The sequence below is a fragment of the Nocardioides panzhihuensis genome, assembly GCF_013408335.1.
GTDB classification, from domain to species: domain Bacteria; phylum Actinomycetota; class Actinomycetes; order Propionibacteriales; family Nocardioidaceae; genus Nocardioides; species Nocardioides panzhihuensis.
The window spans coordinates 683167-906745 of the sequence record NZ_JACBZR010000001.1 but is presented as its reverse complement, the minus strand read 5'-3'; the positions used below and the strand labels follow the sequence as shown (position 1 = coordinate 906745).

General features: G+C 69.5%; 221 protein-coding genes, 2 tRNA genes, 1 other RNA gene, 3 pseudogenes and 1 riboswitch (2 of these 228 running past the window's edge). Of the genes and pseudogenes, 91 read left to right on the top strand and 136 right to left on the bottom strand.

What is annotated here, in order from left to right:
• Positions 1 to 404 carry the end of a hypothetical protein gene (locus BJ988_RS04225; protein WP_179656865.1) on the top strand. It extends 1096 nt beyond the left edge of the window, so the window shows 404 of its 1500 coding nt (coding positions 1097-1500); its start codon lies off the left edge, out of view; its stop codon occupies positions 402 to 404.
• A gap of 6 nt (positions 405 to 410) precedes the next feature.
• On the opposite strand, the gene BJ988_RS04220 is transcribed toward BJ988_RS04225, so the two are convergent.
• The 6 genes from BJ988_RS04220 to BJ988_RS04195 form a co-directional block, all read right to left on the bottom strand.
• Positions 411 to 1511, bottom strand: a complete 1101-nt coding sequence (locus tag BJ988_RS04220) for a hypothetical protein (protein ID WP_179656864.1) — start codon at positions 1509 to 1511, stop codon at positions 411 to 413.
• A 9-nt stretch (positions 1512 to 1520) separates the two neighbouring features.
• Entirely contained in the window at positions 1521 to 2534 is a 1014-nt protein-coding gene (locus tag BJ988_RS04215) for a uroporphyrinogen decarboxylase/cobalamine-independent methonine synthase family protein (RefSeq protein WP_179656863.1), read from the bottom strand.
• Positions 2531 to 3631, bottom strand: a complete 1101-nt coding sequence (gene mnmA / locus BJ988_RS04210) for a tRNA 2-thiouridine(34) synthase MnmA (protein ID WP_179656862.1) — start codon at positions 3629 to 3631, stop codon at positions 2531 to 2533. Before mnmA ends, BJ988_RS04215 begins: the two co-directional genes overlap by 4 nt.
• A gap of 25 nt (positions 3632 to 3656) precedes the next feature.
• Positions 3657 to 4841: a cysteine desulfurase family protein gene (locus BJ988_RS04205; protein ID WP_179656861.1), complete on the bottom strand. Its 1185-nt coding sequence runs from the start codon at positions 4839 to 4841 to the stop codon at positions 3657 to 3659.
• 66 nt (positions 4842 to 4907) lie between these two features.
• Entirely contained in the window at positions 4908 to 6092 is a 1185-nt protein-coding gene (locus BJ988_RS04200; RefSeq protein WP_179656860.1) for a glycerate kinase family protein, read from the bottom strand.
• 55 nt (positions 6093 to 6147) lie between these two features.
• Positions 6148 to 7608 (bottom strand): SLC13 family permease, encoded by a 1461-nt coding sequence (locus tag BJ988_RS04195; protein ID WP_179656859.1) that lies wholly within the window; start codon positions 7606 to 7608, stop codon positions 6148 to 6150.
• Positions 7609 to 7768: 160 nt separating this feature from the next.
• Between BJ988_RS04195 and ppk2 the strand changes: the two genes are divergently transcribed.
• Positions 7769 to 8659, top strand: coding sequence for a polyphosphate kinase 2 (ppk2, locus tag BJ988_RS04190; RefSeq protein ID WP_179656858.1), 891 nt, complete (start codon positions 7769 to 7771; stop codon positions 8657 to 8659).
• Positions 8660 to 8675: 16 nt separating this feature from the next.
• Here the strand turns inward: ppk2 and BJ988_RS04185 are convergent, their stop codons facing one another.
• The 3 genes from BJ988_RS04185 to BJ988_RS04175 form a co-directional block, all read right to left on the bottom strand.
• Positions 8676 to 9494: a phosphotransferase enzyme family protein gene (locus BJ988_RS04185; protein WP_179656857.1), complete on the bottom strand. Its 819-nt coding sequence runs from the start codon at positions 9492 to 9494 to the stop codon at positions 8676 to 8678.
• A 652-nt stretch (positions 9495 to 10146) separates the two neighbouring features.
• Positions 10147 to 11232 carry an IS110 family RNA-guided transposase gene (locus tag BJ988_RS04180; RefSeq protein ID WP_179656809.1) on the bottom strand — a complete coding sequence of 362 codons (1086 nt, stop codon included), beginning with the start codon at positions 11230 to 11232 and terminating at the stop codon, positions 10147 to 10149.
• A 214-nt stretch (positions 11233 to 11446) separates the two neighbouring features.
• Positions 11447 to 12601 (bottom strand): 13E12 repeat family protein, encoded by a 1155-nt coding sequence (locus BJ988_RS04175; RefSeq protein WP_179656856.1) that lies wholly within the window; start codon positions 12599 to 12601, stop codon positions 11447 to 11449.
• Positions 12602 to 13120: 519 nt separating this feature from the next.
• Between BJ988_RS04175 and BJ988_RS04170 the strand changes: the two genes are divergently transcribed.
• Positions 13121 to 13663, top strand: coding sequence for a GNAT family N-acetyltransferase (locus BJ988_RS04170; RefSeq protein WP_179656855.1), 543 nt, complete (start codon positions 13121 to 13123; stop codon positions 13661 to 13663).
• On the opposite strand, the gene BJ988_RS04165 is transcribed toward BJ988_RS04170, so the two are convergent.
• From BJ988_RS04165 to obgE, 4 genes are all read right to left on the bottom strand, one after another.
• Positions 13660 to 14169: a hypothetical protein gene (locus tag BJ988_RS04165; protein WP_179656854.1), complete on the bottom strand. Its 510-nt coding sequence runs from the start codon at positions 14167 to 14169 to the stop codon at positions 13660 to 13662. The genes BJ988_RS04170 and BJ988_RS04165 overlap by 4 nt on opposite strands.
• A gap of 9 nt (positions 14170 to 14178) precedes the next feature.
• Positions 14179 to 15153, bottom strand: coding sequence for an endonuclease/exonuclease/phosphatase family protein (locus BJ988_RS04160; protein ID WP_179656853.1), 975 nt, complete (start codon positions 15151 to 15153; stop codon positions 14179 to 14181).
• Positions 15154 to 15249: 96 nt separating this feature from the next.
• On the bottom strand, positions 15250 to 16362 hold the full coding sequence (gene proB / locus BJ988_RS04155) for a glutamate 5-kinase (RefSeq protein ID WP_179656852.1): 1113 nt from the start codon (positions 16360 to 16362) through the stop codon (positions 15250 to 15252).
• 98 nt (positions 16363 to 16460) lie between these two features.
• The gene (gene obgE / locus BJ988_RS04150; RefSeq protein ID WP_179656851.1) at positions 16461 to 18023 is read right to left on the bottom strand and encodes a GTPase ObgE; all 1563 of its coding nucleotides are present in this window, start codon (positions 18021 to 18023) and stop codon (positions 16461 to 16463) included.
• Positions 18024 to 18100: 77 nt separating this feature from the next.
• Here obgE and BJ988_RS04145 point away from each other — a divergent pair, with 77 nt between their 5' ends.
• Positions 18101 to 18955 carry an LLM class flavin-dependent oxidoreductase gene (locus tag BJ988_RS04145; RefSeq protein ID WP_179656850.1) on the top strand — a complete coding sequence of 285 codons (855 nt, stop codon included), beginning with the start codon at positions 18101 to 18103 and terminating at the stop codon, positions 18953 to 18955.
• A 56-nt stretch (positions 18956 to 19011) separates the two neighbouring features.
• Here the strand turns inward: BJ988_RS04145 and rpmA are convergent, their stop codons facing one another.
• Both rpmA and rplU read right to left on the bottom strand, forming a co-directional pair.
• On the bottom strand, positions 19012 to 19269 hold the full coding sequence (rpmA, locus tag BJ988_RS04140) for a 50S ribosomal protein L27 (RefSeq protein ID WP_179656849.1): 258 nt from the start codon (positions 19267 to 19269) through the stop codon (positions 19012 to 19014).
• 36 nt (positions 19270 to 19305) lie between these two features.
• On the bottom strand, positions 19306 to 19608 hold the full coding sequence (gene rplU / locus BJ988_RS04135; protein ID WP_292648642.1) for a 50S ribosomal protein L21: 303 nt from the start codon (positions 19606 to 19608) through the stop codon (positions 19306 to 19308).
• 287 nt (positions 19609 to 19895) lie between these two features.
• On the opposite strand from rplU, the gene BJ988_RS04130 reads away from it, so the two are divergent.
• The 5 genes from BJ988_RS04130 (at position 19896) to BJ988_RS04110 (ending at position 25457) form a co-directional block, all read left to right on the top strand.
• Positions 19896 to 20678: a DeoR/GlpR family DNA-binding transcription regulator gene (locus BJ988_RS04130; RefSeq protein ID WP_179656847.1), complete on the top strand. Its 783-nt coding sequence runs from the start codon at positions 19896 to 19898 to the stop codon at positions 20676 to 20678.
• A 132-nt stretch (positions 20679 to 20810) separates the two neighbouring features.
• Positions 20811 to 22187: an ABC transporter substrate-binding protein gene (locus BJ988_RS04125; RefSeq protein ID WP_179656846.1), complete on the top strand. Its 1377-nt coding sequence runs from the start codon at positions 20811 to 20813 to the stop codon at positions 22185 to 22187.
• The gene (locus BJ988_RS04120; RefSeq protein ID WP_179656845.1) at positions 22187 to 23146 is read left to right on the top strand and encodes a carbohydrate ABC transporter permease; all 960 of its coding nucleotides are present in this window, start codon (positions 22187 to 22189) and stop codon (positions 23144 to 23146) included. The genes BJ988_RS04125 and BJ988_RS04120 overlap by 1 nt, the downstream gene beginning before the upstream one ends.
• The gene (locus tag BJ988_RS04115) at positions 23146 to 23985 is read left to right on the top strand and encodes a carbohydrate ABC transporter permease (protein ID WP_179656844.1); all 840 of its coding nucleotides are present in this window, start codon (positions 23146 to 23148) and stop codon (positions 23983 to 23985) included. The genes BJ988_RS04120 and BJ988_RS04115 overlap by 1 nt, the downstream gene beginning before the upstream one ends.
• Positions 23982 to 25457: a mannitol dehydrogenase family protein gene (locus BJ988_RS04110; RefSeq protein WP_179656843.1), complete on the top strand. Its 1476-nt coding sequence runs from the start codon at positions 23982 to 23984 to the stop codon at positions 25455 to 25457. The genes BJ988_RS04115 and BJ988_RS04110 overlap by 4 nt, the downstream gene beginning before the upstream one ends.
• A gap of 89 nt (positions 25458 to 25546) precedes the next feature.
• On the opposite strand, the gene BJ988_RS04105 is transcribed toward BJ988_RS04110, so the two are convergent.
• From BJ988_RS04105 to BJ988_RS04095, 3 genes are all read right to left on the bottom strand, one after another.
• Entirely contained in the window at positions 25547 to 29320 is a 3774-nt protein-coding gene (locus BJ988_RS04105) for an Rne/Rng family ribonuclease (RefSeq protein ID WP_179656842.1), read from the bottom strand.
• 413 nt (positions 29321 to 29733) lie between these two features.
• Positions 29734 to 30930 carry a winged helix DNA-binding domain-containing protein gene (locus BJ988_RS04100; protein ID WP_179656841.1) on the bottom strand — a complete coding sequence of 399 codons (1197 nt, stop codon included), beginning with the start codon at positions 30928 to 30930 and terminating at the stop codon, positions 29734 to 29736.
• 24 nt (positions 30931 to 30954) lie between these two features.
• Positions 30955 to 31683, bottom strand: a complete 729-nt coding sequence (locus BJ988_RS04095) for a TIGR03936 family radical SAM-associated protein (RefSeq protein ID WP_179656840.1) — start codon at positions 31681 to 31683, stop codon at positions 30955 to 30957.
• 100 nt (positions 31684 to 31783) lie between these two features.
• On the opposite strand from BJ988_RS04095, the gene BJ988_RS04090 reads away from it, so the two are divergent.
• Positions 31784 to 32764 (top strand): endonuclease/exonuclease/phosphatase family protein, encoded by a 981-nt coding sequence (locus BJ988_RS04090; protein WP_179656839.1) that lies wholly within the window; start codon positions 31784 to 31786, stop codon positions 32762 to 32764.
• Between the two features lie 41 nt (positions 32765 to 32805).
• Positions 32806 to 33195 (top strand): GNAT family N-acetyltransferase, encoded by a 390-nt coding sequence (locus BJ988_RS04085; protein WP_425490799.1) that lies wholly within the window; start codon positions 32806 to 32808, stop codon positions 33193 to 33195.
• On the opposite strand, the gene BJ988_RS04080 is transcribed toward BJ988_RS04085, so the two are convergent.
• The gene (locus BJ988_RS04080) at positions 33147 to 33650 is read right to left on the bottom strand and encodes a GNAT family N-acetyltransferase (RefSeq protein WP_218860584.1); all 504 of its coding nucleotides are present in this window, start codon (positions 33648 to 33650) and stop codon (positions 33147 to 33149) included. The two genes, BJ988_RS04085 and BJ988_RS04080, sit on opposite strands and share 49 nt — an antisense overlap.
• A 65-nt stretch (positions 33651 to 33715) precedes the next feature.
• Between BJ988_RS04080 and BJ988_RS04075 the strand changes: the two genes are divergently transcribed.
• A complete protein-coding gene (locus tag BJ988_RS04075) occupies positions 33716 to 34099 on the top strand; it encodes a RidA family protein (protein ID WP_179656837.1) in 384 nt (127 codons plus the stop codon).
• Between the two features lie 3 nt (positions 34100 to 34102).
• On the opposite strand, the gene BJ988_RS04070 is transcribed toward BJ988_RS04075, so the two are convergent.
• Positions 34103 to 36073, bottom strand: a complete 1971-nt coding sequence (locus tag BJ988_RS04070; RefSeq protein ID WP_179656836.1) for a TIGR03960 family B12-binding radical SAM protein — start codon at positions 36071 to 36073, stop codon at positions 34103 to 34105.
• Between the two features lie 118 nt (positions 36074 to 36191).
• On the opposite strand from BJ988_RS04070, the gene BJ988_RS04065 reads away from it, so the two are divergent.
• Positions 36192 to 36860, top strand: coding sequence for a class I SAM-dependent methyltransferase (locus BJ988_RS04065; protein ID WP_179656835.1), 669 nt, complete (start codon positions 36192 to 36194; stop codon positions 36858 to 36860).
• 127 nt (positions 36861 to 36987) lie between these two features.
• Here the strand turns inward: BJ988_RS04065 and BJ988_RS04060 are convergent, their stop codons facing one another.
• The 8 genes from BJ988_RS04060 to ndk all read right to left on the bottom strand — a co-directional run bounded on the left by BJ988_RS04060 (position 36988) and on the right by ndk (position 47075).
• Positions 36988 to 38205 (bottom strand): S8 family serine peptidase, encoded by a 1218-nt coding sequence (locus BJ988_RS04060; RefSeq protein ID WP_218860582.1) that lies wholly within the window; start codon positions 38203 to 38205, stop codon positions 36988 to 36990.
• Positions 38206 to 38545: 340 nt separating this feature from the next.
• Entirely contained in the window at positions 38546 to 40228 is a 1683-nt protein-coding gene (locus BJ988_RS04055) for a S8 family peptidase (RefSeq protein ID WP_179656833.1), read from the bottom strand.
• Positions 40229 to 40325: 97 nt separating this feature from the next.
• On the bottom strand, positions 40326 to 41549 hold the full coding sequence (gene rodA, locus BJ988_RS04050; protein ID WP_179656832.1) for a rod shape-determining protein RodA: 1224 nt from the start codon (positions 41547 to 41549) through the stop codon (positions 40326 to 40328).
• Positions 41550 to 41583: 34 nt separating this feature from the next.
• Complete coding sequence (gene mrdA / locus BJ988_RS04045; RefSeq protein WP_179656831.1) at positions 41584 to 43671, bottom strand: penicillin-binding protein 2; 2088 nt, start codon at positions 43669 to 43671, stop codon at positions 41584 to 41586.
• Positions 43671 to 44204: a rod shape-determining protein MreD gene (mreD, locus tag BJ988_RS04040; RefSeq protein ID WP_218861275.1), complete on the bottom strand. Its 534-nt coding sequence runs from the start codon at positions 44202 to 44204 to the stop codon at positions 43671 to 43673. Before mreD ends, mrdA begins: the two co-directional genes overlap by 1 nt.
• 166 nt (positions 44205 to 44370) lie before the next feature.
• Positions 44371 to 45324 carry a rod shape-determining protein MreC gene (mreC, locus tag BJ988_RS04035; protein ID WP_246321399.1) on the bottom strand — a complete coding sequence of 318 codons (954 nt, stop codon included), beginning with the start codon at positions 45322 to 45324 and terminating at the stop codon, positions 44371 to 44373.
• 73 nt (positions 45325 to 45397) lie between these two features.
• Positions 45398 to 46423: a rod shape-determining protein gene (gene mreB, locus BJ988_RS04030; RefSeq protein ID WP_179656828.1), complete on the bottom strand. Its 1026-nt coding sequence runs from the start codon at positions 46421 to 46423 to the stop codon at positions 45398 to 45400.
• A gap of 247 nt (positions 46424 to 46670) precedes the next feature.
• On the bottom strand, positions 46671 to 47075 hold the full coding sequence (ndk, locus tag BJ988_RS04025) for a nucleoside-diphosphate kinase (RefSeq protein ID WP_179656827.1): 405 nt from the start codon (positions 47073 to 47075) through the stop codon (positions 46671 to 46673).
• Positions 47076 to 47172: 97 nt separating this feature from the next.
• On the opposite strand from ndk, the gene BJ988_RS04020 reads away from it, so the two are divergent.
• Positions 47173 to 49596 carry a Tex family protein gene (locus BJ988_RS04020; RefSeq protein WP_343051457.1) on the top strand — a complete coding sequence of 808 codons (2424 nt, stop codon included), beginning with the start codon at positions 47173 to 47175 and terminating at the stop codon, positions 49594 to 49596.
• Between the two features lie 89 nt (positions 49597 to 49685).
• Positions 49686 to 50051: a hypothetical protein gene (locus BJ988_RS04015; protein ID WP_179656826.1), complete on the top strand. Its 366-nt coding sequence runs from the start codon at positions 49686 to 49688 to the stop codon at positions 50049 to 50051.
• A 53-nt stretch (positions 50052 to 50104) separates the two neighbouring features.
• Here BJ988_RS04015 and BJ988_RS04010 read toward each other — a convergent pair whose 3' ends face one another.
• Positions 50105 to 50800 carry a pyridoxamine 5'-phosphate oxidase family protein gene (locus BJ988_RS04010; RefSeq protein ID WP_179656825.1) on the bottom strand — a complete coding sequence of 232 codons (696 nt, stop codon included), beginning with the start codon at positions 50798 to 50800 and terminating at the stop codon, positions 50105 to 50107.
• Positions 50801 to 50873: 73 nt separating this feature from the next.
• Here BJ988_RS04010 and pdxR point away from each other — a divergent pair, with 73 nt between their 5' ends.
• Complete coding sequence (pdxR, locus tag BJ988_RS04005) at positions 50874 to 52298, top strand: MocR-like pyridoxine biosynthesis transcription factor PdxR (protein WP_179656824.1); 1425 nt, start codon at positions 50874 to 50876, stop codon at positions 52296 to 52298.
• On the opposite strand, the gene BJ988_RS04000 is transcribed toward pdxR, so the two are convergent.
• The 3 genes from BJ988_RS04000 to BJ988_RS03990 are packed head-to-tail and all read right to left on the bottom strand — an operon-like array spanning position 52295 to position 54411.
• Positions 52295 to 52561, bottom strand: coding sequence for a competence protein CoiA family protein (locus tag BJ988_RS04000; protein WP_179656823.1), 267 nt, complete (start codon positions 52559 to 52561; stop codon positions 52295 to 52297). The two genes, pdxR and BJ988_RS04000, sit on opposite strands and share 4 nt — an antisense overlap.
• Before the next feature lie 10 nt (positions 52562 to 52571).
• On the bottom strand, positions 52572 to 52979 hold the full coding sequence (locus BJ988_RS03995) for a DUF4233 domain-containing protein (RefSeq protein WP_246321398.1): 408 nt from the start codon (positions 52977 to 52979) through the stop codon (positions 52572 to 52574).
• Entirely contained in the window at positions 52969 to 54411 is a 1443-nt protein-coding gene (locus BJ988_RS03990; RefSeq protein WP_179656822.1) for a bifunctional folylpolyglutamate synthase/dihydrofolate synthase, read from the bottom strand. The genes BJ988_RS03995 and BJ988_RS03990 overlap by 11 nt, the downstream gene beginning before the upstream one ends.
• 103 nt (positions 54412 to 54514) lie before the next feature.
• Between BJ988_RS03990 and BJ988_RS03985 the strand changes: the two genes are divergently transcribed.
• Positions 54515 to 56347: a M48 family metallopeptidase gene (locus BJ988_RS03985; RefSeq protein ID WP_179656821.1), complete on the top strand. Its 1833-nt coding sequence runs from the start codon at positions 54515 to 54517 to the stop codon at positions 56345 to 56347.
• A gap of 1 nt (position 56348) precedes the next feature.
• Here BJ988_RS03985 and BJ988_RS03980 read toward each other — a convergent pair whose 3' ends face one another.
• On the bottom strand, positions 56349 to 57218 hold the full coding sequence (locus BJ988_RS03980) for a GNAT family N-acetyltransferase (protein WP_179656820.1): 870 nt from the start codon (positions 57216 to 57218) through the stop codon (positions 56349 to 56351).
• A gap of 80 nt (positions 57219 to 57298) precedes the next feature.
• Between BJ988_RS03980 and valS the strand changes: the two genes are divergently transcribed.
• Positions 57299 to 59929 (top strand): valine--tRNA ligase, encoded by a 2631-nt coding sequence (valS, locus tag BJ988_RS03975; RefSeq protein WP_179656819.1) that lies wholly within the window; start codon positions 57299 to 57301, stop codon positions 59927 to 59929.
• A 143-nt stretch (positions 59930 to 60072) separates the two neighbouring features.
• Here the strand turns inward: valS and BJ988_RS03970 are convergent, their stop codons facing one another.
• The 5 genes from BJ988_RS03970 to BJ988_RS03950 form a co-directional block, all read right to left on the bottom strand.
• Entirely contained in the window at positions 60073 to 60996 is a 924-nt protein-coding gene (locus tag BJ988_RS03970; protein ID WP_179656818.1) for a hypothetical protein, read from the bottom strand.
• Positions 60997 to 61140: 144 nt separating this feature from the next.
• Complete coding sequence (clpX, locus tag BJ988_RS03965) at positions 61141 to 62433, bottom strand: ATP-dependent Clp protease ATP-binding subunit ClpX (protein WP_179656817.1); 1293 nt, start codon at positions 62431 to 62433, stop codon at positions 61141 to 61143.
• 99 nt (positions 62434 to 62532) lie between these two features.
• Positions 62533 to 63138, bottom strand: a complete 606-nt coding sequence (locus tag BJ988_RS03960) for an ATP-dependent Clp protease proteolytic subunit (protein WP_179656816.1) — start codon at positions 63136 to 63138, stop codon at positions 62533 to 62535.
• 4 nt (positions 63139 to 63142) lie between these two features.
• Positions 63143 to 63805: an ATP-dependent Clp protease proteolytic subunit gene (locus BJ988_RS03955; protein ID WP_425490912.1), complete on the bottom strand. Its 663-nt coding sequence runs from the start codon at positions 63803 to 63805 to the stop codon at positions 63143 to 63145.
• A 142-nt stretch (positions 63806 to 63947) separates the two neighbouring features.
• Positions 63948 to 64958, bottom strand: coding sequence for a hypothetical protein (locus BJ988_RS03950; RefSeq protein WP_179656815.1), 1011 nt, complete (start codon positions 64956 to 64958; stop codon positions 63948 to 63950).
• Positions 64959 to 65168: 210 nt separating this feature from the next.
• Here BJ988_RS03950 and BJ988_RS03945 point away from each other — a divergent pair, with 210 nt between their 5' ends.
• Positions 65169 to 65936, top strand: a complete 768-nt coding sequence (locus BJ988_RS03945) for a zinc ribbon domain-containing protein (protein ID WP_179656814.1) — start codon at positions 65169 to 65171, stop codon at positions 65934 to 65936.
• A 65-nt stretch (positions 65937 to 66001) separates the two neighbouring features.
• On the opposite strand, the gene tig is transcribed toward BJ988_RS03945, so the two are convergent.
• From tig to BJ988_RS03905, 8 genes are all read right to left on the bottom strand, one after another.
• Positions 66002 to 67399 carry a trigger factor gene (tig, locus tag BJ988_RS03940; protein WP_179656813.1) on the bottom strand — a complete coding sequence of 466 codons (1398 nt, stop codon included), beginning with the start codon at positions 67397 to 67399 and terminating at the stop codon, positions 66002 to 66004.
• A 70-nt stretch (positions 67400 to 67469) separates the two neighbouring features.
• Positions 67470 to 67542, bottom strand: a tRNA-Pro gene (locus tag BJ988_RS03935).
• 35 nt (positions 67543 to 67577) lie between these two features.
• Positions 67578 to 67651 (bottom strand) — tRNA-Gly (locus tag BJ988_RS03930).
• 113 nt (positions 67652 to 67764) lie between these two features.
• Positions 67765 to 68844, bottom strand: coding sequence for a PP2C family protein-serine/threonine phosphatase (locus BJ988_RS03925; RefSeq protein ID WP_179656812.1), 1080 nt, complete (start codon positions 68842 to 68844; stop codon positions 67765 to 67767).
• A gap of 69 nt (positions 68845 to 68913) precedes the next feature.
• Positions 68914 to 69771 (bottom strand): Fpg/Nei family DNA glycosylase, encoded by an 858-nt coding sequence (locus tag BJ988_RS03920; protein ID WP_179656811.1) that lies wholly within the window; start codon positions 69769 to 69771, stop codon positions 68914 to 68916.
• A 7-nt stretch (positions 69772 to 69778) separates the two neighbouring features.
• Complete coding sequence (locus BJ988_RS03915; RefSeq protein WP_179656810.1) at positions 69779 to 70297, bottom strand: ribose-5-phosphate isomerase; 519 nt, start codon at positions 70295 to 70297, stop codon at positions 69779 to 69781.
• 541 nt (positions 70298 to 70838) lie between these two features.
• Positions 70839 to 71924: an IS110 family RNA-guided transposase gene (locus tag BJ988_RS03910; protein ID WP_179656809.1), complete on the bottom strand. Its 1086-nt coding sequence runs from the start codon at positions 71922 to 71924 to the stop codon at positions 70839 to 70841.
• Between the two features lie 214 nt (positions 71925 to 72138).
• Positions 72139 to 73293 (bottom strand): DUF222 domain-containing protein, encoded by a 1155-nt coding sequence (locus BJ988_RS03905; protein ID WP_179656808.1) that lies wholly within the window; start codon positions 73291 to 73293, stop codon positions 72139 to 72141.
• A 581-nt stretch (positions 73294 to 73874) separates the two neighbouring features.
• Between BJ988_RS03905 and BJ988_RS03900 the strand changes: the two genes are divergently transcribed.
• Positions 73875 to 75107, top strand: a complete 1233-nt coding sequence (locus BJ988_RS03900) for an inositol monophosphatase family protein (protein ID WP_343051455.1) — start codon at positions 73875 to 73877, stop codon at positions 75105 to 75107.
• 9 nt (positions 75108 to 75116) lie between these two features.
• Here the strand turns inward: BJ988_RS03900 and BJ988_RS03895 are convergent, their stop codons facing one another.
• Genes BJ988_RS03895 through BJ988_RS03885 form a run of 3 tightly spaced genes read right to left on the bottom strand, consistent with a single transcriptional unit; the run spans position 75117 to position 77260 of the window.
• Positions 75117 to 75689 carry an LURP-one-related family protein gene (locus BJ988_RS03895; protein ID WP_179656807.1) on the bottom strand — a complete coding sequence of 191 codons (573 nt, stop codon included), beginning with the start codon at positions 75687 to 75689 and terminating at the stop codon, positions 75117 to 75119.
• A gap of 18 nt (positions 75690 to 75707) precedes the next feature.
• On the bottom strand, positions 75708 to 76352 hold the full coding sequence (locus BJ988_RS03890; protein WP_179656806.1) for a class I SAM-dependent methyltransferase: 645 nt from the start codon (positions 76350 to 76352) through the stop codon (positions 75708 to 75710).
• Positions 76349 to 77260 (bottom strand): alpha/beta hydrolase, encoded by a 912-nt coding sequence (locus BJ988_RS03885; RefSeq protein ID WP_179656805.1) that lies wholly within the window; start codon positions 77258 to 77260, stop codon positions 76349 to 76351. Before BJ988_RS03885 ends, BJ988_RS03890 begins: the two co-directional genes overlap by 4 nt.
• 45 nt (positions 77261 to 77305) lie before the next feature.
• Between BJ988_RS03885 and cls the strand changes: the two genes are divergently transcribed.
• The 4 genes from cls (at position 77306) to BJ988_RS03865 (ending at position 81423) form a co-directional block, all read left to right on the top strand.
• Positions 77306 to 78772 carry a cardiolipin synthase gene (cls, locus tag BJ988_RS03880; RefSeq protein ID WP_179656804.1) on the top strand — a complete coding sequence of 489 codons (1467 nt, stop codon included), beginning with the start codon at positions 77306 to 77308 and terminating at the stop codon, positions 78770 to 78772.
• A gap of 57 nt (positions 78773 to 78829) precedes the next feature.
• Positions 78830 to 80122, top strand: coding sequence for a hypothetical protein (locus BJ988_RS03875; protein ID WP_179656803.1), 1293 nt, complete (start codon positions 78830 to 78832; stop codon positions 80120 to 80122).
• 72 nt (positions 80123 to 80194) lie between these two features.
• Complete coding sequence (locus BJ988_RS03870; RefSeq protein ID WP_179656802.1) at positions 80195 to 80689, top strand: thioredoxin family protein; 495 nt, start codon at positions 80195 to 80197, stop codon at positions 80687 to 80689.
• Positions 80686 to 81423, top strand: coding sequence for a cytochrome c biogenesis protein CcdA (locus BJ988_RS03865; protein WP_179656801.1), 738 nt, complete (start codon positions 80686 to 80688; stop codon positions 81421 to 81423). The genes BJ988_RS03870 and BJ988_RS03865 overlap by 4 nt, the downstream gene beginning before the upstream one ends.
• Here BJ988_RS03865 and BJ988_RS03860 read toward each other — a convergent pair.
• The 4 genes from BJ988_RS03860 to BJ988_RS03845 form a co-directional block, all read right to left on the bottom strand.
• On the bottom strand, positions 81399 to 82028 hold the full coding sequence (locus BJ988_RS03860) for a non-canonical purine NTP pyrophosphatase (RefSeq protein ID WP_179656800.1): 630 nt from the start codon (positions 82026 to 82028) through the stop codon (positions 81399 to 81401). The genes BJ988_RS03865 and BJ988_RS03860 overlap by 25 nt on opposite strands.
• Positions 82018 to 82725, bottom strand: coding sequence for a ribonuclease PH (gene rph, locus BJ988_RS03855; RefSeq protein WP_179656799.1), 708 nt, complete (start codon positions 82723 to 82725; stop codon positions 82018 to 82020). The genes BJ988_RS03860 and rph overlap by 11 nt, the downstream gene beginning before the upstream one ends.
• 176 nt (positions 82726 to 82901) lie before the next feature.
• Complete coding sequence (locus BJ988_RS03850) at positions 82902 to 83738, bottom strand: ABC transporter permease (protein WP_179656798.1); 837 nt, start codon at positions 83736 to 83738, stop codon at positions 82902 to 82904.
• Positions 83735 to 84664, bottom strand: coding sequence for an ABC transporter ATP-binding protein (locus tag BJ988_RS03845; RefSeq protein WP_179656797.1), 930 nt, complete (start codon positions 84662 to 84664; stop codon positions 83735 to 83737). The genes BJ988_RS03850 and BJ988_RS03845 overlap by 4 nt, the downstream gene beginning before the upstream one ends.
• Before the next feature lie 133 nt (positions 84665 to 84797).
• On the opposite strand from BJ988_RS03845, the gene BJ988_RS03840 reads away from it, so the two are divergent.
• Positions 84798 to 85961 (top strand): sensor histidine kinase, encoded by a 1164-nt coding sequence (locus BJ988_RS03840; protein WP_343051451.1) that lies wholly within the window; start codon positions 84798 to 84800, stop codon positions 85959 to 85961.
• On the top strand, positions 85958 to 86644 hold the full coding sequence (locus tag BJ988_RS03835; RefSeq protein ID WP_179656795.1) for a response regulator: 687 nt from the start codon (positions 85958 to 85960) through the stop codon (positions 86642 to 86644). Before BJ988_RS03840 ends, BJ988_RS03835 begins: the two co-directional genes overlap by 4 nt.
• Positions 86645 to 86646: 2 nt before the next feature.
• Here BJ988_RS03835 and BJ988_RS03830 read toward each other — a convergent pair whose 3' ends face one another.
• Both BJ988_RS03830 and murI read right to left on the bottom strand, forming a co-directional pair.
• Positions 86647 to 87417, bottom strand: a complete 771-nt coding sequence (locus tag BJ988_RS03830; protein WP_246321397.1) for an MBL fold metallo-hydrolase — start codon at positions 87415 to 87417, stop codon at positions 86647 to 86649.
• A complete protein-coding gene (gene murI, locus BJ988_RS03825) occupies positions 87414 to 88271 on the bottom strand; it encodes a glutamate racemase (protein ID WP_179656794.1) in 858 nt (285 codons plus the stop codon). Before murI ends, BJ988_RS03830 begins: the two co-directional genes overlap by 4 nt.
• A gap of 176 nt (positions 88272 to 88447) precedes the next feature.
• Between murI and BJ988_RS03820 the strand changes: the two genes are divergently transcribed.
• The 3 genes from BJ988_RS03820 to BJ988_RS03810 all read left to right on the top strand — a co-directional run bounded on the left by BJ988_RS03820 (position 88448) and on the right by BJ988_RS03810 (position 91122).
• On the top strand, positions 88448 to 89455 hold the full coding sequence (locus tag BJ988_RS03820) for an alkaline phosphatase family protein (protein ID WP_179656793.1): 1008 nt from the start codon (positions 88448 to 88450) through the stop codon (positions 89453 to 89455).
• Positions 89456 to 89529: 74 nt separating this feature from the next.
• Positions 89530 to 90756, top strand: coding sequence for an FAD-dependent monooxygenase (locus tag BJ988_RS03815; RefSeq protein WP_179656792.1), 1227 nt, complete (start codon positions 89530 to 89532; stop codon positions 90754 to 90756).
• A gap of 81 nt (positions 90757 to 90837) precedes the next feature.
• A complete protein-coding gene (locus BJ988_RS03810; protein WP_179656791.1) occupies positions 90838 to 91122 on the top strand; it encodes a hypothetical protein in 285 nt (94 codons plus the stop codon).
• A gap of 15 nt (positions 91123 to 91137) precedes the next feature.
• Here BJ988_RS03810 and BJ988_RS03805 read toward each other — a convergent pair whose 3' ends face one another.
• Complete coding sequence (locus BJ988_RS03805; RefSeq protein WP_179656790.1) at positions 91138 to 92085, bottom strand: PLP-dependent cysteine synthase family protein; 948 nt, start codon at positions 92083 to 92085, stop codon at positions 91138 to 91140.
• Positions 92086 to 92175: 90 nt separating this feature from the next.
• On the opposite strand from BJ988_RS03805, the gene BJ988_RS03800 reads away from it, so the two are divergent.
• From BJ988_RS03800 to BJ988_RS03785, 4 genes are all read left to right on the top strand, one after another.
• Entirely contained in the window at positions 92176 to 93105 is a 930-nt protein-coding gene (locus BJ988_RS03800; RefSeq protein ID WP_179656789.1) for an ABC transporter ATP-binding protein, read from the top strand.
• Complete coding sequence (locus tag BJ988_RS03795; protein ID WP_179656788.1) at positions 93102 to 93845, top strand: ABC transporter permease; 744 nt, start codon at positions 93102 to 93104, stop codon at positions 93843 to 93845. The genes BJ988_RS03800 and BJ988_RS03795 overlap by 4 nt, the downstream gene beginning before the upstream one ends.
• A gap of 12 nt (positions 93846 to 93857) precedes the next feature.
• Complete coding sequence (locus BJ988_RS03790) at positions 93858 to 95081, top strand: sensor histidine kinase (RefSeq protein WP_179656787.1); 1224 nt, start codon at positions 93858 to 93860, stop codon at positions 95079 to 95081.
• 79 nt (positions 95082 to 95160) lie between these two features.
• Positions 95161 to 95781 carry a response regulator gene (locus BJ988_RS03785; RefSeq protein WP_179656786.1) on the top strand — a complete coding sequence of 207 codons (621 nt, stop codon included), beginning with the start codon at positions 95161 to 95163 and terminating at the stop codon, positions 95779 to 95781.
• Positions 95782 to 95891: 110 nt separating this feature from the next.
• On the opposite strand, the gene BJ988_RS03780 is transcribed toward BJ988_RS03785, so the two are convergent.
• From BJ988_RS03780 to clpS, 4 genes are all read right to left on the bottom strand, one after another.
• Positions 95892 to 96167 (bottom strand): MoaD family protein, encoded by a 276-nt coding sequence (locus BJ988_RS03780; protein WP_008358635.1) that lies wholly within the window; start codon positions 96165 to 96167, stop codon positions 95892 to 95894.
• 32 nt (positions 96168 to 96199) lie between these two features.
• A complete protein-coding gene (locus tag BJ988_RS03775) occupies positions 96200 to 96628 on the bottom strand; it encodes a Mov34/MPN/PAD-1 family protein (protein WP_179656785.1) in 429 nt (142 codons plus the stop codon).
• 85 nt (positions 96629 to 96713) lie between these two features.
• Complete coding sequence (locus BJ988_RS03770) at positions 96714 to 97304, bottom strand: DUF2017 domain-containing protein (protein ID WP_179656784.1); 591 nt, start codon at positions 97302 to 97304, stop codon at positions 96714 to 96716.
• Positions 97304 to 97597: an ATP-dependent Clp protease adapter ClpS gene (gene clpS / locus BJ988_RS03765; protein WP_179656783.1), complete on the bottom strand. Its 294-nt coding sequence runs from the start codon at positions 97595 to 97597 to the stop codon at positions 97304 to 97306. The genes BJ988_RS03770 and clpS overlap by 1 nt, the downstream gene beginning before the upstream one ends.
• Before the next feature lie 109 nt (positions 97598 to 97706).
• Here clpS and BJ988_RS03760 point away from each other — a divergent pair, with 109 nt between their 5' ends.
• Genes BJ988_RS03760 through BJ988_RS03750 form a run of 3 tightly spaced genes read left to right on the top strand, consistent with a single transcriptional unit; the run spans position 97707 to position 100912 of the window.
• Complete coding sequence (locus tag BJ988_RS03760) at positions 97707 to 98999, top strand: nicotinate phosphoribosyltransferase (RefSeq protein WP_179656782.1); 1293 nt, start codon at positions 97707 to 97709, stop codon at positions 98997 to 98999.
• A 31-nt stretch (positions 99000 to 99030) separates the two neighbouring features.
• A complete protein-coding gene (locus tag BJ988_RS03755) occupies positions 99031 to 99615 on the top strand; it encodes a nicotinamidase (RefSeq protein WP_425490796.1) in 585 nt (194 codons plus the stop codon).
• A 55-nt stretch (positions 99616 to 99670) separates the two neighbouring features.
• Positions 99671 to 100912, top strand: a complete 1242-nt coding sequence (locus tag BJ988_RS03750) for an MFS transporter (protein ID WP_179656780.1) — start codon at positions 99671 to 99673, stop codon at positions 100910 to 100912.
• Positions 100913 to 100916: 4 nt separating this feature from the next.
• Here the strand turns inward: BJ988_RS03750 and BJ988_RS03745 are convergent, their stop codons facing one another.
• On the bottom strand, positions 100917 to 101456 hold the full coding sequence (locus BJ988_RS03745) for a DUF1697 domain-containing protein (RefSeq protein ID WP_179656779.1): 540 nt from the start codon (positions 101454 to 101456) through the stop codon (positions 100917 to 100919).
• A gap of 57 nt (positions 101457 to 101513) precedes the next feature.
• On the opposite strand from BJ988_RS03745, the gene BJ988_RS03740 reads away from it, so the two are divergent.
• Positions 101514 to 101993 carry a MarR family winged helix-turn-helix transcriptional regulator gene (locus BJ988_RS03740; protein ID WP_179656778.1) on the top strand — a complete coding sequence of 160 codons (480 nt, stop codon included), beginning with the start codon at positions 101514 to 101516 and terminating at the stop codon, positions 101991 to 101993.
• On the opposite strand, the gene BJ988_RS03735 is transcribed toward BJ988_RS03740, so the two are convergent.
• From BJ988_RS03735 to BJ988_RS03715, 5 genes are all read right to left on the bottom strand, one after another.
• Positions 101990 to 102760 (bottom strand): copper homeostasis protein CutC, encoded by a 771-nt coding sequence (locus tag BJ988_RS03735; RefSeq protein WP_179656777.1) that lies wholly within the window; start codon positions 102758 to 102760, stop codon positions 101990 to 101992. The genes BJ988_RS03740 and BJ988_RS03735 overlap by 4 nt on opposite strands.
• Entirely contained in the window at positions 102757 to 104541 is a 1785-nt protein-coding gene (locus BJ988_RS03730) for a DEAD/DEAH box helicase family protein (protein WP_179656776.1), read from the bottom strand. The genes BJ988_RS03735 and BJ988_RS03730 overlap by 4 nt, the downstream gene beginning before the upstream one ends.
• Positions 104538 to 104816 (bottom strand): DUF3039 domain-containing protein, encoded by a 279-nt coding sequence (locus BJ988_RS03725; protein ID WP_160024715.1) that lies wholly within the window; start codon positions 104814 to 104816, stop codon positions 104538 to 104540. Before BJ988_RS03725 ends, BJ988_RS03730 begins: the two co-directional genes overlap by 4 nt.
• A 22-nt stretch (positions 104817 to 104838) precedes the next feature.
• Positions 104839 to 105405, bottom strand: a complete 567-nt coding sequence (locus BJ988_RS03720) for a YqgE/AlgH family protein (protein ID WP_179656775.1) — start codon at positions 105403 to 105405, stop codon at positions 104839 to 104841.
• Positions 105406 to 105558: 153 nt separating this feature from the next.
• A complete protein-coding gene (locus BJ988_RS03715) occupies positions 105559 to 106089 on the bottom strand; it encodes a hypothetical protein (protein WP_179656774.1) in 531 nt (176 codons plus the stop codon).
• 125 nt (positions 106090 to 106214) lie between these two features.
• Between BJ988_RS03715 and BJ988_RS03710 the strand changes: the two genes are divergently transcribed.
• Positions 106215 to 106904 carry a TetR/AcrR family transcriptional regulator gene (locus BJ988_RS03710; RefSeq protein WP_343051449.1) on the top strand — a complete coding sequence of 230 codons (690 nt, stop codon included), beginning with the start codon at positions 106215 to 106217 and terminating at the stop codon, positions 106902 to 106904.
• A 21-nt stretch (positions 106905 to 106925) separates the two neighbouring features.
• Here BJ988_RS03710 and BJ988_RS03705 read toward each other — a convergent pair whose 3' ends face one another.
• The 12 genes from BJ988_RS03705 to ftsE all read right to left on the bottom strand — a co-directional run bounded on the left by BJ988_RS03705 (position 106926) and on the right by ftsE (position 117719).
• Positions 106926 to 107966, bottom strand: coding sequence for a DUF3048 domain-containing protein (locus BJ988_RS03705; RefSeq protein ID WP_179656773.1), 1041 nt, complete (start codon positions 107964 to 107966; stop codon positions 106926 to 106928).
• Between the two features lie 100 nt (positions 107967 to 108066).
• Entirely contained in the window at positions 108067 to 108834 is a 768-nt protein-coding gene (locus BJ988_RS03700; protein ID WP_179656772.1) for an SDR family NAD(P)-dependent oxidoreductase, read from the bottom strand.
• 102 nt (positions 108835 to 108936) lie between these two features.
• The gene (locus BJ988_RS03695; RefSeq protein WP_179656771.1) at positions 108937 to 110091 is read right to left on the bottom strand and encodes a glycerophosphodiester phosphodiesterase; all 1155 of its coding nucleotides are present in this window, start codon (positions 110089 to 110091) and stop codon (positions 108937 to 108939) included.
• A 76-nt stretch (positions 110092 to 110167) separates the two neighbouring features.
• Positions 110168 to 111091: a glycerophosphodiester phosphodiesterase gene (locus BJ988_RS03690; RefSeq protein WP_179656770.1), complete on the bottom strand. Its 924-nt coding sequence runs from the start codon at positions 111089 to 111091 to the stop codon at positions 110168 to 110170.
• Positions 111092 to 111195: 104 nt separating this feature from the next.
• Positions 111196 to 111603, bottom strand: coding sequence for an HIT domain-containing protein (locus tag BJ988_RS03685; protein WP_179656769.1), 408 nt, complete (start codon positions 111601 to 111603; stop codon positions 111196 to 111198).
• 69 nt (positions 111604 to 111672) lie between these two features.
• The gene (locus BJ988_RS03680) at positions 111673 to 112500 is read right to left on the bottom strand and encodes a hypothetical protein (RefSeq protein WP_179656768.1); all 828 of its coding nucleotides are present in this window, start codon (positions 112498 to 112500) and stop codon (positions 111673 to 111675) included.
• Between the two features lie 36 nt (positions 112501 to 112536).
• A complete protein-coding gene (locus BJ988_RS03675; RefSeq protein WP_179656767.1) occupies positions 112537 to 113418 on the bottom strand; it encodes a phenylalanine 4-monooxygenase in 882 nt (293 codons plus the stop codon).
• Between the two features lie 356 nt (positions 113419 to 113774).
• Positions 113775 to 114145, bottom strand: a transfer-messenger RNA (tmRNA) gene (ssrA, locus tag BJ988_RS03670).
• A gap of 73 nt (positions 114146 to 114218) precedes the next feature.
• A complete protein-coding gene (gene smpB / locus BJ988_RS03665) occupies positions 114219 to 114698 on the bottom strand; it encodes an SsrA-binding protein SmpB (RefSeq protein ID WP_179656766.1) in 480 nt (159 codons plus the stop codon).
• A gap of 63 nt (positions 114699 to 114761) precedes the next feature.
• Positions 114762 to 116039 (bottom strand): peptidoglycan DD-metalloendopeptidase family protein, encoded by a 1278-nt coding sequence (locus BJ988_RS31245; protein ID WP_179656765.1) that lies wholly within the window; start codon positions 116037 to 116039, stop codon positions 114762 to 114764.
• 24 nt (positions 116040 to 116063) lie between these two features.
• Positions 116064 to 116972 (bottom strand): permease-like cell division protein FtsX, encoded by a 909-nt coding sequence (gene ftsX, locus BJ988_RS03655; RefSeq protein WP_179656764.1) that lies wholly within the window; start codon positions 116970 to 116972, stop codon positions 116064 to 116066.
• A 57-nt stretch (positions 116973 to 117029) separates the two neighbouring features.
• On the bottom strand, positions 117030 to 117719 hold the full coding sequence (gene ftsE, locus BJ988_RS03650; RefSeq protein ID WP_179656763.1) for a cell division ATP-binding protein FtsE: 690 nt from the start codon (positions 117717 to 117719) through the stop codon (positions 117030 to 117032).
• Positions 117720 to 117793: 74 nt separating this feature from the next.
• Here ftsE and BJ988_RS03645 point away from each other — a divergent pair, with 74 nt between their 5' ends.
• Positions 117794 to 118411 carry a hypothetical protein gene (locus BJ988_RS03645; RefSeq protein WP_179656762.1) on the top strand — a complete coding sequence of 206 codons (618 nt, stop codon included), beginning with the start codon at positions 117794 to 117796 and terminating at the stop codon, positions 118409 to 118411.
• Positions 118412 to 118522: 111 nt separating this feature from the next.
• Here the strand turns inward: BJ988_RS03645 and BJ988_RS03640 are convergent, their stop codons facing one another.
• The 6 genes from BJ988_RS03640 to BJ988_RS03615 form a co-directional block, all read right to left on the bottom strand.
• Positions 118523 to 119308, bottom strand: a complete 786-nt coding sequence (locus BJ988_RS03640; protein WP_179656761.1) for an alpha/beta fold hydrolase — start codon at positions 119306 to 119308, stop codon at positions 118523 to 118525.
• Between the two features lie 4 nt (positions 119309 to 119312).
• Positions 119313 to 120431, bottom strand: a complete 1119-nt coding sequence (gene prfB / locus BJ988_RS03635; RefSeq protein ID WP_179656760.1) for a peptide chain release factor 2 — start codon at positions 120429 to 120431, stop codon at positions 119313 to 119315.
• Between the two features lie 158 nt (positions 120432 to 120589).
• Positions 120590 to 121390 carry a C40 family peptidase gene (locus BJ988_RS03630; protein ID WP_179656759.1) on the bottom strand — a complete coding sequence of 267 codons (801 nt, stop codon included), beginning with the start codon at positions 121388 to 121390 and terminating at the stop codon, positions 120590 to 120592.
• A 2-nt stretch (positions 121391 to 121392) separates the two neighbouring features.
• Positions 121393 to 121567, bottom strand: a riboswitch (cyclic di-AMP (ydaO/yuaA leader).
• A 213-nt stretch (positions 121568 to 121780) separates the two neighbouring features.
• Positions 121781 to 122461: a response regulator transcription factor gene (locus BJ988_RS03625; protein WP_179656758.1), complete on the bottom strand. Its 681-nt coding sequence runs from the start codon at positions 122459 to 122461 to the stop codon at positions 121781 to 121783.
• Positions 122462 to 122475: 14 nt separating this feature from the next.
• Positions 122476 to 123393: a non-homologous end-joining DNA ligase gene (gene ligD, locus BJ988_RS03620; RefSeq protein ID WP_179656757.1), complete on the bottom strand. Its 918-nt coding sequence runs from the start codon at positions 123391 to 123393 to the stop codon at positions 122476 to 122478.
• On the bottom strand, positions 123393 to 124361 hold the full coding sequence (locus BJ988_RS03615) for an ATP-dependent DNA ligase (RefSeq protein WP_179656756.1): 969 nt from the start codon (positions 124359 to 124361) through the stop codon (positions 123393 to 123395). The genes ligD and BJ988_RS03615 overlap by 1 nt, the downstream gene beginning before the upstream one ends.
• Before the next feature lie 244 nt (positions 124362 to 124605).
• Between BJ988_RS03615 and BJ988_RS03610 the strand changes: the two genes are divergently transcribed.
• From BJ988_RS03610 to BJ988_RS03575, 8 genes are all read left to right on the top strand, one after another.
• Positions 124606 to 124854, top strand: coding sequence for a hypothetical protein (locus BJ988_RS03610; RefSeq protein WP_179656755.1), 249 nt, complete (start codon positions 124606 to 124608; stop codon positions 124852 to 124854).
• 229 nt (positions 124855 to 125083) lie between these two features.
• Complete coding sequence (gene ku, locus BJ988_RS03605; protein WP_179656754.1) at positions 125084 to 125953, top strand: non-homologous end joining protein Ku; 870 nt, start codon at positions 125084 to 125086, stop codon at positions 125951 to 125953.
• Positions 125954 to 126097: 144 nt separating this feature from the next.
• Positions 126098 to 126457 carry a YciI family protein gene (locus tag BJ988_RS03600; protein ID WP_179656753.1) on the top strand — a complete coding sequence of 120 codons (360 nt, stop codon included), beginning with the start codon at positions 126098 to 126100 and terminating at the stop codon, positions 126455 to 126457.
• The gene (locus BJ988_RS03595) at positions 126454 to 127743 is read left to right on the top strand and encodes an RNA polymerase sigma factor (RefSeq protein WP_179656752.1); all 1290 of its coding nucleotides are present in this window, start codon (positions 126454 to 126456) and stop codon (positions 127741 to 127743) included. The genes BJ988_RS03600 and BJ988_RS03595 overlap by 4 nt, the downstream gene beginning before the upstream one ends.
• Before the next feature lie 52 nt (positions 127744 to 127795).
• Entirely contained in the window at positions 127796 to 128611 is an 816-nt protein-coding gene (locus tag BJ988_RS03590; protein ID WP_179656751.1) for an alpha/beta fold hydrolase, read from the top strand.
• Positions 128612 to 128645: 34 nt separating this feature from the next.
• Positions 128646 to 129278, top strand: coding sequence for an arylformamidase (gene kynB / locus BJ988_RS03585; RefSeq protein ID WP_179656750.1), 633 nt, complete (start codon positions 128646 to 128648; stop codon positions 129276 to 129278).
• Positions 129275 to 130534, top strand: coding sequence for a kynureninase (kynU, locus tag BJ988_RS03580; protein WP_179656749.1), 1260 nt, complete (start codon positions 129275 to 129277; stop codon positions 130532 to 130534). The genes kynB and kynU overlap by 4 nt, the downstream gene beginning before the upstream one ends.
• Positions 130531 to 131331 carry a tryptophan 2,3-dioxygenase gene (locus BJ988_RS03575; RefSeq protein WP_179656748.1) on the top strand — a complete coding sequence of 267 codons (801 nt, stop codon included), beginning with the start codon at positions 130531 to 130533 and terminating at the stop codon, positions 131329 to 131331. Before kynU ends, BJ988_RS03575 begins: the two co-directional genes overlap by 4 nt.
• A 158-nt stretch (positions 131332 to 131489) precedes the next feature.
• Here the strand turns inward: BJ988_RS03575 and BJ988_RS03570 are convergent, their stop codons facing one another.
• Both BJ988_RS03570 and BJ988_RS03565 read right to left on the bottom strand, forming a co-directional pair.
• Positions 131490 to 132410 (bottom strand): methylenetetrahydrofolate reductase, encoded by a 921-nt coding sequence (locus tag BJ988_RS03570; protein WP_179656747.1) that lies wholly within the window; start codon positions 132408 to 132410, stop codon positions 131490 to 131492.
• 69 nt (positions 132411 to 132479) lie between these two features.
• Positions 132480 to 133382, bottom strand: coding sequence for an HpcH/HpaI aldolase/citrate lyase family protein (locus tag BJ988_RS03565; protein WP_218860576.1), 903 nt, complete (start codon positions 133380 to 133382; stop codon positions 132480 to 132482).
• Between the two features lie 291 nt (positions 133383 to 133673).
• Between BJ988_RS03565 and BJ988_RS03560 the strand changes: the two genes are divergently transcribed.
• A complete protein-coding gene (locus BJ988_RS03560) occupies positions 133674 to 135749 on the top strand; it encodes an MSCRAMM family protein (protein WP_179656746.1) in 2076 nt (691 codons plus the stop codon).
• Here the strand turns inward: BJ988_RS03560 and BJ988_RS03555 are convergent.
• Positions 135709 to 139659 carry an NAD-glutamate dehydrogenase gene (locus BJ988_RS03555; protein WP_343051447.1) on the bottom strand — a complete coding sequence of 1317 codons (3951 nt, stop codon included), beginning with the start codon at positions 139657 to 139659 and terminating at the stop codon, positions 135709 to 135711. The genes BJ988_RS03560 and BJ988_RS03555 overlap by 41 nt on opposite strands.
• A 184-nt stretch (positions 139660 to 139843) precedes the next feature.
• Here BJ988_RS03555 and BJ988_RS03550 point away from each other — a divergent pair, with 184 nt between their 5' ends.
• The 3 genes from BJ988_RS03550 (at position 139844) to BJ988_RS03540 (ending at position 142558) form a co-directional block, all read left to right on the top strand.
• Positions 139844 to 140317, top strand: coding sequence for a DUF2505 domain-containing protein (locus tag BJ988_RS03550; RefSeq protein WP_179656744.1), 474 nt, complete (start codon positions 139844 to 139846; stop codon positions 140315 to 140317).
• Positions 140318 to 140368: 51 nt separating this feature from the next.
• Positions 140369 to 140845, top strand: a complete 477-nt coding sequence (locus BJ988_RS03545) for a DUF2505 domain-containing protein (RefSeq protein WP_179656743.1) — start codon at positions 140369 to 140371, stop codon at positions 140843 to 140845.
• Positions 140846 to 140977: 132 nt separating this feature from the next.
• Positions 140978 to 142558, top strand: a complete 1581-nt coding sequence (locus BJ988_RS03540) for a lysyl oxidase family protein (RefSeq protein ID WP_179656742.1) — start codon at positions 140978 to 140980, stop codon at positions 142556 to 142558.
• A gap of 32 nt (positions 142559 to 142590) precedes the next feature.
• On the opposite strand, the gene BJ988_RS03535 is transcribed toward BJ988_RS03540, so the two are convergent.
• Positions 142591 to 142935: a DUF6912 family protein gene (locus tag BJ988_RS03535; RefSeq protein ID WP_179656741.1), complete on the bottom strand. Its 345-nt coding sequence runs from the start codon at positions 142933 to 142935 to the stop codon at positions 142591 to 142593.
• 22 nt (positions 142936 to 142957) lie between these two features.
• Positions 142958 to 144448 (bottom strand): wax ester/triacylglycerol synthase family O-acyltransferase, encoded by a 1491-nt coding sequence (locus BJ988_RS03530; protein WP_179656740.1) that lies wholly within the window; start codon positions 144446 to 144448, stop codon positions 142958 to 142960.
• Positions 144449 to 144527: 79 nt separating this feature from the next.
• Here BJ988_RS03530 and BJ988_RS03525 point away from each other — a divergent pair, with 79 nt between their 5' ends.
• The 3 genes from BJ988_RS03525 to BJ988_RS03515 all read left to right on the top strand — a co-directional run bounded on the left by BJ988_RS03525 (position 144528) and on the right by BJ988_RS03515 (position 146632).
• Complete coding sequence (locus BJ988_RS03525) at positions 144528 to 144902, top strand: hypothetical protein (RefSeq protein ID WP_179656739.1); 375 nt, start codon at positions 144528 to 144530, stop codon at positions 144900 to 144902.
• The gene (locus tag BJ988_RS03520) at positions 144899 to 146242 is read left to right on the top strand and encodes a hypothetical protein (RefSeq protein ID WP_179656738.1); all 1344 of its coding nucleotides are present in this window, start codon (positions 144899 to 144901) and stop codon (positions 146240 to 146242) included. The genes BJ988_RS03525 and BJ988_RS03520 overlap by 4 nt, the downstream gene beginning before the upstream one ends.
• Before the next feature lie 123 nt (positions 146243 to 146365).
• Positions 146366 to 146632 (top strand): helix-turn-helix domain-containing protein, encoded by a 267-nt coding sequence (locus BJ988_RS03515; RefSeq protein ID WP_179656737.1) that lies wholly within the window; start codon positions 146366 to 146368, stop codon positions 146630 to 146632.
• A 93-nt stretch (positions 146633 to 146725) separates the two neighbouring features.
• Here BJ988_RS03515 and BJ988_RS03510 read toward each other — a convergent pair whose 3' ends face one another.
• The 3 genes from BJ988_RS03510 to sigE form a co-directional block, all read right to left on the bottom strand.
• Positions 146726 to 148129, bottom strand: a complete 1404-nt coding sequence (locus BJ988_RS03510) for a S1C family serine protease (RefSeq protein ID WP_343051445.1) — start codon at positions 148127 to 148129, stop codon at positions 146726 to 146728.
• Between the two features lie 70 nt (positions 148130 to 148199).
• A complete protein-coding gene (locus tag BJ988_RS03505) occupies positions 148200 to 148667 on the bottom strand; it encodes an anti-sigma factor (protein ID WP_179656736.1) in 468 nt (155 codons plus the stop codon).
• Entirely contained in the window at positions 148664 to 149281 is a 618-nt protein-coding gene (sigE, locus tag BJ988_RS03500) for an RNA polymerase sigma factor SigE (RefSeq protein WP_246321396.1), read from the bottom strand. The genes BJ988_RS03505 and sigE overlap by 4 nt, the downstream gene beginning before the upstream one ends.
• A 175-nt stretch (positions 149282 to 149456) precedes the next feature.
• Here sigE and BJ988_RS03495 point away from each other — a divergent pair, with 175 nt between their 5' ends.
• Positions 149457 to 150092, top strand: coding sequence for a class I SAM-dependent methyltransferase (locus BJ988_RS03495; RefSeq protein WP_179656734.1), 636 nt, complete (start codon positions 149457 to 149459; stop codon positions 150090 to 150092).
• Positions 150093 to 150255: 163 nt separating this feature from the next.
• Here the strand turns inward: BJ988_RS03495 and BJ988_RS03490 are convergent, their stop codons facing one another.
• From BJ988_RS03490 to BJ988_RS03460, 7 genes are all read right to left on the bottom strand, one after another.
• Positions 150256 to 151779: a leucyl aminopeptidase gene (locus tag BJ988_RS03490; RefSeq protein WP_179656733.1), complete on the bottom strand. Its 1524-nt coding sequence runs from the start codon at positions 151777 to 151779 to the stop codon at positions 150256 to 150258.
• Positions 151780 to 151953, bottom strand: a complete 174-nt coding sequence (locus BJ988_RS03485) for a DUF3117 domain-containing protein (protein WP_141781546.1) — start codon at positions 151951 to 151953, stop codon at positions 151780 to 151782.
• A 145-nt stretch (positions 151954 to 152098) separates the two neighbouring features.
• Positions 152099 to 153922 carry a hypothetical protein gene (locus BJ988_RS30075; RefSeq protein ID WP_218860572.1) on the bottom strand — a complete coding sequence of 608 codons (1824 nt, stop codon included), beginning with the start codon at positions 153920 to 153922 and terminating at the stop codon, positions 152099 to 152101.
• 15 nt (positions 153923 to 153937) lie between these two features.
• Positions 153938 to 154276, bottom strand: a complete 339-nt coding sequence (locus tag BJ988_RS03475) for a DivIVA domain-containing protein (RefSeq protein WP_179656732.1) — start codon at positions 154274 to 154276, stop codon at positions 153938 to 153940.
• 3 nt (positions 154277 to 154279) lie between these two features.
• Entirely contained in the window at positions 154280 to 154999 is a 720-nt protein-coding gene (locus tag BJ988_RS03470) for an LOG family protein (protein WP_179656731.1), read from the bottom strand.
• Complete coding sequence (gene dapE, locus BJ988_RS03465; RefSeq protein ID WP_179656730.1) at positions 154996 to 156063, bottom strand: succinyl-diaminopimelate desuccinylase; 1068 nt, start codon at positions 156061 to 156063, stop codon at positions 154996 to 154998. Before dapE ends, BJ988_RS03470 begins: the two co-directional genes overlap by 4 nt.
• A gap of 8 nt (positions 156064 to 156071) precedes the next feature.
• A complete protein-coding gene (locus BJ988_RS03460) occupies positions 156072 to 156854 on the bottom strand; it encodes a TetR/AcrR family transcriptional regulator (protein ID WP_179656729.1) in 783 nt (260 codons plus the stop codon).
• Between the two features lie 99 nt (positions 156855 to 156953).
• Between BJ988_RS03460 and BJ988_RS03455 the strand changes: the two genes are divergently transcribed.
• The 4 genes from BJ988_RS03455 to BJ988_RS03440 all read left to right on the top strand — a co-directional run bounded on the left by BJ988_RS03455 (position 156954) and on the right by BJ988_RS03440 (position 159742).
• Positions 156954 to 157409 carry a nitroreductase family deazaflavin-dependent oxidoreductase gene (locus BJ988_RS03455; protein ID WP_179656727.1) on the top strand — a complete coding sequence of 152 codons (456 nt, stop codon included), beginning with the start codon at positions 156954 to 156956 and terminating at the stop codon, positions 157407 to 157409.
• Complete coding sequence (locus tag BJ988_RS03450; RefSeq protein WP_179656724.1) at positions 157406 to 158368, top strand: ATP-binding cassette domain-containing protein; 963 nt, start codon at positions 157406 to 157408, stop codon at positions 158366 to 158368. The genes BJ988_RS03455 and BJ988_RS03450 overlap by 4 nt, the downstream gene beginning before the upstream one ends.
• Entirely contained in the window at positions 158365 to 159153 is a 789-nt protein-coding gene (locus BJ988_RS03445) for an ABC transporter permease (RefSeq protein WP_179656722.1), read from the top strand. The genes BJ988_RS03450 and BJ988_RS03445 overlap by 4 nt, the downstream gene beginning before the upstream one ends.
• 115 nt (positions 159154 to 159268) lie before the next feature.
• Entirely contained in the window at positions 159269 to 159742 is a 474-nt protein-coding gene (locus tag BJ988_RS03440; protein ID WP_179656721.1) for a DUF6069 family protein, read from the top strand.
• Positions 159743 to 159815: 73 nt separating this feature from the next.
• On the opposite strand, the gene BJ988_RS03435 is transcribed toward BJ988_RS03440, so the two are convergent.
• The 3 genes from BJ988_RS03435 to BJ988_RS03425 form a co-directional block, all read right to left on the bottom strand.
• A complete protein-coding gene (locus BJ988_RS03435) occupies positions 159816 to 160493 on the bottom strand; it encodes a methyltransferase domain-containing protein (protein WP_179656720.1) in 678 nt (225 codons plus the stop codon).
• A gap of 72 nt (positions 160494 to 160565) precedes the next feature.
• On the bottom strand, positions 160566 to 163823 hold the full coding sequence (gene ileS / locus BJ988_RS03430; protein WP_179656719.1) for an isoleucine--tRNA ligase: 3258 nt from the start codon (positions 163821 to 163823) through the stop codon (positions 160566 to 160568).
• A gap of 261 nt (positions 163824 to 164084) precedes the next feature.
• Entirely contained in the window at positions 164085 to 164546 is a 462-nt protein-coding gene (locus tag BJ988_RS03425) for a GNAT family N-acetyltransferase (RefSeq protein ID WP_179656718.1), read from the bottom strand.
• 90 nt (positions 164547 to 164636) lie between these two features.
• On the opposite strand from BJ988_RS03425, the gene BJ988_RS03420 reads away from it, so the two are divergent.
• From BJ988_RS03420 to BJ988_RS03405, 4 genes are all read left to right on the top strand, one after another.
• Entirely contained in the window at positions 164637 to 165407 is a 771-nt protein-coding gene (locus BJ988_RS03420; RefSeq protein ID WP_179656717.1) for an enoyl-CoA hydratase/isomerase family protein, read from the top strand.
• 57 nt (positions 165408 to 165464) lie between these two features.
• Positions 165465 to 166034 (top strand): DinB family protein, encoded by a 570-nt coding sequence (locus BJ988_RS03415; RefSeq protein ID WP_179656716.1) that lies wholly within the window; start codon positions 165465 to 165467, stop codon positions 166032 to 166034.
• A gap of 87 nt (positions 166035 to 166121) precedes the next feature.
• Positions 166122 to 168311: a carbon starvation CstA family protein gene (locus tag BJ988_RS03410; protein WP_179656715.1), complete on the top strand. Its 2190-nt coding sequence runs from the start codon at positions 166122 to 166124 to the stop codon at positions 168309 to 168311.
• Entirely contained in the window at positions 168308 to 168493 is a 186-nt protein-coding gene (locus BJ988_RS03405) for a YbdD/YjiX family protein (protein WP_343051443.1), read from the top strand. The genes BJ988_RS03410 and BJ988_RS03405 overlap by 4 nt, the downstream gene beginning before the upstream one ends.
• A gap of 61 nt (positions 168494 to 168554) precedes the next feature.
• On the opposite strand, the gene BJ988_RS03400 is transcribed toward BJ988_RS03405, so the two are convergent.
• Positions 168555 to 168845, bottom strand: a complete 291-nt coding sequence (locus BJ988_RS03400) for a hypothetical protein (protein ID WP_343051442.1) — start codon at positions 168843 to 168845, stop codon at positions 168555 to 168557.
• 68 nt (positions 168846 to 168913) lie between these two features.
• Between BJ988_RS03400 and dapD the strand changes: the two genes are divergently transcribed.
• From dapD to BJ988_RS03385, 3 genes are read left to right on the top strand one after another with little or no spacing between them, the layout of a single operon-like run.
• Positions 168914 to 169858 carry a 2,3,4,5-tetrahydropyridine-2,6-dicarboxylate N-succinyltransferase gene (gene dapD / locus BJ988_RS03395; protein ID WP_179656712.1) on the top strand — a complete coding sequence of 315 codons (945 nt, stop codon included), beginning with the start codon at positions 168914 to 168916 and terminating at the stop codon, positions 169856 to 169858.
• Positions 169859 to 169884: 26 nt separating this feature from the next.
• Positions 169885 to 170733, top strand: coding sequence for a hypothetical protein (locus BJ988_RS03390; protein ID WP_179656711.1), 849 nt, complete (start codon positions 169885 to 169887; stop codon positions 170731 to 170733).
• A gap of 27 nt (positions 170734 to 170760) precedes the next feature.
• A complete protein-coding gene (locus BJ988_RS03385; RefSeq protein WP_179656710.1) occupies positions 170761 to 171780 on the top strand; it encodes a VldE C-terminal domain-containing protein in 1020 nt (339 codons plus the stop codon).
• 100 nt (positions 171781 to 171880) lie between these two features.
• On the opposite strand, the gene dapC is transcribed toward BJ988_RS03385, so the two are convergent.
• The gene (gene dapC, locus BJ988_RS03380; RefSeq protein ID WP_179656709.1) at positions 171881 to 172999 is read right to left on the bottom strand and encodes a succinyldiaminopimelate transaminase; all 1119 of its coding nucleotides are present in this window, start codon (positions 172997 to 172999) and stop codon (positions 171881 to 171883) included.
• Positions 172999 to 173322 (bottom strand): ferredoxin, encoded by a 324-nt coding sequence (fdxA, locus tag BJ988_RS03375; protein ID WP_008358813.1) that lies wholly within the window; start codon positions 173320 to 173322, stop codon positions 172999 to 173001. The genes dapC and fdxA overlap by 1 nt, the downstream gene beginning before the upstream one ends.
• 77 nt (positions 173323 to 173399) lie before the next feature.
• On the opposite strand from fdxA, the gene BJ988_RS31240 reads away from it, so the two are divergent.
• Complete coding sequence (locus BJ988_RS31240) at positions 173400 to 174287, top strand: GNAT family N-acetyltransferase (RefSeq protein WP_179656708.1); 888 nt, start codon at positions 173400 to 173402, stop codon at positions 174285 to 174287.
• Between the two features lie 91 nt (positions 174288 to 174378).
• Entirely contained in the window at positions 174379 to 175311 is a 933-nt protein-coding gene (locus BJ988_RS03365; RefSeq protein ID WP_179656707.1) for an endonuclease/exonuclease/phosphatase family protein, read from the top strand.
• On the opposite strand, the gene BJ988_RS03360 is transcribed toward BJ988_RS03365, so the two are convergent.
• Positions 175303 to 175692: a VOC family protein gene (locus BJ988_RS03360; RefSeq protein WP_179656706.1), complete on the bottom strand. Its 390-nt coding sequence runs from the start codon at positions 175690 to 175692 to the stop codon at positions 175303 to 175305. The genes BJ988_RS03365 and BJ988_RS03360 overlap by 9 nt on opposite strands.
• A 65-nt stretch (positions 175693 to 175757) precedes the next feature.
• Between BJ988_RS03360 and BJ988_RS03355 the strand changes: the two genes are divergently transcribed.
• Together BJ988_RS03355 and BJ988_RS03350 are read left to right on the top strand one after the other, a co-directional pair.
• Entirely contained in the window at positions 175758 to 176009 is a 252-nt protein-coding gene (locus tag BJ988_RS03355; protein ID WP_179656704.1) for a type II toxin-antitoxin system Phd/YefM family antitoxin, read from the top strand.
• Positions 175996 to 176397 (top strand): type II toxin-antitoxin system VapC family toxin, encoded by a 402-nt coding sequence (locus BJ988_RS03350; RefSeq protein ID WP_179656703.1) that lies wholly within the window; start codon positions 175996 to 175998, stop codon positions 176395 to 176397. The genes BJ988_RS03355 and BJ988_RS03350 overlap by 14 nt, the downstream gene beginning before the upstream one ends.
• A 14-nt stretch (positions 176398 to 176411) precedes the next feature.
• Here BJ988_RS03350 and BJ988_RS03345 read toward each other — a convergent pair whose 3' ends face one another.
• On the bottom strand, positions 176412 to 177254 hold the full coding sequence (locus BJ988_RS03345; RefSeq protein WP_179656702.1) for an esterase/lipase family protein: 843 nt from the start codon (positions 177252 to 177254) through the stop codon (positions 176412 to 176414).
• Between the two features lie 242 nt (positions 177255 to 177496).
• On the opposite strand from BJ988_RS03345, the gene aspS reads away from it, so the two are divergent.
• Positions 177497 to 178786: an aspartate--tRNA(Asn) ligase gene (aspS, locus tag BJ988_RS03340; RefSeq protein WP_179656701.1), complete on the top strand. Its 1290-nt coding sequence runs from the start codon at positions 177497 to 177499 to the stop codon at positions 178784 to 178786.
• A 43-nt stretch (positions 178787 to 178829) separates the two neighbouring features.
• Here the strand turns inward: aspS and BJ988_RS03335 are convergent, their stop codons facing one another.
• From BJ988_RS03335 to BJ988_RS03320, 4 genes are all read right to left on the bottom strand, one after another.
• Positions 178830 to 181226 (bottom strand): VanW family protein, encoded by a 2397-nt coding sequence (locus BJ988_RS03335; protein WP_179656700.1) that lies wholly within the window; start codon positions 181224 to 181226, stop codon positions 178830 to 178832.
• A gap of 62 nt (positions 181227 to 181288) precedes the next feature.
• Complete coding sequence (locus BJ988_RS03330) at positions 181289 to 181645, bottom strand: hypothetical protein (RefSeq protein WP_179656699.1); 357 nt, start codon at positions 181643 to 181645, stop codon at positions 181289 to 181291.
• Positions 181642 to 182583 carry an N-acetyl-1-D-myo-inositol-2-amino-2-deoxy-alpha-D-glucopyranoside deacetylase gene (mshB, locus tag BJ988_RS03325; protein ID WP_179656698.1) on the bottom strand — a complete coding sequence of 314 codons (942 nt, stop codon included), beginning with the start codon at positions 182581 to 182583 and terminating at the stop codon, positions 181642 to 181644. Before mshB ends, BJ988_RS03330 begins: the two co-directional genes overlap by 4 nt.
• On the bottom strand, positions 182580 to 183308 hold the full coding sequence (locus tag BJ988_RS03320) for an NUDIX domain-containing protein (RefSeq protein ID WP_179656697.1): 729 nt from the start codon (positions 183306 to 183308) through the stop codon (positions 182580 to 182582). Before BJ988_RS03320 ends, mshB begins: the two co-directional genes overlap by 4 nt.
• Positions 183309 to 183420: 112 nt before the next feature.
• Here BJ988_RS03320 and BJ988_RS03315 point away from each other — a divergent pair, with 112 nt between their 5' ends.
• On the top strand, positions 183421 to 185007 hold the full coding sequence (locus BJ988_RS03315; protein WP_179656696.1) for a M15 family metallopeptidase: 1587 nt from the start codon (positions 183421 to 183423) through the stop codon (positions 185005 to 185007).
• Positions 185008 to 185025: 18 nt separating this feature from the next.
• Here the strand turns inward: BJ988_RS03315 and BJ988_RS03310 are convergent, their stop codons facing one another.
• Entirely contained in the window at positions 185026 to 185856 is an 831-nt protein-coding gene (locus BJ988_RS03310) for a thioesterase family protein (protein ID WP_179656695.1), read from the bottom strand.
• A gap of 45 nt (positions 185857 to 185901) precedes the next feature.
• Between BJ988_RS03310 and BJ988_RS03305 the strand changes: the two genes are divergently transcribed.
• Complete coding sequence (locus tag BJ988_RS03305; RefSeq protein ID WP_179656694.1) at positions 185902 to 186288, top strand: YidH family protein; 387 nt, start codon at positions 185902 to 185904, stop codon at positions 186286 to 186288.
• A 69-nt stretch (positions 186289 to 186357) separates the two neighbouring features.
• Positions 186358 to 187899 (top strand): AtzH-like domain-containing protein, encoded by a 1542-nt coding sequence (locus BJ988_RS03300; protein ID WP_179656693.1) that lies wholly within the window; start codon positions 186358 to 186360, stop codon positions 187897 to 187899.
• A gap of 25 nt (positions 187900 to 187924) precedes the next feature.
• Here the strand turns inward: BJ988_RS03300 and BJ988_RS03295 are convergent, their stop codons facing one another.
• Genes BJ988_RS03295 through BJ988_RS03285 form a run of 3 tightly spaced genes read right to left on the bottom strand, consistent with a single transcriptional unit; the run spans position 187925 to position 190380 of the window.
• On the bottom strand, positions 187925 to 189052 hold the full coding sequence (locus BJ988_RS03295) for an ABC transporter substrate-binding protein (RefSeq protein WP_179656692.1): 1128 nt from the start codon (positions 189050 to 189052) through the stop codon (positions 187925 to 187927).
• Between the two features lie 40 nt (positions 189053 to 189092).
• Complete coding sequence (locus BJ988_RS31235) at positions 189093 to 189791, bottom strand: NUDIX domain-containing protein (protein ID WP_179656691.1); 699 nt, start codon at positions 189789 to 189791, stop codon at positions 189093 to 189095.
• 37 nt (positions 189792 to 189828) lie between these two features.
• Complete coding sequence (locus BJ988_RS03285) at positions 189829 to 190380, bottom strand: TetR/AcrR family transcriptional regulator (protein WP_179656690.1); 552 nt, start codon at positions 190378 to 190380, stop codon at positions 189829 to 189831.
• 85 nt (positions 190381 to 190465) lie between these two features.
• On the opposite strand from BJ988_RS03285, the gene BJ988_RS03280 reads away from it, so the two are divergent.
• Positions 190466 to 190789 carry a DMT family transporter gene (locus BJ988_RS03280; protein WP_179656689.1) on the top strand — a complete coding sequence of 108 codons (324 nt, stop codon included), beginning with the start codon at positions 190466 to 190468 and terminating at the stop codon, positions 190787 to 190789.
• Here BJ988_RS03280 and BJ988_RS03275 read toward each other — a convergent pair whose 3' ends face one another.
• A complete protein-coding gene (locus tag BJ988_RS03275) occupies positions 190790 to 192451 on the bottom strand; it encodes an FAD-binding dehydrogenase (protein WP_179656688.1) in 1662 nt (553 codons plus the stop codon).
• Between the two features lie 137 nt (positions 192452 to 192588).
• On the opposite strand from BJ988_RS03275, the gene BJ988_RS03270 reads away from it, so the two are divergent.
• On the top strand, positions 192589 to 193497 hold the full coding sequence (locus tag BJ988_RS03270) for a hypothetical protein (RefSeq protein ID WP_179656687.1): 909 nt from the start codon (positions 192589 to 192591) through the stop codon (positions 193495 to 193497).
• 13 nt (positions 193498 to 193510) lie between these two features.
• On the opposite strand, the gene BJ988_RS03265 is transcribed toward BJ988_RS03270, so the two are convergent.
• Both BJ988_RS03265 and BJ988_RS03260 read right to left on the bottom strand, forming a co-directional pair.
• Positions 193511 to 193807: a GNAT family N-acetyltransferase gene (locus BJ988_RS03265; protein ID WP_343051438.1), complete on the bottom strand. Its 297-nt coding sequence runs from the start codon at positions 193805 to 193807 to the stop codon at positions 193511 to 193513.
• A gap of 445 nt (positions 193808 to 194252) precedes the next feature.
• Positions 194253 to 195515, bottom strand: coding sequence for an HNH endonuclease signature motif containing protein (locus BJ988_RS03260; protein ID WP_179656686.1), 1263 nt, complete (start codon positions 195513 to 195515; stop codon positions 194253 to 194255).
• A 226-nt stretch (positions 195516 to 195741) separates the two neighbouring features.
• Here BJ988_RS03260 and BJ988_RS03255 point away from each other — a divergent pair.
• Positions 195742 to 196680: pseudogene (locus BJ988_RS03255) on the top strand (integrase core domain-containing protein); the annotation flags it as partial.
• 835 nt (positions 196681 to 197515) lie between these two features.
• Here the strand turns inward: BJ988_RS03255 and BJ988_RS03250 are convergent.
• From BJ988_RS03250 to BJ988_RS03240, 3 genes are read right to left on the bottom strand one after another with little or no spacing between them, the layout of a single operon-like run.
• Complete coding sequence (locus tag BJ988_RS03250; protein ID WP_179656685.1) at positions 197516 to 197911, bottom strand: VOC family protein; 396 nt, start codon at positions 197909 to 197911, stop codon at positions 197516 to 197518.
• 6 nt (positions 197912 to 197917) lie between these two features.
• Complete coding sequence (locus tag BJ988_RS03245; RefSeq protein WP_179656684.1) at positions 197918 to 198370, bottom strand: methyltransferase family protein; 453 nt, start codon at positions 198368 to 198370, stop codon at positions 197918 to 197920.
• Between the two features lie 55 nt (positions 198371 to 198425).
• A complete protein-coding gene (locus BJ988_RS03240) occupies positions 198426 to 199004 on the bottom strand; it encodes a TetR/AcrR family transcriptional regulator (RefSeq protein WP_179656683.1) in 579 nt (192 codons plus the stop codon).
• Between the two features lie 112 nt (positions 199005 to 199116).
• Here BJ988_RS03240 and BJ988_RS03235 point away from each other — a divergent pair, with 112 nt between their 5' ends.
• Positions 199117 to 201597 carry an MMPL family transporter gene (locus BJ988_RS03235; protein WP_179656682.1) on the top strand — a complete coding sequence of 827 codons (2481 nt, stop codon included), beginning with the start codon at positions 199117 to 199119 and terminating at the stop codon, positions 201595 to 201597.
• 31 nt (positions 201598 to 201628) lie between these two features.
• A complete protein-coding gene (gene recQ, locus BJ988_RS03230) occupies positions 201629 to 203470 on the top strand; it encodes a DNA helicase RecQ (protein WP_343051436.1) in 1842 nt (613 codons plus the stop codon).
• A gap of 11 nt (positions 203471 to 203481) precedes the next feature.
• Here recQ and BJ988_RS03225 read toward each other — a convergent pair whose 3' ends face one another.
• Positions 203482 to 204159: a phosphatase PAP2 family protein gene (locus tag BJ988_RS03225; RefSeq protein ID WP_179656681.1), complete on the bottom strand. Its 678-nt coding sequence runs from the start codon at positions 204157 to 204159 to the stop codon at positions 203482 to 203484.
• 169 nt (positions 204160 to 204328) lie between these two features.
• On the opposite strand from BJ988_RS03225, the gene BJ988_RS03220 reads away from it, so the two are divergent.
• Positions 204329 to 204511 (top strand): hypothetical protein, encoded by a 183-nt coding sequence (locus tag BJ988_RS03220; protein WP_218860568.1) that lies wholly within the window; start codon positions 204329 to 204331, stop codon positions 204509 to 204511.
• Here BJ988_RS03220 and BJ988_RS03215 read toward each other — a convergent pair.
• Positions 204495 to 204689 carry a helix-hairpin-helix domain-containing protein gene (locus BJ988_RS03215; RefSeq protein WP_179656680.1) on the bottom strand — a complete coding sequence of 65 codons (195 nt, stop codon included), beginning with the start codon at positions 204687 to 204689 and terminating at the stop codon, positions 204495 to 204497. The two genes, BJ988_RS03220 and BJ988_RS03215, sit on opposite strands and share 17 nt — an antisense overlap.
• A 69-nt stretch (positions 204690 to 204758) precedes the next feature.
• Between BJ988_RS03215 and BJ988_RS03210 the strand changes: the two genes are divergently transcribed.
• The gene (locus BJ988_RS03210) at positions 204759 to 205235 is read left to right on the top strand and encodes a DinB family protein (RefSeq protein WP_179656679.1); all 477 of its coding nucleotides are present in this window, start codon (positions 204759 to 204761) and stop codon (positions 205233 to 205235) included.
• Here the strand turns inward: BJ988_RS03210 and BJ988_RS03205 are convergent.
• From BJ988_RS03205 to BJ988_RS03195, 3 genes are read right to left on the bottom strand one after another with little or no spacing between them, the layout of a single operon-like run.
• Positions 205232 to 206554 (bottom strand): FAD-dependent oxidoreductase, encoded by a 1323-nt coding sequence (locus BJ988_RS03205; protein WP_218860566.1) that lies wholly within the window; start codon positions 206552 to 206554, stop codon positions 205232 to 205234. The two genes, BJ988_RS03210 and BJ988_RS03205, sit on opposite strands and share 4 nt — an antisense overlap.
• Before the next feature lie 10 nt (positions 206555 to 206564).
• Positions 206565 to 207707, bottom strand: coding sequence for an FAD-binding oxidoreductase (locus tag BJ988_RS03200; protein ID WP_218860564.1), 1143 nt, complete (start codon positions 207705 to 207707; stop codon positions 206565 to 206567).
• 37 nt (positions 207708 to 207744) lie between these two features.
• Positions 207745 to 209802, bottom strand: a complete 2058-nt coding sequence (locus BJ988_RS03195) for an oxidoreductase (protein WP_179656678.1) — start codon at positions 209800 to 209802, stop codon at positions 207745 to 207747.
• An 85-nt stretch (positions 209803 to 209887) separates the two neighbouring features.
• Between BJ988_RS03195 and BJ988_RS03190 the strand changes: the two genes are divergently transcribed.
• The 7 genes and pseudogenes from BJ988_RS03190 to BJ988_RS03165 all read left to right on the top strand — a co-directional run bounded on the left by BJ988_RS03190 (position 209888) and on the right by BJ988_RS03165 (position 215462).
• Positions 209888 to 210808 carry a LysR family transcriptional regulator gene (locus BJ988_RS03190; protein ID WP_179656677.1) on the top strand — a complete coding sequence of 307 codons (921 nt, stop codon included), beginning with the start codon at positions 209888 to 209890 and terminating at the stop codon, positions 210806 to 210808.
• A gap of 81 nt (positions 210809 to 210889) precedes the next feature.
• A complete protein-coding gene (locus tag BJ988_RS03185) occupies positions 210890 to 211537 on the top strand; it encodes a LysE family translocator (RefSeq protein WP_218860562.1) in 648 nt (215 codons plus the stop codon).
• 53 nt (positions 211538 to 211590) lie between these two features.
• Positions 211591 to 212571, top strand: a complete 981-nt coding sequence (locus BJ988_RS03180; protein ID WP_179656675.1) for a DUF5829 family protein — start codon at positions 211591 to 211593, stop codon at positions 212569 to 212571.
• Between the two features lie 19 nt (positions 212572 to 212590).
• Complete coding sequence (locus tag BJ988_RS03175; RefSeq protein WP_179656674.1) at positions 212591 to 213334, top strand: IclR family transcriptional regulator; 744 nt, start codon at positions 212591 to 212593, stop codon at positions 213332 to 213334.
• A gap of 77 nt (positions 213335 to 213411) precedes the next feature.
• A pseudogene (locus BJ988_RS31540) lies at positions 213412 to 213762 on the top strand (MFS transporter); the annotation flags it as partial.
• Positions 213763 to 213850: 88 nt separating this feature from the next.
• A complete protein-coding gene (locus BJ988_RS30860; RefSeq protein WP_281365462.1) occupies positions 213851 to 214630 on the top strand; it encodes an MFS transporter in 780 nt (259 codons plus the stop codon).
• An 85-nt stretch (positions 214631 to 214715) separates the two neighbouring features.
• Entirely contained in the window at positions 214716 to 215462 is a 747-nt protein-coding gene (locus tag BJ988_RS03165; protein ID WP_179656673.1) for a CPBP family intramembrane glutamic endopeptidase, read from the top strand.
• A 10-nt stretch (positions 215463 to 215472) separates the two neighbouring features.
• Here BJ988_RS03165 and BJ988_RS03160 read toward each other — a convergent pair whose 3' ends face one another.
• Positions 215473 to 216324: a carbohydrate kinase family protein gene (locus tag BJ988_RS03160; RefSeq protein WP_179656672.1), complete on the bottom strand. Its 852-nt coding sequence runs from the start codon at positions 216322 to 216324 to the stop codon at positions 215473 to 215475.
• 111 nt (positions 216325 to 216435) lie between these two features.
• Here BJ988_RS03160 and BJ988_RS03155 point away from each other — a divergent pair, with 111 nt between their 5' ends.
• Together BJ988_RS03155 and BJ988_RS03150 are read left to right on the top strand one after the other, a co-directional pair.
• Positions 216436 to 217023 (top strand): TetR family transcriptional regulator, encoded by a 588-nt coding sequence (locus BJ988_RS03155; protein WP_179656671.1) that lies wholly within the window; start codon positions 216436 to 216438, stop codon positions 217021 to 217023.
• Positions 217020 to 217706 (top strand): hypothetical protein, encoded by a 687-nt coding sequence (locus BJ988_RS03150; RefSeq protein WP_179656670.1) that lies wholly within the window; start codon positions 217020 to 217022, stop codon positions 217704 to 217706. The genes BJ988_RS03155 and BJ988_RS03150 overlap by 4 nt, the downstream gene beginning before the upstream one ends.
• Before the next feature lie 12 nt (positions 217707 to 217718).
• On the opposite strand, the gene BJ988_RS03145 is transcribed toward BJ988_RS03150, so the two are convergent.
• Both BJ988_RS03145 and BJ988_RS03140 read right to left on the bottom strand, forming a co-directional pair.
• A complete protein-coding gene (locus BJ988_RS03145; RefSeq protein ID WP_179656669.1) occupies positions 217719 to 218912 on the bottom strand; it encodes a winged helix DNA-binding domain-containing protein in 1194 nt (397 codons plus the stop codon).
• A 52-nt stretch (positions 218913 to 218964) separates the two neighbouring features.
• Positions 218965 to 219387 carry a YkvA family protein gene (locus BJ988_RS03140; protein ID WP_179656668.1) on the bottom strand — a complete coding sequence of 141 codons (423 nt, stop codon included), beginning with the start codon at positions 219385 to 219387 and terminating at the stop codon, positions 218965 to 218967.
• Between the two features lie 156 nt (positions 219388 to 219543).
• On the opposite strand from BJ988_RS03140, the gene BJ988_RS03135 reads away from it, so the two are divergent.
• On the top strand, positions 219544 to 220191 hold the full coding sequence (locus BJ988_RS03135) for a dihydrofolate reductase family protein (protein WP_179656667.1): 648 nt from the start codon (positions 219544 to 219546) through the stop codon (positions 220189 to 220191).
• Here BJ988_RS03135 and BJ988_RS03130 read toward each other — a convergent pair.
• The 7 genes and pseudogenes from BJ988_RS03130 to BJ988_RS03105 all read right to left on the bottom strand — a co-directional run.
• A complete protein-coding gene (locus BJ988_RS03130; protein ID WP_179656666.1) occupies positions 220168 to 220746 on the bottom strand; it encodes an AAA family ATPase in 579 nt (192 codons plus the stop codon). The genes BJ988_RS03135 and BJ988_RS03130 overlap by 24 nt on opposite strands.
• Positions 220747 to 220846: 100 nt before the next feature.
• Positions 220847 to 221020 (bottom strand): HNH endonuclease, encoded by a 174-nt coding sequence (locus BJ988_RS30855; protein WP_343051830.1) that lies wholly within the window; start codon positions 221018 to 221020, stop codon positions 220847 to 220849.
• A 42-nt stretch (positions 221021 to 221062) separates the two neighbouring features.
• Positions 221063 to 221761, bottom strand: a pseudogene (locus tag BJ988_RS03125) (DUF222 domain-containing protein); the annotation flags it as partial.
• 15 nt (positions 221762 to 221776) lie between these two features.
• On the bottom strand, positions 221777 to 222088 hold the full coding sequence (locus tag BJ988_RS03120) for a hypothetical protein (RefSeq protein WP_179656664.1): 312 nt from the start codon (positions 222086 to 222088) through the stop codon (positions 221777 to 221779).
• A 484-nt stretch (positions 222089 to 222572) separates the two neighbouring features.
• Positions 222573 to 223157 carry a DUF1349 domain-containing protein gene (locus BJ988_RS03115; protein ID WP_179656663.1) on the bottom strand — a complete coding sequence of 195 codons (585 nt, stop codon included), beginning with the start codon at positions 223155 to 223157 and terminating at the stop codon, positions 222573 to 222575.
• A 4-nt stretch (positions 223158 to 223161) separates the two neighbouring features.
• The gene (locus tag BJ988_RS03110; protein ID WP_179656662.1) at positions 223162 to 223491 is read right to left on the bottom strand and encodes a nuclear transport factor 2-like protein; all 330 of its coding nucleotides are present in this window, start codon (positions 223489 to 223491) and stop codon (positions 223162 to 223164) included.
• Between the two features lie 86 nt (positions 223492 to 223577).
• Positions 223578 to 223579: a 2-nt sliver of a low affinity iron permease family protein gene (locus BJ988_RS03105; RefSeq protein WP_179656661.1), read on the bottom strand. It continues 397 nt past the right edge of the window; a 2-nt sliver of its 399-nt coding sequence is all that appears in the window; its start codon lies beyond the right edge, outside the window; the stop codon is cut by the window's right edge — 2 of its three bases fall inside, at positions 223578 to 223579.

Genomic DNA, 223579 nt, shown 5'->3' with positions numbered 1-223579 from the left:
TCGCCGGACGCAGCAAGCGCGACCGGGAGTGGGACGACCCGAGCTTCGCCCAGGCACCTCCGCGTTATCCGCCGGATCCGCGCCAGGCATCGGAGCCCTACCCGGTCCACCCGCACCGCCAACTGCGTCCCCAGCCCCAGGCCCAGCCCCGACACGAAGCGCCGCTCCCGCGCCGGCTGTCCGCGGACCAGCAGCCACCCCAACGCCTGCAGCGGCCGCGCCCGCCCGAGCCTCGCCAACCGGAACCACGCCAGCCGGGCCACCGTCAGCCGACTCCACAGCGCCTGGACCCGCAACCCGCGGCTGCGCTGCAGCCAGCTCATCACCAGCCCCGTCCGCCGGAGTCGTTCGCGCCGCCGAGCGAGCGTCAGGCCTACGAGGGCCAGCGGATCGCCAGACGCTGACTACGGTCAGCCGACCAGCGACTTACCGCGGCGCACGCTCTCGGCCGAAGCCGTCGGCCACAGCGTCTCCAGTGCCGCCTCGAGACCGGAGAGGACCGGGTCGAGATCGTCCTCGGGGAACGGCGCCGGCGCCTGCTCACGTACGACCGCACAGAATGCGGCGCGCTCTCCCTCCGCCTCGTGGCAGCGGACGGTCTCGGCCGATCCTTCGATCCAGCCGTCGTAGCCGTCGGTGTCGCCCTTCGAGCAGGTGAGCGTCTTGGGGCACTTCCGCTGACCCGCCGGCAGGTTCGGGGCGTGGACGGCGGTGACGGTGCTGCCGTCGGGGCGGGTGCCGACGACACCGAAGGCACCCTTGCCGTAGGCCGAGACGTCGGCCTTCGCGAAAGAGTCGAGATCGGCGTACTCCTCGGTCTCGAGGAGTCCTGCCGCGATCGCCCCAGCGGTCAGCGCGACCTCGCCGCCACCGTTGGCGCCGGCCGCAGGAAAGCCGCTGACCTGCGCCTTCGTCATCTTCGTGGTCGTCTTGGTGCCGAGGCGCGGGTCGGTCACCAGGGCGACGAGAGCGTCGACGTCCACCTCGAGGTCGAGCTTGCGGGGATCCTCGGTGATCTTCTCGCCCAGGTAGGCGGCCCGGCGCTCCTCCCCCTGGGCTTCGTGGGAGACCATCAGCTGACCGGGAGTACCGTCGTCGGTGGCGAGGTCCCAGCCGACCGTGGCGGTGCCGTTCTCGGTCTTCACATCGACGCAGCCCGACATCCCGTCGCGGCACCAGGTCGAGAGCAGGTCGTCGTCGACCGCGCCGGCCTTGACCTCCAGCGACCGGTCGCCTCCCCACAGCAGTACGGTGCCGACCTCGTCGTGCTCGAAGTAATGGTCACCACCGTCGAAGGCCTCCGGCACCACGGGCACGCGCTGGAGCGTGATCGCCGCCAGCGCCTCGGGCGTCGCAGGTTGGTTGCCGGGTTTCAGGTCAGCCGGGTCGATGCTCACCGACGGCGCTGGACTGGGCTTCTCCGCGGCGCTGTCGTCTGCCTCGGTCGCGCTGCTCCCGCAGCCTGCGAGCAGAAGAGCCGTCGCCAGCAGTGCCGTCCCTCGTCGTAGCATGAGCGAAATCTACGCTAGGTGACCGGCGCTCTCGGTGAGGATTCGCAACACGGTGCGGGCCCATCGCCCATCGGCGCCGGCGAGGCCGCACGTGGGCGTCAGCACGATGTCGTACGCAGCGTCCAGCCCGAGCATGTCGAGCCAGCGCTCCACGGCCTCGGTGACCGTCTTGTCGGTGGGCGCAGCGCCCGCCGGCGCGAGCGCTGGAGCCACGCCGAGCGCGACCGTGTCGCCGGCCTCCAGGGCCGTGGCCAGGTGGTCGTGGTCACCGGCGGTGAGCTGGGCCAGGTCGACGCTGATCCCCTTCGCGCCGGCGTTGCGGATCAGGTCCAGCGGCGTCCCGGGCGCGCAGGAGTGCACCCACGGGGTCGCGCCCTCCTCGGCGATCGCGCCCAGCACCCACTCCAGCGCCTGGGAGGCCTCGGGACGGTCGATGCTGCGGTGCCTGCCGAACCCGGAGGCGGTCGGCACCTGGGCCTTGAGCACAGCGCTCAGCGCGGGCTCGTCGACCTGGACGATCAGGGTGTCCGCGCCAGGGAGGCGGCGGCGTACGTCACGGATGTGGTTGCGCACGCCCTCGGCCAGCGCCTGCGCCAGATCGCGGCGAGCACCGTGGTCGGCGAGGATCTTGTCGCCGCGCGGTCGCTCGACGGTGGCGGCCAGGGTCCACGGCCCGGCGACCTGGATCTTGAACGCGCCGCCGCCGGCGGTGAGCGCGGAGTCCTGGATCAGTTCCTCGACGGTGTCTAGGTCCTGGGCGAGCAGGCTCCGGGCGCGCCGATGGTCGACCCCGGCCGAGCCGGAGGTGCCGGTCAGTCTCCAGCCCGCGGGCTGGAGATCGGCGTCGAGCCCGTCGAGGACCGCCAGCCCCCGGCCGGTCATGTTCGCGATCGCGCCGCGCGCCGGCAACTCGGGCAGATGAGGAAGATCGGTGAGCACGCCGAGCACGACGCGGCAGGCCTCGGCGTAGTCGCTCTGTCCGTTGTCGTGGCCAGGCATCGAGCCGACTCCGGTCGCCCTCATGCGAGAGCCACCCGCCGGGTCGAGGAGATGGTGGCCGAGCCGACGACACGGGTGCCGTCGTAGATGACCGCGGCCTGGCCCGGTGCGATGCCGTAGGCCGGGTCGAGCAGCTCGATCTCGACGTCGTCGCCGGTCACGGTCACCCGGGCCCGATGCTCGTCGCCGTGGGCGCGCAGCTGGACCGTGCCCTCCAGCACGCCGTCGGGCGCGCGGCCGGCCCAGCGCGGGCGGATCCCGGAGAGCCCGTCGACGGCGAGGTGCTCGCGCGGACCCACAGTCACAGTCGCAGTGACGGGCTCGATGTCGAGCACGAACCGTGGCTTCCCGTCAGCGGCGGGCTTGCCGAGGCGGAGGCCCTTGCGCTGCCCGATCGTGTAGGCGTACGTCCCCTGGTGCTCACCCAGGACGTCGCCGGACTCGTCGACGATCGGCCCGGACTGGTTGGGCGCCCGGTCGCCGAGCTTCTCGCGCAGCCAGCCGGCGTTGTCGCCGTCAGCGACGAAGCAGATGTCGTGGGAGTCGGGCTTGTCGGCGACGAGAAGACCGCGACGGGCCGCCTCCTCGCGCACCAGCGGCTTGGGCGTGTCCCCCAGCGGGAACATCGAGTGCTCGAGCTGAGCCTGGTCGAGCACGCCGAGCACGTAGGACTGGTCCTTGCCGCCGTCGACTGCGCGATGCAGCTCGACCAGCCCGTCGGCGCCCGTGCGGAGCGTGGCGTAGTGGCCGGTCGCGACCGCGTCGAAACCGAGTGCGAGCGCGCGGTCGAGCACGGCGGCGAACTTGATCTTCTCGTTGCAGCGCAGGCACGGGTTGGGGGTGCGCCCCTCGGAGTACTCCGACATGAAGTCCTCGACCACGTCCTCGTGGAAGCGGTCGGAGAGATCCCAGACGTAGAACGGGATGCCGATCACGTCGGCGGCACGCCGGGCGTCGTTGGAGTCCTCGATCGTGCAGCACCCACGCGCGCCGGAGCGGTAGGAGGCCGGGTTGCGCGAGAGCGCCAGGTGGACGCCGGTGACGTCGTGGCCCGCTTCCTTCGCGCGCGCCGCGGCGACGGCGGAGTCCACTCCCCCGGACATGGCGGCGACGACTCTCATCCCCGTTCCCATCAGCAGAGTCCCATCAGCGCTGCAGCCCTGCCGCGCGACCGCGCTCGACGGCCGGTCCGATCGCCGCGACGAGCCGGTCCACGTCCTCGGGCGTGGTGGTGTGGCCGAGCGAGAAGCGCAGCGAGGAGCGCGCCTGCTCGTCGGACTGGCCCATCGCGAGGAGCACGTGAGAGGCCTGAGGTACGCCGGCCGAGCACGCCGCACCGGTCGAGCACTCGACCCCGGCGGCGTCGAGCAGCATCAGCAGCGAGTCGCCCTCGCAGCCGGGGAACGCGATCTGGGCGTTGTTGGGCAGCCGATCGCCGTCCAGCGGCGGACCGTTCAGGTGTGTGTCCGGCACCTGGGCGAGCACCTGCTCGACCAGTCGGCCGCGCAGCTCACCGACCCGGATCGCGTACGCCTCCTGCTCCTTGACCGCGAGCTCGACGGCCGCCGCGAAGCCGGCGATGGCCGCGGTCGCGTGGGTGCCGCTGCGTACGTCTCGCTCCTGGCCGCCACCGTGGACCAGTGCGGTCAGCTCGAGCTCGCGGCGCACGACCAGCGCGCCCGCACCGACCGGGCCGCCGAGCTTGTGGCCCGTCAGCGAGAGCGCGTCGACACCGCTGGTCGCGAAGTCGACCGGCACCGCGCCGACCGCCTGGACCGCGTCGGTGTGGACCGGGATCCCGTACTCGGAGGCGATCGCAGCGATCTCAGGGACGGGCTGGAGGGTGCCGACCTCGTTGTTGGCCCACATCACCGAGATGACCGCGACCGAGGCCGGATCGCGCTCGATCGTCTCCCTCATCGCGGCCAGATCGAGGCGACCGGTCGCGTCACAGCCGACGAGCTCGACCTCGGCACCTTCGGTCGTCTCCAGCCAGTGCAGCGGGTCGAGCACGGCGTGGTGCTCGACGGTGGAGGACAGGATCCGAGTGCGCGCGGGGTCCTGGTCGCGGCGGGCCCAGAAGGCGCCCTTGAGAGCCAGGTTGTCGGCCTCGGTGCCGCCGGAGGTGAAGACGACCTCACCAGGGCGGGACCCGAGCGCCGCGGCGATCCGTTCGCGGGACTCCTCCAGCACCCGTCGGGCACGGCGTCCCGATGCGTGCAGCGAGCTCGCGTTGCCGACCAGCGCCAGCTCCGCGGTCATCGCCTCGATCGCCGCCGGGGCCATGGGCGTGGTGGCGGCGTGGTCCAGATAGACGGTCCGGGGGTTCATCGTCTACCAAGGGTACGGCGCACCTGGCCTCCCCCACGAACCGCGGGCCCCACGGGCGGACCGTGCTCAAGCGGCAGCGATCGCACACCCGATCAGCACGGTACGAATGAGCTGCTCGGCAGCGTCCTCGACCAGCTCGTATCCCTGTGCCACTGCCACCGACAGCGGCATCGGGACGTTGAGGATGGAGGTGTAGGAGCCGATCCCGACCTCGTGGACGCCGCCGGCACCTTCACCCACGCTGCCGGCCAAGGCGAGCACCGGCTTGCCTCGCAGCTTGGCCCGGCGGGCGACCTCTGCGGGGATCTTGCCGCGCGGGGTCTGGAAGTCGATCGCCCCCTCGGCGGTGATCACCAGGTCGGCCTCGGCGATCAGCGCATCCAGGTCGACGTGGTCGAACATCACCTCGAACCGCGGCATCAGCGTCGCCCCGAGGCCGCCGGCCAGCCCGGCACCCAGCCCTCCGGACGCACCGGTTCCGGCTCCGGTACGCAGGTCGTGGGCGCGATCGGGATGACCGTCGCGTTCGAGCACGCCGGCCCAGACGCTCAACGCCCGGTCGAGCTCCCCGACCTGTTCGGGGGTGGCGCCCTTCTGGGGCCCGAACACCCTGGCCACGCCTTCGGCGCCGGTCAGGACGTTGTGCGGGTTGCAGGCCACCAGGATCTCGACCCCGGCCAGCCGGTCGTCGAGGCCGTCGATGTCTAGACGGGCAGCTCCGGCGAGGGCGGCACCACCTCGCCGCACGTCCCTCCCGGTGGCGTCGCGAATGCGCGCGCCGAGCGCCTGGAGGGCACCCGCGCCGCCGTCGCAGGTGCCTGAGTCGCCGCAGCCGACCAGGATCCGCTCGGCTCCCTGGTCCAGTGCGGCCAGGATCAGCTCGCCCACGCCGTACGTCGTCGTCGCGGCCGGGTCACGGTGACCGTGCGGCACCAGTGAGAGCCCGGCCACGGCGGCCATCTCGACCACCACGGTGCGCCGGCCGTCACCGCCGAGAACACCGATGTGGCTCGGCACGACGTCGCCGATCGGACCGGTGGCAGGGACGGGTACGAGATGGCCTCCGGTGGCCGCCGCGAGAGCCGCCGCGGAGCCCTCGCCGCCGTCGACCAGCGGGGCCAGGTCGATCCGGGCACCGGGGAGGGCGCGGCGTACGCCTGCTCCGATCGCCTGGGCGACCTCGTCGGCCGAGAGGCTCTCCTTGAAGCCGCTCGGTGCAATCAGGATGCGTTGCGGGACAGCGACGGTCATGACGTACTCCTAGGTTGGGCGGGTCTGGTTGGGGCGGGCGGGCGGGAAGGGTGGGTCAGGTGAGCGGGAGCCCGAGGTGTGGCCAGAGCCAGAGGGCGAAGGTGAGCACCAGCACGGCGTGCAGCGGCATCAGCACGCGGGAGAGCCGGAACAGGTCGGAGCGGTCGTAGGTGTCGATGCCGTCCACGCGGGCGAAGACGGTCACCGGCTTGGCCGATGCCGGGAGGGTGTGGCAGAAGCCGGCGGCGGCGGTCGAGGCGAACGCCGCGGCAGCGGGTGCGAGACCGGCCGCTGGCGCGAGCGCCACCACGATCGGGACGAGGACCGAGGATCGCGCCGAGCGTGACTGCACGACCAGGTGGAGCACGGTGGAGAGGACCACGACGACGGCCAGGAAGACGACAGGTGGAGCAGCGCTCAGCGGCTCCAGCACGCGGCCGGCCAGCCAGGCGGCGGCGCCGGAGTCGATCAGCGCGGTGCCGAGGGCGAGGGTGGCGGCGAGGAAGAGCAGCAGGCTCCAGGGCACCTCCTTCAGAGCGGGGCCGATCGCGACGACGCCGCATCGGGGTGCCGCGACGGCGAGTGCCCCGAGGAGCGCTACGACGGCCGGAGAGATGCCGTGCAGCGGCTCGCTGATCCACAGCGCGACGGCCCCGGCGAGCACGACCAGGGCACGGAGCTGGACCGTAGTGAGCGGGCCGGTGAGAGGGCCAGTGAGCGGGTCGGTGGGTCTCGACAGGCTCGACCACCTTTCATCGACGAAGTCGTCGGGCGTGATCTGGACTCTGGTCGCGCGATCCTCGCGGGTGGTGAACATCCACAGCAGGAGCTCGGCGGCCAGGTGGGAGGAGACGACGGCCAGCGGCAGCCCGGGCAGCAGCCAGCCGACGTACCCGATGCCGGTGCCCGTCGCCGCCGCCAGCGCCTGGCTGGTCAGCAGATGGGCGCCGGCGCCGAGCAGCGAGCCGACCGCCGAGAGCAGGATGACGGTCGGGAACAGCAGCGCCAGCGCCTTCACCAACCGCCGGCGGGGCGCCAGGACCGAGGCGAGGGCGACGAAGACCGGCACGGCGAGCACCGCCCTCGCGGAGGTGGACGGCACCACGTACGCCGTCCCCACCAGCCCCACGGTGAGCAGATGGACCAGCTGGCGGGGGTTCCGGGCGCGTACGGCGAGGGCGACCGCTGCCCTGGTCGCCAGTCCGGTGCGGGCGATCCCGGCCGCCATCACGAACGCGCCGAGCATCAGCCAGATCAGCTCGCTGCCGAGGGCGGCGAAGAGGTCCTCCGCGGGCAGCACACCGACGACGATCAGCGCGATGACCGCCGCCAGCGAGACGTACGTGTCGTCGAGGCCGCTTCCCATCCACGCCCACACCGCGGCGCCGAAGACCACCAGGGTCAGCAGGGCCGGCACGCTCGGCGGATCGGCGCTGCGGTGGCCCACCTGCCAGGCGTACGCCCCGGCGATCGCCACCACCGTGGCTCCGGCGACGACCTGGGCGGTGCTGCTCATCCGGACGACCCCTGACCTCTCTGCGCCCGGGGCGTTCCCGACGACACCGAAGACGATGTCGGTCGTCCGTGAGATCGTGATGATGAGCAGATGAGAGCGTTCTCATCAGGCGGCGCCGAGGCGCTACCTCGCGTTCACCTCAGATGCCTAGGTTCGTGACATGTCCCAGGAATTCCGCGAGTACATCGACAACCTGATCACCGAGGGCCACACGATCGGTGAGGACCACGACGACGACCCGGTGCTCCTGGACCCGGCCGGCAGGGCCGTCGACACCTGGCGCGAGAACTACCCCTACGACGAGCGGATCGCACGCGAGATCTACGACGAGCAGAAGTACCTTCTCCAGGTCGAGCTGCTGAAGTTCCAGCGCTGGAACGACCGCGTCGGCGGAAAGCACGTGCTGATCTTCGAAGGCCGGGACGCGGCCGGCAAGGGCGGCACGATCAAGCGGTTCATGGAACACCTCAACCCCCGCTACGCCCGCACGGTGGCGCTGTCCAAGCCGTCCGACCGCGAGTCGCAGCAGTGGTTCTTCCAGCGCTACGTCCAGCATCTGCCCACCGCCGGCGAGATGGTCCTCTTCGACCGATCCTGGTACAACCGCGCCGGTGTCGAGCGGGTGATGGGCTTCGCCTCCGACGAGGAGTACGAGCAGTTCATGCACCAGGTGCCGCTCTTCGAGCAGATGCTCGTCGACTCCGGCATCACGCTCACCAAGTTCTGGTTCTCGGTCGCCCGCTCGGAGCAGCGAACTCGCTTCATCATCCGCCAGATCGACCCGGTGCGACAGTGGAAGCTCTCCCCGATCGACGTGCAGTCGCTGGAAAGATGGGACTCCTACACCGCCGCCAAGGAGGAGATGTTCCGCCGCACCGACACCGACTGGGCGCCCTGGACCACCATCAAGTCCAACGACAAGAAGCGCGCCCGCCTCAACGCGATGCGCCACTTCCTCGCCAACCACGACTACGACGACAAGGACACCGACATCATCGGCTCCCCTGACCCGCTCATCGTCCAGCGTGGCGTAGAGGCCGTCGACGACTGAGCCTCGGCACCCTCGGTCACCCTGACCACGTCATCCGCATCAGGTACGCCTCGATCACGTCTTCGAGTGCCGCGGCCTGGTGCTGACTCAGAGGCAGAACCGACTCGTACGCCGCAACGAACGCGCCGCGCACGTCGGCCGGCGTCGGTGACCAGCCGTGATAGCGGGTCCCGAGGAGCACCGCGGCCTGGGCAAGGTCGTCTACCCGCCGCCGGTACCTGGCCTCCTCCAGATCCAGCACCGCCGCGATCCTGCCGTCTGCCCACAGGACGTTGGCCGATCTGAAGTCGTTGCCGACCAGCTGCGTACACGGCGCCTTCGGCTCCCCGGCGGGAATCGCACCCGGGTATTCAGCCATCGCTGCGTGCATCGTCGCGAGCATCTCTCCGGCCGCCTGCACCTGGGCGGGGTCGGCGATATCCAACAGGTCTCCGTCGACCACGTTCTGCAGACCGAGCGAGAAGCCACCGACCTCGACCTGGACCCTGCCGTCCCTCGCCGGCTGCGGAGCCGAGACCGGCACTCCGCGCTCATCGAGCCACGATGTGAGCCGTGCGATCGCCGCCAGACGGGCGAACACCGCCTGACGCATCGACCACTTGGCGATCATCCGCCGCCCATCGACGACGACCCATGCCAAACAGTTGGCATCGCTGATCACCAGTCGCTCGCAGGCCTCCACCCGAATCCCCCAGTGATCGGCAAGTACGCCGCTCAGCCAGTCGGCCGCCTCACCCTTGGACACGAAGCCGAATCGATCCGTCAGCGCAGCGGCCGGATCAGCCGACTCCCACAGCATGCTGATCGGCGGCTTCGCGTCTTGGGGGTCCGACATGGGGCGCAGTCAAGCACGTGGTGTGCCGGTGATCGGGGTGTCACGTGCTGCTCTTGCTTGTTGGGTTGGGGCCGCCAACCCGTTATGGATGGTGTTCACGCCGGCCCCCGGAGTCAAGGACGGCCTTCGGCCGCCGGCTTCGCCGGTCGCCTTCGGCGATCCTTGACACCGTGATCCGGCGAGAAATTTGGCTGGCTATCGGGTCGGCGGCGGGGTGTGGCGCAGCAGATTCAGTTCGGCACGGGCTTGAGGGTCGTGGCCGGTGTGTGCTGCTGGGCGCGGGAACCGGGTCGCGGGTGCCTACGCCAGTGGGCGACACCTTGTGAATCGATCACAGGGCCGTCTGAGCCGGGCGGACGACTCGTAGGGCGAGGCTTTCCCCCGCACAGGTCCACATCGAGGGCCCGAGCGGAGTAGGCGTGGCCTGGGGCAGGCGAAGGTGCCCGCCCTGGCGGGGCATTGACGGGTGGGTTCTCACACTGCCGCGGTTTAGCGCCGACGAGTGAACCTGACGGTGCCATCCGGCAACCGCTCATGAACATAGGCAGGGTTGTGCGCCAGACGATGATGATGCGGACACAACAGGACCCCGTCCTTCAGATCCGTCTTCCCGCCAGCAGCCCAGGGTTCTAGATGGATGCTCCTATGCATGTCAAGCGGCGGGTTCGTGCTCTGCGGCTGGTTTGTTGAGGTCTGTCAGGAGAGCGCGGTAGAGCTCGCGGACGGCCGCGCGCTTGAGGCATCGGATGATCTCGCTTTTGGTCTTTCCTTCGGCGGTGCGGCGGGTGACGTAGGCCTTGGTGGGTTCGTGCCATCGGAGCCGGTTGATGATGATCATGTGAATCGCGGAGTTGGCTCTCCGGTCGCCGCCGCGGTGGAGTCGATGCCGGGTTGTGTTGCCGCTGCTGGCTGGGATCGGGGCGACACCGCAGAGGCGTGCGAGTGAGGCCTCGGTTGAGATCCTGTCGCGGTTCTCTCCTGCGGTGGTCAGGAGTTGCGCAGCTGCTTCAGGTCCGGCGCCGAAGACCTGGAGCAGGGCGGGCGCTGCGTGTTGAACGAGTTCTGTGAGTTGCTGGTTGGCTTCCTCGATCTCTTCATCGAGAGCTTGAACGCGCCGTGCGAGTCGGCGCAGCATCGTCTTGGCGATGACTGTCAGCTCCCCGGACTGGGTTGAGGTCGTTGGTCGCAGGCGTAAGCAGCGGGCAACCAGTGCGGCGCGGTTGAGCCCTCGCAGCTGTTCGCGCAGTGGTTCGGGAGCGGAGTAGATCAGGCCGTGCATCTGGTTGATCGCGGCCTTGCGTGCTTTCGAGGCGCTGCGCCTGGTGGTTTGGATCATTCGGATCGCTTCTACGTTCCCGTTGCGTGTCTTGGGGACCGTGGTGGCCATGCCGGCCAGCACGGCGCGCGCAGCATTGATCGCGTCTAGAGGGTCCGACTTGCCCTGCAGATACCGGGCCTGACGGTTCGCGCGGACGACCTCGATGACGACCACGTCGCGGCTGGTGAGGTACCGGGTGAGCCCTGCTCCGTAAGACCCGGTTCCCTCGACCCCGACCGCTTCGACCCTCCCGTACCGCTGCAGCCACTTGAGGGCTTGGGCGTAGCCCTTCGCAGTTGCTGGGAACTCGCTGTCGCCCAGCAACTTCCCTGTTCGCGCGTCGAGCGCAGCGCAGTGGTGAGTGGCGCCGTGGGTATCGACGCCGCCGATCACCTCGCGATCCTCGCTTCGATTCGTCATGCTGGTGATGCCGTCCTCTCCTCGTCGGGTGGATGGACAGACCACCGGCATCGCCAGGGCGGACAACACAGAGATGGGCGTGTTCCTAGCAGGCTCCTATCAAGTCACGCCCAGCGTGCCGGTGGTCTGACAGCACGCCACCTCGTGCAACGGTCGACCAATCCATTTCAGGACAGGCGCGCTTCATGCTCGCGCCGTCAATGAGCGCTCAGAGTCAGGCCGCCACACGAGATGACGCACCGACATCCTCTCTATGGGCATCGCACCACTCCGGTGGCATGTCACAGCCTTCGGCTTGGCAGCACTTCTGCTGCAACCGGAGTGCTTTGCGCTGGATCGGCACGAAGAACCTGCTGCCTCGACCGACATCGAGGACCTCACTGTCCCCGCCCAACACCCAGGGGATGATGGTCGCGTTGCATGCCATCTTGCGGGCTTCGGCTGCGGTGATGGTGGTGCCGTTGGTCTCGTCGTAGCCGAGGGTCGCGGTGCCGAGTTCCTTGCGGAGCTCCTCCAAGCTGATCACCACGTTGACCACGGTGGCGTCACCACCGTGGCGGGGCAGCGCATTCGGGTCGATGGTCTCGATCAGCCGGGCGAAGCCTTGTCCCATCATCCGCTCCCACGGCGGGAGCGGGGCGCCTTTGTCGACCAGCTGCTGCTTGCGGGGTTGGGCGTAGGCCTCGACCAGCCGTTTGAAGCGCATCCCGATCGAAACAGGGAGGACACCGTCGAAGCCGATGGTGCCGTCGTGGTTGTCCCAGACCCGCAGGGCGGTCTTCTGCTGGGCGCGTTCCTCTTCGGCGAGGAGTGCTTTGGCTTCGGCTGCCTCGAACCGGGCGGGGTCGACCTCGAGCAGGATCCGTTTGCCGACGACCCGCAGTTCCTTGGCTGTGAACTGGGTGGCGTACTCGACCAGCAGCTTCTCAGCGAGAACCAGGTCCTCGGGAGTGGCGACCGGGTCGGTCTCGACCTTGTCGAGGGCCTTGGTGATCACTCGGGCCTTCGCTTCAGAGACGACACCGGCAGCGAGGCCGGCGGCGACCAGCTCGTACTTCGTCACCGCGTTGGCGAGCTTGATCTGCGACCGCGCGGCACCTTTGTCGACCAGTAGCTCGGCGCGCATCCAGGCGGAGGCGTCCTTGTCGCCGGTCTCTGCGGCGATGTCACCCGAGGCAGCCAGCACCCGCAGCGTCAACGCCGCTTGTTGGGCTTGGAGCTTCTCTACCTTGGCGAGGAAGTCTTTCTTCTGGCTGGTGCGCCAGTAGGTCGGGTCCATCGCGAGGAGATCGTGGAGGGAGGTTTCGATGGCAGCAAGAGCCGACTCGATGACGTCGGCGGGGTTGGTGCCCCAGTGGTCGATGCTCATGGCTGCTACCTCCCTTCAAAGGTGTGTCGTAGTGCCTCTGATTCTACTCCGACCAAGCGCTCTTGAACACCTATTTGTGCAGGTCAAATACGCTTTTAGTGGCGAGCGAACGACATCAAGCCTGTGGATGATAAGTGGCCCGAAGGGCCACCCTCCCGCCCCTTCAACCTCATCCTTCCCAAGCAAGATTCCTCCGCGCCACACCCGGGCCGCCGCCCCGATAGCCAGCCAAATTTTTTCTCGACGTGGTCCGGTGTCAAGGACCGCGTAAGCGGCCGGCGGAGCCGGCGCCCGGAGGGCGTCCTTGACTCCGGGGCAGGTCGAGAAGACCCTCGAAGAAGGGTCGGCGGCCCTGTCCGGCCTTCGGGTGGGACGATCCGGCAGGGAGCTGTGTTGGTCTCGACACGCCTCCGCCTAGCGGCTCCGGCGGCTCGAACAGCGGGACGGCGCTCGACCAGCGGAGGTCGGGTCTCGACAAGCTCGACCACCGGGCCCGCACATCCGCTACCGTCCAACCGCATGAAACCCCTCGGTGCCGTCCCCTGGCCCCCGACACCGATCGTCACCGAGCGCCTGACCCTCCGCGAGACCAGGACCGAAGACAGACCAGCACTGGTCGAGCTGCTCTCGTCCGAGACCGTGCAGGCATACCTCGGCGGCCCGCAACACACCCGCGAGCAGCTCGAGGAGCTGATCCCAGCGGACCCGAACACGCGGCCAGGCATCTTCGCCGTTGAACGCGAAGGCGAGTTCATCGGAAGAATCACGGTCCAGCGCCGGGAGAAGGCATGGGCGCACCACGTACGCGACGAGGGCGACGAGGTGGAGATCGGCTGCGAATTCCTACCCACGGCGTGGGGCGCGGGTCTCGCGTCCGAGGCCGTCCGGGCCGTGCTCGGCTGGATCGACGCGACGCTCCCCGGCGAGCCCGTCGTCCTCACCACCCAGGTCGCCAACGAGCGTTCGCTCCGCCTCGCACGAAGACTCGGGTTCGTCGAGGTCGAGCGGTTCACCGCGTACGGCGCGGAGCAGTGGTTCGGCCACCTCGAAGGTCGGCCCTAGTCGTCGGTCTCCAGGATGTTGGCGGTCCACAGCCCGAGAACGATCGGGAGCAGTACGCCCCAGCTCGGCTGGAGATCGGCGAACCCCTCGGGCGGGTCACCGATCACGATCAGCCAGCACGACAGCGTCACGACGGACCCGACACCGGCCGCGATCCCGGCGGCGAGGCGGGCCGCACCGCCCCGCTGTACGGCGAGGACGATGGCGAGCACCGGAGCCGAGACCACGAACAGGAGCGCTACGTAGAGCGCGATCGCGAGCCAGGCGAACGATGCCGGCAGACCGTCGGAGGCGTCTTGCGCATCCGCGATCCACTGGATGGCCGCCCAGATGTTGAGCTGACGGTCGAGGTCCGCGTCGTCGTCGACCAGCCGCACCACCGGAGACGCGAGGGTCGCGACCATCAGCGCGAGCACACCGAGCAGCTGCGTACGTCGCAACCGCGAGGCGGTCTCCTCGTTCCCGCGAAGCGCAGAGCGAATCAGACCGTCCGAGTTGTTCGTCACGGCCGCAGGCTACCCCTCAGGAGAGCCGAGGTAGGCGACCAGCGCCAAGTGGTCGGACCCGGGAACCTCGACCGTCTCGGTCGCCAGCGCGACCAAGGAGTCACCGATGAGCACATGGTCGATCGCGGTCGCCGGCGGCAGAGGTACGCCGGCGAACCCCTCGGCCGGCCAGGTCGGCTGCCAACCGGCGTTGCTCGCCCGGGCAGCGTCCTGCAGGTCCGCATCGTCGAGCAGTCGCCGGGTCGTGTGGTGGTCGAGCGACGCGTTGAGATCTCCCAGGAGGAGGTCCGGCTTCTCCGCAGCCGCCTCCTCGATGATCAGCTCCTGCTCGGCAGGCCACACCGCGAGCGTGGGCGGGGCGGGATGGGCGACGACGACCCGCCACTCCCCCACGTCGGCCGCCCACGACCCCATCGACGTCTCGATCCGGCGTGCCTTGGTGATCGGGCGGTCGGCGAAGAGCATCGTGCCCATGGTGCCGGGTGCGGCCTGACCGGCTCGGTAGGGCAGCTGGTCCCCCAGTGCCGCCGTCAGCTTCCCGAGCGCCTCCGCGGTGATCTCCTGGACGGCGAGCACGTCGACCTTGTTGGCTCTCACCGCATCGACCACCGCGTCGATGTCGCCCTTGCCCTCCAAGAGGTTGGTGGTCATCACCGTCAACGGCTCGCCGGCGCTGGTCGCCCGGGAACCGGCGTAGAACGGCGCCTGCCAGGCGACGTGCACCGCGAGCAGCAGCGCGACGACCCCGGCGACGACGGCGAGCCTGATCCGACCACGACCGGCGGCAAGCAACACCAGGACGAGGATCGCGACCAGGCACAGGGCGTACAGGACGACGCCGAATGGCGCGAACGCAGCCAGTCGCACCGCCCGAAGATCCGTGCTCGCCAGCGCCCGGGAGAGCGTGATCGCCAGCGCGGGCAGGCCACAGAGGACCAACACTCCCCAAGCCAGCGCCAGCGGCACCCACCGCGCCCGGCTCAAGCCGCCACCTCGCTCACGTCGCCACGCCCGTAGCGCAAGCGCCAGAATACGAGCCCGGCGACGTGTTCATCCTTCGGTTCACTCGCTTACGCTCGCTCACAGGACGACCAGGTCGTCGCGGTGGATGACCTCTCGAGCGTACGCAGCCCCCAGGTTGGCCTCGAGATAGCCGGAGGAGCGCCCGGCCAGTCGCGGGATCTCGTCGGCGTCGTAGTTCACCAGACCGCGAGCGACGGCCGCTCCCGAAGGGTCGACGACATCGACCGGGTCGCCGGCGCGGAACGCGCCCGAGGAGCCGGTGACACCCGCGGCGAGCAGCGAGGCCCCGCGGCGACTGATCGCGGTGACCGCGCCGGCGTCGACGGTGATCGAGCCGACCGGCTCGGTGGCGTGCTGCAGCCAGAGCAGCCGCGCCGGCCGCCGCCTGCCGACGGCGTGGAACAGGGTGCCGACCGGCTCGCCCGCCAGCGCCGCCTCGGCCTGAGCCGCCGAGGTCAGCACGACCGGAACGCCGTCGTCGACAGCGATCCGGGCCGCCTCGAGCTTGGTCACCATTCCGCCGGTGCCGACCCCGGCGGCCCCGGCCTTGCCGGTGGTCACCCCGGCGAGGTCGGCCGCCGAGGCGACCTCGTCGATCCGCCGTGAGCCCGGGTGGGAGGGGGGTGCGTCGTAGAGCGCGTCGACGTCGCTGAGCAGCACCAGCAGGTCGGCCTTGACGAGGTGGGCAACCAGCGCCGCGAGCCGGTCGTTGTCACCGAACCGGATCTCGGAGGTGGCCACCGTGTCGTTCTCGTTGACGATCGGGAGCACACCCAGGTCGAGCAGCTTCGACAGCGTCGCGTCGGCGTTGCGGTAGTGCGCCCGCCGGTTGAGGTCGTCGACCGTGAGCAGCACCTGGCCGGCGATGATGCCGTGCCGGGCGAGCTCCTCGGTGTAGCGGTGCACCAGCAGTCCTTGGCCAACGCTCGCCGCCGCCTGCTGCTTGGCCAGCGCCCGGGGACGCTTGGCCAGCCCCAGCGGCGAGAGCCCGGCCGCGATCGCCCCGGAGGAGACCAGCACGACCTCGGTGCCGGTGGCCCGGGTCTTGGCGAGCACGTCGACGAGAGCGCTCAACCGGTCGGGGTCGATGCCTCCCGAGGCCGTGGTCAACGAGGACGATCCGACCTTGACCACCACCCGGCGTGCCCCGGTCACGACCTCGCGCTGCACCTATCCCCCTCGTACGTCAGCCTGTGCTCCTGCTGCGCCGGATCCTACCGGCGCCGACGCCGATCTCTCCGCAGGTTTCCGCCGGTCGGGCGGAACCGCTACTCCCCTGTGCGCTGTCCCGAGTCCGCGGCCGGGTCGTTCTCGGCCCAGTCGTTGTCCGGGTCGTCCTCGCCGCCGATCTCGTACGAGACCGGGCCGGCGCCGTCACGCAGCCGCCGAGCGATGTCGGCGCGGGCTTCGTACTCTTCCTTGGTCTCCATCCCGGCGTCGATCTCGCGTCGCCGGGAGGCGGCAGGCCGCTCCTCGTAGAAGCGCTGGTCCTCGCCGCGACGGCCGAGCATCTCGGCGCCGGTGTCGATCGAGGGACGGAAGTCGAAGACGACCGAGTTCGCCGGGTCTCCGATGATGACGGTGTCGCCCTCCACGGCCCCGAGCTCGACCAGGCGCTTCTCGACGCCGAGCCGGTTGAGGCGGTCGGCGAGGTAGCCGACGGCCTCCTCGTTCTCGAAGTCGGTCTGGCGCACCCAGCGCTCGGGCTGCGGGCCGCGGACGAGGTATTCGCCGTGCTTCGAGATCTTGACCGTGAAGCCGTTCTTGCCCTCCACACCTTCGGGGCGCAGCACGATCCGGGTCGGTGCGACCGTGGGGACGTCCTTGCGGGAGGCGGCGACGATCTCGGCCATCGCGTAGATCAGCTGCTGGGTGCCCTCGCCGGAGGCGGCTGAGATCTCGAAGACCTTCATCCCCCGCTTCTCGAACTCGTCGATGGTCATCTCGGCGATCGCGCGACCGTCCGGGACGTCGACCTTGTTCAGCGCGACCAGCCGCGGCCGGTCCTCGAGGCCGCCGTGACGGGAGAGCTCGTTCTCGATGACGTCGAGGTCGTCGATCGGGTTGCGGCCCGGCTCGATGCTCGCGGTGTCGATGACGTGGACGAGCGCGGCACAGCGCTCGATGTGGCGCAGGAACTCGTGGCCGAGGCCTCGGCCGTCGGCAGCGCCCTCGATCAGACCCGGCACGTCGGCGACGGTGAAGGTGATGTCGCCGCCCTTCACTACGCCGAGGTTGGGCACCAGGGTGGTGAACGGATAGTCGGCGATCTTCGGCCGGGCCCGCGAGATGGCCGCGATCAGCGACGACTTGCCGGCGCTCGGGAAGCCGACCAGGCCGATGTCGGCGACGACCTTGAGCTCCAGGCCGATCTCCCGTGCCTCGCCCGGCTCGCCGAGGAGCGCGAACCCGGGGGCCTTGCGCTTGGAGGAGGCCAGGGCCGCGTTGCCGAGCCCGCCACGGCCGCCCTCGGCCAGGACGAGCTCGGAGCCCGGGCCCACCAGGTCGGCGAGCACGTTGCCCTGCGGGTCGGTCACAACGGTGCCGTCAGGAACGGTGAGCACCATGTCCTCGCCGCGGGCGCCGTTCTTGAAGTCGCCCGCAGCCTGGCCCCCGTTGGCGGCCTTGCGCTTGGGGCTGTGGTGGTAGTCGATCAACGTGGTCACATCGGGATCGACGCGCAGGATGATGGACCCGCCGGTGCCACCGTTGCCGCCGTCAGGACCGCCCAGCGGCTTGAACTTCTCGCGGTGCACCGACGCCACCCCGTGCCCGCCGCGACCGGCCTCGACGTGGAGGGTGACACGGTCGACAAAAGTGGGTACAGCCATGGCTCCAGCCTACCGACGGTAGGCCCTACACCTGTTATCCGCGCGACGCAATGGGTTCCCAGGTGCAGACTGTGCGCATGCGTGTAGGAACAGTGATGTGGCCGATCGAGGACTGGCCGGCGATGGGCGAGCGTTGGGTTCAGGCCGAGCAGCTCGGGTTCGAGACGGCCTGGGTCTATGACCATCTGGCCTGGCGTGGGCACAGCCCCTGGGAGGAGGCGTTCACGTCGATGGCCGCCGCCGCGGCCCTCACCTCGACGATCCGGCTCGGGACGCTGGTGACCACCCCCAACTTCCGTACGCCGATCCCGACCGCCGCGGCGATCCGCAGCCTCGACCGCATCTCCGGAGGGCGCGTGACGATCGGCATCGGCGCGGGCGGCGACGACCACACCTCCGACGGAGACGTGCTCGGTCGGAAGTTCACGCCTCGCGAGCGCGCCGACCGGTTCGCGGAGTGGACCCGCACCGTCGACCGACTGCTGCGTGAGTCACCGGTCACGATCGACGGCGAGCACTGGCAGACCCACGAGGTCACCGTCTCCCCCGGCCAGGTCCAGCAGCCGCGTACGCCGATGTGGCTGGCCGGCAACGGCCCCCGCGGGATCCGACTCGCCGCCGAGGTCGGCGACGGCTGGATCGCCAACCCTGGTGGCGAGGACCCGAAGGCGTACGTCGCCCAACGGCTCGAGATGCTCCGCGCAGCCTGCGAGGAGGCCGGCCGGGACTACGCCGCGATGCCGAAGCTCTTCATGTCCGGGTTCACCGACGAGCCGTGGACCGAGTCTGCGGACGCGTTCGAGGACCTCGCCGGCGCCTACGCCGAGATCGGGATCACGGACATCGCGATCCACTGGCCCCGTGCCGGGACCCGGTGGGAGCTCTCGCAGCAGGTCTTCGAGGCGATCGCTCAGCGCGCGGCGAGACTCTGATCCTGAAATAGCCGAAGGGCGCTCCCCAACAGGGAGCGCCCTTCGAAAGGCGTAGCTCAGGCGTCGCCCGGGACGATGTTGATCACCCGGCGGCCGCGGCGCTTGCCGAACTCGACCGCGCCCGGCTGCAGGGCGAACAGGGTGTCGTCGCCGCCACGACCGACGTTGGTGCCGGGGTGGAAGTGGGTGCCACGCTGGCGAACGATGATCTCGCCGGCGCCGACGACCTGGCCGCCGAAGCGCTTCACACCGAGGCGCTGGGCGTTGGAGTCGCGACCGTTCTTGGTGCTTGCTGCACCCTTCTTGTGTGCCATCTTCTCAGTCCTTTAGGTGTCTCTAGAACGCCGGAATCAGGCGTTGATCGCGGTGACCTTGACCTGGGTGTACTTCTGACGGTGACCCTGGCGCTTCTTGTAGCCGGTCTTGTTCTTGTACTTCTGGATGATGATCTTCGGGCCCTTGGAGGCACCGACGATCTCAGCAGCCACAGAGGCCTTGTCGAGGCCGGTCGTGGTGACGGTCTCACCGTCGACGAGCATGACCACGGGCAGCGAGATCGCAGCACCGGCCTCGCCGTCGAGGCGGTCGATCTCGATGACGTCGCCGACAACGACCTTCTGCTGCTTGCTGCCAGCCTTCACGATCGCGTACACCGCGGTCTCCTTCATTGCTCCGAACTCAAAGTCTTGTGTCGCCCCGCGGCAAAGCAGACCGGACCCCGAAGCGATAGGTGCCAGCAGATGCCTGCAGGAACGGCGCACTGCGCACGCCGAGATTCAATCTTACGTACGCGGCCAGGTAGCCGCAAAACGCCGCGACACCGTCCGCTTGGACAATGCCGGGGACATTGTGCGCCCAAGGGCCCCGATCTGGCCAACCGGGCGCCCGGTTCAAGCCCGCCCGCTGCGAACCGGGCACGATTGCGGGCATGATGGCGCCCATGACGCCGACCGAACCGTCGCACGCGAACCAGGCCAGGCAGGACGAGATCCTGGCGCGCGCACGCGCGACCGGGCGGGTGTCCGTCGCCGACCTCGCCCCCGATCTCGGGGTGAGCGTCGAGACGATCCGGCGCGACCTCAAGGTGCTCGCCGACCGCGGCGTCGTGGAGCGGGTCTATGGCGGTGCGGTCGCCCTGGAGAGCGGCAGCTTCGAGACCTCGCTCGAGTTCCGGGCGGGCCGCGACGTCGATGAGAAGCACCGGATCGCGCGGGCCGCCCTCCAGCACCGGCGCGGTGCGGAGACGATCTACATCGACGAGGGCACCATGCCGCAGTTCCTGGCCGAGGAGCTCTTCGGGCAGGGGCCGGCGACGATCATCACCCCGTCCCTGCCGGTGGCCACCCGGCTCTCCGCCGACCCGGACCTCACCGTGATCGTCCTGGGCGGGCGCGTCCGCACCATCACCCGCGGCGTCGTGGACCAGTGGGCGACCCGGATGCTGGCCGACCTGGTGATCGACCTGGCCTACATCGGCGCCAACGGGATCTCCCGCGAGCAGGGCCTCACCACCCAGGACCCGTCGGTGGCCGCGGTCAAGCGTGCCGCCATCGAGCGTTCCCGCCGCCGGATCTTCTTCGGCGCCCACACCAAGTTCGGTGCCTCCAGCCTGTGCCGCTTCGCGGGCGTACGCGACTTCGAGCTCCTCATCACCGGGACCGAGCTCTCGGCCACCGAGGCACGTCGGTTCGCGGCGCTCGGGCCCAGGGTCGTCCGGGCCTGAGAGAGACCGGAGCATGGGCCCGAGAACGGGCAGCAACCGGGCGCTCCGGGCACGTCGACCGGGCTAGGGGGTTCGGCGGAAATTGCGCCATCGTGGTCGGTGACGACAGTCACACTGCGAGGAGGCAGACAGATGCGGGCACGGAGACGGACCTCCGCAGCGCTCACAGCGCTCTCACTGGCCACGGTCTTGTTGACAGCCTGTGGGACGGGCGGGCTCGGTGCCGGCGGCACGAGCGCGGGTGAGCACAGCATCACGGTGCTGATGGTCAACAACCCACAGATGCTCGAGCTCCAGGAGCTCACCGCGGAGCACTTCACCAAGGAGACCGGGATCGAGGTGAACTTCGTGGTCAAGGTCGAGCAGGACATGCGCGACACCGCGAGCACCGAGTTCGCCAACCAGTCCGGGATCTACGACGTGGCGACGCTGTCCAACTTCGAGATCCCCTACTACGCCGAAGCCGGCTGGATCTCGGACATGGAGAGCATCTCCAACGACCCCGAGTTCGACCAGGACGACATCCTCACCCCCATGACCGAGGCGCTCTCGGCCAACGGCAAGGTCTACGGACAGCCGTTCTACGGTGAGTCGTCGTTCCTGATGTACCGCAAGGATCTCTTCGAGAAGCACGGCCTCGAGATGCCGGCCGAGCCGACCTGGGACCAGGTCGCCGGCTTCGCCGCCAAGATCAACGAGGCCGAGCCGGACATGCGCGGGATCTGCCTGCGCGGCCTGGCCGGCTGGGGAGACAACCTCGCCTCGATCACGACCGTGGTCAACACCATGGGCGGCACCTGGTTCGACGAGGACTGGAACGCCCAGGTCAACAAGGGCGGCTTCAAGAAGGCCGCCAACTTCTACGTCGACCTGGTCCGCGAGCACGGCGAGGCCGGCGCCGCGACCTTCAGCTTCCCGCAGTGCCTCAACGCCATGCAGCAGGGCAAGGTCGCGATGTGGTACGACGCCACCTCCGGCGCCGGGTCGCTGGAAGCGCCCGAGTCGCCGGTCAAGGGGAAGGTCGGCTACGTCGCCGCCCCGCACGACCAGACCGAGAACGCCGGCTGGCTCTACACCTGGGCCTGGGCGATCCAGAAGGCCTCCCGCCACCAGGAGGACGCCAAGAAGTTCGTCGCCTGGGCCTCCAGCAAGGAGTACGAGGAGCTGGTGATGGCCGACACCGAGAACGACACCGGCGGTCCGACCAACGTCCCGGCGGGCAAGCGCGCCTCGACCTACGAGAACCCCGAGTACCTCGAGGTGGCCGGCTCCTTCGCGACGCCGACCATGAACGCGATCAAGAACGCCCAGGCCGACAACCCGGGGGTCCAGAAGCGGCCCTACACCGGCATCCAGTTCGTCGGGGTCCCGAGCTTCACCGACTTCGGCACCGAGTGCGCCAAACAGCTCTCGAGCGCCATCTCGGGCTCGAAGACCACCGACGCGGCCCTCGACCGATGCCAGGCCCTCGCCCAGGCCTACGGCGACGTCCAGAAGGAGAAGCAGTGATGGCCGCGGTGACCCCAACATCTCCCGCAGCGGCGGAGCCGACGGGGCCGACCGCGGGGCGGCCGCCCACGCCGTACAAGAAGTGGGGCCGCGAGTCCTGGAAGCTGCGGGCGCCGCTGCTGCCGGCCCTGATCTTCCTGATCGTGGTGACCCAGCTGCCGTTCGTCGCGACGCTGGTGATGTCGTTCATGAGCTGGAGCGCCCAGCCCGACGCCCCGGAGCGCAGCTTCGCCGGCCTCGACAACTTCAAGACGGTGTTCACGACGCCGGCCTACCGCACGGCGGTCCTGAACACGATCGAGATGACGGTCGTCGTCGTCGGGGTCAGCGCCCTGCTCGCCCTCGGGATCGCGCTGCTGCTCAACCATGCGTTCATCGGCCGCGGACTGGTGCGCACCATGATGATCGCGCCGTTCCTGATCGTGCCGATCGCAGCCGCGGTCTTCTGGGGAAACGGCATCCTGATGACCGGGTTCGGCCTGGTCGACGGGGTGCTCGGTCAGCTCGGCGTGCCCGGTGCCCAGGACATCGCCTTCCTCACCGACCATCCCAAGCTCGCCATCGAGATCGAGCTGATCTGGCAATGGACACCGTTCATGATGCTGATCCTCCTCGCCGGCTTGCAGTCGCAGGATCCGGAGGTGCTGGAGGCGGCGAGCATCGACGGCTGCAACGCGTGGCAGACGTTCGTGCACATGACGCTCCCCCACGTACGCCGCTATCTGGAGCTCTCGATCGTCCTGGGCACGATCTTCATCGTCCAGAACTTCGACTCGGTCCTGGGCATGACCGGCGGCCTGAACTCCACCAACATCCCGTTCGCCGTCTACGAGACGTTCTACTCGGCCAAGGACTACGGGGTCGCCTCAGCCCTGGGCGTCGTCGTGGTCATCGGATCGCTGATCATCGCGACCTTCGCGCTGCGCGTCGTGTCGTCCCTGCTCGAGGAGGAGAGCTGATGACGCACACTTGGAACCGGCGACGGGTGGCGAAGATCGTCATCCCTCTCGCGGCGTGGCTGATCGGCATCATCTTCGTGATCCCGATCCTCTACATGGTCCTGACCTCGCTGCACGCACCGCAGGACGCCCAGACCTATCCGCCCAGCTGGGGTGCGCCGCTGACGCTGGACAACTATGCCGGCCTGTTCTCCTCGGCGAACCCGATCACGCCGGCACTGATCAACTCCGTGATCACCAGCGTGATCTCGACGCTGCTGGTGCTCGTCCTGGCCATTCCCGCAGCGTACGCCCTGGCGATCAAGCCGGTGCGGAGGTGGTCGGACGCGATGTTCTTCTTCCTCTCGACCAAGATGCTGCCGATGGTCGCCGGGATCCTGCCGCTCTACCTGTTCACGACGAAGGTCATCAACATGCCTGACAACGTGATCATCCTGATCCTGATCTACACCGCGATGAACCTGCCGATCGCGGTCTGGATGATGCGCTCGTTCCTGGTCGAGGTGCCTACCGCGATCATCGAGGCGGCCTCGATCGACGGCGCCAGCACGTTCCGCATCCTGACCCGCATCGTGGCCCCGATCGCCATGCCGGGCGTCGCGGCCACCTCGCTGATCTGCTTCATCTTCGCCTGGAACGAGCAGCTCTACGCCAAGGTGCTCACCAGCGTCGCCGCGCAGACCGGCCCGGTCTACGTGAACACCCTGATCCAGACCGAGCACGCCTACCTCGCCGAGCTGGCCGCGGGGGCGACGCTGATCTCGCTGCCCGTGCTCATCGCCGGCTTCGCCGCCCAGGACAAGCTCGTCCAGGGGCTCTCCCTGGGAGCGGTCAAATGACCGAGGCACGACTCACGACAGCCAGGCTCGGCGAGCTCTCTGCCGCCGTTGCCGTACCCGCCTACGACCGGACCGCCGTCACACCCGGGATCGTGCATCTCGGGGTCGGTGGCTTCCACCGCGCCCATCAGGCGCGCTACGTCGACGACCTGCTGGCCTCGGGTGTCAGCGACTGGGGCATCGTCGGCGTGGGGCTGATGCCCCAGGACGTACGCATGCGGGACGCGCTCGCCGCCCAGGACAACCTCTACACGCTCCTCGAACGGGCCCCGGACGGCGACGTGCACGGGCGGGTGATCGGCTCGATCATCGACTACCTCTTCGCGCCCGACTCCCCCGAGGCCGTGCTGGCGTTGCTCACCGACCCGCGGATCCGGATCGTGTCGCTGACCATCACCGAGGGCGGCTACCACGTCAACCAGGCGACCGGCGGCTTCGACGCCTCCGACCCCGCGATCCAGGCCGACCTGCAGCCGGAGGCGGCGCCGACGACCGCGTTCGGCTACGTGGTGGAGGCGCTGGCGCGCCGTCGTGCCGCCGGGGTCGCTCCGTTCACGGTGATGTCGTGCGACAACATCGCCGGCAACGGCGAGGTCGCCCGTGCGATGCTGTCGGCGTTCGCGTCCCTGCGCGACCCGGACCTGGGCGACTGGATCGAATCCGAGGTGGCCTTCCCGAGCTCGATGGTCGACCGGATCACGCCGGCGACCACCGATGCCGACATCGAGGAGGTCGGTTGGCGGTTCGGGATCCAGGACGCCTGGCCGGTGGTCAGCGAGCCCTTCTCCCAGTGGGTGCTCGAGGACCACTTCCCGCAGGGTCGGCCGCCGTTCGAGCAGGCCGGGGTCGAGATGGTGCCCGACGTCGAGCCCTATGAGCTGATGAAGCTGCGGCTGCTGAACGCCAGCCATCAGGCGCTGTGCTACCTCGGCTACCTCTCCGGCTACCGCTACGCCCACGACGTCTGCAGCGACCCCCTCTTCGTCGACTTCCTGCTCGGCTACATGTCGCAGGAGGCCACCCCCACTTTGCCCGAGGTGCCCGGCCTGGACCTGGCGGCCTACCAGCGGGAGCTGATCTCCCGCTTCGCCAACCCCCACATCCGCGACACGCTGGCGCGGCTGTGCGCCGAGAGCTCCGACCGGATCCCCAAGTGGCTCGTACCCGTCGTCTCGGCTCAGCTGGCCTCGGGAGGCTCGGTGCGCCGATCGGCGCTCGTCGTCGCCTCCTGGGCCCGCTACGCCGAGGGCGTCGACGAGCAGGGCGCGCCGATCGATATCGTCGACCGGCGCCGATCCGAGGTGATGGGCCGTGCGATCGCGCAGCGCGAGGACCCCCTCGCCTTCCTCCGCGACCCCGACCTCTTCGGTGACCTCGTCGACCAGCCCGGGTTCACCGAGCCGTACGCCGAGGCGCTGGCGTCATTGCACGCGGTCGGCGCGCGCAAGACTCTCGAGGCATGGGAGGTCTGACACACAGTCGGTAACCGCCCGGCCGGCCGCGATGCAGACGGCACGACGCCCGGTGTCCGCGTTCGCGGTCACCGGGCGTCGTGGTTCCGTCAGCTGTCCGCGGACGGGGTGGTCGAGCGGCTGGCGCCGCCGCGGGTGCGAGTCACGACCTTGGGAGCCGGGGTCGAGGCCGTGCCGTTGCTGACGACCGGCGCCTCGGACTTGGCCGCGGTCATCACCGCGCCCTCACCGGTGGTCACGACCTCGCGGCGGGCACCGCGGCGCTGCCGGGTGACCACCTTCGGCTTGGAGTCGACCGGCTCGGCCTTCACCGGTGCCACCTCGGCCACCTCGGGCTGGGTCGTCTCAGGCTGGGTCGTCTCAGGCTGGGTCGCCTCGGGCTCGGGCGGGGCCACGGGAGCAGGCGCCTCGGCGGCGACCGGCTCGACGGGCTCGACGGGCTCCGGCTCCGACGCCACGGGCTCCGGCTTCGGCTTCGGCTCCTTGACGGAAGAGCTGCCGACGACGGCAGCCAGGACCGGACGACCGGTCGACGCGGTACGGCGGGTGCGGGTCCGCGTGGTGACCTTGGGGGCCTCCGGCTCAGCGGCGGGCTCGACCGGCGTCTCGGTCGGCGCCTCCGGCTTGGACTCGGGCTTGGACTCGGTCGTGGCCTCGGCCGGGGCCGACGCCTTGGACCGGCGAGAGCGCGTACGGGTCGTGACCTTCGGCGCCTCGGCCACCTCGGGGGCGGTCTCGGCTGCCTCGGGGGCGGTCTCGACCGCCTCGACGGTCTCGGCCACCACAGGCTCGTCCGACTTCGACGCCCTGGACCGGCGAGAACGCGTACGGGTCGTGACCTTGGGGGCCTCGGCAGGCTCGACCACCGCGGCGGGCTCGACGGTCTCCGCCTCGGGCGCGGTCTCTGCAGACTCGGTCGCCGCAGCAGCGGCCTCGCTCTGCTTGGCCATGGCGGCGAACTCGGCGGGCGAGGGCGCCTTGGCGGATTCCTCCACAGCGTCCGTACGGGACTCGTTGCCGATCTCGTCCTTGCCCTTGCCCTTGGTGCCGCGACCACCGCGACGACGGGAGCGCGGCTCGTCGGGCGCGACGCCGGAGGACTTGCCGGCCTCGACCGGGTGCTCGTGGATCACGAGACCACGGCCGGCGCAGGCATCACAGTTCTCGGAGAAGGCCTCGAGCAGGCCGGTGCCGATCCGCTTACGGGTCATCTGCACCAGGCCCAGCGAGGTGACCTCGGCGACCTGGTGACGGGTCCGGTCGCGGCCCAGGCACTCGACCAGGCGACGGAGCACCAGGTCACGGTTGGACTCGAGGACCATGTCGATGAAGTCGACGACGATGATGCCGCCGATGTCACGCAGCCGGAGCTGGCGCACCATCTCCTCGGCAGCCTCGAGGTTGTTCTTGGTGACCGTCTCCTCCAGGTTGCCACCGGAGCCGGTGAACTTCCCGGTGTTGACGTCGACGACGGTCATCGCCTCGGTGCGGTCGATGATCAGCGATCCACCCGAGGGCAGCCAGACCTTGCGGTCCAGGCCCTTCGCGATCTGCTCGTCGATCCGGTACGCAGCGAAGGCGTCGACGTCGCCGTCGTACCTCTCCACCCGCTCCTCGAGGTCGGGAGCAACCGACTGGACGTAGTCCTTGACGGTCTCCCACGACGAGTCGCCGGCGATGACGAGCTTGGCGAAGTCCTCGGTGAACAGGTCGCGAACGACCTTCAAGGTGAGGTCGGGCTCGCCGTAGAGAAGCTGCGGGCCGTTGCCGCCGGCCTTCTTCTCGATGTCTTCCCAGCGGGCCTTGAGACGCTCGACGTCGCGGGTCAGCTCGTCCTCGGCGGCACCCTCCGCGGCGGTGCGTACGATCACGCCGGCCGTGTCGGGGACGATCTCCTTCAGGAGGGTCTTGAGGCGGTTGCGCTCGGTGTCGGGCAGCTTGCGGGAGATGCCGGAGGTGGTGCCGTCGGGCACGTAGACCAGGAATCGGCCGGCCAGCGAGATCTGCGAGGTCAGGCGGGCGCCCTTGTGGCCGACCGGGTCCTTCGTCACCTGGACGAGCACCTTCTGACCGGAGGTCAGCACCGACTCGATCTTGCGGGGCTGGCCCTCCTTCCAGCCGAGCGAGGGCCAGTTGACCTCACCGGCGTAGAGCACGGCGTTGCGGCCCTTGCCGATGTCGATGAACGCGGCCTCCATGCTCGGCAGCACGTTCTGGACACGGCCCAGGTAGACGTTGCCGATCAGGCTGGTCTGCGACTCGCGGGCGACGTAGTGCTCCACGAGCACCTTGTCCTCGAGGACGGCGATCTGGGTGAGGTCCTCACGCTCGCGGATCACCATGACCCGCTCGACCGACTCGCGGCGGGCCAGGAACTCGGCCTCGCTCACGATCGGGGCGCGACGGCGACCGGCCTCGCGGCCCTCACGGCGGCGCTGCTTCTTCGCCTCCAGACGGGTCGAGCCCGCCAGCGCGGTGATCTGGTCGTCGCCGGTGCGGCTCTGACGGACCTTGGTGACGGTGTTCTCGGGGTCGTCCCCACCGTCGCCCGAGGCCTCGCCGGCCCGACGGCGGCGGCGACGACGACGGGAGGTGCCGCCCTCGCCCTGCTGCTCGGCGTCGGAGTCCTTGCCGGCCTCGTCGTTCTCGGCCTCGGAGTCCTCGGACTTGCTGTCGGAGTCGGCCTCGGGGCCGTCGTCACCGTTGGCACCCTTGCGACGGCGACGTCCGCCACGGCGGCGACGGCGACGGCCGTTGCCGCCACCCTCACCGTCGTCGACGGAGCTGTCGTCGGAGTCGGTCTCGGCCTCGGTGTCAGACCCGGTGTCGGTGGCGGTCTCGGACTCGGCGGCAGGCTCGGCCTGCTCCTCGTCGGCGGACTTCTCCTCGACCGGCGCGGCGCTGCGGCCGTTGCGCCTGCGGGAGCGGGCCGGGGCCTTCTCCGCGGCGGGCTCGACGACTGGCTCGACGACTGGCTCGGCGGCGGGCTCGGCGGCGGGCTCGACTACGGGCTCAGCGGCCTGCGGCTCGTCCACGGCGGGCGTCTCGGCGGCCGAGACAGGCTCCTCGACGGGCTTGGGCTCGGCCGTCTTGCGGGTGCGTCGCCGGGTGGTCGTCTTGGTCGGCGGCTGGAACAGCACCGCGGGAGCCACCGGACCGGCCTGCTCGGCCTCGGTCTCCTCGTCGGTCTCGTCGGCGGCGTCGGCCACAGGGGCCTTCGCGCTTCGCGCGATTACTCCCTCGCGCGGCGCGAGCGGACGAGCAAGCTCGCCGCTCGACCTCGCTCCGGTCGTCTCGACGGGCTCGACGACCGGAGCGGCCTTCTTGACGGTGGACTTCTTCGCGGCTGCCTTCTTGGCAGTGGTCTTCTTCGCCGCGGTCTTCTTAGCCGGAGCCTCGACGGGCTCGGCGGGAGTCTCGGGGGTCTCGACCTCCGGGGCGGCGGTCTCAGCGGCGGTCTCGACCTCGGCCGGCGCCGGAGCGGCAGACTTCTTGGTCGTACGCTTCCGGGTCGTCTTCTTCGCCGCAGCCTTCTTCGCCGGCGCCTCAGCGTTCTCGGCGGCGTCAGCCGTCTCAGCGGCGGGAGCCTCGACGGCCTCCGCCGGAGCGGCGGCCTGCTCGCTCCGCTCGCTCACTCCCTCGCTCGGCGCGAGCGGACGAGCAAGCTCGCCGCTCGACCTCGCTCCGGTCGTCTTCTTGGTGGTGCGCTTGCGCGTGGTCTTCTTCGCCGCGGTCTTCTTCGCCGGAGCAGTCTCGCCGGTCGCTTCCGCGTCGATCGTGGGGGTGATGGGGTTGTCGGTCACCGGAGTCTGCGGCGTTTCAGCGCCGTTCTCGGTGTTCTCGACACTGGTCTCGTCGGCCATGCCGTTCTCCTCATCCGGGACCTTCACAGGTGCCGGATAGTCAGGTGCCGGGAAACGGGCGCTGCGCAGTATCGAACTTTTTTCCACGTAGCAGCCGCGTCGCGGCGCAAAGCTTGTCAGGGCGGCGGCATCCTCCGCTGCGGTGCGTCACAAGCGGCGGTTCGTCACCTACCGCGGTCGCTCGGCCGTCCGGGACCTTCCCGGGCGAGTCGCTCTCACTGACCTGCTAGGCCTGCGTCGCGGTCTGGTGACGACCTACCTCCTGCGTGCCGGAGTGCGGCCCCGGAGGACCCACGCCGGCGAGGCGTCGTCGGACTATTCATTCCTCGGGTCGGGCCCGAATGTTTGAGCAGTCGTCTCGGAGTATCGCATACTCCCTGTCGACAGACCGATATCCGGACATCGAACGAGGCTCAGGGAAGCGTCGCTTCTTTCATCTGTCGCGACTTGTAGACGTTCACGACCACGACGCCGTCGAGCCACTCGGTGAGCCGCGCCGCTTCGGCCTCCAGGGCCCTCCGTCCGGCCTCGCCGATGTCGTGTCGCACGATCGGGTGCACCCGGCCGCCGTCGTCCTGCGCCCACGCCCCCACGATCCGGCCGTCCCACCAGGCGGTGTTGCCGGCGTTGCCGTTGGAGTCGAAGAGGTACGCCACATCGTCGGCATCCAGATAGAAGCCACGCTCCTTCCAGCCCATGACGGTGGGGTCGAGGGTGGGCGTCAACGCTGCCCACGGCTCCGCCTCGGGCTCGGGCGCGGCGGCGATCGGGTCCTCCGGGAGCACCCAGCCGACGCCGCCGCCCTCGAGCCCGACCTGCACGGCCTCCACCGCGGCGAGCGCGGCCCGCGCCGCCGACTTCGTGGAGCCGAGCCACCAGACCAGGTCCGTCTCGGTGCCGGGGCCGAAGGTCCCCAACCAGCGGCGGACGAGGGCTGCGTACCCCTCGGCGGCGGGAAGCGGATCGGGCGCCTCGCCCAGCCACGTCTCCGCCAGCGTCCAGGCCGGCTTGCTCAGCCGCCAGTGGCCGAGATTGTTCGCTCGCACCAGTCGCCCCTGCGCGGCGAGGGTGCCGATCACCCAGCGGCCGATCGCGAACTCCCCGCCCCACTTCTTGTCCGGCGCGCCCATCCGGAACCGGACGTCGAGCTCCGGCACCAGCTCACGCAGCTGTGTCGTGGTCCGCGGCTCACCGTCGGCGAGCGCCGCCAGCGTCGCCGCGAACGTCTTCTCGATCCAACCGTCCTGGTCCTCGTCGATGCCACCCGCGGTCAGCCACTTGTGGAGGTTCTTCTCCTCCTGGGCCGCCACCCGGGCCGAGGCGCTACCCAAGGCCGCCGGGAGCAGGTCCCGCGGAAAGGCGAAGAGCGTACGCCGCATCGCCAGCTGCTTGACCAGCGACCGCTCCTCGTAGAGCACCCGCTCGACGTCCTCGACCCGGAGGTCGTGCACCCGCGCGTGCAGGGCGAGGTGGACCGTGGCCGCCTCGGTCGCGTGCCAGACGGTCATTGCCTGCGTCGCGGCGGCCACGTCGGCATACCTGCGGGCGGGGGCGAGCCCGTGCCGGCGGGCGAGCCTCGCCCGGCGTTCGCGGTCGGTGACCATTCTCATCGGCAGAGCCTCATCGCGGGCACATCAGTGGAGCGGGTCGCCGATCGTGCCGGATTCCTCGTCGAAGACGCCCTGGGTGAGCCGGGTCAGCAGCGGGAGCCCGCCGTGCTCGGGACCCACCTTCAGCCCACCGATGCGCTCCAGGCCGGTGACGACGTCGTCGGGGCGTACGGCCGGGGTGCCGTGCTTGAGCAGCAGCTCCAACCGCGAGCCGCCTTCGCGGGGCGTTGCGGCGAGGCGGACGACCGCGGCTCTGGCGTCGAACTCACGCAGACCCTTCTTGGTCATCCGGGACACGATGACCTCCTCGGCGCCGACGAACGCCTCGACCGCCGCAGCGGCGTCCTCCGGCGTTGTGGGGAGGTCGATGATCCACTCGCTGCCGGTGAGCAGGTCGGCCAGTGCGCCCTTGGGCGAGGTGGCCGTGTCGACCACGTCGATCAGGTCGAGACCGTCGGGCATGACCTCGTCCAGGGCAGCCTTCGTCGTGGCCGGGTCGACGACCTCACGCAGCCCCAGCTCGACGTACTCGGCCTCGCTCGCCGCTCCCGTCGGCGCGGCACCGGCGTAGGAGATCCGCGGGTGCGGGTTGAACCCCGAGGAGTAGGCCACCGGGATCCGGGCCCGTGCGACCGCGCGCTCGAAGGCACGGCTGAAGTCGCGGTGACTGGTGAACCGGAGCCGGCCGCGCTTCGCATAGCGGATGCGGAGACGCTGGACCGGCGGGGCCTGCTGTTCGGGCTGTTGACGCACGGGACCGATTATGTCGGTCCTGGGGCACGATGACCCATCCGGCGAATGCAACGCGAACTGGCGGTAACGGTTCGCGTACGAAAAATGGGAGACTCGCGCGGTGAGCCACCACAGAAGCAGGCAGTTCTCGGTACGCCTCAAAGAGCTGTTGCCGATCCTTGCGGTTGCCCTCACCGTCGGTGCCATCGCCGCCCTGAGCGTTCTCGCGCCCCGGCTGGGCGACTCGACGCAGGCCTCCGCCGACGCTTCTCCCTCGCCCAGCGCCGAGCCGCTCGAGGCCAGCCCGTCCGCTGAGCCGGAGCCGCTGCCGAAGTTCAAGACGTTCAAGGCGCCGCCCGCGATCGACAAGATCCCGAAGAAGCCGAAGATCGACCCGTGCGCGGTCCCGCGCAACCTGACCGTGATGACGTTCAACATCAAGGGCGGCAAGGTCTCTCCCGGCGAGCTCGGCGGCATCGCGGACGTGATCCGCTCGGCCGGCGCCGACGTCGTGCTCCTCCAGGAGATCGACCAGAACCGCCGTCGCTCGGGCAACGTCGACCAGCCGGCGATCATCGCCTCCCACCTGGGCATGCAGTCCGTCTTCGGCGCCAACGCCTACATCACCGACCGCGGTGGCTACGGCACCGCGATCCTGTCGCGCTTCCCCATCGAGGGCTACGACAACACCCACCTGCCCAACAGCGGCGGCAAGGAGCAGCGCGGGGTGCTGCGGGCGAACATCATCGTCGAGGGCCAGCGACTGGTCGTCTTCAACACCCACCTCGACCACACCTCCGACTCGCTCCGGCAGGCGCAGATCGGCGCGGTGATGGCCAAGGTGAACGCCTACGACGGCGCCAAGCTCCTGGGCGGCGACCTCAACGCCGGCCACGGCTCGGGCGTCCTCGGCACCGCCCTGGCCACGCTGTCCGACGCCGGCGCCTCCCTCGGGGCCAGCCACGACGGTGGCGGCCGCGTCGACTACCTGCTCCCCAACTCCTGGCTGGCTGCCGGCGACGGCAACGTCTCCCCCACCCGCCTGTCCGACCACCACGCCGTCACCGTCGACTTCTCGATGCGCGGCGCCGCGGACTGCTGAGTCCGGCTGTGATCGAGCTTCGTCCTGCTGGCCTGCCTGATGTGCCTGCACTGATCGGGCTGTGGGAGGTGGCGGCGGAGAACGACTCGCGGCCGGCCGACTCTCCGGCGAAGGTGGAGGCGCTGATCGCGCGCGACCCCGACGCCTGCACGGTCGCGGTGACTGCGGAGGGACGGGTCGTCGGATCGCTGATCTCCGGGTGGGACGGCTGGCGCGCCCACCTCTATCGGCTGGCGGTCCACCCCGACGTACGCCGCCAGGGGCTCGCCCGCCGGCTCCTGGCCCACGCCGAGAACCGCCTGGTCGCCCTGGGCGCTGGCCGGATCGACGCGATGGTGCTCGAGGACAACGATCTGGGGCAGTCGCTGTGGAAGAGCCTGGGCTACGAGCCCCAGGAGGACTGGCGCCGCTGGGTCCGCCCGGTCGGCTGAGGCCGGACCATCAGGTCGTACGCCGCCCGGAAGCCGCTCCGCTCGTAGAACGGGATCGACTTCTCGCTGGGGCTCAGCACGACGCGTACGAATCCCTCCGCGTCCGCGTGGTCGGTGAGGGCGTCGAGCATCTCGGTGCCGAGGCCGCTGTTGCGGTGCTCGGGCAGGACGTAGAAGTTGGCCAGGTAGCCCCAGCGCGACGGCCGTTCCTGGCCGGGTCTCGGCATCCGGGTGAAGATCAGCATGTTGACCATGCCGGCCGGCTCGCCGCCGACGCGGCCGAGCCAGGTCAGCCGCTGCTCGCGCTCCTTGAGCATCCACTCGTCGAAGCGCTCCTCGAACCCGGGGTCGTCGACCGAGCTCATCGCCGTCTCCTCGACCCAGGCCCGGCGCAGGCCGGCCAGAAGAGGCGCTTCCTCCGGCCCGGCCAGACGTACGTCGAAGGCGTCGCTCACAGACCAGAACCTAGCCGCAGAAGTATTCATTCGCGCGTCCGTGAAGCCGGGTCTACCTTCGGCCAATGGATTTCGTGTCCCCCGAGGACCTTCCCGCCCCCGCCGGCTACAGCCACCTGGTGATCACCGACCCCGGCGCCAGACTGGTGGTGATCTCCGGGCAGGTGGGCATGGCCGCCGAGGGCACCGTGGCCTACGGCTGGGAGGCCCAGACCCGGCAGACCTTCACCAACCTCGGCATTGCCCTGGCCGCGGTCGGCGCCACCTGGGCAGACGTGGTGAAGCTGACCTACTTCGTCGTCTCCACCACCGAGCTGCCGATGATCCGGCGCGTACGCGACGAGTTCATCGACGTCGAGCATCCGCCCGCCAGCTCGTTGGTGCAGGTCTCGGGCCTCTTCCGCCCCGACGTCCTCATCGAGATCGAAGCGACCGCCGCGACCAGCTGAGCCCTACACCACGGACAGCGGGAGCAGCTTCTGACCCGTGGGGCCGATCTGGATGTCGGTCCCCATCTCCGGGCACACACCACAGTCGTAGCAAGGCGTCCAGCGGCAGTCCTCGACCTCGATGTCCTCGCCGTTGGCGACCGCGAGAGCGTCTTCCCAGTCTGCCCAGAGCCAGTCCTTGTCGAGACCGGAGTCGAGGTGGTCCCAGGGGAGGATCTCGTCGTACTCGCGCTCGCGGGTGGTGTACCAGTCGAGATCGACGCCGGTGCCTTCCAGGCCCGTCTCTGCGGCGGTCATCCAGCGGTCGTAGGAGAAGTGCTCGCTCCAGCCGTCGAAGCGGCCGCCGTCGCGCCAGACCTGCTCGATGATCCGGCCGACCCGGCGGTCGCCTCGCGACAGCAGGCCCTCGACGATGCCGGGCTTGCCGTCGTGGTAGCGGAACCCGATCGCGCGGCCGAACCTCTTGTCGGAGCGGACCGCGTCGCGCAGCTTCTGCAGCCGCACGTCGGTGGTCTCGTGGTCGAGCTGGGAGGCCCACTGGAAGGGGGTGTGGGGCTTGGGTACGAAGCCACCGATCGAGACGGTGCAGCGGATGTCGTTGCGGCCCGAGACCTCGCGGCCCTTGGCGATGACCTTCTTGGCGAGCTCGGCGATCTGGAGCACGTCCTCGTCGGTCTCGGTCGGCAGGCCGCACATGAAGTAGAGCTTCACCTGGCGCCAGCCGTGGGAGTAGGCGGCACCGACGGTGCGGATCAGGTCTTCCTCGGTCACCATCTTGTTGATGACCTTGCGCATCCGCTCCGAGCCACCCTCGGGCGCGAAGGTCAGGCCGGAGCGGCGGCCGTTGCGGGAGAACTCGTTGGCCAAGGTGATGTTGAAGGCGTCCACGCGCGTCGACGGGAGCGACAGCGAGACGTTGGAGCCCTCGTAGCGGTCGGCCAGCCCGGTCGCGACGTCACCGATCTCGGTGTGGTCGGCGGAGCTCAGCGAGAGCAGCCCGACCTCCTCGAAGCCGGACTTCCGGATCCCGTTCTCGACCATGTCGCCGATGGTCTTGATCGAGCGCTCACGCACCGGACGGGTGATCATCCCGGCCTGGCAGAAGCGGCAGCCGCGGGTGCAGCCGCGGAAGATCTCCACGGAGAACCGCTCGTGCACGGTCTCGGCCAGCGGCACCAGCGGGTTGCGCGGGTAGGGCCAGGCGTCGAGGTCCATCAGGGTGTGCTTCTTGACCCGCCACGGGATGTCGGGGCGGTTGGGCACGACAGCATCGATCTGGCCGTCGGCGGCGTAGTTCACGTCGTAGAACTTCGGCACGTAGACCGCGCCGGAGACCGCCAGCCGGCGGAGCAGCTCGTCACGGCCACCGGGGCGACCGTCCTGCTTCCACTCACGAATGACCTCGGAGATCTTGAGCACGACCTCCTCGCCGTCACCGAGCACGGCAGCATCGAGGAAGTCGGCGATCGGCTCCGGGTTGAACGCGGCGTGGCCACCGGCGAGCACGATCGGGTCGTCGTCGCCGCGGTCGACCGCGTGCAGCGGGATCTGGGCGAGGCTGAGCGCGTTGAGCATGTTGGTGTAGCCGAGCTCGGTCGAGAAGCTGAGCCCGAGCACGTCGAACGCCTTCACCGGGCGGTGGGCGTCGACGGTGAACTGCGGGATCGGGCCCTGCTCGTCGCCCTCGCGCATGATCTTCTCGAGGTCCGGCCACACGGCGTAGGTGCGCTCGGCCGCGATCCAGTCGCGCTCGTTGAGCACCTCGTAGAGGATCTGGACGCCCTGGTTCGGCAGCCCGACCTCGTAGGCGTCCGGATACATCAGCGCCCAGCGCACCTCGACGTCGTTCCACTCCTTGACGGTCGAGTTGAGCTCCCCGCCGACGTACTGGATCGGCTTGGACACCAGCGCCAGGCGCGGCTCCAGCCGGGGGAACACGGATTCAGGAACGAGGTCGCTCTGGGCGACGGTCACGATGGGCACCTCAAAGCTCGGGAACGATCAACCCCAAGCGTACGCCGCCCCCTGACTCCCCCACCAAACCTCGCGTCGCCGCGCGATCTCGCCGACGTCGGCGGGTAAGAATGACGCCATGGCATTGCGACGGTGGTCTGAACAGTTCGCCGGGGGCGTCTTCTCGGACGCCGTGGCGACGCTCAACGCGCGCCACCCCTGGAGCCACAACGACCACTTCCACAGCTGGATCCTGGCCAACCTCCCCGCCCGGCGACGCACAGCGCTGGACGTGGGCTGCGGCCGGGGCGGGCTGCTGGCCGCGCTCTCGCCGAGGTTCACGACGGTCCACGGCACCGATCGCGACGGCGCCATGAGGGGGCAGGCCGCCACCCGTTGCGCCGGCCTGCCCAACGTCACCATCCACGACGGCACCTGGATCGACGGGCCGGTCGACCTGGTGACGATGGTCGCGGTCCTGCATCATCTCGACGTCGCCGACGCTCTCCAGCAGGTGCGCGACATCCTCGAACCGGGCGGGCGGTTCCTGGCGGTCGGCCTCGCTCCTCCTCAGGACGTCACCGACCACCTGTGGGACCTCGCATCGATGGTGACGAACCCTGCGATCGGCTACGTGAAGCATCCCTGGCCCAGCGACGACGGCGCATCGCAGCCGGCCTTCCCCGTCAAGGACCCGACGATGTCGTTCGCCGAGCTGCAGGGCGTCCTCACGGACGTCATGCCGGGCGCCTCGCTCCGGCACCGCCTCGGGTTCCGGCACACCATCGCCTGGACCAAGCCTTCGTAACGGACCGGAACCACTGCCTCTGTGACGCCCGGGGCGCCACAACTGCCTTGCGTGAGCTGCTCGAGAGATAGGCGTTGGGGCCGCCCCCTCCCGGACGGCCCCAACGGCTTCAGCTGGCTGGTTCAGCTCAGAACAGCGTGGCGAGCAGCAGGTTCGGGGAACCGGTGCCGGGGTTGGTGACCACGTCGGGGGTGGCGGCGCCGGTCAGGCCCGTGGCGACGTCGGCCGGGGTGGCCGAGGGGTTCGCCTCGAGGAAGAGGGCGGCGGCGCCGGCGACATGGGGGGTCGCCATCGACGTACCGGAGATGGTGTTGGTCGAACCGTCGTTCCAGGCGGAGGTGATGTCGACGCCCGGCGCGAAGAGGTCGAGGCACGCACCGGTGTTGGAGAAGTCCGCGGTGGCGTCGGTGTCGTCGGTGGCGCCGACCGTGATCGCCTCGGGAACGGCCGCAGGCGAGGAGCCGCAGGCGTCGGCGCTCTCGTTGCCGGCCGCGACGGCGTAGGTCACGCCGTCGGCGATCGAGGCCTGGACGGCCGCGTCGAGGGCTGGGTCGTTGCCGCCGCCGAGCGACATGTTGGCGACGGCCGGGCCGTCGGTGTGGTTCTCGGTGACCCACTCGATGCCGGCGACGACGCCCTCGGTGGTGCCGGAGCCCTGGTCGTCGAGGACGCGGACCGGAACGATCGTGGCCTCCTTGGCCACGCCGTAGGTGGTGCCGGCGACGGTGCCCGCGACGTGGGTGCCGTGGCCGTTGCCGTCGGCCGCGTCGGTGTCGCCGTCGACGGCGTCGAAGCCTTCACCGATCCGGCCGCTGAACTCCGAGTGGTCGGTCGCGACGCCGGTGTCGATGATGTAGGCGGTCACGCCCGCACCGGTCTGCTCGTAGTGGTAGTTCTTGTCGAGCGGCAGCGCGGCCTGGTCGATCCGGTCGAGGCCCCAGGTCGGGTCGGCCTGGTCACCCTGGGTGGTGTAGCGGTGGTTGGCCTGCACGTAGGCGACGTCCGGGTTGTCGCGGACCTCGGCGAGCGCGTCCTTGTCGAGCGAGGCCGAGAAGCCGTTGAACGCCGTGTTGTAGACCTCCCGTACGTCGCCACCCGCGTCGCGGGCGTCGCCACGGACCGACTTGGCCTCGGACTTCGCCACGTCGCTGCGGCCCTGCTTCTCCATCACGACGATGTACTGACCCTCGATTGCGGTCGAGGCGTCCGCGCCGCGCAGCGGTGCCGGACCGTCCGCGGCTCCGGCCGGGACGGTGAAAGCGATCGCCGAGGCTGCTGCTCCGACAGCTACGGCTGAGATGACTGCCGGCGCCTTGAAGGCCCGGTTCTTGATGGTTCGGTTCACGAACTGACTCCCGTCATCGTGCGGCCCGATCAGGCCACAACCATTCATTGCACCGGACTCGAGAACCGCCTGTGGGCGGTCCCCCGTGCAGCCCTCACACGTGCCGGCTGAACGCCCTGCGCCCTCCCTACGGCCGCAACCCGAAGCGTTCGGGCAACCACGTAATCACGTTACGTATTGCCCGTAACCACCCAACTCTTCGCATTGCAGCAACGTGCAGATACCAAAGGTGAACACCTGTAAACAGCCTGGAAACAAGGTGTGAAAGCGTCTGCAACCAGCACGCCGGGCCGCTCGCGTTACGCGAGCGACCCGGCGTCTTGGATGACGGTCGGTCAGATCAGGCGATAGAGGTGTCGTCGATCAGGAAGCTGGTCCCGAGCGAGGAGTCCTCGGTGCCGGTGAACGTCAGCGTGACGGTGCTACCCGCGTACGCGCCCAGGGAGAACGACTTCAACGCGTACGAGGAGGTCTCGTTCAGGTTGGAGTAGGTCGCCAGGGTCGTCGAGCCGATCTTGACGGTCAGCTTGTCGTAGGCCGTCGTGGTGGTCGTCTCGTTGGAGATCACCCGAAGGTAGAACGAGAGCGTCTTGCCCGTGGTGGGCAGCGTGACCGACTGCGAGAGCGTGTCGGTGCGCGCGGTCCCGTAGCCGTTCAACCACGCCTTGTAGGAGCCCGATCGCGCCGGAGTGTCGGTCGAGTTGTCGATCACGCCCGAGGAGGTGCTCCATCCGGTCGCGCCCGACTCGAAGCCCGGGTTGGCCAGCAGGTTGCCGGTCGGCGGCGGGTCCGTCGGGTCGGTGCCACCGCTCCACAGGGAGTAGAGGAGGCGGTTGGGCGATCCCGTGCCGGGCGAGGTGACCACGCCGGTGGTGGCGTTGGAGACGACCGCCGAGGCGACGGAGGAAGCAGACGCCGACGGGTTCGCCTGCAGGTAGAGCGCGGCCACACCGGCGACGTGCGGAGTCGCCATCGACGTACCGGAGATCGTGTTGGTCGCGGTGTTGGAGGTGTGCCATGCCGAGGTGATCGACGAGCCCGGGGCGAACAGGTCGAGGCACGAGCCGATGTTGGAGAAGCTCGATCGGGCGTCGGTGTTGGTCGTCGAGCCGACGGTCAGCGCCGCGCCGACTCGGGCGGGTGACCCGTTGCAGGCGTTGGCGCCGGAGTCGTTGCCCGCCGCGACGGCGTAGGTGACGCCGTCGGCGATGGAGTTCGAGACCGCGGAGTCGAGGGTCGTGGAGGCCCCGCCTCCGAGCGACATGTTGGCGACAGCGGGACCAGAGGTGTGGTTGGAGGTCACCCAGTTCACACCCGCGATCACGCCGGCGGTCGTGCCGGATCCGGAGGCGTCGAGCACCCGGACGGGCACGAGCGTGACGCCCTTGGCGACTCCGTAGGTCGAACCACCGACGGTGCCGGCCACGTGGGTGCCGTGACCGTTCTCGTCCTCGGTGCTGGAGCCGATGGCGGTGTAGCCGGAGGTCACCCGGCCACCGAAGTCGGCGTGCCCGGAGCGGATGCCGGTGTCGAGGATGTACGCCTTCACCCCGGACCCGGTGTAGTCGTAGTGGTAGTTCGAGTTCAGCGGCAGGTTGCGCTGGTCGATCCGGTTGAGACCCCACGTGGGGTTGGCCTGGTCACCGCTGGCCGACACCTTCTGGTTGGCCTCGATGTAGTCGACATCGGGGTCGTTGCGGACCGCGTCGAGCGCGTCGGCGTCGAGCGTGGCGGAGAAGCCGGTGATCGCCTTGTCGTAGGCGTACTTCACCGAGCCGCCCTTCTTCTTGGCGAGCGCGCGGGCTTCGGCGGCGTTGGCCTTCGCGGCCGAGCCGTTGCCCTTCATCACCACGATGTAGGAGTTGTCGATGGCCGTCGACTTCTCGGCACCGATCAGCGGTGCCGGGCTGTCGGCCGCACCGGCAGGGCCGGACATGGCCAGGATGGTGGTAGCCGCACCGACGGCGGTCACCGTCGCGGCAGCCAGCGCGCCGAGGCGCTGGTTTCTGTGGGGTCGGTTCATGATCTTGCTGCTCCCGTCGTCAAGCAGCCTCGGGTTTGAGACTGCAAGGGGTCACACGGATGCCCTGTAGGGCAACCGGGAGGGAACGTAATCGAGTTTAATTTCGATGAAACGCGGCATCTTTTCGCACTGCAGCAACCTGCAGGCGATCACGCGAGCGGAGCTCATGAAGTGGTCCGGACCGGTCCAGACCGGTGCGCCGCGAGCGGCCCGAGATCCCGAGCAGCAGGCCCACCGCCAGCAGCGCCGCGATCATCGAGGAACCGCCGTAGGAGATGAACGGCAACGGCACGCCTGTGACGGGCATGATGCCCAGGCACATCCCGATGTTCTGGAAGCTCTGGATGCCGAGCCAGCACACGATCCCGGCGGCGGCCACACGCCCGAAGAGGTCGTCGGTGCGCGCCGCGATCCGCAGCCCGCGCCACAGCACGACCCCGATCAGACCGATCACCAGCAGCGAGCCGACCAACCCGAGCTCCTCCCCCACGACCGTGAAGATGAAGTCGGTCTGCTGCTCCGGGACGAAGCCCGCACGGACCTGCGAACCCTGGAACAACCCCTGGCCGAAGATGCCGCCGTCTCCGATCGCGATCCGCGCCTGCTGCACGTTGTAACCGGCCCCGCGAGGGTCCAGCGACGGATCGGTGAACGCCATGAACCGGTTGATCTGATATTGCTTCAGCACCCCGGCCGCGACGACGATCGTTGCCGCCGATGCGCCGATCAGCGCCAGCAGGGCCAGCCACCGTCGCGGTGTTCCCGCCGCCGCGAGGACGCAGAAGACGGTGACGCCGAGCACCAGGGTGGTGCCGAGGTCGGGCTGGAGCAGGACCAGCGCGATCGGCACCGCGGCGACCAGGATCATCGCGATCACGTCCCCCAGCGACACCCGGGCCTGCCAGCGACCCTCGCTGCGCTCGGCGAGCACCAGAGCCATCGCGATGACCACGGCCAGCTTGGCCAGCTCCGAGGGCTGGACCTGGACCGGCCCGAGGATCACCCACGACTTCGAACCGTTGACCGTGGAGCCCATCACGAGCACCAGCACCAACCCGACCACCGCGCCCAGGTAGACCACGGGCGTCAGGAGCCGGACCCAGCGATGGTTGGTGGCGACCACGCCCACCATCAGCACCAGCCCGGCGGCCACGTTGATCATCTGCTTGCGCAGGTAGGCGGTCGTGTCTCCGCCGGTGAGCGCGTCGCGGTGGATGGTCGCGGACCAGACCAGCAGCATCGACAGCGACACCAGGACCAGCACCGCGCCGAGGAGGACCAGGTCGATGCGGCGTACGAAGGCCATCACGTCGTTCTTCATGCTCTGCGGTTCACCCCGTTCCCAGTCCGTGTCCCTAGTCCTTCGGCGCGACGATCGAGCCGTCCGCGCCGAACGCCGGCAGGTTCCGCGGCGGGTCGATGCCCTTGATCGCGGCCTTGTTGGGCCGGACCTCGGCGCCGCCCTCCTCGACTCCGTAGAGCGACTCCCACAGCTTCCGCATGGAGTCGCCGACCGAGCCCGAGCCGGTGCCGCCCTGGGAGATCGTCATGATGACGACGTACTTCTTGTTGTACGTCGCGACCCAGCCGGTCGTCTGCTTGCCGGTGACCTCCGCGGTGCCGGTCTTGCCGCGCACCTTCACCTCGTCGAGCGGGAATCCGCCGAACTTCCAGGCCAGCGTGCCGGTCCGCGTGGTGCCGAGCAGTGCCTCGTTGACGTACTCGATGCTCCTGGGCGACATCTTCACCTTGCCGGCGACCTTGGGGTCGATCTTCTCGACCACGGTGCCGTCGGCGCCGACGACCGCCTTCCCGATCCGCGGCTCGTAGAGCGTGCCGCCGTTGGCCAGCGAGGCGTAGGCCCGGGCCAGCTGGATCGGGGTGACCATCGTGTCGCCCTGGCCGATGGAGAAGTTCACCGCGTCGCCGGTGCGGTAGTAGTTGCCCTCGATGCAGAACTCGTGGGCGAAGAGCTGCAGGAACTGGGACGGCGCGTTCTTCTTCTCGTCCATCCGGCAGTAGTAGCCCTTCATGGCCTCGTAGTACTCGGCCTTCCACTTCCGGTCCGCGATCCGGCCCGCCGACTCACCGGGCAGGTCGATACCGGTGCGCTTGCCGAAGCCGAACGCCTTGGCGGTCTCGACCAGCGGGTCCTTGGCGTTGACATTGGCCGGGTTGGAGCCGAACTTCTGCCAGTAGTCGACCGCGATCCGGTAGAAGAACGTGTTGCAGGAGACCTGGAGCGCCTGGGCGAAGTCGATGTAGCCGTAGGGGGCCGACTCGTAGTTCTGGAACACGCGGTTGCCGACCTGGAGCCCGCTGGAGCAGTCGAGCCGGGAGTCGCGGCTGTAGCCGTTGTTGAGGGCTCCAACCGTCATGAACGGCTTCCACGTCGAACCGGGCGCGAACTGTCCCTGCGTCGCCCGCGGCAGCAGCGGGTAGCCCGCCTTCTCGGAGTAGAGCCGGTCGAGCTGCTTCTGGGTGATCCCGCCGACCCACTCCTCGGGGTCGTACGTCGGCTGGTTCGCCATCGCGACCAACCGGCCGGTCTGGGCCTCCATGACCACCACCGAGCCGGAGTCGGCCTCGTAGTTGCGGCCGGAGATCTTGTCGAAGGTGTTGCGGGCGGTCTCGATCGACTCGGAGAGCAGCTTCTCGGCGCGGCCCTGCACCTTGGCGTCGATGCTGGTCACCAGTGTGTCGCCGGGCTGGGAGGCGACCGAGTCGCCGCGGCCGATCTCACGGCCGAGCGAGTCGACGGTGACGGTGTCGTAGCCGGGCATCCCGCGCAGCCACTGGTCGTACTGCTTCTCGACGCCCGAGCGACCCACCATCGAGGTGATGTTGAGCGACTCGTCGCCGCGCTTCCGGGCGTCCTTGTTCTCGTCCTCGGTGATCGGGGAGAGATAGCCGAGCACACCGGCGGCGTTGATGCCGTGGGGGCTCGGATAGGAGCGCAGGGTCTGCTTCTCCGCGACCACCCCGGGGAAGTCCTCGGGCTGCTCGAGGATGCGCAGCGCGGTCGACTCGGAGACGTCGGTGGCGATCGGCACCGGCTGGTAGCGGGTGCCGGACCAGTTGGCGATCGCCTCGTTCTGCTTCTTCGGGGACACGTCGACGGCCTTGGCGACGCGCGCCATCAGCGTCTTGCGGTCCGCGTCCTCCAGTCCGTCGAGCACGCCCTGGTCGAGGCTGACCACCCAGGCCGAGCGGTTCGTCACCATCGGCCGGCCCTGGGCGTCGACGATGATGCCGCGCACCGGCTGGCGCACGACCTCGCGCTTGGACTGGGAGGCGGCGGCCGCCTGGTAGGCGTCGCCGTGTCGCACCTGCAGGTAGAAGAGCCTGACCCCGAGCGTGGCCAGCAAGGAGAAGACGAGAGCCTGGATCACGATCAGCCGCAGCCGGCTGACCTGCGCGGTGGGAAGTCTGCTTCGAGGCACTAGAAGTCCCCCTTGCCGATCAACCAGAGTAGCATCGGTATCAGCAGCGGCGCCAGCAGCAGGTCGTAGCCCACGCTGATCAACACCGTCGGCAGCAGCGTGAGCGGCGCCTCACCGAGGATCAGCCCGCTGACGGCGAAGATGCTGACTCCGATGAACGAGCAGGCCGCCACCGTGGCCATCACGGTCAGCGCGTTGGGACGGCCCGGGCCGTTGTGGGTGTTGCTGCTCTCGCGTACGCGGCCGGCGACGTAGCCGACGATCAGCAGCGAGAGCGCCCACCGGCCGGCGGTGTGGTCTGCGGGCGGCGCCAGATCGAGGAGTACGCCCGCAGCGAACCCGGTCACCAGGCCGGCCTGGCCACCGCGGCTGAGCGCGACCGCGAGGACGACGAGGAGGGCCAGGTCGGGAGTGATGCCGCGGATGGCGAAGGCCGGCGCCACGCTCAGCTGGAGGACGACGGCGATCACGACCAGCATGCCGATCAGGACGTTGCGCAGCACCGGGGCGGCGCCGGAAGCACGTGCTTCCATCTCGCTCACGCCACCACCTCCCCGCTTCGCGGGGTCACTCCCTCGCTCGGCGCGAGCGGACGAGCAAGCTCGCCGCTCGACCTCGCTCCGGTCGTCGCCGTAGCGCAAGCGCGAGAATACGGACGCGGTGGCGTGTTGACTGTCTGATTCGCTCGCTGACGCTCGCTCATCGCAGCTCCCCTTCCGGCGTGACCACGGCGCGGTCGCTCAGCGTGTCGTTGGGCACCACCACACCGACGACATCGAGCGAGCCGAAGTCGACGTACGGCTTGATCCGCACCGTCCGCGAGGAGTCGCGCACGCTCGAGAAGGTGTCGGTCACCTCGCCGATCGGCAGCCCGGAGACGTACGGAGCGGCTCGGCCATCACCCCAGGTGACGACCGTGTCACCCTTGAGAGGGGCGGCGCTCTGGTCGATGAGGTCCAGGGTCAGCAGACCGGCGTCGGAGCGGCCGGCGACCACACCGGAGCCGCGGACCATGCCGACCTGGCCCGACTTCTTGCCGGCGGTGTCGGCACCACCGACGCGGCCGCCGACGACCGAGGCCGCGTCGACGATCAGCAGGACCGTGGCCGAGGTCTTCGTCACCCGCAGCACCCGGCCGGCCAGGCCGTCGCCGGTCACGACCGACATGTCGGACCTGATCCCGGCGGCGCTGCCGGCATCGATGGTGACGGTGCGGTTGAAGGTCTGCGCCGGGCCGAAGGCGGTGACCCGCGCCGGGACGAGGGCGTAGCCGAGGTCCTCAGCGGCTCGGGTGATCGACTCGTACTCGGCGAGCTTGGCCCGACCGTAGTCGGTGACCTCGACCTGGCGACGCAGCTTGGAGTTCTCGGCCTCGAGCCCGGCGAGCCGCTCACGCAGGTCGTCACGGGTGTCGAACCACTCCGGAACCCCGGTGAACGGACGGGCGACCATCGCCGCGCCGGTCTCCAGCGGGGAGAGCACCTCGCCGACCGCGGTGCGCGCCGGCTCCAGGACGGGGGTCTGGTCGAGCGTGGCCAGGATCGCGCAGCACAGGATGAGCACGATCAGCCAGGAGCGCTTCGGGCCACCGCCGCCGGCACTCGTCTCGAGGCTGCCGCGGCGGTTGAGCCTCTCCCGCGGCTTACGGACCATGGGTTTGGGGCCCTTGCGTTGTTCCATCCCTCTGCGAAGACGTTCGCTCGGGCGGGGGCTCAGCAACGACACGTCACCATCTCCTGTTCTCGTTCACCAGGACGGGGCGGAGCACGTCGTAGTCCTCGACGCAGCGGCCGGCGCCCATCGCGACCGAGGTCAGCGGGGACTCCGCGATGTGCACGGGCATACCGGTCTCGTGGCGCAGACGCTCGTCGAGCCCGCGGAGGAGGGCGCCGCCGCCGGTGAGCACGATGCCGCGGTCCATGATGTCGCCCGCGAGCTCCGGCGGCGTCTGGTCGAGCGTGGAGCGGACCGCGTCGAAGATGTCGTGCAGGGGCTCCTCGATCGCCTTGCGCACCTCGGCGCTGGAGACGCTCACGGTGCGCGGCAGGCCGCTGACCAGGTCCCTTCCCCTGATCTCGGCCTCGGGCTCGTTGGGCAGCGGCCAGACCGACCCGAGGGTCATCTTGACCTCCTCGGCGGTGCGCTCGCCCAGGAGCAGGGCGTGCTCCTTCTTCAGCCAGGTCATGATCGCGTTGTCGAGCTGATGACCGGCGGTCCTGATGGACTGCGACGTGACGATGCCGCCGAGGCTGATCACCGCGACCTCGGTGGTGCCGCCGCCGATGTCGACGACCATGTTGCCGGTCGGCAGGTGGACCGGGAGGCCGGAGCCGATCGCGGCCGCCATCGGCTCCTCGATGATGTTCACCATCCGGGCGCCGGACTGGTAGCCGGCCTCCTTCACCGCGCGGATCTCTACCGCGGTGATCCCGGACGGGACGCAGATGACCATCCGCGGCTTGGCGAAGTAGCGTCGCCGGTGGACCTGCTGGATGAAGTAGCGAAGCATCTGCTCGGTCGCCTCGAAGTCGGCGATCACGCCGTCCTTCAGCGGCCGCAACGCGACGATGTCGTCAGGCGTACGCCCCAGCATCTTCTTGGCCTCATGGCCGACGGCGACCATCTCGCCGGTGTTCTTGTTGAGCGCGACAACACTCGGCTCATCGACGAGGACACCCTTGCCGCGGACGTAGACGAGAGTGTTCGCGGTGCCGAGGTCCACCGCCATGTCGCGTCCAATGATGCTCGCCATACGTCCTCGCGTTCCCGGGGCGCCGCGTCGGGGATACGTGCTGCAGGATGCGGGCCTGCCGACGAGGCTACGAAGGTCCGAGCCTCAATCCGGAGAGGCTCGCCGAACCGCAACGATACGGGGTGCGCCCACGTCGCCGAAGCAGGGGATGCCCGTGTTCACGAGGTGTTGTGGAACGGCTCACGGAGGCCCTGGAAACTCGTCTCGGCGATGCCCTTCCAGGTCGTCGATCCGCGCTTCGGTCGTCTCAGGCGCCGAACCAGAGCTTGATCTCGCGGTCGGCCGACTCGGGAGAGTCGGAGCCGTGGACGAGGTTCTCGCGGTTGGAGAGCGAGAAGTCGCCGCGGATGGTCCCGGGGGCGGCCTTGCGGCCGTCGGTGGCGCCGTTGAGCGCACGGACGGCCTCGATCGCCTCGTCACCCTCGAGGACGGCCGCGACGAGCGGGCCGGAGGTGACGAAGTCACGCAGCGGCGGGTACCACGGCTGCTCGACGTGCTCGGCGTAGTGCTCATCGGCCAGGCCCGCGTCGATGGTGCGGTGCTCCAGCCTCGCGATCGAGAGGCCCTTGGCCTCGTAGCGGGACAGGATCTCCCCCACCAGGCCCCGGCGTACGGCGTCGGGCTTCAGGATCACGAACGTGCGCTGCGTCATGGGTCGAGGGTATCGGGGCGGGCCGGCCCCGGCACGTTCGGGCCGGTGGTCGAGCCGTCCGAGAGAATGTCGGTGGCGTACGGCAGGATGGCGCCCCGTGACACCAACTCCATCAGCTCCGACGCTCGCAGACTCGATGGCCGCGATTCCGGCCCGCATCGCCGAAGATCTCGGGGTGCGCCCCGCGCAGGTGAAGGCGGCGGTCGCCCTGCTCGACGAGGGCTCGACGGTGCCGTTCATCGCGCGCTACCGCAAGGAGGTGACCGGCGGCCTCGACGACGCCCAGCTGCGTACGTTGGAGGAGCGGCTCGGCTACCTGCGCGACCTCGAGGAGCGGCGTGCCGCCGTCCTCGCCGAGATCGCGAAGCAGGACAAGCTCACTCCCGAGCTGCAGGCATCGATCCTCGCCGCCGACACCAAGGCGCGGCTCGAGGACATCTACCTGCCGTTCAAGCCGAAGCGGCGTACGAAGGCCATGATCGCCCGCGAGAACGGGCTCGAGCCGCTGGCCGACGGCCTGCTCGCCGACCCGACCCTGGATCCGGTCGTCGAGGCCGAGAAGTTCCTCGGGGAGCAGGTCCCGGACACCAAGGCCGCGCTCGACGGCGCCCGCGCGATCCTGGTCGAGCGGTTCGGCGAGGACGCCGACCTGATCGGCACGCTGCGAGAGCGGATGTGGAAGCAGGGCCGGCTCGTGACCCGCGTCCGCGAGGGCCGCGAGAACGACCCGGCCGCGGCGAAGTTCTCCGACTACTTCGAGTTCTCCGAGGCGTACGCGTCGCTCCCCTCCCACCGCACCATGGCCGTGCTCCGGGCGGAGAAGGAGGAGGTGCTCGACGTCACCCTGTCCCCCTACGCCGAGGAGCCCGAGCCGGGCGTGGTGACCGACTACGAGCGCTCGATCGCGGCGCGGTTCGGGATCGTCGACTCCGGCCGGCCGGGCGACAAGTGGCTGGCCGAGACGGTGCGGTGGGCGTGGCGTACGCGCATCCTCTTCCGTCTCGAGCTCGACATGCGCACGCGGATCCGCACGGCCGCCGAGGAGGCCGCGATCGCGGTCTTCGCCGACAACCTGCGTGACCTGCTGCTGGCCGCACCGGCCGGGACCCGGGCGACGATGGGCCTCGACCCGGGCATCCGGACGGGCGTGAAGGTGGCCGTCGTGGACGCGACCGGGAAGGTCGTCGACACCTCGACGGTCTACCCACACGAGCCGCGGCGCGACTGGGACGGATCGCTGGCGACGCTGGCGAAGCTGGCCAAGAAGCATTCGGTCGACCTGATCGCGATCGGCAACGGCACCGCCTCGCGCGAGACCGACAAGCTCGCCGCCGACCTGCTGAAGCTGCTGCCGGACCAGAAGATGACCAAGGTGATGGTCTCCGAGGCCGGGGCGTCGGTCTACTCGGCCTCCGCCTACGCCTCGGCCGAGCTCCCCGAGCTGGACGTGTCGCTGCGAGGCGCCGTCTCGATCGCGCGCCGGCTGCAGGACCCGCTGGCCGAGCTGGTGAAGATCGAGCCGAAGTCGATCGGGGTCGGGCAATACCAGCACGACCTGCCCGAATACGGTCTCTCCAAGTCCCTCGACGCAGTCGTGGAGGACTGTGTGAACGGTGTCGGCGTCGACCTCAACACGGCCTCGGCTCCGCTGCTGCGCCGGGTCTCCGGTATCACCGAGTCGCTCGCGTCCGCGATCGTCACGCACCGAGACACCAACGGGCCCTTCCGCACCCGCAAGGAGCTCACCAAGGTGGCGCGGCTCGGCCCGAAGGCGTTCGAGCAGGCGGCCGGGTTCCTCCGGATCCGGGGCGGCGACGACCCGCTCGACATGTCCGGGGTGCACCCGGAGGCCTACCCGGTCGTGAAGCGCATCCTCGACAAGGCCTCGGCCGACATCGGCTCGGTGATCGGCAACCCGCAGGTGCTGAAGTCGCTGAAGCCGGCAGAGCTCGTCGACGAGAAGTTCGGTCTGCCGACCGTCACCGACATCCTGACCGAGCTCGAGAAGCCCGGCCGCGACCCGCGCCCGGAGTTCAAGACGGCGACCTTCGACGACTCGGTCCATGCCGTCTCCGACCTGCGCCCGGGCATGGTGCTGGAGGGCACGGTCACCAACGTCGCCGCCTTCGGTGCCTTCGTCGACATCGGTGTGCACCAGGACGGTCTCGTCCACATCTCCGCGATGTCGGACAAGTTCGTCGAGGACCCGCGCGACGTGGTCCGCTCCGGCGACGTGGTCCGCGTGAAGGTGATGGAGGTCGACGAGGCCCGCAAGCGGATCTCGCTCACGCTCCGCCTCTCCGACGACGCTCCGGCGGCAGGCGAGCCGAAGGCTGCCGGCGGCGACCGCGGTCAGCGTGGTCAGCGCGGTGGCGGTGGCGGTGGCGGCGGTGGCGGAAAGAGCCAGCCGCGCGGCAAGGACGGCAAGGGCGGCGCTCGCCCGCAGGGTCGCGGCGGCTCGGCTCCGGCTCCCGCCAACAGCGCTATGGCCGACGCCCTGCGTCGAGCAGGGCTCTCCTAGGGCTCTGCGGGCATGTGGGGAGGAGATCTGCACGAGACCTGCACATCTCCTCCCCGCATCCTCCCGGCTCCGCGGCCTAGGTTCGGAGGATGACCTCCAAGAACCTCTACGTGCTCGGCGGGATCGCCGCCGTCGGCACCGCGATCCTCCTCGTCCTCGGCGCAGGCGCGCTCGGGATCATCGGCGACGGCGGGCGCGCGGACATGATGTACCTCGCCCCCATCGCCGTCGTCGTCCTCGGCGCGCTCGTGGTCCGGTTCCAGGCCCGCGGGATGGCGTTCGCCGTCGCCGCCGCTGCCGGCGCCACCCTTCTCGTCGGCCTGATCGCGATCGCCGCCGGGCTCCACGACGGCTTCGATGGCGCCAGGGACATCGTGATGATCAGTGCGATGTACGCCGCCCTGTTCGCGGTCTCGGGATTGTTGTTCTGGCGATCCGGCGAGCTGAGCCGATAGTCCAGGGAGTTTCCGTCGTTCTACCGGCCGGTAACCGACGGAAACTCCCTGGACTACCCCGCCGTGGCGCCCAGCTGGACCGCGCGGCGTACGACATCCTCCGGGGGCGCGCCCTCAGCGTCCTCGGCAGCGATCGGGACACCGGCTATCCGGTGGATCGGGATCACGCCCGCCCAGGTGGCGGCCTCGATGTCCTCCGGGTCGTCGACCGGCCCCTCGGCGCGCGCCTTCATCGACGCCTCGGCGAGCGGGAGGGCGATGACGGCGGTCGCGGCGAGCTCCTTTCGGGTGGCGGGGCGCAGCGTCGCCCAGCGACCGGGGATCATCTGGTCGACGACCAGCGCGAGGGCGTGCTCGCGCTCGTCGGGGTCCTCGACCAGACGTGGGCGGCCGATGACGACGGCCGAGCGGTAGTTCATCGAGTGGTGGAACGCGCTTCGCGCTGCGACCAGACCGTCGAGCTCGGTGATCGTGACGCACACGTCGCGCTCCAGCGCCCGTCCGAGCCAGCCGGCGGCCACAGAACCGTGCAGGTAGAGCGAGCCGCCGGCGTCCGGGCCGTCGACATCGAAGCCGTACGCCGTGGGCAGGACGACCGGATGGGCGTCCTCCCCCGAACCGACGGTGACGCCGAGATGGGCGACGAGTGCCTCACCGAGGAAGGTGTGGAGCCGCTCGCGGTCGGGAACGGCGCGGTTCTTGCCTCGACTGACCTGGGTGCGTGGGGTGGGTGACAACGTCGTGCTCATGAGACCATCGTGGGAGCGAAGTGGCCTGTACGCACGGGCCAATTCCGATCGACTCTGACAGGCCATTCGAACGATGCTCCCCGTGACCCTCGACCGCACCTCCAGCGAGCCGCTGCCCGTCCAACTCGCCGGCCAGGTCCGCTCCCTCGTGCTTTCCGGCACTCTCGGGGCCGGCGACCGGCTGCCCTCGAGCCGCGCGCTCGCCGCAGACCTGGGCGTCTCCCGCGCGGTGACCGAGCAGGCCTACGACCAGCTCACCGCCGAGGGCTGGCTGGAGGCGCGCCGCGGGTCCGGGACGTACGTCGCCACGACCCGCACCACGACCACCGCAGCAGCACCCCAGATGACGTCTCGGCCGACCGGAGTGACGCCTCGGCCGACCGGAGTGACGCCTCCGCGCTTCGCGCGGTCACTCCCTCGCTCGGCGCGAGCGGACGAGCAAGCTCGCCGCTCGACCTCGCTCCGGTCGCCTCGGCTGGATACGGGCACGCCGTTCTTCGACCCGCGGCTGGAGCCGGGGTGGCGGCGGGCCTGGCGGGAGGTCTCGGTGACCGCCCCGCCGCGCGGATACGACGACCCGCGGGGGCTGCCCGAGCTGCGCGAGGCGCTGGCGGCGAGGCTCGGACGCACCCGCGGCATGGACCTCCACCCGGACGAGATCATCGTGACCGCGGGCACCACGGACGGGCTCCGTGCCCTCCTTCCCGAGCTGCGCCCGGGGCCGGTGGCGGTCGAGGATCCGGGCTACCGGGCCGCAGCCGAGACGGTGCTCACCTACGGCCGTGAGGTCGTCGACCTGCCCGCCGTGGAGACGGTCGGCGACCTCGGCGACGCCGTGGCTGCGTACGTGACCCCGGCACACCAGCACCCCCTGGGACGGGTCATGCCGGCGACCGACCGGCTGGCGCTTCTCGAGGCCGCCCGGCGCGCGGAGGCGGTCGTGATCGAGGACGACTACGACTCGGAGTTCCGCTACGACGTCGCGCCCGTGCCAGCGATGGCGACGCTGGACCGCGGCCGCGTCGTCTACCTCGGCACCGCGGCGAAGTCGGTCGTCCCGACCCTCCGCCTGGGCTGGCTGGTCGCCCCGCCCGACCTGCACGAGCTCGTCCTGCGCCGCCGCGCCATCACCCACGCCGGCGCGGCCTGGCCCTCGCAGCGCGCGCTGCTCACCCTGCTCCGCGACGGCTGGCTCGACCGGGCGGTGCGCTCCGCCCGCCGCGTCTACGCCGAGCGTGCCCCGCGGGTGGCCGAGGCGATGAGCCCCTACGCCGCTCTCGCCGGTCCGCTGGCCGGCATGTACTCCACCTGGCTGCTGCCCGAGGTCGACGCCCTCCGGGCGCGCGACGCCGCGAGAGCCGCCGGCTTCGAGATCAACCTGCTCTCCAGCTACGCCCGCACCAGCGGGCTGACCGGCCTGGTGATCGGCTTCGGCGGGGTCAGCGACACCGAGCTGGACCAGGCGCTCACGGCCGTCACCGGCGCGCTCGGGAGTTAGCTGCCCGGCCCGTCGTCGTCGATCAGGTCGAAGAGGTTCTCCAGGCTGTCCGGGTCGTCCTCGCCGCCACCGACGGACCAGCCGGTGCTGGTGCGCCGCAGCTGCGCGCCGACGAGCCGACAGGACTCCCCGGCCTTGTGCGCGTAGTGAGCCGTCCGGGTCCGCGGCCGCCGCAGCACCAGCGCATTCCCGCACGCCGGGCACAGCGCCCAGTCGGTCGCCGCCTCGTCCGTCGCCATCTGCAGCTCGTCGCGATCGTCCACGACCGCAAACCTACCTGGGCTCGGACTCTTCCCCGGTCGATTCCTCGGCGAGGATCTGGTCGAACGCCTCGAAGGCGGCCGCGCGCTCACGCTCGATCTTGCGACCGAGGAAGTCGGCCATGCCCCACAGGAACGCGAAGATCACGCCGACGACGAACATGACGGGGAGCAGGAAGCCCATCCCGATCGCGACGACCTGCAGCGCCCAACCGAGCCAGTAGGCCCACGGGCGACGCAGGAGGCCGGCCACGACGATGCAGGCCACGAAGAAACCGAGGCCCAGCGGGAGCGCCAGCCCGGCGGGGACCCCACCGATGGAGATCATCACCGGTGTGGCCAGCGCGACCGCGAGCCCTTCCATCGACACGATCGCGGCGCACATCCCGCGCCGCGGCGACTTCTCCCGCTCAGTCGTCATCTGCGTCAGCATCCAGATAGGCCGCCAGCTCGGGGTCCTGGGTCGGCACGACCCGAGCGGTCGCCGCCGTGACGCCGGACGAGCTGCGCGTCCCCAGCAACGTACGCGCCTCCCCTGCGGTCACCACGGAGCCGGTCACGAGCACCGCACCCTCGGAGATCGAGCCGCCGGCGGAGGACTCCGACAGGCCCATCGCGGCGTCGATGGCGTCGGCGAGGCGAGGCACCACCGAGACCCGCTCCTCGCCGAAGAGCTCGACGGCGATCTTGGCGAGCTCGACGGCGGGAAGCGCGCGCTCGGTGGAGTTCTGGGTGACGACGAGATGCTCGAGCACCGGCTCGAAGGCAGCGAGCAGCCCCTCGACGTCCTTGTCCTCCATCACGCCGATGACGCCGACGACATTGGAGAAGGAGAACGAGTCCTCGAGGGCGGCGACGGTCGCCTCGGCACCGGCCGGGTTGTGGGCGGCGTCGAGCAGGATCGTCGGCGACGATCGCACGATCTCCAGCCGCCCGGGCGAGTCGACCTTGGCGAAGGCGTCGCGCACGATCTCGTCGCCGAGCACGGTCTCACCCAGGAGCGCCTCGACCGCGGCCAGGGCTGCTGCCGCGTTCTGCGCCTGGTGGGCGCCGTAGAGGGGCAGGAAGAGGTCCTCGTACGTCCCGTGCAGCCCGCGCAGCGAGATGATCTGGCCGCCCACGGCCGGAGTCCGGGACACGACCGCGTAGTCGGTGCCCTCCCACAGCAGCCGGGCGCCGACCTCGGCGGCGTGCTGGTCCAGCACGGCGGCGACATCGACGGTCTGATCGGCGATCACCGCGACGCCTCCGGGCTTGATGATCCCGGCCTTCTCCCGGGCGATCGCGACCGGTGTGTCACCGAGGTACTTCGCGTGGTCGATCGAGATCGGGGTCACCACCGCCACGTCGGCATCGGCCACGTTCGTGGCGTCCCAGCCGCCGCCCAGCCCGACCTCGACGACGGCGACGTCGACCGGAGCCTCGGCGAACTTCGCGTACGCCATCCCCACCGTCGTCTCGAAGAAGGAGAGCGGGTGCGGCTGGTCGTCGTCGACCATGCTCAGGTAGTGGGCGACGTCGTTGAACGCGGCTACGAAGTCGTCGTCCGACAGCGGCTCGCCGTCGATCGAGATCCGTTCGTTGATCCGCTCGACGTGCGGCGAGGTGAACCTCCCCACCCGCAGGTCCAGGGAGCGCAGCAGCGTGTCGATCATCCGGGAGGTGGAGGTCTTGCCGTTCGTGCCGGTCAGCTGGATGACCCGGAAGGCGTTCTGCGGATCACCCAGGATCTCGAGCAGGGCGCGGATCCGGTCCAGGGAGGGCTCGAGGCGGGTCTCGGGCCAGCGCGACTGAAGCGCTTCCCAGACCTCCTCGATCGTGGCCGCCAGGCGCGGCGCGGGAGTCTCACTCATCAGACCTGAGTCTATGGTGTAGGGGCTTCCTAGCGAATTGCCAGACCCGCTACCCTCCCCCTGATCTCGGACTGATCCCCCTCCCCCACAAGGTCCACCATTCATGCGTACGCTCCGGGCTGCTCTCGCGCTCTCGCTGCTGGCCGGTGCCTACGTGTCGGCTGCCACCGTCCTCCTCGTCCAGCAGGTGCTCCCCGGGCGCCGCTCCAGGACCACGGCCGACCCCGGTGGACTCGTGCTCACCGAACAGGACCAGCCGGCGCTGTGGGCGGAGGTCCGCCAGCTCGCCGCCGCCGTCGGGACCCGCTCCCCCGACGAGATCCGTCTGGTGCCGGAGGTCAACGCGGCGGTCAGCGAGGAGACCAGCCTCCTCGGGCTCCGGGCGGGCACCCGGCGCATGTTCCTCGGCGTACCTCTCCTCCAGGGGCTCTCCCGCAGCCAACTCCAGGCGGTGCTCGCCCACGAGCTGGGTCACCACAGCACCACCCTCTCCGGGCTCGGCGCCCTCGTCCACCGCAGCCGTCTGGCGATCGCCGAGGTCGCCGCCGGCCTCGCCAGCCCGCTGGCGAAGCGGCCCTTCCGGACGTACGCCCGTCTCTTCTTCGCCCTCACCCGCCCGCTCGCGCACTCCCACGAGGTCGACGCCGACCGGCTCAGCGCCAAGGTCGCCGGCCCACGGACCGCGGCGGTCGCTCTGCGCACGCTTCCCGCGCTCGATGCCGCCTGGCGGATCTACCTGGAGCAGTACGTGGAACCCGGCACCCACTACGGGCTGCGACCCACCCGCTTCTTCGACAGCTTCACCCATCTGATGAGCGACCCCGAGCGCCTCGAGGAGCTCGCCAGGATAAGCGCGGCGCCGCCCGAGACGACGGCGTCGGCCTACGACTCGCACCCGCCCCTGTCGGAGCGGATCGAGCGACTGGAGGCGATGGCCTCCGCGGACGAGACGGACAAGTCCGGCAACGCCGCGAGCATCTTGCGCTATCCGTCCCAATGCTTCCTCGCCCTCGAGGACAAGACGTTCGCCGGCTCGGGCCTGACCCCGGCGCCGATGGCCGAGATCGTGAGCGTCGCCGGTGCCCGTGCCGCGGCGGTCGACGCAGAGATCCTCCTGAACGCGATGCGGGAGAACCAGATCGTACCGGCCACGGTCCGTGGCGCGCTCGACCTGATCGCCTCCGGCAACCTCGACATCCTCTTGGGTCTGGTGGAGGTCGAGTCCACGACCGCAGAGGATGCTGGTAACACGGCGGGCGAGACTCGACGGCGGGTGATCGCCCGCCTCCTCGGCGCCGCCATCGCCCACGAGCTGGTCGGCGAGGACAAGGCCCGCTACGAGCTCAGCTGGGCAGGCCCGTGGCGGCTGGTCGACATCGCCGGCCAGGAGGTCGACCCCGAGAACCTCGCGTACGAGGCCCTCGACGCCCCCGGCTACGCCGCCGCGCTGCGCGCCTGGGTGTACCAGCTCGACGCGGAGGCCGACACCGAGCGGCGGGCCAGGGCCACCGACCCGCGAGCGCAGCCACCGATGCCCGACGGGTACATCGGCGCCTTGGCCCCGGTCTCCGGCGACGGCTTCCGTACGCTGCTGGCCACCGACGCCGGCCTGATGCTGCTCAAGCCCTCCGGCTCCGACCGTCTCGCCACCGGGCTGGCCACGGTGGCCTCCGGCTCGCCCGGCAGGAAGCTGATCCAGCGAGCCCTGGACAGGTCACCCGCCGAGCTCGCCGCCACGCCCCACGCCGCCTTCGTGCCGTGGGACCGGATCCGCGCTCTCCACCTCAAGCACGGCAGCAACGGCCGCCGCACGGCCGACATCACCACCGCCGCCGGCGACGGCTGGTCGCTGCACTGGACCGACTCCGCCGAGGCGGAGGGCCACCTCTGGCCGGCCGTGGACCACTACCTCGGCCGCCGCTTCACCGTCGACTGAGTCACTGCACGATCGTGTGGTTGGCCATGTCGACGACGGGGCGGAAGCCGATCTTGGCGTACACGTGGTTGGAGACGGGATTGTCCACGTCGGTGAACAGGCACAGCCGGGTGCCGTCCGCGCCGAGGAGACGCGAGGCCTCGGCGGTCACCGCGGTGCCGAAGCCGCGGCCCCGCTGCTCCTTCGGCGTGTAGACCGGTGCGATCCGGACCACGCCGTGCGCCGGCAGGGTCGCGCCGACCAGGGACACCACCTCACCGTCGACCTCCCAGAGCAGCAGGAACTCCTCGATCCGGCGCCGCACCTCGTCATCGCTCACCGCGGCGTGCTCGTGGGCGTAGTCCTCGTTCTCGGACTGCTCCCGGGCCGCATGACCGAAGTCGCTCAGCCATCCCCGACACAGCTCGAGATCGTCGTACGTCGCCGGGCGGGCGTGCCCGGGCACGCCCGAGGGCATCACCAGCGAGCCGAGCTCGTGCAGGCGCGACGCCATCGCGACGCTCACCCGTCCGCCGGCGAGCCGGACGGTCTCCTCCGCCACCGTCCGGGCGGCCGGCAGCGCGCCGTTGGCCCCACCGGCGTACTCGCCCCTCTCGTGCAGAGCCCGCGCGAGCTCGAGCGCCGCCGACTCGGGCATCGGGCAGACGTAGAGCGGGTACGGCTCGAAGTTGGCCGTCCTCATCGCCGCGCCCACGACCCGGCCACCCTCTCGGGCGACCGCGAACCAGCGGTAGGGCCCCTCCTGCTCCACCCGGGTCGCCTTCTCCGCGTTGGTGGCGAGCACGTTGGCGGTCACCGGCTCACCAGCGAGGTAGTCCCCCGCGACGGCGAGGAACTCGGCTGGATCGGTGAAGAACTCGATGGTGCCCATGCACCGAAGCATGGCGAGTGCGCAACGCCGGTCTCAACCGGTTTCGCGCCAGCAACCGCGCGCCCATAGGATTTGGTCCCATGACTGAGACCGCGCCCACGCAGACCGCACCGGAGACGACTACGCCCGCTGAGCAGCGCGTAGTCGCCGTACCGGACAAGCCGGTCCTCGAGGGCCTGGAGGCCAAGTGGGCCGAGCAGTGGAAGAACGACAAGACCTACGCCTTCGACCGCACCCAGCCGCGCGAGAACGTCTACTCGATCGACACCCCGCCGCCGACCGTCTCCGGCAGCCTGCACGTCGGCCACGTGTTCTCCTACACCCACCCCGACCTGATCGCCCGCTTCCAGCGGATGAACGGGAAGTCGGTCTTCTACCCGATCGGCTGGGACGACAACGGCCTGCCGACCGAGCGCCGGGTGCAGAACTACTTCGGCGTCCGCTGCGACCCGAGCCTCCCCTACGACCCCGACTTCACCCCGCCCGAGAAGCCGGACCCGAAGCGCCAGATCTCCATCAGCCGCCCCAACTTCGTCGAGCTGTGCAACCAGCTTGTCGTCGAGGACGAGAAGGTCTTCGAGGACCTGTGGCGCACGCTGGGTCTCTCCTTCGACTGGGACCAGCAGTACACCACCATCGGCAAGGTCTCCCAGATCGCCTCGCAGAGGGCCTTCCTGCGCAACCTCGCCCGCGGTGAGGCCTACCTGCAGGAGGCGCCGACCCTGTGGGACGTCACCTTCCAGACCGCCGTCGCCCAGGCCGAGCTCGAGGCCAAGGACTACCCGGGCTTCTTCCACCGGGTCGCATTTCACCGCGCTGACGGCACCCCGGTCCACATCGAGACCACCCGCCCCGAGCTGATCCCGAGCGTCGTCGCGCTGATCGCGCACCCCGACGACGACCGTTACAAGGACCTGTTCGGCAGCACCGTCACGAGCCCGATCTTCGGGGTCGAGATCCCGGTCCTGCCCCACGAGGCCGCGGAGATGGACAAGGGCGCCGGCATCGCGATGTCCTGCACCTGGGGCGACCTCACCGACGTCCAGTGGTGGCGTGAGCTCAACCTGCCCGCTCGGGCCCTGATCGGCCGCGACGGCCGGTTCTCCCGCGACACCCCGGAGTGGATCACCACCGAGGCCGGCATCGCTGCGTACGAGGACCTGAAGGGCAAGACCGTCCACTCGGCCCGCGAGGCCGTCGTCGCGATGATCCGCGAGTCCGGCGACCTCGACGGTGAGCCGAAGAAGACCCAGCGGATGGCCAACTTCTACGAGCGTGGCGACAAGCCGCTCGAGATCGTCGCCAGCCGGCAGTGGTACATCACCAACGGTGGCCGCAACCCCGAGCTGCGGGAGCGGCTGCTGGCCCGTGGCGGCGAGCTGACCTGGCTTCCCGAGCACATGCGCCACCGTTACGACAACTGGGTCGGCGGCCTGGCCGGCGACTGGCTGATCTCCCGGCAGCGCTTCTTCGGCATCCCGTTCCCGGTCTGGTACGCGCTCGACGCCGAGGGCAGCCCCGACTACGACAAGCCGCTGCTGCCGAGCGAGGACCAGCTGCCGATCGACCCGTCCACGGACGTCCCGGCCGGATACGAGGAGGCGCAGCGCGGCAAGCCCGGCGGCTTCCAGGGCGACCCGGACGTGATGGACACCTGGGCGACCTCGTCGCTGACCCCGCAGATCGCCGCCGGCTGGGAGGCCGACCCCGACCTGTTCAGCCGGGTCTACCCGATGGACCTGTGCACCCAGAGCCACGAGATCATCCGCACCTGGCTCTTCGGCCGCATCGTCCGCGCCCACCTCGAGGACGGCACCGTCCCGTGGAGCCACGCGATGATCGCCGGCTGGATCCTCGACCCCGACCGCAAGAAGATGTCGAAGTCGAAGGGCAACGTCGTCGTCCCGACCGAGATCCTCGAGAAGTTCGGCGCCGACGCGGTCCGCTGGCGTGCCGCGCTGACCCGTCCGGGGATGGACTCGCCGTTCGACGAGACCCAGATGAAGGTCGGTCGCCGACTGGCGATGAAGATCCTCAACGCCTCCAAGTTCGTCCTCGGCAACGTCGGCGCGAGCACGCTCAACCCGGTCGCGATCACCCAGCCGGTCGACTGCGCGCTGATGGCCCGCCTCAAGGAGACGATCACCAAGTCGACGGACGCCTTCACCGCCTACGACTACTCCACGGCGCTGGAGACCTCGGAGAAGTTCTTCTGGGAGTTCTGCGACGACTATCTCGAGCTGGTCAAGGAGCGTGCCTACGACGAGGACGGCGGCCTCGCCACCGAGTCCGCGCGCGCCACCCTCGCCACGGCTCTCCACGTCCAGCTCCGCCTGCTGGCCCCCTTCCTGCCGTACGTCACCGAGGAGGTCTGGTCGTGGTGGCAGACCGGTTCGGTCCACACCTCGGCGTGGCCTCGTGAGCTCGAGCTCGGCACCGCTGCGGCCGCGGACCCGGCAGCGCTCGACGCCGTCGCGGCGACCCTGACCGGGATCCGCGGCGCGAAGTCCACCGCGAAGGTGAAGATGCGTCACCCGCTGGCCAAGGCCGAGGTCACCGGCCCGGCCAAGCTGGTCAAGGACGCCGAGGCCGCAGCGCCTGACCTCAAGCGGGTCGGCAACATCGTCGGCGACCTCTTCTTCACCGTCGACGAGAACGCCACGGCGATCTCCGTCACCGCTGAGCTGGCGGAGGTCCCCGACGAGGCCTGAGGCACCGACGGAAGCAGAACGGAGCAGGCCCCGGACCGCGATGCGGTCCGGGGCCTGCCTCGTCCCTCACTCCGGCCCAGCGCCCGGGGGGACTCGCTCGGCCGGTCACTCTGGCGTGGTGCTGGTCGCCATCGGAGTGATCTCTACTGCACCGACTTCTCGGCGCAAGTCTTCTCGTCCTTGCTGCCGTCCTTCGGCTCCTCCACCCGATCCGGCGCCTCCGTCGTCTCAGCGTCGGACGGATCGGCGGAATCGGTGGTGGTGACCTCAGGGTCGGCTGCGGGCGACGACCCTACCGGGGTCTTCGGCTCAGTGCACGCCTCGCCGCACTCCGGCGTGGCCCGCGGCTCGGGGGCCTCGCTCGCTCCCGGCAGCTCCTCGACGTCCTCGCCGATCGCGGCGGTGATCTCGCAGGCGCCCTCGGCGATCCGCTCGGCCTCGGACTCCCGCCCGTCCTGCTCCGAGGCGGGCTCCTTCGCCTCCCCGGTCGCCTCGTCCGTCTTGCGGGCGTCCTTCGGGTCCTCCATCGGAAGAGCCTCGACCGGGACGCCGGCCTCGGCGGCGAGCAGCTGCTGCAGGAACATCGGCACGGCCTGGTCGACCGGTCTGGCGTCCTTCTCGGCAACGAACGGCCACAGCAGCGGCGCCATGATGCCCGGGATCGGCCCCACGGGCGGCACCAGCGCGGGCGGTTTCGTCTCGCCTTCGTCCCCGCCGGGGTCGGCCGGCTCCGCCGGCTGGTCGGGGGACGGCACGTCGGGCTGCTGCTCGGCAGGCGGCGCGGGCGTCGCCTTCTCCGGGTTCTTCTCCGCCTGCTCATCGGGCTCGGCGGCGGCCTCCCGGTCGTCGCCCGCGTTCGCTCCCGGCGCTGCACTCGGAATCTTGGAGACCCCGGAGACGCCGGGAGACGGTGCCGGCGGGATCACGGTGAACTCGGCCTGGCCCGAGAGCGTACGCGGCACTCGGTGCAGCGAGGAGACGTCCGGGCTGAGGGTCTGGATGATCACGAGCAGGCCGATGAGCACCACGGCGGCATAGGCCATCCCCGGGCCTCTCTGGAACCTCACGCGCCCACTTCCCTACCGAGTGACGGAGCTGGAAAGGTACAGATGATCATCAGTGCGTATTGTGTCCGACCGCCCGGGCCGATAACGACCCGGACAGCGAAAATGACCCAAACGGGCTAGGACCGTGACTCTCGAGTCCCAGGTCTAGGCCGACTTCTTCTTGGTTTCCTTCTCGCGGGTCACGAGCGTCGGCATCTCGCCGTCATCGACCACCTCGCGGGTGACGATCACCTTGCCGACGTCGCCGCGGGAGGGCACGTCGTACATCACGTAGAGGAGGACCTCCTCGATGATCGCCCGCAGGCCACGGGCGCCGGTGCCGCGCTCGAGGGCCTTGTCGGCGATGGCGGTGATCGCGTCCTCGGTGAACTCGAGGTCCACGCCGTCGAGGTCGAAGAGCTTCTGGTACTGCTTGACCAGCGCGTTGCGCGGCTCCGTCAGGATCTGCACCAGCGCGGCTTGGTCGAGCTTCTCCACGCTCGCGATCAGCGGCAGTCGGCCGATGAACTCGGGGATCAGCCCGAATTTGGTGAGATCCTCGGGGCGCACGAGCTTGAGGAGGTCCTCGGACTCCTTCTCGGCCTTGCCACGCACCTCGGCGGTGAAACCGAGGGTCTTCTTGCCGACGCGCTGCTCGATGATGTGCTCCAGACCGGCGAAGGCGCCGCCCACCACGAAGAGGATGTTGGTGGTGTCGATCTGGATGAACTCCTGGTGCGGGTGCTTGCGGCCGCCCTGCGGCGGCACCGAGGCGGTGGTGCCCTCGATGATCTTCAGCAGCGCCTGCTGCACGCCCTCACCGGAGACGTCGCGCGTGATCGAGGGGTTCTCCGCCTTGCGGGCCACCTTGTCGATCTCGTCGATGTAGATGATGCCGGTCTCGGCCTTCTTGACGTCGTAGTCGGCGGCCTGGATCAGCTTGAGGAGGATGTTCTCGACGTCCTCACCGACGTACCCGGCCTCGGTGAGCGCGGTGGCATCCGCGATCGCGAACGGGACGTTGAGCATCCGAGCCAACGTCTGCGCCAGGTAGGTCTTGCCGCACCCGGTCGGGCCGATCACCAAGATGTTGGACTTGGCGACCTCGACCTGCTCCTCCTTGGCGTGCTTACCGGGGCCCTGCGGGCCTCCGGGCTGCAGACCGGCCTGGACGCGCTTGTAGTGGTTGTAGACCGCCACCGCGAGCGACTTCTTCGCCTGCTCCTGACCGATGACGTAGGAGTTGAGGAAGTCGAAGATCTCCTTCGGCTTGGGGAGGTCGGCGATCTCCACCTCGGAGCCCTCGTTGAGCTCCTCCTCGATGATCTCGTTGCAGAGGTCGATGCACTCGTCGCAGATGTACACGCCGGGACCCGCGATGAGCTTCTTGACCTGTTTCTGGCTCTTCCCGCAGAAGGAGCACTTCAGCAGGTCACCTCCGTCGCCGATGCGTGCCACGAGTGGCCTTCCTTCCCCGACTTGTCTGCTAGGTCCGAATAGTTACTGACGGTACCCCGCGCCGCGCCTTCGATGTGGGAGCGGCGCGGGGCCCGATGGTCAAACGAGCGCCGGCGTCTTGAGCGACTCGAGCACCGAGTCGATCAGGCCGTACTCCACTGCCTGAGCGGCGGTGAGGATCTTGTCGCGCTCGATGTCGTGGCTGACCTCGTCCATCGACTTGCCGCTGTGGTCGGCGATCATCTTCTCCAGCAGCTCACGCATCCGGAGGATCTCGTTGGCCTGGATCTCGATGTCGGAGGTCTGGCCGAAGGTGCCCTCGGTGTAGGGCTGGTGGATCAGGATGCGGCTGTTGGGAAGCGCCATCCGCTTGCCGTGCGTGCCCGCGCCGAGCAGGATCGCGGCCGCCGAGGCGGCCTGGCCGATGCAGACGGTCTGCACGTCCGGCTTGATGAACTGCATCGTGTCGTAGATCGCGGTGCAGGCGGTGAACGAGCCACCCGGGCTGTTGATGTAGATCGAGATGTCCTGGTCCGGGTTCATCGACTGCAGGCAGAGCAGCTGGGCGATGACCGCGTTGGCGACATCGTCGCTGATCGGGGTGCCCAGGTAGATGATCCGGTCTTCGAAGAGCTTGGCGTAGGGGTCGATCCGGCGGACGCCGTAAGACGTACGCTCCTCCCACTGCGGGATGTAGTAGTTCATGTCGTCAGTCCTTCTTGTGGGCGGGGCGGCCCTCGTCAGAGGCTTCCTTGGCACTCCGGATCACCTGGTCGACCAGGCCGTAGTCGAGCGCCTCGGCAGCGGTGAACCAGCGGTCGCGGTCGGCGTCGACAGTCACCTGCTCGACGCTCTGACCGGTGTGCTCGCTGATCAGGTCGAGCAGCACCTTCTTGATGTGCAGCGACTGCTGGGCCTGGATCTTGATGTCCGAGGCCGATCCACCCATGCCCGAGGAGGGCTGGTGCATCATGATCCGGGCGTGGGGAAGCGCGTAGCGCTTGCCCTTCGCGCCGGCGCAGAGCAGGAACTGCCCCATCGAGGCGGCCAGCCCCATGCCGACGGTGGCGACATCGTTGGGGATGTAGTTCATCGTGTCGTAGATGGCCATGCCGGCATCCACCGAGCCACCGGGAGAGTTGATGTGGAGGAAGATGTCGGCCTCCGGGTCCTCCGCGGAGAGCAGCAGGAGCTGCGCGCAGATCGCGTTCGCGTTCGCGTCACGGACCTCGGAGCCGAGGAAGACGATGCGCTCCCGCAGCAGTCGGGTGTAGATGTTGTCGTCGAGAAGGCTCAGACCACCGCCGTTGCCGCCCAGGCTCGGGGAGAGCCCTGGGGCACCGGCGTGAGCGTCAGCCGCGCTGGAGTCGATGTTCACAGGATCGACACTAGCCGCCGAAGCCAGTTGTTCCACGGCTGGTGTGCCGTTGTTCGCCGACGGCAGAACTGTGCTGATGGCGATTGCTTCGCAATCCGCGCAGCGTGGCGAAGTCGGAAGGAGTGCGAGTGTCGCGCTAGGCGAGCCAGCGCAGCAGGGCGTCGTGCACCGCCGGGTGGTTCGACAGCGGCGTCTCGGCGGTCGAGAGCGTGAAGCGCTCCGCGGTCGGGAACAGGTCACGCACCCGTCGCGACCCCAGCGGAGTCTTGTGTCGCCACCACAGCATCTCCCCGAAGAGGCGCCCGACCCGGTTGGGCCGCGAGGTCGCCTTGTCGGTGACCAGCAGATAGTCGACGTCCGGCCGCGGCGGCAGCATCGCCTCGTCCGGCCCGACCACCGCGATCCCGGCCAGATGCTCGTCGATCTGCTTGCCGACCCCGCGCGAGATCGGCGCGGAGGTGACCGCATAAGGAGTCGTGCCGAGCGCGATCAGCTCGGAGACGTACGTCGTCCACGGCCGGTCTCCGGAGGTGGCCACCCCGAGCGCGTTGCGGGCGATCAGACCACCACCGGCGTACCCGACCAGGACGATGCGCGGCGAACCGGCAGCATCGCCGTCCGACTCCGCCGCCAGGGCGTCCACGCACTCCTGGATCCGGCTGCTGAGCGCGACAGCGGCGGGCACCGACTTGGTGCCGGCCGCCACGTGCAGGTGCAGCGGCAGCCAGCCGAGCAGCTCGGCGAGCCGACCGGCGTACGTCGCACCGGTCATCTGGGAGCCTTCGTCCCACACGGTCTCGCTCTTGCCCGGCGGCGGGACCAGGACCAGGACCCGCGGGCTCGCCCCGGCGAGCCGGTGCGCAGCGGCCCACTCCCGCACGCTGATCGCGCGGCCGTCGTGGCGCACCGCTACGGCCGGCCCGGACTCGGTGCCGGCGACGCCGCGGACGATCGGGTTCGCGAGCGCGAACGGGGCCGCGAACGGACGCCGCGCGAAGGCGGTGATGCGCCAGGCGAACCTCGCCAGACCGACGAGGCCGGCCACCCTGCCCTGACCACGATCGAGCTGCTCCTCGGCGTCGGGATCCACCGGGGCGTCCTCGACGTTGAGGACCACGGCGTGGACGGTCTCGGGGCTGGAGCTCACGCTCGGAAGCGTAGAGCCTGAGCTCGGGCCGAGGGCTCACCCGTGCCGCCTGGCAAGCACGACTGTGCTTCAGATCACATCGCATCGCACGCATCACGTACGTTTGCGTTCACTCACGCGTATGGTGTCTGTGATGCTGTTGTTACGGATGTTGCGTGACGATGGCGGTCTTCACGGGTTACCGTCGGACTGGGAAGGGGGTGTCGGTCAGTGGGCGACGAGCTGGAGTCACACTGCCCGTCGTGCGGTGATTCGCGGCTTCCCGGGGCCATCTACTGCATCGGTTGCGGCGCTCCGCTGCTGGCTCCCCCAGAGCCTCACCGCCCGCTCTTCGTGGACGAGGTCGGCGAGGAGTCGTCCCTTCCACGAAGCACGCGCGGCTTCTTCTTCGACGACGCTCCCCCGCCTCCTCCGGCAGGACGCAAGGGCCGCACCGCCGCGATCCTGACCGTGATCGCGGTGCTCGTGCTCGTGGCCGGAGCGCTCGGGTTCATCTTCGGCAAGGACGGGGTCGGCGCCGCACGTCCCGAGGCGAACCCTTCGACCGGCCCCGCCAGGAGCGAGCCCGCGAGCAATCCACCGAGCGAGCCCGCCGTGGACCCGAGCGCGCCTCCCGAGAACCAGCTCCTCCGGATCTCCCGCCTCGACACCGAGGCCGCCAGCAAGCTCATCGACACCTGGATCCCGCAGCTCGCTGCGGTCGGCGCCGGCGACGGGGGCGACGCCGACTGGCACAAGGCGCTGGACCGCTATCAGGAGATCAAGACGGACCACCCCGACGTGCTGCTCCTCGACACCGGCGAGTGGCCCAGCTCGTACGTGAAGTCGGGGATGTACGCCGTCGTCGTGCCCTATCCCAGCGACAGCTCCGGGCCTGCGTTGGAGTGGTGCGTGGAGCGGGGCCTGTCCCGGACCGACTGTGCGGCCAAGCGTCTAGAGGTCTCAGGCGACCCGACGGACAACTACGACGCCCAGTAGATCCGCCACGTTTCAAACGAAACCGCCCCTGCCCGAATCGGGCAGGGGCGGCGTACGTCTGATGATCAGGCGTCGGCCTTCTCGGGGGCCTCGTCGCTCTCGACGTCCTCGTCGGCGCCCTCTGCCTCGGGCTCGCCGATGGTGCCGTCAGGACGGAGGTTCTTCAGCTCGACGTGGCTGCCGGACTCGTCGACGACCGTGGCGGCCTCGACCAGCTGGGCGAGCGCCTTGCCGCGCAGGATCTCCTGGACCAGCTCGGGCACGTGGTTGTGCTCGAGCATGTGGTTGACGAACTCCTGCGGGTCCTGACCGGACTGCTGCGCACGGCGCATCATGTGCTCGGTCAGCTCCTGCTGCTCGACCCCGATCTCCTTCTCCTTGGCGATCTGGTCGAGGATCAGCTGGGCGGCGACGGCGTCACGAACGCGGCGCTCGAGGTCAGCCTCGAACTCCTCGATCGTCTGCTCCTCGTCCTCGAGGTACTTCTCGAAGGTGAGGCCGGCGAAGCCGAGCTGCTGCTCGATGCCCTCGCGACGGGCGTTGAGCTCGTCGGCGACCAGGGTCTCCGGAAGCGGGATCTCGACCTTCTCCAGGAGCGCCTCGAGGACAGCGTCGCGGGCGGCAGCGGCCTGCTCGAGGCGCTTGCCGTTGCCGAGGCGGCCGCGAACGTCCTCCTCGAGCTCCTTGACGGTGTCGAACTCGCTGGCGAGCTGGGCGAACTCGTCGTCGTACTCCGGGAGCTCCTGCTCCTGCACCTGGTTGACGGTGACGTTGACGTCGACCTCCTGGCCGACCAGCTCACCGCCGACGAGGGTGCTCTTGAAGTCCGCGGACTCGCCGGCCGACAGGCCGGTGAGGGCCTCGTCGAGACCGTCGAGCATGCCGCCCTTGCCGACCTGGTAGCTCATCCCGACAGCCTCGGCGCCGTCGACGTCCTCGCCGTCCTGGGTGGCCTTCAGGTCGATGACCACGAAGTCGCCGTCGGCGGCGGGGCGCTCGATGTCCTTGAGAGTGCCGAAGCGCTCGCGCATCGCCTGGATCTGCTCCTCGACGTCAGCGTCGGTGAGCTCGATGTCCTCGACCTTCGCCTCGATGCCCTCGTAGTCGGGCAGCGTGATCTCGGGCTTGACGTCGACCTCGGCGGTGAACTCCAGAGCCTCGTTGTCCTCGAGCTTGGTGACCTCGATCTCGGGCTGCGCGAGCGGCTCGAGCGAGTTCTCCTGGAGGGCTTCGAAGTACATCTGCGGGAGGACGTTGTTGACCGCCTCGGAGAGCACCGCACCGCGGCCGACCTGCTTGTCGATCACCTGGGGCGGGACCTTGCCACGGCGGAAGCCGGGGACGTTGATCTGCTTGGCGATCTGCTTGTACGCCGCGTCGAGGCTCGGCTTGAGCTCCTCGAAGGGCACCTCGACGGTCAGCTTGGCCCGGGTCGGGCTCAACGTCTCGACGGCGCTCTTCACAGGGTGTCTCCTGTCGTTTGTTTCTGAGAATGATGTCGCGTGCAGGGGTTATGAAATTTCGAGGGAGATGTCGGGGCGACAGGACTCGAACCTGCGGTCTCCTGCTCCCAAAGCAGGCGCGCTAGCCACTACGCTACGCCCCGTCAAGAGCCCCTCCCCAATCAGCGGGAATGGCACTTGGAGCGGATGACGGGAATCGAACCCGCGTAATCAGTTTGGAAGACTGAGGCTCTACCATTGAGCTACATCCGCGTACGCGAGAGCCAACGCCCTCGTGCAACCCGCGAAATCCTGCCATAGATCTGGCTCACACCTGTAACCGGCTCCCCTACTGGCCGGTTGGACCGGTTGTTTCGGTGCCGATCTCAGCGCCGTCTTCCGACCGCGACGAGCGCACGATCGTCGGCGCTGGCGCTCAGCCCCTCGAGCAGTCGGCGGGCCCCGCCACCTCGTCCGGTGACCGCGAGATGGTCGGCGGTGGCGACCAGGTTGCTGATGCCGTCCTCGAGGTCGATGCCCCGCGCCTCCACGACTCCGTCGGTGTAGAGCATCAGCATGTCCCCCACACCGAGCGCGCCCGCGCAGGCGTCGAAGTCGACGTCGTCGATGAGCCCCAGCACCGGGCCGACGCTGTCGGCCTCCTCCCAGCGGCCGGTGGACGCGCGGCGTACGAGCGCGGGCGGGTGGCCGGCCGTGCGGATCTCGTAGGCGCCGTCGCCGAGGTCGATGGAGAGGTAGACCGCGGTTGCGAAGCCCTCCTGCCAGTCCTGGCGGAGCAGGTAGCGGTTGGCGGCGGGCAGGAAGTCGCCCGGCGGCACCGCGCCGAGGAGGCCGCCGAACGCTCCGGACAGCTGGAGCGCCCTGGTGCCTGCTCGCTCCCCCTTGCCGGAGACGTCCACGACGACGATCTCCAGCCGGTCCTCCACCCGCGCGGCCACCACGAAGTCGCCCGCGAACCGGGTGCCGCCCGCAGGCAGGACCGCCGAGTCGGCGAGCCACCCTGGAGGCATCGGGGGGATCGCACCCTGGTCGAGCCGGTGGGTCAGGTCGAGCAGCATGAGCTCGTCGCTCAGCCCGCCGACCCCGAGGTAGGTGCGGCGCATCGCGACGGACAGCACGATCGCGCCGAGCAGGAAGTGCACCCCGATGGCGGCGGCGTCGCGGTCGGAGAGCGTGACCCGGCTGGCGCCCACCACGATCATCACCATCACGAAGACGACGAACCAGCTGAGCGTACGCGGGCCGAGCAGCACCGCACCGAGCAGCAACGGCACCGTGAGGACCGCCACCGGGACCACCTGCAGCCAGCCGACCTGAGCCGACGCGAGCACCGTCAGCAGGACAGTGAGCAACCCGAGCCACAGCACCGCTCGCAGCTCCGGGTCGCGGAACCTGCGGCGGATCGCGTTGCTCCGCAGACGGTCTGCGAAGGCATGGCTCGACATGGCCTCACTCTAGGTCTCGAGGTGGGGGCTGCGTGGTCGTTCTCGCAGGCCGGAGAGTAGTGCGGGCTCCTACTTCGCGCTCGTCCGGGGCCGGTAGGTGCGCTGGCACTTCGGACACCAGAAGAGGTTGCGCTGTTGCAGCTCGACGGTGCGTACGTTCGTGCCGCACACCAGGCAGGGTTGACCGCTGCGGCGGTAGACGTAGACCTCGCCGCCGTGGTCGTCCTTGCGCGGCGCGCGACCCATCGCCTCCGGCGTGTGCTCCTCGCGGACGGTGTCGATGCGGTTCACCTGGACGCCGAGCTTCATCAGCTCGACCAGGTCGTCCCAGATGGCGTCCCACTGCTTCCTGCGCAGGGTGTTGCCCGGTCGCATCGGGTCGATCCGGTGCCGGAAGAGCACCTCGGCCCGGTAGACGTTGCCCACTCCGGCCAGGACGGACTGGTCCATCAGCAGCGCGCCGATGCTCGTCCGGCTCCGGCTGATCCGCAGCCACGCCCGGCCAGGGTCGGCGTCGTCGCGCAGCGGGTCCGGCCCCAGCTTCGCGACCACGGCGTCACGCTGGGCCGCGGTGACCAGGTTGCAGGTGTTGGCGCCACGCAGGTCTGCGTACGTCCCGCTCCCGGTCGTCGAGCCGGCCGAGACCAGGCGGAGCCTGACCTGGCCGACGGGAAGAGGAGGCTCGGCGGTGTGGGGCTTCAGGTCGAGCTTGCCGTAGAGGCCGAGGTGGATGTGGACGTACTGCTCCCCCGGGAACTCGACGAACAGCTGCTTGCCCCAGGCCTCGGCCCCGACGAGGACCTGACCGTCCAGGAGGGCGGCGGAGTCGGCGAACCTGCCCTGCGGGCTGCTGACCCGGACCTGCTCCCCGGCGAACGCATCGCTCAGGTCGAGAGCGAGGCGGTGGAGGGTGTGCCCCTCGGGCATCCCCGGATCAGTCCTGGTCCTCGGCCGGCCCCAGGCCCTTGGCCGACTCGGGAAGCGCCGGCCGCACGCCGTCGGCGTCGTAGGCGTGGAGCTGATCGATGCGGCGTACGTGCCGCTCCTCCTCGCTGAACGGCTCGGCCAGGAAGATCTCGACGAACTTCGTCATGTCCTCGAGACTGTGCATCCGGCCACCGACCGCGACGACCTGAGCGTTGTTATGGTCACGAGCGAGCTTGGCGGTCTCCTCGCTCCAGGCGAGCGCACACCGGATGCCGGTCACCTTGTTGGCCGCCATCTGCTCACCGTTGCCCGACCCCCCGATCACGACCCCGAGGCTGTCCAGCCCCTGCTCCCGGTCACGGACCACGCCCTCGGCTGCCCGGATGCAGAAGACCGGGTAGTCGTCGAGTGCGTCATAGACGAACGGGCCATGGTCGACAAGCTCATAGCCGAGCTCCGTCAGACGGTTGATCAGATGGGACTTCAGTTCGAGACCGGCATGGTCACAGCCGATGTGGACGCGCATGGCGTCCATCCTCTCTTACGCTCGGCTCAACTTCGGATTTGGTGGTTGGTGTTTCGCAGGGGCTGGTGGCCGCCGACCCGTTATGGATGGTGTTCACGCCGGCCCCCGGAGTCAAGGACGGCCTTCGGCCGCCGGCTTCGCCGGCCGCTATCGCGGTCCTTGACACCGTGATCCGGCGAGAAATTTGGCTGGCTATCGGGTCGGCGGCGGGGTGTGGCGCAGCGGATTTCGGTTGAGCACGGGTTTGGGGGTCGTGGCCGGTGTGCTGCGAGGGGCAGGGGCCGGTCCGCATCGAGCGCCCAAGCGGCGTTGACGGTCTGGGCAGGCGAAAGATGCCCGCGCAGGCGGGCCTGATGGGTTGGGTCTCACGCTGCTGGTTTAGGGGCGGCGAGTGAACCGGACCGTGCCGTCGGGTAGCCGCTCATGAACATAGGCAGGGTTGTGCGCCAGTCGGTGATGGTGCGGGCAGAGCAAGACCCCGTCCTTCAGATCCGTTCTTCCGCCTGCGGCCCATGGGTCGAGGTGGATGCTCCTATGCATGTCAAGCGGCGGGTTCGTGCTCTGCGGCTGGTTTGTTGAGGTCTGTCAGGAGAGCGCGGTAGAGCTCGCGGACGGCCGCGCGCTTGAGGCATCGGATGATCTCGCTTTTGGTCTTTCCTTCGGCGGTGCGGCGGGTGACGTAGGCCTTGGTGGGTTCGTGCCATCGGAGCCGGTTGATGATGATCATGTGAATCGCGGAGTTGGCTCTCCGGTCGCCGCCGCGGTGGAGTCGATGCCGGGTTGTGTTGCCGCTGCTGGCTGGGATCGGGGCGACACCGCAGAGGCGTGCGAGTGAGGCCTCGGTTGAGATCCTGTCGCGGTTCTCTCCTGCGGTGGTCAGGAGTTGCGCAGCTGCTTCAGGTCCGGCGCCGAAGACCTGGAGCAGGGCGGGCGCTGCGTGTTGAACGAGTTCTGTGAGTTGCTGGTTGGCTTCCTCGATCTCTTCATCGAGAGCTTGAACGCGCCGTGCGAGTCGGCGCAGCATCGTCTTGGCGATGACTGTCAGCTCCCCGGACTGGGTTGAGGTCGTTGGTCGCAGGCGTAAGCAGCGGGCAACCAGTGCGGCGCGGTTGAGCCCTCGCAGCTGTTCGCGCAGTGGTTCGGGAGCGGAGTAGATCAGGCCGTGCATCTGGTTGATCGCGGCCTTGCGTGCTTTCGAGGCGCTGCGCCTGGTGGTTTGGATCATTCGGATCGCTTCTACGTTCCCGTTGCGTGTCTTGGGGACCGTGGTGGCCATGCCGGCCAGCACGGCGCGCGCAGCATTGATCGCGTCTAGAGGGTCCGACTTGCCCTGCAGATACCGGGCCTGACGGTTCGCGCGGACGACCTCGATGACGACCACGTCGCGGCTGGTGAGGTACCGGGTGAGCCCTGCTCCGTAAGACCCGGTTCCCTCGACCCCGACCGCTTCGACCCTCCCGTACCGCTGCAGCCACTTGAGGGCTTGGGCGTAGCCCTTCGCAGTTGCTGGGAACTCGCTGTCGCCCAGCAACTTCCCTGTTCGCGCGTCGAGCGCAGCGCAGTGGTGAGTGGCGCCGTGGGTATCGACGCCGCCGATCACCTCGCGATCCTCGCTTCGATTCGTCATGCTGGTGATGCCGTCCTCTCCTCGTCGGGTGGATGGACAGACCACCGGCATCGCCAGGGCGGACAACACAGAGATGGGCGTGTTCCTAGCAGGCTCCTATCAAGTCACGCCCAGCGTGCCGGTGGTCTGACAGCACGCCACCTCGTGCAACGGTCGACCAATCCATTTCAGGACAGGCGCGCTTCATGCTCGCGCCGTCAATGAGCGCTCAGAGTCAGGCCGCCACACGAGATGACGCACCGACATCCTCTCTGTGGGCGTCGCACCATTCCGGTGGCATGTCGCAGCCTTCGGCTTGGCAGCACTTCTGTTGGAGTCGGAGGGCTTTGCGTTGGATGGGCTGGAAGAATCTGCTGGCCCTGCCGGCGTCGAGGATCTCGCTGTTTCCGCCGAGGACCCAGGGGATGATGGTGGCGTTGCATGCCATCTGGCGGGCTTCGGCGGCGGTGATGGTGGTGCCGTTGATCTCGTCGTAGCCCAATGTGGCGGTGCCGAGTTCCTTGCGGAGCTCCTCGAGCGAGATCACGACGTTGACGACGGTCGCGTCACCACCATGGCGGGGCAGCGCATTCGGGTCGATGGTCTCGATCAGCCGGGCGAACCCCTGGCCCATCAACCGCTCCCACGGCGGCAACGGGGCACCTTTGTCGACGAGCTGCTGCTTACGCGGCTGAGCCCAGGCCTCGACCTGCTTCTTGAACCTCATCCCGATCGAAACAGGGAGGACACCGTCGAAGCCGATGGTGCCGTCGTGGTTGTCCCAGACCCGCAGGGCGGTCTTCTGCTGGGCGCGTTCCTCTTCGGCGAGGAGTGCTTTGGCTTCGGCTGCCTCGAACCGGGCGGGGTCGACCTCGAGCAGGATCCGTTTGCCGATGACCCGCAGTTCCTTGGTGGTGAACTGGGTCGCGTACTCGACCAGCAGCTTCTCAGCCAGAACCAAGTCCTCGACGGTGGCGACCGGGTTGGCCTCGACCTTGTCGAGGGCCTTGGTGATCACTCGGGCCTTCGCCTCAGAGACGACACCCTCAGCGAGGCCAGCGGCAACCAACTCGTACTTCGTCACCGCGTTGGCGAGCTTGATCTGCGACCTCGCGGCACCTTTGTCGACCAGCAGCTCGGCACGCATCCAGGCCGAGGCGTCCTTGTCACCGGTCTCTGCGGCGATATCACCCGAGACAGCCAGCACCCGCAGCGTCAACGCCGCTTGTTGGGCTTGGAGCTTCTCCATTTTGGCGAGGAAGTCTTTCTTCTGGCTGGTGTGCCAGTAGGTCGGGTCCATCGCGAGCAGCTCTTCCAGGGAGGTTTCGATGGCAGCAAGAGCCGACTCGATGACGTCTCCGGGGTTGGTGCCCCAGTGGTCGATGCTCATGGCTGCTACCTCCCTTCAAAGGTGTGTCGTAGTGCCTCCGATTCTACTCCGACCAAGCGCTCTTGAACACCTATTTGTGCAGGTCAAATACGCTTTTAGTGGCGAGCGAACGACATCAAGCCTGTGGATGATAAGTGGCCCGAAGGGCCACCCTCCCGCCCCTTCAACCTCATCCTTCCCAAGCAAGATTCCTCCGCGCCACACCCGGGCCGCCGCCCCGATAGCCAGCCAAATTTTTTCTCGACGTGGTCCGGTGTCAAGGACCGCGTAAGCGGCCGGCGGAGCCGGCGCCCGGAGGGCGTCCTTGACTCCGGGGCAGGTCGAGAAGACCCTCGAAGCCGGGTCGGCGGCCCACGCCGGCCTTCGGGTGGGACGATCCGGCAGGGAACTGTGTTGGTCTCGACACGCCTCCGCCTAGCGGCTCCGGCGGCTCGACCAGCGGGGGCGAGGGGGTCTCGACAGGCTCGACCAGCGGGGTGAGGTCTCGACGAACTCGACCAGCACGACGCCGGCTCGACCAGCAGGCGGGTGGTCTCGCCAAACGCCCTCTCAGACCGACCCCAGCCGATAGATTCCCCCGCGTGGACCGATGGAAGACCATGGACGAGATCCTGGCGGCGAGAGCAAGGTTCGAGAGTGCGATCAAAGGCTGGGCGCCCCCAGCCGCGCACGGCGTAGGCATCGTCCCGTCGACCGCGTCCGCTCCGGCAGCGGAGCATTTTCCGCTGGTCAACGCCTACGGCCACCGCCTCCCGGCGGTCGTGATGGCGACAGTCGTCGGGCACACGGGCGGGACGGCGGCGTACCGGCTGACCCGGCAGGAGCTCGAGCGGGCGATCGAGCTGCTCTCCCCGGCAGAGGCGTACGTCGGGTATGACCACCCCAACCTGTGGAGATGGCGCGACAAGCTCCTGCCCGCGCTGACAGCGAATCCCGAGGCCGAGGTGGTCGCGGTCTTCATCGGCGACGAGCCCGAGAGCTCCTCGGACCCGGCGATCGATGCCTTCCGGGCAGCGTTCCCGGACTCGGCCGTCGCGATCACGGCGGCGACGGCGGGGGCGGCGGTGGTGCGGGAGATGTACGGCACCGACCTGAGCCATTTCGACAAGTCTCCGACCGACTTCGCGACCGAGGCCGACCTCGCCTCGGAGAAGGCGATCCGGGAGACCATCGCGACCTACCGTCCCGACGACGCCTTCGAGGGCGAGGAGACGGGCAGGACCGGAAGCAGCGCGCGCCGATGGCTGGTCGACCCGCTCTGCGGCACCCTCAACTACGCCGCGCAGACCCCGCTCGCCGCGGTGAACGTCGCGCTGGTGACGCCCGACGGCGTCCACACAGCGGTCTCGGCGGACCCGATCAGCGAGGAGATCTTCTGGACCGACGGCACCGCCGCCTGGTTGCGGAAGGGCGGCGGCGACACCGCCCTCTCCCCGACTCCGCGCACCCGCCTCGTCGACATCCAGTCCGACGGGCCGCTCGACCGGCCGTTCGTCGGCGGACAGCTCGTCGCCGACCCGCGCCTACGAGCCGAGTTCGGCCCGCGGGTGATGTCCTCGACCCTCGCAGTCGCCTGGGTCGCGGCAGGCCGGCGGGCGGCGTACGTCACCGATGGCCATCTCGAGGGCAGTGTCCACTTCACCGCCGGCATCGCGCTGTGTCAGGCCGCCGGCTGCGTCGTCACCGACCTCAGCGGCGACCCGATCCACACCGGCCGCGGGATGATCGCCGCGGCCGACGCCGCCACCCATCGCAAGCTCCTCGACCTGGTCCGCCCCCACCTGGACCGGACGGGCCAGACGGATCGGACCTGAGCCAAGAGCTCAGCGCTGCATCAACGCGTCCATCGCAACCGCGACAGCGGCGGCGACCCGGAAGTCGACGCGCGGGTCCTGGACGGTGACGGTGTACTTGTCACGAAACGCCCACCGCCGCTCGACCGAGAGCAGCGGCTGCCCCTCGGCGGACACGTAGTCGAAGTGGATCGGCAGGAAGTCGGTCTCGCTGAACCGCCGCAGGATGGCGACCAGCTGGTTGCGCTCCTGCCCGGTGCCGGCGTACCCAGGACCCTCGATGTGGAAGGTCGAGCGCAACAGGCTCTTGCCGAAGTCCTTGCGGAAGAAGCCCAGCGCCGCGCCGCTCGGGTCGGTGATGTCGTAGCCGGCGTTGAGGTCCATCACCGCGCGCGCCTTGAAGGCGAAGACCGCCTGCGACTTCGACTCGTCGGCGTAGAACGTCACCTGCTCCTTGAACGCCAGCCGCTTCTGCTGCGCGAAGGCGAGCACCTGCCCCTCCGAGCCGTCGGCGTTGGCGGCCTGGGCCACGTACTTGTTGGTGAAGGGCGTGACCTTCTGGCGAAGGAAGAAGCGGGGTACGTGGTAAGGCTGCTGCGTCATGCGCGCAACCTATCGTCGTCAGCGCCGGCGCGCGACGAGATAGGCCTGCGGCGTGCGCTCCCAGTCCTCCGCGGAGCGGACCACGGTCGCGGTGACCTCGAACCCCGCCTCCTCGAGCAGCGCGCTGGTCGCCTCCACGGGGAGCCGGTAGCCGTCGAAGGTGACGTCGTGGCCGTAGGCGCCGATGTGGCGGACGTGCTCGTCGCCGACCTGGAACGCCGTCACGAACCGACCCCCGCGCCGGGTCACGCGGGCGAGCTCGGCGATGACCGCGGGCCGGCGCGCAGGTGGGGTGTGGATGAGCGAGTACCAGGCCAGTGCGCCGGCGAGCTCCCCGTCGCGCAGCGGAAGGTGCTCCATGTCGCCGACCTCGAACCTGAGGTCGGGGTGCCGTTCCGCGGCCTGCGCGATCATGCCCGTCGACAGGTCGACCCCGAAGACGTCGAGCCCCCGCTCGGCCAGATAGGCGGTCACCCGCCCCGGCCCGCAGCCGATGTCACCGACGAGCCCGCCGCCGTCGTTGCGTACGTAGGCAGCGAAGGTGTCGAGGACCCCGGCGTCGAAGGAGGTCTCGGTGACCGTTGGGTCGACGATCTCGGCATAGGCCTTGGAGACCGTGTCGTAGGCGGCCCTGGTCTCGGTGACGTCGTAGGGCTCCGTCATCGGCGCCTGCCCCCGGTGGTCGAGCCTGTCGAGACCCGCTGGTTCAAGAACGCAGCGGTCATCGCCATCACCGACTCCGCGGCGGGGAAGGTCTTCCCGTGGCGCCAGAAGCCGTGGATCTGCCCGACGGCACGGAACGCGACCACCTCGACGCCGAGATCCGCCAGCCGGAGCGCGAAGTCCTCGTTCTCGTCGGTCAGGATGTCGCCCTCGGCGCTGACGATGAGCGTCGGCGGCAGGTTGCGAAGCTCCTCGTCGGCGGCGAGATAGGGGCCCAGGTCGGGGTTGCGCAGATCGGCTTCGCTCGCGGCGTACTGCTTCCAGTACCAGGCGGCCTCCTCGCTCCAGCCGCCCTCCACCGCGTAGCCCGGGGTGCTCATCGACGGGTCGAGGAAGGGGTAGACCAGCACCATGGCGGCGAACGTGCCGGGGTTGCGCAACGCGGCGACGAGGGCGAGGTTTCCGCCGGCGCTGTCACCGTGGACGTAGGCAGGCAGCGCGCTCAGCGACGGGTCGTTGCCCAGCCACTTGATGACCGTGTCGACGTCGTCGGGCGCCGCCGGATAGGGGTGCTCCGGGGGCCTGCGGTAGTCGACCGACAGCACCCGCAGCCCGCTGCGGTTCGCCAGCCGCCGGCTTGCGGTGTCGTGGACCTCGACGTCGTTGAAGACGAAGCCGCCACCGTGGAGGTGGACGATCAGCCCCTCGCGTACGTCCTCGGGGGTGTAGAGCCGGCACGGAACGCCGTCGGCGTCGATGCCGGCGACCTCAGCGACCTCCTCCTTCGTCTCGGCCGCGGCCAGCGTGCGGGCCTGGTCGCGCTGGTGGGCGATGTCGACCGCCCATACAGGCGGCGAGGCCTCCTCGGCGGCGATGGCACGGCGGGCGGCAGGGAAGAGACGGACCATGTCGAAAGATTCCCACACAAGCAGTGGTGGTGCATGCTGAGGCGCATGACAGTGGCTGGGGTCATGGGGACCTCGATCTACATCATCGACCTGCTGGTCAAGATCGTCGCGCTCGGTGTGGTGCCCAAGAACCGGCGTCCCGGCACCGCGATGGCGTGGCTGCTGGCGATCTTCCTGATCCCGGGCGTCGGCCTGATCGGCTACCTGCTGCTCGGGCAGACGCGGCTCGACCGCCGCCGTCACGAGCGCCAGCGGGCGCTCAACGAGGAGGTCACGCGCTATGTCAGCGGGCTGCCGAGGCCACCGCACCCGGAGTCGATCTCGCAGGTCGACTCCGCCACGATCGAGCTCAACGAACGGCTCGGCTCGCTGCCCGCCACCCCCGGGAACCGGGTCGAGCTCATCGCCGACTACCGCGGCTCGATCGACGCGATGACCGCAGCGGTGGACCAGGCCGAGCACCACGTGCACGTGCAGTTCTACATCACCGCCTGCGACCACGTCACCGAGCCGTTCTTCGACGCTCTCGACCGGGCCACGGCACGCGGCGTGAGCGTCCGGCTCCTCCTCGACCACCTGGGCTCGCGCGGCATCCCGGTCTGGCGGCAGCTCGTCAAGCGGCTCGACGCCTCCGACATCGACTGGCACCCGCTGCTCCCGATCCACCCGCTGCGCGGCCAGATCCGCCGACCCGACCTGCGCAACCACCGCAAGCTCCTGGTGGTCGACGGCCGGGTCGCCTTCACCGGCTCGCAGAACCTCATCGAGCCCGGTTACAACAAACCGAAGAACCACAGGGCCGGCCGGGAGTGGGTCGAGCTCACCGCGAAGATCGAGGGCCCGCTGGTCTCGGCGCTCAACGTCGTCTTCGCCAGCGACTGGAACACCGAGACCGGCGAGCTGCTGAGGTCCGAGCTCGCCGTGTCGTCGTCGGTCTGGGTCTCCGGGGCGCCGGCCGGCGACGTCACCGGCCAGGTCGTGCCGAGCGGACCTGGCGTCGACGCCGAGAACAACCTGCGCGCCTTCACCTCGCTGATCTACGCCGCCCGGGAGCGGATCTCGATCACCAGTCCCTACTTCGTGCCCGACGAGTCGCTCCTCTACGCCGTCACCACCGCCGCCCGGCGAGGTGTCGCGGTGGAGCTGTTCGTCAGCGAGGGCAAGGACCAGTTCATGGTCTACCACGCCCAGCGCTCCTACTACGAGGCGCTGCTGGAGGCCGGGGTCCGCATCTATCTCTACCCCAAGCCCGCCGTCCTGCACTCCAAGCACTTCAGCATCGACGACGAGGTCGCGGTGATGGGCTCGAGCAACATGGACATGCGCTCCTTCGCCCTCAACTACGAGATCTCGCTGATGCTCTTCGACGGCGACCCGGTGGCCCAGATGCGCAAGGTCGAGGACAGCTATCGCGCCATGTCGCGCGAGCTGCTGCTCGAGGAGTGGCTCGCTCGGCCGAAGGTCGCGGCGTACACCGACAACGTTCTGCGGCTGACCGCCGCGCTCCAGTGAGCGCCACCCAGGAGAATTCCGGGGCAGGATCCTGCCGGGCTCTCTAGACTCCCGCGTGTGAAAATCCGAGCCCGCGTCCCCATCAGGCTCGGAGTTCTCCTTGTCGCCACGCTGGCCGTCCTTGCCGCCGGCTGTGCGGAGCTTCCCGAGCTCCCCCAGGGTGCCCGCCCCTCCCCTGCCCCCTCACACCCTCCGTACGCTCCGACCCCCGCCGATTACAAGGCGGTCCAGGACCTGCTCACCCAGCGCGCCGGCGCCGCCCTGAAGGGTGACGAGGCCGGTTTCCTCGCCACGGTCGACCGCCGCGACCAGAAGCTGGTCGACCAGCAGCAGACGATCTTCACCAATCTCCAGCGGCTACCCATGAAGTCCCTTGCCTACGAGGTGGAGGAGACCGAGCGCACCCCGGACGAGGTCCGCAACGACGGCGTCCTGTTCGCTCCGAAGGTCGTCGAGGTCGCGCAGATCGAGGAGGCACACCGAGCCCCCGTCGCCCACCCGACGGACATGACCTTCGTACGCCACGACGGCGGCTGGGTAGTCGGACGGGACCGTCCTGCGCCGTCCCGGCGATACAGCCGGCCCTGGTTCGGCGGTCCGATCGCAGTGGCGACCGGACGCTCGGTCGTCGTGGTCACCGAACGCGACGGCCCGACCGGAGCAGCCGAGCTCCTTGACCGGCTCTCGACGGCACGAACCGTTATCAAGGAAGCCCTCGAACCCGTATGGCGTGGCGAGATCGGCGAGACGCCGCTGCTCGTCGACTCGACCTACAACGGCCAGCCGCCCGGAGACACCTTCGAGGGGGACGACGGCGCCGCGGCGGTGACCTACTGGGTGGATGCGGTCGGCCCGCCGAGGTCGGACATGCCGACCTTGGCAGGAGCGGTCATCAAGGACAACCCCGCGGCGAGCAACCGGCTGGCAGCCGATGACCGCACGCTGCGCCACGAGCTGAGCCACGTCTACGGTCCGGCGTTGGTGCCCACCTGGGTCAACGAAGGGCTCGCCGAGTATCTCTCGGGCTGCGAATCCAACATCTGCGGCGAGGACGAGGAGCGCGACCGGTTGCTGGCGCACGAGCGGGCGATCCCGGATGACGAGGAGTGGGGCGAGGACGGCCCGATCGACTACGCCATCTCTCACGGCGCGGTCTCGTGGCTGATCGACGACAACGGCGGGCTGAAGAAGTTCCTCGAGTTCTGCAACGACTTCTTCCTGCACAAGCCGGCTGGAAGCGACGACTTCCACGACGGGACCGGGAAGGCCCTGCGGGCGTCATACGGCTTGACCGAGAAGCAGCTGATCGACGGCACCTGGGCGTGGTTCGAGGATCTGCCGGCCGACTGATCCGCTCTCTGCTGGATCGGTCCGGGCATCTTCCGGACGCGACCCGTCCGGGAGGGCATACGCTCCGAACCCATGCACATGAGCTACCGAGTCGTCGCTGCACTTGCCCTCGTCTGTCTCGTCGCCGCCGGGTGCGGTGGCACCGGCGACTCTGGCGCCGACTCTGCCGAGGAGCCCGCGACTCCGGCCGTCTCCTCGACGCCGGCGACCACCGAGTCCACCCCGGCCGAGGCGCCCGCGGAAGAGGCCACCTGCGAGGGCCGCTACGCCGACTACTCCGCAGCGGCGGTCGCGGACGAGTGCTACACCGACACGATCCTCTTCTTCCACGCGTCCTGGTGCCCGGAGTGCCGCGGGTTCGAGGAGGCGATCAAGAGCAGCACCGTCCCCGACGGCGCCCAGATCCTGAAGGTCGACTACGACTCCGCGACCGACCTTCGCAAGAAGCACGACGTGACGATCCAGTCGACCTTCGTACGCGTCGACTCCTCGGGCGAACGCGTCAAGCTGTGGTCGGGCTACGGCGAGGACAAGTCGGTCGACGCCGTTCTCGAGAACACCAAGTGACCCTGCTGCTCGCCTCGTTCCTGGCGGGCGCGCTCTCGGTGCTCGCACCGTGCGTGGTCGCGTTCGTGCCGGCCCTCCTCTCCCGTGGGACCAGCCTCTCCCGCGGGACCGGTGAGCGGCGGCCGTGGGTGGCGGTGGCCGCGCTCGGCGTCTCCGTCATAGTGTTCAGCATCCTGCTCAAGTCGACGACGCTGCTCATCGACGTACCGCCCCGGTTCTGGAGCGTCGTCTCCGGCGTGATCGTGGCGGTCTTCGGCGTCGTGATGATCTGGCCCCGACTCTGGGACACGGTGGTGTTCCGGCTCGGCCTCGGCTCTCGTGCGCAGGAGCGGCTCGCCCGTGCGAGCGACCGCGGCGGGATCCGCGGCGACATCCTCCTGGGCGCGAGCATGGGGCCGGTCTTCAGCGCCTGCAGTCCGACGTACGCCCTGATCGTCGCCGCCATCCTCCCGGCCGAGCCGTTGCGCGGCCTGGGCTACCTGCTCGCGTACGTCGCCGGCCTGACGCTCCTGCTGGCCGCGGTCATGGCGGGTGGGCGGGCGCTGCTCACCAGGCTCCGGTGGGCGATCGACCCCGAGGGGCTCTTCCACAAGGCGCTCGGCATCGTGCTGGTCCTCGTCGGTGTCGCGATCGCGACCGGTCTCGACAAGGCCCTGCTCACCATCTTGGTCGAGCAGGGCCTCTTCGACTGGCAGATCGGGCTGGAGGATCAGCTCAGCAGCGACGCGATCTGAGGAGCGATCTCCCGCAGGGCGCGGCCACGGTGGGAGATCGCGTCCTTCTCCTCGATCGAGAGCTCGGCCGACGTACGCCCGTCCTCGGTGTCGTCGGCGACGAACAGCACGTCGTAGCCGAAACCGCCGGAGCCACGGATCTCACGGAGAACCCGCCCGTCCATGCGGCCCTCGACGACGATCTCGCCGCCGTCCCAGACGAACGCGATCGCGCACGCGAAGTGGGCGCCGCGACGGTCGTCGGGGACGTCGGAGAGCTGCGCCAGGAGCAGCGAGTTGTTGCGCTCGTCGGCCAGATCCTTCGAGCCCAGCGGAGGGCCGCCCCAGCGGGCCGAGAGCACGCCCGGCATGCCGTTGAGCGCGTCGACGCAGAGGCCCGAGTCGTCCGCGACGGTCGGCAGCCCGGTGGCCGAGAAGCCGGCCCTGGCCTTGATCAGCGCGTTGCCCTCGAACGTCGGCGCGTCCTCGACGGGCTCGTCGTAGTGGGTGACGTCGTCGAGGCCGACGACCGAGACCCCGGGCACCAGCGGCGAGAGGATGCGGAACATCTCCCCCAGCTTCTTGGCGTTGCGCGAGGCGACGTGGATCTTCGGCTCAGCCGGCAAGTGCGGCCTCCTGCAGCTTGGTCAGGTCGGCGCAGCCCTTCTCGCCCAGCACCAGCAGGGCGTCGAGCTCGGCGCGGTCGAAGGCGACGCCCTCGGCGGTGCCCTGGACCTCGACGAACTTGCCCTCGCCGGTCATCACGATGTTCATGTCGGTCTCGGCGCGGACATCCTCCTCGTAGGGCAGGTCGAGCCGCGGCGCGCCGTCGATGATCCCGACCGAGATCGCCGCGACGGAGCCGGTCAGCGCCTTCGAGACGCCCAGCGAGGCGACCGCGTCTGCGAGGGCGACGTAGGCACCGGTGATCGCGGCGGTGCGCGTCCCACCGTCGGCCTGCAGCACGTCGCAGTCGATGTTGATCGTGTTCTCGCCCAGCGCCTTGTAGTCGATCACGGCGCGCAGCGAGCGCCCGACCAGGCGGGAGATCTCGTGGGTACGTCCGCCGATCTTGCCCTTCACCGACTCGCGCGAGGAGCGCTCGTGGGTGGCGGCCGGGAGCATCGCGTACTCCGCCGTCACCCAGCCCAGCCCGGAGCCCTTGCGCCAGCGCGGCACGCCCTCGGAGGCAGAGGCGGCGCACAGGACGCGGGTCTTGCCGAACTCGATGAGGACGGAACCGGCCGCGTGGTCGAGCCAGTTGCGGGTGATCTTGATGGGGCGCAGCTCGTCGTCGGCGCGCCCGTCTGCTCGATTCGTCACGCGCACCACCCTAGGGGACCGAGCGAGGTGGACCGTAATGGTTACGCCTGTGACGCCTGAGGCGCCACATCCTTCACATCCGCAACGGTTCCGGTCCGCAGAGCACAGCGGACGACACGCGGGGGCGGGTGCCGAAGCACCCACCCCCGCGTGTCGTGTCGCGATCAGCCGAAGAGCTACTTCAGCTCGGACTTGAGGACCCGCATCGTGCCGAGCACCAGCGGCAGCCCGACCCACAGCGCGATCGAGGTGAAGAGCCTGGCGTATCCGAGCGCCCCGTCCTCGACGGTGACTCCAGCCGCCTCCATCTCGTTGCCTGCGATGAACGGCATCATCGCGACCTGCATCGAGATCCACGGGAAGATGTTCTGCGCCCAGTCGAAGATGAAGTAGAGGGCGCTGAAGACCGAGGCCTCCAGGATCAGCGTGTAGCCGTAGTAGATGACCAGCGCGGCCGGGGTGTTGAGCAGCAGCATCGCGAAGCCGAAGCCCATGAGCAGGTAGAGAACCTGCGTCGCCAGGGTCCAGGCAAGCGCCTCGCCGGTGACGTTCCAGTTCGCCTCCGACCCGGCGATCGCCGCGCCGGCCACGGTCCCGATCGCTCCGATGCCGACGGCGATGGCCATGGTCACGACACCGAGGACGAAGACCGCGACGAGCTTCGCGAACACGATCTTGAGCCGGCTCGGCTCGAGGGTGAAGGTGACCATGTGGGTGCGCTGGCCCCACTCCTGGGTCACGATCATGATCGCCAGCACCGGCACCAGCAGCGACACCGGGAAGGAGAGCGCGCTCATCCAGGTGTAGGCGGGCAGCGCGGTCATGTCGGCCAGCGCCGTGATGAGCAGGATGACGGCGGCGACCAGGGCGATCAGCCCGCCGGTGATCATCAGCATGACGCGGCCGGCGCGGGTGTCGGTCATCTTTCGCCACTCGACCAGCACCAGGCGGCCGAACGGCACCTTGGTGGCGGTGGGCATCGGGGTCGACGGCGCTACGGATACGGCGCTCATGCGGAGGCTCCTTCGGCGTGGATCTGGGCGGTGCTCTCGCGCTGGGTTTCCGCGGTGAGCTGCAGGAAGATGTCCTCGAGCCCGGCGCCGCCGTCACGAAGATCGGTGAGCACGACATTGGCCTCCAGCGCTGCCTTGCCGACCTCAGCAGGCGCGGCGGAGACGCGCATGCCGGTGCCGACCGGCTCGACGCTGTAGCCCTTGGCCTTGAGCGCGACGGTGAGCGCCTCGTTGTCCAGGGAGGTGACCAGCGCCTGGCCTGCGGCGCCCTGGCCGGTCAGGATCGTGTCCTTGGTGCCCTGGGCGACGATGCGGCCGTTGCCGATGAGGATCAGCTCGTCGGCGATCTGCTCGACCTCGTGCAGCAGGTGGGACGAGAGCAGGACGGTGCCGCCGCGGTCGGCGTACTCCTTCAGCAGGCCACGCATCCAGCGGATGCCGGCCGGGTCGAGACCGTTGGCCGGCTCGTCCAGGATCAGCACCTTGGGGTCGCCGATCAGCGCGTGCGCGATGCCCAGACGCTGCTTCATGCCCAGGGAGTAGTTCTTGATGCGGCGCTTGGACTCCGCCGGCGTCAGTGAGACCAGCTCGAGCATCTCGTCGACGCGCGACTTGGGCAGGCCCATCGTCATCGCGGCGAGCGTGAGCACCTCGCGGCCGGTGCGGCCGTCGTGCTGAGCGCTGGCGTCGAGCAGCACACCGACGTGGCGGCCCGGGTTGGGGAGGTCGGCATAGAGGCTGCCGTCGATCGTTGCCCGACCACGTGTTGCGTTGGTCAGGCCGACCATGATGCGCATGGTGGTCGACTTACCCGCGCCGTTCGGTCCGAGGAAGCCGGTGACTTTGCCGGCCTCGGCGGTGAACGACACGTCGTCGACCGCGGTGAAGGTCCCGTAGACCCTCGTCAGTCCTTCGACTTTGATCATGATGCACATCCTGCCCTGCGAGCCGCCTGAACTGCATCGGACATACGGATGACCTGCGACCCGACGAAAGTATGGGGCCGGTCTCGACCGCGGCATCGGGTCCGCCGGACTCAGGTTCACTAACGTGGAGGGCGTGCAACAACGCTCGCCCGACGACTATCAGCCGCGCCTGAGTCTGTGGGGACACGTCTGGCGCTATCTCGCGGCGCTGGGAATCAGTGCGCTCGGGTTGACCAGCAGCGTCGGCGGCTGGCCGGACTGGCGTTTCGGGCTCGACCTCGGCCTCGGCCTCATCAGCCTGGTCCTGGTCTTCTGGCGGCGTCGCTGGCCGGTCACGATCACCACCATCGTCACCATCGCCAGCGCATTCTCGATCCTCGCAGCGGGTGCGTCCGCCCTCGCCCTGGTCTCGCTGGCGACGCGGCGGCGCTGGCGCGAGATCATCCCCGTCTCGCTGCTCAGCTTCGCGGCCGGGATGTTCTGGTTCGGCGTGATGGACTCCTCCACCCCCTCGATCGGACCCTCGGCGTTCGCGATGTGGGGACTCAACATCGGTCTCAGCGTGGTGATCATCGCGGCGATGGTCGCCTGGGGCATGTACATCGGCTCGCGGCGCGAGCTGATCGCCGCGCTCCGGCTCCGCGCCGAGACCGCCGAGGCCGAGCAGGCGCTGCGTGTCGCCCAGGCGCGCGAGACCGAGCGGCGGCGGATCGCTCGCGAGATGCACGACGTGCTCGCCCACCGGATCTCCCACATCGCGATGCAGGCGGGGGCGCTCGCCTACCGCGAGGACCTCTCCGGCGACCAGCTCCGGACCGAGGTGAGCACCATCCGCGACGGCGCCCACCGGGCGCTCGAGGACCTTCGTACCGTCCTCGGGGTGCTCCGCGGCAACGGCGAGGATCCCGAGACCGCGCCCCAGCCGACGTACGCAGATCTCGGCCGTCTCGTCGAGGAGACTCGTGCCGGCGGCATGAACATCACCATGGAGGACGACGTCGATGGATCCCCGCCGGAGGCGGTCGGGCGCTCGATCTACCGGGTCGTGCAGGAGGGCATCACCAACGCCCGCAAGCATGCGCCCGGCGCGGCCCTGAAGGTGTCGTTGCGGGGCTCCGAGGAGCACGGGATCGACGTGCTGCTGCGCAACCGGCTCGGCTTCGACTCCAACACTCCCGGCTCCGGCCTCGGCCTCATCGGGCTCACCGAACGCGTCGACCTCGCCGGCGGTCGGCTCACGCACCGCACGGAAAAGGATGTCTTCATCCTCGAAGCCTGGCTACCGTGGGGCCAGTGAACAGCCTAGAGGCCAGCCCGGACAGCCCGATCAAGATCAAGGTGGGGATCGTCGACGACGACCCGCTCGTGCGTTCAGCCCTCGGCCTGATGCTCGGCGGTCAGGCCGACATCGAGGTCGTCGGCGAGGCGACCGACGGCCAGGAGGCGCTCACCCTGGTCCGTACGGCCGCCCCTGATGTGGTGCTGATGGACATCCGGATGCCGCGGGTCAACGGGCTCGAGGCGACCCGTCGGGTGCTGGCCGAGGCCAAACCTCCGCACGTGATCGTGCTGACCACCTTCGGCGCCGACGAGTACGTCGTAGACGCGCTCGCCGCAGGCGCCGACGGGTTCCTCCTCAAGGACACTCCTCCGCCCGAGATCGTCGCCGCGATCCGTACGGTCATGGTCGGGGAGGCGATCCTCTCCCCCAGGGCCACGCGCACCCTGATCACCCGGCTCCGAGCCGAGCCGACCGGTGAGCGCGCCGCTGCCGCCGTACGCCGGCTCGACACCCTCACCGAGCGTGAGCACGAGGTCGCGCTCGCTGTCGGGCGCGGGCTGAGCAACGCCGAGATCGCCAAGGAGCTCTACCTCTCGATCCCGACCGTCAAGGCGCACGTCTCCCGTCTCTTCGACAAGCTCGGCGCCACCAACCGCGTCCAGATCGCGATCACGGTCCACGACGCCGGGTTGGTCTAGCCTCAGACCTCGTAGACGGCCCCCGTGGCCGCCAGCTCGATCGGCCCCTCGTATGCCGAGCGGGCCTCGCGCACGGCGTCGGCGGAGTCGTGCCAGGGCGGGACGTGGGTGACGATCAGCTTCTTGGCCCGGGCCTTGGTGGCGTACTCGCCCGCGTGGACGCCGGTGATGTGCACGCCGGGCGGGTTGTCGACGCCGTCGCGGAAGGCGGCCTCGCACAGGAACAGGTCGGCGTCCGCGGCGATGTCGAGGAGCGCCTCGGTCTCGGCGGTGTCACCGCTGTAGCCGATGACCTTGCCGTTCGCCTCGATCCGGAGCCCGTACGCATCGACCGGATGCTCCACGGCGGTCGGGGTGATCACGAACGGCCCGAGGTTGATCTGCCCGGTGTAGGTCGAGAACGCGAACTCCTCGCGCATCCCGGGGCGCTTGGGCAGGTCGTAGGCCTTCGCCAACCGGCGGCCGGTGCCCTTGGGGCCGTAGACCGGGATCGGCGGCTGCGGGCCGGTCGGGTGCCACTTGCGTAGGACGTAGTAGGAGGTCATGTCGACACAGTGGTCGGCGTGCAGGTGGGAGATCAGGACCGCGTCGATCAGCAGCGGGTCGACGTAGCGCTGCAGAACACCGAGCGCGCCGTTGCCCATGTCGAGCACGATCCGCCAAGTCCGACCCGTCGAGTCGTCGGCCTCGACGAGATAGCAGGAGGCCGGGCTGTCGGGTCCGGGATAGGAGCCCGAGCACCCGATGATGGTCAGCCGCATCCCGGAGGTCATCCCATGCCTCCGGCGAACTGCTGCGCGGCCGCGAGCTCCGGGCCGAGGAACCGGGCGCCGATCGCCTTGAACTCGGCCGGGTTGCCGGTGGTGAGGAACGTGTAGGTCGGCTCCCCGCCCTCGCGCATCAGGTCGTTCTCGGCGAGGACGCGGTAGACGTCCTTCGCCGACTCCTCGGCGCTGCTGACCAACGTCACGTTGTCGCCCATCACATAAGAGATCACACCAGTCAGGAGCGGATAGTGGGTGCATCCGAGGATCAGCGTGTCGACCCCGGCGCTGGTCAGCGGATCCAGGTACTCGTGCGCTGCGGCGAGAAGCTCCTCGCCTCCCGTGGTGCCGGCCTCGACGAAGGGCACGAACCGAGGACAGGCCCGGGTGTGCAGCGAGACGTGCGGCGCGGCGGCGAAGGCGTCGTCGTACGCCATCGACTCGGCCGTCGCACGGGTGCAGATGACCCCGATCCGACCGGTGCGGGAGGCGGCGACGGCGCGACGGGTGGCGGGCAGGATGACCTCGACCACTGGCAGCGGCCGGTAGCGCTCACGGGCGTCGCGCAGCATCGCCGCCGAGGCGGAGTTGCAGGCGATGACCAGGGCTTTCACGCCCTGCTCGACGAGGTGGTCGAGGCACTCGAGGGCATACTCGCGGACCTCGGCGATCGGCTTGGGACCGTAGGGGGCGCGGGCGGTGTCGCCGACGTAGAGGATCGACTCGTGGGCGAGCTGGTCGATCACGGACCGCGCCACCGTGAGACCGCCGAAGCCCGAGTCGAAGATCCCGATCGGGGCGTCGCGATCGGGCTGGGCTGAACCCAGGGGCGAGGGCGAACCCAGGGACGAGACGGACTGCACGATCGTCAAGGCTAGGCCCAAACACCGCCTCTTCGCAGTGCTGGGGGTCACTCGAGACTCACCCGAGATCCATCTCACGTTCACGAGCGGCGCGCGGCAGACCGAACTCGACTCAGTCACTGGACATTCGCTGCACGTTCGCCTTGGGCGCCATCGGGTTCACTTAAGGTGTGCCGGTGCGTCGCCTCTTCCCGCTCGTCTCCGTCGGTGTCTTCATCGCCGTCGTGCTCGTCGTGGCGCTCACCGCGCTGCCCGACGGTGCCGACCGCGAGGAGCGTGAGCCCAGCCAGGTCGACCGGAAGGTGCTCGCGATCTCGATCGACGGGTTGAACCCGGACGCGCTCGCGAGGCTCGGGCAGGCGAAGACGCCCAACATCCACCGGCTGGTCGACGAGGGCGCCTCGACGCTCAATGCCCGCACGGCCTACGAGAAGAACATCACCCTGCCCAACCACACCGGGATGGTCACCGGCGACCCGATCGACCTCGACGACGGCGGCCACGGGGTCACCTGGAACGTCGGCGACCCGTCGAGGTCGATCGCGGCGACGGAGGACTCGGTGTTCACCGTCGCCCACGACGCCGGGCTCAGCACCGGGGTCTTCGTGACCAAGCAGAAGTTCGAGCTGTGGCAGCGCGCCTGGGAGGACGACATCGACCTCTTCGCGGCCGTGGACGACCACGACCGGCTGGTCTCGGAGGCCGCGAAGGACCTGGCCGCCGAGCAGCGGGACCTCACCTTCGTACATCTGTCGCTTCCCGACGTCGCCGGCCATGCCTCGGGTGGGATGTCGCCGGAATACCTGAGCGCCGTCGAGGAGTCCGATGTGCAGGTCGGCCGGCTCCTCGATGTCATCGACGCCGACCCGGGCCTCGAGAAGGAGCTGGACGTCATCCTGACCGCCGACCACGGCTTCAGAGCCGGGATCACCAACCACTCCGAGAAGGTCTACGAGAACTACCGGATCCCGTTCATCGTCTGGGGTCCCGACGCCGGGGCCGGCGAGGACCTCTACCGGCTCAACGCCGACGACTACCGCGATCCGGGCAAGGGGCGTCCCGGGTACGAAGGCCCTCAGCCCGTACGCAACGCCGACCTCGGCAACCTGGCCCTGGACCTCCTCGGCCTCGGCCCCATCGAGACCAGCGACATCGGCAAAGAGCAGACACTCGACGTGAAGTGACGTTGTCGAAACCATCCACGAGCAGGCACGTCTCTGAGGTACGTTTCGAACGTAACCCTCCCCAAGGAGCGTGAATGTCAGTCAGCCGGATCGCTCGAGCGGCATTGCACAGGGGCCGACGCGCGCAGCGGGTCACGATCATCGGAGCCGGCATAGGCGGACTGACGCTCGCCGTCGAGCTGCGCCGCTTGGGCATCGACGTCGAGGTGTACGAGGCCGCGACCGATCCGCGACCGAGCGGCGACGCCGTCTTCCTCCCGGCCAACGCGACCCGGCTCCTCGAGCGCATCGGCATCGAGCCCGCTCTCGGTGACGCCTCGGCGAGAGTCGACGGACTGATCTGGCGCGACGGTCACACCGGTGCCGCGATCGGCCGGCTGCTCTCCGCCGAGGGCTACGCCGCTCGCACCGGCGCGCCCGGGTACGGCATCGGTCACGCCGACCTGCACGCGCTCCTGCGCGAGGCGTTCGGCACCGACGGGCTCCACCTCGGCCACCGCGTGGTCGGTCTCGCCGACGACGGAGGCGGGCCGGCCGTGCTGGAGCTCGTCGGCGGCGAGTCGGTCGAGGCAGATCTGGTCATCGGCGCCGACGGCGCCCGCTCGATCCTGCGCGAGCTCGTCATCGGCTACGACGACGCCCAGTTCTCCGGCTGCCTCGCCTGGCGCGGGACCGTCCCGCGCTCGCGGCTCACCCTGCTCCCCGATCCCGACCGGCTGCAGCTGTGGCTCGGCGCCGACGGCCATCTGATGCACCATCCGGTCGGCGGCGGCGACCATGCCTTCCTCCTGGTCAAGCGACAGACCGGGCCCTGGGCCCCGGAGCCGTGGGGCTGGCCGGCCGACCCGGACGAGCACATCCACGCGTACGCCGGCTGGCATCCCGCCGTGGTCCAGATGATCTCTGCGGCGCCGGTCTCCGAGCACTGGGCGCTCTTCCACCGGCCACCCCTGTCCACCTGGTCGCGCGGCAGGGTCACGCTCTTGGGGGATGCCGCTCACCTGGCGCTCCCCCACCACTGCCAAGGTGCCGCCCAGGCGATCGAGGACGCCGTCGTCCTCGCCGGCTGCCTCGCTGCCGATGACGACTGGGATCGTGCCCGAACCAGCTATGAGGTACGCCGCCGCGACCGCACCCGCCGGATCCAGGTCGCCGCCGTGGCTGCTGCCGACGTCCTCCACCTGCCCGACGGCCCACGCGCCCAGGCCCGCAACAAGCGGCTCGGGTCACCTGACGCCTACGACCGCCATCTCGCCTGGATCCACGAGCACGACGCCGCGGCCGGCCTCCCCCGCCCGTAACTCCGTGGCCCACTTCGGCGTTGCCAAGGTGTGAGAGCCTTCCCCGGACGCAGAGGGTTCATCGCGCTAGGCATCTGGACGATGTACGCCGCCGCCATCGCCGTAGCGCTGGCACAGGTCGGCTCCGGTCCCGGGGTCGGCAGCGGACGGCCGCTCGCCCCCGGCAGCCCCGCCGCACTCATCGCGCAGCACGACTGCTGGAGCGCGAAGGCCCCGGGCGACATGACCGGCAGGCTCCCCAGCCACGCCATCATCGCCACCGGCGCCACGCCGCGCTACGTCGACTCCGGCCTCACCGGCAAGGCCCTCGACCAGGTCTTCGAGGGCGAGGACCACGGTCTTGTCGTCTACGCCTTCTGCCGCTGAGGCTGACCGCGCCGCTCAGGCCCAGAGCTGGCCCTCGAGGCCCTCCTCGGCGTCGTCGATGGTGCCCTCGTACGCCCCGGTGGAGAGGTACTTCCAGCCCCCGTCGGCGACGACGAAGGCGATGTCGGCCTTCTCGCCGGCCTCGAGGGACTTGGCGGCCTGAGCGAGGGCGGCATGCAGGATGGCGCCGGTGGAGATGCCGGCGAAGATGCCCTCCAGCTCGAGGAGCTCGCGGACGCGGCGTACAGCGTCCCGAGGGCCGACGGAGAAGCGGGCGTCGATCAGGGACGCGTCGTACAGCTCGGGGACGAAGCCCTCGTCCAGGTTGCGCAGGCCGTAGACGAGCTCGCCGTAGCGCGGCTCGGCGGCCACGATGCGTACGTCCGGCTTGGCTGAGCGGAAGAAGCGACCGACGCCCATGAGCGTGCCGGTCGTGCCCAGGCCTGCGACGAAGTGGGTGACGGAGGGCAGGTCGGCCAGCAGCTCGGGGCCGGTGCCCTCCTCGTGCGCGAGCGCGTTGGCGGAGTTGCCGTACTGGTAGAGCATCACCCAGTCGGGGTGCTCTACGGCCAGGCGCTTGGCGACCCGGACGGCCTCGTTGGAACCACCGGCGGCGGGCGAGGAGACGATCTCGGCACCCCACATCCGCAGCAGCTGGCGCCGCTCCTCGGAGGTGTTCTCCGGCATCACGCACACGATCCGGTAGCCCTTGAGCTTGGCCGCCATGGCCAGCGAGATCCCGGTGTTGCCCGAGGTCGGCTCGAGGATCGTGCAGCCGGGACGGAGCCGTCCGTCCTTCTCGGCCTCCTCGACCATCCGGAGAGCCGGGCGGTCCTTGATCGAGCCGGTCGGATTGCGGTCCTCGAGCTTGGCCCACAGCCGTACGTCGGGCGATGGCGAGAGGCGGGGCAGGCCCACCAGCGGGGTGCCCCCGACCGACGCCAGCAGGTTGTCGTAGCGCATGGGGTCCATGGTCGCATCAACCGATCGGCTGATGCCCACAGGCGCCGATCGCCCGATCCGTGAGACCGCGGGGCACGACAGGCTCAAGGTATGCATCAGGAGCGAGAACCAGCGGTCGTCGTGGACGGCCTGCGCAAGACATACGGCGAGAAGGTGGCGGTCGACGAGATCAGCCTGATCGTCCACGAAGGCGAGATCTTCGGGATCCTCGGCCCCAACGGGGCCGGCAAGAGCACGACCGTCGAGGCGATCGCCGGCCTACGGGTCGGCGACCGGGGCCGGATCCGGGTCCACGGCATCGACCCGTGGACCGACCGCGCCGCCCTCACCGAGGTGCTCGGCGTGCAACTCCAGGAGGCGAAGCTGCAGCCGAAGATCACGGTCCAGGAGGCCCTGGAGCTGTGGAGCGCCTTCTACCCCGACCCCGAGCCTTGGGCGCCGCTGGCCGAGCGGCTGGGGCTCGGTACTCACCTGAGCCAGCGGTTCGAGGACCTCTCCGGTGGCCAGCAGCAACGGCTCTCGATCGCGCTGGCGCTGATCGGCCGGCCGCGGGTCGTCGTGCTCGACGAGCTCACCACCGGTCTCGACCCGCGGGCGCGTCGCGAGGTGTGGGACCTGGTGCGGGACGTACGTGACCGGGGCGTGACCGTCATCCTGGTCACCCACTCCATGGAGGAGGCGCAGACGCTCTGCGACCGGATCGCGATCGTCGATGCCGGCCGGATCCGTGCCCTCGACACCCCGGCGGGGCTCATCGACGCAGGCACGGCCGCCACGATCACCACCTTCGACACCTCGGCCGCGATCGACCTGGTCTCCCTGCGCGAGATGGACGGCGTCACCGCCGCGTACAGCGCCAACGGCACCGTCACCGTCGAGGGCGCCGAGGGAGTGGCACTCGCCGTCATCGAGGCGTTGCGTATGCAAGGGGTGTCCCCTCAGCGACTCCGCGTTGCTGCCGGAAGCCTCGACTCCGCCTACCTCGACCTCACCGACACCCCGCAGGAGATCACGCGATGACCAGCCCGACAGCAGCCGTGATCCGGACCGAGTCCAGGCTCTTCGCCCGCGAACGGCTCTCGCTCTTCTGGATCGTCCTGTTCCCGAGCCTGCTCCTGGGCGTGCTCGGGCTCATCCCGAGCTTCCGCGAGGAGAGCGCCGACTTCGGCGGCCGGAGCCTGATCGACCTCTACGTCCCGGTCACCGTGCTGCTCTCGATGATCATGGCGTCGATCATGACGATGCCGGCGACGCTGACCGGCTACCGCGAGAACGGGATCCTGCGACGACTCGGCACCACGCCGGCCAAGCCCGCCGCGATCCTGCTCGGCCAGGTGCTGGTGCACGCCGCCGCGGTCGCCGCCTCGTCGGTGATCGTGATCCTTCTCGGCCGGGTGGCGTTCGGGACGCCGCTGCCGGGCTCGATCGCCGGGTACGCGGTGGCGTACGTCCTGGCTCTGGTCGTCTCGCTCGGGATCGGGGCCGCGATCACGGCAGCCTCACCGAACGCCAAGACCGGGCAGGTCGTGGGGATGGTGGTCTTCTTCCCGTGCATGTTCACCGCCGGGGTCTACTTCCCGGTCGAGGTGTTCGGCGGCACGGTGCGCGACGTCATCTCGCTCACACCCTTCGGCGCCGCCTCCAACGCCCTCAACGACGCCACCGGCGGGAGCTTTCCGGGGCTGGTGGACCTGGCGGTGATGGGCGGCTGGGCGGTCGTGCTCTACCTGATCGCCGTGCGCATCTTCCGCTGGGAATGAGAGGGTCTGACCATGACCTCGGCCATAGAGCTCGAGCAACAGTGGGACCGCAACCTGAAGGTGCTGCCCTTCGTGCTGCTCGCGCTCGCCACCGCCGTCTGCGTCGCGACCTTCCCGGTGATGGGACCGGTCACGGTCACGACCCGGATCGTCTTCGGCGTGCTCGTGGCCGCGACCGCGGTGTGGACCTGGCGATGGACCTATGTCCACACCCGCCCACACCCGGTCGGCTACATCGGACGTACGGTCCTGGTCGCCGCCCTCACGATGCTGCACCCGCTGTTCTGCATCTTCGCCTGGATCGGGTTCCTGGACGCCTTCGATTCGTTCCGGGGCCGGTGGCGGTGGGTGGCGATGGCGGCCACCGCGTTGATCATGGCCACCGGCCAGGTCGGCGGGCCACCGCCGTACGACGAGCGGTGGCAGGGCGCGCTTCTGCCGGTGCTGTTCCTGGTCAACTTCGGGCTGGCCTCGTTGATGGGCCGCTACAGCATCCATCTCGACACCGTCAGCCAGGAGCGGGCCGACACGATCGTCAGTCTGGAGCACGCCCTCGCCGAGAACGCCCGCCTCCAGGAGCAGCTCCTCGCGACGTCGCGGGAGAGCGGCGTACGCGACGAGCGCGAGCGTCTCGCCCGCGAGATCCACGACACCATCGCGCAGTCGCTCGCCGGTGTCGTGGCCCAGCTCCAGGCCGCGGAGGGCTCCGCGGACGCTGGAGACGCCGGAGACGTACGCCGCCGGGTCGCCCGGGCGACCGAGATGGCGCGCACCGCGCTCGTCGAGGCCCGGCGGTCCGTCCAGGACCTCACGCCCGCGGAGCTCGCCGACGCGCGTCTACCCGATGCCTTGTCGGCGTCGGTCGCGACCTGGCGCGACGACCACGACGTCGAGGCCTCCTTCGTCGTTGTCGGCGAAGCCGCGGCGCTGCACTCCGAGGTCGAGGCGACGCTGTTGCGGATCGCCCAGGAGGCTCTCGCCAACGTGGCCAAGCACGCCGGGGCATCGAGGGTCGGCGTCACGCTCACCTTCGACGAGTCCGAGGTCATCCTCGACGTACGCGACGACGGTTGCGGTTTCGACCCCACCGCTCCCCGCCGTGACTCGGCCTTCGGCCTGGGAGTGATGCGCAACCGCGCCCAGCGCCTCACCGGCACCTTCACACTGGAGTCCGCCCCAGGCACCGGCACGGCCATCTCCGCAACCATCCCCGCCCTCCCCCAAGGCGCCGCATGACCCCGAGGCGTCACTTTCTGACGCCGAGGCGTCGATTCTCGGCGGCGAGAAGTCACCTTCTGACAGATAGAGGACCACAGTGATCAAGATCGTGGTCGCAGACGACCACCCGGTCGTACGCGACGGGGTGGTCGGAGTGCTCCGCGCCCAGGGCTTCGAGGTCGTCGGCCAAGCCGGCGACGGCGCCGAGGCGATCGCCCTCGTCGAGGAGCTCGACCCGGACGTGCTCGTCCTCGACCTCCGGATGCCCGGGACCGGTGGCGTGGAGGTGATCGAGCGGCTCCAGGCACGGGAGTCGCGCACCGGCGTACTGGTCCTGACGACGTTCGACACGGACACCGACGTGGTCGCCGCGATCGAGGCAGGGGCGACCGGCTACCTGCTCAAGGACGCCCCCACGCCGGACCTGGTCCGGGCCGTCCGGGCGACGGCCGCCGGCGAGACCGTCCTCTCCCCGGCGGTGGCGACCCGGCTCGCCTCCCGGCTCCGCTCGCCGGGACCGACGGCTCAGCTGAGCCCGCGCGAGCGCGAGGTGCTCACCCTCGTCGCCGGCGGGACGACCAACCGCGCGATCGCGGCGAAGCTCTTCGTCAGCGAGGCGACGGTCAAGACCCACCTGGGTCACATCTTCGACAAGCTCGGCGTCACAGACAGAGCAGCCGCGGTCGCACGAGCGTACGACCGCGGCATCCTGGGCTGACGCCCTGTCTCTCTGCGAGCAGAAATCGACGCCTCGCGACCAGAAGTCGACCTCTCGCGGTCAGAAACTGACGCTTCGGCGTCAGAAGCTGACCTCTCGGGGAGGGAGGGTCAGCAGCCGCCGGCAACTGCCGGGAGGACTACTACCTGGTCGCCGTCTTTCAGCTCGGCGTCCAGGCCGCCGATGAAGCGGACGTCCTCGTCGTTGATGTAGACGTTGACGAAACGACGCAGGTCGCCGTTGTCGATGAGGCGCTCCTTGATGCCGGAGTGGTTCGCCTCGAGGTCGTCGATGAGCGCGCTCAGGGTCTTGCCCTCGGCGCTGACTGCCTTCTCACCGGCGGTGTAGGTGCGGAGGATGGTCGGGATCTTGACCTCGATGGCCATGGGTTCTCCTAGCTGGATTTTTCTCGGGCGCGTCACGACAACGTCGCGACGATGCTGATTTCTTCCTCGGTGACGTTGCCGTCGACGATGCGGAACGATCGGAGCTCGACCGGTCCGTCGTCGGACCCGTGCTCGCGGGTGCTGACCAGCACGTAGTGGGCGTTCGGCTCCATCGCGAGGCCGATGTCGGTGCGCGAGGGGTAGGCCTCGGTCGCCGTGTGGGAGTGGTAGACGATCACCGGCTCCTCGTCGTTCGCGTCCATCTCCTTGTAGAGCTGGAGCAGATCGCTGGAGTCGAACTCGTAGAAGGTCGGCGAGCCGGCGGCGTTGATCATCTCGATGAACCGCTCCGGCCGGTCGGACCCCTCAGGGCCCGCGACGATCCCGCATGCCTCGTCGGGATGGTCTCGCTTCGCGTGGGCGACGATCGCGTCGTAGGTCGCCTGGTCGATGGTCAGCACAGGATCAGCCTAGGCGGGCCGAGCAGCGACGACGTACGTGACCGGGTGCCGGACACGGTGACGACCGCGCGCCGCGATGGTGTAGTCAGGACGCCGCCCAGAGCGCTTCGACGATGGTCTCCTGCAGGATCCCGACCCACTGGTAGATCCCGTAGACCTGGCCCGCGGGGTCGTCCTCGGGCAGCGAGTCCCAGAAGTCCTCGTCGCCGTCCTCGACCCCGAGCCGGGTCGCGAGCGCGAGCCGGACGTCGGTGAACGAGCGCATCCACGCCTCGGCGTCGGCGATCGAGAGCTCGACGTCGATGACCATCCCGTCCTCGTCCAGCTCGGGCGGCAGCCCGGCCTCCTCGAGCGCGTCGATGATCGTCGAGGCAGCCCGCGCCTTGCCGTCGCGCAGCCCGCCCTCGGTGAACCGCCGGAACTCCCCGGCCGCCTCGGTGTCGTCGCCGTAGGCCGAGGGGAAGAGCCGCTTCAGCACCGGGTCCTCGGGCTCGGTGGTCGGACCCGAGAAGTCGAGCATGGCCTCCAGCGGGTCATCGCTCTCGGCCGGCGCGGCCACCTCGTTGCGCAACAGCTCGACGAGCTGAGAGGCCAGCGAACGGAGCAGGTCTGCCTCGAACCCGGAGAAGTTCGCGATGATCTGCTTGCTGCGGCGGTGGTAGCTGAACCCGCCCATCAATCTTGCTTTTCCAGAGTCGCCCACAGGCCGTACTCGTGCATCGCCTGCACGTCGCGCTCCATCTCCTCACGCGATCCGGAGGAGACGGCCGACTTGCCGTCGTGGTGAACCTCCATCATCAGCTTCTCCGACTTCTTCTTCGAGTAGCCGAAGTATTTCTGGAAGACGAAGGTGACATACGACATCAGGTTGACCGGGTCGTTCCAGACGATGGTCACCCACGGGGTCGCGGGCGCTACGAGGTCGTCGACCTCGGGCTCGTCGAGCTCCACGGGGCTTGGCGCACTCATGCCGCCGCCTCCGTAGCGCAGGCGCAAGGATACGGATTCGGCGACATGAGGACCTTGTTGGTCACTCGCTTGCGCTCGCTCATGACATCCATCGTGCCACGATGTGCCAGTGGACTCGACAGCGGACTCGACCGCGCTCCTGACAGATCATTACGAGCTGACCATGCTCCAGGCAGCCCTCAAGGCCGGCACCGCGGAGCGCCGTGCGGTCTTCGAGCTGTTCCCCCGGCGGCTGGCCGGCGGTCGCCGCTACGGCGTGGTGGCCGGGGTCGGGCGGGCGCTCGATGCCATCGAAGCCTTCCGGTTCGGCCCGGAGCAGCTGGCCGTCCTGGATGGGGTCGTCGACGGCCCGACCCTGGAGTGGCTGGCCGGTTACCGCTTCACCGGCGACATCTGGGGGTACGCCGAGGGCGAGACCTTCTTCCCGCACTCGCCCCTGCTCGTGGTCGAGGCCAGCTTCGCCGAGGCGGTCCTCCTGGAGACGGTGCTGCTCTCGATCTACAACCACGACTCGGCGATCGCCACCGCGGCCTCCCGGATGACGCTCGCGGCCGGGGAGCGCCCGTGCATCGAGATGGGTTCGAGGCGCACCCACGAGGCGGCCGCCGTCGCGGCCGCCCGCGCTGCCTACGTGGCCGGCTTCACCGCCACCTCCAACCTCGCCGCCCGCGCCCGCTTCGGCGTGCCCACCACCGGCACCTCCGCCCACGCCTTCACCCTCCTGCACGACACCGAGGAGCAGGCCTTCCGGGCGCAGGTCGCCTCCCTCGGCAAGGGCACCACGCTGCTGGTGGACACCTACGACATCGCGGAGGCGGTGGCGAAGGCGGTCGAGATCGCCGGGCCCGAGCTCGGTGCGGTGCGGATCGACTCCGGTGACCTGGGGCTGCTCGCCCATGACGTACGTCGCCAGCTCGACGACCTCGGCGCCACCGAGACCAAGATCATCGTGACCAGCGACCTGGACGAGTACGCGATCGCCGGCCTGGCCGCCGCCCCGGTCGACGGCTACGGCGTCGGCACCCAGCTGGTCACCGGCTCCGGTCACCCGACCGCCGGTTTCGTCTACAAGCTGGTCGCCCGGGAGGGTGCCTCCGGCGACCTGGAGCCGGTCGCCAAGAAGAGCGCGTCCAAGGCCTCGATCGGCGGCCGGAAGTACGCCCTGCGCCGCCGCGACGACAAGGACGTCGCCGACGCCGAGGTGATCGGCATCGGCGCCCAGCCAGCGGGCGACAACAACGACCGCTCCCTCCTCACCCAGCTCCTGAGGAAGGGCGAGGTCGTCGGCCGTGAGCCGCTCGATGCGGCACGTGAACGCCACCAGGCCTCGGTCGCCGAGCTCCCCGTCGTCGCCCACTCGCTCCTCAAGGGCGATCCGGTCATCCCGACGCTCTTCCAATGAGGCTCGGGCTTCCAGTGAGGCTCGGGCTAGTGTGGCGAGCATGACGCGTGCACTGATCGTGGTCGACGTACAGAACGACTTCTGCGAGGGCGGGTCCCTGCCGGTCGCCGGCGGGGCGCGGGTGGCCTACGACATCGGTCAGCTGCTGCGCGAGCGGGCGGCGAGCAAGGAGCCGGAGCCGACGTACGGCCTGGTCGTCGCGACCAAGGACCACCACATCGACCCGGGCGACCACTTCGGCAACCCGCCGGACTACGTCGACTCCTGGCCGGCACACTGCGTGGTCGGCACCGACGGCGAGGCCTTCCACCCCAACCTGGACCCGGTGACCTTCGACGAGATCTTCCGCAAGGGCGAGTACGCCGCGGCCTACTCCGGCTTCGAGGGCGCGGCCAACGGCGGCGCCACTCTGGTCGACTGGCTCCGCGGTCGCGGCGTGGAGGAGGTCGACGTCTGCGGGTTGGCGACCGACTACTGCGTACGTGCCACCGCGCTCGACGCGCGAGCGGCCGGGTTCCACACGACGCTGCTCTCCGACCTGGCCGCCGGAGTGGCGGCGCAGAGCACCGCGGCGGCCATCGAAGAGATGCGCGCCGCCGGGGTAACGGTCTCATGACAGAATTGGGAACTTTCCGCCGATAAGGCACGTCTGAAGGTCTATTCTCTTCCGAATGGCTCCGATCTCGGCGACAGCCCCTCTTCGCCAACCCCTCTTTCGGTGGTTCTTCGCATCCCGCTCGATCAACCTGGTCGGCAACTTCATGGCGCCCGTCGCGCTGGCCTTCGCGGTGATGGAAGTGAGCGACGCGCCGATCGCGATCGGCGCGGTCCTCGCGGCCCGGACCATCCCGATGATCGTCTTCATGCTCATCGGCGGCGTGCTCGCCGACCGGATGGGCCGGGCCCGGATCCTGTTCGCCTCCAACCTGGTCTCCGGCCTGAGCCAGGCGGCCGTCGCCGTCCTCGTCATCACCGGCGTCGCCGAGCTGTGGCACCTGATCGCCCTCTCGGCTCTCAACGGCATCGTCTCCGCCGCCGGCCTCCCGGCCCAGCAGGGGATCATCCCGCTCGTGGTGCCGCGCAACATGTTGCAGGAAGCCAATGTGCTGCTGTCGCTGACCCGGGCGGTCGTCGCGGTCGCCGGCCCCGGCACCGCCGGCCTGCTCGTCCTCAGCGTCGGCGCGGGCTGGGCGCTCGCGATCGACGCCGCCACCTGGCTGATCGCGGCTCTGCTGTTGCTGCCGGTCAAGCTCAGTGGCACTGCCGCCAAGGCGTCCATCGTCGGCGACCTGCGTCTGGGCTGGGACTACTTCCGCACGACCAGCTGGCTGTGGCTCTGTGTCGGCGCCGCGACCATGCTCAACGCGCTCTACGAAGGCGGGCTCCTCACCCTCGGTCCGCAGCGGGCGGAGGGTTCGTCGCTGGGCGCAGGCGGCTGGGGGCTGATCCTCACCTTCCAGGGGATCGGCGTCCTCGCCGCGACGCTCGTGCTGATGAAGGTCCGGCTCGAACGGCCCCTGTTCTACGGCATGATCGGCATGGCCGTGTTCGGCCTGCCGATCGCGGCGCTCGGCTTCTCCACCGACCTGGCGGTGCTGCTTCCCGCAGCCGCCCTCTCCGGCGCCGGCATCCAGGTGTTCAGTCTCGGCTGGCAGCTCTCGATGCAGGAGAACGTCCCTGCAGAGCTGCTCTCCCGTGCCTCGTCCTACGACCAGCTGGGGACCTATATCGCGATCCCCATCGGACAGCTGGCGATGGGACCCTTGGCCGCTGCGTACGGGATCGAGAACGTGCTCGCGATCGCCGGCATCGCCTTTGTCGCCATCGCGCTGGCCACGCTGCTGAGCCCGGCCGTCCGCCGCTTGAGTCGCGCGAACTTCACCGCCGAGCCTGGCGGCGCCCCGGCGCACTAGGGCCTCACGACCACCTGTCGGCAAGGGTGCGGATCACGTTGAGGTTGCGGTTGGTGCTGACCGCGATGTGGCGCTCGACGACGGCGTTGGTGATCTTCGTCTGGTGGAAGCTCTCGGTGAGCAGGTGCACGGCGCGGCCGATGACATAGACCCGCTCACTCTCCCCCGCCCGAGCAGCCAGCGCCTCGCGGGACCTGGAGTCGCTCTGCTCCTTGCACAGGAACACGAACTGCCTGCCTTCGTGCCCCGCCCCAACAGCCGCGGCGTCGTTGGCGATCACCTTCAGCTCGGCGGGCGTGATGCAGATCGTCGGCACGTCGAAGAAGCGGTCGGCGGCGAAGGCCTCCTCCAGGATCGCCTCCATCTCGGCCCGGTCGCCGACCGGGTGCTCGAAGCGTACGTTGCCGGTGTTGATGTAGGTCTCGACGTCCGTTCCGCCTGCCCTCACGACCGCGGCGATGATCGCCTGCTTCGGGAACTTCCGGTTCGCGCCGAGATTGATGGCTCGCAGGAACGCGATCCAGGTGTGCCGTTCCGTTGTCATTCTCAGATAGTCTCCACCCGTCCGCCGCGCCGCAACCCCGACCCTGGAATCCGACCGATGCCTTCACAGCAGCTGCTCTCCTCGGCAGCCCCGACCGCCTCGGGCTCCGCTTCGGCGAAGACCCTGGACCTCTCCAGCGACCTGGTGGTCTACGCAGCGCGTCTCATGCGCCTCGTACGCCGCACGCTCGACCTTCCGGCCAGCGTCCGCGTCCTCACGATCCTTGACGCCATCGGGCCGCTCGGCATCACCGAGCTGTCTCGCGCCGACGGCTGCTCGCAGCCCACCATGTCGGCCCAGATCGCCCAGCTGGTGGAGACCGGACTGGTCACCAAGACGCCCAACCCGGCCGATGCGCGGGCCAGCCTGGTCACCCTCACAGATGCCGGCCGGGCCGACCTGGCCGAGGTGCGCGACCGCATCTCCCGGCTCATCGCCGAGCGGCTCGAGTCCCGCAACCGCACCGAGGCCGAGCTCGAGGCCGCCGTGGCCGTCCTTCGGGACCTGGTCGAGGGCGACTCCCCGACCGTCTCCTAGCCCGGGCTCAGGCCGAGCGCGGCAGCCGCAGCGGCGACCACCGCGGGATCGGTCTCCCAGTGGCCACCGTCGTCGGCTTCGCCCAACGCCAGCCGGGAGGCGGTGGTGATCCGCCGCTTCGCGGACAGATGCACGCCCTCGACACCGAGCGCGGCGAGCGTGCCGATCGCGTCGACACCGACGCCACCGCCGGCCAGGACGTCCGGACCGTCGACCGCCACCATCGCGGCGATCCTCGCCGCACCCGCGCCCGCCGTCGGCGCGCCGCCTGAGGTGAGCACCCGGTCGACCACGCCGGCCAGCGCCCGGACCGCCGCGACCGGGTCGGCGCTGAGATCGACGGCGCGGTGGAACGTCACCGTCGCCTCGTACGCAGCAGCCTCCTCCGCCAGCCGCCGGACCAGCTCTACGTCCGGTTCGCCGTGCGGGGTGAGCGCGCCGACCACGATCCCGTCGGCACCGGCCTCGAGGATCATGTCGACCTCTCGCTTCAAGAGGTCCCGCTCCTCCCCGGAGTAGCTGAATCCGCCCAGGCGCGGCCGGACGAGCACGTGGACGCCCTGCCACCCGTCGTCGGACTCGATGCCGCCGACCTCGTCGAGGACCGCCTCGACGAGCCCCTGCGACGGGGTGACGCCGCCGACCTCGAGGGCCGAGCAGAGCTCGATCCGGGTCGCCCCGCCCGCCCGCGCCACGCGTGCCCCGTCCACCGAGGTCACCGCGATCTCCAGCGCGGTCGCGCGCGGTCTGTCCGGGAGACGGCTCACGCAGAGCCTCGCGCCGCCCAGTCGCGCAGAGTGTCGATGCGGGCCTTCAGCTGGTCGGCGTTGGCGACCGCGGCGGGCGGGCCGCCGCACTCCTTCCGGAGCCGGTTGTGAGTGACGCCGTGAGGAGTCTTGGTGCGGTGGTGCCAGGCGGCGACCAGGCCGTTGAGCTCACGACGGAGCACGGCGAGCTGCTCGTGGGCGGCGACCGCGGCGACCGGCTCGTCGGCTGCGACCGGCCCCGAGGCCGACTTCTGCTTGCGCGCCCGGTCGCTCTGCCGCTGCCGGAGCAGGGTCTTCATCTGGTCGGTGTCGAGCAGCCCGGGGATGCCCAGGAAGTCCATCTCCTCCTCCGACCCGACGTGCACCTCGCCGGAGTGGCCGAACTCGCCGCCGTCGAAGAGCACCCGGTCGAAGCGCGCCTCGGAGCCGAGCGCCTCCCAAGGTCCCATCGCCTCGTCGTCGGCCGCGCCCTCCTCGGCGTTGGCCGCGGCCATCAGCGCGTTCTCGGCCGCGAAGATGTCGTCCTCGCTGGTGACCTTCTTGCCGAGCACGTGGTCGCGCTGCAGCTCGAGCTCGGAGGCGAACCCGAGCAGGTTGGGGACGGACGGCAGGAAGACAGAGGCGGTCTCGCCCCGCGTCCGCGCACGTACGAAACGCCCGACCGCCTGCGCGAAGAAGAGCGGCGTCGAGGTGGTGGTCGCATAGACCCCGACCGCCAGCCGGGGAACGTCGACGCCCTCGGAGACCATCCGGACCGCGACCATCCAACGGTCGTCGGACTCGGAGAACTTGGCGATCTTCTTCGAGCCGGCCTTCTCGTCGGAGAGCACGACGGTGGCGCTCTGACCGGTGATGGTCTTCAGGGTCTTGGCGTAGGAGCGCGCCGAGTCCTGGTCGGTGGCGATGACGAGCCCGCCCGCGTCGGGCACGTGACGCCGCACCTCGGTCAGCCGCTTGTCGGCGGCCGCGAGCACCGACGGGATCCACGAGCCGGCCGGATCGAGTGCGGTCCGCAGCGCCTGCGAGGTCAGATCCTTGGTCAGTGGCTCGCCGAGGTGGGCGGCGATCTCGTCACCGGCTCTGGTGCGCCACTGCATCTGGCCGGAGTAGGCCATGAAGAGCACCGGCCGGACGACGTGGTCGCGCAGCGCCTCGGCGTACCCGTAGGTGTAGTCGGCCGCCGAACGCGGCACGCCGTCCTCGCCCGGGGCGTAGGTGACGAACGGGATCGGGTTGGTGTCGGAACGGAAGGGCGTCCCGGTCAGTGCCAGTCGACGCGCGGCCGGTTCGAAGGCCTCCCGGACCCCCTCGCCCCACGACAGCGCGTCGCCGGCGTGGTGGACCTCGTCGAGGATCACCAGCGTCTTGAACCGCTCGGTGCGGATCCGCATCGCGAGCGGGTTGACCGCCACCCCGGCGTACGTCACCGCGATCCCGACGTAGTCGGCCGAGGTCTTGCCCTGCCCGGCCGAGTAGGTCGGGTCGATCGCGATCCCGGCCCGCGAGGCCGCCTCGGCCCACTGGACCTTGAGGTGCTCGGTGGGCGCGACGATGGTGACCCGATCGATCAGCCTGCGGCCGAGGAGCTCGGCGGCGACGGTCAGCGCGAAGGTCGTCTTACCGGCGCCGGGCGTCGCCACTGCCAGGAAGTCACGAGGCTGTTCCGCCAGATATCGAGACAGCGCCTCCTGCTGCCAAGCACGCAGCTTGGGCGCAGTACCCCACGCGGCCTTGTTGGGCCACGCGGGTGTGAGGGCGCCGGGAAGGTCGGCGCCACTCACTCGTCGTCGCCCTCGCCACCGCTAGGCGGCATCCCCTCGAAGATCTCTTTACAGTCGGGGCAGACCGGGAACTTGGACCCGTCGCGGCTCGGCACCCACACCTTGCCACACAGCGCGACCACGGGCGTACCCATGACCATCGCCTCGGTCAGCTTGTCCTTCTCCACGTAATGGGAGTAGCGGTCGTGGTCACCCTCCTCGGTGGGGACGTCCTGCTCGCGGATGTCCTCCCGTTCCTTGACGGCTTCTTTCGTGCCGAATCCCAGGATGCCCATGCGCCAACCTTACAAGGGTCCGTCAGTTGAGTCCCGGGTCGGGCGGCCGCGTGGCGTGAAAGGCCAGCTCACCGGGCTGGCGTCGAAGCACCGCGGCCCACATCGAGCCCACTTCGTCGAGGAAGGAGTCATAGGGCTCGCTGTCGACGACGTACCAGGACCCCTCATCCACCTCGCCCTGCAGCTGGGCAGCGCCCCAGCCGGCGTAGCCGGCGAAGATGCGCAGTCGCGACAGAGTGCCGTCGACCAGCTCCACGGGCGTGTCGAGGTCGAGCAGCCCGAGTCGCCCGACCACCGGACGGAACCCCAGCGGCGGGTCGTCGGCGTCGACCAGTAGCGCGACCGCGATCGCGGCGTCCTTGCTCACCGGGCCGCCTTGGAACAGGACGTCGGGATCGGCGACGGAGCCCGCCCACGGATGGAGCACCTCGGCGACCGGAACCGGCGAGGGCCGGTTCAGCACGACACCGAGCGCACCGTCGTCGTTGACCTCGATCAGCAGCACCACGGTGTCGACGAAGTTGGGATCGCGAAGCTCCGGCGTGGCCACCAGCAGCCGACCGGCGCGTACGTCCGTCTGCTCGGTCATGACGCCATGATCGCATCACCTGTGAAACATCAGCCGTAACCAGAAGCCATCACGTATGAAGACTCCGGGGCCGGCACTTAGGGAGTGCGGAGGGAGACCCGCGGGAGGGCGCGCCGGCGCCCGGAGCCTGGCTTGATGAGGCGGTACGCGGCCTCAGGCCGCCGAGCGCACCGACCGGAACATGTCGACGAGACCAGCGAAGGGCCCGCGGTCGACGATCGGGGCGGCCGGTTCGTACTCGGCCCGGGCCCGCAGCTCGATCATCGAGCCGATCTGGACGCACTGGGCGTCGGCGAAGGCACCTTTGCCCGCCATGACGGCAAGGGTGAGGTGCTCCTTGGTCCGCGCCCTGGCCAGCGCGTCGGCCATGGCCTCGTCGACAGGAAGGGCGTGGTAGCGGTCGAGGACCGCGCGGAGTCCCGGCAGGTCGTCGGCGGTGCCGTGCCAGGCCCGGACGACGGCCTCCTCGAGGTCCATCGGCTGGTCGGCGAGCTCGGTCTCGATGCGGCCGGACAGGCGGGTGTGCCAGCGCAGCTGCAGGGCGGCGAGCAGGTCGAGCTCGTCGGCGAAGGTTTCGGTGACGCCGGGAAGATCCATGGGCAGCAGGCCGTCTCGACGCTCGTCGACGGCGGCGACCACGCCGCGGAGGATCTCCCCGCGCTTGTGATGGCTGGTCCAGCTCATTTGTCGGCTCCTTGCGGAAGTTCGTTACTCACATACCGTGAGTACGTACCTATAGTATTGAACATACCAAGGGTATGGCCAATACCTGGGACGGTGATTCCGAACACGGCCGTTAGAGTGGCCGGGTGGCAAAGTCGTCCGTGAGCAAGCTCGTCCCCAAAGTCCCCCCGCTGTCGTCGGTCCCGGGGATGTCGCGGCGGCAGCAGTTCTCCGCCTCGACCAAGAAGACGCTGGTCGAGGTCGCCGAGAGACTCTTCACCGAGCACGGCTACGCGAGCACGTCGCTGGACGCCATCGTGGCCGGGGCCGAGGTCACCAAGGGCGCGCTCTACCACCACTTCAGCGGCAAGCAGGCGCTCTACGAGGTCGTCTTCGAGAAGGTCGAGGCCGCCACCGCACAGAGCATCGACGCCGCCATGCGCGAGTCGAAGGACCCCTGGGAGCAGGCGCGCGCCGGGCTGCGTACGTTCCTGGAGGCCGTCCAGCAGCCCACCTACCGCCGCATCGTCGTGCAGGAGGGGCCCGCCGTCCTCGGCTACCAGCGCTACCGCGAGCAGGAGGAGCGCTCCACGTTCACCGTCGTCGAGGACATCGTCGCCGCCGTCCTGCGTGCCGGCGACCGGACCGTGGACGACGAGATGGTCGCGACCTTCGCCCGGCTCTTCTTCGGGGCGATGTCAGCGGCCGGCGAGTCCGTCACCGAGGCCAGCGACCCAGCGGACGCCGCCGAGCGCATCGACTTGGCTGTGACGTACCTGCTGACCGGGGTCCAGACCCTGGCGCAGCAGGGCGTCAAGGTCGAGGACATGCGCTGACCCACCGGTCAGCGACGAGCGCTACTTGACGCTCACCCCACCGGGCTCGACCTGGCCGTTGCCCTTCGGGATCAGGTCCAGCCACACCTTGCCCGGCGGGATCTCGATCGCGGCACCGCTCGCGTCGGTGAACGTGACGGCGCCCTTCTCGCCCTTCTTCACCCAGGTGGCGTTGACAATCTGGCCAGCGCGCAGGATCCACGCCTTGCCCCTGCCGGTGAAGTGGGAGACCGGGACGATCGCGCCGCCCGGATCCTTGTAAGGGGCGATCGTGGTCTTGGTCTGCGCGACGACGACGGTGTCGGCGAGGAACTGGCCGCTCTTGGACATGTAGTTGTTCTGCAGGCGGTACTTGCCACCCTTGAAGACCCAGTTGTCCGTACGCGCCTGGGAGAACTTCACGTCGACGGCCTTGGCGGGCTTGCCACCGGTCAGCTCGGTGGTCGGGTCGCCCCACGGCATGAAGTCGGCGGGCCGCTTGGCCTTGCCGCCCTTCTCCGCAGCCTTGCCGGTCTTGGCGACCTTGGCGACCACGCTGTGCAGGAAGTCGTGGGGCTTGCTGGTGTCGCGTACGACGTAGGGGGTGGACATGTCGATCCACTCCACGTCGTGCTTCTTCAGCTGCGCATAGGTGTAGGGCGCGGCGCCGCTGGTCATGATCTTGGCGGCGATGGGCGCGGCGATCCCGGCGTCGGTCGCCCGCATCGACCGGACCGGGCCGGCCTCCTTCGGGAGCTGGGAGTAGTACGCGACGGCCAGCCGAGTCACGCCACCCTCGACCAGCTCCTGGACGACCATGTCCGCCTTGGCGAGCCCGTACTGCGGGTCGCTGGCGGCGGTGTTGTCGATCTTGACGATGTAGGCGGGGTGCTTGCGAGCGGCGGTCTGCCCCTCGGGGAGCTGGGCGCCGGTCAGCGGCTCGTGGTCGGGCTCAGCGGGCGCGGAGGGCGACGGCTTCGTCTCCTTCGGCTCCTCCGAGGAGCCACAGCCGGTCAGGACCAGTCCCGCGGCGGCGAGCGTTGCCGTCGCTCGCAGCAGGAACCCCGGGCGGGACGTGCGCATCATCGATCTCCATCTGCATCGGCTCAGCTACCTTGACGAGTGTCAGACGGTAATCGTTGCACCCAACGCAGGCTCGCCCGGGGTTCCTCGCGTGACCAGATCAGGCGACTGTTGCGCCTCCATCGACGTACAGGGTCTGGCCGGTGATGTAGGAGGACTCGTCGCTGGCCAGGAAGGCCGCGGCGGCGGCGATGTCGGCGGGCTCGCCGACGCGCTTGACCGGGTTGGCGTCAGCCGAGAGCTTGCGGAACTCGTCGACGTCGAGACCGAGGCGGGCCGCGGTCTGGTCGGTCATCTCGGTGGCGATGAACCCGGGCGCGATGGCGTTCACGTTGACGCCGAACGGGCCGAGCTCGAGCGCGAGGGTGCGGGTGAAGCCCTGCACGCCGGCCTTCGCCGCGGAGTAGTTGGCCTGGCCGCGGTTGCCGGTGGCCGAGGTGGAGGAGACGTTGATGATCTTGCCGTACTTCTGCTTCACGAAGACGGACTGCGCGGCCTTCGACATCAGGAAGTGGCCCTTGAGGTGGACGTTCATGACCAGGTCCCAGTCGTCCTCGGTCATCTTGAAGAGCAGGTTGTCGCGGGTGATGCCGGCGTTGTTCATCAGGATGTGCAGCCCGCCGAGCTCCTCGACGATGCGCGCGACCGCGGCCTCGGTGTCCGCCGCCTTGGCGACGTTGGCGCCGATGCCGACGGACTTGGCACCCTCCACCAGCGGGAGCTTGGCTGCGGCCTCAGCGGCGGCGGCCTCGTCCAGGTCGATGATCGCTACCGAGGCACCCTCCTCGGCGAAACGCGTGGCGACTCCGAAACCGATCCCTCGCGCTGCCCCGGTGATGACTGCGACGCGTCCATCGAAACGACCCATGATCCAAGCTCCTTCGTGTGACTCAGGCTCTATGACTCAGCCGACAATGACGTGCGGCCCCCGCCGACTGTAGCGAGGGCCGCACGTCGTGTCGCGAGGTGTCTACTGATTGGTAGCAACCCAGGCGTCACGCACGGCCACGCCCAGATCGGGGTGGTCGGTGAAGAACGCGTCGACGCCGGCGTCCAGGTAGGGGCCGACCTCGCAGCCGAGGTCACCGATCGCGATCGGGTCGGTGCCGATGCGGCACTCCTTGGGAAGGTTCTTGTTCTCGGCGCGCATGGTCCAGATGACGGTCGGCAGCCCGGCGCGCTCCGCACGGTCGGCGAGGTCGGTCGGCTCGCCCAGCGTGCCGTCGGCGTTGCGCGGGATGAAGTAGTACTTGTACGGCGCCACCTGGTCGGCGTACTTCCTGATGCTCCGCAGGCCCTTGTCGGTGACCAGGTAGTCGTTGGTCACGCCGGTCCCGGCGACCACCTGGTCGTACGGGGCACCGCCGAAGTCGATCAGCTGCACCAACTTGGTGCCGATCATGCGGTTGAGGTCCTTGAGGTTGCTGACCTCGAAGGACTGGATGACCGCGGCGGCGCGCTTGCCGCCCAGACCGTGGCGCTTGAGGCTCTTGACGAGCGGCTCCTCCATGGAGAGGCCGATGGAGTCGAAGTAGGTCGGGTGCTTGGTCTCCGGAGCGACGCCGATGGTGCGGCCCGTCTCGGCCTCCTTGGCATCGACCAGGTCCAGCACCTCCTCGATCGTCGGCACCTCGAACATGCCGTCGTAGGCGGTGTTGGCCGGACGGTCGCCGGGGATGCGCTCGACGGCACGCAGCGTCTTCAGCTCGGCGAGGGTGAAGTCCTCGGTGAACCAGCCGGTCAGCGGCTTGCCGTCGATGGTCTTCGTGGTCTTCCGGTCCGCGAACTCCGGGCGGGCGGAGACATCGGTGGTGCCCGAGATCTCGTTCTCGTGACGGGCCACGAGCACGCGGTCCTTGGTCGAGACCACATCAGGCTCGATGTAGTCGGCACCCTGCTGGATGGCCAGGTCGTACGCCGCGAGCGTGTGCTCGGGCCGGTAGCCCGAGGCACCGCGGTGACCGAAGACGATCGGGTCGGCGTGCTTGTGCTTGGCCGCCTGGACGGCGGTCGTGGGCGTGGGCGCCGCGGAGGCGGGGGTCGAGACCAGGAGGGTCCCGGCGGCGAGCGTCGCGGCCGCGGCGAGCGTGAGGGTACGCATACGAGTGGGGTTCGGCATGGTCATGACCCGATCACACCGGTCCCCGGAGACCCCGGGCCCGGTGTGCGGTGAACGACGAATGACGATCTGTCGACGGGCCTCAGGCCGCGTCGGCGGCGTCGGCCGCGTCGTGCGCATCGGCGGCACGTCGCTCGGCGATCACGTTCTCGAGCACGTCGGGGCGGTTGGTGATGACGCCGTCGACACCGCGGTCGAGGACGGCGCTCATGGTGGCGGCGTCGTCGACGGTCCAGGAGTGGATGTCCATGCCGAGGGCGTGCACGCGGGCGACGTAGCTCGCGTCGAAGGAGCCGTAGTGCGGGTTGATCTGGTCAGCCCAGGTGTAGCTGTCCAGGTCGGGGTAGGCCGGGGTGCCGAGCAGACCGACCGGCACCTCGGGCTGGATGCTCTTGTAGGTCTTCATGGAGCCGAAGTCGAAGCTCTGCACGGCGAGCCGGCGGGCGGCGACCGCGGACCGGACGTAGCCGGGGAAGGAGTCGAACTCAGCCGCGACCTTCTTCTCGATCCCCGGGTAGAGCCCGGGCGACTTGAGCTCCATCAGGATCCCGGAGCGCGACGACCGCACCTGCTCGACCATCTCCTTCAACGTGGGCACCGGCTCACCGGCGTACTCCTCGCCGAACCAGGAGCCGGCATCCAGCGTCTTGATCTCGGCGAGCGTGAAGTCCTTGACCCGCCACGGCGAGCGGCCGGGGAAGCGCTGCTCGACGTCGGTCGTACGCGACAGGGTGGTGTCGTGCATCAGCACGAGCTCGCCGTCCTTGGTGGCCTGCACGTCCGACTCGATCCAGTCGGCGCGCTGCTCGATGCCGACGGCGAAGGCCGCGAGGGTATTCTCCGGGGCGTACGCGCTCGCCCCACGGTGGGCGGTGACGGTGATGTCGTCGGCCCGGTTGGCCTCGACAGCGTTCACCGCCACCGGAACGAGCATCGTGCCCGCGGCCAGCGCGACGCCGGCCAGAGCTGAGGTGAGGGACTTGGTCGCGACAGACGACACGGACATTGCGCACTCCCGGGATCAGTGGACAACAACTGATCTCGAGTGAATCGGTCCTCGCCGAACTCGCCCCGGCGGGCTGATGGCCGAAGCCGTACGCCTCGGTGAACTCAGCCCAGCACGGCACGCAGCCGGTCGGCGTACTCCCGCTGCTCGCCGTCCTTGTACTTGTGCCGGGGCCAGAAGAAGCCCTTGAGGCCGTCGCCGCGGCGGCGCGGGACGACGTGGAGGTGGAGGTGCGGGACCGACTGGCTGACCACGTTGTTGATCGCGACGAAGCTGCCTTGGGCGTCGAGACCGTCGACGACCGCGGCGGCCAGGCGCTGGGCATTCGCGACGAAGCGTTCGTGCAGTTCGGGAGGGAGATCGAGCAGCGTCGCCAGATGCTTCCTGGGCACCATCAGGATGTGTCCCTTCTGCACCGGCCGATGGTCGAGGAAGGCCAGGAAGGCGTCGCCCTCGAAGACCACCTCGGCCGCCAGGTCACCGGCGACCACGTCACAGAAGACACAGCTCACGCCGCCACCTCCGTTGCGCGAGCGCCATGGTACGGACGCGGCGGCGTGTAGATCTCATGGTTCGCTCGCTCACGACTCGTCTCCCCACGACAGCGTGGCGACCACCAGATCGACGGTCGGAAGTGCCAGGTCGGTGAGGTCGGGATGCGGGAAGGAGTAGATCAGCCGCGACTCGTAGAGCCGGTCGGGCGAGGCGACCCACCGCTCCCCCACCGTGGTCGTCTCGGCCTGCAGCGGGTGTCGCATCATCCCGAACGGTGCCGGCCGGTTCAGCGCGACCGCCAGCGCAGTCGAGCGCCGCCCGACCCGCTGCAGCCAAAAGGCCAGGAACGCCGCGCCCTGCTCGGCGGCCGCCTCCTTGGCGGCGACCATCCACTGCGCCCACTCGGGCTGCTCGATCTTGGACCGCTGCACCTTCGGGAGGACGTTGTCGACCAGGTCGGCGAGCTGGTAGTCGCGCACGTCCTCCTCGGACATGTCCACGACGTACCACTCCTGCCCCTTCGGCAGGCGCAGGTCGACGTGCGGCTTCGGACCGAGCGCCTTGAGCACGTCCTTGATGCCCGCCCGGAACCGGTGCGGTCCGGCCGGGTCGAAGGTGACGTAGGCGATCTCCTCGATGTTGACGGTGAGGAAGTCACGCAGTCCGTCACCGGTGCGCAGCTGCGCGCGGCGCCGGGTGTCCTCGGCGAGGAACGTCTCCAGCGCCTCCTGGGAGGAGAAGAGCATCGCCTCGTACGGTGGCCGGTTGCCGCGGTCCCCGGGAAAGACCCGGATCCGGGCCTCGTCGAGCTGGGGAACGACAACCTGCCCCGTACGCAGCGCGGCACCGACCGCGTCGATGTCGGCGGCCGCAAGGGCCGCCTCCAGCGCGTGGTTGCGGTAGCCGTCGATCATCTTCCGAGGCTAGCGCCCGGAAGCGGCCGGTTGAGGCTAGGCAGCCCCGAGGCGCTGCGGCGTGTCGTCGTCGCAGGTCGCGAAGAAGTTGCCCACCTCGTCGACCATGTGGCTGAACGACTCCGCCGCGAAGAGCACCGGCTGGTAATGGGTGATGTCGTAGTCGACCGTCGCCATCTGGGCGAAGTCGAGCGGACGCACCTCCACCTCGCGAAACTCCTCGATCTCGCCGTAGGACGACAGCAAGCCCGCGCCGTAGGCCCTCAGCTCGCCCTCCTCGTGGAGCACGCCGAACTCGATGGTGAACCAGAAGACGTCGGCGACGACCTGGAGCGCCTCTCGGGTCTCGACGCGTCGTGCGGCCGCACCGGCAAGCCGCTTGACCTCGGCCACCTGCGGGTCGGCGAGGAGGTTCCCGTGGCCGATCACCTCGTGGATGATGTCGGGCTCCGGGGTGTAGAGCGGCACGGCGTGATGGCGCAGGTACTGCGTCGAATGGAACTGCCGGTCCGCCAGGCTCCCGTAGAACTCCTCCAGCGGGACGATCCCCGCGGCCGGGACGTACTCGAAGCCGGTCAGCGCCTTCAGGCCGGCGCTCACCTCGTCGAGCTGCGGCACCCGGTCGGTCGGGAGGTCGAGGGCCTCGACGGCCGCGATGTAGTTGCGGCAGGCATATTTCGCGTGCAGCGGCGCGATCTCACGGCACACCGTCCGCCAGATCTCGTTCTCGGTGTCGGTGTAGTCGATCCGGGGCACCGTCTCCCCGGGCTTCCAACCAAGCGCCGCGGCAGCTATCTCGCTCCGCCGAGCCCGGTAGTCCTGGTCTGCGAACCCGGGGTGGTTGTCCCCCAGATGCACCTCGACCTGCCCATCATCGCCCACGGTGACGGGCGAGTAGAGCTGTCCTTCCTCGAACATCCTTACCTCCATGTGACGTACGCCTCACAACCCTATCGCGCACGCAAGAGAAGTCATTTCGCCCCAGAGACGAAGGGCCGGAATTTTTACCGCCCAGGAGCAGAATCCCGCCACGGCGCCGATGTGCGGGGCCACAACCCCGTTCCGACCAGCACACCCCCACCACGGCAGGAAAGTGCGACCCACCCGAACACGCGCATCGGGGGTGCGGGTGGCGAAGCCCCCGCCCCCGCGCAACACCAACCACGCGCAGCTAAGGGGGTGCGGGGGATATCCCCCGCCGCGACGCGAAGCGTCGCCTAGATATGACAAACCGACGCGGCCCTCCGTATGGAGGGCACACGTCGGCCAAAGGTTTGTGGAGCTGCGGGGAATCGAACCCCGGTCCTCGAGCGCCGTGCCAGGTCTTCTCCGGGTGCAGTCTGTGGGTGGCGTTCTCTCATCCCCGGGGCTCGACGCAGACACGTCCCCGACAGGCTCATCCGACTAGTTGTCCCTCATGCCCCGTCGGCATGTGCATGAGGTGAGTCTCCTAGATGACGCCTGGTTCCGAGCCGGAGACGGATACTCGGTCAGACGCTTCGATCACCGCGTCAGGCGGCGAGAGCGAAGGAACTGCGCTTAGAGTCGGCAGTTATTGGTTTCCAGCGATCGTTTACGAGATGACGCTGGCTCCTCGACCCGCTTCCCCTGGGAGCAACGTCCCAAGTCGAAACCGATCAGCCCCTTTTGAGTTTTCAACGCCTGCAACCAGGCAACGACATAACACTACAGGCCCCCGCCGACATTCCCCACTCGGTTTAGCCGGTCATCCCCTTGAGCTTGCGCCCGACCTCGACCTCGGCCTCGCGCTTGGCCGTACGCTCGGCGATCGTGTTGCGCTTGTCCCACGACTTCTTGCCCTTGGCGACGCCGATCTCGACCTTGGCGCGACCGTTGAGGAAGTAGAGGGCGAGCGGAACGACGGTGAGGCCCTTCTCGGTGACCTTGCGCTCGATCTTGTCGATCTCGGCGCGGTTCAAGAGCAGCTTGCGCTTGCGGCGGGCGGCGTGGTTGGTCCAGGTGCCGTTGAGATATTCGGGGATGTGGATCCCGTGGATCCAGGCCTCGCCCCGGTCGATGTCGACGAAGCCGTCGACCAGCGACGCGCGACCCTCACGCAGCGACTTCACCTCGGTGCCCTGCAGGACCATGCCGGCCTCGTAGGTGTCCTCGATGTGATAGTCGTGACGCGCCTTCTTGTTCTGCGCGATCATCTTGCGCCCCTGCTCCTTCGCCATTCTCCCATTCTCTCAGGCACAGGGGCATGACCGCGAAACGTTTAGGACCGAGCCGCCCAGAGATCAGCCCAGCAGCGGTGCCGGATCGACCGGGGTCCCGTCGCGCAGGATCGTGAAGTGCAGGTGACAGCCCGTGGACCAGCCGGTGGTCCCGGCGTACGCCACGGCCTCACCGCGCCCGATGCTCCCCGAACGCTTCGCATAGCTCGAGATGTGGTTGTAGACGGCGGTGTAGGAGTGCCCGTTGACCTTGCCGAGATACAGATGAAGGCGGTTGCCCCACACGCTCGAGTACGAGGTCGAGATGATCTGTCCCGAGTCGATGGCAAGCAGCGGGCGACCGCACGGCGCGTGGAAGTCCGTGCCGTTGTGCAGCGCCACGTAGCCGTAGATCGGATGCTTGCGGATGCCGTAGGGCGAGGTGACGTACGTGTCGGTCACCGGAGCCCCGAAGAGCCCACCGACCGAACCGACGTTGCGGTCGGAGCCGGAGTCCGCCGAGGCGAGCGACCGGATCTTCGTACGCAGCGCCGACTCCTCGGCCTCGAGCTTGCGCAGCTCGGCGGCGTCCGCCGCTCTGGCCGCCTCGGCGGAACGCCTCGCGGTGGCTGCCTGCTCGGCCAGCGTGGACATCTCGGCGTGGGCAGCCTCGGCCTGATCCCGGAGCGAGTCGACCTCGGCGACCAGCTTGCGGGCCTTCTTCTCCTTGGCCGCGATCGCGTCGGTCGCCTCCTGCACCTCCGCCTCGCGGACGACGAGCATCGTCTCGGTCGCCTCCATCCGCTGGAGGGTGGCGTCCTGGCCCGCGGAGGCTGCGTCGGTGTACGTCTGCTGGCGCATCAGGTCCTCGAGGGAGCCTCCCGAGAGCAGGGCAGCCGCCTGGGCGAGCTGCGGGTCTCCCCCGGTGAACCGGGTCAGGATCGCGTCACGCATCTCCTCGCGCTGCCCTTTGACCTTGGCCTGCCCCTCGGCGAGCTGCCCCTTCGCCTCGGCGAGCAGCCGCCTCTGCTCGGCCAGCTCGCTCTCGAGCCTGGCGTGGGTGGCCTGTGCCTCGGCGAGCCGCGCGTTGAGCTCGTCCAGACGCGACTGGGCCCGGTCGAGCTTCTTCTGCGCCGCGGCGTACGTCGAGGACGCATCCCGCAGGCCGGCGCTGGAGTGCTCGAGATCCTTGGCGGCGGCCTTCTGGTCCCGCTCGACCTCACGCTGCTCCTGCTCGAGGCGCTCCCTCTCGTCGGCGGAGGAGGGCAGGGTGGGCGAGAGGAGCACGGCAGCCACCACGGCGCAACTGAGCACAGCGGCGAGCGAACCGGCACGGGGGCTGCGGACACGGGGGCAGTGCACGGCCCAGACGCTAAGCGACCCGGGTCAGACCTTGATGTATTTGCGGGTGAGCAGGAGTGTCGGAACGAGGGTGAGCAGGATGCCGAGGAGCGCGACGATCGCGAAGGAGCTGAAGAACTCCTCCCAGCCGACCCACTGGGTCACCGCTGTGGACGAGAGCCGCTGCTCGACGCCGAAGTGCATCACCGCGGCCAGAGCGACCCCGGACAGGCCGATGCCGACCAGCGCCACCACGAGCGACTCGAGGAGGAACGGCAGCGCGATGTAGAGGGTCGAGGCGCCGACCAGCCGCATGATCCCGATCTCACGGCGGCGCGCGAAGGCTGCCAGCCGGATGGTGTTGGCGACCAGCAGGAGCGCCGCGACGATCAGCACGATCGCGCCGACCAGCGCCGCGCTCTGCAGCCCGTCGACAGCGGCGAGGATGGGTCCGGTCACCTCGTGGACGTCACCGACGTGGTCGATGCCGTCCAGGCCGGCGACGGCCTCGATGATCTCGGCGGAGTGGTGCGGGTCGGTCATCGTGACCCAGTAGGACTCCCACATGTCTCCGGCCTTGACCACCGGGTCGGGACCGCTGACGCCTTCGACGTCGAGAGCCTGCAGCCGCTTGTAGGCCTGCTCCTGGCTCTCCGGCTCGATCTTGTCGACGTATCGGTTGTCCTCGAGGGCGTCGGTGATGACCTTCTTCTGGCTGTCGTCGACGGCACCGGCGCACTGCGGGTTGCGGTCGTTGGCGCCGTTGCACATGTAGAAGGTGATCTGGAGCTCGTCGCCCCAGACCTCCTCGGTCAGCTGGGCCTGCTCACGCAGCAGCAGGCCGACACCGGCCAGGGTGAGCGAGACGAGCAGGGTCAGGGCCACCGCGACGTGCATCGACAGGTTTCGGCGGAGCCCCTGGCGAAGCTCGGTGAATACATAGCGCAGCTGCATGGCGGGTCGAGAGCCTTTTCTGGGTTGTAGAACCTGGTCGACGGTGAGGGGGCCGGCTCAGAACTGAGCGCCGTAGCCGCCCTGGACCTGGTCGCGCACGAGGTGGCCGTGCTCGAGCTCGATGACGCGCTTGCGCATCTGGTCGACCATCTGGACGTCGTGGGTGGCCATCACGATGGTGGTGCCGGACCGGTTGATGCGGTCGAGCAGTCGCATGATGCCGACGGTGTTGCCGGGGTCGAGGTTTCCGGTGGGCTCGTCGGCGATCAGGATCATCGGCCGGTTGATGAAGGCGCGAGCGACGGCCACCCGCTGCTGCTCCCCACCGGAGAGCTCGTCGGGCATCCGGTCGCCCTTGCCGTCGAGGCCGACCAGCTCGAGCGTCTCCGGGACGCGCTGACGGATCTCGCGGTTGGAGTGACCGGTCACCTGCATCGCGAAGGCGACGTTCTCGGCGACGGTCTTGTTGGTCAGCAGACGGAAGTCCTGGAAGATCGTGCCGACCTGGCGACGCAGCCGCGGCACCTTCCAGCCGGCGAGCCGGTTGATCTCCTTGCCGGCGACGTAGACCCGGCCCGAGCTCGGCCGCTGCTCGCGCAGCATCAGCTTGAGCGCCGTCGACTTCCCCGAGCCGGACTGGCCCACGAGGAAGACGAACTCCCCCTTCTGGATGTCGATCGAAAGGCTGTTGAGGGCGGGTCGCGCCTGCCCTGGATAGGCCTTGCTGACCTTCTCGAAGCGGATCACCCCGCCGAGGGTAGTGCAACCGTGGTGGGCTCAGCACTTCGGCTCTGAGATACCGACCCCTGTACTCTGACGACGTGCGCTCTGCAGTCCGGATCCTCCTCGGTGCCGTAGTCCTCACCGCCATTGCGGTCGGGGTCGGCGTGCTCACCCTGAAAGACGAAGAGCCGGAGACGCCCGAGGTGAAGGGCGACCTCAGCACCGCTGACACCACCACGATGCATGTGCGCCGAGGCGCTTTCTGCGACAGCGTCCCGACCGAGGACGTCACCGAGGCGCTGGGTGGCGCCGCGACCGAGAAGAAGGCCTACGGCGACGGTGACCAGACCGTCATCGCGGGCGAGGTCTCCGACGTCGCCCAGGAGTACGGCTGCATCTGGACCGGGCCGGAGGACTCGGCCACCTCTGCCCGCGCCTGGGTCTTCGCCCCGCCGGTCACGCTGGACTGGGCCACCCAGATGACCAAGAGCGTGCCCAAGGGCTGCAAGGCCTCGTCGAGCCCTGCGTACGGGAAGCCGTCGGTCGCACTCACCTGCGTCGACGCGAAGAAGCAGCCGAAGGTGGTCCTGCGCGGCCTGTTCGGCGACGCCTGGCTCTCCTGCGAGCTCACCGGCAAGGCCGGCGAGGCGACCGCGACGCTCCAGAAGCGCGCCTCCCGCTGGTGCCTGGTGACGGCGACAGCCGCCTCCGCCTGACCGACGGCCGCCACCGACCATCGGCCTGGCAGGGCAGGGCAGGGCAGCGCTATTTGCACGAGTTAAAGTCGAGTGCTTTAATCGACTTAGTCGCTCAGGCCTTCGGTCGCATCACCGGGCGACACGCGCCGCCGCGGGCCCTGAGTCAGAGCAGAGCCCGCCGGCGAGAGCGGGTGGGGTCCTTAGGGATGGGGATCCCACCCGCGACGCGAGCCAGCCCAGCACCGCGTCGGCGAACTCCGCGGGCTTGTTGCGATGCACGAAGTGGCCGACGTCGAAGTGGACGAGGTCGGCCTCAGGGATCCGGTGGGCGACCTTCTGGATGTCTTCCGGCGGGATGTGGCTGTTGCCTCCGCCGGCCACGATCAGGGTCGGCATGGGCAGCAGCTCGAGCTGCTCCCACATCCATGCGTCGTAGGTCGTCGCCTCCACGAGCAGGGACGCGATGCACTCCCAGTCGTGCGGCATCGGCCTGGTCGCGCGCCCGGGGCCCCGGCGATCGCGCGGCGCAGGTGGCACGACGTCCTCGATGACCAGCCGGGAGACCAGGTCGGGTCGGTGCATCGCGACCAGGAGGGCGACGTTGCCGCCGGTCGAGTGCCCGACGACCACTGCACCCGAGATCTCCAGCGAGTCCATCGCCACGATGACGTCGTCGGCGATGAGCCGGTGCGAGTACTCCGAGGCCCAGTCCGAGTCCCCGTGCCCACGCAGGTCGAAGGCGTGAACCCGGTGCTCGGCCGCGAACGACGGCACGACCCCCTGCCATCGCTTCGCGCTGCCTCCGAGCTCGTGCAAAAGCACCATCGGCGTTCCACCCTCGGGGCCGTAGACGTCATAGACGTACGCCGCCCCGCGGCCGGGAAGTGGAAGCCTGGTGCGCGTCTGCGCAACCATCAGATCAGTTCTGCTCGGCCTTCTCAGCACCCCGACGCCAGCGGATACCGGCCTCGAGGAATCCGTCGATGTCGCCGTCGAAGACGGCCTGCGGGTTGCCGACCTCGTAGGTCGTGCGCAGGTCCTTGACGATCTGGTAGGGGTTGAGGACGTAGTTGCGCATCTGGTCGCCCCAGGAGGCGGCGACGTCGCCCTTGAGCTCCTTGATCTGCGCCTCCTCCTCGGCCTTCTTCAGCGCGAGCAGCTTGGCCTTGAGCACGATCATCGCGGCGGCCTTGTTCTGCAGCTGCGACTTCTCGTTCTGACAGGAGACCACGGTGCCGGTGGGGATGTGGGTCAGCCGGACCGCCGAGTCGGTGGTGTTGACCGACTGGCCGCCGGGACCCGAGGAGCGGTAGACGTCGACCTTGATGTCGTTCTCGTCGAGGTCGATCTCGTCGGTCTGCTCGAGGACGGGCACGACCTCGACCGCGGCGAAGGAGGTCTGCCGGCGGCCCTGGTTGTCGAAGGGGCTGATCCGGACCAGACGGTGGGTGCCCGCCTCGACGGAGAGGGTGCCGTAGGCGTAGGGAGCGTGGATCGCGAAGGTGGCGGACTTGAGCCCGGCCTCCTCGGCGTAGGAGGTGTCGAAGACCTCGACCCGGTACTTGTGCTGCTCGGCCCAGCGGACGTACATCCGCATCAGCATCTCGGCGAAGTCGGCGGCGTCGACGCCGCCGGCACCGGCGCGGATCGTGATCACGGCCTCGCGGGAGTCGTACTCCCCCGCCAGCAAGGTGCGGATCTCCAGGCTCTCGACGGCCTTCTTGACCCGGCGCAGCTCGGCCTCGGAGTCGGCGAGCGAGTCGGCGTCGCCCTCCTCCTGGGCCATCTCGACCATCAGACCGAGGTCCTCGATGCGGGTGTGGAGCTCGGTGAACTTGTTGAGCTCGCCCTGCAGCATAGAGAGGCGTCCGGTGACCCGGGTGGCGTTGTCCTGGTCGTCCCAGAGGTCGGGCGCGGCGACCTGCTCGCCGAGGTCGGCGATCTCAGTGCGCATCGCGTCCAGGTCCAGCACCTGGCCGATGGTCTGCATCGTTGCCTGGAGCTGCTTGATCTCGGTGTCGAATTCGGGGCCTGCCACGTCTTACAGGTTACTTGACCGGTGGTTCGCCACCCGATTCGCCGCCCCCTCAAATATGCGCTCGCCCTCCGGCATGGGGAACCGGAGGGCGAGCGCCAGGGGGATGTCGCCAAAAGGGATATATCGGCGTGAGCCCGTCGGAACGGGCCCTAGAGGCCTCAGGCCTGATGGATCGAGCCGGCGAACCAGCCGTCCCAGGCAGCCTCCTCACGAACAGAGGCACCAGGCTTGGGGGCGTGCAGCATGATCGCCTGGCCGTTCTCCCAGCGCAGGAAGATGCCCACGTGGTAGACGGGGCTACCCCAGAACATCAGGTCGCCGCGCTGGATCTGGTCGTTCGGCACCGAAGGCAGCGCAGCGGCCTGGTCTCGCGAGACCCGGGGCAGCTCGATACCGGCGGCGCTGAAGGCGTACTGCGTCAGGCCGGAGCAGTCGAACGAGCTCGGGCCGGTGGCACCCCAGACGTACGGGTCACCGATCTGCTCCGAGGCGACGCTGATCGCCCGCTCGATCTTGCCCTGCTGGCTCGCGGCGAAGGCCTTGGCCTCCGCCTCGGCCTTCTTCTTCTCCTCCGCGGCCTTCTTGGCCGCGATCGCTGCCTTGCGCTTCGCCTCGGCAGCCTTCTGGGCGGCCTCGGCCTTGCGCTGCTGCACGTCGACAGCCCTCTCGAGCTGCTTGATGTCGGTGAGCATCGCCGTGGGGGTGGCCGAGGCCTCGAGGACCGGAGCCTCCACCACGGTGGCCGACTCGGCGGTCGGCTCGTGGGCGGGCGGTGCGGCGTTGGCGGCGGGCACCGCCACCAGGGCGCCCGCGGCGATGCCGCTGGCGAGGGTGACGCGACCGAGGAGCTTTCCGTGGCCGCTGAGCGATCCTGCGATCGTCCGGACGACGGATACGTTTGGCGCCCGGAACGGGCGTGCCGTGCCTCGATGGGCAGGGCGGGATACGGACTTGGACATGCGTGAGTTCCTTCCCACGCCTGCGAGGTGAGCTGTCGGGTTCGGGCTAGAAGGTTGCCCGGCCATCTTGCGATGGCTTCACCCCGAGCGACCGTCCGAGTTAGTCGCGTGGATCTTGGGTCCCCCGCTCCTGTCCCATACGTACTGCTGAGTGTGAGGGGTAAGGGGGTTCAGTAGTAGGGGCCGGCTTCCGGAGGGACAGGATTCGGCGTGAACCGGGGCCGGTCGTGCGTTCTGCACGGCTCAACCAAGGTGACATGGCAACTCGAGCGGATCCAATCCGGAATGTGCGGATCTGGGGCAGAATCCGCGCGTTTACGCGTGATTTTACCGCCGTTTGTGAGTCATCTCACCGGCAGACAGCCGTTTGAGGCTGGGTCCGAGCGGCCCTCACTCCGCCGCTTCGAGCCGGAATCCGACCCCGCGGACGGCGACGACCTTCTCCTGCACACCGGCCGCCTCGAGCTTCTGACGCAGGCGTCCGACGGTGACGTCGAGCGTCTTCGTCGAGCCGTACCAGTTCTCGTCCCAGACCTCCGCCATCAACCGGTCCCGGGAGACGACCTTGTCGCGGGAGGCGGCCAGCACGGCCAGGAGCGCGAACTCCTTGCCGGTCAACGTCACCTCGCGCTCGCCGGCGTAGACACGGTGGGCGGCCACGTCGATGCGCAGCGCGTCGTCGTCGTCGCCCGGCTCGACCGGGCCGGAGCGGCGCAGGAGCGCCCGGACGCGAGCCTGGAGGACGGCCAGCGCGAACGGCTTGGCCAGGTAGTCGTCGGCGCCGGCGTCGAGCCCGACCACCAGGTCGATCTCGGCGTCACGAGCGGTGAGGATCATGATCCCGCCCTCGTAGCCGTTGTCCCGTGCGGCCTTGCAGACCTCGAGCCCATCCATGTCGGGAAGGCCCAGGTCGAGCAGCACGAGCTCGGCCTCGTAGGGGGGCGCCAGCAGCTCCAGCGCCTTCTTGCCGGAGTCGACCCAGGTGACGTCGTACCCCTCACGCTGGAGCGTGCGCACCAGCGGAGCGGCGATGTCCTCTTGGTCTTCTACGACGAGCACGGAGTTAGACATGAAGAGAACAATAGTTACAGGCCCGTAGGGCTTGTGAAGAGATCCCCCCTTTCAGATAAGCGCGTGATCACATTGTTAGGTCCGAGTTGCTCGATCCCGAGCGGATCCGAGGCTCCCTCGGTGACCTCGTCCCAGGTGACGGGAGCTGCCACCGTCGGGGTGTCCTTGCCTCTCAGCGAGTAGGGACAGATGGTCGTCTTCGAGCCGGAGTTCTGCGACCAGTCCAGGAAAACCTTGCCTGACCTGCGGCTTTTGGTCATGGTCGCGGTCACCTTGCTCGGGTTCGCCTTCTGTAGGTCCTCGGCGATCTCCTTGGCCAGCGCGGTGGCCGCGTCCGGTTCGACGGGCTCCGGCAGGGCGGCGTACAGATGCAGGCCCTTGCTGCCGCTGAGCACCGGCGTCGCGGCGAGGTCACGGGCGCCGAGCGCCTCGCGCACCAGCAGCGCCACCTCGCAGCACTCCTGGAGACCGGCCGGTTCGCCGGGGTCGAGGTCGATCACGATCCGGTTCGCACCGGCCGGGGTGTCATCGGCGCCGACCGTCCACTGATGGACGTGCAGCTCCAGCGCGGAGAGGTTGGCCGCCCAGGTGAGCGCGGCGAGGCTGTCGAGGATCGGAAAGGTGAGTGTTCCCTCTTTGTGGTCGGCGGTTCGGGATCCCGTTGTCGGAACGATGACCGTGCGGACCCAGCTGGGGGTGCCGGCCGGTGCGTTCTTCTCGAAGAACGACATGTCGCCGATGCCGTGCGGCCAGCGGATCCTCGTCACGGCGCGGTCCTGGAGCTGCGGCAGCAGCGCCGGCGCCACCTGGGCGTAGTAGTTGAGCACCTCGCCCTTCGTCATCCCGGTGCGGGGATAGAGCACCTTGCTGAGGCTGGTCAGGGTCAGCACCCGGCCGTCGACCTCGACGCGTACCTCTTCTCGTTCGACCATCACAGATCCTCCGGTGAGACATCGTCCCTGATCCCGATGAAGCTCGGCTGGCGCAGCCGGCCCTTGTAGCTCGCCGACGCGACGGCGGTGCCGTGGGTCTCCACCTCCACGACGAGGAGGGGCTCGACCCAGTGCGTGCCGCGAACGTCCACCGTCGGCACTCCCCCGTCGGGGTCGACGTCGGGACCGGCGAAGGGGCTGCGCCCGGTCTCGCGGAGCAGCTCTCCGAGCCGCTGGGCACGTTTGCCGGTGATGCCGCTGCCGACCCGCCCGCGGTAGATCAGACCCTGGGGAGTCGGCTGTCCGACGAGGAGGGCGCCGAGACGTTCGGTGCCGCCCTCGGTGCCCACCTCGGGCCGCCAGCCGCCGACCACCAGCGACGCCCGATAGCGGTGGGCCAGCTTGATCCAGTCCTTGCTCCGCTCCCCCGGCCGGTAGCGGCTGCCGCGCCGCTTCGACACGATGCCCTCCAGCCCCTGCGCCCGCGTCACCTCGTGGAGCATCTGCCCGTCGTCGTAGGTCGCCGGCAGCTGCCACGAGCCCAGGTCGCCGTCGGCATGGACGGCCTCGAGGACCTTGCGCCGCTCGGCCCAGGACTCCTCGATGAGCAGCCGCCCGTCCAGACGGAGAAGGTCGAAGACCATGTACGTCGCGGGGATCCGCTCCGCGAACCTCGCCGCCCGGCGGACATCGCGGTTGTGCATGCGGTCCATCAGCACCCGGAAGTCGGGCAGTCCGGAGTCGTTGAGCGCGATCACCTCGCCGTCGACGACGATGTCGCGTTCCGGCCCTGTCGCGATCTCCGGCCAGGCGGGGGTGGCGTCGTTGCTGTTGCGAGTGATGAGCCGGGTCTGCGTACGTCCTTGCTCTGACTCTCCGACGAGCCGGATGCCGTCCCACTTGACCTCGTGGATCCACTCCTCCCCCGGCGGAACGTGGGCGCCAGGTGTGGCGAGCATGGGACGCATGTGTCCATCTTGCCTCTACGAAGTCGCTGCACCGGGCAGATCTGGGCCGATCTTCATGGCGCCCGGGGCACGTCCGTCGTTGGGCGCTACGCCAGATCGGGTACCTCGGCCGGTGATCGGCCGCTGCGCTCAACCGTGCAGACCTAGTGTCGGGGTCGCGGATCAGCGACCCGTCGGCCCGATTCGGGTTGGCGGAAGGGTCCGATTCCGCTTCGCACCCGAAGGGAAGAGAGGGCCCAGACCCATGACCATCTACCTGCGTGTGCTGTTCGTCTTCGCTGCGCTGATCGCCGCCGCAGTCGCTGCCTACATCGGGCTCATGCCCCTCGACGCACCATCGTGCGGGACCGGGCTGCGCAGCGAGGGCATGTGTTCCTGGACCACTCCCGAGGAGCGCCGCCCGGAGGCACTCGCGTGGCTCGCAGGCTCAATCGGCCTGGTCTTGGCAGCGTTTCTCATCGGCCGCTACCGCTGGACCGGCCGCGACTTGTGATCGCACGGCCCGAGTCCCGGAGAAGCCTGCGACTTCACACATGTGCGCGGAAGTGGCGGCACGTTCTCGGCTCGAAGACGTCAGAACCACGCATCTGCACGGATGTTGCGACGGCTGATCGAGCGCATCGCTTTCGCTCGCCGTGTGACGCATGGGGTTAAGGGGTACCGAGAATCCGGGATCCGGCAGATACTGGGCAAGTCGTTGCCGTTTGCGGAGGGGAGTCACTATGCGTGCGATCTGGAAAGGCGCGGTGTCGTTCGGGCTGGTCAGCGTGCCTGTGAAGCTCTACTCGGCGACGGAGTCCCACGACGTCTCCTTCCGCCAGGTGCACCAGGCCGACGGCGGCCGGATCCGCTATCAGCGGATCTGTTCGGTCGACGGGGAGGAGGTGCCCTACTCCGAGATCGCGAAGGGCTATGAGACCGAGGACGGCGAGATGGTCGTGCTCACCGACGACGACTTCGCCAACCTGCCGACGACCTCCTCGCGCGAGATCGCGGTGGAGAAGTTCGTGCCCTCGGACCAGATCGACCCGATGCTCTTCGAGAAGAGCTACTACCTGGAGCCGGAGAACACCGGCGTCAAGCCCTACGCGCTGCTGCGTCAGGCGCTGCTCGAAGCCGACCGGGTCGCCCTGGTGACCGTCGCGCTGCGACAGCGCACGACCGTCGCCGCGCTGCGGGTGCGGCCGACGGACAACGGCGACGTGATCGTGCTGCAGACGATGATGTGGCCCGACGAGATCCGGGTGCCCGACTTCAACGTCGAGGCGGGCGAGATCAAGGACTCCGAGATCAAGATGGCCAACATGCTCGTCGAGACGCTCGCGGGCGACTTCCACCCCGAGGAGTTCTCCGACGACTACGCCGATGCCATCGAGGAGATGGTGAAGGCCAAGATCGAGGGCGGCGAGGTCGAGCGGACCCCCACCTCCACCAAGACCTCCGGCGAGGTCGTCGACCTGCTCGCCGCTCTGCAGCGCTCTGTCGCCGCCGCGAAGAAGTCGCGCGGTGAAGAGGTCCCGGAAGAGTCGTCCGACAAGGACGAGGACAAGGGCGAGGAGAAGGGCGAGGAGAAGGCCTCGGAGGCCTCTTGAGGACGTAACCGCGCGGAGCGCGGAGACGACCCGGCGCGACACGCAGAAAGTTTCTGGTGCGGTCGTGTCGAAGAGGGCAGGCTCTGCTCGACGCGTAGGCGACGACGCTCGACGGAAGCGTCGCGCAACCGCAAGGAGAGACTGATGCGCTACATGATGCTGGTGAAGATGGCCCCCGACGCCGGGCCGCCCCCGGTGGCCCTGATGGAGGCGGTGGAGGGCGAGATCAGGCAGCAGTACGCCGACGGCATCCTGCTCGACGCCGACGGGCTCGGTCCCGGGCTGGAGATCCGGCTGACCGCTGGGGAGGTCACCCACGTCGACGGGCCGTTCGCCGAGGCCAAGGAGGTCGCTGGCGGGTTCTCGCTGTTCGAGGTCCGCTCTCACGATGAGGCCGCCGAGCTCGGGCGACGGATGGTCCAGCTCCATGAGGAGCTGTGGCCCGGGCAGGACGTGGCCGTGGAGATGCGGCCGTTGGTCGGTCCGCCGGCGCCTGCGGAATGAGCTCTGGTCCACTCCGTCCGGACCCCGAGGAAGCGATCGTCGCGGTCTGGCGCAACGAGTCCGTACGCCTCCTCGCCGGTCTGGCGCGAATGACCCACGACCTCGACCTGGCCGAGGACCTCGCCCAGGATGCCCTCGTCGCGGCGCTGGAGCAGTGGCCGCACGAGGGCATCCCTCGCAACCCGGGGGCATGGCTGATGTCGATCGCGAAGCGGCGCGCGATCGACGGGTTCCGCCGCGACGAGGTGCTGCGCCGCAAGGTCGCCCTGGTGGGCCACGAGCTGGAGGAGGGTGAGATGCCGGACCTGGCCGCCGCGGTCGACTACATCGAGGACGATGTGCTGCGGCTGATGTTCCTCTCCTGCCACCCCGCCCTGGCGCCCGACTCCCGAACGGTGCTGACGCTGCGGCTCGTGGGTGGGCTGACCACCGCCGAGATCGCGCGGGCCTACTTCGCCAAGGAGTCGGCCGTGGGCCAGCGGATCTCGCGGGCGAAGCGCACCCTGGCCGAGGGCGGAGCGTCGTTCGAGCTTCCGGTGGGCGAAGAGCGCGCCGCACGTCTGCGCGAGGTGATGCAGACGATCTACCTGGTCTTCAACGAGGGTTACGCCGCGACGTCCGGGCCGTCGTGGACCCGACCCGAGCTGTGCCTGGAGGGGATGCGGCTGGCCCGGATGCTGGCCGCGCTCGCTCCTGGGGACCCCGAGGCGCAGGCGTTGCAGGGGCTGCTGGAGATCCAGGGCTCACGGCTCGCGGCCCGGGCGGACGCAGAGGGGAGTCCGGTGCTGCTCGAGGACCAGGACCGGACCCGGTGGGACCAGCTCCTGCTGCGGCGCGGCCTGGCCGCCGTCGACCGGGCGAAGGCACTGGCCTCGTCCGGCACGCCAGGCGGGAGCTATCTGGTGCAGGCGATGATCGCCGCGTGCCACGGCCGCGCCCGCACCCCCGACCAGACCGACTGGGCCGAGATGGCGCGCCTCTACGACGTGCTCGCCGCCGCTGCCCCGGGCGCCGTCATCGAGGTCAACCGGGCCGTGGCGCACGGACGTGCCTTCGGGCCCGACGCGGGGCTGGCGATCCTGGCGGCCATCCCCGACGGTGCGCTCGCGGGATCTCATCTTCCGGCCGGCGTACGTGGTGACCTGCTGCACCGCGCCGGGCGACACGTCGAGGCCGCGGCGGCGTTCGAGGAGGCCGCTGCGGCGACCGCCAACGCCGAGGAACAAGAACTTCTGCAGAAACGCGCGGCCGCGTGTCGAAACGACGACAGCTCGTCCGACGCGTAAGCATCAACCGGGCCTCACCGGCTCGCCAACCGCTGGATTAGGGAAGATCGCCATGACCAAGACCACCACCTCCGCCGACGGCTCCACGATCGCCTACGACGTCGCCGGCACCGGCCCGGCGCTCGTCCTCGTCGACGGGGCGATGTGCTACCGCGGCTTCGGACCTTCGCAGGACCTGGCCGACGCTCTCTCGGACCGGTTCACCGTCTACCGCTACGACCGCCGCGGCCGGGGCGAGAGCACCATCGCCAAGCCCGCTGAGGTGGGCACCATGGAGGCGGTCGAGCAGGAGGTCGCCGACCTCGGCGCCGTGATCGAGGCGGCTGGCGGTCACGCCCATCTGCTGGGCCTCAGCTCCGGCGCCTTCCTCGCGCTCGAGGGCGCGCGGGCGGGGCTGCCGATCGACAAGATCGTCGCCTACGAGGCGCCTCTCATCCTCGACGACACCCACCGCCCCAACGACGCCGACCTGGCGCAGCAGGTCGAAGCGCTCGTCGAGAAGGGCAAACGGGCAGCCGCGATCGAGCTGTTCATGCGCGTGGTCGGCATGCCGCTGGTCGCGGTCAAGATCATGCGCCTGTCCCCGATGTTCAAGAAGCTCACCCCGGTTGCGCACACGCTGACCTACGACCTGGGCATGTGTGTGCCGTTCCAGCAGGGCCGGCCGTTGCCGAACGGCTACTACAAGAACGTGTCGGTGCCGGTGCTCTCGGGGGCCGGCAGCAAGAGCCCGACCTACATGACCAACGCCCAGCAGGCCATCTCCAAGGCGGTCCCCGACGGCCGCTACGTGGTCCTCGACGGGCAGGACCACATGGTCAAGGCCGAGGCGCTGGCGCCGGTCGCGACCGAGTTCCTCACCGCCTGAACGGCTCCGTCGAGGGGCGGCCTATCCTGGCGCCATGGCGCAGCTCTGGGACATCTCCCCACCGGTCCACGCATCGTCACCGGTCTTTCCCGGTGACCATGCCACCGAGGTCGACTGGACGTTCCGGATCGGCCCGGGGTGCCCGGTCAACGTCGCCGAGCTGACCCTCTCGGCCCACGTCGGCGCGCACGCGGACGCTCCGCTGCACTTCACCGACGGTGGCACCCCGGCCGGTGAGATGTCGCTGGAGCCGTTCCTCGGACCGTGCCGCGTGGTCGACGTCTCCGACGTGCGGCCGCTGGTCACCGTCGATGACATCGACGTCACCGACCTGCCGCCGCGCGTGCTGTTCCGGACGTACGCCACCCAGCCCACCACCTGGGACGACGACTTCTGCGCGCTCGACCCCGCGCTGATCGACCTGCTCGCCTCGCACGGGGTGAGGCTGGTCGGCACCGACGCGGCCAGCCTGGACCCGTCCGACTCCAAGGACCTGCCGGCGCACTTCGCGACCCATCGTCACGACGTACGCATCCTGGAGAACCTGCTGCTCGACGAGGTCCCGGCAGGTGACTACGAGCTGATCGCGCTCCCCCTCAAGCTCACCACCGCCGACGCGGCGCCGGTGCGAGCCGTGCTCAGGCCGCTCGCGGAGGTCGCCGGATGAACCGCGACGACGTGGTCGCTCTCGACCAGGCCGACCCGCTGGCCCCGCTGCGGGACCTCTTCGACCTGCCCGAGGAGACGATCTACCTCGACGGCAACTCGCTCGGTGCGCTCCCCCGCGCCACCGCGGGCCGGGTGGCCGAGGTGGTCACCCAGGAGTGGGGACGCGGGCTGATCGAGTCCTGGAACACCGCCTCCTGGATCACCCTTCCCCAGCGCGTCGGCGACAAGATCGCCCGGATCGTCGGCGCAGGTGAGGGCGAGGTCGTGGTCGCCGACTCGACCTCGCTGAACGTCTACAAGGCGCTCGCCTCGGCGCTCTCGATCGCCTCGGCCGACGCACCTGAGCGGCGGATCGTGATCAGTGAGCGCAGCAACTTCCCGACCGATCTCTACATCGCCTCCTCGCTGTGTCGCGAGCGCGGCTACGAGCTGGTGCTGGTCGATTCGCCCGACGAGATCGAGGGCCTGCTCGACCGTGCCGCGGTGCTGATGCTCACCGAGGTCAACTACCGCACCGGATACCTGCACGACATGGCCGCGGTGACCGCGCGCGCCCACGAGCACGGTGTGCTCGCGGTCTGGGACCTGTGCCACTCCGCGGGCGCCGTGCCGGTGGACCTTCGTGGTGCTGATGCCGACTTCGCGGTGGGCTGCGGCTACAAGTTCCTCAACGGCGGCCCCGGCGCGCCGGCGTTCCTGTGGGTCAACCCGCGCCACGTCGACCGCTTCGAGCAGCCGCTGTCGGGCTGGATGGGGCACGCGGCGCCGTTCGAGATGTCGCCCGGCTACCGGCCGGCGGAAGGGGTCTCGCGCTACCTGTCCGGCACCCCCGCCGTCATCGGCATCTCCGCCCTGGAGTGCGGCGTCGACACGCTGCTCGCTGCCGAGGCGTACGGCGGTCTGCGAGCGGTGCGGGAGAAGTCGCTCGCGCTGACCCGGCACTTCGCCGACCTCGTCGCCTCCCGGCTCCCCGGGTTCGTGATCGAGTCGCCGCTGGACGACGCGCGGCGCGGAAGTCAGCTGTCGCTGAGCCTCGGCTCAGGCGAAGGGGCGTACGCGATCGTGCAGGCGCTCATCGAACGCGGCGTCATCGGGGACTTCCGAGCCGGCTCCCCGGACATCCTGCGCTTCGGTGTCACCCCGCTCTACACGCGCTACGTCGACATCTGGGACGCCGTCGACCACCTGGTCGCGGTGATGGACAACGACGAATGGCGCGCGGAGCGCTTCTGGACCCGAGGAGCAGTCACATGAGCAGCACGCAGGACCTTCCGATGGACTACTCCGACTATCTCCACCTGCCGGAGGTGCTCGGCGCGCAGAACCCGCTCTCCGGCGACCACCACGAGATGCTCTTCATCGTGCAGCACCAGGCGATGGAGCTGTGGATGCGGCTCGCGCTGCACGAGCTGACCGAGGCTCAGCGGCTGATCTCGGTCGACCAGGTGCGCCCGGCGTTCAAGGGGCTGGCCCGGGTCTCCCGGGTCATGGAACAGCTCGTGCACGCCTGGGACGTCCTGTCGACACTGACTCCGACCGAGTACGACAAGTTCCGCCCCTACCTGGCCACCGGCTCTGGGTTCCAGTCGTGGCAGTACCGCTGCATCGAGTTCGCGCTCGGCAACAAGGCGGTCCACACGCTTCGCGTGCACGAGGGCCGGCCGCACGAGCAGGATGTGCTGGCTGCGTACGGGCGGCCATCTCTCTACGACGAGTCGCTGCGACTGCTGTCCCGGCGAGGCTTCGACATCCCGGAGTCGCACCTGACCAGGGACTGGAAGCAGGAGTACGCGGCGTCCGACGCCGTCGAGGCGGCCTGGCGCGATGTCTACCGCGACCCGGAGAAGCACTGGGACCTCTACGAGCTCGGCGAGGAGCTCACCGACCTGGAGACCGCCTTCCGGGTCTGGCGGTTCCGGCACGTGACCACCGTCGAGCGGATCATCGGCTTCAAGCCCGGCACCGGCGGGACCTCCGGTGTCGGCTACCTGCGCAAGCAGCTCGACATCATCCTGTTCCCCGAGCTGTGGGCGATGCGCACGGGGCTGTGAGGGCGTGTCTCCCAAAGACACGGCGGCCGCGAGCGGCGTTTCGGAGCGATCTGGCAAGGCGGCGCTGCGAAGGCATCCTGGAGGCTGTCGAGCGGCGCCAACGCAGCCAGATCGGATGCGAAACGTCGCGTAGCGGGCGTGGATTTGGGAGACACGCCCTAGCGGGCAAGCTTCGCCCGGAGCCGCTCGGCGAGGCGTACGGAAGCCTCGATCTCGACCTTGCGGATCGAGACGGACTCGATGTTGATGCCGAACGGCACGCCGAGCTGACGGCAGAACGACATCAGCTCGAGCGCCGTCGCCTCGGCCTGCTCGAGCGAGGCGTCGAGGGTGTCGGCGGCGTGGCGCAGCTCGTTCTCGATCCAGCGCGGGACGTCCACGCCGAGCCAGCGGAGAAACTCCAGGGTCTTCATCGAGCCGCACACGGAGAAGGTGAACACGAGCGGCACCGGCTCCAGCCCGCGGGTCTCGCACTCGTAGCGGTAGTCGGAGACGAGGTTCTTGGCGGCGTTGACGTCGTAGACGACCTGGGTCACGAAGTAGGAGCAGCCCGCCTCCTGCTTCGCGATCAGGCGAAGGTGCTCGTCGCCCTTGGCCGTGTGTCGCTCGGGGATCGCGACCGCACCGAGGAGCAGGTCGGGGTTGGTCTCGTTCCGGATCTCATGGGCGCGGCGCAGGCTGGTCGAGACCCGCTTCTCACCCGAGGAGGCACCGACGAAGACCGACAGCGCCTTGGCCGGGTCCTGGGTCTTGACCCAGTCCCGCAGCTCCCCCTCGTCGTATTTCCCGGTGGCTCGATAGACGACGGCCGGCACGTCGAGATCGGCGAGGTTGCGCTCGAGGAACTCGGCCGGGTCGAGGGTGCGTACGAACGGGAAGGGCCGTTGCTCGGGGTTGCGATCGGACTCGTCGTCGATGTCGTAGAGGATCAGTCCGTCGACATCCAGCGGCCGGATGCGCTCGAGCGTGACCTCCGCGATCTGCTGCACCCTCTCGGGGTCCGTCGTCACCCTCGGTGGGGTGACGGCGAAAAGCAGAATCTCACCGGCTCGGTCACTGATGCGCTGCTGCAGATCCACAGCCTCAACGCTAGCCGAGGAGTGCCGGCTCGGCGCGTCTGTCCCACCCCAGCGCGCCGAGTCGGCGCATCAGTAGACGCTCGGGCCCGAGACCGGGTCGCCGTAGGTGTCCGGCTTGATCTTGAACAGCTCGGCACGACGCTTGATCGTCTCGGCACGAGCCAGGCGCGGCTTGTCGCTGCCGTCGCGGATCACGCGGCCGCCCTCCTCGAACTTGTGCAGGAACTCGTGGGCCCAGGTCACGTCGGACGGGGTGGGGCTGAACGACTCGTTGATCACCGAGGGCTGCTCGATGTCGAGGCAGAGCTTGCCGGTCATACCCATCGCGACGCCGTCGGCGGACTGCTCACGCAGGAGCGGGTGGCTGCTGCCGACCGTCGGGCCGTCGATCGGGCCGGACAGGTTGCCGATCCGCGAGGCCAGGACCAGCTTGGTCCGCGGGTAGGCCATGGCGAGGGGGTCGTTCTCCGCGCCGGTGTCGCGGCGGTAGTCGCCGGAGCCGAACGCGAGCCGGTAGGCGCCACGTGCGCGGGCGATCGTGGCGGCGTCCTCGATCCCGAGCGCCGACTCGAGCAGCGGGATGACGGGGGTCCCGCCGCCCAGTCGCTGGAAGGTGTCCGTCACCTGGTCGGGCGACTCGGTCTTCGCGAGCATCACGCCGGCGAGCGTCTCGATCCCGGCCAGCGCCGAGATGTCCTCGCTCCAGTCCTTGGTGGTCCAGTCGTTGATGCGCACCCAGGCACGGCCGCCGCCCTTGAGCCAGCCGGTCACGTTCTCACGCGCCTGCGACTTCAGGGAGGTGTCGATCGCGTCCTCCATGTCGAGGATGATCTGGTCTGCGCGGCTGAGCTGCGCGTCGTCGAAGATCTCGGTACGCATCGCGGAGACCAGGAGCCAGGACCGGGCGTTGTGGCCCTCGACTCGGTTGGCTTCGCGCACCTCGCGCTTCTCGGCGATCTGGCTCGTGCTCATCGTTCGTCTATCTCCCTACTGGCGTCCTGGGTGGACGCGATTTTGACGGTAAACCAACGTCTCGGTGACTCGCGAGTAGGAAGCCTGCGGGCAGAGCTGGTTGAGACGTAACCCACATCGAGACCCCTGGAGCCGGGAGACGCTCACAGCCCTCCTGGACCAGCCACCTGGAGCCCAACGGCGTCAACGGGAGCCATATGCGCGATTCAGGACGTAAAAACACGTCGCCGCTCGGATAGTCTGCCGAAGTCCCCCGACGCAGCGTTTGTTCACCGAAGAAGGATTCCTCCCATGTTCAAACGGGCTTGCTTGGCGCTGGCGCTCCTGGCCGGGGCGTCCCTCATGGTGCTCTCACCGGCACCGGCTCATGCGATGACCGACTCATGGGCCGAGTGGGCGCCGGTCTCCGGGACGTCCAACGACTTCTCCACGACGATGACCCAGCGCTCGGCCGGCTTCCCGCAGGCCCAGATGACCAGCGACTCCCGCGCCAACGTCGCCCTCCCCAGCGGCGCGAGCACCTTCCTCGACGCCAGCACGCCGCCGGGGGCGAAGTACGGCTCGAGCCGCGGCTCGGCCTACATCAACCTGCGACCGAAGGCGGACACCCCGAGCGGCGCATCGATCACGACGTACGCCTTCGAGAACCCCACGCCCGACACCGGCTGGGCGTTCGTGCTCGGTGACATCGACTCCGACCAGGTCCAGATCCTGGCGACCGACGAGAACGGCGACCCCGTCCCGGCCGCGGAGATCTCCTCGTGGTTCCAGGAATCGTTCAACTACGCCGGTGGGACCGACCAGCCGATCTGGAACGCGGCCACCTCGACGCTGACCGGCAACCCGACCGCCACCGACACCAACGGCGCCAGCGGCTGGTACGAGCCCGACATCCGGATCACCAGTCTCTCCTTCGTCTTCACCCGCCGCGCCGGGTTCCCGATCTACCAGACCTGGTTCGTGAGCAGGGCGCGGCCGATCGGCGGCGCCGTCACCGACGTGTCCACCTCCGGGTCCTGCCCGGTCGAGGAGTCCGTGCTCACCCTCGTCTCGCCCTACGGCGAGACGCTGGCGACCACGAGCCCCGCCGCCGACGGCACCTACTCCTTCGGCGAGCTCGCCACCCAGGACGGCTACACCGTCCGGCTCGCCCGGCCCGAGGGCTGTGCGACGGTCGGGCAGTCCGAGGCGGCCGTGAGCAACCGTGGCAACGACGACGATCCCGCCTCCCGCGCCGACTTCGAGGTGCGGCAGGTGATCCCGCAGGCCATCAGCGGCACCGTACGCGACTCGGCCGGAGCCTCGGTCCCGGGCGCGACCGTGACTCTCACCCGTCCCGACGGGACCACCGCGACCACGACGACGAGCGTGGACGGCAGCTATCTCTTCGACGACAACGCCACCGACACCGGCTATTCGGTGACTCTGACGGTGCCCGACGGCTACACCGCGGGCCCGGACGGTACGACCCGATCCGACATCACCATCGCCGACAGCCCGGTCACCGACCAAGACTTCGTGGTGAACCAGCTGGCCAGCGTCTCGGGCACCGTGACCGGCGGCGGCAACGGGCTCGGCGGCGTCCAGGTGCGCCTGGTCCCCGCAGGCGGCGGCGCCCCGATCACCACGGTCACAGACGGTGACGGCAACTACCTGCTCGACGGCGTGCCACCCGGCGACTACACCGCCGAGATCGACGCGCCCGAGGGCTACTCCGGCGCCACCACGCGGCCGGTCACCGTGGCCGCGAGCGACGTGACCGGCGTCGACTTCGACCTCACTCGCCCCGGCACGATCGCCGGACAGGTCACCGACGCCTCGTCCGGCGACCCGGTCGCCGGGGTCAACCTCACGGTCGACGGTCCAGACGGACCGGTCGCTGTCACCACCGGCGACGCTGGCGCCTACCTCCTCGAGGACCTTCCTCCGGGCGACTACACCATCACCGTCACCGCGCCCGACGGCATGCGCGTGGTCGGCGAGACGACGCGTACGGTCACGATCACCTCGGCCGGCGAGATCCGCGGCGGGCAGGACTTCCGGGTCGATGAGGTCGCCTCCCCGAGCCCGACGCCGACCCCCACGCCGACCCCCACGCCGACCCCCACGCCGGACCCGACGCCGGACCCGACACCCGACCCGACACCGGACCCGACACCGGACCCGACCGACGTCCCGACGCCGGGCGGAGACGAGAATCCGTCGGCGGCCCCGAACCCGGGACCGCCGACGGAGATCTCATCTCAGAGCTCGCTACCCGAGACCGGCGGCCCGTCGTGGGTGTTCGCCGCGCTCGGCATCTCGCTCATGCTCGCCGGAACAGTGCTCACTGTGACGGCTCGGCAACGCGCCCGAAGGCACGGTTGACCTCTTCGTTGACCACCGAGGTCGCCCAGATCTCCCGCCGCAGCGGGTGATCCAGGATGGCCTCGGGGAAACGCTCACGGATGGCGGTCGGGAAGTACGCCACCAGCCGCTGCGTCATCTCCGGATCCGTGGCCGGATCGGGAAGGCCCTCAGCGACCAGCTCGCGGCCCCGCTCGATCTTGGCCCAAGCGAGCACGACGGCCAGCTCGGGGGCGGTGAGGCCCTCCCCCGCCTCCAGACGGCGAGCCACCTCGGTCGATGACGGCAGCCCCTCGACATCGCGGGTGAGGAGACCGTCGGTGACCCACTCGGCGATCTGACGCTCGTGAGTCTCGAGCAGCTGCGGCGCCGAGGCGACCGCACGGGTCAAGGTCACGTTGTGAGCCTCGTTGTGAGCGAGCACCAGCGCGGCGACCTCGTCGGTCATCTCCTCGAGCAGCTCGTCACGCTCGGCGAGGGTGAGCGAGCCGGCGCGTACCTCACGGTCCAGCAGGATCTTGAGGTTCACCTCGTGGTCGGAGGTGCCGACACCGGCGGAGTTGTCGATCGCGTCGGTGTTGATCAGCCCACCCTTGCGGGCGAACTCGACGCGCGCGGCCTGGGTGATGCCCAGGTTGCCGCCCTCGCCGATGACCCGCACCCGTAGGTCGGCGGCATCCACCCGGACGCCGTCGTTGGAGTGGTCCCCGGCATCGTCATGGCTCTCGTCAGAGGCCTTGACGTACGTCCCGATCCCGCCGTTCCACAGCAGGTCGACCGGCGCGCGCAGGATCGCGCTGATCAGCTCCTGCGGCGTCAGCCGCTTGACGCCGGTCGCGAGACCGAGCGCCTCGCGCACCTCGGCACTGATCGGCACCCACTTCAGCTGCCGCGACCACACGCCGCCGCCTGCCGAGATCAGCGAGGTGTCGTAGGACTCCCAGTTCGACCCGGGCGTCTCGAAGAGACGCTTCCGCTCTCGGAATCCCGTCGCCGCGTCGGGCGTCGGATCGATGAAGATGTGCCGGTGGTCGAATGCAGCCACGAGCCGGATCCGGTCCGAGCGCAGCATGCCGTTGCCGAACACGTCTCCGGACATGTCGCCGACGCCGACCGCGGTGATCTCGTCGACCTGCGGGTCGATGCCGAGCCGCTTGAAGTGGTGCTGCACCGAGACCCAGGCACCTCGCGAGGTGATCCCCATCGCCTTGTGGTCATAGCCCGCCGAGCCGCCGGAGGCGAACGCGTCGCCGAGCCAGAAGTCGTACTCCGCCGCGACCGAGTTGGCCAGGTCGGAGAACGTCGCGGTGCCCTTGTCGGCGGCGACGACCAGGTAGGAGTCGTCGGCGTCGTGACGCACCACGTCGGGCGGCGGCACGATCTCCCCGTCCACCCGGTTGTCGGTGACGTCGAGCAGGCCACGCAGGAAGGTGACGTAGGCGTCGGGACCGGCCACGCCCTTGGGGACGAAGCCGCCCTTCGCGCCACCCGGCACGATCACGGTGTTCTTGACCTGCTGCGCCTTCGCCAGCCCGAGCACCTCGGTGCGGAAGTCGTCGCGCCGGTCGCTCCACCGCAGCCCGCCACGGGCCACGGCGTCGAAGCGCAGGTGCACGCCCTCGACGTTGGGCGAGTAGACGAAGATCTCGTACGCCGGTCTCGGCAACGGCAGGTCGGGCACCTGCTGCGGATCGAACTTGAACGCGAGGTAGTCCCGACCGCGGTAGTAGTTGGTCCGCGTCGTCGCCAGGATCGTGGCGACGTAGCTGCGCAGGATCCGGTCCTGGTCCAGGCTCGCGACATCGTCGAGTGCCTCGATGATCGCCTCGGCCCGCTTCGTCTCGACACGCGTGGTGAGCGAGGGGTCGAAGCGAGTCTCGAACAGCTCCACGATCTGCCGGGCGATGCCCGGGTTGGCGACCAGCGCGCCCGCGATCGTCGCGAACGAGTTGGGGGTGCCGCCCTGGCGCAGGTAGCGGCCGTAGGCGCGCAGCACCGTGATCTGGCCATGGTCGAGACCGGCAAGGACGAGCGCGTTCAGGCGGTCGACCTCGCTGCGCCCGGACCAGGCCTGGTGCAACGCTGCGACCAGCTGGGTGGGCGTGCCGACGGGGGTGCCGGCGTAGGCGAGGCCGAAGTCGTAGATGAACCACTCCTCCGACCCGGACGTGCCGACCCCCTCCAGGTCATAGGGCCGCTCGTCGGTGACCTCGAAGCCGAAGGAGGACAGGATCGGGAGCATCAGCGACAGCGAGAGCGGGCCACCGGTGCGGTAGATCTTGACCCGGAACCCGCCGGGGCTCTCCGGATCCTTGTAGAAGGAGAAGTCGACCGCCTCGCCCTGGTGCGAGAGCAGCTCCAGGCGAGTCAGGTCGGCGGCGCCGGTGTCGGCGTCGAAGTCCTCCTTGTAGGCCTCCGGGAAGGCGTCGAGCACGTGCGAGAGCCGGGCCGCCCCATCCTCTCCGGCGTGGGCGATGACCGCGCTGACCAGGTCGTCGCGCCAGCTCCGGGCGGCCTTGCGCAGCCGCGACTCGAGGCTGTCGACCAGCCCGGGGGTGTCCAGGGCCTTGCCCAGGGACTCCGTGGTGCCGTGGACGACGAAGTGCACCCGGGCCGTGGTGGACTCGCTGATGCGTACGGTGAACTCCAGGTCGGTGCCACCCAGGACATCGAGGAGCACCTTCGAGAACCGCTCGCGGACCGTGGTGTTGTAGCGGTCACGCGGCAGCGAGACGAGCACCGAGACATAGCGCCCGTACGTGTCGGGCCGGACCGCGACCCGAAGGATGCGGCGCTCGATCGCTCCCAGCGCAGCCTCGGCGAGCGCGGTCAGCTCCTCGGCGGAGGCGTGGAAGAGCTCTTCGCGCGGGTAGGTCTCCATCGCGTCGAGCATCGCCTTGCCGGTGTGGCTGCGGGGGTCGTAGCCGGTGTGGTCGAGGACCGCGGCGACCTTGCCGCGTACGACCGGGATCCGGGTCACCGACTGCCGAGCCGACTTCGTGGTGAAGAGCCCGAGGAAACGGTGCTCACCGACCACCTCACCGGCGCCGTTGAAGATCTTGATGCCGACATGGTCGAGGTAGGCGGGCTCCCCGACGGTCGAGCGCGAGTTGGCCTTGGCGAGGACCAGCATGACCTTGTCCCGGGCGTGGGCGGCGACCTTGGGCGGCATCTTGCCGTGGTCGGGAGCCTGCGGCGGGTCGGCGCGCAGGATGCCCAGGCCGGTGCCGGAGCGGCCGCGCAGGTAGTCGCCGTCGAGGCGGTACTCGCGGTAGCCGGTCAGCAGGAAGTGGTCCTCGGCCAGCCAGGCCAGCAGCTCGGCGGCCTCGGCGGCCTCCTCGCGCGGCACGCTGTTGGGCGGGGTGTAGCGCAGACCGGCCGCGATCTCCGCCAGCCGGCGGTGCAGTCGCGGCTCGTCCTCGATGACCTCGCGTACGTCCTCGAGGACGCCCTCCAGACCGGCGACGATCTCCTTGGCCGTGTCGGGGGCGAGACGGTCGATCTCGATGTGCATCCAGGACTCGCGGATGTCTCCTTCGTTCACCCCCTCGAGCGCACCGGTCACGTCACGGGCGACGTCGATGACGGGGTGGACGACGAGATGGATGTCGAGACCGCGGCGGTAGAGCTCGGTCTTGACCGAGTCCACGAGGTAGGGCATGTCGTCGACGACGATCTCGACGACGCTGCGACCTCCGGCGGACCAACCATCTGCAGCAGTGGTGGGGGTGAGGATGCGCACGGCAGCGGTGCCCTGCGGGCGGCTCGCTGCCAGCGCCAGATGTGATCCCACCGCGCCGGCGAGGTCAGCCTCGCTGCGACCGGTGAGCTCCTCAGGGGCTACGTGGCGGAAGTAGGTGGTGCTCGGCAGGCGGAACTGCTGGACCGTCTGCGAAGCTTGGACAGGTTTGATATGCGTCTCCGTTGACACACCTGTCACGGTATCCCGGGAGTACTCCGGATAGGCGGTCGGATCCGAAGGAATCGCCGATGCCAGTCATAGGCCCACAGCACCCTCGCGGAACCGGCCTCTTGAGCATACTCGGGGAATGTGTCGGTTCTCTCGGCCGCTCTACTGATGACTCTGGGGCGACTAGGCGTCATGATGTGTACTTATGAGTAAAAAGCTGTCGATCGACCTGGTCTACGATGCCCCGATCGCAGCCGTCTCCGGGATGCTCGCCGACGCGGCGTTCCGCGAGCAGGTCTGCGACGCCCAGCACGCGCGGTCCAAGAGCGTGGCGGTCACCGGGTCGACGGTGAGCATCCGCTACGAGCAGGCCGTCAGCGGGGTGCCCGGGTTCGCGAAGAAGTTCGTCGGCGACACCATCGAGGTTCACCAGGACGAGGTGTGGTCGGCCGACTTCACCTCTGGCGACCTCAAGCTCACCCTGCCCGGCAAGCCCGGCTCGCTCTCCGGCGTCGTTCGACTGGCCGAGAACGGCCCACGGACCATCGAGACGGTCACCCTGACCGCTACCGTGAATGTGCCCCTGGTCAGCGGAAAGCTGGAGGACCTCATCCTCTCGATCTTCAAGAAGGGGCTCGAGAAGGAGCACGAGGTAGGCACCCGCTGGCTCGCCGGCTGACCCTCTTTCATCCCCGTCCCAACCCGCAGAAGAGCCCCAAAGGATTCGGCAATGACGACGACCCTTCAGCACGAGCTCGTCTACGAGGCCCGTATGGGCGACGTCTCCGCGATGCTGGCTGATCCTGGCTTCCGCGAGCGGGTCGCCGACGCCCAGGGCGCGCTCCGTCGCCGGGTGACCATCGGTGGCGCCCCACGCGAGGTCCGGATCGACCGGGTGCAGTCGACCGTCGGCGTACCCGCCTTCGCGAAGCCCATCGTCACCGGCGACCTCACCGTCCACCAGAACGAGGTATGGTCCTCCGACACGGTCGCCGTTGTGGACATCACCGTCCCCGGCGGCCTCGCCACGCTGCGCGGCAACATCTCGCTCTCCGAGTCCGACGGGCGCACCACCGAGAGCGTGCGGCTGAACATCAAGGTGCCCGTCCCGCTGGTGGGAACCAAGCTCGAGGAGTACGTCGAGCAACTGATGCTGAGGGCCTTCGACCTCGAGCAGGCGGTCGGCGCGGAGTACCTCTCCCGCTGATCTCACCGGTTCTCACCGATTTGGTGCAACCGAACCGGAAAGCCATCCGTCCCTATTGCGGCGGGCACTACGTTGCCGGCCGTATCGGCGCCTCGGATCGGGAGGGTCCTGGGCCGTTCAAGGGGGAACTCGATGGTCAAATCTCGCACTCGCGCCCGGCAGCTGGTCTCGGCCGGCATCGGGCTGGTCGCGGCCGCACTCGTCGTCACCACGACGGTGACGGCGAACTCCGGTGCCGCGAGCGGCACTACCGGAAAGGGCACGCTCAAGCTCGTCGCAGCCGCCGACACCGTCGAGGTGGCGTCCTACGAGGGGGTGGCGTACGTGGAGCCGTCGGTCTGGCTGGCCGCCTATGACGCGGCCTTCGAGTTCCGCGCCAGTCACACGGCCTACGACAAGCCGGTCAAGCTGACCAAGACCGTCATCCGGGGCAAGAAGCGCACCACCACGACCGCGCCGGCCTCGATCGTCGACGGCATGAAGGGCTTCAAGGACGGCCTTCGGGTCACCCTCAAGAACAAGGCCGGCAAGGTCGTCCTCGACGAGAGCCGGCCGCTGTGTCCCGGCGGCTACGACCGGCAACGGGTGCAGACCGACGGCGCGACCGGCCCGGTCTACCCGGAGTTCTGCGGCGGCAACTGGTTCACCAAGGGCGTCCTGTACGGGATCGAGCGGGGCATGGCGGTCCCGACCGTCTCCGACCTCGAGTTCGAGACCAAGGGCGAGACCGCGCTCACCATGACGCTGAGCGTCAGCAAGCCTGTGGCCGACTTCCTCGGTCTGCCGAAGGCCAGCCGCAGCGCCAAGCAGAACCTGGTCATCGTCGACGGGTGCCCCGAGGGCGGCTGCGAGGGCGGCGAGGGCGAGATGAGCACTCACTCTGCCCATGGAGCCGATGAGGACCAGGGCGCTCGCACCGTGGTGCCGCGAGAGTCGCTGGAAGGCGCCGAGGACGGTCGTGGACGCCTCCCGCTCGGCGGCGGCGCCGGAGGTACGTCGCACGGCAAGCCCGCGAAGAGCAGCCTGCCCGACCTCGTCTCCGTGCCCGCCTGGCAGATCTCGACCGCGGTCGACGAGGAGGGCACCGATCGCCTCAACTTCGCCGCCAACGAGTGGAACGCCGGGCCGGCGCCGATGGTCGTCGAGGGCTTCCGTCGCGGCACTTCTCCGGTGATGGACGCCTACCAGATGTTCTACCGCGGCGGTAAGCAGGTCGGGATGAAGCGGACCGGCACCATGGAGTTCCACGAGGCGCCGGAGCACAACCACTGGCACTTCCTCGACTTCGCCAAGTACGAGCTGGTCGATGCCAAGGACAAGGTCGTCTCGACCAGCGGCAAGCAGTCGTGGTGCCTGGTGCCCACCGACCCGGTGGACCTGACCGTGCCCGGAGCGACGCTGCGGCCAGGTCAGACCGGTCTGGAGTCGGCCTGCGGCTCGAAGTCCGCGCTCTGGTTGCGGGAGACCCTGCCGTCCGGCTGGGGCGACACCTACGACCAGTCCCAGACCCAGGCCTTCGACCTCACCAAGGTCAAGAACGGCACCTACCGGATCAAGGTCACCGTCAACCCGGACGGCAACCTCTACGAGACCACCCGGTCCAACAACGTCAGCCATCGCACCGTGATCGTCGGCGGCAAGGCCGGCGCCCGCACCGTCACCGTCCCGCCCTACCAGGGCGTCGACACCGAGACGTGGTGGAACGAGAGGTGAGCTCGGCCTGAGACTGCGGTGCCGGCGCCGATCTACCCGATGAGCTGCGGGATCTCCTGGGTCGCGAACCAGCCGAGGTCCTCGTCGGGGTCGGCGTCGGCGGGCCGGTCGGCCAGATCGGCGTGGACCGCCGCGACGAGCTTGAGCGGGACGATCTGGTCGCCAAGAGCCGCGGGAGCGTCGACGACGACCACGACCCTGCGTCCGGGACCGGCGAGGAGCGCCGCCGAGTCGTCGGCAGCGCTCATCAGCGCGGCGTACTCGGCCTCTTCGCTGTCGTCGGGCGCCGCATAGCCGTCGGCGGTGCCGGGCAGCTCACCGTTGGCGTACCAGTCAGCGAGCAGCTCGAGCGTGGCGGGTACGTAGATGCGGGTCACGCCTCGGATTCTCTCAGACCGCTCACTCGCCGGAGCTCTTGACCACGCGCAGCCCTCGGGGCGCCCGGAAGCGGCGACCCGAGGCGGTGTCGAGCAGCTCGTCCAGCGCCTCGCTGATGCACTGCCCGAGCAGCGACGCGTCGGGCACCAGGTCGCGGTCGGCGGTGATCGCGAAGAAGACCTGGCCGTCGTAGGAGGTCATCCCGATCGCGAGGGTGTGGCCCTCGGCCAGCGGGTGGATCGGATAGGAGGCCACCAACCGGGAGCCGGCCGCATAGCGAGGCTCTTGGGGGCCGGGCACGTTGCACACCGAGAGCAGGTAGTCGTGCTCGCTCTCGGCAGCCACCCGGGAGCCCACCATGTGGAAGGTCGCCGGGGCGAAGCCGCTGATCCCGGCCAGCCGCTGCGCGCTGACGGTGCGGGCGTTGGCCTTGTGCTGCTCGAAGGAGTAGGACACCTGGTGGAGACGGACCACCGGCGAGGGCTCCGCCACCGGCAGCACCACGAAGTGGGGCGCCACCGCGGAACCGAGCTGGGTCGGGTCGAGCTCCTCGTCGATCACCGAGACCGGCACCAGCGCCGGCACCTGGCGTACGCCTGCGAGCGACTCCTGGCGGGTCATCAGCCAGGCGCGCAGACCGCCGGTGACGGCAGCGAGGATGACGTCGTTGACGGTGCCACCGTGGGTGTCCCGGATGCGGCGGAAGTCGGCCAGGTCGGCCTGCAGGGTGACGACCAGCCGCTGCTGGGAGAGCGCTCCGTTGAGCGGCGTGGGCCGCTCCGGAGCCCGGCGGGTGACCACCCGGGCGATGCCAGCGCCCGCGTTCTGGACGTCCTTGGCCACACCGGTGACCCGGCCCAGGGCGAAGCCGCCCAGGCTGCGGGCCGTGCCGGTCAGCCCGCTGACCGAGGTGACCGCGTCGAAGACCGCGCCCGCGACCAGGCGCGCGCTCGACTGAGCCTCGGGCGGCTCCCACAGGTCGGGCACGACCGGCCCGACCTCGGGCTTGTCGTCGAGCAGGAGCTGGACCAGGTCGACGGTCTCGGCACCGTCCACCAGCGCCTGGTGGGTCTTGGTGACCAGCGCGACCCGGTCGCCGGCCAGCCCCTCGATCACATACAGCTCCCACAACGGCCGGGAGCGGTCCAGAGGCCGGGAGACGATCCGGCCGGCGAGGTCGAGGAGCTGCTCCATCGAGCCCGGGCGGGGCAGCGCGGAGCGGCGTACGTGGTAGGTGAGGTCGAAACGGTCGTCGTCGGCCCACACCGGGTAGGCGATCCGACCGGGCACGACACGGACCCGTTGGCGGAAGCGGGGCACGAAGGCCAGCCGGTCCTCGACGTGCTGGAGGAAGGCGCCGTAGTCGAAGCCCTCCGCCTTCGGCTCGATCAGCTCGATGCTCGCCATCTGGTGCGGCACCGACAGCGTCTCCCCGTCCAGGAAGGCCACCTCCCGCGGTCCGAGTCGATCCCGCTGACGCTCGCTCACGGTCACTCGCTGATGCTCGCTCATGTCCTCTCAGCCCCCTCTTTGGTTCGTATGCGATTGTGGCAGACGCCAGCTTGAAACCAGCCCACGAAACGGGGGAGTAATGCGCCTCACGACCCGGATCATCGCGGTCGTGGCTGCAATCTGCGGGATCGCGTCCGTCGCGACAGCCTGCGGAAACGACATCGCCACCGAGCCCAGGACCGACAGCGACCCGGTGGTCGTCGAGATCAACTTCTCCGGTGATTCGGTCGATCCCCACGGGACCAAGATCGACGTCCCCCTCGGGCACGGCGTCGAGCTCGACGTCACCGCCGACGCCGCCGGCGAGGTCCATGTGCACTCCGACCCGGAGCAGTCGGCCGCCTACGGCGTAGGCACGACGCGGATCAGCCTGGGCGCGTTCGAGATCCCCGGTCAGTACGAGGTGGAGTCGCACACCCTCGGCAAGACCATCGTCACCCTCGAAGTCAAGTGATCCTCACCCACGGCGTGGGTGGTCGCCAAGACCTCCCACTGCCGCTCGAGTACGTCATCGCGGGCGCGGTCCTCGCCCTTCTCGTCTCCTTCGGGCTGCTGGTGCTGACCACCAAGCGTGCCGCCGCGGGCAAGGAGATCGCCAGCACGGATCCACAGAGCCGGAACCCACGCGGCTGGCCGCTGCCGCGCCTCGGGCGTGTCGTCGACTCCCCCGCCTGGACTGCTCTGTGGCGCGTCGTCGGAATGGTGATCTTCGCCTACTTCGTCCTGGTCGCCTTCGCCGGGCTCGACAACGCCAACAATCCCATCTTCGGGATGACGTACGTCTGGCTGTGGGTCGGCATCGTCCCGTTCTCGCTCCTCTTCGGACCGGTCTGGAAGGCGATCAGTCCGGCCCGCACGATCGTGGCCGGACTGACCTGGCTGCGCGGCGCCGGCGATCCGCCGCTCCGCCTGCCCGAGCGTCTGGGCTACTGGCCCGCCGCGTTCACGCTGCTCGCCTTCGCCTGGCTCGAGCTGGTCTACCCGGAGAACAACTACCTCGGTCCCGTACGTCTCTGGCTGGCCGTCTACCTGGCCGTGATGATCCTCGGTGGCGTGCTGTTCGGCGAGAAGTTCCTGGAGCGCACCGATCCGTTCGAGGTCTACTCGTCCCTGACCGCGCGCCTGTCGGTGTGGGGCCGGACCGCGGCCGGCAACCTGGTCCTGCGGACCCCGCTCGGCAACCTCGACACGCTGCGTCCGGCGCCGGGCCTGGTCGCGGTGGTCTCGGTGCTCTTCGGCACCATCGTCTACGACTCCTACCGCGAGTCACCGCAGTGGCTCCAGATCGTGCAGAACCCGGAGATCTCCGGGTCCACGGCCTACCTGATCAACAATGTCGCGCTCATCGCGCTGCCGCTTCTCGTCGCCGGGTTCTACTCGGCCGGGACGATGCTGACCGGTGTCGGTGACGTGCCTCGGCGGGCCCTCCCCGCCGAGCTGGCGCCGTCGATGGTGCCGATCATCGCCGGTTACGTCGTGGCCCACTACCTCAGCTACTTCTGGGAGAGCGGGCTGGCCACCTTGCGCAACGCGTCGGACCCGATGGGGACCGGAGCCGACTGGTTCGGGACCGCGGACATGCCGGTCTCCTACTTCTTCGCCTACCACGGCACGCTGTTGGCCGTCATCAAGGTGGCCGCGGTGATCGTCGGCCACGTGCTCGGCGTCTGGTCGGCCCATATCCGGGCGCTTCAGGTGCTTCCGAAACAGCATCTGGTGGTCGGACAGGTGCCTCTCCTGCTGACCATGGTCGGCTTCACCGTCGGTGGGTTGTACCTGCTGTTCGCCGCATAGCGCATCACTGCTTCACGATTCACCCACCTCGCATCCACAAAGAAGCGCAACACTGCCTAAGGTGGGCTAACAGGTTGGCGCCCTGGTTTACGGCCGCTTGCCGAGTCTGGGAGACTGAACCTTATGTCTGGTACCCCCCGCTTCCTGACTCTTGCCGACGTCGCCGAGGTCCTCAACACGTCGAGCGCACAGGTCTATGCCCTTGTCCGCCGTGGTGAGCTGCCCGCTATCAAGATCGGCGGACGTGGCCAGTGGCGCGTCGAGGCCAGTGTCCTCGAGAAGTTCATCGATGACATGTACTCGCAGACCAAGGCCTTCGTGGCCGACCACCCGTTCGTCGAGGCTGAGAGCAGCACCCCTGCGCCCGCAGCCACGCCGGACGCTTCTTGAGTCATAGCAAACTGAACCCCCACAACTAAACCTTCCCCACAACAACGCGAAGAGCTGCCAGGCATTATGCCGAGCAGCTCTTCGCGTCTTGGTTCAGGCGAGGTTCTCGGTCTGCGCGTCGAGCTTGATCTTCAGCTCATGACGGGCGCCGTTGCGCATCACGGTGAACTCGACCGTCTCCCCCGGCTGATGGGCGCGGATGGCGACGATCATGCCGATCCCGTCGGTGACGGTCACGTCTCCCACCTTGGTGACCCGGTCGCCGTCCTTGAGCCCACCGGCGGCCGCCGGTGAACCGGCCTCGACCACCGAGATCAGCGCACCTTTGTGGTCGGCGGCCTGTACGTCGACCGAGGCGCCGACGATCGGGTAGGTGGCCTTGCCCGTCTTCAGGATCTGCGCGGCGGTCACCTTGACCTGGTCGATCGGGATGGCGAAGCCGACGCCGATGCTGCCGCTCTCTCCGCCCTCTCCGCCACCCGCGGTGGCGATGGCCGAGTTGACCCCGATGACCTGGCCGACGAGGTTGACCAGCGGACCACCGGAGTTGCCGGGGTTGATCGCCGCGTCGGTCTGGACGGCATTGATGTAGGAGGTGTCGTCCTCTGTCTGCCCGGTGCTCACCGGCCGCTGGAGAGCGCTGACGATGCCGGAGGTCACCGTGGAGCTGAGCCCCAGCGGCGAGCCGATCGCGACCACGCCCTCCCCGATCCTCAGTCGTGAGGTGCTGCCCAGCGAGGCCGGGTCGAGCTCCTTGATCTCGGGCACGTCGAGGACGGCGAGGTCGTAGACCGCGCTGCGCCCGACCACGTCGGCCTTGTAGCGGCGGCCCTTGTGATCGACGACCTCGATCCTTCCCTTGGCCTTGGCCGCGTTGGCGACCACGTGGTTGTTGGTCACCACGTGGCCGTTCCTGTCGAAGACGAAGCCGGAGCCGGTCGCGGCGTCCTCCACGCCCTGGTATTCGGCGAAGATCTGGACCGTCGACGGCAGCAGCGTCGCGGCCACCTTCACGATGTCGGCGTCGTCGGCGTTCAGTGGCGCGTCGGTCTCGATCGAGCCCGGCTCGAGCCCGCCGCCGGCCAGGCTCGACATGTCGTCCTGGTCCTCGAGCACGCCGCCCGCATAGCCACCGAGCACGCCGAGCAGGAAGGCGACCGCCGCAGCGAGCGCCCAGATCGGGCCGGGGACACGACGGCGCGGCGAGGAACCGGTCGGAGCGCCGGACAACGGGGGCGGTGGACCGTCGAAGCCGGGCAGGGACGGGCCCGGCGGCGGCGCCGAGGGAGGCAGTGGAACGGCGTCAGCGGCCGGCACCGGGGCCGGGGCCACCGGGCTGCCGGGCATGCCTGGCAGCGGCACCTCGGCGGTGTCGCGCTCGTCCTCGCCGAGGCCGTCGGGGGACGACTGCCCGGCCGAGGGCACGTCGGGCGCATCAGTGGGAGGCGCCCAACGGGAGATCGGCCGCGACTGGTCGTCTTGTGGTTCCTGCGTCACGGCACCCATTCTTCCCACTCGCCCCAACAATGGGCAGTCCGGGGCTCGTGTCGTGTCGCTCGGTAGCCGGTCAGCGGCGTACGTGAGCGATGACTGGGGAGCCCGGGGAGCCCGGAACCTGGGTGACCGCGGTGACCGGAAGGTTCCTCGGAACCGGCGCGTCGGCGGGTGCGGCGGCGAAGGCGAACATGCCGAACACCGCGGCGCCGACAGCGCCGCCACCTGCCGCGACCATCACCAACGTACGCCGCATCGACCGAGGGTCGGTGTAAGTCTCGCCGAGGTCGTCGGTGGGCCACACCGACGCGGCCAGGGCGCCCCCGCGAAGCGAGCCCTTCAGATCGGCCGGGGCACAGACCCCGGGGTCGACGCTGAGACCGGCCAGGCGCCGCTTCAACCAGCCCTCGCGCTCGACCGACCTGCGGCACGCGCAGCACTCGTGCACGTGCGCCCAGGCGCGCTCCTCCTCTGCGGCGTCGAGCTGGCCGTCGAGAAGAGCGCTGGTCCGCGCCCCGAGGTGATTGCCGAGAAGACTCATGAAGCCCCGCCCCACAACACCTTGGGCCCGGAGTGGCGCAAGCGCCCCCCGCGCGGGGCGCGGTGGGCGAGGGCGTCACGGAGCATCGCCCGGCCGCGGTGGATGCGCGAGCGGACGGTGCCGAGCTTGGCACCCAGGATCTCGGAGATCTCCTCGTAGGAGAGCCCCTCCACGTCACAGAGCACGACCGCGGCCCGGAAGTCGGGGGGCAGCGTGGCCAGCGCGCGCTCGATGTCGTCGTCGAAGCGCTGGTCGGTGTAGGCCACGTCGGGCGTCGGACCGCTGCTCGTCAGGCGCGAGGCGCGCTCGTCGGAGAGGGCGTCGAAGCGGATCCGCTGCTTGCGGCGGGCCTGGTCGAGGAAGAGGTTGGTGGTGATCCGGTGCAGCCAGCCCTCGAAGGTGCCGGGGCTGTAGGTGTCGAGAGAGCGGAAGACCCGCACGAAGACCTCTTGGGTGAGGTCCTCCGCGTCGGGGCGGTTGCCGGTGAGGCGGTAAGCGAGCCGGTAGACCCGGTCGGAGTGCTTCTCCACGATCTCGTCCCACGTCGGCACGCCCGACGAGGCTCGCTGGTCGAGCTCGTCGAGAGCGGTCTCGTTGGTGGGCTCCGCGGTCATGGTGCTCCTGTGTGCCTCGCTGATCGCTGACATCTCCTACGGTAGATCGCCTAGGACCGGAAGGGCTGAGAGTTGCCTGTGAGGCTCCTATTTTTCCGCTTCCTATGCCCACCTAACGCATGAGTTGGATCAGGCGTTCCCGCACCGTTACACGAAACAGGTTAGGTTTTGCGGTGTGACCAGCCCTGTTTCGCCCGCAAGTTGGACCTACGCCGACGAGTTCGTCGCGGAGGACGACCTTCTCGCTGCCGCCCGTTCCCGGGCCGAGGAGGTCGGAGTCGCGCCCATCGGCCCGGGCGGCGGTGCCACGCTCCGCTTCCTCGCCTCCGTCCTCGATGCCAAGAACGTGGTCGAGGTCGGCACCGGCACCGGCGTCTCCGGACTGTGGCTGCTGCGCGGCATGCGCCCCGAGGGGGTCCTGACCACCGTCGACGTCGAGACCGAGCACCAGCGGCTGGCCCGCCAGACCTTCACCGAGGCCGGGTTCGGGCAGCGACAGGCTCGATGCATCGCCGGCGCCGCCCTCGACGTACTCCCCCGGCTCACCGACAACCACTACGACGTCGTCTTCGTCGACGGCGACAAGACCGAGTACGCCGCCTATCTCAAGGAGGCGCTCCGGTTGCTGCGTCCCGGTGGCGTCGTCGCCTTCGACAACGCGCTGTGGCACGACCGTGTGGCCGACCCGTCCGTACGCGACGAGGAGACCGCCACCATCCGCGAGCTCAACCAGCTGGTCGCCGACAACGACGGCCTGATCCCGCTCCTTCTCCCGGTCGGCGACGGCCTCCTGCTCGCCCGCAAGATCTAGCCGAGACGGCCGAAGCGTCACCCCCGACGGCCGAAGCGTCACTCCGGACGGTCGAGATGGCACCGCGGTGCCATCTCGGCCGACGTACGTGACGTCTCGGCCCGACGTACGTGACGTCTCGGCCGACGTACGTGACGTCTCGGCCGACGTGTGTGACGTCTCGTCAGGAGCCGACGCCGGAGAGCGGGTCGGCGCCGGCCAACCAGCTGAGCAGCACCCGGGCACCGAAGCCGGTGGGGCCGGGGGTGAGCTCGTGGACGTCGGCGTACGCATCACCGCAGGCGACGTCGATGTGGGCCCACGGGACGCCGCCGGTGAAGTGGCGCAGGAAGAGCGCGGCGGTGACGGCGCCCGGCCCACCGGGGGCGTTGTCGGCGTCGGCGACCTTCGAGGCGAGCTTGTCCTCGTAGTCCGCGACCAGCGGCATCCGCCACAGGGTCTCGCCGGAGATGTCGGAGGCCTCGGCCAGCTGCGCGGCCAGCGCGTCGTCGTCGGCGAAGTAGCCGGCCATCGTCTGCCCGAGCGCCACTCGCATGGCTCCGGTCAGGGTGGCGATGTCGACCAGGGCGTCGGGTTTGATCTTGTCCGCTGCGTAGGCCATCGCATCACCGAGCACGAGGCGGCCCTCGGCGTCGGTGTTGGTCACCTCGGAGGTGCGGCCGCCGTAGTGGGTGATGACGTCACCGGGACGCAGCGCGGTGCCAGAGATCGCGTTCTCGGCTGCGGCGATGAGGCCGACCACCTTGACCGGGCAGCCGACCTCGGCCAGCGCGGTCATCACCGAGAGCACCACCGCGCCGCCGGTCATGTCGCGCTTCATGTTGACCATGCCGTCGCCGGGCTTGATGTTGAGACCACCGGTGTCGAAGGTGATGCCTTTGCCTACCAGCACCACCGTCGGCGCCTTCCGCCCGGCCTTGGGAGGCGTGTAGTCGAGCCGGATCAACCGGGGCGGCGTGGCCGACCCTTGGCCGACCGCGACGATGCCCCCGAAACCGTCTGCGGCGAGCTGGTCCTCGTCCCAGACGGTGATCTTCAAGCCGCTCTCGGCGGCCAACGATGTGGCCTGCTCGGCGAGCCAAGCAGGGTTCTTGAGATTGCTGGGGACCGAGGCGAAGAACCGCGCGCGCCAACCGGCGCGCGCGATCGCCTGAGCTCGGTCCAACGCTGCCGCCTGGTCATCACCCAGGTCGGCGAGAGTGATCGTCTCCACCGGCGTCCACGGGGCGCCCTCGGAGCGCCAGTGGAAGAGGAAGGACCCCAGCGTCGCGCCGGCCACGAACGGCTCCAGCGCGACCTCGGGATCGGTCGCCGCGATGGTGGTGACCACATCCGACCTGTCCCGCACGGCGCGAGCCAGCGCCGCCCCTGCCCGCCGGAAGTCGTCGCGACGCTGCGCGCCGACACCGATCAGGAGGATCTGCCGCAGGGTGCCGGAGCCGGTGACGGGGTACGTCGTCACCTCACCGGCGCTGCCGGTGGCACCTTCGAACTCGAGGTGACCCAGGAGGTCGTGGTGGTCGCCCAGATCGGCGGCCCCTGGGCCGATGATCAGCGCGTCGTCGCCCGGGATGACCGGCAGCGCGATGATCTCGGCATCGTGGCTCTCCGGACCGAGCGGGCTCAGCGTGAAGGTGGGCGGCCCGACCTGCGGCGGCAGCGCCTGTGACGGCAGCGTTGTGGTCATCTACGCGTTCAGCCCAAGACCTTTGATCTCTTCGCCGAGCGCGGCAGCCTCGTCGGCGTTCAGCTCGACGACCAACCGGCCACCACCCTCGAGCGGGACGCGCATCACGATGCCCCGACCTTCCTTGGTGACCTCCAGCGGACCGTCTCCTGTCCGCGGCTTCATCGCCGCCATGCGGCACCTTCTTCCGTGTCTCGCGTGTCGGCGCTCACCTGCCGGATGGCCTCGGAGCGCGCATTGCTCCTCCATTATCCCTCATCAGGTCAGCAGACCTGACGGCAAGGTGGGGGTTTCGGCGGGTTGACCTGCCTTGAACCTGTCAGATGACCGAGGTTCCGTAGGCCCAGGTCAGCCAGATCGCGAGGATCACCAGCGTGAGGTGCACCATGATCGCCGCCCCGGAGGCCTCGAAGAATTCTCCGCCACGCTCTCGACGGTCGGCTCCCGCGGATCGGTCGTAGGCATCGTCGTAGCGGTCGTCATAGCCGTGACCGTAGGACTCGTCGTAGTCGTAGCCCTGGTCGTACGCCTGGTCGTACGCCTGGTCGTAGCCCTGCTCGTAACCGGCATAGGCAGGCTCGTCGTAACCCTGGTCCTGCCGGCGTCGACGCGGCTGCGGCCGGGATGCGCGCGGGGCGGGTGCCGGAGGTTCGGCCCAGTCCTGCTCGCGGCCCTGCGCTCGGTCGTGCTCCGGCGGACCGTAGGAGTCCAAGGAGTAGGGATCGTACGCCTCAGGCTGCTGTCCCGACCGCCGAGCAGGCTGCCGGCTCGGGGCCTGCGGTGGCGCCGGCTGGGGTGTCGGCTGGGGTGTCGGCTGGGGCGCTGGCACGAGGTCGGGTCCGGGCGCCGGGCGCGGCGCGGGCTGTGGGGCCGGGCGCGGCTCAGGTTGTGGGGCCGGGCGGGGCGCGGGAGCCGGGGCCGGCGCGGGTGCCGGGCGAGAGGCCGGGCGGGGAGCGGGCGCGGGCTCAGGGCGCGGCTCAGGGCGCGGCGCGGGGCGGGGCGCGGGGCGGGGAGCAGGTCGCGGGGCGCGCGGCGGGCTCGGCTGCTCGCCCGGGTAGTCCGAGTAGCTGCTGTCGCGGCGGTATCGACGATCGGCGAACTCGTCGTGGCCGTCGTTGCGGCGGTCGTCATAGCGATCGTCATAACCACGCGGTCTCCGCTGCGGCGGCTCCTGACGACGCCCCCATGGGTCCTGGCCGCTCTGGGTCCGGTCCGGCGCGGGTGGGCGCGGCTGAGGCTCCTCGGGCGCCGGACGCGGAGGCCTTGGACGCTCTCGCGCCGGCTGCTCCGGAGCTCGCCGCTCCTGCGCTGGGCGCGCCGGCGCCGGGGGCGCTTGCCGCGATCGTTCTTGCCGCGGACGCACTGGGGCCTCAGAGACCGGCGGCTGCGGCGCGGAAGGCCGCTGCGGTGCCGGCGGAGCCGGAGCCGGCGCCGGACGCCCTGCCACCCGGCGACCGCTCTGCCCCTCACGCGGCGGGGCCGGCGCGGGAGCGGGGGCTGGCGCGGGGGCTGGCGTGGGAGCGGGAGCGGAGCCGCGCTCTACCGGGGCCATCACAGCGGTCTCGTCGACACCTCGGGCCGCCCGTCGGGGCTCCGGCCGGCGATCGCCCGGGCGTCCCGGCTGAGCGACCGGCTGCTGGATGGGCTGCTGGACCGGTCGGCGCGGGTCGGCGTAGCCCGCCCGGTCGTCGACCTCGGCATGGACGTCGTGGCCGACATCGGCGTAGCCAGGCTCGCCGTAGCCGTAACCGTCCTCGGCGGCGTACGCCTGGTCGTAGCCGCCGTTGTACGCGTCGTCATAGCCCTCGTCGTAGGCGTCGTCGTAGCCGTAGCCATCGTGGTCGGCGGCCCCGGCACGCTGCTCCTTGAGGCGCCGGAAGAGCAGGTAGAGACCCGCGATCGCGGCGAGCCAGATCCCGAAGAGCCCGACGACGCCCGGGATGTCCCCACCGAGGAAGAAGGACGGCGGCGAGGCGAGGAAGAGCACCCAGACCAGCAGACCGGCGGTGCCGGCGTACAGGTGGATCTTCTGCGGCAGCCCCAACCGCTGCGGCTGCAGAAGGTGTGGCTTGAGATAGGTGAGCGCGACGATGACCGCAACGAGTGCGGTGACGGCGTAGACGAGTACGGCAGCGAAGCTCACGGCAGCGATTCTGTCCTAGACGTCGGGCGAGCCCGAATCGGGCTCGGGCGTGTGTGTGATGAGTCCCGTGACTCCGACCTCGGCACCGGCATGCCCGCCCGCGGTCGACTCACGCCATTCTGCCTCCTCGGCAAGGCGCGCGATCAGGGAGTCCACCTCGGCCATCCGGTAGCCGCGGAACCCCACCGAGAAACGTACGCGGCGCAGGTCTGCCGCCTCGAGAACGCGGTCCCGGGGCACCAGAGCGTCCGGCTGGTCGCCGTACTCCTCCCCCATCGGCGCACCGGCTCCGGCTGCGACGAGGGCGACTCCTCCGAGAGCCAGCACGATCAGTGCCGCGAAGATCCAGCCCATCCTTCAGTCACGCGCCTTCAGCATCAGCTCGACCGCCTCGTCCACGTCGTCGGTGAGGGTGATCATGTCCAGGTCGCTCTGCTTGATCCGCCCGTCGGCCAGCATCGTCTCGCGCATCCAGGTGAGGAGCCCTTCCCAGTGCTCGACGCCCATCAGGACGATCGGGAACTGGGTGATCTTCTTGGTCTGGGAGAGCGTCATCGCCTCGAAGAGCTCGTCCATCGTGCCGAGCCCGCCGGGCATGACGACGTAGCCCTGGGAGTACTTGACGAACATCATCTTCCGCACGAAGAAGTAGCGGAAGTTGAGCCCGAAGCTGACGTAGTCGTTGAGCCTGGCCTCGAAGGGCAGCTCGATGCCGAGGCCGATCGACTCGCCACCGGCCTCGAGAGCGCCCTTGTTCGCCGCCTCCATCGTGCCCGGGCCGCCGCCGGTGATCACTCCGAAGCCGGCCTCGACCAGGCCGCGCCCGACCGCCTCGGCCTGAGCGTAGGTCGGGTGGTCCTGGGGCGTGCGCGCCGACCCGAAGACGCTGATCGCCGGGCCGATCTCGGAGAGGTCGTTGAACCCCTCGACGAACTCGGCCTGGATCTTCATGACCCGCCACGGATCGGTGTGGACCCAGTCGCCGTGGCCGGAGCTGTCGAGCAGTCGCTGGTCGGTGGTGCTACCGGCGGGGCGTCCTTTGGTGGGGCGCGGGCCGGAGCCGCTACGTCGGGTCATGCGGTCAACCAATCACGAAGGGCCTGCTCGCAGGTGATGATCTCGGAGATGTTCACGTGCTCGTCGGCCTTGTGGGCGTACATCGGGTCACCTGGACCATAGTTGACCGCCGGTATGCCGAGAACGGTGAACCGCGCCACATCGGTCCAGCCGAACTTGGGCCCGACCTCGCCGCCGACGGCGTCGATGAAGGCCTTGGCGGCCGGGCGGTCCAGCCCGGGCAGCGCACCGGGCGCAGAGTCGGTGAGGGTGACGTCGTAGCCCTCGAAGAACTCGGTCACGAACGCCAGCGCCTCCTCCTCGCTCCGGTCCGGGGCGAAGCGGAAGTTGACCGTCACCACGCACTCGTCGGGGATCACGTTGCCGGCCACTCCACCGGAGACGAAGACCGCGTTGAGGCCCTCGTGGAACTCGAGCCCGTCGATGACCGGCTTGCGCGGGACGTACGCCTCCAGACGGCGCAGCACCTCTCCCGCCTTGTGGATCGCGTTGACACCGCGCCAGGAGCGGGCACTGTGGGACCGCTCGCCGGCGGTGCGCACCTCGACCCGGAGCGTGCCCTGGCAACCGGCCTCGACGCCGGCGTTGGAGGGCTCCATCAGGATCGCGAAGTCGCCGGCGAGGAGGTCGGGCTCGCTCGCGGCCAGCTTGCCGAGGCCGTTGTGGACCGCCTCGATCTCCTCGGCGTCGTAGAAGACGTACGTCACGTCGCGATTGGGCTTCGCCAAGGTGGCGGCGAGCTTGAGGATGACCGCGTCTCCCGACTTCATGTCGCAGGCACCGAGCCCATGCAGGACGCCGGCGGCCTCGTCCAGGCGGCTCGGGAAGTTGCCGTTGATCGGCACGGTGTCGAGGTGGCCCGCGATGACCACCCGCTCCGGCAGCCCGAGGTCGGTGCGGGCCACGATCGAGTTGCCCCGCCGCTCGACGACGAGGTGGGCGTAGACGCTCAGCGCCTGCTCCACGGCATCGGCCAGCTCCAGCTCGTTGAGGCTCACCGAGTCGATGTCCATCAGCTGCCGGGTCAAGGTCACCACGTCGGTGGTCAGGTCGAGCGTAGCCATGGCACTAGTCAATCAGGGGACCGTTCGGCCACGTGCGCGAGGACACCGTCGATGATCCTGGCCAGCCCATAGTCGAGCTCGCGGGCGGGGTCGGTGGCAGCCTGGTAGGTCTCCCCCGCGGCGGTGCCGACCCGGTTTGCCAGTGGATAGTGGCTGCCGGCCATGACCTCGTTCAACGTGTCGTAGTTGGCGGCCCACCACTCCGCCTCCGTCATCCCGGTGACCTTCTCGGCGCGCCGCTTCATCAGCTCGCTGCGGGCGATGTTGCCCGCGAACCCCATCAGCACCGCGACCGTCTGGTCCATCTCCAGATCGGTGAGCCCGAGGCCGTCGACGGCCTGCAGCTGCCACTCGTAGCGATCGCTCATGTTGGGCCCCAGCCAAGGGCGTACGTCCTGCACCTCGAGCAGCCAGGGATGGGCACGGAGCTCGTCGTGCTGGAGCCTGGCGAGCAGCTCGAGTCGCTTGCGCGGATCCTCGGGCAGGTCAGGCAGCACGGTGCGACCGGTCACCTGGTCGGCCATGAGCACCAGCAGCGCGTCCCGGTTCGGCACGTACGAGTAGAGCGTCATCGCCCCCAGGCCGAAACGCTGGGCGATCGCGCGCATCGTCACCGCGGCCAGGCCCTCGGCGTCGGCGAGGTCGATCGCGGCGTCGACGACCTCGTCGACGCTCACCTTCTGCTTCGGACCCCGCTTCGTCTTCGGCTCTTCGGGCGCCACGGTCCGATGGCGCCACAGCAGGCGCAGGGACGGGTCCGACTGGTCTGGCTGCTCCGGCACGACGCTCATCGTAACCTCCTCCAGAAAAATTTCGTACATGGTACGGAACAAATGCTACAGTCGCTCCGTTGACATCTTCGTACAGCGTACGAAATTGAAGGAGCGTGTATGCAGAACGACTCGAAGCCGGTCCCGCCGCGATGGCTCAAGCCGATGAACAAGGTCTTCATGACCCTGTCGAAGACCGGGATCGGGATGAAGGAGCTGCCGGTGCTGACCGTGCCGGGCCGCAAGAGCGGCAAGCCCCGCAGCACGCCGCTCTCGGTGCTGGAGCTCGACGGGCAGCGCTATCTGCTCGAGGGTTTCCCGGGAGCCGACTGGGCCCGCAACATCCGTGCCGCTGCCGGCCGAGCCACGCTCCGGGTCGGGCGGAAGACAGAGGAGGTGCACCTCGTAGAGGTCGATCAGGAGGAGGCGCTGACCGTGCTCAGGGCCTGGCCGGAACGGATGGCCGACGGAGCGAAGATCATGCTCGATGCCGGGGTCGTCACCGCGGTGACGCCGGAGGCGTTCGAGGCTGTCGTCGGCCGCTGCGGCGTGTTCCGGATCGAGGTGGCCCGATGACCACGGCTCCCCTCTCCGCGCGGGGCGTGCACAAGCGCTACCGCGACACCCAGGCGCTCGACGGCCTCGACCTCGAGGTCGCCGCCGGCACCGTGCACGCCCTGCTCGGGCCCAACGGCGCCGGCAAGTCGACCGCGGTGAACGTCTTCGCGACGCTGACCCGCCCCGATGCCGGCCAGGCGCGCGTCGGCGGCCACGACGTCGTACGCCACCCCGCCCGGGTCCGCTCCACGATCGGGCTGGTCGGACAGAGCGCCGCCCTCGACGAGGCTCTCCACGGCCGGGAGAACCTGGTCATGTTCGGTCGCCTCCACGGTCTGTCGAAGACCGATGCCGTACGCCGCTCCGCCGAGCTCCTCGACGCCTTCGGTCTCGTCGAGGCCGGCGACCGGAAGGTCTCGGGCTACTCCGGCGGGATGCGGCGACGCCTCGACATCGCGGCCGGTCTGGTCATCCGACCGCGGATCCTCTTCCTCGACGAGCCCACCACCGGGCTGGACCCGCGCGCTCGCCACGAGGTCTGGGAGATGGTGCGGCGGGTGGTCGCCGACGGGACGACGGTGCTGCTGACCACGCAGTATCTGGACGAGGCCGACCAGCTCGCCGACATGGTCACCGTGCTCGGCGCGGGCAGGGTGATCGCCGAGGGGACGCCGTCCGCGCTGAAGAGCGATCTCGGCGGCGACCGGGTGATCATCACCGCGGCCGAGCCGGACGACCTCGACAAGATGGCCGGTGCGCTCGGCGCCGCGGCGACCGTCGACCTCGACCGGCTCGAGGTCACCGTCGAGGCGGGGGCGGCCGGCGGCGGAGCCGCGGTCGTCGACGTCGTACGCACACTCGACTCCGCCGGCATCACCGTCGACGACGTGCTGCTGCGCCGACCGACCCTGGACGAGGTGTTCCTCCACCTGACCGCACCCCACACCGAGCACCCGCACGAAGGAGCCACCCGATGACCGCCCTGTCCTCGACCCTGCGCCAGACCTGGGTCATCACGCTCCGCGACCTCAAGCACTGGCAGCGCGAGCCGTGGGGCCCGGTGTTCGGCATCCTGTTCTCGATCATGATGCTGCTGATCTTCGGCTACCTGTTCGGTGGCGCCATCGAGATGCCGGGCGGCGGGACGTACCTGCCCTATCTCCTGCCCGGGGTGCTCGCGCTGACCATGATGTTCGGGGTCGACGGCATCATGGCCGTGGTCACCGAGGACACCAAGCGGGGAGTCACCAACCGGTTCCGGTCGCTGCCGATGAGCAGTGTCGCGGTGCCGCTGGGGCGGGCGGTCGCCGACCTCGGCAACTCGGCGGTCCAGCTGGCAGTCCTGATGATCGGCGGGCTGCTGATCGGCTGGCGGATCGAGGGCTCGTTCCTGGAGGCGGCCGCTGCGGTCGGGCTCCTGCTCTGGCTGCGGCTGGCGATGCTGTGGCTGGGCATCTTCCTGGGCCTGGCCCTGCGGATGGAAGGTGCGCTGATGATGGTGCAGGTGCTGGTGTGGCCGCTGGGGTTTTGCTCGAGCCTGTTCGTCTCGCCAGAGACGATGCCCGGCTGGCTCGGCACCCTGGCCGCCTGGAACCCGGTCTCGGCCACCGCCACCGCCGCTCGCAACCTTTTCGGCAACCCGACCGGGATCACCTCCGGGCTGCTCGCCGACCACGCGATGCTGCTCGCGCTGGCCTGGCCCGCGGTCCTGCTGGCGATCTTCGTCCCGCTGTCCATGCGCGCCTTCCGGCGACGCGGCTGAAATATTTCTCGGGAGAGCTGTCGGATCGGCGTCGGGCCGTTCGTGGAGTAGGTGAGAAGCGGCCGTACGGACCGCGACAGACCACCACGAGAACGACGAAACGAGAGGCACCATCATGAGCACCAGCACCTACACCCAGGCCACGACGACCGCCACCACCCGCCAGTTCGCCGCACGGATGCCGGTCTGGCTCGTCAGCACCGCCGCCGTCCTCATCGGCGCCCTGGCCACCGGGGTCTTCGAGCTCGCCGCCCGCGCGGTCGGAGTGCCGTTCAACGTCGCCCTCCCGGGCACCGGCCTCGAGCCCGCCGCGATCCCCGCGACCGGGCTCGCCTGGGCCGTCGCCGAGCTCGGCCTGATCGGCATCATCATCGCCGTCTGCCTCGCCCGCTTCGCCAAGCGTCCGAGCTCGACCTGGAAGCGCACCGCCTGGACCCTGACCGCGCTCTCGTGTGTGCCGAGCCTGGTCGCCGTCACCGACTCCTACGCCACCAACATCATGCTGGTGGTCTCCCACCTCGTCGCGGCCGTGGTGATCGTCCCGGTCATCGCCGCCCGGCTGGCGGAGCGGAACGCGCGCCGGAGCTGAACGCCCGGACGCCGGGGTAGTCCGGTAGCGATCTGCCTATTACTCACGAGTATTTAGGCAGTTCGCTACCGGACTACCCCTTTTTTCGCGCCACGATCAGCTCCCCGACCCCGGGCATCGGGGTCGTACCGGCCACGAATCCCACCTCCGTCAGGTCCCTCAACAGGGCCGGGCGAGGGTGGGTTCGGTAATACATCACGAACTTCGGCCGCCACACCGCATTCCGCACCCGCATCGCCAGGTCGAAGCCGGTGAGCATCCAGTAGGCCGGGCGCGTCGGCCTCGGCCCCTGAGCGGCCGGCAGCGCGAAGATCCCACCCGGCCTCAGCGCCCGGTGGATGCCGGCGAAGAGCGGGAGCCGCTCCTCCGGCAGAAAGTGCCCCAGCGCCCCGAAGCTCACCGCCAGGTCGTACGCCGCGACGAACGGCAACGCGCGAGCATCCGCCCGCACCAGGTCCGCCTCCGGGTGGGCGACCCCGGCCTGCTCGAGCATCCCGGCGCTGAAGTCGACCCCGGTCGGCGGCTCCGCAGTCACCTCCGCGAGCACCCCCAGCCCGGCGCCGGTGCCGGTGCACACGTCGAGGCCGCGCTCGAACGGCCCGTGCTCCCGCAGAGCATCCCGAGTGGCGGCGAGGAACGGCTCGGGCGTACGGAACGGCGTCGCGTCGAACTTCGGCGCCAGCAGGTCATAGCCGCGCTCCACCGATGACAGCGCCTGGACGGCGAGCTCGCGAAACGTCGGTGCTTCCACACCTCCAAACCTAGTGGGAACGCAGCAGGGCCGAAGCCGATCGAGCTCCGGCCCTGCTGGGCGGTTGTGCGATCAGGCCTTGGCGACCGCGATCTGGGCCTTCTCGCCGTCACCGAGGTCGACCGGGTTGCCGGCCAGCGAGTCCACCACGTCGTACGTCGTGGCGAGGGTCTCGCGGGCGATGAGGTCGGCGTGGGTGGTGGCTGCCTGGCGTACGGTCTCGGAGCCGGTCACCGACAGGGTGATGCGGTCCTCGACGTTGAGGCCGGAGTCCTTGCGGGCCTGCTGGACCGCGCGGACCAGGTCGCGGGCGAGGCCCTCGGCGGCCAGGTCGGGGGTGACGACCGTGTCCAGGACGATGAAGCCGCCTGCGCCCGAAGACGTGCCCAGCATCGAGACGGCGATGTCGTCGGTGGCGGCGCCGGCGACGGTCTCCAGGGTGTACTCACCCTCGACCAGCGCCAGGCCACCGGCGACGACCTGACCCGATTCGTCGACCGACCAGTCACCGGACTTGGCGCCCTTGATGGCCTTCTGGACGTCCTTGCCCAGCCGCGGCCCGGCGGCGCGGGCGTTGACGGCGAGCCTCTGCTCGATCCCGTAGGTGCCGGCCTCGTCGGAGTCGGCGGCAAGCAGCCGGACGGACTTGACGTTGACCTCGTCGGCGACGATCTCCTCGAAGCCCGCGATGTCGGCGCCGACCACGGTCAGGCGGCCGAGCGGCAGCCGGTTGCGGAGCTTGCGCGCCTTGCGCAGGGCGGAGGTCGAGGAGCAGACCGCGCGCACCGCGTCCATCCGGGCGACCAGGTCGTCGTCGGCCGGCAGGTCCTCGACGACCGGGTAGTCGGCCAGGTGCACCGAGCGACCGCCGGTCAGGCCGCGCCAGATCTCCTCGGTGGTCAGCGGCAGCAGCGGCGCGACCAGGCGGGTCACCGTCTCGAGCACCGTGTAGAGGGTGCCGAAGGCGGCCTTGTCCTCGTTCCAGAACCGTTCCCGGCTACGCCGGATGTACCAGTTCGTGAGCACGTCGATGAACTCACTTGTCGCCGAACACGCCTCGGCGACGTAGTAGTCGTCCATCGCGGAGGTCATCGTTGCGACGTAGTCGCGCAGCTTGGCCAGGACGTAGCGGTCGAGCGGGTCCTTGGACGCCGTGGAACCGGTGGTCTCCAGGTCGGCAGCGTTGGCGTAGAGCTGGAAGAAGTACCAGCTGTTCCACAGCGGGATCATCACCTGGCGTACGGAGTCCCGGATGCCCTGCTCGGTGACGACCAGGTTGCCGCCGCGCAGGATCGGCGAGGACATCAGGAACCAGCGCATCGCGTCGGCGCCGTCGCGGTCGAAGACCTCGTTGACATCGGGGTAGTTGCGCAGGCTCTTGGACATCTTCTGTCCGTCGGAGCCCAGCACGATGCCGTGGCTGATGCAGCTCGAGAACGCCGGGCGGTCGAAGAGCGCGGTCGCCAGGATGTGCAAGGTGTAGAACCAGCCGCGGGTCTGGCCGATGTACTCCACGATGAAGTCGCCCGGGAAGTGGTGCTGGAACCACTCCTCGTTCTCGAACGGCACGTGGTTCTGGGCGAAGCTCATCGAACCGGAGTCGAACCAGACGTCGAGGACGTCGGAGACCCGGCGCATCATCGACTTGCCGGTCGGGTCGTCCGGGTTGGGACGGACCAGGTCGTCGACGTACGGCCGGTGCAGGTCGGGGTTGCCCTCGGCGTCCTTCGGCAGCGTGCCGAAGTCGCGCTCGAGCTCCGCGAAGCTCCCGTAGACGTCCAGACGCGGGTAGGCCGGGTCGTCGGACTTCCACACCGGCACCGGCGAACCCCAGAAGCGGTTGCGGGTGATCGACCAGTCGCGCGCGTTCTCCAGCCACTTGCCGAACTGGCCGTCCTGGATGTGCTCGGGCACCCAGCGGATCTGCTGGTTGAGCTCGAGCATCCGGTCCTTGATCTTGGTGACCTCGACGAACCAGCTGCTCACACCCTTGTAGATGAGCGGCTGACGGCAGCGCCAGCAGTGCGGGTAGGAGTGGTTGTAGGACTCGCGGCGCAACAGGATCGTGCCCGCGGTCACCGAGCCCCCGGCCTCGCCGCGAGTGACCGCCTTGAGGTGGTCGATGATCTGCAGGTTGGCATCGAAGACCTGGACGCCGGCGTAGTCGACCACCGGCGCGGTGAAGCGCCCGTCCTTGCCGACCGGCATGACCGCCTCGATGTTCTCGCGGTCGGTGATCTCCTTGTCGACCTCACCGAAGGCGCCGGCGGTGTGCACGACGCCGGTGCCGTCCGTGGTCGTCACCGCGTCGTCGGCGGCCACGACCCGGAACGCGTTGGTGTGGCCGGCGTAGTAGGAGAACGGCGGGGTGTAGTTGCGACCGAGCAGCTCGGTGCCCTTGTAGCGCCCCAGCACCGTCGCCTCATCGGCGTCCGGGAAAAGCTCCTTCTTGTACGCCGCGAGGCGGGCCTCCGCGAGGACGTACTTCGCCGTCTTGTCGGTCCCCGGGACCGGCCCCTCGACGACGACGTAGTCGATGTCGGAGCCCACCATCACGGCGAGGTTGGACGGCAGGGTCCACGGCGTGGTGGTCCAGATCAGGATGTGGGCGCCGTCGAGGACCTCGTCCTCCCCGGTCGCGTCGAGCGCGTAGCCGACGGTGACCGCCGGGTCCTGACGCTCCTTGTAGACGTCATCGTCCATCCGGAGCTCGTGGTTGGACAGCGGGGTCTCGTCCTGCCAGCAGTAGGGCAGGACGCGGAAACCCTCGTAGACCAGGCCCTTGTCGTAGAGCGTCTTGAAGGCCCAGATCACCGACTCCATGTAGTCGGGGTTGAGGGTCTTGTAGTCGTTGTCGAAGTCCACCCAGCGGGCCTGGCGGGTGACGTAGTCGCGCCACTCGCCGGTGTACTTCAGCACCGAGGCGCGGCTGGCCGCGTTGAACTTGTCGATGCCCATCTCGGCGATCTCGTCGGTCGTCTTCAGACCGAGCTGGCGCATCGCCTCGAGCTCGGCGGGCAGGCCGTGGGTGTCCCACCCGAAGCGCCGCTCGACGCGCTTGCCGCGCATCGTCTGGTAGCGCGGGACGATGTCCTTGACGTAGCCGGTCAGCAGGTGGCCGTAGTGCGGCAGACCGTTGGCGAACGGCGGGCCGTCGTAGAAGACGAACTCGTTCTCGCCGTTCTTGCCGGCGTCGCGGTTGTCGATGCTCGCCTGGAAGGTCCCGTCCTTCTTCCAGTAGTCGAGAACCTGCGTCTCGATCTCCGGGAAGCGTGGGCTGGCCGGGACGTTGCCCGCGTTGTGGGCTGAGGTGACCTTCGGGTAGGCCATCGGCGGCATCTCCTGCTGGGTGGTAGTGGGTTGTCTTCACCACAGGGACGATCTTTCGACCGCGGTACCACCCTGCTTACGATCCCGGTGATCGAGCTTGTCGAGATCGCCACTTCGTTACGGCTGTGACGGGCCACTCCCGCCGGGTTCTACTTGCCTTCGATCTGCCGGAGGCTTTCTTCCCGGGGCTCGCCGCTGATGACGGCTCGAACGCCTGTAAGGAAGAGAGTACGCCGCCCGGCGCCCGCCACGCGAACCCGATCAGACCGCGCGCCACATCCGCACGTGCGGGCCGATCTCCGGGTCGTCCCAGTGCTCGCCGATCTCCACGAAACCGGCTCGCCGGTAGAACTCCGCCGCCGACGTACGAGCGTTGCACCACACCAGCCCACCGCCCTCGGCCGCGACATGGTCGAGGGCGGCCTTCAGCACCTGCGTCCCGACACCTGTCCCGCGCCATCCGTCCTCGGTCGCCATCCCCCTGATCCGCCACCCCTTGCCGGGATGTTCGGGCAGGTCAGGGCAGGGTTCCGGAAAGAGCCCGACGCAGCCGACGACGGTCCCGTCGGCGTCCGTAGCGGCGTACGTCGCGACCCCCGGATCGTCGTCGCCGGTGATCCTCGCCGCCTCCGGCGGACCGCCGTTGCGCAACACCTTCGCCCGCAGCGCATAGGTGTCCACGACCGGCACCCGACTGACGGTGAATCGTTCATCCTGGATCACGCGATGACCCTATCCGCGCCGGCCAGGACATCGATCTGACCCCGCACGAGCGACGATGCGAGCCGACTCGACACCTGGCAGGATGCGCGCATGAGCCTGATTCGCTACGAGTTCACCGACGGCTGCGCGCGCATCACGATGACCAACCCGGACCGGGGCAACGTGTTCAGGCCCGAGGCGGGCGCGGAGATGCTGGCGGCGATCCTGCGGGCCAAGGCCGACTCGGCGCGGGTGATCGTGCTGGCCGCGGAGGGGAAGTACTTCTCCGTCGGCGGTGACCTTGCCGGCTTCGCGGCCGCCGACGACCTGGGGCCCTACATCCTCGAGCTCGCCGAGAGTGCCAACCGGATGATCACCGAGCTCGTACGCTGTGACGCGATCGTGGTCAGCGCCGTCCAGGGCACGGCCGCGGGGGTCGGCTTCCCGCTGGCCGCGGCCGCCGACATCGTCATCGCCACCGACAAGGCGAAGTTCAGCCTCGCCTATGCCAAGGTCGGGCTCTCGGTCGACGGCGGTGGGTCTCTCCTCGTGCACACCCTCGGCCTGCACCGGGTGCTCCGGCTGACCCTGCTGGGCGACATGCTGTCCGCGACAGAGGCCTTCGACGCCGGGCTGGTCGCCCGCGTCGTACCTGCCGAGGAGCTCGCCACCGCGGTCGACGAGGTCGTCGCGACCCTTCTGGCCGGGTCCCCCGAGGCCCTCGCTCGCACCAAGCGCCTCGTCCGCGACGTGGCGGACCCCAGTCCCGAGTCGGCCCTGCGCCGAGAGGCCGAGTCGATCTCCGCGCTCGGCGCCTCGGCCTCCGGCCGCGAGGGCATCAACGCCTTCCTCGAGAAGCGCCGGCCGAGCTTCGGAGCCTGAGGCACCGAAGCCTGAAATCATTGGTCAAAGGGCCCGGCTCTCAGCCAAGGTGGCCGCATGAGCAACGATCAGCGGCAGGTGGGTTTCGACGGCGTCTGGCTTCCCGACAGCGAGGACCCACGCCACCAGGACAAGCCCGCCGTCGGTGAGCTGGCGAACTACCGCGACTATCTGCGTCACTACCGGCTCACCCTCGAGCTCAAGTGCCAGGACCTCGGGCCCGAGGATCTGGCGAAACAGAGCGTGCCGCCGAGCGACCTGAGCCTGCTCGGACTGATCCGCCACATGGCGCGGGTCGAGCAGAGCTGGTTCCAGCGCGTGCTGAAGGAGAACCTCGACCTGCCGCGGCTCGACGCCGACGACCCCACCGGCGGCTTCCACAAGGTGGAGCCGACCCAGGAGTCGGTCGACGAGGCGTTCGCCAGCTGGCGTGAGCAGGTCGCGGCAGCCGACGAGTGGCTCGACACCATCGACGACTCGGTGCTCGGCGAGACCCGGGATGTCGGCCGCGGCGGCGAGCCGATCAGCATCCGCGACATCCTGGTCCACATGATCGAGGAGTACGCCCGCCACGCAGGCCATGCCGACCTGCTGCGCGAGGTCATCGACGGGCGTACCGGGCAGTAGCCCCTCCCCTGCCCAACAGGCAGTTCCTGAGACTAGGCTGAGACAGCGGTCACAAAGACCGTTACCGCGCTGAATCAAAGGGAGACCATGTCGACGTCGACCGCCAACCCCACCAGCTCGGGCCCAGGGTCCGGGCCCAACGTGCCCCGTAATTGGAGGGCGATCGTTATCTGGAGCGCCGTCGCTGTCGTCGGCGCCGTCTGCTGGGCAATGCTCGCCCTGTCCCGAGGCGAGGAGGTCTCGGCACTGTGGATCCTGTTCGCTGCGCTGGCCTCGTACGCGATCGCCTACCGGTTCTACTCGAAGTTCATCGCCGACAAGGTGCTGAAGGTCGACGACACCCGGGCCACCCCGGCCGAGCGGCTGGAGAACGGGCAGGACTTCGACGTCACCGACCGGCGAGTGCTCTTCGGGCACCACTTCGCCGCGATCGCCGGCGCCGGCCCGCTGGTCGGCCCGGTGCTGGCCGCGCAGATGGGCTACCTGCCAGGCACCATCTGGATCATCGTCGGCGTCATCCTCGCCGGTGCCGTGCAGGACATGGTCGTGATGTTCTTCTCGATGCGCCGCGACGGCAAGAGCCTCGGTCAGATGGTGCGCGAGGAGATCGGCAACGTCGCCGGCGTGGCCGCGCTGATCGCCGTCTTCGCGATCATGATCATCATCCTGGCTGTGCTCGCGCTGGTCGTCGTCAATGCGCTCGCGGAGTCGCCGTGGGGTGTCTTCTCGATCGGTCTCACCATCCCGATCGCGCTGTTCATGGGCTTCTACCTGCGCTACCTGCGCCCCGGCCGCGTCAGCGAGGTGACCGTCATCGGCGTCGCGCTGCTGCTGCTGGCCATCATCGGTGGCGGGTACGTCGAGGAGATGGGCCTGGCCAACGCCCTCACCCTCTCTCACGAGACGCTGGTGATCTGCCTGGTCGTCTACGGCTTCGTCGCCTCGATCCTCCCGGTGTGGATGCTGCTCACCCCGCGTGACTACCTCTCCACCTTCATGAAGGTCGGCGTCATCGTGCTGCTGGCCGTCGGCCTGGTCCTCGCGGCCCCGGCGCTGCAGAACGAGGCCGTCACCGACTTCGCCACCAACGGCGAGGGTCCGGTCTTCGCCGGCAAGCTGTTCCCGTTCGTCTTCATCACCATCGCCTGCGGCGCCCTCTCCGGCTTCCACGCCCTGATCGCCTCGGGGACGACGCCGAAGATGGTCGCCAAGGAGTCCCAGGTCCGGATGATCGGCTACGGCGGCATGCTGATGGAGTCGTTCGTCGCGATCTCCGCTCTCATCGCCGCCTCCGTGATCGACCAGGGCATCTACTTCTCGATGAACGCCTCCTTGGGCGCCACCGGCGGCACCCCGGAGACCGCCGCCGCCTTCGTCAACGGGCTCGGCTTCTCGATCACACCGGCCGACCTCGAGGCAGCCGCGGCCAGTGTGGAGGAGACGATCATCTCCCGCACCGGTGGCGCCCCGACCCTGGCGTTCGGGATGTCGCTGATCTTCACCGAGGCGTTCGGTGGCGGCCTGGCCGCATTCTGGTATCACTTCGCGATCATGTTCGAGGCGCTCTTCATCCTGACCGCCGTCGACGCCGGCACCCGCGTGGGCCGGTTCATGCTCCAGGACACGATCGGCAACGTCTGGAAGCGCTACGCCGACACCTCCTGGCGGCCGGCGGCCTGGTCGGCCTCTGCGCTGGTCGTACTGGCCTGGGGCTACATGCTCTGGATCGGCGTCGGTGACCCGCTCGGCGGGATCAACCAGCTCTTCCCGCTCTTCGGCATCGCCAACCAGCTCCTTGCTGCGATCGCGCTGACCCTGGCGACCACCCTGCTGATCAAGCACGGCAAGCTGAAGTGGGCCTGGGTGCCGGGCATTCCGCTGGTCTGGGACCTGATCGTCACCATGACGGCGAGCTGGCAGAAGGTGTTCAGCGACAACCCCGCGATCGGCTACTTCGCCCAGGCCTCTGCCGCGCGCGAGGCACGCGACGCCGGTGAGCTCTACGGGGTTGCGAAGACCCCCGCGGACGTCGACCAGATCATCTACAACTCGACCCAGAGCGGCATCCTGCAGGCAGCGTTCGCGCTGCTGGTGATCGTGATCGTCGCCGGTGCCGCGGTGACTGTGGTCAAGGCGATCCGCGCCGGTGGGCTGCCGACCACCGAAGTGCCGAAGGTCGAGTCGAAGATCGTCGCGCCCTCCGACTTCTTCGCCACCAAGGAGGAGAAGGAGGCCGTACGCGAGTGGGAGGCCTCCCAGAAGGCGCCGGTCTCGTGACAGTGCTGACCGATCGTCTCGCCGGCGCCTGGCGGCTGCTCCGCCAGGCGACCGGGGAGGCGAAGTGGGACGAGTACGTCGCTCGGTGCGAGCACGAGGGCGTCGAGCCGATGAGTCGGCGCGCGTTCGAACGTCACCGGGCCGACGAGAAGGAGCACAACCCGCAGGCTCGCTGCTGCTGAGATGTCGCGTGGGTGGTCTCGACAAGCTCGACCACCGGAGGCACTCGCTGCTGCTAGCGATCTAGCGGGGGCTGTCGTCGGTGAAGGCGGCGTCGAGCCAGGCGTAGACCTGCGAGTCACCTCGGGTGACGAGCAGGACGACCTGCTTCTCGGCGTCGCTGACCGGTTTGCCGTTGATCCAGCTCCGGACGATGTCGGAGGCGGCGCGGCGTACGACCTCCACGCCTTTGGCCATCGCCCACTCCGGCGCCGGGTGGCCCTTGCTGGTCGCCACTCCGGGGACCTCCAGGGTCCAGGTGCCGTCCTCGGCCTGGAGGAGCTGGGGCATAGGCAGCGCGCTCTTCTTGCTCACCTGCTCATGTTCGCACGTCGAGACCGTCGATAAGGGACCGCTCAGGCTCGGCCACTAGACTGCGCCCCGTGACGAATGCAGCTTGGGCCTTCGGCCTCGTGACGTACGCCGCCGACACTGGATCCGACAAGGGCAGTGTGCTCGACGTGTGGTTCCCCACGCCCCAGCTGGGTGAGAAGCCCGCCGACGCGACCGCGCCGGCCGAGCTCACCGCGCTCGAGGGCGCCGACGAGGTCCGTCAGGTCACCAAGCGGGTCGCCGTCGTCGAGGTCAAGGACCTCGAGACCGCGCCCGAGACGGCCGAGGACGTCTGGCTGCGGCTCCACCTCCTCTCCCACCGCCTCGTGCAGCCGCACGGGCAGAACCTCGACGGCATCTTCGGCCTGCTCACCAACGTGGTGTGGACCAGCGCCGGCCCGTGCGCCGTCGAGGGCTTCGAGCTCACCCGCGCGCGCCTGCGCGCCGCGGGCCAGCACGTGACCGTCTACGGCGTGGACAAGTTCCCGCGGATGGTCGACTACGTCGTCCCGAGCGGCATCCGGATCGGCGACGCCGACCGTGTCCGCCTAGGCGCCCACCTGGCCGCCGGCACCACCGTGATGCACGAGGGCTTCGTCAACTTCAACGCCGGCACTCTCGGCGCCTCGATGGTCGAGGGCCGGATCTCCGGTGGGGTCGTCGTCGGCGACGGCTCCGACGTCGGTGGCGGCGCCTCGATCATGGGTACCCTCTCCGGTGGCGGCAAGGCCGTGATCTCGGTCGGCAAGCGCTGCCTGCTCGGCGCCAACTCCGGCCTCGGCATCTCCCTGGGCGACGACGCCGTCATCGAGGCCGGGTGCTACGTGACGTACGGGACCAAGGTCACGCTCCCCGACGGCACCGTCAAGAAGGCCGGCGAGCTCTCCGGGGCCTCCAACATCCTCTTCCGCCGCAACTCGGTCAGCGGCGCCATCGAGGCCGTTCCGTGGAAGGGCGAGGGCATCGAGCTCAACGCCGCCCTCCACGCCAACTGACCCGCGCCGAAGACCAGAGTGCTCCGTTGAAGAAGCTCGTCACCACACTGGTGGTACTCGGCGTGATCGCCGGCGGCATCTACTGGGTCGTCCAGGCCGCGACGGACAAGCTGGACTCGATCCTGCCCGACCTGCAGCACTGCACGGCGGTCGCAGGCGAGTACGAGGCGCGCTTCGACCCCGAGCAGATGGGCAACGCGGCCGTGATCACCGCGCTCGGCCTCAAACGGGGCCTGCCCGCGCGGGCTGCGACGATCGCGATCGCGACCGCCATCCAGGAGTCGAAGCTCTACAACATCAGCCATGGCGACCGGGACTCGCTCGGCCTCTTCCAGCAGCGTCCGTCGATGGGCTGGGGCACCGAGGAGCAGGTCCAGGACCCGATCTACGCCACCAACAAGTTCTACGACGCGCTGGTGAAGATCGAGGGCTACGAGGACATGGTGGTCACCGAGGCGGCCCAGGAGGTGCAGCGCTCGGCGTTCCCCGAGGCGTACGCCGACCACGAGGACGAGGGCCGCGCGATCGCCTCCGCGATCAGCGGCTACTCCCCCGCCGCGCTGTCCTGCCGGATCGACGAGCCGGAGGCCGGGTCCGGGAAGCCCCAGGCGACCAAGACCGAGATCAACCAGCTGCTCGGCGGCATGGTCCGCCGGGCTCGGGTGGAGGGATCGACCGTGGTGATCCCGGTCGAAGCCGGCAAGACCGGCGAGCGCGGCGGCTGGACGGCCGCCCACTACGTACTCGCCCGGGCGAGCGAGTTCGGCGCCACCTCCATCGCCTACGACGGCCGCACCTGGTCGGCCGGCAAGGACGAGGAATGGGCCGAGACCCCCGACGCCAGCGGCGAGCGCATCGTCATCACCCTGGCATGACTTTTTCCGTACGTGAAGATTGGTGACGTGAGCGCAACCGGGGGTCCGCCGACCAGTCCGCCCCCAGGCACGCCGACCCCGCCCGGGCGGCCCTCGGCGCCGCGTCTGCCGGAGCCGGCGCGCGAGGCGCTGCGCAAGTCCGCGCGCGAAGCCAGGAAGCAGCTCCGGCCGGTGCGCAAGCACCTCATCGTCCTCGGCGTCGTGATCGCCGTCGCGCTGCTCTTCGCGGGCCTGCGTGTGCTGGGCGTCGGGATCAGCGGCATCCCGGTCTTCTCCTCCGAGAGCTGCACCGTCACCGCCGACGGCGAGACCTACGACCTCTCCTCCGAGCAGGCCGAGCACGCCTCGGCGATCGCCGCCGAAGCCGTACGCCGCGGGCTCCCCGCCCGCGCGGCCTCCGTCGTGCTCGCGGTCGAGCTCGCCGACCACGATCTCGACCGGCCGGCCTCGGAGGCGTCCGCCCTCTACGACCGCCTCTCCGGTGTCACCGACTATCGCCGGCAGTCCGTGCCGGGCGTCGCCCAGCAGATCGGCGACGGCTCCCGCGACTCCTACCGCGACGCCGAGCCGGAGGCGCGGGCCCTCGCCTCCGCGCTCACCGGCAACACCCCCGAGGCGTTCTCCTGCGTCGTCAAGGGCAGCGCCGACGAGGCCCCCGACGAGCTCAGCGGGGCCGGACTCACCTCGCGTGCGGAGGCATTGCGCGAGGACGTACGCGGCGCCTTCGGCCGGGTCCCCGAAGGCGGTTTCCAGCCGGGTGGCGTTTCCACCGGACACATGGTCGGCTCGGCCCACTACGAGGGCCGCGCCGTCGACTACTTCTTCCGGCCGATCAACGCGCGCAACAACATCAAGGGCTGGGCGGTGGCACAGTATCTCGTCGCCAACGCCGACCGTCTCGACATCGAGACCGTCATCTTCGACGACCGCATCTGGACCAAGCTCCGCTCCGCCGCCGGGTGGCGCGACTACGACCTCCCGCCCCGCCAGGGCGACATGTCGATCCTCGAGCACCGCGACCACGTCCACGTCGACGTCGCCGACTGACCGCCGAGACGTCACTCCCGCTGGCCGAGTTGGCAATCCAGTGCCCACTCGGCCGACGTAGGTGACGCCTCGGCCGACGTACGTGACGCCTCGGCGGGGTCTATTCGGCCAGACGGGAGACCGCGGCGTCGACGCGCTCGTCGGTGGCGGTGAAGGCGATCCGGACGTGGGACCGGCCGGCGCGGCCGTAGAAGGCGCCGGGGGCGGCGAGGATGCCGCGCTCGGCGAGCCAGTCGACGGTGGCCCAGCAGTCCTCTTCGCGAGACGACCACAGGTAGAGGGACGCCTCGGAGTGGTCGATGCGGAAGCCGGCCGACTCCAGCGCCGCCTTGAGCTTGGTGCGCCGGGCGGCGTAGCGGGCGTGCTGCTCCTTGGCGTGCTGATCGTCGGCGAGCGCCGTGACCATGGCGACCTGCTGGGGGCCGGGCATCTGCAGGCCGAGGTTCTTGCGGACCGCGAGGACCTCACCGAGGACGGAGGCGTCTCCGGCGACGAAGGCACAGCGGTAGCCCGCGAGGTTGGAGCGCTTGGAGAGCGAGTGGACGGCGAGGATGCCCTCGTAGGTGCCGCCGCAGACGTCGGGGTGCAGCACCGAGACCGGCTCGGCCTCCCAGGCGCACTCGATGTAGCACTCGTCCGAGATCAGCAGCGTGCCCCGCTCGCGCGCCCACTCGACCGTCTTGCGCAGGTGCTCCACCGGCAGCACCCGCCCGCTCGGGTTGGACGGGGAGTTGATCCACAGGATCTTCGGCACCCTGGGCCCCAGGGCGACCAGCGAGTCGGTGGCGACGGTGTCGGCACCGACGAGCGCCGCAGAGACCTCGTAGGTCGGGTAGGCCAGCTCCGGGTAGGCGACGAGGTCGCCCTGTCCGACGCCGAGATGCAGCGGCAGCGACCCGATCAGCTCCTTGGAGCCGATCACCGGCAGCACGTTGTCCAGCGCGAGGCCGTCGACCCCGTGGTTGCGCGCGAGCCAGTCGATCGCGGCCTGACGCACCGCGGGCGTACCGATCGTCGTCGGGTAGCCCGGGGAGTCAGCGGCCCCGCGCAGAGCGTTCTGCACGACCTGCGGGGTCGAGTCCACCGGGGTCCCGACCGAGAGGTCGACCAGCCCCCCGGCGTGCGCGGACGCCTTCTCCTTGAACGAGGCGAGCTTGTCCCAGGGGAAGTCAGGCAGCCGTTGCGAGACCGGGACCGAGGCCGCGTACGGAGTCGGCATCAGTCCTGGTTCTGCGGGGGCAGCGCGGCGACGAACGGGTGGTCCTTGTCGATCTCACCCATGCGAGCAGCACCACCGGGCGAGCCGAGGTCGTCGAAGAACTTGACGTTGGCGTCGTAGTACTCCTTCCACTCCTCGGGGGTGTCGTCCTCGTAGAAGATCGCCTCGGGCGGGCACACCGGCTCGCAGGCGCCGCAGTCGACACACTCGTCGGGGTGGATGTACAGCATCCGCTTGCCCTCGTAGATGCAGTCCACCGGACATTCGTCGACGCAAGCCTTGTCCTTCACGTCAACACAGGGCTGGGCGATGACGTACGTCATTCGGGGCTCCTCCAAGCGGTTTCACGAAAGTCAGAGGGGCGCGACTGGCCCTTCCGAGGACAGCCTAGTATCCCCACGTGCCTGCTCATCTCCTGGGACCACATGTCGTCGGCAAGCGGATCGTCGTGCGCCGCCTCGTCCCCGGCCAGACCGGACCCACCGGTGGCCCCGCCTTCACCGACATCCTCGGCGTCTGTACGTCCTGGGCCGACGGCACCGCGGTCATCGAGCGCGAGTCCGGGGAGCAGGTGAGGGTGCCCGTCGCCGAGATCGTCTCCGGCAAGCCGGTGCCGCCACGGCCGAACGTACGTCTGCGGATCGGCGTGCGGGAGGCCGAGCTGCTCAGCGCCGCGATCTTCCCCGGCACCACCTCCGAGCCCTTGGGCGAGTGGGTGCTCTTCGACCACGAGGTCTCTGTCCGCCGGCGGCCCAACTCCGCGCTGGCGATCGGCGACCCCGGCCTCGGTCTGGCGGCGGCGCTCGACCGGGTCGAGAGCTACTACCGGAGCCGCCACAAGCACCCCCGGGTGAAGGTCGAGGTCGGGTCCGCCGCCGAGGAGGCCGTGGTCGAGCGCGGCTGGGTCGAGGACGTCACCGTCGAGTTCCAGCTCGCCGGGCTCGCCGCCACCCGGCGACTCCTGCCGCCGCCCGTCGAGGACGCCCGCGTCGAGCTGCAGGCCAACGACGCGCAGGTGCTGATCAACCTCCGCGACACCGCGCGGATCATGGGCACGATGAAGAACGACTGGCTGGCCATCCATGACCTCGAGGTCGCCGAGCCACACCGTCGCCAGGGGATCGCCACCAAGGCCCTCGCCACCCTGCTGGAGTGGGGCGCCGAGCGTGGCGCTCGCGCCGCCTGGCTGCACGTGGAGACCGACAACGACGCCGGCCTCGCCCTCTACGAGGGCCTCGGCTTCACCGAGCACCACCGCTGCCGCTACTACTCCTCGCCCACTCCGTAGCGGAACTGTCCGGGCCCGCTCATCCGGAGTTCCGCGAGTGCTCATCTGCGCTTGGTGAGGTGGTGGAGCAATCCCCACCTAAGGAGCACTGATGGGCATCACCAGGCGAGGCATCATCACATCCGCGGGCGCGCTCGGCGCGGCCGCTGCAGTCGGTACGACGCTGGGCGGCGCGCTGCCTGCGGCGGCGGCGTACGAGAAGGACTCGGGTAAGCCACTGATCGGCAAGGCCAAGACGCCCGATCTCCACGTGATGAGCTTCAACATCCGCTACGACCGCGAAGGCACGCAGCCCGGCCAGCCGGACTACTGGCCCGAGCGCAAGCCGCTGGTCACCGCTTTCGTCGAGCTCGAGAAGCCGACGATCGTCGGCGTGCAGGAGGCCGAGTTCAGCCAGCTCGGCGCGCTCGAGGCCGGCCTGGGGCCGAAGTACCGGATGCTCGGGTTCGGGCGCGACGGCGGCGCCGGCGGCGAGTACTCCTCGATCTTCTACGACGCCTCCCGGCTCGAGGCGCTGTGGTGGGACCAGTTCTGGCTCTCCGACACCCCCGACGTGATCGGCTCGGCGACCTGGGGCAACTCGGTGACCCGGATCGTCACCTGGGTGCGGTTCCGGGACCTGGCGACCGGAACCGAGTTCCTGCACGTCAACTCCCACTTCGACCACCAGTCCGAGAACGCACGGGTCCGGAGCGCGGAGGTCGTCCGCTCCCTCATCGCCGACACCGGGCTTCCCGCCGTGTTCACTGCGGACTGCAACGCCACCGCCGAGGCCTCAGCTCCCTATACGACGCTGGTGACCGACGGCGGGCTCGTCGACACCTGGCTCGCGGGCACCCAGCTGACTCCGCGGGTGGGCACCTTCCCGAACTACGGCACCCCGAACCCGGCCGGCACGCGCATCGACTGGATCCTCACGACGCCCGGCATCACCGTGAAGTCGGCAGCGATCAACACCTGGACCAAGGACGGTCGCTGGCCCAGCGACCACACCCCCGTCCAGGCGCTCGTACGCCTACCCTGACAACAGGTCCCACAGGTTCCCGAAGGGGTCACGAAAGACCTGGAGGGTGCCGTAGGACTCCTCGCGCACCGGTCCCACGAGCTCGATCCCGGCGGCGACCAGCTTCTCGTACGCCGCCGGGAAGTCGTCCACCCGCAGGAAGAACGTGACCCGGCCGCCGGTCTGGTCGCCGACCCTCGCGGTCTGCACCGGGCCGTCGGCCCGGGCGAGCAGGAAGCCGGTGCCGCCGCCCGGCGGACGCACGACCACCCATCGTTTCGGGCGCCCGTCGTTCGTCGTCGCGGGCACGTCCTCGGTGACCTCGAAGCCGAGCACGTCGCGGAAGAACTCCACCGCCTCGTCGTACTCGGGCACGACGAAAGTCGCCAGATCAAGATGCATCCTGTCCTCCTCAGCGGGTCAGACCATGGGTTGACCAACCCGGTTGACCAACCTACCGTTGACGCATGGATGCAGCGCATGTCGTGAAGGTTCAGGAGGCGAAGACACACCTGTCGAGCCTGCTGACCGAGGTCGAGGCGGGCGGCCAGGTCGTCATCGCCCGGGGTGACCGCGCCATCGCCCGCCTGGTGCCGATCGAACGGCCGACGAGGCGGATCCTCGGCGGGCTTCGCGTGAGCGTCCCCGATGAGTTCTTCGACCCGCTCTCCGACGACGAGCTCGCCGCCTGGGAGGGCTCGCTCGATGAAGACCTTTGAGCGAGTCCTCCTCGACACCCATGCGTACATCTGGCTGGTGAGCGACCCGGACCGGCTCAGCGCCTCTGCCTACGAGGCCGTCATCGACATCGACACCGAGGTGTTCGTCTCGGCGGCGAGCCTGTGGGAGATCTCGACCAAGGCTCGGCTCAGCAAGCTCCCCGGCGGAGGCACCCTGGTCGCCACCTTCGAGGATCGCACCCGTCTTCATGTCCTGCAGCGACTGCCGATCGACTTCAACCATTCGCGCCTCGCCGGAGAGCTCGACTGGGACCATCGCGACCCCTTCGACCGCATGCTCGCCGCACAGAGCATGCTCGAGAACCTTCCCCTGGTGACCAAGGACAGCAGGCTGCAGGCGTACGGCTCCATCCACACCGTCTGGTGATCGCGTAGTCGAGGTCAGCAGGTCCTCAGGTCGGGAGCTGCGGGGCCTTCGTGGGTCAGCGCATCGAGGGTGAGTGCGATGGCGGACGCGCTCATCGGGATGAGCAGGTGCTCGGAGAGGTCGAGCGCGCAGGCGTCCTGGATGCGTACGTTGGTGGTGTTCGGGCCCTCGGCGAGGAAGCCGGAGGTGTAGGGCACGACCACTTCGTCGGTGGCGGTGACGATCTGGGTGTAGGAGATGTCGCCCAGGGTCTCGTCGCCCGCGTTCAGGTCGGCGAGGAACTGCGAGCCGACGGCCTGCTGGGAGCAGGAGACGCAGAGGCCGGTGGTTCCGGTGGCGGCGCCGGTGACACCCTCGGAACTCATGATCGAGGTGCCGTGGTTGGACGGCGCCAGGCCGACGAGGTCCTCGACGTAGGCGGCACCACCGAGGTTCTTGATGTAGTAGCGGGGCATCATCCCGCCCTGGGAGTGGCCGACGAGGGAGACCTTCTCGGCGTCGGTGACCTCGCGCACGCGCTCGATGAACTCACCGAGATGGGCGGCCGAGTCCCGGATGTCGCCGGTGGCCCGGTTGCCGTAGTCGAGGGAGTAGACGCAGAACCCAGCCCGCTTCATGGCCAGCGAGATCGGGTCCAGCAGCGAACGACGGTCACCGAAGGTGCCGTGCACCAGGATCACCGGCGTCGGGCGCTGGGCCGAGGGCGCGCACCCCCAGTCGTTGGCGCCGACGGGGTCTCCGAGAGGCGATCCCGGCAGCGGGACCCCGGTCCGGCTGGTCCCCGCGCCGGCGGAGGCGGAGAACGGGACGAGGACGAGTGCGACAGCGGCGAGAAGGCTCAGCAGGAACGGGCGCATGACAATGTCAACGAACTGATGTGACTCACGTCACGACGAAGTACTCGTTGGCGGCCCGCGCGCGGCGACATCTACGATCGTGAGTGGCGCCGCCGAGGAGTGACGACCCTCAGCCAGCGGCAAGGCGGCGCCCGCGCGTACGGCGGATCGACGAGAGGCTGATGAGACATCAGCGAAGGTGTGGTGGCACCGCGACCTAGCCCCCGCCCACACCTCCAGGGCCTCGCCACCTGGAGGAAAAGATGCAACCGATAGACCGTACGCTCGCTGGCCAGCTTCCCGCCGTCACGCCGGGCGACGCCGTTCGACTCGCCGGGCACGTGCACCGGCGCCGCGAGCTCGCCGCCGTCACCTTTCTCGTTCTTCGTGACCACACCGGCCTGGCGCAGGTGGTGGTCAAGCCCGCCGACGGACAGGAGGTTCCCCCCGAAGAGACCCCGGTCGAGGTGGTCGGCATCGCCACCGCCAGCTCGCAGGCCCCGGGTGGGGTCGAGGTCACCTCGCCTGTGGTCACGGCGCTCTCCGGACCAGCACACACCCCGCCGGTCGAGCTGTGGCGACCAGAGATCGCGGCCGGGTTGCCGACGCTGCTCGACCACGCTCCGGTGACCTGGCGTCATCCGGCGGTCCGGGCCCGCTGGGAGGTCGCCGCCGCATCCCTGCGGGGCTTCCGGGCGACGCTCGACTCGGCGGGGTTCACCGAGGTCCACTCCCCCAAGATCGTGGACTCGGCGACAGAGTCCGGAGCGAACGTCTTCGAGATCGACTACTTCGGTCGGCCCGCCTATCTCGCCCAGTCACCGCAGTTCTACAAGCAGCAGCTGGTCGGCGTCTTCGAGCGCGTCTACGAGGTCGGACCGGTCTTCCGCGCCGAGCCGCACGACACGGTGCGACACCTTGCTGAGTACGTCAGCCTCGACGTCGAGCTCGGCTTCGTCCGCGACCACCGCGACGTGCTCTCGGTGCTCCGCGAGGTCGTCGCAGGCATGCGTGCCGGGATCGAGACCCATGCCGCCCGCGCCGTCGAACGGCTCGGGCACGACCTGCCGGTCGTGCCCGAGGAGATCCCGGTCATCCACTTCGCCGAGGCGCTCGAGCTGGTCGGGGCACCCGAGGACGAGCCCGACCTCGCTCCCGAGCACGAGCGCGCCCTCGGGGCGTGGGCCCGGCAGACCTACGGCTCCGACTTCCTGGCCGTGGAGGGCTACCCGATGCGGAAGCGGCCGTTCTACACCCACCCGCAGCCGGGCGACGAGCGGTGGAGCAACAGCTTCGACCTGCTCTTCCGAGGCCTCGAGCTGGTCACCGGCGGGCAGCGCCTGCACCGCCTGGCCGACTACGAGGAGGCGATCCGGGCGCGCGGCGAGGAGCCGGCGGCGTACGCCTCGTACCTGCAGGCCTTCGCCCATGGGATGCCGCCGCACGGAGGCTTCGCGCTGGGGTTGGAGCGCTGGGTGGCACGGCTGGTCGGGGCGGCCAACATCCGCGAGGTCACGCTGTTCCCGCGAGACCTGCACCGCCTCACGCCCTGACCCGCTGGTCGAGCCGCCGGAGCGGCTCGACCAGCGGTACCCGTCAACTGGGGTCGGCCGGGGGCTTCTTCTTGGACTCGTCGGTGCACTCGACCTCGTCCTGCGGGTTGTAGACGGTCTTGAAGGTCTCGGTGTCGACCTTCGAGCCCGTGCCGGCTTTGTAGAAGTCGCGCCAGACGTTGATCGAGAAGCCCTGGGCGCCGACGGTGTTCTCGCAGTTGCCGTCGGTGATCTTCTGCTTGCCCGGCGACTTGAAGTCGTAGCGGTCACCGGTGCGGGCCTTGATGTCCCAGATCTTGGTGGACCACATCTCGACGGTCACCGAGCCCTGGCTGCTGCCGCCGGCGGGGTTGACCCAGGAGCGGATCAGCACGCCGTACTTGGTGTTGTTCTTGAACTTCAGGTCCAGCGAGGGCCAGGCGACGGTCGCCTCGCGGCCGATCGGGTAGCGGTCGATGTAGAGCGAGTGGGCTTTGTGCTCGACGTCCTGGAGCCCGGCGAAGAACATCGCGTTGAACGTGGTCGTCGCCATCTGCGAGACACCGCCGCCGTAGTCCTCGCGGAAGATCCCGTTCTGGATCATCCAGCCCTTGGTGAACCCGTTGGCAGCCGTACGCTCGCCGACGATGCCGTTCATCGAGAAGGTGTCGCCCGGCGCGAGCACGGTGCCGTTGATCAGCTCGGCGGCGCGACCGATGTTGACGTTGCGGTATTCGGCGTAGGGGAAGTTGGTGGTGAAGGAGGAGACCTTCTCCTTGATGCCCCAGGCCTTGGCCTCTTCGGTGGTTACCTTGGGCTTGGCGACCTTCGACTTCACCTCGACGGTGCGCTCACCCTTGGGCGCGGTGACGACGTCGAGGAAGACGGCCTCCAGGTCCTTCTGGTTGAAGGTGACGCCGGGCTTGGCGGGCACGACCTTAGGGGTGCCGTTGACCATCTCGACCGTCGCGTCGACCGGCTTCGCGGCGTCGTCCGCGAGGGCCTCCTTCAGCACCTTCTTCAGCTTGCTGGGCGCGACCGAGGCCTGCAGCTCGCCGTCCTTGGGGTCGAAGCGGATCGCGTCGCCGAACTCCTTCGGGGACAGCTGCACCGGGGTCTTCTCGAACTTCAGCGTGATCGGGCCGGAGACCGCCGGGTTGGCGACCTTGTCGACGGCCTCCTTGACGTCGGTCTCGTCGACGTCCGGGGTCAGCTCCTCGAGGGAGACATCAGCCCTGCGGTCGCCCTCGACGAGCAGCTGACCGGCGAGCGCGCTCTGGAGCGCTTCGTTGCTGACTCCCTCACCGGCGACCGGCTGGGTGGTCTTGACCTTGCCCCGCTTGATGACGACGTCGCCGTCCTTGAAGGGGGTGCCGGCGCGCTTGCTCACCTTGGCCGCGACCTTGGCGAGCAGCTTGTCGTCGGCCTTGATGACAGGCTCGATCTCGCCGCCGCCGGTGAAGTGCTTCCACAGCTTCACGGGGCTCCAGCTGCGCGCGGCGTCGGCCTTCGCGATCGTCGCCTCGGCATCGAAGCTCAGACCCGCCTCGGCCGGGTTGACCTCGGTCTTGCTGTCGCCGGCGGCCACGTCGATCGGCTGACTGTGGGCCGGGGCGAACTTCTGGTCCAGCAACGGCGCCGCCTCGGCGGCCGTCATGCCGCCGACGTCCACGCCGGCCACCGTGGTGCCCTCGGGGATCTTCTCCCCCGCGACGGCGTACGCCGCGGCCCAGCCGGCGAAGGCCAGGACGGCGACGCCGCCGGCGACCGCGACGGCGATCTTGGCCCCGGTGCCGAGCGGCTTGCGCTCAGCCGCGACCGGCTGGGCGTAGTCGGGCTGCGCGTAGTCGGGCTGCGCGTAATCGGGCTGCGCGTAGCCGGGCTGCGCATCGCCGGGCTGCGCGTAGGGCTGGTAGGCGGAGTGGTCGACGGCATCCTGCGCGGGGTCGTGCACCACGAACGGGCCGACGCCGACGACGGTCTCCTCGAGCGGCTCGTCGAAGTCCGGGCTCTCGTCGGCCGGACGGTAGAACGCCATCTCGGTCTCCGCGTCGTCGGCCAGGTCGGGCGCGGCGGCGACCGCATCCGGCTCGGGAGCGAACTCGCGGTTCTTCGAGACGAACAGGTAGTTGTCGTCCTCCGGCAGTGGCGCACGCTTCGGCAGCTCTGAGCGCAGCATCGTGCTGCGCAGCAGGGTCTCCTCGGCGGGATCCTCGTCGGAGTCATCGTGTGAGTCTGCCTCGGCGGAGACGATCCGGGTCGCACCGTCGGGCTCGTCGGGCACATTGGCGACCGGCTTGGCGCCAGCGGACTCGGCGACGCGAGCGTCGATCTCGATCTGCGGGATCATGACCGTCTCGACGGCGGCATCGTCCGCGCCAGCTTGGCTGGCGTTGGACCCGGCCGCGTCAGTTTGCTTCGCAGGCTCGGGGGCCTTGGAGGCCTCACGCTCAGTGGACATGCGGCAGAGCCTAGGACCTATACCCCCCTAGGCCGAACCCGTAGCCCATCTTGGGACGTTCGTCACTTGCCGGAGTGGGCGCGATCCACCCTCGAAGTGGCCCTTGACACAGTCGCCGTCGCGACCACGATCATCAGCACGGCCCAGAGGATCATCAGGTATCCCGCGAGGTCGCCCGCGACGGCGTACCCGCCCGCCGGCCGCGGCGTCGCGGCCAGCGCGACCACGATCCCCCAGGCCGCGGCGTACGCCACCCTCGCGACTCCACGTGGGAGTGCGAGCAGAGTCGCCGAGGACGCAGCCACAGCGAGCAGCAGGCCCCACCACCACGGGTGGACGGCGACCGCCGCGACCCCGACGAGGAGGCCGGCCAGGAGACCGGCCCCGCAACGAGCCAGGCCGCCGCCGAGTGGTCTCACAGCCCGGCGAAGAGATCCGGACAGGCTTGGCCACCGAGACCCGAGTCGGCCCCGCTGTGCCCGTCGAGGTCGCCCTTGGCGATCCGGAAGTGCTCGTGGGACCACGCGGTCGTACCGAGGCTGTTGGTCATCGCGAACATGCCCTGCTCCATGTCCATCTGGGTGGGATAGGCGCGCATCGCGGCGACCTTCTGGTCGGCGTACGTGGTGCCGTCGATCGCGGCGGCGATGTCGACGTCGGGCGTCGCCATCGGCAGCGGGCCCTCGGGGTCCATCCCACCGAGCGCGTCCTCGTCTCCAGAGTCCCGGGCAGCACGCAGACCCTCACGGATCCAGCTCTCCGCGATCGCGGTCCAGAAGATCCGGTCGATCTCGTGGGCCTCGCCGAGCTCCTTCTTGTAGGTCGGGACGGCGGCGAGGTGGGCAGCGTACGTCGCGACCCGGTGCGCCTGGATGTGGTCCGGGTGGCCGTAGTTGCCGAACTCGTCGTAGGTGACCAGCACCTGCGGACGCACCTCGCGGATGATCGTGACGAGGTGGTCGGCGGCTTCGTTGAGGTCGGCGTACCAGAAGGCGTTCTCCCGGGCGTCGGGGTCCGGCAGCGCGTGGGTGCGGTCCTCGCTCCAAGTCATCCCGGAGTCGCGGTAGTTGCCGAAACCACCCAGCCAGCGGTGGTCCACCTCGCTGCCGTCGGGCGCCTTCAGCGCCGCCATCGCGTCCTCGATCTCCCCGCGTCGGTGCTCGCCCAGACCGTCCTCCTGATCGGCGGCGAGGTGGGCCAGCCCGGGCACCAGGATCTCGCCCATCTCTCCTGCCGTGCAGGTCACCAGGGTGACGCGGGCGCCCTCGGCGAGATATTTCGCCATCGTCGCTCCCGTCGCGATCGTCTCGTCGTCGGGGTGGGCATGAACGAGCAGGAGGCTCTTCTGTGAATTCACGAACTCGATCCTAGGTCGGGGCGCTTTATCCGCTTCGGGTTGTCGGGGAGGTCGACGGGCTCGGGAGCGATCGAGTCGTCCGGCGGGCCCTCGGGGATGTCGAGCCAACCGTCGTACTCGTCCACCAGCAGCTCCAGGACCAGCTCGGGGGCGTCTGTCTCCACCGACCACGGGTGGTCCTCGTCGTCGTCCTCGCCCTGGTAGCGCTCGCGGTCGACCCGCGCGGTCCAGCCCTCGCGCTCGAGCTTCGCTGCGGCCGAGCGGGCGTGCTCCTCTTCGAAGAAGATGCCACGCAGGGTCGCCGCCTCGGGCAGACCGAGCACGTGACGCAGCGAGCCGAGGAACGGGCGGTCGGGCTCGAGCCAGTCGACCGAGTCGAGGTCCTCGGCCGCCAGCCAGAGGATCTGGTCGTGCTCGCGCGGTCTCGGCTCGCCGGCCACAACCCGGGCGGTCGCGGCGATCAGGCGGGCCCCGGTGGTCGAGCCTGTCGAGACCCCGATGGCCGACTCCCCCTGCATCCAGTCGAGCACCTCGATCAGGCAGCCGAGCTCCTCACCGATCTCTCGGACGAGGGCTGCCTCGGGCGTCTCCCCCTCCTCGACCTTGCCGCCGGGAAGCTCCCAGCGCCCGGCGGCCTCGGGCGGGGACATACGCCTCGCGGCGAGCACCTGCTTGCCGTCGGCGCTGAGGATCGCCGCGGCCACTACGGTCTTGGGGCTGTTCACGTGTGAGATTCTTCCCTAGACGCCCGGAAAGCATGGTCTCTTGGGTACGCTCCAACGCCGTGCCCCGCCCTCTGCTGCTCTTCGCCTGCCCGCTCCTACCCGGGGGCCGATCATGAGCGACCAGCACTGGCCGCCGCGGCGTCCGGGCGAGCCGCGCCCGCCCTACCGAGGCCAGCAGCCCTACCCGGGCCCGCGGGAGCCCCACCAACCACAGGCACAGCCGGGGCGACCGCAGCAGCCGTACCCCGGGCAGCAGCCCCATCCCGGCCAGCAGCGGCCCCACCCGGGCGGGCAGCGCTACCCCGAGCAGCGGCCCTACCCACCGGAACAGCGGCCCTACGGCCAGGAGCCCTACCCGGAACAGCACTATCCCGAGCAGCACTATCCCGAACAGCCCTACCCCGAACAGCCGTACGCAGAGCAGCCGTATCCGGAGCAGCCCTACCTGGAGCAGCCCTACCCGGGGCAGCAGCCCCCGGCGTACCCCCAGGGCCACGGCCCTGGCCGGTTCGGTCCCGAGCCGAAGAAGCGGCGCTGGCCGAAGGTCCTAGTCGGCCTGCTGATGCTCGCGCTGGTCGGAGTCAGCGGCTATGGGGCGTACGACTTCTACGAGCAGACGCAGAAGTGGAAGCAGACCACGACCGACGACATGCTCGGCGTCGGCAGCGACCTGACAGTGGCCGTCGCCTCCCTGCGTAGCGTCGGCTGGGAGGTCACCGCCGCGGACATCGGGGCCTGGCTCGAGCAGCCGGGCGCCTACGGCGACGGTCTGGGGCTGCGTACGCTGCAGGCCGATGAGGCGACCAACACCTTCTCGGTCGCGGGCTACCGGACCTGGCAGGACACCTACGCCAAGCGCGACCACACCACCGTCGTGTGCGCGGACATCACCCTCGGGGCGGGGGCCAAGAATCCGCTCAACGAGACCATCACCGCCTGCCCCGACGACGTCCCGGAGACTGCACCGGACCCAGCGCCGAACCCGGGCGAGACCACCGAGACGGAGGCGAGCGGGGTCACCGGCCACCTCGCCGAGCTGGCCGTGCAGGCCTCCGAGCAGCGCGCCGCCGGCGCCTCCGCGGGCAGGCTCATCGAGGTCGCCGCGCCGACGAGGCCGGTGGGCGACGTACGCGCCGACTCGACCGCGCTCGTGTGCGCACCCGGCACCAGGGACCTGGGCGAGGGCGAGGGCTATGACCTGGGCAAGCTGATCCCGGTCCGACTCTGCGCGGTCGAGGGTCTGCCCAACACCGGGACGGAGAGCACCAAGGGCGACAGCTACTACATCGACGGCTCCGAGGGCCTGACCGTCGTCAACGCGCGCATCTCGGGGGCCGCAGCCGCCCTGGTCAAGAAGGCCGAGAAGCAGGGTGTCGACCTCATCGCGAGCAGCTCGTTCCGGACCATGAAGAAGCAAAGGGCGCTGTGCAAGGAGGATGCCACCGGCGGCTGCCCGACCGGCGACTACGCGCTGACGGCGCAGCCCGGCCACTCATCCCACCAGCTCGGCATCGCCATCGACTTCGAGGAGCCCAGCGCGACCGGCGGCAAGACCTGCGCGACACGGGCCTCCGAGCCGACCAGCGAGGTGTGGTCGTTCCTCAACAAGACGGCACTGGCCTTCGGGCTGAAGCAATACTCGGTCGAGGCCTGGCACTGGGACGCCTACGGCGGGAAGGACCGCTGCGCGCCGATGTGACCCCTCAGATGTGACCCGTCAGGCGCGCGGCAGGCGGGCCAGCTGCCGCGCCTGCGCGACCAGCGTGCCGGCGGAGTCCCACACCTCGCAGTCCTCCTCGAACATGCCGCCCGAGAGGTTGCGGGAGAAGTGGGTGACCTTGAGCCAGCCCGGCGCCGGCTTGTGGCGGATGTGGCAGGTGAGCTCGAGGGTCGGCGCCCAGCCCGGGAGCTCGAGGCCGAAGGTCACCGGCGGGAGCGCGTCGAGCACCTGCAGCAGCGAGAGCGGGTCGGGCTCGCGGTCGTGGTGGCGGAACCAGCCGGTGAAGACGGCCTCACCGCTCGGCTTGGCGCCGCCCCAGACGAACTGCTCCTTCGGCACGCAGAGCTCGTAGCGGTCCAGCATCGGCACGAACTCCTTCACCTGCTCGGGCGCGGTTGTCGAGGAGAGGCACTCCTCGAGCGGCGGCAGCTCCGGCTCGGTCGCGGTGACCCGCTCGAAGCCGCTGCTCTTCGCGTGGAGACCGTCGAGGTCGGCGTACGTCGCCGTGGTGGTGATCCGCAGCTCCTCGCCCTGCCACAGCTCGGCGGTCGCGATGGCCAGCGACCCCTTGTCGCGCTTGGTCTCGATGCGGACCTCAGCCGGCCCGGGTGTGCTGGCGCCGGCGTAGAACGCGCTCAGCACGATCGGGTCCGGATGACGCGGCAGGTGGGCCCGCAGCGCGTTCCCGCTGACCGCGAGCAGGTAGCCGCCGTTGACTCCGCCGCCGACCACCCAGCCGGGAGCGAGGTCGGCTGCATAAGTGCTCTGGTCGGTCCTGCGGACCGCGATGTCCCGGTCGAACTCGGAAACCTGCGTGCTCTCAGCCATGGGGAGAAATCTAGATCGGTACGCGATGTGGTGGACGATGAGGGCATGACCGAGTCGAAACCAGAGTCGAATGCGGAGGACCCCCGTCACCCGCGTTGGGTCTACGGCCACGGCGACGAGCCGGACCCCCGGTTCACGCTGGCCAACGAACGTACGTTCCTGGCCTGGGCGCGCACGGTGCTCGGCCTGCTGGCCGGTGCGGTCGCGCTGCACTCGTTCCAGGTGCCCACCGTCGAATGGGCACGCAACGGGTTGATCGCCGTGCTGGTGCTCACCGCGATCCTGTGCACGATCCTCGCGATGGCCCGTTGGGCACGGGTCGAGCGTGCGATGCGGGAGCGCCGCCCGCTTCCCGCCTTCACCGCGGGCTTCGTGCTGGCCGGGGCGCTGCTGCTGGTCGGCGTGCTGCTGGGCGTCTCGCTCGTCCTCTGACCCACCTGCCGGCTCCGCCGGGCCCGTCGATCGCGCACCCGTCATGCTCGGCAGGGCAGACTTCGCCCTATGACCCCTCGACAAGCTCGGGACGGCGCCCAGCTCAAGCCGGTCCCACACGGGCTGCTGCAGGCCTTCCGGGCGTACGAGAGCGCGTTGATGTCCGACGACGTCGCCGCTCTGGACGCGCTCTTCGCCGACTCACCGACCACGCTGCGCGGTGACGCGGCCGGGCTGATCGTCGGGCACGAGCAGATCGCCGCCTTCCGCGCGGCGCGGGGCGGCGCGCCGAAGCGGCGCATCGTGCAGACCCACGTCCAGGTGATCGACGAGGACCACGCCCTCATCGTCGCCGTCACGGAGCTCGACCGCGGTGGGCGCGGGCTGCAGACGCAACTGTGGGCGCGGGACCCGGTGCGGATCGAGTACGCCGGCTGGCAGGTCACCGCGGCCCACGTCTCGGCGCCCGAGCCGGCCTTCGACAGCCGGATCTGGCGCACCGTCGGCGACCCGCTGATCTCCTCGCACACCGCTGACGGAGCTCTCTCGGGCGAGACCGTGGCGGTCAAGGATCTCTACGCGGTCGCCGGCTTCGCGGTCGGCGCCGGGAGTCCGGCGTGGCTGGAGCAGGCTCCGGTGGCCGACTCGCACTCCGCTGTCGTCGCCACCCTGCTGGATGCCGGAGCGTCGGTCCGCGGGATCGCGCGCACCGAGGAGTTCGCCTACTCGCTGTCGGGGCTCAACGCCCACTACGGGGCACCGCCGAACCCGAAGGCTCCCGGCCGGATCCCCGGGGGCTCCTCGTCGGGGTCGGCGACCGCGGTCGCGCTCGGCCACGCCTCGATCGGGCTCGGGACCGACACCGGCGGCTCGATCCGGGTGCCGGCCGCCTACCAGGGCCTCTACGGGATCCGTACGACTCACGGGGCCGTCTCGCGCGAGGGGCTCCACCCGCTCGCCAAGGCCTTCGACACCGTCGGGTGGATGACGCGCTCCCCGTTCCTGCTGCAGGCGGTGGGGGACGTACTGCTGCCGGACTCGCCGGCGGCCGACGTCGACGAGATCCATCTGGTGCCTTCATTGGTCGGGCTCGCCTCCGACGACGTCGCCACCGCTGTGGGCGACGCGCTGCCCGACGCCAAGCCGCTGGCCTGGGCGCCGTCGCTGGACGAGTGGCGCCAGGCCTTCGTGACCGGGCAGGCCTACCAGGCCTGGCAGGCCCACGGAGCCTGGCTCGAGACCCGGCTGGACACGCTCGGCGAGGCGGTGCGCGGGCGGTTCGAGATGGCTCGGTCCGTGACCAGGGAGCAGGCCGCGGAGGCGCGCGCCGTGCTCGCGCAGGCCCGTGCGGAGATCCTCGACGTCGTCGGCGACCGCGTCCTCGCCTTCCCCAGCGCCTCCTCGGTGGCGCCGACCGCGGCCGAGGCGGCCGAGGTCCGCGACGACACCTTGCGGCTCACCTGCATCGCCGGGATCGCCGGCCTGCCTGCCGTCTCGATCCCGGTCCGCACCGCGACCGGTCTCCCCGCCGGTCTGTGCCTGATCGCTGCGCCCGGTCGCGACCGCGACCTGCTCGCCGTCGCTGCCCGACGCCCGGCTGTCCAGGCGTGAGCCCAACGACCGCTGAGGGCTGGACCTACTTCTGGTACGCCTTCAGCTCGGGGCGCTCCGCGTAGATCTCGTCGATGATCGAGGTGTCGAACAGGTCCTCGGCCGAGACGTCCCAGCCGGCGGCGGCGAGCGAGTCGACGGTCTGCTGCTGGAGCTCCTCGGAGACGGTGAAGAGGCCGTTCTTCTCGGTCTCCGGCGTCGAGATCAGCTTCTGCGACTCCTGCAGGCCACGCGTGGTCCTGGCCGCATCGACCTCACCGAAGCTGGCCTCGAGACCGTCGGAGTCGCCGGCAGCCTTGTCGTAGTGGGTGGTGACGACCTCGACCACGTCTTCGGTGGGGTTCTTGAAGGTCTCGGCCCAGCCCTTGATCTCGGCGGTCAGCAGCGCCTCGAGGAGGTCGCGGTTCTCGGCGAGGTACTGGTCGGTGACCGTGTAGGTCTCGGCGACGTACGGCACGCCGTTGTCGGCGAGCGGCAGGTCGGTGGTCTCATGACCGGCGAGCTCGAGGGCGATCGACTGGTTGGTCAGATCGGCCAGGAAGCCGTCGACCTGACCGGCCGTCAGCGGCGTCGGGTCGAGCTCGACCGGCACCACCGTGATGTTGTCCTTCTCCTCCTCGAGCCCGTTGGCGGCGAGCATCGCCTCGAAGACGGCGACGTCGGACTCCTGGACGCCGATCTTCTTGCCCGCGAGCTCGGCCGGCGAGGCGATGTCGCCGCCGCCTTGGAGGGAGAGGATCGTGAGCGAGTTCTTCTGGAAGGTCGCGCCGATGATCTTCAGCGGCGCCTCCTGCTCGGCGATCGCGGCACCGACCGCGACGGCGTCGGTGATGGCGACCTGGACCTTCCCGGAGAGCAGCTTGGCGACGCCGTCGTCGGGGCCCGAGATACCCTTGACCGCGTCGAAACCGGCTTTCTCGTAGTAGCCCTTGTCCTCGGCGTAGTACGCGCCGGCGAACGTCTCGTTCTTGATCCAGGAGTACTGCATCGAGATCGTGCCGAAGCCCTTCTCGCTGCTGGCCGGTTCCGGATCGGAGCCACAGCCGGCCAACGTGGTGGCCGCGACGACGGACAGGAGGGCCGCGGCGGCCCAGTGCACGTTCCGGGGACGAACCGGCCTACGTCGCGAGGCCCGAGTGGCGGAGGTAGACATCGAAACGAGTTCCCTTCGAGGAGGTTCGGGTGCTGGCCGGTCAGGTCGTACGGCGCAGCAACGGCGGATGCAGGTGCTCGGCGGAGCCCCGTCGGAAGAGCTGAGCCGGGCGACCCCCGTCGCGGGTCGTCGTGCTGCCCGTCGGCTCGAGGAAGGCCTCGGTCTTGGTGACCTTGCGATGGAAGTTGCGGGGGTCCAGACGCTCACCCCAGACGATCTCGTAGACCCGGCGCAGCTCGGCGACCGTGAACTCCTCGGCGCAGAAGGCCGCGCCCAGGGGCGAGTACTCGAGCTTGGAGCGGGCGCGCTCGACGCCGTCTCGGAGGATCGCGGCATGGTCGAAGGCGAGACCGTCGGCCACACCGTCGACGGCCAGCAGCGAGTCGACCCGACACCACTGCGCGTCGGCCGCGTCCGACCCCGCCGCAGGGACCGGAAGGTCCGGCGCCAGCGCGAGGTAGGCGACCGTAACGACCCGAGCCCGTGGGTCCCGACCCGGAGCCCCGTACGTCGCCAGCTGCTCGACGTGCACGCTCCCCGGCCGCATGCCGGTCTCCTCGGCGAGCTCGCGCGCTGCCGCCTCCTCGAGGCCCTCGTCATCGCGGACGAACCCTCCCGGAAGCGCCCAGGCGCCTCGATGGGGCTCGATGCCGCGGCGTATGACCAGGGCGCAGAGCGCCTCGTCACGGACGGTGAGCACAACGAGGTCGACGCTCACCGCGAACTTGGGGCACTCCACGTGGCAGACCCTAGATGATCGAGCGGCGCGCTCCGAGTCATCCCTCGGCGATCGCCCCCGCGGCGACGGCGAGATCCGCCACACCGGCGGCGAGCTCGTCCGGCCGGTCGGTGGCCAGGTCCAGGTGGAAGCCGAACAGCGACGAGTCGACGAGGGTGACGATCCGGCCGGCACGCTCAGGGGGCGCACCACAGCCGGTGATGTAGTCCCGGAGCGCGGCGTACCACAGCTCGTTGGTCTCGCGGACGACCGAACGGTAGGGCTCCATCCCGATCAGCCCGGTCGCGGCCGCCTGCAGGTAGATCTGCAGGCAGCTGTGCAGCGGGTCGGAGCGGTAGGCCCGCCACAGCGCCTCCACCCCGGCGCGTACGCCGTCGGCCGGCTCCAGCGCGGCGACCGCGGCCACGGAGTGCTCGTTGGCGCGCGCCACCACGGCGGCGATCAGCTCGTCGCGGCCGCCGAAGTGGTAGATCAGCATGCGGTCGCTGGTGCCGATCGCGGCCGCCAGCGGACGCAGGGTCAGCCCGATCAGGCCGTGCTTGAGCACGTGCTCGACGACTTGCTCGAGGAGCTCCTCCTTGCGGTCCATGGAAAGCATTATGCCGACCATGTAGCGACTGCTACATTTCTCAGTGATGTAGCGGTCGCTACACGTGCCTGAGGAGGACCCGTAGATGTACGCCGCCACGCTGCTCGTCGTCGCGATCGCGATCGAGGTCGCCAGCACCGCGCTGCTCCCCCGGACCGAAGGGTTCCGCAACCTCGGCTGGTCGGCCGCTGTCCTGGCCGGCTACGGCACCTCGATCTGGCTGCTGTCGATCGTCGTGGAGCGGATGCCGGTCTCGGTGGCGTACGCCATCTGGTCAGGCCTCGGCACAGCCCTCGTCGCGGGCATCGGCGTGATGTTCCTCGGTGAGCACCTCACCGCGGCGAAGGCAGGCTTCCTGGCGATGATCGTCGTCGGTGTCGTCGGGCTGAACCTCTCCGGCGCTCACTGATCAGACCGCGGCGGCCGCAGCCCTCCCCGCCGCACGTCCCGAGAACAGGCAGCCGCCGAGGAAGGTGCCCTCGAGCGCGTTGTAGCCCATCATCCCGCCGCCGCCGAAGCCGGCGACCTCGCCGGCAGCATAGAGCCCGGGCAGCGGGGTGCCGGCTGACGTCAGGCAGCGGCCGGACAGGTCCGTCTCGAGCCCGCCGAGGGTCTTGCGGGAGAGGATGTGGAGCTTGACCGCGATCAGCGGACCGGCTTCGGGGTCGAGGATCCGGTGCGGCTTGGCAGTGCGCTGCAGCTTGTCACCGCGGTAGTGGCGGGCGGCGTACAGAGCGGTGACCTGGGCGTCCTTGGTGAAGTTGTTGGCGATCTCGCGGTCGCGGGCCTCGATGATCCGGCGCAGCTCGCCCTCGTTGATCTGCGGGCCAGACGGGTCCTTCTCGGCGAGGCCGTTCATGCCGTGGACGAGCGCGGTGAGGTTCTCCGCGACCACGAAGTCCTCACCGTGGTCCATGAAGCTCTTCACCGGGCCTGGTCCCTTGCGCGCGCGCTCGGCGAGCAGCCTGTAGTCCTTGCCGGTCAGGTCGGGGTTCTGCTCAGAGCCGGAGAGCGCGAACTCCTTCTTGATGATCTTCTCGGTCAGCACGAACCAGGAGTAGTCGTAGCCGGTCTGGCGCAGGTGCTTGAGGGTGCCGAGCGTGTCGAAGCCGGGGAAGAACGGTGCCGGAAGGCGCTTGCCGGTCGCGTCCAGCCACAGCGACGAGGGACCGGGGAGGATCCGGATGCCGTGGTTGGCCCAGATCGAGTCCCAGTTGCGGATGCCTTCGACGTAGTGCCACATCCGGTCATCGTTGATGATCCTGGCGCCGCTCGCTCCGGTGATGGCGAGCATCCGGCCGTCCACGTGGGCCGGGACGCCGGAGACCATCGACTTCGGCGGGGTGCCGAGCCGTGCCGGCCAGTGCTTGCGGACGAGGTCGTGGTCTCCGCCGATGCCGCCGGAGGTGACGATCACAGCCTGGCCGCGGAGCTCGAAGTCCTTGATCTCGGCGCGCGAGGAGGCCTGCCCGCGCTCGATGCCGCTGGGCTCGAGCACCTTGCCGCGTACCCCGACCACCGCCCCGTCCTCGATCACCAGGTGGTCGACACGGTGCCGGAAGGCGAAGGTGATCCGACCGGTGTCCGCGTGAGCACGCACCCGCCGCTCGAAGGGGTCGACGACGCCCGGCCCCGTCCCCCAGGTGATGTGGAAGCGAGGCACGGAGTTGCCGTGGCCGTCGGCGCGGCCGTCGCCACGTTCGGCCCAGCCGACGACCGGGAAGAACCGGTGGCCCATCTCGCGCAGCCAGGACCGCTTCTCCCCGGCCGCGAAGTCGAGGTACGCCTCTGCCCAGCGCCGCGGCCACAGGTCCTCGTCGCGGTCGAACTGAGCCGATCCCATCCAGTCCTGGAGGGCCAGCTCGGGTGAGTCCTTGATTCCCATCCGGCGCTGCTCGGGGCTGTCGACGAGGAAGAGCCCACCGAGACTCCAGAATGCCTGGCCTCCCAGGGACTGCTCCGGCTCCTGGTCGACCAGCAGAACACTCTTTCCTGCATCGGCGGCCTCAGCCGCTGCCGCCAGGCCGGCGAGGCCGGCTCCCACCACGATCACGTCGGCGTGCTTGGTCATGTCGGCAGATCCTGCCACCTTCCATACCGGCGGGTACATGAAACCTGTCGCCCGACCGTTCCGTCTGGTGGACAGTTGTCGGACTCGCACCCCGAAGCCGCCTCCGAACGGTGTCGGAGCGGATAGATTTTTTGCTCGTGATCGACCCCAAGATGACCGCGAAGAGGCAGCAGAAGTGGGTCCAACGCGGCATCGACCGCACCGAGTCCTGGCTGAGCCGTAGTGGCAGCAGTCTCGGCCCGCTGATCCCGCACATCGCCACCGCGGGAGTGCTCATCGGCGACGAGGACCACGGCTGGATCCCCCAGGGCCTGGCGTACTCGCCCGAGGCCGAGCTCCTGCTGCAGGGCTACTACGGCGACAAGCTCGGCTCTGCGCTCGCGCTGATCGACAAGCCGTCGGGCGAGCTCATCAGCGCCGTCTACCTGGGCGGCCCGAAGGGCAGCGTCAGCGGCCCGGTCAACGCCGGCGGCGTCGCGGTCATCGGCGACGAGGTCTTCGTGTGCCGCGAAGGCAACCCGCCCCGCCTCTACCGCTACTCGCTGGCGCAGATCATCCACGCCGAACCACTCTCGACCGTCTCGACCGTCTCCCCGCTGGTCGCCCTCGCCGCCGGCTCCTACCTCGCAGCCACGAAGGATCTCCTCTACGTGGGGTCGCACGCCAACAACCGGATCTACAAGTACATCCGCAAGGACGACACCTGGCAGATCAAGACCCCGATCGGCGTACGCACCCCCGTCGGCACGCAGGGCGTCGTGGTCCGAGAGGAGGAGTACGTCTTCAGCGTCTCCCGCGGCCCGGCCAAACGCAGTCAGCTGATCGTGCAGGACCGAGTCACGATCCGCCCCCGTGCCGTGCAGTGGCTACCCAACCTGGCCGAAGGCATCGCCGAGGTCGGCGAAGAGTTCTTCGTGACCTACCAGTCCGGCGCCAGGCCGTACTCCCGCGGCTCCTCGCGAGGCCAGGCCTGGCCCTCCGCACACATGACCCGCACTCCCCTGGCCAAGCTCGGCCTGGAGCCGCGGAAGTCGACAGAAACCTGATCGAACCTTCCGATCAAGCCGGCCAGTCGGTGATGTCAGCGAACTCCTCGCCGTGCCGCTTGAGCCACTTCGCGACGTACGGGCAATGCGGAATGATCCGCTTCCCCTTCGCCCTCACATCGGCCAGCGCGAACGCCACCAGCTTCGAGGCCAGCCCCTGCCCGTTGTAGGCCTCGCCCACCTCGGTGTGCACGAAGTCCACGTGCTCGTCGTCCGGCAGGCGGTACGCCGCCAGTCCCGCAACGGTCTCCCCGTCGCGGATCTCGTAACGATGCTTGGCCGGGTTGTCTACGTACTCGATCTCGCTCACGCACCTATTGTCACCCAGCGTGGGTGGGCTCGGGGCTGCTCGGGGCTGGTCGTCTTCGTTGGGTTGGGCCGCCGACCCGTTGTGGATGGTGTTCTCGCCGTATCCCGGAGTCAAGGACGGCCTTCGGCCGCCGGCTTCGCCGGCCGCTGTCGCGGTCCTTGACACCGTGATCCGGCGAGAAATTTGGCTGGCTATCGGGTCGGCGGCGGGGTGTGGCGCAGCGGATTTCGGGTTGGGTACGGGATTGGGATCGGGGGCCGGCCGGTCCTGCCAGGGGAGGTTTGCGGGGCGCTGTACTAGACGATGACACCTTGTGAATCGTTCGCAAGGGGGCGCTCCCGTGTCTTGCTGGAGGTCGCCGGGTCGTCGGCTAGGACAGAGGGCCCGACCTTGTGAATGTTTCACAAGGTCGGACCGGCAGACAGGGGCAGGCCCGGGCGCGCGCTCAGACGCGACGACTGAACCGGATCCGCCCATCCGGGAGGCGTTCATAGTCGTAGTTGGGGTCGTGGATCCGGCGATGATCGCTCGGACACAACAACACCATGTTCGCGAGATCGGTTCCGCCGCCTTGAGACCACGGTTTCAGATGATGGGCCTCGGTCCAGGCCGCTGGTGCATCACAGTCCTCAGCCTGGCAGCACTTGTCCCGTAGCCGGAGTGCTCGGTGTTGGACCGGGGGCGCCAGGCGGGTGGTGCGACCGAAGTCGAGGATCTCGGAGTCTGTGCCGAGGACGACGGGGATGAGGTCGGCGTTGCAGGCCATCCGGCGGGCCTCGGCGGCGGTGATCTTGTCGCCGTCGAACCCGAACGCAGCGGTGCCGAGGTCGTTGCGGAGGTCCTCGACGTTCATGGTGATGAACACCGTGGTGCCGTGGCCACCATGGCGGGGGAGCTGGTCGATGTCGTAGGTCTCGATGACTCGGGCGAAGGCCTGGCCCAGCAGCCGGTCATAGGGGGCCTTGCGGCCCCGGTCCTCAGCGGAAAGCTTCCTCGGCTGGGCCAGGGAGTCCAAGAGGGTGCGCAGCCTCATCCCGACCGCGTAGGAGACCCGGGCGTGGATATCGACCGTCCCGTCGCCGTTGGCGCGGGATTGAAAGAAGGTGCGCCGCTGGGCTTGTTCTTCCTCGCGCTGCAGGGCTTTGGCTTCGGCGGCCTCGAACCGTTCGGGGTCGACCTCGACCAGGATCCGCTTCCCGATGTTCTTGAGGTCGTCAGCGGTCAGCCGGGTGGCGTAATCGACCAACAGCTTCTCCGCGTAGGCCAGATCCTCGCGACTGGCAGTCGGGTCGGCCTCGACCGCCTCGAGGGCCTTGGTGATCACCCTCGCCTTGTCCTGGGACACCACGCCCTCAGCGAGGCCGGCGGCAGCGAGCTCATACTTCGCGAGCGCCGCGGCGAATTTCACCTCAGCACGGCCGATCTTCTTGTCGACCAGCAACTCGGTCAGCATCCACCCCGAGACGTCTTTCGCGCCGGTCTCTTCGGCGATGTCACCGGCAGCAGCGAGGATCCGGAGCTTCAGCGCGGCCTGTTTGGCCTGGATGATCTCCAGGCGCTTCAGCCGGTCTTTCTTTTGGCTGGTGCGCCAGTAGGCCGGGTCCCTGGCGAGAAGGTTGTCGAGGGAGGACTCCAGGGCAGCGAGCTCTGCGTCGATCGGGTCCACAGGGTTGGTGCCCCAGTGGTTGATCTCGGGTTCGAGACTCATCGCGGCCGCCCTCCTCTCCGGCGTGTAGAGGCGTGTCGTGATGGGTCTGATTCTACTCGTTTCGACCGTTCGATTCTACTTATATTCGCAGGTCAAGCCTTGTTTTCGCGGTGAGCGAACGACCTCATACTTGTCATGTCGCGGGACATCGGTGACAGTTCTGCATCAGGACATCGGTGACACTTCGAATCACCTTGGTGGTGACACTTCTGGCTGGGTTTGGGTGGTGCCTGCCAATGAGCCTGTTGATCCTCGTGTCCGTCTCGCGATCGTGGAGTGGCCACGTGATGCGCCGCGGGGAGCGGTGACGACCTTCTGTGCCGAGCACGAGATTTCTCGCAAGACCTTCTACTCGATCCGTGCCAGGGTTCGCGCCGAGGGCGCGGCCCCAGCGCTTGAGCCCCGCAGCCGGCGGCCCCAGGCGAGCCCTTCTCGGATCACCGAGGTGGTCAAGCAGCAAGCCCTTGAGGTGCGTGCGGCACTGGAGTCCTCGGGCCTGGACCACGGCCCGATCAGCGTGCACGACAAGATGCACGCGATGGGGCTCGACCCGGTCCCCTCGGTCGCATCGTTGGCACGGATCTTCCGTGCCGCTGGTGTGGCTCGTCTTGAGCCGAGGAAGAAGCCCCGCTCGGCGTGGCGTCGGTTCGTGTACCCCGCACCGAACGCGTGCTGGCAGCTGGATGCCACCGAGTACGTCTTGACCAGGGGCCGTAGGTGCGTGATCTTCCAGCTCATCGATGACCACTCCCGCTACGCGGTCGCTTCCCATGTGGCGTGGGCAGAGACCTCCGATGCGGCGGTCGCCGTCTTCGACAAGGCCCTCACGGCCCACGGCGTGCCCCAACGTCTGCTGTCCGACAACGGCCTGGCGCTGAATCCGACCCGGCGCGGGATATTGGGCCGTCTCGTGGTGCGAGCGATGGAGCTGGGAGTCGAGCCCATCACCGGCAAGCCCTACAAGCCGACCACCCAGGGCAAGAACGAACGCTTCCACCAGACCCTGTTTCGCTACCTCGACAAACAACCACTCGCCGCCAGCCTGGCCGAGCTGCAGGCCCAAGTCGACACATTCGACCAGATCTACAACACCCAGCGCCCCCATCAAGGGCTACCTGGCCGCGTCACGCCGCAGACGGCGTGGGAGGCCACCGAAAAGACCGAGGCACCGCGACCCACGCCGACACCCTTCACCCCTGCCCACCGACCGCGACCAGCGGTGATCCCGACCGACCTGCCGCCCGACACCCAAGCTCGGAAATTGACCTGCGTCGGCACACTCTTCCTGGACAAGGTCCAGTACAAGGTCGCCAGAGGACGTCGTCACGAACACGTCCTGGTCATCACCAGCGGTGAGAACATCACCATCGCCGATCTGGACGGCGAGATCCTCATCGAGCACACCCGACCCGCACCAGGCGTCACCTACGTCGGCAACGGGCGACCCCTCAACCCCGGCCCCGGAAACCTCAAAACGTCACCGATGTCCTGACACATCAAACGTCACCGATGTCCTGATGCAGAACTGTCACCGATGTCCTGAGACAAGACAGAACGACCTCATACTTGTGGATGGTAAGTGGCCCGAAGGGCCACCCTCCCACCCCACGAACAGCACCGTTCCGAAGCGAGACTTCGCTGCGCCACACCCGGGCCGCCGCCCCGATAGCCAGCCAAATCTTCTCTCGACGGATCCCGGTGTCCAGGACCGCGAAGCGGCCGGCGAAGCCGGCGGCCGAAGGCCGTCCTTGACTCCGGGGTTCGTCGAGAAGACCCTCGAAGCCGGGTCGGCGGCCCAGGCCGACCCTCGGGTGGGACGATCCGGCAGGGAACCGTGTTGGTCTCGACACGCCTCCGCCTAGCGGCTCCGGCGGCTCAACCAGCGGGGCGAGGGGCTCTCGACCAGCGGAGGTCGGGGTCTCGACCAGCGGAGGTCGGGGTCTCGACCAGCGGGGATGAGGTCTCGACCAGCGGGGATGAGGTCGAGCCGGGCAGAAGCCTTACCCAACGAAGATGCAGAAGACATGCCCAGCAGGATCCGCATAAGCCCGCAACGGCTCCTCAGGATCACCAGACCGGTCGTACCGAAGCTCAGCCCCCAACCCGAGCACACGAGAATGCTCAGCATCCAGCTCCTCGACAGAACTTACGACCGTGTCGAGATGCATGTGCTTGACCGCCCCAGGCGCAGGCCAGCCGGACGGAGCCGTCTCGGACTCGTCGACCCGATTGAACGCCAGCGCGCGACGCCCGTCGGGCCACGTCAGGACGAGCCAGTCGTCTTCTCCAGGCTCCTCGTCGCCCGGCCGGTAGACGAGACCGAGGAGCTGGCGGTAGAACTCCGCGAGGCGGCGTACGTCGGTGGTGTCGAGGACGGTGTGGAGCAGCTCAGCCACGCTGCCTCAACTCCGGGGCGGACCGAGCCAGCGGGGCGTGGTGCCGCGGTAGTCGTCGTAGGTCCGGCCGAAGCTCCACGCCAGTGCGTGCTCCTCCGCGGGGATCTGGATGCGGTCCATGGCCGCGACGAACGCGGCGACGGGGACCAGCGGGAGCCACCCGCCACGCAGCAGCGCGTGAGCGGTGAGGACGCCGGTCATGCTGACGTACATCGGGTTGCGGGTGTAGCGGAACGGGCCGTCGGTGACGACGGCGGTGGTGCGCTCGGGCTCCAACGGATTCACCGTGGTGTGCTTGCGACTGAACGCATGCACCGCGCTGGCTGCCACATAGACCGATGCAGCCGCGAGGGCGCCGGCGGCGACGGATCTCACCGCTGTCGGTCGGCCTCGTGCAGCGAGCAGATGCTGGGCAGCCAGGCCTGCAGCGACGTAGACGGGCGGAGGCACCTTCGGCATACCTTCCACCGTAGCCCGGACGACAGGCCGGCACGCCCTCTTTCCTGGGTAGTTCCTAGTGGAGCAGGGCCCGGACCAGGCGTTCGGCGGCATCCGGGGCGGGCTCGGTGCGCTCGAGGGAGTGGAGCACGAAGCCGCCGACGAGGGCGCGCACGAACTCCATGGCCGGCAGATCGGCCGGCAGCTGGCCGACCGCGACCGCGGTCTCGATGCGGGTGGAGACGGTCGCGGTGATGCCGAGGGCGTCGTTGAGCCGGGCGCCGATGTCGGGGCTCTCGCAGGCGGCGGCGACGAGCGAGCGGACGAGACCGTCGTTGCCGGGCTGGGCGACGAGGTCGATGAGATCCTGCATCCACGCGATCAGGTCGGCGCGGATGTCCCCGGTGTCGGGTACGACCGGGCGGTCGGGCAGCAGCATGTCCGCGATCAGGGCATCGGCCACGACCGCGCTCTTAGAGGACCACCAGCGGTAGATCGTCTGCTTGGAGACGCTCGCCTCGGCCGCGATGCCCTCGATGGTGAGATGGTCGTAGCCCCGCGCCGCGAAGAGCCGCCCGGTCGCCTCGAGCACCGCGAGACGAGCCTCCTCGCTGCGTACGGCGCCTCGACGGCGAGCTCCTGTTGACGCTGGCATGAGCGGCATCCTATGCGTAGATGTGACCCATCACTCGCTCAGCGATCCTTGTCCACCAGGGTGCAGGTGATTTACTGGACGCACCGTTGCGAATAACCGGAGGGATGCCGCCATGGCGGAGCTGTTGTATCGATTGGGCAAGACGGCCGCGCGCCGCGCCTGGCTTGTGATCCTTGCCTGGGTGCTGGCGCTGTCCGGCGCCGCCGGGGCGTACGTCGCCTGGTCCGGCGACCTCACCACCAGCTTCGACATCCCGGGGCTGCCCTCGTCCGAGGTCGTCGACGAGCTCCAGGAGGGGCTGCCCGATCTGGCCGGCGGCTCCGGCACCATCGTCTTCCGGACCGAGGACGGCAGCCCGCTCAGCGCTACCCAGAAGCAGGAGATCCAGGCGCTGATCACCAGCGCCGAGGGCCTCCCCGACGTCGCCGCGGTCACCGACCCGTTCCAGACCGAGGCCCAGCGCGAGGCGCAGGCCGAGAAGGTCGTCGAGGGACAGACCAGGCTCGAGGCCGGCCGCAGCAGGCTCGAGCAGGCTCAGGCGAGGCTCGACAAGGCCCAGGCCGACATCGACGAGGCTCGCGCCCAGACGGAGGCCGCCGGGCTGCCGACCACCCAGATCGACGCCCAGCAGGCCGCCCTCGACAAGCAGCAGTCGAAGCTCGACGACAGCGCCGCCGACCTCGAGACCAACGCCGCCGAGGCCGAGAACGGCGCCCAGCTGCTGGAGCTCTCCGAGGAGATCCGGATGGTCTCCGCAGACGGGTCGGCCGCCCTGGTCAACGTCGCCTACTCCGTCGGCCGTCTGGAGATGTCCGAGGAGACCAAGAAGGCCACCGTCGACCACTTCACCGACGACCCGATCGACGGGATCGAGGTCGGCGTCTCCGCCGACATCTCCCAGGAGGCACCCAACCCGATGGGGCCGGGCGAGATCGTCGGCGTCGGCGTCGCCGCGATCGTCCTGCTGGTCATGCTCGGCACCATCATCGGTGCCGGCGTCCCGCTGATCACCGCACTGACCGGCGTCGGCATCGGTGCCCTCGGAGCGCTCTCCCTCTCCGGCGCTCTCCAGATGGCCTCGATGACCCCGATCCTCGGCCTGATGCTCGGCCTCGCCGTCGGCATCGACTACTCGCTCTTCATCCTCAACCGCCACCGCAAGCAGCTGCTCCACGGCTCAGACGTCACCGAGTCGATCGCGCTGGCCAACGGCACCGCCGGCACCGCCGTCGTCTTCGCCGGGTCCACCGTGATCGTCGCGCTGGTCGCGCTCAACATGACCGGCATCCCGTTCCTCGGCCTGATGGGATCGGTCGGCGCCGCCTGCGTCGCGATCGCCGTCCTGGTCGCGATCACGCTGACCCCGGCGATCCTCGGGCTCGTCGGCGGTCGCATCGTCTCCAAGCGAGCGCGGAAGAAGGTCAGCAAGCAGGACGCCGCCGAGGCCCACGCCAAGCCGATGCCGACCTGGCGCGCGCTGGTCACGGTCGTCGCCTCCGTGATCGCTCTGCTCGCCCTCGCCGTCCCCGCTCTCGACATGCGCCTCGGCCTGCCCGACGGCGGCTCGGAGCCCGAGGGTTCGCTGGCCAAGACCGCCTACACGATCACCGAGGACAGCTTCGGTGCCGGCGCCAACGGCCCGCTGCTGGTCGCCGCCGAGCTGCCCGACGGACTCAGCGAGTCCGGCGTCCAGCAAGCACAGCTGACGGTCGCCAGCACGCTGGCAGACCTCGACGACGTCCGCGCCGTGGCTCCTGTGGCGGTCTCCGAGGACGGTCGCACGGCCGCCTTCCAGGTCGTCCCCGAAGAGGGCCCCAACAGCGTCTCCACCAACGAGCTGGTCGACGCGATCAGGGAGATTCCGGCGGTCAACGGCGACATCACCCTCGGCGTCGCCGGCGCCACCGCGGTCGCGATCGACGTGTCCCAGGGGCTCACCGACGTACTCCTCCCCTACCTCGGCGTCGTCGTCGGACTCTCCCTGCTGATCCTGATCCTGGTCTTCCGCTCGATCCTGGTGCCGCTCATCGCGACCGGTGGCTTCGTGCTCTCCCTGCTGGCGACGTACGGCATGGTGGTCGCGGTCTTCCAGAAGGGCATCGGTGCCGAGCTGATCGGTCTCGACAGCACCGGACCGATCCTGAGCTTCCTGCCGATCCTGCTGGTCGGGATCCTCTTCGGCCTGGCGATGGACTACCAGCTGTTCCTGGCCACCGGGATGCGGGAGGCGTACGTCCACGGCGCGCCGGCCCGCGTCGCCGTCGCCCAGGGCTTCCGGGCCGGGCGCTCGGTCGTGATCGCGGCCGGGCTGATCATGGTCTCCGTCTTCGGAGGGTTCATCTTCGCCGAGTCGGTGATGATCCGCTCGATGGGCTTCGGCCTCGCTCTCGGTGTGCTGCTCGACGCCTTCATCGTCCGGATGCTGCTCATGCCGGCCCTGATGCACCTGCTCGGCGGCTCCGCGTGGTGGCTGCCGAAGTGGCTCGACCGCATCCTCCCGAACATGGACGTCGAAGGTGCCGCGCTCGAGCGCGCCCACGGCTCCACCGCCGCCGACGAGGCCACGGCGAAACGAGAGCAGATCAGCGTCTGAGGTGTCGGTGGCGGCCGGTAAGGTCACCCGCGTGAGCGAGGAAGTGACCGCGCGAAGCGCGGACTTGACCCCGGAGCTGGATGTCCTGCGCCGTGTCTTCGGATACGACGAGTTCCGCGGCGACCAGGCCGAGATCGTCGCGCACGTGGCCACCGGCGGTGATGCGCTGGTGCTGATGCCGACCGGTGGCGGCAAGTCGCTGTGCTACCAGATCCCGTCGCTGGTCCGGCCCGGCACCGGCGTGGTCGTCTCGCCGCTGATCGCGCTGATGCAGGACCAGGTCGACGCGCTCTCCGCCCTGGGGGTGCGCGCCGGGTTCCTCAACTCCACCCAGATGCCCCATGAGCGGCAGCAGGTGGAGCAGGCTCTGCTCGCCGGCGAGCTGGACCTGCTCTACCTCGCCCCCGAGCGGCTGCGGGTGCCGGAGACCGGGCGACTGCTCGATCAGGCCAAGATCTCGCTGTTCGCCATCGACGAGGCCCACTGCGTCTCGCAGTGGGGTCACGACTTCCGGCCCGACTATCTGCAGCTCTCACACGTGCACGAGCGCTGGCCGGAGGTGCCGCGGATCGCGCTGACCGCGACCGCGACCGCGGAGACACGCCGCGAGATCGCCACCCGGCTCAACCTCGAGGACGCCCGCCACTTCGTGGCCTCCTTCGACCGGCCCAACATCCAGTACCGGATCGCTCCGAAGGACAAGCCCGCCAAGCAGCTCCTCGACCTGATCCGCGCCGAGCACCCCGGCGAGGCCGGCATCGTCTACTGCCTCTCCCGCAACTCGGTCGAGCGCACCGCCGCGACGCTGGTCGGCGCCGGGATCCCCGCGCTCCCCTACCACGCGGGTCTCGACGCCCGGACCCGCGCGCAGAACCAGTCCCGCTTCCTCCGCGAGGACGGCATCGTCATGGTCGCCACGATCGCCTTCGGGATGGGGATCGACAAGCCTGACGTACGTTTCGTGGCCCATCTCGACCTGCCCAAGTCGGTCGAGGGCTACTACCAGGAGACCGGCCGAGCCGGACGTGACGGACAGCCGTCGACCGCATGGCTGGCCTACGGGCTGGCCGACGTCGTCCAGCAGCGGCAGATGATCGAGACCTCCGAGGGCGACCGGGCCCACAAGCACCGGCTCGGCCAGAACCTCAACGCGATGCTGGCGCTGTGCGAGACCGTCGACTGCCGGCGGGTGCAGCTGCTGCGTTACTTCGGCCAGGCCACGGAGCCCTGCGGCAACTGCGACACCTGCCTGACGCCGCCGGAGTCCTGGGACGGCACCGTCCCCGCCCAGAAGGTCCTCTCCACCGTGATCCGGCTCGACCGCGAGCGCAACGGACAGCGCTTCGGCGCCGGGCAGATCGTCGACATCCTGCGGGGCAAGGAGACCGAGAAGGTCCGCCAGTTCCGCCACGACGAGCTCTCGGTCTTCGGCATCGGCACCGACATCGCCGAGAGCGACTGGCACTCGGTCATCCGCCAGCTCCTGGCCCGGGAGATGCTCGCGGTCGACACCCGCTACGGGGTCTTCTCGGTGGCCGACGCCGCCGGTCCGGTGCTCCGCTCGGAGCAGCAGCTGATGCTCCGCAAGGAGCCGCCGCGGCAGGCCCGGCGCAGCAGCTCCGGCGAGCGCAAGCCCAAGGTCGCAGCCGCCGACCTGTCCCCGGAGGCCGCCGAGGTCTTCGAGCGCCTGCGCGCATGGCGCGGCGAGGTCGCCAAGGAGCAGGGCGTGCCTGCGTACGTCGTCTTCCACGACGCCACCCTCCGCGAGATCGCCACCCGGCTGCCGGCCAGCCGCGACGAGCTCGGCACGATCAGCGGGATCGGCGAGGCGAAGCTGGAGAAGTACGCCGACGGGGTGCTCGCCGCTCTCTGAGCGGTCCGGCCCTAGGCCGCCAGCTTCTCGGTCCGCGCATAGCTGGCCGGCACGAGCGGGCGGGCGGCGGCCAGCTCCTGCGCTTCGCGTTGCCGAGCGGCGGCCTCGGTGTCCCACCAGACCAGCAGCCGCAGCAGCAGGCCGCCGGTCAGCAGGCCCGCGAAGAGGTCGCTGGCCCAGTGCCAGCCGAGGGTGTAGGAGACGGCGACCGCGTTCAGCGCGATCACGCCGACGCCGACAGCGAGGAACCGCACGGTGGTCCGCGAGGCGGCGGTGTAGCGCGCGATCAGATAGACCGCCATGCCGTAGATCAGGACCGCCTCGGCGGCGTGGCCGGACGGATAGCTGATCCCGTGCCAGCCGTCCTTCAGGATCCCGCCGGCGAAGAACTCCGCGTCCTGCTCCGTGGGAGCCGGGCGCGCCAGCAGCACCTTGAAGCCACCGACGCCCACGTAGAAGGCGGCCTCAGCGGCGGCGGCGCAGATGATCGGCCGCCAGCTGCGCCGACGGTAGGCGACCACGACGGCGACGGTCGCGAGCACGGGCAGGCACACTGCCTGACCGGCGATCGGGTCGAGGATGTGCTGGAGGACGTAGTGCACCTCCGGCGGCAGCATCCGGCTCCAGAACTCGTGACCGTGGGTGTCGACGTCCTGCAGCGGTCCGGCGGCGAGGATGGTCAGCAACACCAGCGCCCCGCCCAGCGCTGATACCGATATGAGCCTCCGAGGTCGGTTCACAGTCATACGACGCTAGATGCCCCGAGCGTCCTATGTCCAAGCCGGGTTCCCTGTGGGTGGCGTCGGTCACCCTCGTTAGGGTCTACCGCGATGAGTCCCGAGGTCTGGTACGTCAGCTATGGATCGAACATGTGTCGCGACCGTCTCGGCACCTATCTGCTCGGTGGCTCCGCACGGCTTCGACGCGGTCCCGCACACACGGCCGTCCGCTGCGTACGTCGCGATGCTCGTGCAGGGGCTCGGCGAGGCGCGAGGTTGGGACCGGCGGCGGGCCGAGGCGTACGTCATGGAGCGCTGCTGACCGCCTCGCGCAGCCGGCGCACAGCGCTGGGCCCGACCCCGTGAACGGCCAACAGACTGTCCAGGTCGTCGGGGAGATCGGAGAGCGTGCGGTAGCCCGCCGCCAGCAGTCCCCCGGTGGCGGGTCGACCGATCTTCACCCCGTCGAAGAGCGGTCCGGCATCGTCGGTCGTCGACATGTGGATCAGGCTACGGCTCACCCGCACCCGCGCGCGAGCACCGAGGTGAACAGCCACTAGCCTGCGCCCATGAGCATCGGACAGGCGGGCGAGCGCGACCTTCTCGAGGGGATGGTCGACATCCAGCGGAACGAGATCTCCGAGATCCTCGCGGACCTCGACGATGAGGAAGCGCGCAGGAAGCTCGTCCCGTCGCTGACCACACCGCTGGGGCTGGTGAAGCATGCGACCTTCGTGGAGAAGGTGTGGTTCCACTCGCGGGTCGCAAACGTGTCGCGCGAGGAGATCGGGCTACCTGACACGGTCGACGAGAGCTTCGTGCTCGATGCGGAGGACACCGTCGAGTCCGTCCGCGCCGCCTACCTCGCGGCCTGCGAGCACTCCCGCCAAGTCGCCGCCGCGCATGAGCTGGACGAGGCGTTCCCCTGGCACGGGAAGCAGGTGACGCTGCGGTTCGTCTACGCGCACATGATCCAGGAGCTGGCCCGCCATGCCGGCCACGGCGACATCCTCGTCGAGCAGATCCAGGCAGCCCGAACGGCCTAACCGAGCACCGTCCGCGTGGTGGCCTCGTTGACCGGCCGCTTCCGGGAGAAGGCGCCGAGGTCGATCTTCAGGCCGGTGTGCTCGCCGGTGTAGATGACCGGGTCGGCGTCGTGGTCGTGGCCGTCCTCGACGGCCGAGACGATGGCAGCGAGGAACCGGCCGGCGATCGGGGCGTTCTTGAACTGGTTGCCGCTGGTGCCCATCGCGACGTAGAAGCCGTCCGCGTCGGTGCGGTCGTAGATCGGGGTCCAGTCGTCGGCCACGTCGTAGACGCCGACGACGCCGGAGGGCTGGTTGGGCACCCGGAGCTCGGGCAGCCGTCGGGCGGCGCGGGTCACCTGGGCGTCGTAGCGCTCCCGGGTGACGTGTGCGTTCGCCTCGTCGGGCGAATCCAGCCACTCGAAGGGGTCGCACTCCGGCTCGGTGCCACCGACGACCCAGGCGCCACCCGGACCGGGTCGCATGTACGTCCCCAGGTCGATGTCGAAGACCGCCGACCCGGGCGCCTCGTCGGTGCCGTAGCCCGGCGGCTGGGTGACCTGGTGCACCTCCTGCCGCAGCGGCCGCACTCCGATCGTGAACTCCTCCCCCACCCCGGCCAGGCGGTTGAAGCCGCCCGACCACGGCCCGGCGGCGTTGACGACGACCGGCGCCTCGGCGCTGCGGCCGTCGGCGAGCCCCAGCCTCCACGTCTCACCCATCCGGTCGGCGGTGACCACCTCCGCGCGGTAGACGGTGCGCGCACCACGATGCCGGGCAGCCTCGGCCAGGTTGTCGGCGGCCAACCGTGGGTCGTCCACGTAACCGGCATCCGGGGTGTAGATCGCCCCCAGAGAGACGGTCGTCTCCGAGTAGAACGCATCGTCGGTGATCGGCTTGTTGGGCCAGTAGGCACCCACGTCGAGCTGCGGGAACCTCGTCGAGAGCTCGTCCGGCCTCAGGTAGGTGAACGGCACCCCGACGGCGGCCAGTCGCTCGATGCTCGGCCCGACCGGCACAATCGGGACATCGAGATGGAGCCCACCGGTGCGATGGAAGCGCGCCAGCGGCACCTCGGCGGCGTCGAGACCGAGGTGGTCGGCCCACCGCTCCCACATGAACTTCGCCTCCCACGCCGTCGCCGTCGTGTCGTAGGTGGAGTAGAGGAAGCGGATCACCGCGCTCGAGGCGCTGGTCGACCCGAACCCCGCACCGGCCCCCTTGTCGAGGACCAGCACGTCGCGACCACCACGAGCCAGCTCGTACGCCACGGCGGATCCGATCACGCCCGAGCCGACGACGATGGCATCGGCTCCCATCTTCCGGGCGCTTTCGGTCACGTAGGTCTCCTCAGATGTCGATGACAAGGTCTCCCAGCGGCTTCGAACAGCATGGCAGGAACTTGCCGGCGGCCACCTCGCGCGGTCGGATGCCGCCCGCGTGGTTCATGTCGACCTCGCCGGAGAGGAGGGTCGACTTGCAGGTGCCGCACATCCCCTGCGTACACGATGACGGCAGGCGTACACCGGCGGCCTTCACCGCATCCAGAACAGTCTCGTCGGGAGCGCACTCGAGGTCGCGGCCGCTGCGCTGCAGCCGGACCTGGTACGCAGCCCCGACCGCCCGCTCCGCGGCCGGCTCCTCGCTCGCGGGAGGCGGCTCGGCGAGGACGAAGCTCTCCTCGTGCCACTGTGCCGGCTCGCCGCCCAGCGTCTCGAACGCCGCCCGCGCGGCGCCCATGTAGCCCGCCGGACCGCAGCAGAAGACCTCGCGTTCGCCCAGGTCAGACACCAGGTCGGCGAGCTGTTCGGGGCTCATCAGCCCGGTCGGCCCGTGCCAGGACGCATCCGGCTGGTCGACGACCCACACGACGCTGGTCCCGCCATGGGTCGAAGCCAGCGCCTCGAGCTCGGCGCGCTCGATGAGATCGGCCGGCGTACGGGCATGGTGGACGACCACGACGTCGGCGGACTCGGCGAGATCGGCCAGCGTCCGCAGCGTCGAGAGGGTCGGCGTGATGCCGCTGCCGCCCGAGAGCAGCAGGTAGGACGACGAGGGGTGCTCCCGGACCGAGAACCCGCCCATCGGCCCGCTCGCCCACAGCCGGTCGCCGACCGCCAGCCGGTCGTGGAGCCAGCCGGACATCGGCCCGTCGGGGACGCGCTTGACGGTGATGGTGAGCAGGTGCGGCCGGGTCGGCGGCGATGAGATCGTGTAGCACCGCTCGACCTGCTCACCCTCGATCGTGGCGCGCAGCGTCAGATACTGCCCGGGCGCGAAGGCGAACTCCTCGCCGTTCACCGGCGCCAGGGTCACCTCGACCACGTCGTGGGTCACCCTGCGCACCCGACGGCACCACAGCTCACCCTCGAACGGCCGCTCCTCGGGCAGGATCCCGGCTCCCAGCGGGGACGGGACGGCATAGAGCGCCGACGTCGGCAGCGGCGCCGCGTCAACAGGCCACGGCTCGGTCATCTGCTCCATCTCTGTCATCTCATCGCTCCCATGGTTCTGCTCGGGTCGTCAGGCGCTAGATGGTCAAGCACAGCCGCAGGGCGTCGTAGACCGCGGCATGGACGTTCCGGCTGGCGACGGCGTCGCCGACCCGGAACAGCTGGTAGCTGCCCGCCGTGTTGCGGGACGCCGTCTGCGGCGTGCCGGACAGGAGTGCCGCCTGGTCGACCTCACCGAGGTTGATCGATCCGGGGACGAGGTCGAAGTAGAGCTCGTCGTTGGGGGTGGTGCCGTGCTCGACCACGACATGGTCGACATGCCTCTCGACCTCGGCGCCTTCTGCGTACTCGCTGATGAGGGTGGCGATCAGCCGGTGATCGGAGCCCGCGGGCGCGCGGCGCACCGCGGCCAGCCGACGGGCCACCGTGAGAGTGACGTCGTGCGCGGCGAAGGCCCCGAGATAGGCCGGGCTGTTCATCGAGCCGACGGAGATGCCGATCATGCGCTCCGGGGTGACCAGCTCGACCTGGCCGCCCAGGGTCGCCAATTGCTCGGCCGCGTCGAGCGCGGGCTCGGCGCCGTTGTCGTCATAGACGAGCACCGAACCGTTCCCGGCGGTCAGCGTCCCGTCGAGCACGTCCCAGGTGTCGTTGACCAGCTCGGCTCCCATCGGGACGCACGAGCGGTCGGGGAGGCCGCCGGTGGCCACGACCACGATGTCCGGGTCGAGGCTGCGGACGAGGTCGGCGTCGGCGTAGATGCCGAGCCGGAAGTCGACCCCGCTGTGCTTCGCCTCGGTGACCCGCCAGTCGACGATGCCGATCAGGTCGCGGCGGCGTCCGGTCGAGGAGGCCAGCAGGAGCTGACCACCTGGTCGATCGGCGGCCTCGAGGACGGTGACGGCGTGGCCGCGCTCACCGAGGACGCGAGCGGCCTCGAGCCCGGCGGGGCCGGCACCGATCACCACCGCCCGGCGACGACGGGGCGCTGGGGGCGTGAGGTGGGGCAGCGACTGCTCACGCCCGGTCGCGGGGTTGTGGATGCACTTGGCGTCGCCGGACTCATAGATCGCGTCCAGGCAGTAGCTCGCCCCCACGCACGGCCGGATCCGATCCTCCTCGCCGCGGGCGACCTTGGCGACCAGGTGCGGGTCGGCGAGCTGAGGCCTGGTCATCCCGACGAGATCGAGGAGCCCCTCCCGGATCGCGTAGCGCGCGGTCGCGACGTCGTTGATCCGGGCGGCGTGCATGACCGGGACATCGACCCGGCGGCGTACCTCCCCGACGAAGTCGAGGAACGGCGCCGATGGCGTGCCCATCGAGGGGATCGCCGCGGCCAGGCGGGCGTCGGTGTCGATGCCGCCCTTGATCACGGAGAGGAAGTCGACGCCCTCGTCGACATAGCGGCGCATCACCTGCTCGGTGTCGTCCAGCCCGAGACCGGAAGGCAGGTCCTCGTCCATCGCCATCCTGAGGCCGACCACGAAGTCGGGGCCGACGGCGGCCCGGATCGCACCCAGGACCCGCAGCGGAAAGGCCAGCCGCGCCTCCGGGTCTCCGCCGAGCTCGTCGGAGCGGAGGTTGGTGGCCGGCGAGACCCAGGCGTCGAAGAGGTGGCCGTAGGACTCGACCTCGATCCCGTCGAGGCCAGCCGCCTGACACCGCGCGGCCGCCTCGGCGTAGTGGCCCACGATCCGGTCCAGGTCCCACGCCTCGGCGGCCTTCGGGAACGAGCGGTGCTGCGGCTCGCGCAGCCGCGACGGGTAGACCAGCGGCAGCCAGTCGCCGGTGTAGCTGCTCGTACGTCGCCCCAGATGCGTGATCTGGCACATCACCGCGGCGCCGGCCTCATGGACGTCGTCGGAGAGCCGGCGCAACCAAGGGACGACCTCGTCGCGGTAGAGCAGCATGTTGCCGAACGCCGGCGGGCTGTCCGGCGAGACCACCGCGGAGCCGCCGATCATGGTGAGCCCGACCCCGCCGCGCGCCTTCTCCAAGTGATAGAGGCGGTAGCGGTCCTTCGGCATGCCGTCCTCGGTGTACGCCGGCTCGTGGGAGGTGCTCACCACACGGTTGCGCAGCGTGAGGCCGCGGAGCTGGTAGCTCGTCAGGAGGGGATCGGCGCTGGGGGACACAGGACCAGCGTGGCGCTCCGACACTGTTCAAGAAAAGCGCACGTTTCTGTTCCTTACCATGCGATCTGATTGCACAATCAGAACCATGATCGACCCGCGGCTCCACGTGCTCAGGGTGGTCGCCGAGCGCGGCACCGTCTCGGCCGCCGCCGCCGACCTCGGGTACACCCCTTCGGCCATCTCCCACCAGCTCCGCACGCTCGCCCGCGACGTGGGCGCGACGCTGCTGGTGCCGGAGGGTCGCGGCGTACGTCTCACCGGGGCCGCCCTCACCCTGCTCGAGCGCACCCACGACCTGTTCACCCAGTGGGAGGAGATCCGCGCCGACGTCCAGCAGGCCTCGGGGACCTCCCGCGGCTACCTCCGGATGGCCGGGTTCTCGACGGCCGCATCGGCTCTGCTTCCCCCGGTCGCGGTGGCGGTCAGCCAGGCGTTCCCACAGTCCACGATCAGGATCATCGAGGCCGACCCGGACGTGTGCTTCGACATGCTTCTCGCCGACCACGTCGACGTCGCCGTGGTGGTCAGCATGTCCGAGCTCCCGCCGACCGCCGACCCGCGCTTCGAGCAGGAGCGGCTGATGGAGGACGCGCTCGACCTCCTGGTCCCCGCCGACAGCCCCCTCGCCACACGCTCCCGGGTCAGGCTCGCCGACGCCGCCGAGGAGCACTGGATCATGGAGCACCCCGGCCGTCCCTACCACCAGCTCGTGACCGCCGCCTGTGCCGCGGCCGGCTTCACCCCCGAGCACGCCCACGAGGTCGTCGAGTGGGACACCGGCGCCGCCCTGGTCACTGCTGGCTTGGGCGTCGCCTTGGTGCCCCGCCTGGCCCGGATTCCCCACTCGGACGGCCTGGTCCGGATCCCGCTGCGCGGCGAGGCCAGCCCCGTCCGGCACGTCCGGACCAGCGTACGCAGCGGCACCTCGCGCCAGCCCGAGATCGCCTGCGCCCTCGCCGAGCTCAGAAGGGTCGCCACCTCCCTCGCCGGGGCGGGCGCCGGTTAGGGCAGATCCGAGCGCCCGGCGCCGAGCAGCGCGTCTCGCCCACCAGAAATCATTCGTACGTCACCACAACGCTGCCGCAGAATGACTGACGTGCCGACCCTGAGCCAGTTCGCCGCCTTCGCGCTCGCATCCGTCATCTTCATCCTGATTCCCGGCCCGAGCGTGCTCTTCGCTCTCGGGCGCGCCCTCACCGCGGGCCGGCGCGAGGCGGTGCTCGCCGTGGGCGGCAACGCGCTGGGGCAGTTCGGTCAGGTCCTGGCGGTGGCCGTCGGGCTGGGCGCGCTGGTGGCGGCCTCCGCGACCGCGTTCACCGTCGTGAAGCTGGTCGGCGCGGCGTACGTCATCTATCTCGGCGTCCAGGCGATCCGCCACCGCGCTGACGCCCGGGCCGCCCTCCACGGCGAGGACGTCGCGCAGACGACCGCCTGGGGAGCGATCCGCACCGGGCTCATCGTCGGGGCGACCAACCCGAAGACGATCGTCTTCCACCTGGCCTTCCTGCCTCAGTTCATCGACGCCTCGGCACCGGCGGTCCCTCAGATCCTTCTGCTCGGCGCGATCTTCTCGGCGATGGCCTTCACCTGCGACTCCGGCTGGGTCTTCGCCGCCAGCCGCGCGAAGGCCTGGTTCGCCCGCAAGCCCAAGCGCCTCGACAGCCTCGGCGCAGGCGGCGGTGTCGTCATGATCGGCCTCGGCGCCACCATGGCCACCGCGAGCCACGGCGCCTGACCTGCCGCGACATTTCGAGGACAGGAACGTCCGGGTGAACCAGACTGGGAGCCATGCGGACTCAATGGAGAATCTCGGGCTTCATCGCGGCTGCGACCGCCGCACTCGTCATCGCTTCGGGGGCAGCGGCCCCTGCCCAAGCCGAGGAGCAGGAGCGACAAGACCCGCTGCTGGCCTTCAACCACGCCTGGGCGATGGTCGACCGGGAGACGGCCGACGCGATCGAGCACTCGGAGTATCTCGGGAGGTTCGCCGACCGCCGGATCAACACCGGCAACGACGGCAGCCAGACCTGGACCGGTCGCTACCTGCTCGGCAAGGAGACCTACCTGGAGTTCTTCGGACCGGGCGACGCGCCCGATGCCGTCGCCGGTGACACCGGGCTCGCCGTCTCGGCGGACAAGGACGGCGACCTGGCGACGGCCTCCGCCAACCTGCACGACCTCGGCGTCGACCCGGTCGAGTTCACCCAGGTGACCGATCTCGGCGACGGCGAGCCGATCCCCTGGTTCGACGTCACCTACCCGACGGCCACCTACGACACCTTCTTCTCCTGGGCGATGGAGTATCGCGACGAGTTCCTCGAAGACCCGCGGCTCAGCTTCCCGCCGGCCGCCTACGAGGGTGACGTCAGCCGCGACCGCTACAACCGTGACCGCTACCTCGACCATCAGATGCGCGACGTCATCGGCATCCAGATCGCCACCACCGAAGCCGACATCGAGAAGATGGTGCCGCTGTGGCGGGCCGCCGGGATCACGATCCGCGTCCTGAAGAGCGGCGGCGTCCTCGCCTTCGACGGCATGACCACGATCCGTCTGCTCCCGGTGCCGGCCGAGGAGGCAGGCGTACGCCACATCGTCCTCGCTCTCAACGAGCCGGCCGAGGAGCCGCACACCGAGACGATCGGCAGCTCGACGCTGCATGTCGGCCCGGGGGCGTACGCGCTGTGGACCTTCGATCCGATCGAGGCCACCCCGGCGACTCGGTCCAACGGCTCCGGCGAGCCGCTGCACCCCGCCTTCGGGGGCTGAGGTAGTAGCCTCCGCAACGATGGCAGGGAACAGTCGGCAGGCCGGCACGAGCGTGACCAGCCGGGCGCTGGCGATCCTGGGCGCGTTCGACGAGCAGCACCGGGCGATGTCGCTCAGCGACATCGCCGAGCGCTCGGAGATTCCGCTCGCCACGACTCATCGCCTTCTGGGCGAGCTCTCCCGGTGGGGCGCCCTGGATCGGCTGCCGACCGGCGAGTACGTCATCGGCCGCAAGATCTGGGACATCGGCCACCTGGCACCTGCCGAGACCGGACTGCGCCAGGTCGCCGAGCCGTTCCTCCACGACCTCTACGGGGCGACCCGCGCCACCGTGCATCTCGCCGTACGCGAAGGGACCGAGGTGGTCTACCTCGACCGGCTGCGCGGCAACCAGTCCGTCCCGGTCGTGAGCAAGGTCGGCGGACGCCTTCCGCTGCACGCCACCGGCGTCGGCAAGGTCCTCCTCGCCCACGCCCCGGGCGAGGTCCAGGACACCGTGCTGGCCGGGCTCACCCGGATCACGTCCTACACGATCACCCAGCCCGGCACCCTCCGTCGGCAGCTGCGACAGGTGCTCGAGAAGGGCTATGCCACGACCCGTGAGGAGATGACCCTCGGCGCCTGCTCCATCGCCGTACCCATCTATCAGGGCGACCAGGTGGTCGCATCCCTCGGCCTGGTGGTCGCCTCGCTCAAGGGGAGCGAACAGCGGTTGTACGGCGCGCTCCGCGTCGCCGCCCAGTCGATCGGGCGCCGACTGTAACGACAATTTGCCAACACTTTCCACTGAATGGAAGCAGTGGCGACAGTCACAGAGGCATCACCTCTTAGGTTCGTTCCATGAATGTGTCCCCAACCACATCGACCGCCGCTGCCGGGGGCGCCACCCGCAGCCTCTGGCCGGTCATGCTCTGCTGGCTCGCCGTCGCCCTGGACGGCTACGACCTCGTCGTGCTCGGCGCGGTGATCCCCACCTTGGCCGACACCGGCGCGCTCGGGTTCACCAGGGCGTCGCTGACCACCGCCGCCACGCTCGGCCTGGTGGGTGTCGGCATCGGTGCCGTGGCCATCGGTCCGCTCGCCGACCGGTTCGGCCGCCGGGTGACGCTGATCAGCAGCATCGCGCTGTTCTCCGTGCTGACCCTTGCCGTCGCCTTCGCTCCGAACGCCACGGTGTTCATCGCGCTGCGTTTTCTGGCGGGGCTTGGCCTGGGCGCCTGCCTGCCGACGGCCCTGGCGTTCATGCGAGCACGCCCGCCAGGGACGCTCGGGCACCGCGATGACCCGGATGATGACCGGCTATCACGTGGGCGCCGTGCTCACCGCCCTGCTTGCTCTGTGGGTGATCCCGAAGCTGGGTTGGGAGGCGATGTTCGTGATCGGCGGTGTCGCGGGGCTGCTGACGGTGCCGGTGATGTGGGCGAAGCTCCCGGAGTCGCAGGCCTACCTGGAGACGGTCGGGGCCGAGAAGGTACGCCCCTCCGAGGTCGTTCGCGGCCGCCTGCTGTGGGTCAGCCTGGGACTGTGGGCAGCGTCGTTCTGCGGGCTCCTGCTGGTCTACGGCCTGAACACCTGGCTGCCCACGATCATGGGCGAGGCTGGCTACTCCCTCGACGCCGGGCTCGGCCTGCTCCTCACCCTCAACGTCGGCGCCGTGATCGGCCTGGTCCTCGCCGGCCTGATCTCCGATGCCAGGGGCAACAAGCCGACCGTCGTGACCTGGTTCGGCGTCGCCGCGGTGATGCTGGCCCTGCTGTCGATCAAGATGGAGAACAGCTTCCTGGTCTACGGCGCGGTGCTCGCCGCCGGAATCTTCGTCTTCAGCGCGCAGGTGCTGGTCTACGCGTTCGTCAGCCACCTCTATCCCGCCAGGACCCGCGGCACCGCGCTCGGCATGTCCGCCGGCATCGGCCGGGTCGGCGCCATCGTCGGGCCGTTCCTCGGCGGCGCGCTCCTGACCGCCGGCATCGCCTACCCGTGGGGCTTCTACGCCTTCGCCGGAGCCGCCGTCATCGCCATGCTGGCCCTGCTGACGGTGCCGGCGCACCCCGAAAGCTAGGCCAGAACCCAGAAGCAGTCCGCTTCCCCGTCCCGAGGCAGGAAATGTTGTTGCCCATGCCGACGGCCTTTGCCAACCTCGGCCCATGACGACGACCACGCAGACCACCCCCGCACCTGCACGTGTTGCGACCGCATTGACCGTCTGGTTCGCGGGGTCTGCCATCGGGGCGGGAGCGCTGCTGGCGGTTCAGCCGATGACCGGCCTGGACCCAGAGCTGTTCGTGCTGGTAATGCTGGCCCCGGCGATCGGCGCGGCTACCGCCTGGCCGCTCATTCGTGGCCGTGAGCCCTGGTCGATCCCCAGGGTCTCGTCGCAGAGGCTGGCAACCTCGCTCTTGGTGGCGCTGGCGGTGGTCGCGGCGTACTTCGTCGTCGTCTCGGTCGCCCGCGGAAGCGCTCCGAACGTGCCGTCACAGATCGGTGGAGCCCCGGTCGTCGTCTTCGTCCTCCTGCAGGCGCTCGGCGCCCTCACCGAGGAGATCGGGTTCCGGGGAGTGCTGCTCCAAGGTCTGCAGCGGTGGCTGTCTCGCCCGGTCTCCGGGGTCATCACCGGCGTGCTGTTCGGACTGTGGCACGTCCAGTACTACACGCTGCCCCCGCTCCAGCTCGCCGCGTTCATCCTCGGTGCGGTCGCGCTGACGTTGACGATGGTCTATGTCATGTCCGGCTCGTTCTGGCAGCGGATGGCGACCTGCACGCTCATCCATCTCGGCGCGAACCTGGCCCTGGCGTTCGTCGGCGACGACACGATCCAGATGACCACCTTCGCCGCAGCGATCATCGCGGGCGGCTTGGTCGCAGCACTCCTCGAGTACGCGCGCCGCCGTTAGCCGAGCGCCGTCAGACGAGCGCCGGGTGGAGGTGCTCGGTCTCGATCGCGACCCGGGCCTGCTCTGCCGCAGCCCGTAGGGCGACGGCGACCGGCTCCGTACGCAGCCTCGCGGCCAGGAAGCCCGCCATGAACGCGTCGCCGGCTCCGTTGGTGTCGACGACGGTGGCGGGCACCGCAGCCACCTCGTGCCGGGACCCATCCGCCTCCAGCGCGATCGCACCCTTCGCACCCAGGGTGCAGACCGCGAGGCGGGGGCCGCGATCGAGACACGAGGCCATCAGTCGCCACGGGTCATCGGTGCCGTCGTCGTTCATGAACACGCTTTCGGCGGCGCGCAGGAAGGGCTCGCGGAAGGTGGCGACGCCGTCGTAGTCGTGCAGGTCCATCCACAGAGGTGTCCGCGGCGTCGACATCGCCCCGAGCACCAGCCGCCCCAGCTCGCTCAGATCGACCACCGCGAGATCCGCGGCAGCGATCGCGCTCACCGCCGCCTCGACCGCGTCGACGCTCGGGGTCGACGGGGTGGAGACGTACAACGAGACCCGGCCTCCCCCGTCGGCCATGAGGTTGATGTGCCGCTCGGTCTGCTCGCTGGCGATCGCCTCGACGACGACACCGGTCCCGCGCAGCCGCTCCTGCAGCCGCGCGCCGTCCTCGTCGCCGCCGAGCTGGGCCCACAGACGTACGTCGACGCCGAGCCCGGCGAGATGGAGCGCCTTTCCTGCGGAGGTGCCCCCGACCGTGTGCCAGGACCGGCGCGCGAACTGCATGTGAGGCACCGGCTCCGGCAGACGGTCCAGGGCGATCAAGTGGTTCCAGGACGTGGGACCGCACACCACGACCTGCGGAGTCGAAGACATGCCCCTATTCAGCACCATCGGCCGGTGTCACGCACCGCGATCACAGGAGCCGGGCGCTTGTTGCGGGTTGCTAATGTTACGGACAGTAACTTATCCCCCGGAGGAACGATCGTGAGTGGCTCGACGCGCCTGCCTGCCGCGCAACGGCGAGAGATGCTGGTGGCAGCAGGTGTGGCGATCGCCCGTATCGAAGGCGGGCGAGCCGTCACGCTCGCCCGGGTGGCCGAGGCCTGCGGGGTCTCCAAGCCGATCGCCTACCGCCTCTTCGACTCCCTCGCCGACCTGCTGACCCAGATGGAACGGCAGATCGTGACCGGCTACGAGACGGTCGTGCTCGACGCGCTCGAAGACGCGCGACGGGCCGGGGCGTCCCCGACCGAGCTGTTGGCGGTCTTGGCGCGGACCTATGTCGGCCACAGCCTGGATGCGGGCGCGGTCTACGACACGGTCTCCGCGGCCCGCGCCGCTACCGAGGAGGTCGAGGACCACTTCTTCGAGGTGCCCGAGGCGTTCTCCTGGGTCTGCCGGGAGATGTTCGGCGCACCGGCGGGTGAGGAGATCGCGTTGCTGGCGATGTTCCAGGGCGCAGCCGACAGCCTCGTCACCGCCATTCAGGCCGGCGTGATCGAGCAGGGCGCCGCCGTCGACCATCTGGTGACGCTCTTCTCCCCGCTCGTGCCGGCCGAGGCACGCTCGTGAACCCGCTGGCCGCGATCGGCGGCATCGTCGGGTTCGGAATCGCCGGCCTGGACCCGTTCGGTGCGCTCGTGGTCGTACCTGCGCTGGCTGCCGGCGTCCGGCGCCGCGTGATCATGCTGTTCTTCGGGACGGCCTGGCTCGCCACCGTCCTGACCGGGATCGCGCTCGGCGAGTCCGTCCAGCACGTCGCCGCCTGGCTGCGCAACCTGTTCACGGTCCCCGACCCGGTGCGCCTGACGGTGCAGCTGGTCCTCGCCGCCGGCCTCGGGCTCTGGGCCGCCTACCGCTGGGCCCACCGCAACGACACGAAGCCGGAGAAGACGAAGCCGAGGCTGGCCGGACCCGTCGGGATGAGCCTGATGGGCACCTTCTGGGGCGTGAGCGCGTTGACCGACCCCAGCTTCTTCGGCGTCGCCACGATCGGCGCGAGCATGCAGAGCATGCTCGCCGTCGCTGCCGTCTTCACCGGATGGTTCCTGATCAGCCAGGCGCCACTGTGTCTCGTCGTGCTCACTCTCGCTGCCGGCCGGGACTCCCGCCCAGTCCAGCGCGCGATCGGGTTCGCTCGCAGCACCGCCCGCCCGGCTGCGTACGTCATGACCGCTCTCCTCGCCGCGGCGTCCCTCTTCCTGATCGTCAACGGCGGCACCTACCTGGCCACCGGGACCTACTGGCCCGGCTGACCGGGCGCGCCCTCAGTCGGTGAAGTCGACCGCGACCTCGGACGCGTTCCGAAGTGGTGCGAGGCTCTCCGCCTCTGCCACGAGCGCCTCCTGCCGCTTGCGGCTCAGCGGCGTGAACGCATGGAACGCCTCGAGCTCGATGTGCAGCTTCCGACCGCACTTGCGGCCGCGCCAGGTGCCGATGATCTCGCCGTCGGCGAGGACGGCGCCGGGCGCACCGGCGGCTCTCCAGACGTGCCGGTGATGCGCGCTCTTCACGATCGTCACCCGGTCCCGCAGCTGGGTGTAGGGGTCCCGGGGAGGAAGCATCCGTACGCCCGTGGGCTTCTTCGCCGCTCGGAGCGTGTCGAGGTCGGCTGCCAGGATCCAGGCCGTCCCGTCGAAGTCGACCTCCACCAGCTCGTCGTCGAGCTGGCTCCACAACGGATCGACGTCGCCGACCCGCACCCCCAGCCAGGCGGCGAACCCGGCCCGATCGGACGGCCCGTAGGAGCGCAGGTAGCGCCGGAGCAGCTCGGCGCGCGACGTCTCGGGCTCTGCTTTCGCGAGGGGACGGTCGAACCATTCCTCGGTCAGGACGAACGGAGCCTTGTTCCCGGCCCGCGGTGCGAAGCAGACGGTCCGCTGCAGCGCCATCAGGCGAACACAGAAGTGCACCACCGCCTCGCCGATGGGCTGACCCTTCGCGTAGGGCCCCTCCTCGTTCCAGACTCGGCGCTGCTGCGCGGTCAGCTCGGGCTCGACCCGCTCGGCAACCTCCGCTCCGAGCTCGTCGATCGCCAGCTGCCGCCCCGACAGCACCTCTCGCGCCGCCGGGGTGACGATGTCGACCGCCTCGGTGACGGTCAGGTCGAGTCGGTCGACTGCTTCCCCGACGCCTTGCACGAAGTGCCGTCGGGCGTCCTCGGTCACCGGCAGCACCCCGGTCGTATACACGTCCGCGTCGGTGGCGGGTAGGTAGTACGGCGCGCCCCGCATGCTCCACGTCAGCAGCATGCTCCTGTCCTGGAGCGCCGCCTCGATCGCGTCGGCGCTCACGCCCTCGACCCGCGCATGGAAGGCGAGCAGCGCCGAACCGGGCGGACTGTCCTGGACGCCACATCGTGCGGCGGCCGCCAGCAGTTCCTCCGCGTCCAGCCGGACGTCGAGATGGTGCGACGCGAGGCGGAACGCAACCACCTTCTCCCGCTCGAGCCGCTCGGCCATCAGCCCAGAATACGTCCCGGCCAGCGACGTCACGCGGCTCCGTTCCGGGATCTCAGCGCGGGCCGCGATCAAGGCCCGCAATCAGCACCAGCGCGGCGAACCCGTCCTCGGTGCCTGGCCAATGGGCTCGAACCGCGTCGATCCCGGCTCGACGGACGACGCCGCGCAAGACGGCGGCAACGATGATCGCGTCATCGGCGTAACCCAGCACCGGGATGAAGTCGGGCACCAGGTCGATCGGCAGAGCGAGATAGACCATGAGCAGCCCGAGCCTGACCCGTACGCCGCGAGGCATCGATCTGTCGGCCGCGAGCCGACGCAGCAGCCGCACCACGTCGGGCAGGATCCGCAGCGCCTCGCGCAGCAGCTCGCCGCGCGGACGGACGACGAGCAACGCAACGACGAGACCGATCCAGGTGAGCAGCAGGGCAGCCACGACGCCGATCGCCAGGTCCCACCAGAACGAGCCGGTCATCGTCATCCTCCGAGGCACGCCGCGCTCCGACGGCGCGGCACCTCGTGATTCCACCACGGCGGCCCGGAGAAAGGCGTCGTCGTCTCCGTCCGCGAGCAGTACGCTCGATCAGGCGACGAGCTGACCTCGGCGCCGTCATGGTCCACGGAGGAACCCATGCCACTCACCAGAGTCCACAATCTTTCGATCTCCCTCGACGGCTTCGCGACCGGCGAGCCCCAGTCGGCCGAGGCGCCGTTCGGCCACGCCGGTGAGCGCCTGCACGAGTGGATGTTCGCCACCCGCTTCTGGGACGCCGCCGGCTCCGCGGGCGTCGACGATGCTCTCGCGCGGCAGCACAGCCAGGGCATCGGGGCCGAGATCATGGGCGCGAACAAGTTCGGACCGCCGGGCTGGCAGGACGACACCGACTGGAAGGGCTGGTGGGGTCCCAACCCACCGTTCCACTCGCCGACCTTCGTCCTCACCCATCGACCGCGTCCGTCGCTGGAGATGGAGGGTGGCACCACCTTCCACTTCCTCGACGCTCCCCCGGCCGAGGCCCTGGCCGCCGCCTTCGAGGCGGCCGATGGCCAGGACGTACGCCTAGGGGGCGGTGCGACGGTGGTGCGGGACTTCGTCGCCGCCGGCCTCGTCGATCTGATGCACCTGGTCCAGGTCCCGATCGTCCTCGGTCGCGGCATACGCGTCTGGGATGGTCTGGAGGGCGCCGAGAACGACTACGACATCGAGGCCGTCTCGACCCCCAGCGGTGTCACCCACCTGACTTTCACCCGGAAGTCAGCCGCAGCCCCGCAGCCCTGACCGGCCCAATTGTTCGAGGAACCGTTCGACGTCCCTCCTCGAGCGAAGTCGGACGAACCGGAGAGGGGCATGGCGAGGGTCGACCAGCGCTGCCTCATACCTCTCGATCTGCGGCGCGTACGAGTCCCACGCCCAGCGGATCACCGAGTCGCTCGACCTCCAGAGCCGAAGCCCGCCCCAGCCCTCACGGTTGCCGTTCCAGAGCTCCTCACGCCTCGCGGCGCGCCGCAGCGTACGCAGGGTGACCTGCACCATCACGCGCCACCGCGGCGGATTGACCCAGACGACGAGTTCCGCTTGCTCCCACACCAAGGTGCCGACCTTGCTCTGGTAGTTCCCGTCGATGACCCAAGCGTCTGCGCGGGTCACCTCGCGGACCCTGTCCGCGAACACCTCCGGCTCCTCCTCGACCCACCCCGGACGCCAATGAATCGCATCGAGCTCGATGTACGGCACGCCAAGGATGCCCGCCAACCTTCTGGCGACCGTCGACTTGCCCGACCCCGAGGATCCGACCACCGACACCCGCCGGACCGAGCCGGCCACCTCAACCATCCGGCGATCGTAGTGCGCGAGGGCATGGCGCCTTGACCGCCGTCGCATTGTCGACGACGGCGATTGGATCCCCGGGCGGCTCGAGCCAGATCCGGTCGGCCTATCTGCGTCTGGTGAACCGGATGTCGCCGTTGGGTAGGCGTTCATGGAGGTAGGCGGGGTCGTGGGCGCGGTGGTGGTGATGGCTGCAAAGGAGCGCGGCGTTGTCGAGGTCGGTTGTTCCGCTTTGTGCCCAGGCGAGCCAGTGGTGGGCTTCGGCCCAGGTGCCGGGGATGTCGCAGCCTTCGGCTTCACAGGTCGCTGACCTGAGCAGGAGCGCGCGGCGTTGCGCGGCGGTGAAGAAGCGTTCCTTGCGGCCGAGGTCGAGAACCTCGGAGGCACCGCCGAGCACGGCGGGGACGATGTTCGCGGTGCACGCGAGCCGGCGGGCTTCGGCTGCGGTGATCGGGGCGCCGCCGAGGATCTGGCCGATGCCGGCGTCTTTGCGGAGCTGGTCGAGGTCGATGGTCACGATCACCGTGGTCGCATCCCCACCGTGGATGGGGAGCCGGGTCGGGTCGAGGGTCTCCAGCATCTGGCAGAACGCTCGTCCGAGCCTGCGGTCGTAGGGCAGGTAGTCGCCGGTCTCGGTGCGGGTGCCGTCGTCGCGTCGCGGTGAGGCGAAGGCCTCCAGGTTGGTGGCGAGCCGGTCCGCGGCCGCGTCCGGGATGACCGCAGTGATGCGGGTGGTGCCGTCCCCGACCCGGCGCATGGCCAGGCGGGTCTTCTTGTGGGCGTGGGCTTCTTCGGCTGCGAGCCGTTTGGCTTCTTCGGCTTCGGCGATCTCGGGGGCGATGAGATCCAGGATCCGGCGCCCCAGGCGGCGCAGCCGGGCGGGGTCGAGCTGGGTCGCGTAGCCGACCAGAGCCTCTTCAGCTTTGGACTTGATCTCGGGGTCGAGGTCGCCCGGCAGTTCGTCGAGAGCCGCGACGATCACCTCGGCTTGGGCGAGGTTGCAATCCCCGGCGCGCATCGCCGCCGCGACCCGGCCCTAGGTCCGATCCAGCGCGGCCGCGAGCCGCAGGTCGGCTCGCAGGACCTCTGGGCGTTGGTGGGTGTGGTGATGCAGCCACGCGGCCACATCACGCGCAGCGCTGTCCGCAGCCACATCATCAGCAGCCGCGATCACGCGTAGCTCGAGCTCCGCCAGCTGGGCTTTGGCCCGGGCGATCTCGACGAGTGCGGCGGCCTTCTGATCGGTCGCCATGAACGACGGATTCGCATCCGCCACCTGGTCCAGGGAGGCGGTGATCGCGACCACGGCCTCCAGCACAGGATGCTGGGGCTGTTGCAGTGCGGTCATCACGATCACCTCCCGACGTACGAACTCAAAGGATCTGCACACACGCAGATCCGGCTTTGGTTCGCTGGTCCCGGAGGCCCGTCAAACACGGGCTATTACTTACCCTCGCAGCTCAGCGCTCACGCCCCTGGATCCCCTGGAATACCCCACACCCGTTGTCTCCCGGGCGGAGAGGCACGCCTCTGTCGAGGTGGTCGGCCTTCACGTTCACGCCTACCCCCACCCTAACATATTATGGGCCGCCAGGCACGCGGAAACAGGAAAGGAAACAGGTCGAAAACCCGATCAGGGACAGATATCCCCAACCCAAACTCGAACCGCTGCTGGAAGCCCGCAAGACACCCGAATGGCACCAACCCAGACACCCTGCTTCTAAATCTCCCAACCCAGACAACGTATTGGCCCCACCCGTGCTGGAACCAGACACGAGACCAAACGGACACACATCAAGACCCCCGCCCGCAGGCGGCCAGCGAGCCGCCAATCAGTGCAGCCCAACGTCCGCCGCAGTCACACGCCAAGCATGAAAGGCGACCGTGAGCCCCGCCCGCGTAGGAGCACAGGTAAACGGCCCGGCCCCAGCTACGAGGTCCGGCGCGAACGGGACAAGACGAACCAACTGAAGAGCGCCACCGTCGACCCCGGCCCGAACAGCCAGCGCGTCGCCGGATCGGCTGACCCGGATGAGAACCCTGCGGTCGCGCCAGTCAGGCACCGGCGCCAGCGACCAGTCCGACCTGCCATCGGTGACGACGGCACCGACCTGCGGTCGACCGTCGGCAAACTCGACGCCTGCCTTGACCCAGTGAGCCTCGCCGACGCGTACGAAGATCCCGGCCTGGTCGAACTGCTGCGAGAAGGCGGCCGTGAACTCGACCTCGACCGCGGTGTCTTGGTCGAAGGGAGCCAGCAGGGCGTGCTCGCTGTCGTGGACGAACCCGTAGGAGGTCGTACGCCAGGCGTCACTCCCCTCTCCCGCGGTGACGAGGAGGTCGGAACCCCGCTCGACAGCGGCGACAGGCGGATGGGTCCATTGCCCGCTCCCCCAGCGGATCGACGTCGGCTTCAAGGCGTCAGCCCTCGCTGATGGTCATTCTGGCGATCCGGTCGCCGTCGACGTCGAAGACGAACTTCGAGCGTCCGTTGGCATGGGTGGAGCGCCAGTCACCGACGACGGTCACCGCGGCGCCCGCAGTCTGGACCTCTTCGACGGCGAGGGTGCCGTTCGCGCCGATGAACTCGTTGTCGCTCCACCCCTTGATCTGCTCTCGTCCGGTGAAGACCCGTCCCCAGTCGTCGACAGCTCCACCCTCCGCGAATGCGTCCAGGAAGGCGGTCTCGTCGTGTCTGTTGACGGCCTCGATGAAGGCCGCGACCGGCTCCGGGATCGTCTGGTCTGTCATGTGCACTCCTTCTCAGCGGGTGGAGTAACCACCGTAAGCACGACGTGGTGACGAACCCGGCTCATGACGACGCGGTCGCCACGGACTC

Coding starts and splice junctions, on each gene's coding strand:
- BJ988_RS03910 (WP_179656809.1), bottom strand. CDS start 71,924: ATGACGAATCGAAGCGAGGATCGCGAGGTGATCGGCGGCGTCGATACC.
- mreC (WP_246321399.1), bottom strand. CDS start 45,324: ATGGTCCGTAAGCCGCGGGAGAGGCTCAACCGCCGCGGCAGCCTCGAG.
- BJ988_RS04100 (WP_179656841.1), bottom strand. CDS start 30,930: ATGAGAATGGTCACCGACCGCGAACGCCGGGCGAGGCTCGCCCGCCGG.
- mnmA (WP_179656862.1), bottom strand. CDS start 3,631: ATGAGAGTCGTCGCCGCCATGTCCGGGGGAGTGGACTCCGCCGTCGCC.
- BJ988_RS03690 (WP_179656770.1), bottom strand. CDS start 111,091: ATGTCCGTGTCGTCTGTCGCGACCAAGTCCCTCACCTCAGCTCTGGCC.
- BJ988_RS03600 (WP_179656753.1), top strand. CDS start 126,098: ATGCGCTACATGATGCTGGTGAAGATGGCCCCCGACGCCGGGCCGCCC.
- BJ988_RS03450 (WP_179656724.1), top strand. CDS start 157,406: ATGACCACGGCTCCCCTCTCCGCGCGGGGCGTGCACAAGCGCTACCGC.
- BJ988_RS03770 (WP_179656784.1), bottom strand. CDS start 97,304: ATGGGCGGGTTCAGCTACCACCGCCGCAGCAAGCAGATCATCGCGAAC.
- BJ988_RS03360 (WP_179656706.1), bottom strand. CDS start 175,692: ATGCATCTTGATCTGGCGACTTTCGTCGTGCCCGAGTACGACGAGGCG.
- obgE (WP_179656851.1), bottom strand. CDS start 18,023: ATGGCTGTACCCACTTTTGTCGACCGTGTCACCCTCCACGTCGAGGCC.
- BJ988_RS04120 (WP_179656845.1), top strand. CDS start 22,187: ATGGCCGCGGTGACCCCAACATCTCCCGCAGCGGCGGAGCCGACGGGG.
- BJ988_RS04055 (WP_179656833.1), bottom strand. CDS start 40,228: ATGAACCGACCCCACAGAAACCAGCGCCTCGGCGCGCTGGCTGCCGCG.
- BJ988_RS03295 (WP_179656692.1), bottom strand. CDS start 189,052: ATGTCTACCTCCGCCACTCGGGCCTCGCGACGTAGGCCGGTTCGTCCC.
- dapC (WP_179656709.1), bottom strand. CDS start 172,999: ATGCCGACTCCGTACGCGGCCTCGGTCCCGGTCTCGCAACGGCTGCCT.
- BJ988_RS03810 (WP_179656791.1), top strand. CDS start 90,838: ATGTACGCCGCCGCCATCGCCGTAGCGCTGGCACAGGTCGGCTCCGGT.
- BJ988_RS03545 (WP_179656743.1), top strand. CDS start 140,369: ATGACGACGACCCTTCAGCACGAGCTCGTCTACGAGGCCCGTATGGGC.
- BJ988_RS04105 (WP_179656842.1), bottom strand. CDS start 29,320: ATGGCCGACGAGACCAGTGTCGAGAACACCGAGAACGGCGCTGAAACG.
- rodA (WP_179656832.1), bottom strand. CDS start 41,549: ATGAAGAACGACGTGATGGCCTTCGTACGCCGCATCGACCTGGTCCTC.
- BJ988_RS03790 (WP_179656787.1), top strand. CDS start 93,858: ATGACCTCGGCCATAGAGCTCGAGCAACAGTGGGACCGCAACCTGAAG.
- BJ988_RS03870 (WP_179656802.1), top strand. CDS start 80,195: ATGCACATGAGCTACCGAGTCGTCGCTGCACTTGCCCTCGTCTGTCTC.
- BJ988_RS03415 (WP_179656716.1), top strand. CDS start 165,465: ATGAGCAACGATCAGCGGCAGGTGGGTTTCGACGGCGTCTGGCTTCCC.
- BJ988_RS03120 (WP_179656664.1), bottom strand. CDS start 222,088: ATGACCGCACTGCAACAGCCCCAGCATCCTGTGCTGGAGGCCGTGGTC.
- BJ988_RS04015 (WP_179656826.1), top strand. CDS start 49,686: ATGACCTCCAAGAACCTCTACGTGCTCGGCGGGATCGCCGCCGTCGGC.
- BJ988_RS03210 (WP_179656679.1), top strand. CDS start 204,759: ATGAGCATCGGACAGGCGGGCGAGCGCGACCTTCTCGAGGGGATGGTC.
- BJ988_RS03750 (WP_179656780.1), top strand. CDS start 99,671: ATGGCTCCGATCTCGGCGACAGCCCCTCTTCGCCAACCCCTCTTTCGG.
- clpS (WP_179656783.1), bottom strand. CDS start 97,597: ATGAGTGCGCCAAGCCCCGTGGAGCTCGACGAGCCCGAGGTCGACGAC.
- kynB (WP_179656750.1), top strand. CDS start 128,646: ATGGCGCAGCTCTGGGACATCTCCCCACCGGTCCACGCATCGTCACCG.
- BJ988_RS03795 (WP_179656788.1), top strand. CDS start 93,102: ATGACCAGCCCGACAGCAGCCGTGATCCGGACCGAGTCCAGGCTCTTC.
- BJ988_RS03675 (WP_179656767.1), bottom strand. CDS start 113,418: ATGTTCGAGGAAGGACAGCTCTACTCGCCCGTCACCGTGGGCGATGAT.
- BJ988_RS03440 (WP_179656721.1), top strand. CDS start 159,269: ATGAGCACCAGCACCTACACCCAGGCCACGACGACCGCCACCACCCGC.
- BJ988_RS04175 (WP_179656856.1), bottom strand. CDS start 12,601: ATGAGCATCGACCACTGGGGCACCAACCCCGCCGACGTCATCGAGTCG.
- BJ988_RS03615 (WP_179656756.1), bottom strand. CDS start 124,361: ATGCGTCCCATGCTCGCCACACCTGGCGCCCACGTTCCGCCGGGGGAG.
- BJ988_RS03550 (WP_179656744.1), top strand. CDS start 139,844: ATGAGTAAAAAGCTGTCGATCGACCTGGTCTACGATGCCCCGATCGCA.
- sigE (WP_246321396.1), bottom strand. CDS start 149,281: ATGACCGCGGAGCCCACCAACGAGACCGCTCTCGACGAGCTCGACCAG.
- BJ988_RS03565 (WP_218860576.1), bottom strand. CDS start 133,382: ATGAGCACGAGCCAGATCGCCGAGAAGCGCGAGGTGCGCGAAGCCAAC.
- aspS (WP_179656701.1), top strand. CDS start 177,497: ATGCAACCGATAGACCGTACGCTCGCTGGCCAGCTTCCCGCCGTCACG.
- BJ988_RS03345 (WP_179656702.1), bottom strand. CDS start 177,254: ATGCGCCCGTTCCTGCTGAGCCTTCTCGCCGCTGTCGCACTCGTCCTC.
- BJ988_RS03175 (WP_179656674.1), top strand. CDS start 212,591: ATGGCAGGGAACAGTCGGCAGGCCGGCACGAGCGTGACCAGCCGGGCG.
- BJ988_RS03160 (WP_179656672.1), bottom strand. CDS start 216,324: ATGTCTTCGACTCCGCAGGTCGTGGTGTGCGGTCCCACGTCCTGGAAC.
- BJ988_RS03445 (WP_179656722.1), top strand. CDS start 158,365: ATGACCGCCCTGTCCTCGACCCTGCGCCAGACCTGGGTCATCACGCTC.
- BJ988_RS04115 (WP_179656844.1), top strand. CDS start 23,146: ATGACGCACACTTGGAACCGGCGACGGGTGGCGAAGATCGTCATCCCT.
- BJ988_RS03590 (WP_179656751.1), top strand. CDS start 127,796: ATGACCAAGACCACCACCTCCGCCGACGGCTCCACGATCGCCTACGAC.
- BJ988_RS03920 (WP_179656811.1), bottom strand. CDS start 69,771: ATGCCCGAGGGGCACACCCTCCACCGCCTCGCTCTCGACCTGAGCGAT.
- BJ988_RS04075 (WP_179656837.1), top strand. CDS start 33,716: ATGGATTTCGTGTCCCCCGAGGACCTTCCCGCCCCCGCCGGCTACAGC.
- BJ988_RS04185 (WP_179656857.1), bottom strand. CDS start 9,494: ATGTCGGACCCCCAAGACGCGAAGCCGCCGATCAGCATGCTGTGGGAG.
- BJ988_RS03640 (WP_179656761.1), bottom strand. CDS start 119,308: ATGGTTGCGCAGACGCGCACCAGGCTTCCACTTCCCGGCCGCGGGGCG.
- BJ988_RS03525 (WP_179656739.1), top strand. CDS start 144,528: ATGCGCCTCACGACCCGGATCATCGCGGTCGTGGCTGCAATCTGCGGG.
- mreB (WP_179656828.1), bottom strand. CDS start 46,423: ATGGCGAGCATCATTGGACGCGACATGGCGGTGGACCTCGGCACCGCG.
- BJ988_RS03985 (WP_179656821.1), top strand. CDS start 54,515: ATGCGTACGCTCCGGGCTGCTCTCGCGCTCTCGCTGCTGGCCGGTGCC.
- BJ988_RS04010 (WP_179656825.1), bottom strand. CDS start 50,800: ATGAGCACGACGTTGTCACCCACCCCACGCACCCAGGTCAGTCGAGGC.
- BJ988_RS03885 (WP_179656805.1), bottom strand. CDS start 77,260: ATGGTCCGTCTCTTCCCTGCCGCCCGCCGTGCCATCGCCGCCGAGGAG.
- BJ988_RS03715 (WP_179656774.1), bottom strand. CDS start 106,089: ATGAGCTGGACCAGCCATCACAAGCGCGGGGAGATCCTCCGCGGCGTG.
- BJ988_RS03460 (WP_179656729.1), bottom strand. CDS start 156,854: ATGAGCGTCGTGCCGGAGCAGCCAGACCAGTCGGACCCGTCCCTGCGC.
- BJ988_RS03260 (WP_179656686.1), bottom strand. CDS start 195,515: ATGAGTCTCGAACCCGAGATCAACCACTGGGGCACCAACCCTGTGGAC.
- BJ988_RS04205 (WP_179656861.1), bottom strand. CDS start 4,841: ATGAACCCCCGGACCGTCTATCTGGACCACGCCGCCACCACGCCCATG.
- BJ988_RS04195 (WP_179656859.1), bottom strand. CDS start 7,608: ATGAGCAGCACCGCCCAGGTCGTCGCCGGAGCCACGGTGGTGGCGATC.
- BJ988_RS03780 (WP_008358635.1), bottom strand. CDS start 96,167: ATGGCCATCGAGGTCAAGATCCCGACCATCCTCCGCACCTACACCGCC.
- BJ988_RS03745 (WP_179656779.1), bottom strand. CDS start 101,456: ATGACAACGGAACGGCACACCTGGATCGCGTTCCTGCGAGCCATCAAT.
- BJ988_RS03470 (WP_179656731.1), bottom strand. CDS start 154,999: ATGACCCGACGTAGCGGCTCCGGCCCGCGCCCCACCAAAGGACGCCCC.
- BJ988_RS03135 (WP_179656667.1), top strand. CDS start 219,544: ATGCCACTCACCAGAGTCCACAATCTTTCGATCTCCCTCGACGGCTTC.
- BJ988_RS03980 (WP_179656820.1), bottom strand. CDS start 57,218: ATGGGCACCATCGAGTTCTTCACCGATCCAGCCGAGTTCCTCGCCGTC.
- BJ988_RS03700 (WP_179656772.1), bottom strand. CDS start 108,834: ATGGGTCGTTTCGATGGACGCGTCGCAGTCATCACCGGGGCAGCGCGA.
- BJ988_RS04065 (WP_179656835.1), top strand. CDS start 36,192: ATGGCATTGCGACGGTGGTCTGAACAGTTCGCCGGGGGCGTCTTCTCG.
- rpmA (WP_179656849.1), bottom strand. CDS start 19,269: ATGGCACACAAGAAGGGTGCAGCAAGCACCAAGAACGGTCGCGACTCC.
- BJ988_RS03630 (WP_179656759.1), bottom strand. CDS start 121,390: ATGTCCAAGTCCGTATCCCGCCCTGCCCATCGAGGCACGGCACGCCCG.
- BJ988_RS03145 (WP_179656669.1), bottom strand. CDS start 218,912: ATGGCCGAGCGGCTCGAGCGGGAGAAGGTGGTTGCGTTCCGCCTCGCG.
- BJ988_RS04145 (WP_179656850.1), top strand. CDS start 18,101: ATGCGTGTAGGAACAGTGATGTGGCCGATCGAGGACTGGCCGGCGATG.
- BJ988_RS03830 (WP_246321397.1), bottom strand. CDS start 87,417: ATGACCTCCGGGATGCGGCTGACCATCATCGGGTGCTCGGGCTCCTAT.
- BJ988_RS03995 (WP_246321398.1), bottom strand. CDS start 52,979: ATGACGACTGAGCGGGAGAAGTCGCCGCGGCGCGGGATGTGCGCCGCG.
- BJ988_RS03725 (WP_160024715.1), bottom strand. CDS start 104,816: ATGGGCATCCTGGGATTCGGCACGAAAGAAGCCGTCAAGGAACGGGAG.
- ftsX (WP_179656764.1), bottom strand. CDS start 116,972: ATGCAGCTGCGCTATGTATTCACCGAGCTTCGCCAGGGGCTCCGCCGA.
- mreD (WP_218861275.1), bottom strand. CDS start 44,204: ATGGAAGCACGTGCTTCCGGCGCCGCCCCGGTGCTGCGCAACGTCCTG.
- BJ988_RS04200 (WP_179656860.1), bottom strand. CDS start 6,092: ATGACCGTCGCTGTCCCGCAACGCATCCTGATTGCACCGAGCGGCTTC.
- BJ988_RS04220 (WP_179656864.1), bottom strand. CDS start 1,511: ATGCTACGACGAGGGACGGCACTGCTGGCGACGGCTCTTCTGCTCGCA.
- fdxA (WP_008358813.1), bottom strand. CDS start 173,322: ATGACGTACGTCATCGCCCAGCCCTGTGTTGACGTGAAGGACAAGGCT.
- BJ988_RS03515 (WP_179656737.1), top strand. CDS start 146,366: ATGTCTGGTACCCCCCGCTTCCTGACTCTTGCCGACGTCGCCGAGGTC.
- BJ988_RS03895 (WP_179656807.1), bottom strand. CDS start 75,689: ATGACGCAGCAGCCTTACCACGTACCCCGCTTCTTCCTTCGCCAGAAG.
- BJ988_RS03925 (WP_179656812.1), bottom strand. CDS start 68,844: ATGTCGAGCCATGCCTTCGCAGACCGTCTGCGGAGCAACGCGATCCGC.
- dapE (WP_179656730.1), bottom strand. CDS start 156,063: ATGGCTACGCTCGACCTGACCACCGACGTGGTGACCTTGACCCGGCAG.
- BJ988_RS03355 (WP_179656704.1), top strand. CDS start 175,758: ATGGATGCAGCGCATGTCGTGAAGGTTCAGGAGGCGAAGACACACCTG.
- BJ988_RS04110 (WP_179656843.1), top strand. CDS start 23,982: ATGACCGAGGCACGACTCACGACAGCCAGGCTCGGCGAGCTCTCTGCC.
- smpB (WP_179656766.1), bottom strand. CDS start 114,698: ATGGCGAAGGAGCAGGGGCGCAAGATGATCGCGCAGAACAAGAAGGCG.
- ndk (WP_179656827.1), bottom strand. CDS start 47,075: ATGACGCAGCGCACGTTCGTGATCCTGAAGCCCGACGCCGTACGCCGG.
- BJ988_RS04170 (WP_179656855.1), top strand. CDS start 13,121: ATGAAACCCCTCGGTGCCGTCCCCTGGCCCCCGACACCGATCGTCACC.
- BJ988_RS03625 (WP_179656758.1), bottom strand. CDS start 122,461: ATGTCTAACTCCGTGCTCGTCGTAGAAGACCAAGAGGACATCGCCGCT.
- BJ988_RS03505 (WP_179656736.1), bottom strand. CDS start 148,667: ATGAGTCTTCTCGGCAATCACCTCGGGGCGCGGACCAGCGCTCTTCTC.
- BJ988_RS03245 (WP_179656684.1), bottom strand. CDS start 198,370: ATGCCGAAGGTGCCTCCGCCCGTCTACGTCGCTGCAGGCCTGGCTGCC.
- BJ988_RS03285 (WP_179656690.1), bottom strand. CDS start 190,380: ATGGACCGCAAGGAGGAGCTCCTCGAGCAAGTCGTCGAGCACGTGCTC.
- BJ988_RS03575 (WP_179656748.1), top strand. CDS start 130,531: ATGAGCAGCACGCAGGACCTTCCGATGGACTACTCCGACTATCTCCAC.
- BJ988_RS03815 (WP_179656792.1), top strand. CDS start 89,530: ATGTCAGTCAGCCGGATCGCTCGAGCGGCATTGCACAGGGGCCGACGC.
- BJ988_RS03185 (WP_218860562.1), top strand. CDS start 210,890: ATGACTGACGTGCCGACCCTGAGCCAGTTCGCCGCCTTCGCGCTCGCA.
- kynU (WP_179656749.1), top strand. CDS start 129,275: ATGAACCGCGACGACGTGGTCGCTCTCGACCAGGCCGACCCGCTGGCC.
- BJ988_RS03705 (WP_179656773.1), bottom strand. CDS start 107,966: ATGCGCACGTCCCGCCCGGGGTTCCTGCTGCGAGCGACGGCAACGCTC.
- BJ988_RS03455 (WP_179656727.1), top strand. CDS start 156,954: ATGCAGAACGACTCGAAGCCGGTCCCGCCGCGATGGCTCAAGCCGATG.
- BJ988_RS03695 (WP_179656771.1), bottom strand. CDS start 110,091: ATGACCATGCCGAACCCCACTCGTATGCGTACCCTCACGCTCGCCGCG.
- BJ988_RS30860 (WP_281365462.1), top strand. CDS start 213,851: ATGACCCGGATGATGACCGGCTATCACGTGGGCGCCGTGCTCACCGCC.
- BJ988_RS03180 (WP_179656675.1), top strand. CDS start 211,591: ATGCGGACTCAATGGAGAATCTCGGGCTTCATCGCGGCTGCGACCGCC.
- BJ988_RS03220 (WP_218860568.1), top strand. CDS start 204,329: ATGGATCGAACATGTGTCGCGACCGTCTCGGCACCTATCTGCTCGGTG.
- BJ988_RS03140 (WP_179656668.1), bottom strand. CDS start 219,387: ATGACCGGCTCGTTCTGGTGGGACCTGGCGATCGGCGTCGTGGCTGCC.
- BJ988_RS03485 (WP_141781546.1), bottom strand. CDS start 151,953: ATGGCGGCGATGAAGCCGCGGACAGGAGACGGTCCGCTGGAGGTCACC.
- BJ988_RS03200 (WP_218860564.1), bottom strand. CDS start 207,707: ATGACAGAGATGGAGCAGATGACCGAGCCGTGGCCTGTTGACGCGGCG.
- BJ988_RS03190 (WP_179656677.1), top strand. CDS start 209,888: ATGATCGACCCGCGGCTCCACGTGCTCAGGGTGGTCGCCGAGCGCGGC.
- BJ988_RS03110 (WP_179656662.1), bottom strand. CDS start 223,491: ATGACAGACCAGACGATCCCGGAGCCGGTCGCGGCCTTCATCGAGGCC.
- BJ988_RS04215 (WP_179656863.1), bottom strand. CDS start 2,534: ATGAGGGCGACCGGAGTCGGCTCGATGCCTGGCCACGACAACGGACAG.
- ileS (WP_179656719.1), bottom strand. CDS start 163,823: ATGGCCTACCCGAAGGTCACCTCAGCCCACAACGCGGGCAACGTCCCG.
- BJ988_RS03560 (WP_179656746.1), top strand. CDS start 133,674: ATGTTCAAACGGGCTTGCTTGGCGCTGGCGCTCCTGGCCGGGGCGTCC.
- BJ988_RS03235 (WP_179656682.1), top strand. CDS start 199,117: ATGGCGGAGCTGTTGTATCGATTGGGCAAGACGGCCGCGCGCCGCGCC.
- BJ988_RS03240 (WP_179656683.1), bottom strand. CDS start 199,004: ATGCCAGCGTCAACAGGAGCTCGCCGTCGAGGCGCCGTACGCAGCGAG.
- valS (WP_179656819.1), top strand. CDS start 57,299: ATGACTGAGACCGCGCCCACGCAGACCGCACCGGAGACGACTACGCCC.
- BJ988_RS03305 (WP_179656694.1), top strand. CDS start 185,902: ATGACCGAGTCGAAACCAGAGTCGAATGCGGAGGACCCCCGTCACCCG.
- BJ988_RS03805 (WP_179656790.1), bottom strand. CDS start 92,085: ATGCGCTACGACAACCTGCTGGCGTCGGTCGGGGGCACCCCGCTGGTG.
- pdxR (WP_179656824.1), top strand. CDS start 50,874: ATGCTCCCCGTGACCCTCGACCGCACCTCCAGCGAGCCGCTGCCCGTC.
- BJ988_RS03915 (WP_179656810.1), bottom strand. CDS start 70,297: ATGCGCGTCCACATCGGCTGTGACCATGCCGGTCTCGAACTGAAGTCC.
- ppk2 (WP_179656858.1), top strand. CDS start 7,769: ATGTCCCAGGAATTCCGCGAGTACATCGACAACCTGATCACCGAGGGC.
- BJ988_RS03740 (WP_179656778.1), top strand. CDS start 101,514: ATGCCTTCACAGCAGCTGCTCTCCTCGGCAGCCCCGACCGCCTCGGGC.
- BJ988_RS03595 (WP_179656752.1), top strand. CDS start 126,454: ATGAGCTCTGGTCCACTCCGTCCGGACCCCGAGGAAGCGATCGTCGCG.
- BJ988_RS03490 (WP_179656733.1), bottom strand. CDS start 151,779: ATGACCACAACGCTGCCGTCACAGGCGCTGCCGCCGCAGGTCGGGCCG.
- BJ988_RS03315 (WP_179656696.1), top strand. CDS start 183,421: ATGAGCGACCAGCACTGGCCGCCGCGGCGTCCGGGCGAGCCGCGCCCG.
- BJ988_RS03165 (WP_179656673.1), top strand. CDS start 214,716: ATGACGACGACCACGCAGACCACCCCCGCACCTGCACGTGTTGCGACC.
- ligD (WP_179656757.1), bottom strand. CDS start 123,393: ATGGTCGAACGAGAAGAGGTACGCGTCGAGGTCGACGGCCGGGTGCTG.
- cls (WP_179656804.1), top strand. CDS start 77,306: ATGACAGTGGCTGGGGTCATGGGGACCTCGATCTACATCATCGACCTG.
- BJ988_RS03335 (WP_179656700.1), bottom strand. CDS start 181,226: ATGTCCACTGAGCGTGAGGCCTCCAAGGCCCCCGAGCCTGCGAAGCAA.
- BJ988_RS03350 (WP_179656703.1), top strand. CDS start 175,996: ATGAAGACCTTTGAGCGAGTCCTCCTCGACACCCATGCGTACATCTGG.
- BJ988_RS03800 (WP_179656789.1), top strand. CDS start 92,176: ATGCATCAGGAGCGAGAACCAGCGGTCGTCGTGGACGGCCTGCGCAAG.
- BJ988_RS03475 (WP_179656732.1), bottom strand. CDS start 154,276: ATGGGCTGGATCTTCGCGGCACTGATCGTGCTGGCTCTCGGAGGAGTC.
- BJ988_RS03845 (WP_179656797.1), bottom strand. CDS start 84,664: ATGATCAAAGTCGAAGGACTGACGAGGGTCTACGGGACCTTCACCGCG.
- BJ988_RS04130 (WP_179656847.1), top strand. CDS start 19,896: ATGACGCCGACCGAACCGTCGCACGCGAACCAGGCCAGGCAGGACGAG.
- BJ988_RS03890 (WP_179656806.1), bottom strand. CDS start 76,352: ATGACGGAGCCCTACGACGTCACCGAGACCAGGGCCGCCTACGACACG.
- BJ988_RS04180 (WP_179656809.1), bottom strand. CDS start 11,232: ATGACGAATCGAAGCGAGGATCGCGAGGTGATCGGCGGCGTCGATACC.
- BJ988_RS03300 (WP_179656693.1), top strand. CDS start 186,358: ATGACCCCTCGACAAGCTCGGGACGGCGCCCAGCTCAAGCCGGTCCCA.
- BJ988_RS03540 (WP_179656742.1), top strand. CDS start 140,978: ATGGTCAAATCTCGCACTCGCGCCCGGCAGCTGGTCTCGGCCGGCATC.
- BJ988_RS03215 (WP_179656680.1), bottom strand. CDS start 204,689: ATGTCGACGACCGACGATGCCGGACCGCTCTTCGACGGGGTGAAGATC.
- BJ988_RS03530 (WP_179656740.1), bottom strand. CDS start 144,448: ATGAGCGAGCATCAGCGAGTGACCGTGAGCGAGCGTCAGCGGGATCGA.
- BJ988_RS03610 (WP_179656755.1), top strand. CDS start 124,606: ATGACCATCTACCTGCGTGTGCTGTTCGTCTTCGCTGCGCTGATCGCC.
- BJ988_RS03310 (WP_179656695.1), bottom strand. CDS start 185,856: ATGGCTGAGAGCACGCAGGTTTCCGAGTTCGACCGGGACATCGCGGTC.
- BJ988_RS03420 (WP_179656717.1), top strand. CDS start 164,637: ATGAGCCTGATTCGCTACGAGTTCACCGACGGCTGCGCGCGCATCACG.
- BJ988_RS03130 (WP_179656666.1), bottom strand. CDS start 220,746: ATGGTTGAGGTGGCCGGCTCGGTCCGGCGGGTGTCGGTGGTCGGATCC.
- BJ988_RS03990 (WP_179656822.1), bottom strand. CDS start 54,411: ATGAGTGAGACTCCCGCGCCGCGCCTGGCGGCCACGATCGAGGAGGTC.
- BJ988_RS03720 (WP_179656775.1), bottom strand. CDS start 105,405: ATGACCGAGCAGACGGACGTACGCGCCGGTCGGCTGCTGGTGGCCACG.
- BJ988_RS03850 (WP_179656798.1), bottom strand. CDS start 83,738: ATGAGCGCCGTATCCGTAGCGCCGTCGACCCCGATGCCCACCGCCACC.
- BJ988_RS03280 (WP_179656689.1), top strand. CDS start 190,466: ATGTACGCCGCCACGCTGCTCGTCGTCGCGATCGCGATCGAGGTCGCC.
- BJ988_RS03905 (WP_179656808.1), bottom strand. CDS start 73,293: ATGAGCATCGACCACTGGGGCACCAACCCCGGAGACGTCATCGAGTCG.
- BJ988_RS03410 (WP_179656715.1), top strand. CDS start 166,122: ATGTCGACGTCGACCGCCAACCCCACCAGCTCGGGCCCAGGGTCCGGG.
- BJ988_RS03960 (WP_179656816.1), bottom strand. CDS start 63,138: ATGAACTACTACATCCCGCAGTGGGAGGAGCGTACGTCTTACGGCGTC.
- BJ988_RS03275 (WP_179656688.1), bottom strand. CDS start 192,451: ATGACCAAGCACGCCGACGTGATCGTGGTGGGAGCCGGCCTCGCCGGC.
- BJ988_RS03365 (WP_179656707.1), top strand. CDS start 174,379: ATGGGCATCACCAGGCGAGGCATCATCACATCCGCGGGCGCGCTCGGC.
- ku (WP_179656754.1), top strand. CDS start 125,084: ATGCGTGCGATCTGGAAAGGCGCGGTGTCGTTCGGGCTGGTCAGCGTG.
- BJ988_RS04125 (WP_179656846.1), top strand. CDS start 20,811: ATGCGGGCACGGAGACGGACCTCCGCAGCGCTCACAGCGCTCTCACTG.
- BJ988_RS03680 (WP_179656768.1), bottom strand. CDS start 112,500: ATGATCGACGGCTACCGCAACCACGCGCTGGAGGCGGCCCTTGCGGCC.